At 71.8% G+C, this 229,026-nt stretch carries 217 protein-coding genes, 6 tRNA genes and 5 pseudogenes (2 of these 228 running past the window's edge); 73 read left to right on the plus strand and 155 right to left on the minus strand.

Features of this window, described 5'->3' with window-relative positions; translation table 11 throughout:
* Together nrdR and C1729_RS04840 are read right to left on the minus strand one after the other, a co-directional pair.
* A protein-coding gene (gene nrdR / locus C1729_RS04835) for a transcriptional regulator NrdR (protein ID WP_102508940.1) crosses the window boundary here: on the minus strand, positions 1–235 show its 5' end (the start). 272 nt of this gene lie to the left of the window's left edge; only the first 235 of its 507 coding nucleotides appear in the window; its start codon is at positions 233–235; the stop codon falls past the left edge of the window.
* Between the two features lie 164 nt (positions 236–399).
* Positions 400–768 carry a LysM peptidoglycan-binding domain-containing protein gene (locus C1729_RS04840; protein WP_102508941.1) on the minus strand — a complete coding sequence of 123 codons (369 nt, stop codon included), beginning with the start codon at positions 766–768 and terminating at the stop codon, positions 400–402.
* A gap of 197 nt (positions 769–965) precedes the next feature.
* Here C1729_RS04840 and lexA point away from each other — a divergent pair, with 197 nt between their 5' ends.
* On the plus strand, positions 966–1,700 hold the full coding sequence (gene lexA, locus C1729_RS04845) for a transcriptional repressor LexA (protein ID WP_242493716.1): 735 nt from the start codon (positions 966–968) through the stop codon (positions 1,698–1,700).
* Positions 1,701–1,800: 100 nt separating this feature from the next.
* On the opposite strand, the gene C1729_RS04850 is transcribed toward lexA, so the two are convergent.
* The 3 genes from C1729_RS04850 to hflX are packed head-to-tail and all read right to left on the minus strand — an operon-like array spanning position 1,801 to position 6,435.
* A complete protein-coding gene (locus C1729_RS04850; RefSeq protein WP_102508943.1) occupies positions 1,801–2,790 on the minus strand; it encodes an L-lactate dehydrogenase in 990 nt (329 codons plus the stop codon).
* A 56-nt stretch (positions 2,791–2,846) separates the two neighbouring features.
* On the minus strand, positions 2,847–4,889 hold the full coding sequence (locus tag C1729_RS04855; protein WP_242493717.1) for an ATP-dependent DNA helicase: 2,043 nt from the start codon (positions 4,887–4,889) through the stop codon (positions 2,847–2,849).
* 40 nt (positions 4,890–4,929) lie between these two features.
* Positions 4,930–6,435, minus strand: a complete 1,506-nt coding sequence (hflX, locus tag C1729_RS04860; RefSeq protein ID WP_102508944.1) for a GTPase HflX — start codon at positions 6,433–6,435, stop codon at positions 4,930–4,932.
* A 148-nt stretch (positions 6,436–6,583) separates the two neighbouring features.
* Between hflX and C1729_RS04865 the strand changes: the two genes are divergently transcribed.
* Entirely contained in the window at positions 6,584–7,192 is a 609-nt protein-coding gene (locus tag C1729_RS04865; RefSeq protein ID WP_102508945.1) for a class I SAM-dependent methyltransferase, read from the plus strand.
* Positions 7,193–7,233: 41 nt separating this feature from the next.
* Here C1729_RS04865 and dapF read toward each other — a convergent pair whose 3' ends face one another.
* A complete protein-coding gene (gene dapF, locus C1729_RS04870; RefSeq protein WP_102508946.1) occupies positions 7,234–8,160 on the minus strand; it encodes a diaminopimelate epimerase in 927 nt (308 codons plus the stop codon).
* Positions 8,157–9,122, minus strand: a complete 966-nt coding sequence (gene miaA, locus C1729_RS04875; RefSeq protein ID WP_102508947.1) for a tRNA (adenosine(37)-N6)-dimethylallyltransferase MiaA — start codon at positions 9,120–9,122, stop codon at positions 8,157–8,159. Before miaA ends, dapF begins: the two co-directional genes overlap by 4 nt.
* A 90-nt stretch (positions 9,123–9,212) precedes the next feature.
* Here miaA and C1729_RS04880 point away from each other — a divergent pair, with 90 nt between their 5' ends.
* From C1729_RS04880 to C1729_RS04900, 5 genes are all read left to right on the plus strand, one after another.
* Positions 9,213–9,692 carry a type III secretion system chaperone family protein gene (locus C1729_RS04880; protein ID WP_102508948.1) on the plus strand — a complete coding sequence of 160 codons (480 nt, stop codon included), beginning with the start codon at positions 9,213–9,215 and terminating at the stop codon, positions 9,690–9,692.
* Positions 9,689–11,599, plus strand: a complete 1,911-nt coding sequence (locus C1729_RS04885) for an HSP90 family protein (protein WP_102508949.1) — start codon at positions 9,689–9,691, stop codon at positions 11,597–11,599. The genes C1729_RS04880 and C1729_RS04885 overlap by 4 nt, the downstream gene beginning before the upstream one ends.
* Entirely contained in the window at positions 11,599–13,536 is a 1,938-nt protein-coding gene (locus C1729_RS04890; RefSeq protein WP_102508950.1) for a hypothetical protein, read from the plus strand. Before C1729_RS04885 ends, C1729_RS04890 begins: the two co-directional genes overlap by 1 nt.
* Positions 13,537–13,624: 88 nt before the next feature.
* Positions 13,625–14,194, plus strand: a complete 570-nt coding sequence (locus C1729_RS04895) for a YbjN domain-containing protein (RefSeq protein ID WP_102508951.1) — start codon at positions 13,625–13,627, stop codon at positions 14,192–14,194.
* Positions 14,195–14,202: 8 nt separating this feature from the next.
* Complete coding sequence (locus C1729_RS04900) at positions 14,203–14,694, plus strand: type III secretion system chaperone family protein (protein WP_165375418.1); 492 nt, start codon at positions 14,203–14,205, stop codon at positions 14,692–14,694.
* Positions 14,695–14,784: 90 nt separating this feature from the next.
* Here C1729_RS04900 and miaB read toward each other — a convergent pair whose 3' ends face one another.
* Entirely contained in the window at positions 14,785–16,404 is a 1,620-nt protein-coding gene (miaB, locus tag C1729_RS04905) for a tRNA (N6-isopentenyl adenosine(37)-C2)-methylthiotransferase MiaB (protein ID WP_102508953.1), read from the minus strand.
* A gap of 159 nt (positions 16,405–16,563) precedes the next feature.
* On the opposite strand from miaB, the gene C1729_RS04910 reads away from it, so the two are divergent.
* The 4 genes from C1729_RS04910 to C1729_RS04925 all read left to right on the plus strand — a co-directional run bounded on the left by C1729_RS04910 (position 16,564) and on the right by C1729_RS04925 (position 19,831).
* The gene (locus C1729_RS04910; protein WP_102508954.1) at positions 16,564–17,337 is read left to right on the plus strand and encodes an amino acid ABC transporter ATP-binding protein; all 774 of its coding nucleotides are present in this window, start codon (positions 16,564–16,566) and stop codon (positions 17,335–17,337) included.
* Positions 17,338–17,399: 62 nt separating this feature from the next.
* Complete coding sequence (locus C1729_RS04915; protein WP_102508955.1) at positions 17,400–18,209, plus strand: glutamate ABC transporter substrate-binding protein; 810 nt, start codon at positions 17,400–17,402, stop codon at positions 18,207–18,209.
* Positions 18,210–18,260: 51 nt separating this feature from the next.
* On the plus strand, positions 18,261–18,971 hold the full coding sequence (locus tag C1729_RS04920; protein ID WP_422917639.1) for an amino acid ABC transporter permease: 711 nt from the start codon (positions 18,261–18,263) through the stop codon (positions 18,969–18,971).
* Entirely contained in the window at positions 18,968–19,831 is an 864-nt protein-coding gene (locus C1729_RS04925) for an amino acid ABC transporter permease (protein ID WP_102508956.1), read from the plus strand. The genes C1729_RS04920 and C1729_RS04925 overlap by 4 nt, the downstream gene beginning before the upstream one ends.
* Positions 19,832–20,065: 234 nt before the next feature.
* On the opposite strand, the gene C1729_RS04930 is transcribed toward C1729_RS04925, so the two are convergent.
* The 4 genes from C1729_RS04930 to C1729_RS04945 all read right to left on the minus strand — a co-directional run bounded on the left by C1729_RS04930 (position 20,066) and on the right by C1729_RS04945 (position 24,183).
* The gene (locus C1729_RS04930; RefSeq protein WP_242493718.1) at positions 20,066–21,559 is read right to left on the minus strand and encodes an HD domain-containing protein; all 1,494 of its coding nucleotides are present in this window, start codon (positions 21,557–21,559) and stop codon (positions 20,066–20,068) included.
* Between the two features lie 174 nt (positions 21,560–21,733).
* Positions 21,734–22,627 carry a regulatory protein RecX gene (locus tag C1729_RS04935; RefSeq protein ID WP_102508957.1) on the minus strand — a complete coding sequence of 298 codons (894 nt, stop codon included), beginning with the start codon at positions 22,625–22,627 and terminating at the stop codon, positions 21,734–21,736.
* Positions 22,628–22,638: 11 nt separating this feature from the next.
* Positions 22,639–23,742 carry a recombinase RecA gene (gene recA / locus C1729_RS04940; RefSeq protein WP_102508958.1) on the minus strand — a complete coding sequence of 368 codons (1,104 nt, stop codon included), beginning with the start codon at positions 23,740–23,742 and terminating at the stop codon, positions 22,639–22,641.
* Positions 23,743–23,952: 210 nt separating this feature from the next.
* Positions 23,953–24,183 carry a DUF3046 domain-containing protein gene (locus C1729_RS04945; RefSeq protein WP_102510529.1) on the minus strand — a complete coding sequence of 77 codons (231 nt, stop codon included), beginning with the start codon at positions 24,181–24,183 and terminating at the stop codon, positions 23,953–23,955.
* A gap of 82 nt (positions 24,184–24,265) precedes the next feature.
* Between C1729_RS04945 and C1729_RS04950 the strand changes: the two genes are divergently transcribed.
* Both C1729_RS04950 and C1729_RS04955 read left to right on the plus strand, forming a co-directional pair.
* Positions 24,266–29,140 (plus strand): Lhr family helicase, encoded by a 4,875-nt coding sequence (locus C1729_RS04950; RefSeq protein ID WP_102508959.1) that lies wholly within the window; start codon positions 24,266–24,268, stop codon positions 29,138–29,140.
* A gap of 30 nt (positions 29,141–29,170) precedes the next feature.
* Positions 29,171–29,971, plus strand: coding sequence for a DNA-formamidopyrimidine glycosylase family protein (locus C1729_RS04955; RefSeq protein ID WP_102508960.1), 801 nt, complete (start codon positions 29,171–29,173; stop codon positions 29,969–29,971).
* Here the strand turns inward: C1729_RS04955 and C1729_RS04960 are convergent.
* The 3 genes from C1729_RS04960 to pgsA all read right to left on the minus strand — a co-directional run bounded on the left by C1729_RS04960 (position 29,955) and on the right by pgsA (position 31,550).
* Entirely contained in the window at positions 29,955–30,278 is a 324-nt protein-coding gene (locus C1729_RS04960) for a helix-turn-helix domain-containing protein (protein ID WP_102508961.1), read from the minus strand. The two genes, C1729_RS04955 and C1729_RS04960, sit on opposite strands and share 17 nt — an antisense overlap.
* A 202-nt stretch (positions 30,279–30,480) precedes the next feature.
* Positions 30,481–30,960 (minus strand): CinA family protein, encoded by a 480-nt coding sequence (locus tag C1729_RS04965; RefSeq protein ID WP_102508962.1) that lies wholly within the window; start codon positions 30,958–30,960, stop codon positions 30,481–30,483.
* Positions 30,957–31,550: a CDP-diacylglycerol--glycerol-3-phosphate 3-phosphatidyltransferase gene (gene pgsA / locus C1729_RS04970; RefSeq protein WP_242493719.1), complete on the minus strand. Its 594-nt coding sequence runs from the start codon at positions 31,548–31,550 to the stop codon at positions 30,957–30,959. The genes C1729_RS04965 and pgsA overlap by 4 nt, the downstream gene beginning before the upstream one ends.
* Before the next feature lie 55 nt (positions 31,551–31,605).
* On the opposite strand from pgsA, the gene C1729_RS04975 reads away from it, so the two are divergent.
* Positions 31,606–32,922 (plus strand): CapA family protein, encoded by a 1,317-nt coding sequence (locus C1729_RS04975; protein WP_102508964.1) that lies wholly within the window; start codon positions 31,606–31,608, stop codon positions 32,920–32,922.
* Between the two features lie 12 nt (positions 32,923–32,934).
* Here the strand turns inward: C1729_RS04975 and C1729_RS04980 are convergent, their stop codons facing one another.
* The 3 genes from C1729_RS04980 to dapA form a co-directional block, all read right to left on the minus strand.
* Positions 32,935–35,712: an FtsK/SpoIIIE family DNA translocase gene (locus tag C1729_RS04980; protein ID WP_102508965.1), complete on the minus strand. Its 2,778-nt coding sequence runs from the start codon at positions 35,710–35,712 to the stop codon at positions 32,935–32,937.
* Between the two features lie 123 nt (positions 35,713–35,835).
* A complete protein-coding gene (locus C1729_RS04985; RefSeq protein ID WP_102508966.1) occupies positions 35,836–37,521 on the minus strand; it encodes a ribonuclease J in 1,686 nt (561 codons plus the stop codon).
* A 12-nt stretch (positions 37,522–37,533) separates the two neighbouring features.
* The gene (dapA, locus tag C1729_RS04990; protein WP_102508967.1) at positions 37,534–38,442 is read right to left on the minus strand and encodes a 4-hydroxy-tetrahydrodipicolinate synthase; all 909 of its coding nucleotides are present in this window, start codon (positions 38,440–38,442) and stop codon (positions 37,534–37,536) included.
* A gap of 123 nt (positions 38,443–38,565) precedes the next feature.
* Between dapA and C1729_RS04995 the strand changes: the two genes are divergently transcribed.
* Positions 38,566–39,396 (plus strand): polysaccharide deacetylase family protein, encoded by an 831-nt coding sequence (locus C1729_RS04995; RefSeq protein WP_207204564.1) that lies wholly within the window; start codon positions 38,566–38,568, stop codon positions 39,394–39,396.
* Between the two features lie 51 nt (positions 39,397–39,447).
* On the opposite strand, the gene C1729_RS05000 is transcribed toward C1729_RS04995, so the two are convergent.
* On the minus strand, positions 39,448–39,969 hold the full coding sequence (locus tag C1729_RS05000) for a dihydrofolate reductase (RefSeq protein WP_340637936.1): 522 nt from the start codon (positions 39,967–39,969) through the stop codon (positions 39,448–39,450).
* Entirely contained in the window at positions 39,966–40,772 is an 807-nt protein-coding gene (locus C1729_RS05005) for a thymidylate synthase (protein ID WP_102508968.1), read from the minus strand. Before C1729_RS05005 ends, C1729_RS05000 begins: the two co-directional genes overlap by 4 nt.
* Before the next feature lie 58 nt (positions 40,773–40,830).
* Here C1729_RS05005 and C1729_RS05010 point away from each other — a divergent pair, with 58 nt between their 5' ends.
* The 6 genes from C1729_RS05010 (at position 40,831) to C1729_RS05035 (ending at position 46,114) form a co-directional block, all read left to right on the plus strand.
* Positions 40,831–42,288 (plus strand): NAD-dependent succinate-semialdehyde dehydrogenase, encoded by a 1,458-nt coding sequence (locus tag C1729_RS05010; RefSeq protein WP_102508969.1) that lies wholly within the window; start codon positions 40,831–40,833, stop codon positions 42,286–42,288.
* Between the two features lie 106 nt (positions 42,289–42,394).
* Positions 42,395–43,030, plus strand: coding sequence for a TIGR00645 family protein (locus C1729_RS05015; RefSeq protein ID WP_102508970.1), 636 nt, complete (start codon positions 42,395–42,397; stop codon positions 43,028–43,030).
* Positions 43,031–43,088: 58 nt separating this feature from the next.
* Positions 43,089–43,598 (plus strand): GNAT family N-acetyltransferase, encoded by a 510-nt coding sequence (locus tag C1729_RS05020; protein WP_102508971.1) that lies wholly within the window; start codon positions 43,089–43,091, stop codon positions 43,596–43,598.
* A gap of 63 nt (positions 43,599–43,661) precedes the next feature.
* Complete coding sequence (locus C1729_RS14280; RefSeq protein WP_129590666.1) at positions 43,662–44,648, plus strand: TolB-like translocation protein; 987 nt, start codon at positions 43,662–43,664, stop codon at positions 44,646–44,648.
* Positions 44,649–44,692: 44 nt separating this feature from the next.
* Positions 44,693–45,658: a hypothetical protein gene (locus C1729_RS14285; protein ID WP_129590667.1), complete on the plus strand. Its 966-nt coding sequence runs from the start codon at positions 44,693–44,695 to the stop codon at positions 45,656–45,658.
* A gap of 66 nt (positions 45,659–45,724) precedes the next feature.
* Entirely contained in the window at positions 45,725–46,114 is a 390-nt protein-coding gene (locus tag C1729_RS05035) for a hypothetical protein (RefSeq protein ID WP_102508974.1), read from the plus strand.
* Positions 46,115–46,123: 9 nt separating this feature from the next.
* Here C1729_RS05035 and C1729_RS05040 read toward each other — a convergent pair whose 3' ends face one another.
* Positions 46,124–46,582 carry a hypothetical protein gene (locus C1729_RS05040; protein WP_102508975.1) on the minus strand — a complete coding sequence of 153 codons (459 nt, stop codon included), beginning with the start codon at positions 46,580–46,582 and terminating at the stop codon, positions 46,124–46,126.
* Positions 46,583–46,584: 2 nt separating this feature from the next.
* Positions 46,585–47,352 carry a 4-hydroxy-tetrahydrodipicolinate reductase gene (gene dapB / locus C1729_RS05045; RefSeq protein WP_102508976.1) on the minus strand — a complete coding sequence of 256 codons (768 nt, stop codon included), beginning with the start codon at positions 47,350–47,352 and terminating at the stop codon, positions 46,585–46,587.
* An 83-nt stretch (positions 47,353–47,435) separates the two neighbouring features.
* On the opposite strand from dapB, the gene C1729_RS05050 reads away from it, so the two are divergent.
* The gene (locus C1729_RS05050; RefSeq protein ID WP_102508977.1) at positions 47,436–48,368 is read left to right on the plus strand and encodes a hypothetical protein; all 933 of its coding nucleotides are present in this window, start codon (positions 47,436–47,438) and stop codon (positions 48,366–48,368) included.
* Positions 48,369–48,454: 86 nt separating this feature from the next.
* On the opposite strand, the gene C1729_RS05055 is transcribed toward C1729_RS05050, so the two are convergent.
* From C1729_RS05055 to C1729_RS05105, 10 genes are all read right to left on the minus strand, one after another.
* Positions 48,455–49,783, minus strand: coding sequence for a M16 family metallopeptidase (locus C1729_RS05055; RefSeq protein ID WP_102508978.1), 1,329 nt, complete (start codon positions 49,781–49,783; stop codon positions 48,455–48,457).
* A gap of 1 nt (position 49,784) precedes the next feature.
* Positions 49,785–51,989: a polyribonucleotide nucleotidyltransferase gene (locus tag C1729_RS05060; RefSeq protein ID WP_102508979.1), complete on the minus strand. Its 2,205-nt coding sequence runs from the start codon at positions 51,987–51,989 to the stop codon at positions 49,785–49,787.
* Between the two features lie 207 nt (positions 51,990–52,196).
* Entirely contained in the window at positions 52,197–52,466 is a 270-nt protein-coding gene (gene rpsO / locus C1729_RS05065) for a 30S ribosomal protein S15 (protein ID WP_102508980.1), read from the minus strand.
* 157 nt (positions 52,467–52,623) lie between these two features.
* Positions 52,624–55,335: an N-acetylmuramoyl-L-alanine amidase gene (locus C1729_RS05070; protein WP_165375420.1), complete on the minus strand. Its 2,712-nt coding sequence runs from the start codon at positions 55,333–55,335 to the stop codon at positions 52,624–52,626.
* Between the two features lie 168 nt (positions 55,336–55,503).
* Positions 55,504–57,558: a bifunctional riboflavin kinase/FAD synthetase gene (locus tag C1729_RS15275; protein WP_340637937.1), complete on the minus strand. Its 2,055-nt coding sequence runs from the start codon at positions 57,556–57,558 to the stop codon at positions 55,504–55,506.
* A gap of 140 nt (positions 57,559–57,698) precedes the next feature.
* Positions 57,699–58,148 (minus strand): 30S ribosome-binding factor RbfA, encoded by a 450-nt coding sequence (gene rbfA, locus C1729_RS05085; protein ID WP_102508982.1) that lies wholly within the window; start codon positions 58,146–58,148, stop codon positions 57,699–57,701.
* A 98-nt stretch (positions 58,149–58,246) separates the two neighbouring features.
* Positions 58,247–61,039, minus strand: a complete 2,793-nt coding sequence (infB, locus tag C1729_RS05090) for a translation initiation factor IF-2 (protein ID WP_102508983.1) — start codon at positions 61,037–61,039, stop codon at positions 58,247–58,249.
* A 139-nt stretch (positions 61,040–61,178) separates the two neighbouring features.
* The gene (locus C1729_RS05095; RefSeq protein WP_102508984.1) at positions 61,179–61,478 is read right to left on the minus strand and encodes a YlxR family protein; all 300 of its coding nucleotides are present in this window, start codon (positions 61,476–61,478) and stop codon (positions 61,179–61,181) included.
* A gap of 55 nt (positions 61,479–61,533) precedes the next feature.
* Positions 61,534–62,598 (minus strand): transcription termination factor NusA, encoded by a 1,065-nt coding sequence (nusA, locus tag C1729_RS05100; RefSeq protein ID WP_102508985.1) that lies wholly within the window; start codon positions 62,596–62,598, stop codon positions 61,534–61,536.
* Between the two features lie 3 nt (positions 62,599–62,601).
* Positions 62,602–63,117 (minus strand): ribosome maturation factor RimP, encoded by a 516-nt coding sequence (locus tag C1729_RS05105; protein ID WP_102508986.1) that lies wholly within the window; start codon positions 63,115–63,117, stop codon positions 62,602–62,604.
* Between the two features lie 192 nt (positions 63,118–63,309).
* Here C1729_RS05105 and C1729_RS05110 point away from each other — a divergent pair, with 192 nt between their 5' ends.
* On the plus strand, positions 63,310–64,305 hold the full coding sequence (locus C1729_RS05110) for a DUF4439 domain-containing protein (RefSeq protein WP_102508987.1): 996 nt from the start codon (positions 63,310–63,312) through the stop codon (positions 64,303–64,305).
* 43 nt (positions 64,306–64,348) lie between these two features.
* Here C1729_RS05110 and C1729_RS05115 read toward each other — a convergent pair whose 3' ends face one another.
* Both C1729_RS05115 and C1729_RS05120 read right to left on the minus strand, forming a co-directional pair.
* Entirely contained in the window at positions 64,349–65,008 is a 660-nt protein-coding gene (locus tag C1729_RS05115) for a response regulator (RefSeq protein ID WP_102508988.1), read from the minus strand.
* Entirely contained in the window at positions 65,005–66,243 is a 1,239-nt protein-coding gene (locus C1729_RS05120) for a sensor histidine kinase (RefSeq protein WP_165375421.1), read from the minus strand. The genes C1729_RS05115 and C1729_RS05120 overlap by 4 nt, the downstream gene beginning before the upstream one ends.
* 178 nt (positions 66,244–66,421) lie before the next feature.
* Between C1729_RS05120 and C1729_RS05125 the strand changes: the two genes are divergently transcribed.
* Together C1729_RS05125 and C1729_RS05130 are read left to right on the plus strand one after the other, a co-directional pair.
* Entirely contained in the window at positions 66,422–67,354 is a 933-nt protein-coding gene (locus tag C1729_RS05125; protein WP_102510533.1) for an ABC transporter ATP-binding protein, read from the plus strand.
* Positions 67,351–68,187 (plus strand): ABC transporter permease, encoded by an 837-nt coding sequence (locus C1729_RS05130; protein ID WP_102508990.1) that lies wholly within the window; start codon positions 67,351–67,353, stop codon positions 68,185–68,187. Before C1729_RS05125 ends, C1729_RS05130 begins: the two co-directional genes overlap by 4 nt.
* A gap of 249 nt (positions 68,188–68,436) precedes the next feature.
* Here the strand turns inward: C1729_RS05130 and C1729_RS05135 are convergent, their stop codons facing one another.
* From C1729_RS05135 to rpsB, 12 genes are all read right to left on the minus strand, one after another.
* The gene (locus tag C1729_RS05135; protein WP_102508991.1) at positions 68,437–70,218 is read right to left on the minus strand and encodes a proline--tRNA ligase; all 1,782 of its coding nucleotides are present in this window, start codon (positions 70,216–70,218) and stop codon (positions 68,437–68,439) included.
* A gap of 50 nt (positions 70,219–70,268) precedes the next feature.
* Positions 70,269–71,222 carry a GNAT family N-acetyltransferase gene (locus C1729_RS05140; RefSeq protein WP_102508992.1) on the minus strand — a complete coding sequence of 318 codons (954 nt, stop codon included), beginning with the start codon at positions 71,220–71,222 and terminating at the stop codon, positions 70,269–70,271.
* A gap of 108 nt (positions 71,223–71,330) precedes the next feature.
* Positions 71,331–72,470 (minus strand): flavodoxin-dependent (E)-4-hydroxy-3-methylbut-2-enyl-diphosphate synthase, encoded by a 1,140-nt coding sequence (ispG, locus tag C1729_RS05145; protein WP_192280113.1) that lies wholly within the window; start codon positions 72,468–72,470, stop codon positions 71,331–71,333.
* 128 nt (positions 72,471–72,598) lie between these two features.
* A complete protein-coding gene (locus tag C1729_RS05150) occupies positions 72,599–73,918 on the minus strand; it encodes a M50 family metallopeptidase (RefSeq protein WP_102508994.1) in 1,320 nt (439 codons plus the stop codon).
* A 45-nt stretch (positions 73,919–73,963) separates the two neighbouring features.
* Entirely contained in the window at positions 73,964–75,139 is a 1,176-nt protein-coding gene (dxr, locus tag C1729_RS05155) for a 1-deoxy-D-xylulose-5-phosphate reductoisomerase (protein ID WP_102508995.1), read from the minus strand.
* A complete protein-coding gene (locus tag C1729_RS05160; RefSeq protein ID WP_102508996.1) occupies positions 75,136–75,699 on the minus strand; it encodes a DivIVA domain-containing protein in 564 nt (187 codons plus the stop codon). The genes dxr and C1729_RS05160 overlap by 4 nt, the downstream gene beginning before the upstream one ends.
* Entirely contained in the window at positions 75,696–76,829 is a 1,134-nt protein-coding gene (rlmN, locus tag C1729_RS05165; protein WP_102508997.1) for a dual-specificity RNA methyltransferase RlmN, read from the minus strand. The genes C1729_RS05160 and rlmN overlap by 4 nt, the downstream gene beginning before the upstream one ends.
* Before the next feature lie 25 nt (positions 76,830–76,854).
* Entirely contained in the window at positions 76,855–77,694 is an 840-nt protein-coding gene (locus tag C1729_RS05170) for a phosphatidate cytidylyltransferase (protein WP_102510534.1), read from the minus strand.
* A gap of 8 nt (positions 77,695–77,702) precedes the next feature.
* On the minus strand, positions 77,703–78,260 hold the full coding sequence (gene frr, locus C1729_RS05175) for a ribosome recycling factor (RefSeq protein ID WP_102508998.1): 558 nt from the start codon (positions 78,258–78,260) through the stop codon (positions 77,703–77,705).
* Positions 78,261–78,340: 80 nt separating this feature from the next.
* Complete coding sequence (pyrH, locus tag C1729_RS05180; protein ID WP_102508999.1) at positions 78,341–79,063, minus strand: UMP kinase; 723 nt, start codon at positions 79,061–79,063, stop codon at positions 78,341–78,343.
* Positions 79,064–79,157: 94 nt separating this feature from the next.
* Positions 79,158–80,003 carry a translation elongation factor Ts gene (tsf, locus tag C1729_RS05185; protein ID WP_102509000.1) on the minus strand — a complete coding sequence of 282 codons (846 nt, stop codon included), beginning with the start codon at positions 80,001–80,003 and terminating at the stop codon, positions 79,158–79,160.
* An 86-nt stretch (positions 80,004–80,089) separates the two neighbouring features.
* The gene (rpsB, locus tag C1729_RS05190) at positions 80,090–80,965 is read right to left on the minus strand and encodes a 30S ribosomal protein S2 (RefSeq protein WP_102509001.1); all 876 of its coding nucleotides are present in this window, start codon (positions 80,963–80,965) and stop codon (positions 80,090–80,092) included.
* A 432-nt stretch (positions 80,966–81,397) separates the two neighbouring features.
* Here rpsB and C1729_RS05195 point away from each other — a divergent pair.
* Positions 81,398–81,997, plus strand: a pseudogene (locus tag C1729_RS05195) (peptidoglycan DD-metalloendopeptidase family protein); the annotation flags it as partial.
* Positions 81,998–82,141: 144 nt separating this feature from the next.
* On the opposite strand, the gene C1729_RS05200 reads toward C1729_RS05195, so the two are convergent.
* The 30 genes and pseudogenes from C1729_RS05200 to C1729_RS14905 all read right to left on the minus strand — a co-directional run.
* Positions 82,142–82,993, minus strand: a complete 852-nt coding sequence (locus tag C1729_RS05200; RefSeq protein WP_102509002.1) for a FliA/WhiG family RNA polymerase sigma factor — start codon at positions 82,991–82,993, stop codon at positions 82,142–82,144.
* 17 nt (positions 82,994–83,010) lie between these two features.
* Positions 83,011–83,943, minus strand: a complete 933-nt coding sequence (locus C1729_RS05205; RefSeq protein WP_102509003.1) for a tyrosine recombinase XerC — start codon at positions 83,941–83,943, stop codon at positions 83,011–83,013.
* 257 nt (positions 83,944–84,200) lie between these two features.
* Positions 84,201–85,538, minus strand: a complete 1,338-nt coding sequence (gene dprA / locus C1729_RS05210; RefSeq protein ID WP_242493720.1) for a DNA-processing protein DprA — start codon at positions 85,536–85,538, stop codon at positions 84,201–84,203.
* On the minus strand, positions 85,535–87,070 hold the full coding sequence (locus C1729_RS05215; protein ID WP_102509005.1) for a YifB family Mg chelatase-like AAA ATPase: 1,536 nt from the start codon (positions 87,068–87,070) through the stop codon (positions 85,535–85,537). Before C1729_RS05215 ends, dprA begins: the two co-directional genes overlap by 4 nt.
* Entirely contained in the window at positions 87,070–87,444 is a 375-nt protein-coding gene (locus C1729_RS05220; RefSeq protein WP_102509006.1) for a YraN family protein, read from the minus strand. Before C1729_RS05220 ends, C1729_RS05215 begins: the two co-directional genes overlap by 1 nt.
* A gap of 126 nt (positions 87,445–87,570) precedes the next feature.
* Entirely contained in the window at positions 87,571–87,870 is a 300-nt protein-coding gene (locus C1729_RS05225; RefSeq protein WP_102509007.1) for a DUF2469 domain-containing protein, read from the minus strand.
* 7 nt (positions 87,871–87,877) lie between these two features.
* On the minus strand, positions 87,878–88,612 hold the full coding sequence (locus C1729_RS05230) for a ribonuclease HII (protein ID WP_242493721.1): 735 nt from the start codon (positions 88,610–88,612) through the stop codon (positions 87,878–87,880).
* Positions 88,609–89,382 (minus strand): signal peptidase I, encoded by a 774-nt coding sequence (gene lepB / locus C1729_RS05235; protein WP_242493722.1) that lies wholly within the window; start codon positions 89,380–89,382, stop codon positions 88,609–88,611. Before lepB ends, C1729_RS05230 begins: the two co-directional genes overlap by 4 nt.
* Before the next feature lie 142 nt (positions 89,383–89,524).
* A complete protein-coding gene (gene rplS / locus C1729_RS05240; protein WP_102509008.1) occupies positions 89,525–89,884 on the minus strand; it encodes a 50S ribosomal protein L19 in 360 nt (119 codons plus the stop codon).
* A 205-nt stretch (positions 89,885–90,089) separates the two neighbouring features.
* The gene (gene trmD / locus C1729_RS05245; RefSeq protein ID WP_102509009.1) at positions 90,090–90,869 is read right to left on the minus strand and encodes a tRNA (guanosine(37)-N1)-methyltransferase TrmD; all 780 of its coding nucleotides are present in this window, start codon (positions 90,867–90,869) and stop codon (positions 90,090–90,092) included.
* Between the two features lie 2 nt (positions 90,870–90,871).
* Positions 90,872–91,456, minus strand: a complete 585-nt coding sequence (gene rimM / locus C1729_RS05250) for a ribosome maturation factor RimM (protein WP_102509010.1) — start codon at positions 91,454–91,456, stop codon at positions 90,872–90,874.
* A gap of 87 nt (positions 91,457–91,543) precedes the next feature.
* On the minus strand, positions 91,544–91,780 hold the full coding sequence (locus tag C1729_RS05255) for an RNA-binding protein (protein ID WP_102509011.1): 237 nt from the start codon (positions 91,778–91,780) through the stop codon (positions 91,544–91,546).
* On the minus strand, positions 91,780–92,226 hold the full coding sequence (gene rpsP, locus C1729_RS05260) for a 30S ribosomal protein S16 (RefSeq protein ID WP_102509012.1): 447 nt from the start codon (positions 92,224–92,226) through the stop codon (positions 91,780–91,782). The genes C1729_RS05255 and rpsP overlap by 1 nt, the downstream gene beginning before the upstream one ends.
* Before the next feature lie 366 nt (positions 92,227–92,592).
* Positions 92,593–93,681, minus strand: a complete 1,089-nt coding sequence (locus tag C1729_RS05265; protein ID WP_242493723.1) for an amidohydrolase family protein — start codon at positions 93,679–93,681, stop codon at positions 92,593–92,595.
* A 26-nt stretch (positions 93,682–93,707) separates the two neighbouring features.
* Positions 93,708–95,276: a signal recognition particle protein gene (gene ffh, locus C1729_RS05270; protein ID WP_102509014.1), complete on the minus strand. Its 1,569-nt coding sequence runs from the start codon at positions 95,274–95,276 to the stop codon at positions 93,708–93,710.
* 44 nt (positions 95,277–95,320) lie between these two features.
* Positions 95,321–97,132 carry a [protein-PII] uridylyltransferase family protein gene (locus tag C1729_RS05275; RefSeq protein ID WP_102509015.1) on the minus strand — a complete coding sequence of 604 codons (1,812 nt, stop codon included), beginning with the start codon at positions 97,130–97,132 and terminating at the stop codon, positions 95,321–95,323.
* A 12-nt stretch (positions 97,133–97,144) separates the two neighbouring features.
* Positions 97,145–97,483 carry a P-II family nitrogen regulator gene (locus C1729_RS05280; RefSeq protein ID WP_102509016.1) on the minus strand — a complete coding sequence of 113 codons (339 nt, stop codon included), beginning with the start codon at positions 97,481–97,483 and terminating at the stop codon, positions 97,145–97,147.
* 5 nt (positions 97,484–97,488) lie between these two features.
* Positions 97,489–98,790: an ammonium transporter gene (locus C1729_RS05285; protein WP_102509017.1), complete on the minus strand. Its 1,302-nt coding sequence runs from the start codon at positions 98,788–98,790 to the stop codon at positions 97,489–97,491.
* Positions 98,791–99,036: 246 nt separating this feature from the next.
* Positions 99,037–100,230, minus strand: coding sequence for a signal recognition particle-docking protein FtsY (ftsY, locus tag C1729_RS05290; protein ID WP_102509018.1), 1,194 nt, complete (start codon positions 100,228–100,230; stop codon positions 99,037–99,039).
* A gap of 56 nt (positions 100,231–100,286) precedes the next feature.
* Positions 100,287–100,715, minus strand: coding sequence for a hypothetical protein (locus C1729_RS05295; RefSeq protein ID WP_129590669.1), 429 nt, complete (start codon positions 100,713–100,715; stop codon positions 100,287–100,289).
* Positions 100,716–100,762: 47 nt separating this feature from the next.
* The gene (smc, locus tag C1729_RS05300; protein WP_102509020.1) at positions 100,763–104,335 is read right to left on the minus strand and encodes a chromosome segregation protein SMC; all 3,573 of its coding nucleotides are present in this window, start codon (positions 104,333–104,335) and stop codon (positions 100,763–100,765) included.
* Positions 104,336–104,452: 117 nt separating this feature from the next.
* A complete protein-coding gene (gene ndk, locus C1729_RS05305) occupies positions 104,453–104,878 on the minus strand; it encodes a nucleoside-diphosphate kinase (RefSeq protein ID WP_102509021.1) in 426 nt (141 codons plus the stop codon).
* Between the two features lie 49 nt (positions 104,879–104,927).
* Entirely contained in the window at positions 104,928–105,374 is a 447-nt protein-coding gene (locus C1729_RS05310) for a DUF4233 domain-containing protein (RefSeq protein WP_102509022.1), read from the minus strand.
* A gap of 61 nt (positions 105,375–105,435) precedes the next feature.
* Positions 105,436–106,158, minus strand: a complete 723-nt coding sequence (gene dhaM / locus C1729_RS05315; protein WP_102509023.1) for a dihydroxyacetone kinase phosphoryl donor subunit DhaM — start codon at positions 106,156–106,158, stop codon at positions 105,436–105,438.
* 5 nt (positions 106,159–106,163) lie between these two features.
* Entirely contained in the window at positions 106,164–106,808 is a 645-nt protein-coding gene (gene dhaL / locus C1729_RS05320) for a dihydroxyacetone kinase subunit DhaL (protein WP_242493724.1), read from the minus strand.
* On the minus strand, positions 106,805–107,800 hold the full coding sequence (dhaK, locus tag C1729_RS05325; protein ID WP_102509024.1) for a dihydroxyacetone kinase subunit DhaK: 996 nt from the start codon (positions 107,798–107,800) through the stop codon (positions 106,805–106,807). Before dhaK ends, dhaL begins: the two co-directional genes overlap by 4 nt.
* A gap of 46 nt (positions 107,801–107,846) precedes the next feature.
* Complete coding sequence (locus C1729_RS05330; RefSeq protein ID WP_102509025.1) at positions 107,847–109,220, minus strand: bifunctional folylpolyglutamate synthase/dihydrofolate synthase; 1,374 nt, start codon at positions 109,218–109,220, stop codon at positions 107,847–107,849.
* Positions 109,220–112,492, minus strand: a complete 3,273-nt coding sequence (ileS, locus tag C1729_RS05335; RefSeq protein ID WP_102509026.1) for an isoleucine--tRNA ligase — start codon at positions 112,490–112,492, stop codon at positions 109,220–109,222. The genes C1729_RS05330 and ileS overlap by 1 nt, the downstream gene beginning before the upstream one ends.
* Before the next feature lie 751 nt (positions 112,493–113,243).
* Positions 113,244–113,987, minus strand: a complete 744-nt coding sequence (locus C1729_RS14290) for an SDR family NAD(P)-dependent oxidoreductase (protein WP_242493875.1) — start codon at positions 113,985–113,987, stop codon at positions 113,244–113,246.
* A gap of 453 nt (positions 113,988–114,440) precedes the next feature.
* Positions 114,441–114,755, minus strand: a pseudogene (locus C1729_RS14905) (arsenate-mycothiol transferase ArsC); the annotation flags it as partial.
* Positions 114,756–114,846: 91 nt separating this feature from the next.
* On the opposite strand from C1729_RS14905, the gene C1729_RS05355 reads away from it, so the two are divergent.
* The 5 genes from C1729_RS05355 to C1729_RS05375 all read left to right on the plus strand — a co-directional run bounded on the left by C1729_RS05355 (position 114,847) and on the right by C1729_RS05375 (position 121,355).
* Positions 114,847–117,258 carry an HNH endonuclease gene (locus tag C1729_RS05355; RefSeq protein ID WP_165375423.1) on the plus strand — a complete coding sequence of 804 codons (2,412 nt, stop codon included), beginning with the start codon at positions 114,847–114,849 and terminating at the stop codon, positions 117,256–117,258.
* Between the two features lie 59 nt (positions 117,259–117,317).
* Entirely contained in the window at positions 117,318–118,136 is an 819-nt protein-coding gene (gene proC / locus C1729_RS05360; protein ID WP_102509028.1) for a pyrroline-5-carboxylate reductase, read from the plus strand.
* 215 nt (positions 118,137–118,351) lie between these two features.
* Complete coding sequence (locus tag C1729_RS05365; RefSeq protein WP_242493725.1) at positions 118,352–119,377, plus strand: putative F420-0 ABC transporter substrate-binding protein; 1,026 nt, start codon at positions 118,352–118,354, stop codon at positions 119,375–119,377.
* The gene (locus C1729_RS05370; RefSeq protein WP_102509029.1) at positions 119,374–120,495 is read left to right on the plus strand and encodes a putative F420-0 ABC transporter permease subunit; all 1,122 of its coding nucleotides are present in this window, start codon (positions 119,374–119,376) and stop codon (positions 120,493–120,495) included. The genes C1729_RS05365 and C1729_RS05370 overlap by 4 nt, the downstream gene beginning before the upstream one ends.
* Positions 120,492–121,355: an ABC transporter ATP-binding protein gene (locus C1729_RS05375; protein WP_102509030.1), complete on the plus strand. Its 864-nt coding sequence runs from the start codon at positions 120,492–120,494 to the stop codon at positions 121,353–121,355. Before C1729_RS05370 ends, C1729_RS05375 begins: the two co-directional genes overlap by 4 nt.
* A 5-nt stretch (positions 121,356–121,360) precedes the next feature.
* Here the strand turns inward: C1729_RS05375 and C1729_RS05380 are convergent, their stop codons facing one another.
* The gene (locus C1729_RS05380; protein ID WP_102509031.1) at positions 121,361–122,389 is read right to left on the minus strand and encodes a LacI family DNA-binding transcriptional regulator; all 1,029 of its coding nucleotides are present in this window, start codon (positions 122,387–122,389) and stop codon (positions 121,361–121,363) included.
* Between the two features lie 11 nt (positions 122,390–122,400).
* The gene (locus C1729_RS05385; protein ID WP_129590671.1) at positions 122,401–123,585 is read right to left on the minus strand and encodes a glycoside hydrolase family 53 protein; all 1,185 of its coding nucleotides are present in this window, start codon (positions 123,583–123,585) and stop codon (positions 122,401–122,403) included.
* 794 nt (positions 123,586–124,379) lie between these two features.
* Between C1729_RS05385 and C1729_RS15315 the strand changes: the two are divergent.
* Positions 124,380–124,466, plus strand: a pseudogene (locus C1729_RS15315) (hypothetical protein); the annotation flags it as partial.
* A 681-nt stretch (positions 124,467–125,147) separates the two neighbouring features.
* On the opposite strand, the gene C1729_RS14300 reads toward C1729_RS15315, so the two are convergent.
* The 3 genes from C1729_RS14300 to C1729_RS05400 form a co-directional block, all read right to left on the minus strand.
* Positions 125,148–125,888: an alpha/beta fold hydrolase gene (locus C1729_RS14300; RefSeq protein WP_129590672.1), complete on the minus strand. Its 741-nt coding sequence runs from the start codon at positions 125,886–125,888 to the stop codon at positions 125,148–125,150.
* A gap of 111 nt (positions 125,889–125,999) precedes the next feature.
* Positions 126,000–126,758, minus strand: a complete 759-nt coding sequence (locus C1729_RS05395; protein ID WP_102509034.1) for a coenzyme F420-0:L-glutamate ligase — start codon at positions 126,756–126,758, stop codon at positions 126,000–126,002.
* Complete coding sequence (locus tag C1729_RS05400; protein ID WP_102509035.1) at positions 126,755–127,753, minus strand: TIGR03557 family F420-dependent LLM class oxidoreductase; 999 nt, start codon at positions 127,751–127,753, stop codon at positions 126,755–126,757. The genes C1729_RS05395 and C1729_RS05400 overlap by 4 nt, the downstream gene beginning before the upstream one ends.
* A gap of 81 nt (positions 127,754–127,834) precedes the next feature.
* Here C1729_RS05400 and valS point away from each other — a divergent pair, with 81 nt between their 5' ends.
* The 5 genes from valS (at position 127,835) to C1729_RS05425 (ending at position 135,042) form a co-directional block, all read left to right on the plus strand.
* A complete protein-coding gene (valS, locus tag C1729_RS05405) occupies positions 127,835–130,552 on the plus strand; it encodes a valine--tRNA ligase (RefSeq protein WP_102509036.1) in 2,718 nt (905 codons plus the stop codon).
* A 2-nt stretch (positions 130,553–130,554) separates the two neighbouring features.
* Positions 130,555–132,357, plus strand: a complete 1,803-nt coding sequence (locus C1729_RS05410) for an AMP-dependent synthetase/ligase (protein ID WP_102509037.1) — start codon at positions 130,555–130,557, stop codon at positions 132,355–132,357.
* Between the two features lie 255 nt (positions 132,358–132,612).
* Entirely contained in the window at positions 132,613–133,419 is an 807-nt protein-coding gene (locus tag C1729_RS05415) for a transporter substrate-binding domain-containing protein (RefSeq protein ID WP_102509038.1), read from the plus strand.
* A gap of 7 nt (positions 133,420–133,426) precedes the next feature.
* Positions 133,427–134,266, plus strand: a complete 840-nt coding sequence (locus tag C1729_RS05420) for an amino acid ABC transporter permease (RefSeq protein ID WP_102509039.1) — start codon at positions 133,427–133,429, stop codon at positions 134,264–134,266.
* Positions 134,263–135,042: an amino acid ABC transporter ATP-binding protein gene (locus C1729_RS05425; protein WP_102509040.1), complete on the plus strand. Its 780-nt coding sequence runs from the start codon at positions 134,263–134,265 to the stop codon at positions 135,040–135,042. Before C1729_RS05420 ends, C1729_RS05425 begins: the two co-directional genes overlap by 4 nt.
* Before the next feature lie 42 nt (positions 135,043–135,084).
* On the opposite strand, the gene C1729_RS05430 is transcribed toward C1729_RS05425, so the two are convergent.
* Complete coding sequence (locus tag C1729_RS05430) at positions 135,085–136,275, minus strand: baeRF2 domain-containing protein (protein ID WP_102509041.1); 1,191 nt, start codon at positions 136,273–136,275, stop codon at positions 135,085–135,087.
* Between the two features lie 363 nt (positions 136,276–136,638).
* On the opposite strand from C1729_RS05430, the gene C1729_RS05435 reads away from it, so the two are divergent.
* Positions 136,639–137,721, plus strand: a complete 1,083-nt coding sequence (locus tag C1729_RS05435) for a YeiH family protein (RefSeq protein WP_102509042.1) — start codon at positions 136,639–136,641, stop codon at positions 137,719–137,721.
* A 16-nt stretch (positions 137,722–137,737) separates the two neighbouring features.
* On the opposite strand, the gene C1729_RS05440 is transcribed toward C1729_RS05435, so the two are convergent.
* From C1729_RS05440 to tig, 5 genes are all read right to left on the minus strand, one after another.
* Entirely contained in the window at positions 137,738–138,094 is a 357-nt protein-coding gene (locus tag C1729_RS05440) for a chorismate mutase (protein WP_242493727.1), read from the minus strand.
* Positions 138,094–139,365 carry an ATP-dependent Clp protease ATP-binding subunit ClpX gene (clpX, locus tag C1729_RS05445; protein ID WP_102510541.1) on the minus strand — a complete coding sequence of 424 codons (1,272 nt, stop codon included), beginning with the start codon at positions 139,363–139,365 and terminating at the stop codon, positions 138,094–138,096. The genes C1729_RS05440 and clpX overlap by 1 nt, the downstream gene beginning before the upstream one ends.
* A gap of 102 nt (positions 139,366–139,467) precedes the next feature.
* Complete coding sequence (locus tag C1729_RS05450; protein ID WP_102509043.1) at positions 139,468–140,178, minus strand: ATP-dependent Clp protease proteolytic subunit; 711 nt, start codon at positions 140,176–140,178, stop codon at positions 139,468–139,470.
* A 44-nt stretch (positions 140,179–140,222) separates the two neighbouring features.
* Positions 140,223–140,843 carry an ATP-dependent Clp protease proteolytic subunit gene (locus C1729_RS05455; RefSeq protein WP_102509044.1) on the minus strand — a complete coding sequence of 207 codons (621 nt, stop codon included), beginning with the start codon at positions 140,841–140,843 and terminating at the stop codon, positions 140,223–140,225.
* A 171-nt stretch (positions 140,844–141,014) separates the two neighbouring features.
* Positions 141,015–142,358: a trigger factor gene (tig, locus tag C1729_RS05460; RefSeq protein WP_102509045.1), complete on the minus strand. Its 1,344-nt coding sequence runs from the start codon at positions 142,356–142,358 to the stop codon at positions 141,015–141,017.
* A gap of 251 nt (positions 142,359–142,609) precedes the next feature.
* On the opposite strand from tig, the gene C1729_RS05465 reads away from it, so the two are divergent.
* The 3 genes from C1729_RS05465 (at position 142,610) to C1729_RS05475 (ending at position 145,595) form a co-directional block, all read left to right on the plus strand.
* Positions 142,610–143,488, plus strand: a complete 879-nt coding sequence (locus tag C1729_RS05465; RefSeq protein ID WP_102509046.1) for a Fic family protein — start codon at positions 142,610–142,612, stop codon at positions 143,486–143,488.
* Positions 143,489–143,494: 6 nt separating this feature from the next.
* A complete protein-coding gene (locus C1729_RS15280; RefSeq protein ID WP_129590673.1) occupies positions 143,495–143,989 on the plus strand; it encodes a transposase in 495 nt (164 codons plus the stop codon).
* 376 nt (positions 143,990–144,365) lie between these two features.
* Positions 144,366–145,595: an IS481 family transposase gene (locus tag C1729_RS05475; RefSeq protein WP_102509048.1), complete on the plus strand. Its 1,230-nt coding sequence runs from the start codon at positions 144,366–144,368 to the stop codon at positions 145,593–145,595.
* A 36-nt stretch (positions 145,596–145,631) separates the two neighbouring features.
* Here the strand turns inward: C1729_RS05475 and C1729_RS05480 are convergent.
* A tRNA-Pro gene (locus C1729_RS05480) sits at positions 145,632–145,705 on the minus strand.
* Positions 145,706–145,824: 119 nt separating this feature from the next.
* Here C1729_RS05480 and C1729_RS05485 point away from each other — a divergent pair.
* Positions 145,825–145,898, plus strand: a tRNA-Gly gene (locus C1729_RS05485).
* A gap of 96 nt (positions 145,899–145,994) precedes the next feature.
* Positions 145,995–147,098, plus strand: coding sequence for an NAD(P)-binding domain-containing protein (locus C1729_RS05490; protein ID WP_102509049.1), 1,104 nt, complete (start codon positions 145,995–145,997; stop codon positions 147,096–147,098).
* Between the two features lie 16 nt (positions 147,099–147,114).
* Here C1729_RS05490 and C1729_RS14725 read toward each other — a convergent pair whose 3' ends face one another.
* From C1729_RS14725 to C1729_RS05510, 3 genes are all read right to left on the minus strand, one after another.
* Complete coding sequence (locus C1729_RS14725; RefSeq protein ID WP_207204566.1) at positions 147,115–148,278, minus strand: hypothetical protein; 1,164 nt, start codon at positions 148,276–148,278, stop codon at positions 147,115–147,117.
* 398 nt (positions 148,279–148,676) lie between these two features.
* Positions 148,677–150,572 (minus strand): hypothetical protein, encoded by a 1,896-nt coding sequence (locus C1729_RS05505; protein WP_102509050.1) that lies wholly within the window; start codon positions 150,570–150,572, stop codon positions 148,677–148,679.
* A complete protein-coding gene (locus tag C1729_RS05510) occupies positions 150,569–151,558 on the minus strand; it encodes a hypothetical protein (RefSeq protein ID WP_102509051.1) in 990 nt (329 codons plus the stop codon). Before C1729_RS05510 ends, C1729_RS05505 begins: the two co-directional genes overlap by 4 nt.
* A gap of 534 nt (positions 151,559–152,092) precedes the next feature.
* Between C1729_RS05510 and cysK the strand changes: the two genes are divergently transcribed.
* The 5 genes from cysK to C1729_RS05535 all read left to right on the plus strand — a co-directional run bounded on the left by cysK (position 152,093) and on the right by C1729_RS05535 (position 155,559).
* Positions 152,093–153,028, plus strand: a complete 936-nt coding sequence (cysK, locus tag C1729_RS05515) for a cysteine synthase A (protein ID WP_102509052.1) — start codon at positions 152,093–152,095, stop codon at positions 153,026–153,028.
* A gap of 64 nt (positions 153,029–153,092) precedes the next feature.
* Entirely contained in the window at positions 153,093–153,698 is a 606-nt protein-coding gene (gene epsC / locus C1729_RS05520; protein ID WP_102509053.1) for a serine O-acetyltransferase EpsC, read from the plus strand.
* 59 nt (positions 153,699–153,757) lie between these two features.
* Entirely contained in the window at positions 153,758–153,991 is a 234-nt protein-coding gene (locus tag C1729_RS05525) for a GntR family transcriptional regulator (protein ID WP_242493728.1), read from the plus strand.
* Between the two features lie 129 nt (positions 153,992–154,120).
* Positions 154,121–155,182 carry an LLM class F420-dependent oxidoreductase gene (locus C1729_RS05530; protein ID WP_102509054.1) on the plus strand — a complete coding sequence of 354 codons (1,062 nt, stop codon included), beginning with the start codon at positions 154,121–154,123 and terminating at the stop codon, positions 155,180–155,182.
* Positions 155,183–155,238: 56 nt separating this feature from the next.
* Entirely contained in the window at positions 155,239–155,559 is a 321-nt protein-coding gene (locus C1729_RS05535) for a hypothetical protein (RefSeq protein ID WP_102509055.1), read from the plus strand.
* Positions 155,560–155,929: 370 nt separating this feature from the next.
* On the opposite strand, the gene C1729_RS05540 is transcribed toward C1729_RS05535, so the two are convergent.
* Positions 155,930–156,238 carry an MGMT family protein gene (locus tag C1729_RS05540; RefSeq protein WP_102509056.1) on the minus strand — a complete coding sequence of 103 codons (309 nt, stop codon included), beginning with the start codon at positions 156,236–156,238 and terminating at the stop codon, positions 155,930–155,932.
* A gap of 77 nt (positions 156,239–156,315) precedes the next feature.
* On the opposite strand from C1729_RS05540, the gene C1729_RS05545 reads away from it, so the two are divergent.
* Positions 156,316–157,656, plus strand: a complete 1,341-nt coding sequence (locus tag C1729_RS05545; protein WP_102509057.1) for a GNAT family N-acetyltransferase — start codon at positions 156,316–156,318, stop codon at positions 157,654–157,656.
* Between the two features lie 7 nt (positions 157,657–157,663).
* Here C1729_RS05545 and C1729_RS05550 read toward each other — a convergent pair whose 3' ends face one another.
* Together C1729_RS05550 and C1729_RS05555 are read right to left on the minus strand one after the other, a co-directional pair.
* Positions 157,664–158,716 carry an Fpg/Nei family DNA glycosylase gene (locus C1729_RS05550; RefSeq protein ID WP_102509058.1) on the minus strand — a complete coding sequence of 351 codons (1,053 nt, stop codon included), beginning with the start codon at positions 158,714–158,716 and terminating at the stop codon, positions 157,664–157,666.
* A 17-nt stretch (positions 158,717–158,733) separates the two neighbouring features.
* Entirely contained in the window at positions 158,734–159,183 is a 450-nt protein-coding gene (locus C1729_RS05555) for a ribose-5-phosphate isomerase (RefSeq protein WP_102509059.1), read from the minus strand.
* Positions 159,184–159,347: 164 nt separating this feature from the next.
* Here C1729_RS05555 and C1729_RS05560 point away from each other — a divergent pair, with 164 nt between their 5' ends.
* Both C1729_RS05560 and C1729_RS05565 read left to right on the plus strand, forming a co-directional pair.
* A complete protein-coding gene (locus C1729_RS05560) occupies positions 159,348–160,064 on the plus strand; it encodes a hypothetical protein (RefSeq protein WP_102509060.1) in 717 nt (238 codons plus the stop codon).
* Between the two features lie 41 nt (positions 160,065–160,105).
* Positions 160,106–162,109: a M13 family metallopeptidase gene (locus C1729_RS05565; protein ID WP_102509061.1), complete on the plus strand. Its 2,004-nt coding sequence runs from the start codon at positions 160,106–160,108 to the stop codon at positions 162,107–162,109.
* Between the two features lie 81 nt (positions 162,110–162,190).
* On the opposite strand, the gene C1729_RS05570 is transcribed toward C1729_RS05565, so the two are convergent.
* Positions 162,191–162,793: a hypothetical protein gene (locus C1729_RS05570; RefSeq protein WP_102509062.1), complete on the minus strand. Its 603-nt coding sequence runs from the start codon at positions 162,791–162,793 to the stop codon at positions 162,191–162,193.
* Positions 162,790–163,434, minus strand: coding sequence for a mycothiol-dependent nitroreductase Rv2466c family protein (locus C1729_RS05575; protein WP_102509063.1), 645 nt, complete (start codon positions 163,432–163,434; stop codon positions 162,790–162,792). Before C1729_RS05575 ends, C1729_RS05570 begins: the two co-directional genes overlap by 4 nt.
* Positions 163,435–163,629: 195 nt before the next feature.
* On the opposite strand from C1729_RS05575, the gene pepN reads away from it, so the two are divergent.
* On the plus strand, positions 163,630–166,236 hold the full coding sequence (gene pepN, locus C1729_RS05580; protein WP_102509064.1) for an aminopeptidase N: 2,607 nt from the start codon (positions 163,630–163,632) through the stop codon (positions 166,234–166,236).
* A gap of 317 nt (positions 166,237–166,553) precedes the next feature.
* Positions 166,554–167,153, plus strand: a complete 600-nt coding sequence (locus C1729_RS05585; RefSeq protein ID WP_242493729.1) for an AAA family ATPase — start codon at positions 166,554–166,556, stop codon at positions 167,151–167,153.
* A gap of 543 nt (positions 167,154–167,696) precedes the next feature.
* Here C1729_RS05585 and malQ read toward each other — a convergent pair.
* Positions 167,697–169,823 carry a 4-alpha-glucanotransferase gene (gene malQ / locus C1729_RS05590; protein WP_102509065.1) on the minus strand — a complete coding sequence of 709 codons (2,127 nt, stop codon included), beginning with the start codon at positions 169,821–169,823 and terminating at the stop codon, positions 167,697–167,699.
* Between the two features lie 149 nt (positions 169,824–169,972).
* Between malQ and C1729_RS05595 the strand changes: the two genes are divergently transcribed.
* Positions 169,973–170,947, plus strand: a complete 975-nt coding sequence (locus tag C1729_RS05595; protein ID WP_165375424.1) for a mechanosensitive ion channel family protein — start codon at positions 169,973–169,975, stop codon at positions 170,945–170,947.
* A 69-nt stretch (positions 170,948–171,016) separates the two neighbouring features.
* Here the strand turns inward: C1729_RS05595 and C1729_RS05600 are convergent, their stop codons facing one another.
* A complete protein-coding gene (locus C1729_RS05600) occupies positions 171,017–171,247 on the minus strand; it encodes a PTS sugar transporter subunit IIB (RefSeq protein ID WP_102509067.1) in 231 nt (76 codons plus the stop codon).
* Between the two features lie 164 nt (positions 171,248–171,411).
* On the opposite strand from C1729_RS05600, the gene C1729_RS05605 reads away from it, so the two are divergent.
* Entirely contained in the window at positions 171,412–171,795 is a 384-nt protein-coding gene (locus C1729_RS05605; RefSeq protein ID WP_102509068.1) for a globin, read from the plus strand.
* Between the two features lies 1 nt (position 171,796).
* Positions 171,797–172,660, plus strand: coding sequence for an acyl-CoA thioesterase (locus tag C1729_RS05610; protein WP_102509069.1), 864 nt, complete (start codon positions 171,797–171,799; stop codon positions 172,658–172,660).
* 166 nt (positions 172,661–172,826) lie between these two features.
* Here the strand turns inward: C1729_RS05610 and C1729_RS05615 are convergent, their stop codons facing one another.
* The 8 genes from C1729_RS05615 to C1729_RS05650 form a co-directional block, all read right to left on the minus strand.
* Positions 172,827–173,900, minus strand: a complete 1,074-nt coding sequence (locus tag C1729_RS05615; protein ID WP_102510543.1) for a DUF4031 domain-containing protein — start codon at positions 173,898–173,900, stop codon at positions 172,827–172,829.
* A gap of 5 nt (positions 173,901–173,905) precedes the next feature.
* Positions 173,906–174,376 (minus strand): acyl-CoA thioesterase, encoded by a 471-nt coding sequence (locus tag C1729_RS05620; protein ID WP_207204567.1) that lies wholly within the window; start codon positions 174,374–174,376, stop codon positions 173,906–173,908.
* Between the two features lie 92 nt (positions 174,377–174,468).
* Positions 174,469–176,127, minus strand: coding sequence for a GTPase (locus tag C1729_RS05625; protein WP_102510545.1), 1,659 nt, complete (start codon positions 176,125–176,127; stop codon positions 174,469–174,471).
* Positions 176,124–177,962, minus strand: coding sequence for a P-loop NTPase family protein (locus C1729_RS05630; protein WP_129590674.1), 1,839 nt, complete (start codon positions 177,960–177,962; stop codon positions 176,124–176,126). The genes C1729_RS05625 and C1729_RS05630 overlap by 4 nt, the downstream gene beginning before the upstream one ends.
* A 107-nt stretch (positions 177,963–178,069) precedes the next feature.
* Entirely contained in the window at positions 178,070–179,746 is a 1,677-nt protein-coding gene (gene ettA / locus C1729_RS05635; protein WP_102509070.1) for an energy-dependent translational throttle protein EttA, read from the minus strand.
* A 112-nt stretch (positions 179,747–179,858) separates the two neighbouring features.
* Complete coding sequence (locus C1729_RS05640) at positions 179,859–180,395, minus strand: single-stranded DNA-binding protein (RefSeq protein WP_102509071.1); 537 nt, start codon at positions 180,393–180,395, stop codon at positions 179,859–179,861.
* 136 nt (positions 180,396–180,531) lie between these two features.
* Entirely contained in the window at positions 180,532–182,037 is a 1,506-nt protein-coding gene (locus C1729_RS05645; protein WP_102509072.1) for a GTPase, read from the minus strand.
* A gap of 138 nt (positions 182,038–182,175) precedes the next feature.
* Positions 182,176–183,804 (minus strand): dynamin family protein, encoded by a 1,629-nt coding sequence (locus tag C1729_RS05650; RefSeq protein WP_102509073.1) that lies wholly within the window; start codon positions 183,802–183,804, stop codon positions 182,176–182,178.
* A gap of 206 nt (positions 183,805–184,010) precedes the next feature.
* Between C1729_RS05650 and C1729_RS15320 the strand changes: the two are divergent.
* A pseudogene (locus C1729_RS15320) lies at positions 184,011–184,898 on the plus strand (NADH:flavin oxidoreductase/NADH oxidase); the annotation flags it as partial.
* A 119-nt stretch (positions 184,899–185,017) separates the two neighbouring features.
* Here the strand turns inward: C1729_RS15320 and C1729_RS05660 are convergent.
* Positions 185,018–185,090: transfer RNA gene (locus C1729_RS05660), tRNA-Arg, on the minus strand.
* Positions 185,081–185,839 (minus strand): phosphatase PAP2 family protein, encoded by a 759-nt coding sequence (locus C1729_RS05665; protein ID WP_102509074.1) that lies wholly within the window; start codon positions 185,837–185,839, stop codon positions 185,081–185,083. Before C1729_RS05665 ends, C1729_RS05660 begins: the two co-directional genes overlap by 10 nt.
* Positions 185,840–185,906: 67 nt before the next feature.
* Between C1729_RS05665 and orn the strand changes: the two genes are divergently transcribed.
* The 3 genes from orn to C1729_RS05680 all read left to right on the plus strand — a co-directional run bounded on the left by orn (position 185,907) and on the right by C1729_RS05680 (position 187,915).
* The gene (gene orn, locus C1729_RS05670) at positions 185,907–186,554 is read left to right on the plus strand and encodes an oligoribonuclease (RefSeq protein ID WP_102509075.1); all 648 of its coding nucleotides are present in this window, start codon (positions 185,907–185,909) and stop codon (positions 186,552–186,554) included.
* Between the two features lie 69 nt (positions 186,555–186,623).
* Positions 186,624–186,699: transfer RNA gene (locus tag C1729_RS05675), tRNA-His, on the plus strand.
* A 337-nt stretch (positions 186,700–187,036) separates the two neighbouring features.
* Complete coding sequence (locus C1729_RS05680) at positions 187,037–187,915, plus strand: aminoglycoside 3'-phosphotransferase (RefSeq protein ID WP_102509076.1); 879 nt, start codon at positions 187,037–187,039, stop codon at positions 187,913–187,915.
* Positions 187,916–188,011: 96 nt separating this feature from the next.
* On the opposite strand, the gene C1729_RS05685 is transcribed toward C1729_RS05680, so the two are convergent.
* The 5 genes from C1729_RS05685 to C1729_RS05705 all read right to left on the minus strand — a co-directional run bounded on the left by C1729_RS05685 (position 188,012) and on the right by C1729_RS05705 (position 194,824).
* Entirely contained in the window at positions 188,012–189,313 is a 1,302-nt protein-coding gene (locus C1729_RS05685; RefSeq protein ID WP_102509077.1) for a TrpB-like pyridoxal phosphate-dependent enzyme, read from the minus strand.
* A 680-nt stretch (positions 189,314–189,993) separates the two neighbouring features.
* On the minus strand, positions 189,994–190,905 hold the full coding sequence (locus tag C1729_RS05690) for an ATP-grasp domain-containing protein (RefSeq protein WP_102509078.1): 912 nt from the start codon (positions 190,903–190,905) through the stop codon (positions 189,994–189,996).
* A 35-nt stretch (positions 190,906–190,940) separates the two neighbouring features.
* Positions 190,941–191,795: a tRNA (guanosine(46)-N7)-methyltransferase TrmB gene (gene trmB / locus C1729_RS05695; RefSeq protein ID WP_102509079.1), complete on the minus strand. Its 855-nt coding sequence runs from the start codon at positions 191,793–191,795 to the stop codon at positions 190,941–190,943.
* An 86-nt stretch (positions 191,796–191,881) separates the two neighbouring features.
* Positions 191,882–193,273 (minus strand): Re/Si-specific NAD(P)(+) transhydrogenase subunit beta, encoded by a 1,392-nt coding sequence (gene pntB, locus C1729_RS05700; protein WP_102509080.1) that lies wholly within the window; start codon positions 193,271–193,273, stop codon positions 191,882–191,884.
* A 3-nt stretch (positions 193,274–193,276) separates the two neighbouring features.
* The gene (locus C1729_RS05705; protein ID WP_102510546.1) at positions 193,277–194,824 is read right to left on the minus strand and encodes a Re/Si-specific NAD(P)(+) transhydrogenase subunit alpha; all 1,548 of its coding nucleotides are present in this window, start codon (positions 194,822–194,824) and stop codon (positions 193,277–193,279) included.
* 461 nt (positions 194,825–195,285) lie between these two features.
* Between C1729_RS05705 and C1729_RS05710 the strand changes: the two genes are divergently transcribed.
* On the plus strand, positions 195,286–195,465 hold the full coding sequence (locus C1729_RS05710; protein WP_102509081.1) for a hypothetical protein: 180 nt from the start codon (positions 195,286–195,288) through the stop codon (positions 195,463–195,465).
* The gene (locus C1729_RS05715; RefSeq protein ID WP_207204568.1) at positions 195,462–196,355 is read left to right on the plus strand and encodes a tyrosine-type recombinase/integrase; all 894 of its coding nucleotides are present in this window, start codon (positions 195,462–195,464) and stop codon (positions 196,353–196,355) included. Before C1729_RS05710 ends, C1729_RS05715 begins: the two co-directional genes overlap by 4 nt.
* 16 nt (positions 196,356–196,371) lie before the next feature.
* Here C1729_RS05715 and C1729_RS05720 read toward each other — a convergent pair whose 3' ends face one another.
* The 26 genes from C1729_RS05720 to C1729_RS14545 form a co-directional block, all read right to left on the minus strand.
* Positions 196,372–196,602, minus strand: a complete 231-nt coding sequence (locus tag C1729_RS05720) for a hypothetical protein (RefSeq protein WP_102509082.1) — start codon at positions 196,600–196,602, stop codon at positions 196,372–196,374.
* Entirely contained in the window at positions 196,602–196,799 is a 198-nt protein-coding gene (locus tag C1729_RS05725) for a hypothetical protein (protein ID WP_102509083.1), read from the minus strand. The genes C1729_RS05720 and C1729_RS05725 overlap by 1 nt, the downstream gene beginning before the upstream one ends.
* Positions 196,796–197,425 carry a M23 family metallopeptidase gene (locus C1729_RS05730; RefSeq protein WP_102509084.1) on the minus strand — a complete coding sequence of 210 codons (630 nt, stop codon included), beginning with the start codon at positions 197,423–197,425 and terminating at the stop codon, positions 196,796–196,798. Before C1729_RS05730 ends, C1729_RS05725 begins: the two co-directional genes overlap by 4 nt.
* Position 197,426: 1 nt before the next feature.
* Entirely contained in the window at positions 197,427–197,843 is a 417-nt protein-coding gene (locus tag C1729_RS05735) for a hypothetical protein (RefSeq protein ID WP_102509085.1), read from the minus strand.
* On the minus strand, positions 197,843–199,402 hold the full coding sequence (locus C1729_RS05740; protein ID WP_102509086.1) for a hypothetical protein: 1,560 nt from the start codon (positions 199,400–199,402) through the stop codon (positions 197,843–197,845). The genes C1729_RS05735 and C1729_RS05740 overlap by 1 nt, the downstream gene beginning before the upstream one ends.
* On the minus strand, positions 199,399–202,356 hold the full coding sequence (locus tag C1729_RS05745) for a phage tail protein (protein WP_102509087.1): 2,958 nt from the start codon (positions 202,354–202,356) through the stop codon (positions 199,399–199,401). The genes C1729_RS05740 and C1729_RS05745 overlap by 4 nt, the downstream gene beginning before the upstream one ends.
* Positions 202,357–202,362: 6 nt before the next feature.
* On the minus strand, positions 202,363–202,476 hold the full coding sequence (locus tag C1729_RS14310) for a phage tail assembly chaperone (protein WP_129590675.1): 114 nt from the start codon (positions 202,474–202,476) through the stop codon (positions 202,363–202,365).
* Between the two features lie 14 nt (positions 202,477–202,490).
* Positions 202,491–202,832, minus strand: a complete 342-nt coding sequence (locus tag C1729_RS05750; RefSeq protein ID WP_102509088.1) for a hypothetical protein — start codon at positions 202,830–202,832, stop codon at positions 202,491–202,493.
* An 11-nt stretch (positions 202,833–202,843) separates the two neighbouring features.
* Positions 202,844–203,245: a phage virion morphogenesis protein gene (locus C1729_RS05755; RefSeq protein ID WP_102509089.1), complete on the minus strand. Its 402-nt coding sequence runs from the start codon at positions 203,243–203,245 to the stop codon at positions 202,844–202,846.
* Positions 203,242–203,676, minus strand: coding sequence for a hypothetical protein (locus C1729_RS05760; RefSeq protein ID WP_102509090.1), 435 nt, complete (start codon positions 203,674–203,676; stop codon positions 203,242–203,244). The genes C1729_RS05755 and C1729_RS05760 overlap by 4 nt, the downstream gene beginning before the upstream one ends.
* 10 nt (positions 203,677–203,686) lie before the next feature.
* Positions 203,687–204,052: a hypothetical protein gene (locus C1729_RS05765; protein WP_102509091.1), complete on the minus strand. Its 366-nt coding sequence runs from the start codon at positions 204,050–204,052 to the stop codon at positions 203,687–203,689.
* Positions 204,049–204,360: a hypothetical protein gene (locus C1729_RS05770; protein ID WP_102509092.1), complete on the minus strand. Its 312-nt coding sequence runs from the start codon at positions 204,358–204,360 to the stop codon at positions 204,049–204,051. Before C1729_RS05770 ends, C1729_RS05765 begins: the two co-directional genes overlap by 4 nt.
* A complete protein-coding gene (locus C1729_RS05775) occupies positions 204,357–205,895 on the minus strand; it encodes an HK97 family phage prohead protease (protein WP_102509093.1) in 1,539 nt (512 codons plus the stop codon). The genes C1729_RS05770 and C1729_RS05775 overlap by 4 nt, the downstream gene beginning before the upstream one ends.
* Entirely contained in the window at positions 205,888–207,009 is a 1,122-nt protein-coding gene (locus C1729_RS05780) for a phage portal protein (RefSeq protein WP_102509094.1), read from the minus strand. The genes C1729_RS05775 and C1729_RS05780 overlap by 8 nt, the downstream gene beginning before the upstream one ends.
* Before the next feature lie 30 nt (positions 207,010–207,039).
* Positions 207,040–207,231, minus strand: a complete 192-nt coding sequence (locus C1729_RS05785; RefSeq protein ID WP_102509095.1) for a hypothetical protein — start codon at positions 207,229–207,231, stop codon at positions 207,040–207,042.
* 14 nt (positions 207,232–207,245) lie between these two features.
* The gene (locus tag C1729_RS05790) at positions 207,246–208,679 is read right to left on the minus strand and encodes a hypothetical protein (protein WP_102509096.1); all 1,434 of its coding nucleotides are present in this window, start codon (positions 208,677–208,679) and stop codon (positions 207,246–207,248) included.
* Entirely contained in the window at positions 208,669–208,986 is a 318-nt protein-coding gene (locus C1729_RS05795) for a hypothetical protein (protein WP_102509097.1), read from the minus strand. The genes C1729_RS05790 and C1729_RS05795 overlap by 11 nt, the downstream gene beginning before the upstream one ends.
* A gap of 92 nt (positions 208,987–209,078) precedes the next feature.
* Positions 209,079–209,378, minus strand: a complete 300-nt coding sequence (locus C1729_RS05800) for an HNH endonuclease (RefSeq protein WP_102509098.1) — start codon at positions 209,376–209,378, stop codon at positions 209,079–209,081.
* Positions 209,375–209,623 (minus strand): hypothetical protein, encoded by a 249-nt coding sequence (locus C1729_RS05805; RefSeq protein ID WP_102509099.1) that lies wholly within the window; start codon positions 209,621–209,623, stop codon positions 209,375–209,377. The genes C1729_RS05800 and C1729_RS05805 overlap by 4 nt, the downstream gene beginning before the upstream one ends.
* The gene (locus C1729_RS05810) at positions 209,620–210,213 is read right to left on the minus strand and encodes a hypothetical protein (protein ID WP_129590676.1); all 594 of its coding nucleotides are present in this window, start codon (positions 210,211–210,213) and stop codon (positions 209,620–209,622) included. Before C1729_RS05810 ends, C1729_RS05805 begins: the two co-directional genes overlap by 4 nt.
* A gap of 5 nt (positions 210,214–210,218) precedes the next feature.
* On the minus strand, positions 210,219–210,503 hold the full coding sequence (locus C1729_RS05815) for a hypothetical protein (RefSeq protein ID WP_102509101.1): 285 nt from the start codon (positions 210,501–210,503) through the stop codon (positions 210,219–210,221).
* 74 nt (positions 210,504–210,577) lie between these two features.
* Positions 210,578–210,796, minus strand: coding sequence for a hypothetical protein (locus C1729_RS05820; RefSeq protein ID WP_102509102.1), 219 nt, complete (start codon positions 210,794–210,796; stop codon positions 210,578–210,580).
* A 100-nt stretch (positions 210,797–210,896) separates the two neighbouring features.
* Complete coding sequence (locus C1729_RS05825; protein ID WP_102509103.1) at positions 210,897–211,496, minus strand: hypothetical protein; 600 nt, start codon at positions 211,494–211,496, stop codon at positions 210,897–210,899.
* Positions 211,496–211,672 (minus strand): hypothetical protein, encoded by a 177-nt coding sequence (locus tag C1729_RS14535; protein ID WP_165375425.1) that lies wholly within the window; start codon positions 211,670–211,672, stop codon positions 211,496–211,498. Before C1729_RS14535 ends, C1729_RS05825 begins: the two co-directional genes overlap by 1 nt.
* Entirely contained in the window at positions 211,669–211,818 is a 150-nt protein-coding gene (locus tag C1729_RS14540; protein ID WP_165375426.1) for a hypothetical protein, read from the minus strand. The genes C1729_RS14535 and C1729_RS14540 overlap by 4 nt, the downstream gene beginning before the upstream one ends.
* Positions 211,815–211,955 (minus strand): hypothetical protein, encoded by a 141-nt coding sequence (locus tag C1729_RS14545; RefSeq protein ID WP_165375427.1) that lies wholly within the window; start codon positions 211,953–211,955, stop codon positions 211,815–211,817. The genes C1729_RS14540 and C1729_RS14545 overlap by 4 nt, the downstream gene beginning before the upstream one ends.
* Positions 211,956–212,092: 137 nt before the next feature.
* On the opposite strand from C1729_RS14545, the gene C1729_RS14930 reads away from it, so the two are divergent.
* The gene (locus C1729_RS14930; protein ID WP_242493731.1) at positions 212,093–212,464 is read left to right on the plus strand and encodes a hypothetical protein; all 372 of its coding nucleotides are present in this window, start codon (positions 212,093–212,095) and stop codon (positions 212,462–212,464) included.
* Positions 212,465–212,476: 12 nt separating this feature from the next.
* Here C1729_RS14930 and C1729_RS15325 read toward each other — a convergent pair.
* A pseudogene (locus C1729_RS15325) lies at positions 212,477–212,635 on the minus strand (helix-turn-helix domain-containing protein); the annotation flags it as partial.
* A 130-nt stretch (positions 212,636–212,765) separates the two neighbouring features.
* Here C1729_RS15325 and C1729_RS15330 point away from each other — a divergent pair.
* The gene (locus tag C1729_RS15330; protein ID WP_422917654.1) at positions 212,766–213,023 is read left to right on the plus strand and encodes a helix-turn-helix transcriptional regulator; all 258 of its coding nucleotides are present in this window, start codon (positions 212,766–212,768) and stop codon (positions 213,021–213,023) included.
* Here the strand turns inward: C1729_RS15330 and C1729_RS05840 are convergent.
* The 3 genes from C1729_RS05840 to C1729_RS05850 all read right to left on the minus strand — a co-directional run bounded on the left by C1729_RS05840 (position 212,986) and on the right by C1729_RS05850 (position 214,056).
* Positions 212,986–213,061 (minus strand) — tRNA-Lys (locus tag C1729_RS05840). The two genes, C1729_RS15330 and C1729_RS05840, sit on opposite strands and share 38 nt — an antisense overlap.
* Positions 213,062–213,166: 105 nt before the next feature.
* Positions 213,167–213,490 (minus strand): hypothetical protein, encoded by a 324-nt coding sequence (locus tag C1729_RS05845; RefSeq protein WP_129590677.1) that lies wholly within the window; start codon positions 213,488–213,490, stop codon positions 213,167–213,169.
* Positions 213,491–213,759: 269 nt separating this feature from the next.
* Entirely contained in the window at positions 213,760–214,056 is a 297-nt protein-coding gene (locus tag C1729_RS05850) for a GroES family chaperonin (RefSeq protein WP_102510549.1), read from the minus strand.
* A 123-nt stretch (positions 214,057–214,179) separates the two neighbouring features.
* Here C1729_RS05850 and bcp point away from each other — a divergent pair, with 123 nt between their 5' ends.
* Both bcp and C1729_RS05860 read left to right on the plus strand, forming a co-directional pair.
* A complete protein-coding gene (gene bcp, locus C1729_RS05855; protein ID WP_102509106.1) occupies positions 214,180–214,650 on the plus strand; it encodes a thioredoxin-dependent thiol peroxidase in 471 nt (156 codons plus the stop codon).
* Positions 214,651–214,681: 31 nt separating this feature from the next.
* A tRNA-Leu gene (locus C1729_RS05860) sits at positions 214,682–214,763 on the plus strand.
* A gap of 64 nt (positions 214,764–214,827) precedes the next feature.
* Here C1729_RS05860 and trxA read toward each other — a convergent pair.
* Positions 214,828–215,202: a thioredoxin gene (trxA, locus tag C1729_RS05865; protein ID WP_102509107.1), complete on the minus strand. Its 375-nt coding sequence runs from the start codon at positions 215,200–215,202 to the stop codon at positions 214,828–214,830.
* A 120-nt stretch (positions 215,203–215,322) separates the two neighbouring features.
* Between trxA and C1729_RS05870 the strand changes: the two genes are divergently transcribed.
* On the plus strand, positions 215,323–215,877 hold the full coding sequence (locus tag C1729_RS05870) for an NUDIX hydrolase family protein (protein ID WP_102509108.1): 555 nt from the start codon (positions 215,323–215,325) through the stop codon (positions 215,875–215,877).
* Positions 215,878–215,880: 3 nt separating this feature from the next.
* Here C1729_RS05870 and C1729_RS05875 read toward each other — a convergent pair whose 3' ends face one another.
* Positions 215,881–217,542 carry an ABC-F family ATP-binding cassette domain-containing protein gene (locus C1729_RS05875; protein WP_102509109.1) on the minus strand — a complete coding sequence of 554 codons (1,662 nt, stop codon included), beginning with the start codon at positions 217,540–217,542 and terminating at the stop codon, positions 215,881–215,883.
* Positions 217,543–217,609: 67 nt separating this feature from the next.
* Between C1729_RS05875 and C1729_RS05880 the strand changes: the two genes are divergently transcribed.
* Positions 217,610–218,008 (plus strand): DUF3054 domain-containing protein, encoded by a 399-nt coding sequence (locus C1729_RS05880; protein WP_102509110.1) that lies wholly within the window; start codon positions 217,610–217,612, stop codon positions 218,006–218,008.
* Positions 218,009–218,210: 202 nt separating this feature from the next.
* Here C1729_RS05880 and rdgB read toward each other — a convergent pair whose 3' ends face one another.
* The 8 genes from rdgB to C1729_RS05915 all read right to left on the minus strand — a co-directional run bounded on the left by rdgB (position 218,211) and on the right by C1729_RS05915 (position 224,228).
* The gene (gene rdgB, locus C1729_RS05885; RefSeq protein ID WP_102509111.1) at positions 218,211–218,840 is read right to left on the minus strand and encodes an RdgB/HAM1 family non-canonical purine NTP pyrophosphatase; all 630 of its coding nucleotides are present in this window, start codon (positions 218,838–218,840) and stop codon (positions 218,211–218,213) included.
* 43 nt (positions 218,841–218,883) lie between these two features.
* Positions 218,884–219,681 carry an MBL fold metallo-hydrolase gene (locus tag C1729_RS05890; protein ID WP_102509112.1) on the minus strand — a complete coding sequence of 266 codons (798 nt, stop codon included), beginning with the start codon at positions 219,679–219,681 and terminating at the stop codon, positions 218,884–218,886.
* Positions 219,678–220,517, minus strand: a complete 840-nt coding sequence (gene murI / locus C1729_RS05895) for a glutamate racemase (protein WP_102509113.1) — start codon at positions 220,515–220,517, stop codon at positions 219,678–219,680. Before murI ends, C1729_RS05890 begins: the two co-directional genes overlap by 4 nt.
* A 161-nt stretch (positions 220,518–220,678) precedes the next feature.
* Entirely contained in the window at positions 220,679–220,831 is a 153-nt protein-coding gene (locus C1729_RS14550) for a hypothetical protein (protein ID WP_165375428.1), read from the minus strand.
* 113 nt (positions 220,832–220,944) lie between these two features.
* Positions 220,945–221,637 (minus strand): DUF2017 family protein, encoded by a 693-nt coding sequence (locus C1729_RS05900; protein ID WP_165375429.1) that lies wholly within the window; start codon positions 221,635–221,637, stop codon positions 220,945–220,947.
* Positions 221,634–221,963 (minus strand): ATP-dependent Clp protease adapter ClpS, encoded by a 330-nt coding sequence (clpS, locus tag C1729_RS14935; protein WP_242493732.1) that lies wholly within the window; start codon positions 221,961–221,963, stop codon positions 221,634–221,636. The genes C1729_RS05900 and clpS overlap by 4 nt, the downstream gene beginning before the upstream one ends.
* Before the next feature lie 40 nt (positions 221,964–222,003).
* Entirely contained in the window at positions 222,004–223,758 is a 1,755-nt protein-coding gene (locus C1729_RS05910) for a DEAD/DEAH box helicase (RefSeq protein WP_102510552.1), read from the minus strand.
* 125 nt (positions 223,759–223,883) lie between these two features.
* A complete protein-coding gene (locus C1729_RS05915; protein WP_165375430.1) occupies positions 223,884–224,228 on the minus strand; it encodes a DUF3039 domain-containing protein in 345 nt (114 codons plus the stop codon).
* 75 nt (positions 224,229–224,303) lie between these two features.
* Here C1729_RS05915 and C1729_RS05920 point away from each other — a divergent pair, with 75 nt between their 5' ends.
* Positions 224,304–224,699, plus strand: a complete 396-nt coding sequence (locus C1729_RS05920) for an RNA-binding S4 domain-containing protein (protein WP_102509115.1) — start codon at positions 224,304–224,306, stop codon at positions 224,697–224,699.
* Positions 224,700–225,042: 343 nt separating this feature from the next.
* Here C1729_RS05920 and C1729_RS05925 read toward each other — a convergent pair whose 3' ends face one another.
* The gene (locus C1729_RS05925; protein WP_102509116.1) at positions 225,043–225,687 is read right to left on the minus strand and encodes a CYTH domain-containing protein; all 645 of its coding nucleotides are present in this window, start codon (positions 225,685–225,687) and stop codon (positions 225,043–225,045) included.
* A gap of 180 nt (positions 225,688–225,867) precedes the next feature.
* Complete coding sequence (locus C1729_RS05930; RefSeq protein WP_102509117.1) at positions 225,868–226,374, minus strand: MarR family winged helix-turn-helix transcriptional regulator; 507 nt, start codon at positions 226,372–226,374, stop codon at positions 225,868–225,870.
* A 112-nt stretch (positions 226,375–226,486) separates the two neighbouring features.
* On the opposite strand from C1729_RS05930, the gene C1729_RS05935 reads away from it, so the two are divergent.
* The 4 genes from C1729_RS05935 to C1729_RS05950 form a co-directional block, all read left to right on the plus strand.
* Positions 226,487–227,059 carry an NADPH-dependent F420 reductase gene (locus tag C1729_RS05935; protein ID WP_102509118.1) on the plus strand — a complete coding sequence of 191 codons (573 nt, stop codon included), beginning with the start codon at positions 226,487–226,489 and terminating at the stop codon, positions 227,057–227,059.
* A gap of 206 nt (positions 227,060–227,265) precedes the next feature.
* Complete coding sequence (locus tag C1729_RS05940) at positions 227,266–227,781, plus strand: RNA polymerase sigma factor (protein ID WP_102509119.1); 516 nt, start codon at positions 227,266–227,268, stop codon at positions 227,779–227,781.
* Positions 227,778–228,386 (plus strand): methylated-DNA--[protein]-cysteine S-methyltransferase, encoded by a 609-nt coding sequence (locus C1729_RS05945; RefSeq protein WP_102509120.1) that lies wholly within the window; start codon positions 227,778–227,780, stop codon positions 228,384–228,386. Before C1729_RS05940 ends, C1729_RS05945 begins: the two co-directional genes overlap by 4 nt.
* Positions 228,387–228,430: 44 nt before the next feature.
* Positions 228,431–229,026: the 5' portion of a DNA-3-methyladenine glycosylase I gene (locus C1729_RS05950; RefSeq protein WP_207204649.1), read on the plus strand. 13 nt of this gene lie beyond the right edge of the window; only the first 596 of its 609 coding nucleotides appear in the window; it begins with the start codon at positions 228,431–228,433; its stop codon lies off the right edge, out of view.

Here is a 229,026-nt window from a genome sequence, read left to right on the forward strand (position 1 = left end):
CGTCGCTCACGGGACGCCCCTGGCAGGCCTTACGGACACCCGCGGCGACCTTGTCGCGCGAGAACGGCTCAGTCGCGCCGGACCGCTTGACGACGGTGAGGCTCGACGTCTCGACGGTCGAGAACCGCCGCCCGCACTCGGGGCACTGGCGGCGACGCTTGATCGAGAGACCGTCGTCCGAGGTCCGCGAGTCGACGACTCGGGAGTCCGGGTTCCGGCAGAACGGGCAGTGCATCAGCGTCCTCACGGGATGTCACTTCGGCTGGCACCGCGACCTTAGGCCCACGCCCGGGGCTGTGCAAGGCGGCGCGCCCACGGGCCCACGCCGAGGAACGACCTCGAACCGCAGCGGCAGCGCAGCGGTGCCCGCTGGGGCGAGCCGAGACCGGACGCGGTGCCTCAGCCGACCGCCTGCACGGGGACGACCAGCTGCTGCCCCGCCGCGAGCGTCGGACCGGTGAGCCCGTTGAGATCGGCAATCTCCCGCAGCGCGTCACGGACGTCCGCGCCCGGAGCCGTCACGGAGGACGCGATCGCCCAGAGCGACTCGCCCGCGCCGACGGTCCGCACCGTCACAGCGCGCGCACCTTCGGGGACGTCAGCGGTCGCGCCGTTGGCGAAGAGGAGCGCGACGCCGCCGAGAACCAAGGCGACGAGGACAGCGACGACCATCCGGCCGCGCCGGGTGAGACGCAGCGGCGCGAGCTCAGCACCCGCCGGCGCGACACGGGCCGTGCGGGGCGAGGCTGCCAGGCTCATGGTGCTCATCTCGATGCTCCTTCGTCGGTCGAGCCGATGCTCGAACGCCTGTTCGTCGAACTGCTGTTCTATTTCTAGCAGGGTCGCCACAGGATGTCGAGACACGATCGAACGAATGTTTGAACCCGCCCGCGTCCTCCCCTAGGCTGACGAGGGACAGCCGACCACGAGCCTCCGACATTCGGGGGTCGACGAGGGAGCATCACGTGACGCAGACCACCCCAGGGCCCATCTCGCCCGCCGCCGCGGCGAGCCGCGCTCTCACCGGGCGTCAGCGCGCCGTGCTCGAGTGCATCCGCACGTCCCTGGACGAGCGTGGCTACCCTCCGACCATGCGGGAGATCGGGGCGTCCGTGGGCCTCACAAGCCCGTCGAGCGTCAAGCACCAGCTCGAGGCGCTCGAGCGCAAGGGCTACGTGCGTCGCGACCCGCACCGTCCGCGCGCTCTCGAGATCGTCCAGTCCGACGACGCCCGCGTCGTGGCGACGGCCGTCCCGTCCACGCCTGCGTCCAGCGCCGAGCCCCGCATCGCCCACGACTCCGCCGCCGAGGACGACTCCCGCCCCGCACCGTCGTACGTCCCCCTCGTCGGGCGGATCGCCGCGGGCGGACCGATCCTCGCCGAGCAGGTCGTCGAGGACGTCTTCCCGCTCCCCCGGCAGCTCGTCGGCGACGGCGACCTCTTCATGCTCAAAGTCCAGGGCGACTCAATGGTCGACGCTGCGATCTGCGACGGCGACTGGGTCGTCGTGCGCCGCCAGCCCGTCGCCGAGAACGGCGAGATCGTCGCGGCGATGATCGACGGCGAGGCCACGGTGAAGACGTTCAAGCGCACCTCGGGGCACGTCTGGCTGCTCCCCCAGAACTCCGCGTACGCCCCCATCCCCGGCGACGACGCCCAGATCCTCGGACGCGTCGTCTCCGTGCTCCGTTCGCTCTGACGCCGAACGCGCAACACCTGCCGGACCTTGCATTCGCTGCATCGTGACGACATGACGAAGGCCCCTCCGCGGAGGGGCCTTCGTCATGCTGCGTTCATGCTCAGAAGCCGAACTCCCGGGCGACCGCCCGCAGGTGGTCGGCGGACGCCTTGAGACCGTCGTACTCGGCGTCCGACAGCGGCACCTGAAGTTGCTCGTAGACGCCACGACGCCCGACGATCGACGGGACCGACAGGCACACGTCCGAGATCCCGTAATAGTCCGTCAGGAGGGACGAAACCGGCAGGACCGAGTGCTCATTCGTGAGGATCGCCTCGATGATGCGCGTCCCCGCAAGCCCGACCGCGTAGTTCGTCGCACCCTTGCCCTCGATGATCTTGTACGCCGAGTTGACGACCTCGTCCGCGATGCGGGCCCGGTCCCCGTCATTGAGCGGGCCGTGGTGCTCGGACTGGCGGTTCCATTCGAGGAGCGGCACGCCTCCGATCGTCGCAGAGTCCCACAGCGGGATCTCCGTGTCGCCGTGCTCCCCTGCGATGTAGGCGTGGACGTTGCGGACCGCGACGCCACAGTGCTGAGCGATGAGGAAGCGCAGCCGTGACGTGTCGAGCACGGTGCCGGAGCCGAACATCTGGCTCGGCGGCAGGCCCGAGATCTTCAGCGACGCGTACGTGACGACGTCGACCGGATTCGTCACCATGATGTAGACCGCGTTCGGCGCAGCCGCGACGAGCCCCGGCAGGATCTTCTTCATGAGGTCGATCGTCGCGCCCGCGAGCTCCGTGCGCGTCTGACCCGGCTTCTGCTTAGCGCCCGCAGTGACGACGACGACGTCGGCGTCCGCACACACCGACACGTCGTCCGAGCCGATGACCTGGGCCTCAGGTACGAACTGCACGCCGTGCGAGAGGTCGAGCACCTCGGCCTCGACCTTGGCGGCGTTGATGTCCATGAGCGCGACCGTGCGGGCGGCACCACGCATGAGCGCCGCGTAGGCGAGCGTGGAGCCGACCGCTCCAGCACCGACGACGGCAAGCTTCGTCGTCCGCAGCTTCGTGTGCTCGTCGGGGTGCGGCGTGATGTTCGGCATCGTTCCTCCAGGGTTGAGCGGCCGGCCGCGCGAGCGACCTGCGTGTCCAAGCCAGCCTAGCCATCGGAGCCGTCGGCCGTGAGCCGTCTCAGCGCAGCAAGGACGACCGCGCGATCCGTCGTCGGCCACAGCGGAGGCATCGAGCGCGTGAGGAAACTCCCGTACCGTGCGGTCGCGAGCCGCGAGTCGAGCACCGCGACGACGCCGCGGTCCGTCGACGTCCTCACAAGACGTCCCGCGCCCTGGGCGAGGAGGAGCGCGGCATGCGTCGCCGACACCGACATGAACCCGTTGCCGCCCGCCGCCGCGACCGCCTCCGTGCGCGCCGAGCGCACGGGATCGTCAGGCCGCGGGAAGGGAATGCGATCGATGAGGACGAGGCTGCACGACCGGCCCGGCACGTCGACACCCTGCCAGAGCGAGAGCGTGCCGAAGAGGCACGTCGCCTCGTCCTCGGCGAACTGCCGCACGAGCGTCGGCAGGACGTCGTCGCCTTGGCACAGCACCGGGACGTCGAGCCGCTCCCGCATCGCAGCGGCGACCGTCTCCGCCGCGCGTCGTGACGAGAAGAGACCGAGCGTCCGGCCGCCCGCAGCCTCGACGAGCTCTGCGATCGTGTCGAGCTGCGCCTCCGTCGCGGGCTCGCGCCCTGGCGCGGGCAGGTGACGCGCGATGTAGAGGATGCCCTGCTTCGCGTAGTCGAACGGCGTGCCGACGTCGATGCCGTCCCACGGCGTCGCCGGACCGTCGCCGTCGGGCGTCCCGAGCCCGAGCGAACGCGCGACGTGCTCGAACGAACCACCGAGGCTCAGCGTCGCCGACGTGAACACCCCCGTGCGTTCCGCGAGAAGCGACGTCCGGACGAGCCCCGAGACGCTCATGGGGGCGACGTGCAGGCGCGTCGCACCGCCCGCCTCCCACGAGCCTCGCGAGCACCACAGGACGTCGTGTCCTGACGGGTCCGCCGCCATGCGCTCCGCGGTCTCGAAGAGGATGAGCACCCCCGCCTGCGCAACCTTGAGCGCCCCGTCCGCGTCGGACTTCGGCTCGGGCTTGAGCGCGGTGAGCAGTTCGCGCGCCTCGTCGCGCACCGCGCCGACCGCCGCCTGCACGCCCTCCGGCAGCCCGTGCGGGAAACGTCCCTCGGGGAGGTCCATGAGGAGCGCGCCGAGATCAGCGGCCGCACGGTCGAGCGCGGCCGTCGCGATGCCCTGGCGACGCGCGAGCCGCGCAGCCTGGTCGATTGACATCGTCGAGAGCTCGAGCGTCGCCTGGCTCGTGATGCGGTCCGTGAGCTCGTGCGCCTCGTCGACGACGAGCGCCGAGTGCTCGGGCAGCACGCCCGGCGAGCCCGAGGCCGCGATGCCGAGCATCGCATGGTTGGTGACGACGACGTCGGCCTCGCGTGCGTGCGCGCGCGCCCGCTCCGGGAAGCACTCCTCGACGAGGGGGCAACGGTTGCCGAGACACTCCATCTTCGTCACCGACACCTGCCGCCACGCGCGGGCGCTCACGCCCGGCACGAGGTCGTCACGGTCGCCCGTCGTCGTCTCCTCGGACCACTCGCGCAGCCGGACGATCTCGCGTCCGAGGCGCTTGATCGCGCTCTCGTCGCGCGGGCCGTCGTCGTCGAGCGGGTCGGGTGTCGAGGCGGCGTCAGGCAGGTCGAAGAGCGCTGTCCCCGGCTCCTCCGGGTAGCCGCCCGCGACCTTGTGGAGGCACAGGTAGTTCTGCCAGCCCTTGAGGAGCGCGATCCGTGGCGCGCGCGGCAGATGGTCCGTGAGCGCGTCCGCGACGAGCGGCAGGTCGCGTGTGAGCACCTGCCGCTGGAGCGCGAGCGTCGCGGTCGAGACGACGACCCGCTCGCCGGCCGTCACCGCGTGGTGCACCGCCGGGACGAGGTAGCCGAGGGACTTTCCTGTGCCGGTGCCCGCCTGGACGAGCAGGTGCTCGCCGGTCGCGAGCGACGTCGCGACCCGCTCCGCCATGGTGCGCTGCCCCTCGCGGGGGCTTCCGCCGAGGGCCGCGACCGCAGCCTCGAGAAGCGGTCCGACCTCCCGGGCGACGTCGGTCTCGGGGTCGTCGGGCGTCGGGGTCACCGCGTCATCCTACGCACGACCGCACGGCCGCGGGCTTCCCTCAGGACGGGCTGTGGGCGACCGCAGCGGCCTCGAGCTCTGTCGCGAGCGCTTCTCCTGCACGTCCCCGAAGGCGCGTACCCGTGGGTGTGTGCTCCTCGAGGTCGATCTCGCCCTCGTGGTGCATCCGGTGGACGAGGTCGCCTCGCGTGTACGGCACCGTGAGGTCGATGTCGCGGTCGGGTCGCGGCAGCGCCGCGGCGATGTACGCGAGGAGCTCGGGGATTCCGTGGCCCGTGTGCGCCGAGACGACGAGCGTCCGTCGTTCCCGACCGCGCACCCGTGCGACGACGTCCGGGTTCGCGACGTCGGCCTTGTTGAGGACGATGACCTCGGGCACGTCGAGCGCCCCAGGGATGTCGGCGAGCACCTCACGCACCGCAGCGATCTGGCCCTCGGGATCCGGGTGGGACGCGTCGACGACGTGGAGGAGGAGGTCCGCATCAGCGACCTCCTCGAGCGTCGAGCGGAATGCCTCGACGAGCTGGTGCGGCAGGGACCTCACGAAGCCGACCGTGTCGGCGAGCGTGTAGACGCGGCCGTCGGCCGTCTGCGTGCGCCGCACCGTCGGGTCGAGCGTCGCGAAGAGCGCGTTCTCGACGAGCACGCCTGCGCCCGTGATCGCGTTGAGCAGCGACGACTTGCCGGCGTTCGTGTATCCCGCGATCGCGACCGCAGGGACCTCACCCTTCTTCCGCGAGGCCCGCTTGGCCTCGCGACCCGGGGCCATCGCGGCGATCTCGCGGCGGAGCTTCGCCATGCGGTCGCGGATGCGCCGCCGGTCGAGCTCGATCTTCGTCTCGCCCGGTCCGCGCGAGCCCATGCCTGCGCCCGCGCCGCCAACCTGACCTCCGGCCTGACGAGACATCGACTCGCCCCAGCCGCGCAGGCGTGGCAGGAGGTACTCGAGCTGCGCGAGCTCGACCTGGGCCTTGCCCTCCCGCGACTTCGCGTGCTGCGCGAAGATGTCGAGGATGAGCGCGGTCCGGTCGATGACCTTGACCTTGACGACGTCCTCGAGAGCGCGGCGCTGCGAGGGCGCGAGCTCGCCGTCGATGATGACCGTGTCCGCTCCGACCGCGGCGACGATCTCCGCGAGCTGCGCAGACTTGCCCTTGCCGAGGTACGTCGCCGGGTCAGGCGTCTGACGGCGCTGGAGCAGCCCGTCGAGCACCTCGGAGCCCGCGGTCTCGGCGAGCGCGGCGAGCTCGCGCAGCGAGATCTCCGCGTCGAGCGCCGACCTTCCGTGCCAGAGTCCGACGAGGACGACCTTCTCGAGCCGAAGCTGGCGGTATTCGACCTCGGTAACGTCCTCGAGCTCGGTCGAGAGCCCGACGACGCGGCGCAGCGCGGCGCGCTCGACGAGGTCGAGCTGCTCGCCGTCCGCTGACGTGTGGATCGTGCTGCCCTCGTCGACGGCGGTCCCCGCCCGGGCCAGCACGCGCGCGACGACGTCGTCGGCGATGTCGCGCTCGGTGCGCGAGGGCTCGGGGGTGGGATGCGTCATGGAGGTCCTTCCGTCGGGGCGGTGCACGTCCAGCGTGTCACGCCGACGGGCCCGGGCACCATCGATTTCGCGCGCGGCGTGACCGGACGCACGGACCGCACGCGTGTGCGGCGCCTGCCCGTGTCGTCCGACGCACTAGGCTCGCGGGGTGACCGAGGACCACTACTTCACCGCCTCACCCGCCTCGGCCGACGAGCGCCGTCACGTCACCGTGACGCTCGCGGGCCGCGAGCTCGAGGTCGAGACCGCCGCAGGCGTCTTCTCCCCCGGGCACGTCGACCTCGGCACGCGGGTGCTTCTGCGGACGGTTCCCGAGCCGCCGGCGACGGGCGACCTGCTCGACCTCGGCTGCGGCTGGGGTCCCGTCGCGCTGACGATGGCGCTCGAGGCGCCGGGCACCCGCGTGTGGGCGGTCGACGTCAACGAGCGCGCGCTCGACCTCGTGCGCCGCAATGCGGCCCGGCACGGCCTCACGAACATCGAGGCGGTGCGGCCCGAGGACGTGCCCGCCGACGTACGGTTCGCCGCGCTGTGGTCGAATCCGCCGATCCGCATCGGCAAGGACGCGCTGCACGCCATGCTCCGCACGTGGCTGCCGCGTGTCGCTCCGGGTGCGGAGGCGCTCCTCGTCGTTCAGCGGAACCTCGGTGCGGACTCGCTCGCGGCGTGGATCGACCGTGAGGTCGCGCCGGGCACCGCGAAACTCGCGTCAGCGAAGGGGTTCCGGGTCCTGCGCGTTCCGGGTCCCGCTGCCTGACGCCCGGGCCCGACCTGCCGTCGACCCCTGGGCGCGTCCCGCTACAGACCGCGCAGCAGCGCCGCGACGTCGACCTCGCCGTGCGCCACAAGCTCGGCCGGTCCGGCGAGCTCGACCCGGGCGCCGTCGAGCATTGTCACCGTGACGGTGCCGCCCGGCACGTCGACACGCCACGTGCGCGGGGCACCCGGCCCCGCCCACGTCGCGACCGCGAGCGCGGCCGCGCACGCTCCGGTCCCGCACGAGCGGGTCTCGCCGACACCACGCTCGTTGACGCGCATCCGGACGTGCCCGACGACGCCCGCGGGCGTCGTCTCCTCGCCGAGCGGCACGACGAGCTCGACGTTCGTGCCCTCGAGCGGTGCGGGCGTGACATCGGGCGCTCGCGTGAGGTCGAGCGCGACGAGCTCGTCGAGCGAGGCGAGCGCGACAACCGTGTGCGGGTTGCCGAGGTCGACGCTCAGCGCGGGCCGCTCCCCTGCGAGCCCCGCAACGCTCACGACCGCGTCGTGACCTGCCGTGCGCGCGGCCTCGCCGCCGGGCAGGCGCCACACGCCCATGTCGACCGCATACCCTTCGGGCACGCGGGTGACGTGGCGGACGCCCGCACGCGTGCCGATCGCGAGGCTTGCGCCACCGCCGAGGTCCGCGAGGCCGAGCTGCTCGAGGAAGCGCACGAAGACCCGGACGCCGTTGCCGCACATCTGCGCGACCGAGCCGTCGGCGTTGCGGTAGTCCATGAACCACTCGGCAGCGGGGTCGGCCTCGAGGACCGCGGCGCCCTCGGGGAGGTCGGCCGAGCGCACGACGCGGATGACCCCGTCGCCGCCGATGCCCGCGCGACGGTCCGCGAGCGCTCGGACGAGGCCCGGGTCGAGGTCGAGCACGCCGTCGCGGTCGTCGAGGAGGACGAAGTCGTTCTGCGTGCCGTGACCCTTGGTGACGGCGAGCGTGGCGGGGACGGTCATGAACCCAGGCTACGGCGCGTCGGTTCGCCTGTGGCGGGGACGTCCAGCGTTCCGGCGTCGGCGCGGGCGACGACGTCGAGCGCACGCTCGAGCAGGTCGGGGGCGGTCGCGGGAAGCCACACGGTGCGGGCGTCGCGGCCGAACCATCCCATCTGCTTGCGTGTGAGTCGCCTGGTCGCGGCCGTCGTCGCGTCCCGGGCCTCCGCCGCGGTGAGGCGCCCGGCGAGGTGCTCGAGCGCCTCGGCGTAGCCGACAGCGCGCCGTGCGGTGCGGCCCATGCCCGCGGCGTCGAGCGCGCGCACCTCGTCGAGCAGGCCGCGGTCCCACATGAGGTCGACACGGGCTGCAACGCGGGCGTCGAGCTCGTCGCGCGGGGAGTCGAGGCCGATCTGCACGGCCGGACGCACGTGCTCGGCGACAGGCAGGTGCGAGCTGAAGAGGCCGCCGGTGAGCTCGATGACCTCGAGCGCGCGGACGATGCGCTTGGTGTTGCCCGGGAGGATGCCCGCGGCCGCCACCGGGTCGAGCGCCGTGAGCTCGTCGTGGAGGGGACGCGTGCCCTCGCGCTCGGCCCGCTCCTCGAGGCGGGCGCGCACCGCGGGGTCGGTCGGCGGGAAGTCCATGCGGTCGAGCAGGGCGCGGACGTAGAGCCCCGAGCCGCCGACGACAACGGCGCGTCGGCCGCGCGCGTCGAGCGCCGCGAGGTCCGAGCGCGCCTCGCGCTGGTAGACGGCGACGGACGCGTCTTCGCTCGGATCGAGGACGTCGAGCTGGTGGTGCGGGACGCCGCGGCGTTCCGCGGGCGTGACCTTGGCCGTGCCGACGTCCATGCCGCGGTAGAGCTGGTAGGCGTCGGCGTTGACAATCTCCGCGTCGCCGAGAGCGAGCGCGAGCGCGACCCCGAGGTCGGACTTGCCGGTCGCCGTGGGGCCGACGACGGCGATGACGCGCTGGGTGTTCACGAGCCGGAATGCTATCGCGCCGGTGTCGGAGGCCACCGATAGTGTGGCGACGACGCAGGTGAGACCTGCGCACGACGAGCAAGGGACGACATGGGATTCTTCACCAAGCCGGGCGCTGAGCCTGTCCGGACGAACGCACCGGTGACGCGCGAGCGCATCAAGGAGCTGCTCGAGGCGGCGGAGTGGCGGGTCGGCACGGACGACGACGGCGACGTCTACGGGATCTGGGACAGCCACCTCTTCTACTTCTTCCTCATGGGACAGCAGGACGAGATCCTCCAGATCCGCGGCCGCTACGCGGGCACGGTGCCGCTCTCGGAGCAGACAGCGGTCCTGCCGTTCCTCGACGAGTTCAACCGGGACCGCATCTGGCCGAAGGTCTACTCGCGTCCCGACGACTCCGAGACGGGCATCTACTCGGAGGTCTCGACGGACCTCGAGCACGGGGTCGCGGACGACCAGCTCGACCAGCTCCTCAAGTGCGGGATCTTCACGGGCATCCAGTTCTTCGACCACCTGAGCGAGGCGCACCCCGAGTGGGCGCCGCAGACCGAGGACGCGTCCGCGTGACCTCTGCGGCCCGCGAGGGCTCACCGGACTCGCGGGCCGCGTTCCAGGTCGACCTCCACGGCGTCGTCGACCTGCTCGCCCGTCATCTCTACTCGAGCCCGCGCGTCTACCTGCGCGAGCTCCTCCAGAACGGCGTCGATGCGCTCACGGCGCGCCGCCTGCTGCCGGGGCTGGCGGCCCCGGAGGGTGGCGGCCGGATCCTTCTCACCCCGTGCGCGGACGGTTCGCTCGAGGTCCGTGACGACGGCGTCGGGCTCACGGGCGCGGAGGCGGTCGAGCTCCTCGCGACGATCGGCCGGTCCTCGAAGCGTGACGCCGACCTCGGCGCCGGGCGTGAGGAGTTCCTCGGTCAGTTCGGCATCGGGCTGCTCTCGGCGTTCATGGTCGCGGAGACGATCGAGCTCGTCTCCCGCTCGGCACGCCAGCCCGACGCCGCGCCCGTGCGGTGGCTCGGGCACGCGGACGGCCGCTACGAGCTCGGTGAGATCTCGCCCGACGACCCCGACGTCCCGGCCGGCGGGGGCAGCCTCGTCCGGCTGCACCCTCGACGCGACATGGAGCACTGGCTCGCCGCGGAGACCGTTGTCGCGCTCGCCGAGGACGTCGGCGGTCTGCTGCCCGTTCCCGTGCACGTCGCGACCACTCTCGAGGACGGTTCTCCCGTGCAGCGTCGGGTGAGCGCGACGGCGCTCCCGTGGTCCCCGTCGGCGACCGCGCCGGCGGCGCGCGAGCAGAGTCTCGTCGACTACGCCGAGCGGACCCTCGGCTTCACGCCCCTCGCCCGGATCGATCTCGACCTCCCGCTCGCGGGCCTCACGGGCGTCGCCTATGTGCTGCCCGGGGCGCTCGCCCCGACGAGCACCGCGCACCATCGCGTCTACCTGCGACGCATGCTGCTCTCGTCGTCTGTGCCGGACCTCCTGCCGCCGTGGGCGTTCTTCGTCCGGTGCGTCGTCGACGTCGCCGCGCTGCGTCCGACCGCCTCGCGCGAGGGGCTCTACGACGACGAGGTGCTCGTCGCGACGCGCGACGCGCTCGGCAGGCAGGTCCGCGCGTGGCTGCTCGCGACGCTCGCGGAGCCCTCGCCGCTCGCGACGACGTTCCTGCGCACGCACCACCTCGCGGTGCGTGCGCTCGCACTCCAGGACGACGAGATGCTCGATCTGGCGACGCAAGTGCTGCCGTTCGAGTCAACGCTCGGGCCGACGACGCTCGCGGACGCGGCCGAGCGCCTCGCGGGCGAGCGGCTGCTCTTCACGACGGACCTCGAGGAGTTCCGCCGGCTCGCTCCCGTAGCCTCCGCGCAGGGCCTGCTCCTCGTCAACGGTGGCTACGTCTACGACGACGACCTGCTCACGCGTGTCGCAGCCCGCTTCCCCGCCTGGCGGTTGGCGCGGGTCACGGCGGACGACGTCGCGCACACGCTCGAGGAGGTCGAGCCGCTGCGCGAGCTCGAGGTCACCGAGGCGCTCACCGGCGCGACCGCGGCGCTCGCCTCGGCCGACTGCGAGGTCGTCCTGCGTCGCTTCGAGCCCACGGCGCTGCCCGCGCTGCTGCTGCGCGACGCCGAGGGTGACCATGCCCGCGCGGCCGCGGCGACGGTCGCGGCCGCTGACGACCTCTGGGGCGGGATCGTCGCGGGGCTCACGGCACCGGCGAAGCCGCGGCGCCTCGTCCTCAACGACGACAACACGAGCGTCCGGGCGCTGCTCGCGGGCGCCCCCGGCCCCGTACGCGACGCCGGCGTCCACGCGCTCTACGTCACGAGCCTGCTCGCCTCGGGGCGCCCCCTCCACGACGGGGAGTCGCGTCTGCTCGACGGGGCGCTGCGCACCCTGCTCGACGGCGCGCTCGCGGCGCCGACCACGACCGACCCCGCGGCACCACCATGCGAAGGAGACGCCTGATGACACGATCGCTCGACGAGGCCGTCCACGCTGTGCACGACGTGACCTCGCTCCCGCACGGCTCGTCGCGCACCGCCAGGATCCTCGCGGAGGTCGAGCGGATCGAGGCCGAGGGTCCTGTCGAGGCGCTCGCGTTCGCCTACAACACGCTCGTCGACGCGTACGTGTGGGGCGAGGAGGTCGACAAGGCGTTCGTCCCGTTCACGCGTGCCCTGCGTCTCTACGACGAACGGCCCGACGTGTTCGACGACGCGGACGCCTACTCGCTGTTCTGGTCGTTCAAGTGGATGACGGGGCACCTCGTCGACTTCCCGGGCGTGTCCTCGGCCCAGATCGACGCGACGCTTGCGGACATGGAGCGCCGCTTCGTCATCGCCGGCCACGGGCTCAACGCGGTGCGGCACAGCAACTTCCGCTGGCAGCAGCACTCGAACCCCGACCCAGCTGCCGTCGCCGAGGCCTACGAGGCCTGGGTGGCGACGCCACGCGACGCCTACTCGCAGTGCGAGGCGTGCGAGTCTGGCGACCGTGCGGCCTACCTCGTGGAGGCCGGCCGTGGCGACGAGGCCGTGCGGATCATCGAGTCCGTGCTCCCCGAGGAGCCGTCGTGCGCGACCGAGCCGGCCGACATGCTCGCCTACCTCCAGCTCGCCTACCTCGACCAGGGCGACGCGGAGGGCGTCGCACGGGCCCACTTCCTCGGCCTGGGTCACCTCGAGGGACCCTACGACCTCTGCGGACCCCGCGCACGCTACGCCGAGGTCCTCGGCCGCACGGGCAACACCGAGCGCGCGCTGCGGATGATCGCGCGCGTCACCGACGTCCTCGCGGGGAGCCGTTCGCCCGGCGAACGGCTCATGGTGCTCACGCACGTCGGTATCGGCGCACGTGCTCTCGCGCAGGCCGACCCGTCGACGCCCGTGTCGCTGCCGGGCGTCCCCGCCCGCGACGTCGCGGCGCTCGCCGCGTGGGTCGAGGCGGAGGCCGACGCGGTCGCCGCGGCCTTCGACGCTCGCAACGGCAACGACGTCTGCTCCCGGCGCCTCGCACTCGCCCGCGGCAGGGCCGCGCGGACGCTCGACGTCGACCTTGCGGTGCTGCGCCTCGAGGACCTGGCTGAGGAGCCCGTCGCCGCAGCGCCGGGGACGAGCGACCTTCCGCCCGCGGACACGGTCGACTCGCTCCTCGCGTCGGCGGCCGCGGTCGAGGACTCGGACCCGCGTACGGCCGCCGTCCTCTACCGCACGGCCGCGCGGGCCGCCGAGGACGCTGGTCTCCTGCCCACGGCGGGCTTCGCGCTCGCCGAGGCTGCGCAACTCGCCGCGCTGCTCGACGACCACACGGGAGCCGCGGCCGGGTTCCGGCGCGCCCTCGGGCTCCTGCTTGCCGGCGGCGTCGACGCGCGCGACACCGCCCCTGTCGCGCGTGCCGCGGCGCGCGTGACGACGCTCGACGACGACGTCGTCGCACTCCTCGCGACTTTCGACCGCCTCGTCGATGCGCTCGGCGGCGGCAGCCCGGGCGCCGTGGGCGGTGCAGAGCCAGGGCACGGCACAGCGTTCGCCGCGCGCGTGGCCGCGGCCGACGCCGCCGAGCTCCTCGAGCTGCGCGACTCCCGCGCGCGGCTGCTCGCGACGGCCGGCCGCCTCGTCGACGCGGCTGCCGAGGCGTTCGCGCTCACCGCGCTTCACGGTGCCGCGGGCAACCGGCTCGACGAGGCTCATGCCGCATGGCTCGCAGGACGCTGCCTCGTGGGGACCGGCGACCACGAGGGCGCGCTCGAGCCGCTCGTGCGTGCCGCGACCCTCTTCCGCGCGCAGCGGCAGCGCCAGCTGTCGACGTCCGTGAGCGACGAGGTCCTCGACGTGCTCGGACGGCTCGGGCGCAGCGACGAGGCGTCTCTCGTCCTCGCCGAGATCGCGGGCGAGGGTCGCTGAGCACTCGGTGGTCCGTCACCGTCACGCGGTGAGCGAACCCGGGGCGGACCACCCCGCAGCGGCCGTGCAGACCGACTAACCTGCTGGCATGGCCTTCTGGAGTCGTCGTCCCAAGCACACGCCGGAGCCGCCCGCGTCTCGCCCCCAACCCAGCGTGCCGGTGCCGGTCTCCCCGTTTGACGGCGCCGACCCGTCGCCGACGACGTCGGACCCCGAGCTCTTCCCGACACCGATGACCTCCGAGCGCATCGCGCAGATCCTGCGCGCCGACGGGGCGCACTTCGGTGTCGATGACGACGGCGACTGCATCGGTTTCTGGCAGCTGCGCATGTTCCTCTTCGTCCTCTACGGCGAGACGCCGACGTTCCTGCAGATCCGTGGGACGTGGAGCCGTGAGGCGAGCATCGAGCGGCTCGACGAGATCCTCGACTTCATCAACGACTGGAACACCGAGCGGATCTGGCCCAAGGCGTACGCCCGGGTCCGGGACGACGGTGCGGTGTCGGTGAGCGCCGAGGTCGCGGTCGATCTCGAGAAGGGCGGGAACGACGCCCAGATCCGTCAGGTCATCCGATGCGGGCTCGCGTCGGGCACGTCGTTTTTCGACGCGCTCGACCAGCGTTATCCCGACCCTGTCGCCCAGTCCCCTGCACTGTGAGGTCCTCCGTGCCCGTCCCCACCTCCGGCCCCGTGCCGCTGCCCCTCACGCGTGAGATGGTCCAGGGAGTCCTCGACTCCCACGAGTTCCACTACGTCACGGACGACGACGGTGACTTCGGCGGCAACTGGGGCGACCATCGCGTGTGGTTCATGCTCATGGGCGACAAGGAGGAGATCTTCCAGGTCCGCGGCACCTGGGGCCGATCGGTCGATCCCGTCCACAAGGCGCCGCTCCTGCGCGCGCTCAACGAGTGGAACCGGGAGCGCGTGTTCCCCAAGATGTATGCACGTCTCAACCCGTCGAACGACCTGCTCGACGTCCACGCGGAGTCGTCGACGGACCTCGAGCACGGCGTGACGGCCGAGCAGCTCGACGTCATCCTCATGTCGGGGCTCGAAACCGCGATGATGGCGTTCGACCACCTCGACGCGCAGGCGCCGGCGTTCGGCCTTCCCGAGGTCCCGCCCGAGGGCGGGGACACGCCTGACGCGGGCTGACAGCATGCTGCTCACCTGAGACCGCCCGCCACGGTGATCCGTGGCGGGCGGTCTCGCGCACGGGTTCCGGCCCGGGATTCCTCTGCAGTGTCAGGCGCGGCGAACGGTCGGGAGACCGAGCACGACCGGGATGCCCGCGGCCGGCGCACCACCGTGGGAGTGCTCCTCGCCGCCGAGGCCGAGCCGTGCGCGCTCGCGCGCGGCCCAGGCGTCGCCCGAGCGGGTGCGCCGGACCTCGAAGAGGTCCGTGGCCTCGGTGCGGTCCGCGACGAGGTGGTACGGAGCGGTCCGCGTGATGCGCGTGACGACGAGGTCACCGGGGCGCGGCAGACGCGGGTCGAGGTCGTCGGCGAGGCGCGGGTCGTCGATGCCGTCAGTGACGCGCGGCGCGCCGACGGGCAGCTCGACGTGGACGAGCCGGTTGTCGCGCGCGCGGCCTGTGACCCGGTGCGTCTCGGCATCCTTGCGGCCCGTGCTCTCGGCCACGAGCACCTCGACCTCGCGTCCGAGCTGTGCCGCTGACTGCTCGGCGGAGATGCGGTCCTGGAGCGCGACGAGCCGCTCGAACCGCTCCTGGACGACCTCCTTGGGCAGCTGGTCGGGGAGGTCGGCTGCGGGCGTGCCGGGGCGTGGGGAGTACTGGAACGTGAACGCGTTCGTGAAGCGCGCGGCCTCGACGACGCGGAGGGTCTCGAGGAAGTCCTCCTCGGTCTCACCGGGGAACCCGACGATGATGTCGGTGCTCACAGCGGCGTCGGGCATGCGCTCCCGGACCTTGTCGAGGATGCCGAGGAACTTCTCGGAACGGTAGGAGCGCCGCATGGCGCGCAGCACCCGGTCCGAGCCGGACTGGAGCGGGAAGTGCAGCTGCGGCATGACGTTCGGGGTCTCAGCCATCGCATCGATGACGTCGTCGGTGAACGCCGCGGGGTGCGGGCTCGTGAAACGCACACGTTCGAGGCCCTCGATCTGGCCGCACGCGCGCAGGAGCTTCGCGAAGGCGCCGCGGTCCCCGAACTCGACGCCGTAGGAGTTGACGTTCTGCCCGAGGAGCGTGACCTCGATCGCCCCCTGCGCGACGAGCGCCTCGACCTCGGCGAGGACCTGGCCCGGCCGACGGTCGCGCTCCTTGCCGCGCAGGTGCGGGACGATGCAGAACGTGCACGTGTTGTTGCAGCCGACCGAGATCGACACCCAGCCGGCGTAGACGGACTCACGCCGTGTCGGGAGGGTCGAGGGGAAGACCTGGAGCGACTCGGCGATCTCGACCTCGGCGGCGGCGTTGTGGCGCGAGCGTTCGAGGAGGACGGGCAGGGCGTCGAGGTTGTGCGTGCCGAAGACGACGTCGACCCACGGGGCGCGGTCGACGATGCCTGCGCGGTCCTTCTGCGCGAGGCAGCCGCCGACGGCGATCTGCATGCCGGGCCGTTCGCGCTTGAGCTCGGCGAGCTGGCCGAGGTTGCCGTAGAGCTTGCTCGCGGCGTTCTCGCGCACGGCGCACGTGTTGATGACGACGACGTCCGCACGGCTCGCGGCCTCGTCGGCGGCGGTCGCGCGGACGTAGCCCGCTTCCTCGAGCATGCCGGCCATGTGCTCGGAGTCGTGGACGTTCATCTGGCAGCCGAGCGTGCGCACCGTGTAGGTGCGGGCGGCGGTGGCGTCGGCGGCGGGTGCGGCCGGCGTGGCGTGGGGTGCGGGCGTCGTGGACATCGCCGTCCATCCTAAGCCGCGCGACGGCGGGCCCTTCCGGGCCGCCGCCGCGGCCGCGACGCCCCCCAAGGGTGATCGACGGGGTGACTTTGCCAGGTTGTGACATGTTCGTGACCGTAGGCTGTGGCGCGCATCACAGCAGGTCAGTACGGTCGGTGAATGGACGACGTCACAGGCGGGACCAACGACTCTGGCGGCACACCGCTCGTCGAGCTGGTCGACGTGCAGAAGCACTTCGGCGACCTCCACGTGCTCAAGGACATCAACCTCACGGTCCGCAAGGGCGAGGTCGTCGTCGTCATCGGGCCCTCGGGCTCGGGGAAGTCGACGCTCTGCCGCACGATCAACCGGCTCGAACCCATCGACTCCGGGTCGATCCGTGTCGACGGCGACGAGCTCCCCGAGGAGGGCAAGGCACTCGCCCGTCACCGGGCCGACGTCGGCATGGTCTTCCAGTCCTTCAACCTCTTCGCGCACCGCTCGGTGCTCGACAACGTCACGCTCGGCCCCGTCAAGGCGCGCGGTATCCCCGCCGCCGAGGCGAAGGCCGAGGCCATGACGCTCCTCGAGCGCGTCGGCGTCGCCAACCAGGCCCACAAGCTGCCAGCCGCGCTCTCGGGCGGCCAGCAGCAGCGCGTCGCGATCGCCCGCTCCCTCGCGATGCACCCCAAGGTCATGCTCTTCGACGAGCCGACCTCGGCGCTCGACCCCGAGATGATCAACGAGGTCCTTGACGTCATGATCGACCTCGCCCACGACGGCACGACGATGATCGTCGTCACCCACGAGATGGGCTTCGCACGGAAGGCCGCGGACCGCGTCGTCTTCATGGCGGACGGCCAGATCGTCGAGGAGGCGACGCCCGAGGAGTTCTTCACGGCCCCGCGCTCGGCCCGCGCCAAGGACTTCCTCTCGAAGATCCTCACCCACTGAACCTCCGGCAACGACGGCCCCGCCGTCACCCACCGCAGCACGGTCGACACAAGGAGAAGCACATGCGCACCAAGGTCATCGCCGCACTCGGGTCCGTCGCGCTCGCCAGCGCCCTGCTCACAGGGTGCGGGGGCGACGACAGCGACAAGATCACCATCGGCATCAAGTTCGACCAGCCCGGGCTCGGGCTCAAGTCCGGCGATACATACTCGGGTTTCGACGTCGACGTCGCGCGCTACGTCGCCAAAGAACTCGGCTTCGACGCCGACCAGATCACGTTCAAGGAGTCCCCGTCGCCCCAGCGCGAGAACCTCCTGCAGTCCGGCCAGGTCGACATGATCGTCGCGACGTACTCGATCACGGACGCACGCAAGGAGAAGATCTCGTTCGCGGGCCCGTACTTCGTCGCCGGTCAGGGTCTCCTCGTCCAGGAGGGCAACACCGACATCACCGGGCCCGACACTCTCGACGGCAAGAAGCTCTGCTCCGTCCAGGGGTCGACCCCGGCGCAGCGCATCAAGGACGAGTTCTCGAAGCAGGTCCAGCTCCAGGAGTTCGACACGTACTCCAAGTGCGTCGAGCAGTTGAGCCAGGGCAACGTCGACGCCGTGACGACCGACGACATCATCCTCGCGGGCTTCGCCGCACAGGAGCAGTACAAGGGCAAGCTCAAGACCGTCGGGACGACGTTCTCGCAGGAGAACTACGGCATCGGCCTGCCCAAGGGCTCCGACAGGTGCGGGAAGGTCACCGAGGCGATCACGAAGATGATCTCGTCGGGCGAATGGGCCAAGGCCCTCGAAGCGAACACGGGCGGAAGCTACACGCCGAACGCGGACCTCAACCCGCCAACGCCCGCCGCCTGCTCCTGACCACGTCCCGTCGGCCGCGCTCACCGCGCGGCCGACGGGCCCTCCCGGGAGGTGATCGACCTGTCCCCGCTCTCCGACGCCGTCGGCACGCTGTTCAGCGACTATGACGTGCTCGCGGCCTTTTGGATGACCGTGAAGCTCACGGGGTTCTCCCTCGTCGGCTCGCTCGTCCTCGGCACGCTCCTCGCGGTCATGCGGGTCTCGCCGATCCCCTCGCTGCAGCTCGGCGGGGCGATCTACGTCAACCTCGTGCGGAACACGCCGCTCACGCTCATCATCGTCGGATGCTCGCTCGGGCTCTACACACAGCTGGGCCTCGTCCTCGCGAACCCGAGCTCGGGCACGTTCATCGTCGACCAGAACTTTCGCCTCGCGGTCGTGGGCCTCTCGCTCTACCACGCGGCGTTCGTGTGCGAGGCACTGCGATCCGGTGTCAACACCGTGCCCCTCGGACAGGCGGAGGCCGCCCGGTCGATCGGGCTGACGTTCACGCAGTCGCTCGTGCTCGTCGTCCTGCCCCAGGCGTTCCGCGGCGCGGTCGCACCGCTCGGGAACGTCATCATCGCGCTCACGAAGAACACGACGGTCGCCGCGACGATCGGCGTCGCGGAGGCCTCCTACCTCATGAAGGTGATGATCGAGTTCCGCCCCGACGTCCTCTTCCTCATTTTCGGCGTCTTCGCCCTCGGGTTCGTGTGCCTCGTCCTGCCCGTTGGGATCCTCATGACGGCGCTGTCGCGCAAGCTGGCGGTGGCCCGATGACGGCAGCCTCCCCACTCTTCGACGCGCCGGGACCCCGGACCCGCAGGATCTTTGCCTTCGCGAACGTCGCCGCGGTCCTCGTCCTTGCGGCCGGGCTCGGCTGGGTCGTGTGGATGCTTGCCCGCAACGGCCACCTCTCAGCGGCGAAGTGGACACCGTTCCTCGCAGGATCGACCTGGGTCGACTACCTCCTCCCGGGCCTGCTCGGGACGCTCGGCGCCGCCGCGATCTCTGTCGTGCTCGCAGGCGTGCTCGGCGTCGTCCTCGGCCTCGGCAGGCTCTCGGAGAACCGGTGGATCTCCGGCATCGCGGCGGCGATCGTCGAGTTCTTCCGTGCGGTGCCCGTCCTGCTCATGATGGTCTTCTCGTACTGGCTCCTCGTCAACTACCGACTCGTCCCGTCCAACCAGCTCGCGCTCACAGCCGTCGTCATCTCGCTCACCGTGTACAACGGCTCGGTCGTCGCGGAGCTCGTGCGCTCGGGCATCACGTCACTCCCCCGGGGGCAGCGTGAGGCCGGTCTGTCGATCGGCCTCACGCACGGCCAGACGGTCCGGACGATCCTCCTGCCGCAGGGCGTCGTCGCGATGCTGCCCGCCCTCGTGAGCCAGCTCGTCGTCGTCGTCAAGGACTCTGCGCTCGGCTATCTCATCGGGTACGCCGAGTTACTGCGACAGGCCGAGTACCTGGCGACAAACTTCGCGAACTACATCCCAGCGGTCATCGTCATCGCGGCGGTCTTCATCCTCGTCAACCTCGCTGTGAGCCTCCTGGCGGACCGTCTCGCGCTACGGCTGCGGTCGCGCACCTCAGGAGCGATGACGACGCAGGTCCCGGGGCTCGTCGCAGCCGACGACTGAGTCCGCCGCACGTCATGGGCGCCGCACGTCATGGGCGCCGCACGTCGGGGACCCGCACGTCAGGGGCCCGCATGCCGGTGGCCCGGCGCGTCGGTGGCTCAGCGCGTCGGTGGGCACGGTCCCCGGGGCCTCGGGGGCGACGGTCGTCACTGGTTAGCCATCGGTTGTCGCTGGTCAGCCATCGGTCGTGGGGGGACGTCGTTGGTGGAACGACGGTCGCGCTCGGGGTTGCGGTCAGCCGGCGGTCGCAGTCGCGCGGAGCTCGCGCACGACTGTGACGCGCACCTCGCCGGGCACGGCCTGCGTCTCGGAGATCGCGGACGCGATCTGCGCGGCGAGGCCCTCGAGGTCGTCGTCCCCGACGACCCCGGGCTCGACGACGACGCGCACGTCGTGGCCGGACGAGAGCGCGAGGGCGCGGGCGACCCCGGGGTGCGCTGCGACCGCGCGCTCGAGCGCCTCGAGCCGTTCGACGTGCGAGTCGGCGTCCTCGCGCCGGGCTCCCGGTCGGGATGCGGAGATGGCGTCGGCGATCTGGACGATGACGGCTTCGACGGACTCGGCGGGAACCTCGCCGTGGTGCGCGGCGATCGCGTTGACGATGATCTCGGGCTCGCCGCAACGGGCCGCTAGTTCGGCTCCGGCGCGGGCGTGCGAGCCCCGCTCGCCCGCGGGGACGGCCTTGCCGACGTCGTGGAGGAATGCGGCACGCGCGGCGACCTCGGCGTCCGCGCCAATCTCGCCAGCGATGCTTCGCGCGAGCAGCGCGCACTCGACGAGGTGCTGCTGGACGACCTGTCCGTAGGAGGTGCGCAGACGTAGCCGTCCGACGTGCTCCTCGAGCTCGGGGTGGAGCGGACGGACGCACGCGTCGTCGATCGCATGCCTGGCAGAGTCACGGCTGCGTTCCTCGGCCTCGTCCGTGACGGTCGCGACCACACGCTCCATGCGTTCGAGGTTGATGCGCCCGTCGGCGAGCAGGCGTTCGAGGCTCTGCTGGGCGATCTCGCGCCGTTCGGCGTCGAAGCTGGAGATCTGGACGTGGTCGTCGGAGTCGTCGACGATGAGGTTGACGCCGGTGAGCGCCTCGAACGCCTTGATGTTGCGGCCGTCGCGCCCGATGATCGGCCCCTTGAGCTCGGGCGACGGGAGCGGGACGATCACGACCGAGAGCTGGCTCGACGTCGCGACCGCAAGGCGTTCGACGGCTGTCGTGAGGATCGACCTGGCGCGCGCCTCAGACTCTGCGCGCAAGCGTCGTTCGGTGCGGCGCAGGCGCGCCTCGACGTCGCGCGCGGCTCGCTCAGCGAGGTCATCGGCAAGCCTCGCGCGAGCCTGCTCGACGGTCGTCTCGGCGATCTGGGCGAGCTCTTCGGCGACGCGCGCCTCGTGCTCCGCGGTGCGGGTGCCGAGTGCGGTCTCCTGCGCTGTCAGAGAGGCGGTGCGCGCGTCGAGCGACTCAGCGAGCCTGGTGATCCTCGCGCGATCCTCGGCGAGCTGGACGCGGTCCGCCTCGAGCCGTGCACGCTCGTCGTCGAGACGTGCACTGCGGCGGTCGGCCTCGGCAGCGCGGACATGAAGCTCGTCCTTGAGCGAGGCGACGTCCTCGCGGGCCTGCGCCCGCACCGCAGCGGCCTCGCGTCGGGCCACCAGGACGAGGATGAGCGCGACGAGACATGCGAGCAGGAGCACGAGCACGAGCAGGAGCGCTGGCCAGTCCTCGATCACGTCAGCACCTCCCCTCGGCTGTGGGCGACGGGCGCGGCGCGCCCCTCCTCCACGGTGAACGTAGCGGAACGAGCCATCGTTCCGCCTGCCGTACGTCCCGTGTCGCTCACAGTGCGACGCGGATCACGCACGACGATGACGACCGTGGATGACGACCGTGAGGACGACGAGGCCTCAGTCCTGCGCGTGGTGGACCGTGCTGCGCTCGTCCATCGCACTCTCGAGGCCCGCACGGGCAGCGTCGAGGCACAGCGACGGCGGGTAGCCCTTGCGGCCGAGGAATCCGACGAGCCGACGCAGCGCGACGTCCCGGTCGAGCGACACGAGGCGTCGGGCACGCACGCGTGCGAGGTCGTACGCCGAGCGCCGTTCGTCCTCGTCGTCGACCTGGGCGAGCGCGTCGTGCGCGACGTCGTCCGTGAAGCCCTTGCGGCGCAGTTCCGACGCGATGCGGCGCCGCGCCGCGCCGGTCTCCTGGGACCGGGATCGCACGATCGCCTGCGCGAGCGCGGCATCGTCGACGAGCCCGACCTCCTCGAAGCGGTCGAGCAGACGCTCCGCGACGTCCTCGGGCACGTCCCGCTTCGCCAGTCCGCTCGCGAGCTGCTGCCGCGATCGTGCCGCAGCCGTGAGCGAGCGCAGCAGGTACTCGCGCGCCGCGTCTTCGATCTCGAGGACCGTCGCAGGACGCCGCGGGCCGCCTCGCTCAGATCCGGCGTCGCGACGGCCAGCAGGGCCGTCCGTGCCATCCGTCCCCTGCTCGTCAGCGGCGTCATGCTCGTCGTGCGGGGCGCGCCCCCCAGCACCTTCGTGGTCAGCTGGTGCGCCGGTCCCGCCATGCCGCCGTCCGGCGCCCCGCCGCTTCGTCCTGCCCTCAGGTGCCCGACGAGAGTCGTCGTCAGGGGTCGGGCGCAGCCCGTCCTCCCGGTCGCGCGACGGGGCCGACCCACCCGGCGGCACCGCGGCGATCGCTGCCCTCAGAGCATCGATCGTCGCGGCGTCCGCCCGGCGGGTCGGTGCGGCGGCTCGGGAATCGTGAGCCTGTCCGTCGACGGGTGCGTGCTGCATGGTGCTGCGGCTCAGAAGTCGACCTTCGCGGCCTTGGCGCGGCTCTTCTTCGGAGCGGCCTCGACAGCGGGGGTGGCAGCCTCCGTGCCCGCGGTCGCCTCGGCGGGAGCTTCGGACGGCGCACCGATGCCGAGCTTCTCCTTGATCCGGCGCTCGATCTCGGCGGCAAGCTCGGGGTTGTCCCGCAGGAAGCCGCGCGAGTTCTCCTTGCCCTGGCCGAGCTGGTCGCCCTCGTACGTGTACCACGAGCCGGACTTGCGGACGATGCCGTGCTCGACGCCAAGGTCGATGAGGCTGCCCTCACGCGAGATGCCGACGCCGTAGAGGATGTCGAACTCCGCCTGCTTGAAGGGCGGGGCCATCTTGTTCTTGACGATCTTCACGCGGGTGCGGTTGCCGACCGCGTCGGTGCCCTCCTTGAGGGTCTCGATGCGGCGGATGTCCATCCGGACCGACGCGTAGAACTTCAGCGCCTTTCCGCCCGTCGTCGTCTCCGGCGAGCCGAAGAACACGCCGATCTTCTCGCGGAGCTGGTTGATGAAGATCGCGGTCGTGCCGGTCGAGGACAGTGCACCCGTGAGCTTGCGGAGCGCCTGCGACATGAGCCGGGCCTGAAGGCCCACGTGGCTGTCACCCATCTCGCCCTCGATCTCGGCCTTGGGTACGAGAGCGGCGACCGAGTCGACGACGATGATGTCGATCGCGCCCGAGCGGACGAGCATGTCCATGATCTCGAGGGCCTGCTCACCGGTGTCCGGCTGCGAGACGAGCAGCGCGTCGGTGTCGACGCCGAGCTTCTTCGCGTACTCGGGGTCGAGGGCGTGCTCGGCGTCGATGAACGCGGCGATGCCGCCCTGCCGCTGCGCGTTGGCGACCGCGTGGAGCGCGACGGTCGTCTTACCGCTCGACTCCGGACCGTAGATCTCGACGATGCGCCCCCGGGGCAGGCCTCCGATGCCGAGCGCGACGTCGAGCGCGATCGAGCCCGTCGGGACGACCTCGACCGCGGGGCGGTCATCGTCGCCGAGGCGCATGATCGAGCCCTTGCCGAACTGGCGGTCGATCTGGCTGAGCGCTGCCTCGAGCGCCTTCTCGCGGTCCGCGGATGCTGCCATGGGTTCACCTCTGTCGTTCGGGGCGGCACGTGCCGCCGGAGAAGCTCTGCGATCTTGATGGGCCCGACACTAGGACGAGCCACGGACATTCACGCGTGATCGCTGCGAGGACGTGGACCGCCCGGCCGCCGTCGACCGTTGTGGACAACCCTACCGAACACCTGTTCGACCGTCGAGCCGGCAGGGCCAGCGTGTCGCGGACCTGCGGGATCAGCGCGGCGGAGCCTGCCGGTGAGGATCGCTCCCCCAGCGCTCGGCGTCCGGCACCTGCATCGCGTCGCACAACGCGTGCCACACCGCACGCGGCTCGACGCCCTCCTCGATCGCGCGGGCAGCCGTCCGCCCGCCGAGCTGCTCGAGCACCTGGTCGCCCACGATCGACCGGCCGTACGCGCGACCGAAGACGTCATCGACCAGATCCCAGAACTCGCGATACCTCACCGACACAGGGTGCCACGCCCGCACGGGCGCTCCCGCGCACGTCCCACGCGCAGTGTCGGTGGCCCGCGCCACAATAGGAGACGTGACACCCACGCGACCGTCCGCCGAGCCCCTCGCGGGGTTCACCGCGCCCACACGCTCCTGGTTCACGGGTGCGTTCGCGGGGCCGACACGCGTCCAGACCGAGGCATGGGCCGCGATCAGCGGCGGCTCGCACGCGCTCGTGATCGCACCTACAGGCTCGGGCAAGACGCTCGCAGCGTTCCTCTGGGCGATCGACCGCCTCCTTGCCCGGGACACCGCCGCCGACGGCCCACGCACCGACCGCATCCTCTACGTCTCGCCGCTCAAGGCGCTCGCCGCGGACGTCGAGCGCAACCTTGCGAGCCCGCTCACGGGCATCAGGCATGCGGCGGCCGCAGCGTCGCTCGTCCTGCCCCGGGTGACCGTCGGCACGCGGACGGGCGACACGCCCCCGGCGGAGCGACGTCGCCTCGCGGTGCACCCGCCGGACATCCTCATCACGACGCCCGAGTCGCTCTTCCTCATGCTCACCTCCGCGGCACGTGAGGGCCTGCGCGAGATCGGCACCGTCATCGTCGACGAGATCCACGCGGTCGCCGGCACGAAGCGGGGCGCGCACCTCGCCCTCTCGCTCGAACGGCTCGACCTCCTGCTCGACACCCCCGCGCAGCGCATCGGGCTCTCGGCGACGGCCCGCCCCACGGACGCGGTCGCGGAGCTGCTCGCGGGACACCGCACCGCCGCCGACGGCGGCAGGCCCGTCGTCGTCGTCGAACCTCCCGCGCGGCGCCAGGTCGACCTCGACGTCGTCGTCCCGGTCGAGGACCTCACCGACATTGCGGCGACACCGCTGCCGGGGACGAGCCCGTCCGACGACGGCCCGGACCTCACGGGACCCGCAGCCGGGCCCCTCGCGCGTGCATCGGTCTGGCCGCACGTCGAGGAACGCATCGTCGACCTCGCGACGACCAGCCGCTCGACAATCGTCTTCGCGAGCTCGCGCCGCAGCGCCGAGCGACTCACGTCGCGACTCAACGAGATCTGGGCCCGCCGCCAAGGCCTCGACGTGCCCGACCCGGGGGCGTCGCAGCCGGCTGCGGTCCCCGGGCAGGCCGGGACGTCCGCAGGGGCCGACGCAGTCTTCGCGCGCGCCCACCACGGTTCGATGTCCCGAGCCGAACGCTCGTACACGGAGGGCGAGCTCAAGGCAGGTCGGCTGCCCGTCGTCGTCGCGACGAGCTCGCTCGAGCTCGGCATCGACATGGGCTCCGTCGACCTCGTCGTCCTCGTCGGGTCACCGCCGTCCGTCGCGTCGGGACTGCAGCGCGTCGGGCGTGCGGGGCACGCCGTCGGCGTGCCGAGCCACGGCGTGCTCGTCCCGACGCACACGGGCGACCTCGTGCCCGCGACCGTGACCGCTGCACGGATGCGCACGGGTGAGCTCGAGCCGCTGCGGCTCGTCCGCAACCCGCTCGACGTCCTCGCGCAGCAGGTCGTCGCGATGGTCGCGACCGAGGACTGGCCGGTCGACGAGCTCGAGGCGACGGTGCGGCGTGCCGCGCCGTTCGCGCAGCTGCCCCGCTCGGCGCTGCGCGGCGTCCTCGACATGCTCACGGGCCGCTACCCGTCGGAGGCGTTCGGGGAGCTCCGCGCGCGGCTCACGTGGGACCGCGGCCGGGACGTGCTGCAGGCACGTCCCGGCGCGCAGCGGCTCGCCGTGACGAGCGGCGGCACGATCCCGGACCGCGGGCTCTTCGGAGTCTTCCTCGCGGCCTCGTCACCCGGAGGGCCCGACGATGTCCGTGCCGACACCGCGCCGCGAGCGCGCGGCGGGAAGCGTGTCGGCGAGCTCGACGAGGAGATGGTCTACGAGTCACGCGTCGGGGACACGATCACGCTCGGCTCGACGACGTGGCGCATCGACGAGATCACGCCCGACCGCGTCCTCGTGACGCCCGCCCCGGGGCTGCCCGGCCGCATGCCGTTCTGGAAGGGCGACTCGCCGGCACGGCCTGTCGAGCTCGGACGCGCCATCGGCGCGTGGACGCGCGAGACGGTCGGCCGCGTCCTCCCGGCGAGCGCCGCCAGGACCGAGGCGGCCCTCGCGCACCTCGCCGCGGAGGGGCTCGACCCGTGGGCGGCGGGCAACGTCGTCGCCCACCTCCGCGAGCAGCACGCGGCGACAGGGGTCGTTCCGGACGACCGGACGATCGTCGTCGAGCGGTTCCGGGACGAGATCGGCGACTGGCGCGTCGTGGTCCACAGCCCGTTCGGGTCGCGGGTCCACGCACCGTGGGCTCTCCTGCTCGGGGCGCGCCTGCGCGAGCGCTACGGCGTCGACGTCGCGGCCATGCACGCGGACGACGGCATCGTGCTGCGGCTGCCCGACATCGGCCTCGACGGCGTCGGCGCCGACGGCACGTGGACCGGGTTCCTGCCCGACGGAGCCGCGCCCGAGGTCGCCGACGAGCTCTTCACCGACCCTGCCGAGGTCACCGGGCAGGTGCGAGACGCGCTCGCCGGGTCGGCCCACTTCGCTGCGCGCTTCCGCGAGGCTGCGGCGCGCGCCCTCCTGCTCCCCCGGCGCTCCCCGGACCGGCGCCAGCCCCTGTGGCAGCAGCGGCAGCGTTCGGCCCAGCTGCTCGAGGTCGCCGCGGGTTTCCCCGAGTTCCCGATCGTCCACGAGGCAGCGCGCGAGTGCCTCCAGGACGACTTCGACGTCGCGGCGCTCACCTCGCTCATGGCCGACGTCGCCGCAGGTCGGGTCGACGTCGTCCACGTCGACACGACGCAGCCCTCGCCGTTCGCCCGGTCGCTGCTCCTCGGCTACACGGCGCAGAACCTCTACGGTGCGGACGCCCCGCTCGCCGAGCAGCGCGCCGCGACGCTCGCGCTCGACCCGACACTCCTCGACGAGCTTCTCGGCAGCTCGTCGGGCGCCCAGCTCGCCGACCTCCTCGACCCGACGGCCGTCGAGCAGGTCGCGGCCGAGCTCGACGGTCTCACCCCGGACCGCAGGGCGCGCAGCCACGACGGACTGCTCGACCTGCTCCGGCGGCGCGGACCGTCGTCGTTCGACGAGCTCGCCGCACGCGCAGAAGACGGCGCGGACGTCTCCGGTTGGCTCGCTCGGCTCGAGGCCTCCCGCCAGGTCGTCGCCGTGCGTCTGCCGGGCCTGAGGTCCGAGTCCTCTGCCGAAGCGACCGAGCGGTGGCTCGCCCTCGACGACGCCTCCCGGGTGCGGGACGCGCTCGGCGCCGCGCTCCCCGTCGGGCTTCCCGACGTTCTCCTCGCTCCTGTCGACGATCCGCTCGGCGACCTCGTGCGACGGCACGCGCGCACGCACGTGCCGTTCCCGGCCGACGACGTGGCCCTGCGGTTCGGACTGCCGACAGCCGTCGTCCGTGAGGTCCTCGACCGGCTCGTCGCGGCGGGCGAGCTCGTGCGCGGACGCATGCTCCCCGCCGTGCTCGGTGGTGCGGGGGACGAGTATGCGGACCGCGACGTCGTGCGTCGTCTGCGCCGACGTTCGCTCGCGCTGCTGCGTGCCGAGGTCGAACCTGCGCCGCCGGCGGCTCTCGGTCTCTTCCTTCCCAGGTGGCAGCGTGTCGGCGAGCTGCGCGGCCGTGCCGGCTTGCTGCGCGCGATCGAGCAGCTCGCCGGGGTGCCCGTCCCGGCATCGGATCTCGAGTCGCGGATCTTGCCGAGCCGCGTCGTCGATTACTCCCCCGCGCTCCTCGACGCGCTCACGACGAGCGGCGAGGTGCTGTGGGCCGGGCACGGCTCGCTCGCAGCACCGGGCAGGGGCTCCGGGGACGGCACCGTGAGCCTTCATCTCGCCGGGACCGCGCCGCTCACGCTTCCCGAGCCGTCGGACGCAGCGGGAGGGCCGGCTGCGCTCCCGTACGTCCTCGCCGCGCTCGAGGGTTCCGGCGCACACTTCGTCGACCGCGTCGTCGAGCGCGCCCGCGCGGCCGCCGAGGCCGCGGACGACGTCACGGCGCTCGGCGACGACCCCGCCGAGATCGTGCGGGAGTCACTGTGGCACCTCGTGTGGGCCGGCCGCGCGACGAACGACTCCTTCGGCCCGCTGCGCGCGCTCCTCGGGCCCTCACCCCGCGCGCCGCGCCCTCAGGCCCGTCCCGTCCACCGTCCTCGCGGACGTTTCGGTCTTGCGGCGCTCGTGCGGACCACCGCGCCCGAGGCTCTTCACGGCGGTGGCAGGTGGTCTCTGCTGCCGGGGACGGAGCCCGACCCGACCGTGCGCGCGCACGCGCTCGCGATGGTGCTCCTCGACCGGCACGGGATCGTCACGCGCGCCGTCGCCCCCGCCGAGCAGGTCGTCGGCCGCTACCCCGACGTCTACAAGGTGCTCACCGCGCTCGAGGCCGCGGGTCACGTCCGTCGGGGGTACTTCGTCGAGCATCTTGGTGGTTCGCAGTTCGCCGTACCTGGTGCGGTCGACGTGCTGCGGGACGACGCGCGTGCGGTCGAGCGGAACCTGCAGCCCGCTGCGCCGCAGGTCGCCGCGGCCGGCCGTCGCGCCGAGGACGGGCTCGTCCTCGCGGCCTGCGACCCGGCGAACCCGTACGGCGCCGCCCTCGCGTGGCCTGCGGGCGTCGCCGAGGTGCGGCACCGGCCCGGGCGCAAGGCGGGTTCCGTCGTCGTCCTCGTCGACGGGTATCTCGTCCTCTACGTCGAACGGGGCGGCCGCACGCTCCTGTCGTTCACCGAGGATCCGGGGCTGCTCGCTCGCGGGGCGCATGCGCTCGCGGATGCCGCCGCGGCGGGGGCGCTCGGCAGGTCGACGGTGCGGCACGTCGACGGCACCGAGGTGTTCGGGCTCGACGGGCCGGTCGTCGAGGCGCTCACCGCGGCAGGTTTCGCGCTGACTCCGCGCGGGCTGCGCGTGAGGCCCGGGGCTAGGTCGTGACCGCCGCGCGCCGCTGGGGAGGAACGTGCGATGCCCGAGGGTGACGCCCTGCGGCTCACGGCCGCCCGCCTCGACGCCGCGCTGCGAGGTGCGGCCCTCGTACGGACCGAGCTCCGGTGGGGTGGGCTCGGCGACGTCGACCTCACCGGTCGGGAGGTCGCGGAGGTCGTTGCGTACGGCAAGAACCTCCTCGTGAGGACGACGGACGGCTGGACGGTCCACTCGCACCTGCGGATGGAGGGCCGCTGGTACGTCGCCCGCACCGGCTCGCCCGAGGCCGAGGGCCGCGCACCCCACGTGAGGGCCGTGCTCGCATCGGCGCGGTGGACGGCGCTCGGCGAGAACCTCGGCATGCTCAACGTCGTCCGATCGCGTGACGCGCGTCGCTTGCTCGGGCACCTCGGTCCTGACGTCCTTGCAGACGACCTCGACGTCCGCGCGGCAGCTCTGCGGCTGCGGGACGCGGGAGACGGGCCGGGAGTGAGCGTCGCCGAGGCCCTCCTCGACCAGCGGCGGGTCGCGGGGATCGGCACCATCTACGCCGCGGAGTCGCTCTTCGCGCGGCGCACGGACCCGTGGCGGACGGTCGGCACGCTCGACGCCCACGAGCTCGCGGCGCTCCTCCTCACGGCGCGTCGCGACATGACGGTCGCCGTCGTGCACGGTCTCGAGGCGCGTGAATCACGGGTGCACGGACGCCTCGGGCGGCCGTGCGTGCGCTGCCGCACCGCAATCGCGGTGCGGCAGGCCCGCAGGCCGCCCGAGGAACGTCCGATCTTCTTCTGCCCACGGTGCCAGACACCGCAGCCAGGTGTCAGCCGATCGGTGTGAGCTCGCGCCGTGCCGGAACCCGGACGACGGCGCTCGCGAAGTCGTCCGGGACCGTGTCCGGGACGAACAGACCTTCGGCGACCGCAACCCGGTCGCTCACCTCACGGAGCACGGTCGACAGCGGGACGTCGAGCGCCTCGCAGATCGACCCGAGCAGCTCCGAGGAGGCTTCCTTCTGACCACGCTCGACCTCGCTGAGGTAGCCGAGCGACACACGTGCTGCGGACGACACCTCGCGCAGGGTCCGGCCCTGCCGCTGGCGCGCGTCACGCAGGACATCACCGATCTCTCGTCGCAGGACGATCATCTGGCGCCCCCTCTCCGTCGTTCCACTCCGCTGCGTCACGGTCTGGTGAGGATACAACGAGCCACGGACAGGCTCGCGCCGTCGGGCGGTCCCGCGTGCTGCGCGAGACGTTCCTCCCGTGGCCGACGGTCCCGGACGTGTCGATGTCTCCATGCCTTGTCCAACTGTTCCGGGGCCTCAGGTGTTCCCGGTCGGCGTTGACTCACCCGGTGACGATCTCGTGAAGGAGCTCGAGTGCCGCGAGCGCGGCACGCTCACGGATCTCCGCGCGGTCTCCGGGGAGGTCGAGCCGACGCTTCCGGACGACGCCGTCGACGCACGCCGCGACGTGCACGCGGCCCGCAGGGACCCCGTCCTGGGGGCCGGGTCCTGCGACTCCGGTCGTCGCGATGCCGCAGCGAGCCCCGAGGAGCCGGGCCGCGCCGAGCGCCATCTGCCCGGCGACGTCGGCGTCGACGGGTCCTCGCTCGGCGAGCAGCGCCGCATCGACCCCGAGCACCGTCGACTTGACGTCCGTCGCGTACGCGACGACGGCGCCGAGCACGACGTCCGAGGCGCCGGGCGGGCCGACGAGCGCGCTGCTCAGCATCCCGCCCGTGAGCGACTCGGCGACGGCGACCGTGAGCCCCCGTTCGCGTGTCACGGCGAGCAGCCCGTCGGCGGCGGCAGCGAGCATCGTCATGCGTGGCCCTCGCGCACGACGGGGTTGCGCAGGGTCCGGACGACGTAGTCGAGGCCCGTGACGAGCGTGACGACGACCGCGAGCCCCATGACGGCGTAGCCGGCGGTGTGGACGAGCTCGGGTAGGACGCCGCGCGGCAGGAGGAGTATCGAGAGCGCGACCGACTGGAGGACGGTCTTGAGCTTGCCGCCGCGCGACGCAGCGAGAACGAAGCGATCCATGACGAGCAGCCGCATGGCGGTGATCCCGAGCTCCCGCACGAGGATGACGATCGTCACCCACCACCACAGCTCACCGAGGAGCGAGAGGCCGACGAGCGCAGTGCCGATGAGGGCCTTGTCGGCGATCGGGTCGAGGAGCTTGCCGAGGTCGGTGACGAGGCCCCTGCTCCGGGCGAGATGCCCGTCGACCTTGTCGGTCGCGGCCGCGACGACGAAGAGGACCGTCGCGACCCAGCGCCAGGGAGCTGTGTCGCCGCCGTCGACGAGCAGGGCCCAGGCGACGAACGGAACCATGAGGATGCGGGCCGCCGTCACCGCGTTCGCGATGTTCCACTGCGTCCGCCACATGCTCCCGGAGTTCTGCGTCATCCTCACAGAATAGGCGCTGGCACCCAGCATGACGGGCGGTAGTCTCCCCTGTGTGATGCGCCATGCCCAGAACGGTTCTGCTCATGCGGCAGGCCCCCGACGCTGGGCAGTGGTCGCGGCGTCGGTCGCGGTCGTCGTCGCCACCGGGACGGCCGCGGCGGTCGTCGTCCCGGACCTCCTCGGCGGGCGCCCGGAGGGCCCGTCGTCCGTTCCGACTGCCCCTGTCGCGTCGACGGTACCTCAGCCCACGACCCCGCCTGCCGAGCCCACACCGACGCCGACGCCGACGCCCGACGTCGATCTCACGATCCTCGCGGCGGGTGACGTCCTGCCGCACACGCCCGTGATGCGATCGGCCCGTACGGGCGACGGCTACGACTTCCGACCCCTGCTCGCCGGGCTCGACAGCTGGGTGCAGGGCGCAGACCTCGCCCTGTGCCACATGGAGGTCCCGGTCGCGCCGGAGGGTCGTCCGGTGTCGGGCTACCCCATGTTCGGCACGACGCCCGCGCTCGTCCGTGACCTCGCGGCGCAGGGGTGGGACGGATGCTCGACCGCGTCGAACCACTCGGTCGACAAGGGATTCGCCGGGCTCGCGCGCACGCTCGACGTCTTCGACGCCGAGGGTCTCGGCCACGTGGGCACCGCGCGTTCCGCGGAGGAGTCGTCGCAGGCGCAGCGTTACACGCTCGAGTCGCAGGGACGCACGACGGTCGTCGCGCACCTCTCAGGCACGTACGGCACGAACGGCATGCCGGTCGACGCCGACAAGCCGTGGTCGGTGACGATGCTCGACGCGGACGCGATGATCGCGGCGGCGAAGGCTGAGCGCGAGCGCGGCGCCGACGTCGTCCTCGTGTCGATGCATGCGGGGAACGAGTACGTCACCGCGCCCAACGACGAGCAGCGGGCGTTCGCCGCGGCGCTCGCGCGCTCGGGCGAGGTCGATCTGCTCATCGGTCATCACGCGCACGTCCCGCAGCCGTTCGAACGTCTCGACGGCGGTCCCGGCGACTCCGGGATGTGGGTCGGTTACGGCCTCGGCAACATGATCTCGAACCAGGACTCGGACTGCTGCATCGCCGAGACGTCGAACGGGCTGCTCATGCTCGCGAACGTCCGCCATGCGGCGGACGGCCCGGCCCGCGTCACGGGTGTCGAGTGGGTCGGCATCACGGTCGACCGCCTCGACGGTCACCGGCTTCACGCGTTCGCGGATCTCGACGGCTCGAAGGTCGGAAGGCTCTCCGCCGGTGCGCTCACGGCGCGTGAGAAGCACGTGCGCGACGCCGTCGACGGGTCGGCGCCTGAGCGGCGCGAGCCGACGGCGTCGACCGCGACGGTGACGGTCGAGGAACGCTCCGAGCGGTGATCCTGGTGCCGTTCAGCGGCCGGTGAGCGACCAGGCGTCCTCGGACCCGTCCTCGTCGTCCCCGTCGCCGTAGTCGTGCGCGACGGGCGGCAGTCCGGAGCCGACGCCGTCGGCGTACCTGTCGTCGGGAGCATCCTGGTCGAACGCGGGCTCCGAGGTCGAGGGCGCGTCCTCGCCACGGAGCATCGCGAGCGCCGCAGGCAGCCCCTCGGGCTGCACGAGGACGTCGCGCGCCTTGGACCCCTCGGACGGGCCGACGATCTCGCGCGACTCGAGCAGGTCCATGAGTCGGCCAGCCTTGGCGAACCCGACGCGGAGCTTGCGCTGGAGCATCGAGGTCGAGCCGAACTGTGACGTGATGACGAGCTCGGCGGCCTGGAGCAGGACGTCGAGGTCGTCACCGATGTCGTCGTCGATCTGCTTCTTCGCGGCCGTCACCGTGACGTCCTCGCGGTAGACGGGCTTGAGCTGCTCCTTGACGTGCGCGACGACCGCCGCGATCTCCTTCTCCTCGACCCAGGCGCCCTGGACGCGGGCCGGCTTGGCCTCGCCCATGGGCATGAAGAGGGCGTCACCCTGGCCGATGAGCTTCTCGGCGCCCGGCTGGTCGAGGACGACGCGCGAGTCGGTGAGCGAGCTCGTCGCGAACGCGAGGCGCGAGGGGACGTTGGCCTTGATGAGGCCCGTGACGACGTCGACGGACGGGCGCTGCGTCGCGAGCACGAGGTGGATGCCGGCCGCGCGGGCGAGCTGCGTGATGCGCTGGATCGACGCCTCGACGTCGCGCGGGGCGACCATCATGAGGTCCGCGAGCTCGTCGACGACGACGAGGAGGTACGGGTACGGGGCGATCTTGCGCTCGGATCCGGGCAGAGGCTGGACCTTGCCCGCACGGACCGCCGCGTTGAAGTCGTCGATGTGCTTGTAGCCGAACATCGCGAGATCGTCGTACCGCGCGTCCATCTCCCGCACGACCCACTCGAGGGCTTCGGCAGCCTTCTTGGGGCTCGTGATGATGGGCGTGATGAGGTGCGGGATGCCCTCGTAGATCGTCAGCTCGACGCGCTTGGGGTCGACGAGCACCATGCGCACCTGGTCGGGGGTCGCGCGCATGAGCAGCGACACGATCATCGAGTTGACGAAGCTCGACTTACCCGCGCCCGTCGCGCCGGCGACGAGGATGTGCGGCATCTTCGCAAGGTTCGCGACGACGTACCCGCCCTCGACGTCCTTGCCGATGCCGATGATCATGGGGTGCTCGCTGCGACGCGCGACCGACGAGCGCAGGACGTCGCCGAGGACGACGGTCTCGCGGTCGGCGTTGGGGATCTCGATGCCGATCGCGGACTTGCCGGGGATCGGCGAGAGGATGCGGACGTCGGCGCTCGCGACGGCGTACGCGATGTTCTTCGAGAGGTTGGTGATCTTCTCGACCTTCGTGCCGAGGCCGAGCTCGACCTCGTAGCGCGTCACGGTCGGGCCGCGCGAGAAGCCGGTGACCTTCGCGTCAATGCCGAACTGCTCGAAGACGTTCGAGAGCGACTCGACGACGCGGTCGTTCGCGGCGGACCGCACCTTGTGCGGCGGGCCGGTGAGGAGCGTCTCCTCGCTGGGAAGGACGTAGACGATGTCGCCGCCGAGCATGGGCTGCTCGCCGTGCGGGACGGCGGTCGTCGGGGGCGCGGCGGGCTCGGGAGCAGGTTCGGCGGCGGGCACCGTCGCCGGGACGGTCGGCGCGGTGGCCGCTGTCGGAGCGGTCGCGGCCGGTACGTCGTCGGCCGCGTCGTGCCCGAGCAGCGCGGTCACGTCGGTCGACCCCGGCTCGACCTCGCGCATTGCGGCGGAGTCGAACGGACGGACGCCGTCGCCGCCCTCCGCGAGCGTGGTCGTCGGCGTCGCGTCGGCGTCGTCGTCCCTGCGGCGGCCGAAGCGCCTGCGACGAGGCGCAGCCTCGATCGGATCGGTGCCGTCGTGACGCGAGACGCCCTCGGCGAGCTCGAGCGGGCCCGCGTCGTCGGTCTCCTCGTCCGTGGCCGGAGCGTGCCCGACGAGCTGCCGCAAGCGCGGGACGATCTGGTTGATGGGCGTCGCGGTGAGGACGAGGACCCCGAAGAACGCGAGGAGCACGAGCACCGGCACCGCGATCCACGCGCTGAAGGCAGCGACGAGCGAGTTGCCTGCCGCGTAGCCGAGGATGCCCCCAGCCTCCTGGAGCCCGTCCCAGCCGTCCGTCGGTGAGGGACGCCCCGACGAGATCGCGACGACCCCGCACACGGCGACGAGGATCGCGGTGATGCCGATGCCCTTGCGGCTCGTCTCCGCGCTCTCCTGCGGTGCACGCATGAACCGCACCGCGAGCCAGCCGAGGAGGACGGGAAGCGCGACGCCGACGACGCCGAGGAGCCCGGCGACCCCGAGGTGCACCCACTCCATGACGAAGCCCTCGAGCCCGAACCACTCGCGGCCCGCGACGACGATGGTGAGGGCGAGCAGGAGCAGCGCGACGCCGTCCCGGCGGTGCGCCGGGTCGAGGTCACGCGCTCCGCGCCCGACGCTGCGGAAGCCGCCGCCGACGAGGTGCGCGGTGCCCATCCAGGCGCCCTTCGCCATGCGCAGCGGGAGCGCGGGCTGCGTCGGTTCGGGCTGCGGCGCGCGCCGACCCGACGTCGAGCCCTTGGACGACGAGCTGCCCGAACGTGCCCCGCCCGAGCCGCGCGACGACGCACCGGCGCTGCGCGCCGTCGTCGTGCCGCGCTTCGCGGAAGGTGCTGAGGAGCCACGTGTCGCCATGGTTCCGAACCTACCAACGACCGCCGACACACCATGGCAGCGGCGCGGCACGAGAACGTCACACGGTCCGACGACGACACCCCGGGACCCTCAGGGTCCCGGGGTGTCAGAGCGATGCCGAGGTCAGGCCTCGACGACGACCGGCACGATCATCGGACGACGACGCAGGCGGTTCGAGACGAACCGGCCGACGACGCGCCGCATGACCTGCTGCAGCTGGTGCGTGTCGACGTTGCCGCCTGCCGCCGCTTCCTCGAGGGAGTCCGAGAGCTGCGGGAGGATCCCGTCGAACACGGCTTCGTCCTCGGCGAATCCGCGCGCGTGGATCTCGGGTCCCGCGACGATCTTCCCGGTCGAGGAGTCGATGACCGCGAAGATCGAGATGAAGCCCTCCTCGCCAAGGATCCGACGGTCCTTGAGCTCGGCGTCCGTGAGCTCGCCGACGCTCGAGCCGTCGACGTACACGTAGCCGCACGGGACGGCACCGACGATCGACGCCTTGCCGTCGACGAGGTCGATGACAAAACCGTCCTCCGCGAGGACGACGCGCTCGGGCGGAACACCCGTGCGGACCGCGAGCGCGCCGTTCGCGACGAGGTGACGCACCTCGCCGTGGATCGGCATGACGTTGCGCGGGCGCAGGATGTTGTAGCAGTAGATGAGCTCGCCCGCGCTCGCGTGGCCCGAGACGTGCACCTTGGCGTTGCCCGAGTGGACGACGCGCGCGCCGAGACGGGTGAGCCCGTTAATGACGCGGAACACCGACGACTCGTTGCCCGGGATGAGCGACGACGCGAGGATCACCGTGTCGCCCGGGCCGACCGACACCTTGTGGTCGCGGTTGGCGATGCGGCTGAGCGCGGCCATCGGCTCGCCCTGCGAGCCCGTGCACATGAGGACGACCCGGTCGTCCGGGAGCGTGTCGATCTTCTTGAGATCGACGAGCAGCCCGTCGGGCACGTGGAGGTAGCCGAGCTCGGACGCGATCCCCATGTTGCGGACCATGGAGCGACCGACGAACGCCACCTTGCGTCCGTGCGAGTGCGCCGCGTTGAGGACCTGCTGGACGCGGTGGACGTGCGACGCGAACGAGGCGACGACGATCCGGCCGTCGCACTGGTCGAAGACGCCCTCGAGGACCGGACCGATCTCCTGCTCGCCCGTGACGAACCCGGGGACCTCGGCGTTCGTCGAGTCGACCATGAAGAGGTCGACGCCCTTTTCGCCGAGGCGGGCGAACGCGCGCAGGTCGGTGATGCGGCCGTCGAGCGGCAGCTGGTCCATCTTGAAGTCGCCCGTGTTGAGCACGGTGCCGGCGGGGGTCGTCACGGCGACGGCGAGCGCGTCAGGGATCGAGTGGTTGACTGCGATGAACTCGCACTCGAACGCACCGAAGGACTCCGTCCGTCCCTCCTTGACCGCGAAGGTCACGGGCGTGATGCGGTGCTCCTTGAGCTTTGCCTCGATGAACGCGAGCGTGAGCTGCGACCCGACGACGGGGATGTCACGGCGCATGCGCAGGAGGTACGGCACGCCACCGATGTGGTCCTCGTGCCCGTGCGTGAGGATGATCGCCTCGATGTCGTCGAGGCGATCGGCGATGTACTCGAAGTCGGGGAGGATGAGGTCGACGCCCGGCTGGTGATCCTCAGGGAAGAGGACGCCGCAGTCGATGACGAGGAGCCTGCCGTCGAACTCGAGGACGGACATGTTGCGTCCGACCTCGCCGAGCCCGCCGAGCGGGACGACCCGCAACCCGCCTGCGGGGAGCGGCGGCGGCGCGGGAAGCTCGGGGTGGGCGTTGCTCATGTGGGGTGCCTTTCAGTGGGACGGATCGAGCAGTCCCGCGGCCACGAGGTGGGCGCGGACGACGGCGACCTCGTCGTCGGTGGCTGCCACCTGGGGCAGCCGGAGGGTCCGGGTGGGCACGAGGCCCAGGAGCTCGCACGCGGCCTTCGCCATGACGGCCTGGAAGCCCGCGCCGTTGACGGCGTCGATGGCCTCCGTGATCGTCGAGAAGACCGACCAGGCGCGCGCGTGGTCGCCCTCGTCGAACGCACGTGTGATCTCGGCGAGCTGGTCGCCGACGACGTGGCCGACGACGGAGACGATGCCGCTCGCGCCGTATGCGAGGTAGGCGGGGTAGAGGGCGTCGTCACCGCAGTACCAGGCGAGGCCGGTCGACGCGATGAGCTTCGAGGCCCCGTAGATGTCGCCTGTCGCGTCCTTCATGGCGACGACGTTGTCGTGCTCGGCGAGGCGCGCGATCGTCGCGGGCGCGAAGCGGACACCCGTGCGCCCGGGGACGTCGTAGAGCATGACCGGGACGTCCGTGGCCTCGGCGACCGCGAGCGTGTGACGGTAGACGCCCTCCTGCGAGGGACGCGAGTAGTACGGGGAGACGACGAGGAGGCCGTGCGCGCCGGCCTCGGCGGACTGCTCGGCCATGCGGACGGCGTGCGCCGTGTCGTTCGAGCTCGCGCCCGCGACGATCCGCGCACGGTCCCCGACCGCCTCGACGACGGCTGCGACGAGCTCGGCCTTCTCGGGGGCGTGGGTCGTGGGCGACTCGCCGGTCGTGCCGTTGACGACGAGCCCGTCGTGCCCGTGGTCGACGAGGTGCTTCGCGAGCGCGGCCCCCGCCTCGACGTCGACGGCGCCGTCCGGCGTCATCGGGGTGACCATCGCGGTGAGCACTGCGCCGAACGGGCGCGCGGGGGTCTGCGTCATGGAGGCCAACCTATCGCGAGACGACACCATGGCGCGTGCGGGGCACGCCCTGCGGACGCACGTCACGTGCCACGTGCCAGACGTCCTGGCAGGGTCGGTGCCCGGCCCACTAGCATCCGACACATGGGGCAGGGGAACGACACGGTCGACGACGCCGACGAGGTCACGACCGGAGGTACGGCGCCGGGGCGCCGCGCGATTCTGCGCGGCATGGCGACCATCGCGGCGGTGGGTGCGCTCGGTGCCGTCGGTGGTTCCGTCGCACAAACCGCGCGGAGCGACCGTCGTCCACCCACATACCGCGTCTCGCCGCGACCCGAGACACGCACGACCGCCTGTGCGTCCCGTGTCGTGTGGCGCGCGGGGTGCGCCGAACCGCTCGTCGCGCTCACCTTCGACGACGGTCCCGACCCTCGCTGGACGCCGCTCGTCCTCGAGATCCTCGCCCGGCACGACGCCCGAGCGACGTTCTTCCAGCACGGCTCAGCCGCACGCGAGCATCCGGGAGTCGCCCGCGCGGTCGTCGAGGGCGGTCACGAGATCGGATCGCACGGCTGGGACCACACGGACCTCACACGCTACGAGGCGGCCGAATGTCTCGACCACCTCACCCGCACGCACGAAGCGCTCGTCGACGTCACCGGCACAACCCCGCGCTGGCTGCGCCCGCCTTACGGACGCATGGATGCACCCGTGCTCTACGCGGCAGCCGAGCTCGACTACGACGTCGCCCTGTGGTCGCACCACCTGCCGACTGACGGCGCTGAGGCCAAGGTCGACCGGGATCTCGCGACAGCGAGCCCCGGCATGGTCATCCTTTGCCACGACGGACGTGGCACTCCGGCCGAGTCGCTCTACGCCGCGGTCGAGCGGCTCGTGCGCTCGCTCACGGAGCGCGGCATGCGCTTCGTGACGATGAGCGAGATCGTCGACGCGGTGCCCGCGCACCGCTGATCCGCCGAGCCGCGCTCCGTCCGAACCACGCTGTGCGCGTACGGCCCCGGCTCAGCCGCCGGTGCGCTCGTAACGCTCGACCGCATAGCGCATGCCGTTCGCGGCAGTCGTCCAGCCCGCGCCGGGCTCGCGCGCGACGAGCGTCCAATCGTCCCCGATCTCGGGCGCATGGACGTCGACGTCGTAGTTACCGTCGATCTTCGTGACGACGAGCTCGTCGGCATCGTCGACGGCCTGCGCGTACACCTGACCGCCGCCGATGATCCACGCGCGCTCCCCCGCGACGCGGGCGAGCGCGTCCGCGAGCGAGCGCACCGTCTCGGCTCCCGGAGCCTCGTACGAGGCGTCGCGCGTGAGGACGATGTTACGGCGGCCCGGCAGCGGTCGGACACGATCGGGAAGCGACTCCCACTGCTTGCGCCCCATGACGACCGCGTGCCCGCGCGTCTGCTCGCGGAAGAACGCGAGATCCTCCGGGAGGTGCCACGGCAGAGTCCCGCCCATGCCGATGCCGCCGCTCGAGTCCTGTGCCCAGATCATGCCGAGCCACGTGCCCGGCGCGCGCTCGCTCACACCGCCACCTGCGCCGCGATCGCCGGGTGGTGCTCGTATCCCTCGACGACGACGTCGTCGAAGGTGTAGTCGAGGATCGACGCAGCCTTGCGCAGCGCGAGCGTCGGGAACGGGAACGGCTCACGGCTCAGCTGCTCGCGCACCTGCGCGTGGTGGTTGTCGTAGACGTGGACGTCGCCGCCCGTCCACACGAAGTCCCCGACCTCATAGCCCGCCTGCTGCGCGACCATGTGCGTGAGCAACGCGTACGACGCGATGTTGAAGGGCACGCCGAGGAACATGTCTGCCGAACGCTGGTAGAGCTGGCACGACAGCCGGCCGTCCGCGACGTAGAACTGGAAGAACGCGTGGCACGGCGCGAGCGCCATCTTGTCGAGCTCGGCGACGTTCCACGCCGAGACGATGTGCCGGCGCGAGTCGGGGTTCGCACGCAGGTCCTCGACGACCTTCGTGATCTGGTCGACGTGCCCGCCGTCGGGCGTCGGCCACGAACGCCACTGGACGCCGTAGACCGGGCCGAGCTCACCGTCGGCGTCCGCCCACTCGTTCCAGATGCGGATGCCGTGCTCCTGGAGCCAGCGGACGTTCGAGTCCCCCCGGAGAAACCACAGGAGTTCGCCGACGACCGACCGCACGTGGACGCGCTTCGTCGTGACGAGCGGGAAACCCTGCGCGAGGTCCCAGCGCAGCTGTCGGCCGAAGACCGAGCGCGTGCCGGTGCCCGTCCGGTCCGCCTTGGGGGTGCCGTGCTCGAGAACGTCGCGCAGAAGATCCTCGTACTGCGTGTCGGGGCGCCGCGTCATGGCCGGAAGCCTACGGGATGGCCCTGCCGAGACGCCGGAGGCGGCGCATGATGGACTCATGGCTCCGACGACGACGCTCCCCCACGACCTCCCCACCGGTTCGCTCGTCGGCGGCGAGTGGCAGGCTGCCCCGAGCACGTTCGAGGTGCACGACCCCGCGACCGGCGACGTCCTCGCCGAGGTCGCCGACGCGGACGGCGCGGGGGCGCCCGCGGCGCTCGACGCCGCGGCCGACGCCGCCCCGGCGTGGCGGGCCGCCTCGCCGCGTGCCCGCGCCGACGTCCTGGCCGACGTCCACCGCACGCTGCTCGCGCGCGGCGAGGAGATCGCCGCTCTCATCACGGCCGAGGGCGGCAAGCCGCTCGCGGAGTCGCGTGCCGAGCTCACGTACGGCGCCGACTACGTCCGCTGGTACGCCGAGCAGGCGGTGCGCACGGGCGGCCTTGCGCGCACCGCCCCCGCGGGCGGCGTTCGGCAGATCGTCTCGCGCCGCCCCGTCGGCCCCTCGCTCCTCGTCACGCCGTGGAACTTCCCGCTCGCGATGGCGACGCGCAAGATCGCGCCCGCGCTCGCCGCGGGCTGCACCGTTGTCGTCAAACCCGCGCGCCTCACGCCGCTCACGACGATGCTCGTCGCCGAGATCGTCCGCACGACGCTCGCGACGCACGACCTACCGACGGGCGTGCTCAACGTCGTCACGGGCACGAGCGCGAGCCGTCTCACCGAGCCGCTGCTCGCCGACCGCCGCCTGCGCAAGCTGTCGTTCACGGGCTCGACCGACGTCGGCCGCACGCTGCTGGCGGGCGCCGCCCAAGGCATCCTGCGCACGTCGATGGAGCTCGGCGGCAACGCCCCGTTCCTCGTGTGCGACGACGCGGACCTCGATCTCGCCGTGACGAGCCTCCTCCAGGCGAAGATGCGCAACTCCGGGCAGACGTGCGTCGCCGCGAACCGCATCTACGCGCAGGCTGGCATCGCCGACGAGCTCACGGCCCGGCTCACCGAGGCGTTCGCGCGGTTGCGCGTCGGCCCCGGGGCGCGCGACGGCGTCGAGGTGGGCCCGCTCATCGAAGCACCCGCGGTCGACCGCATGGACGAGACCGTCGCGGGCGCGCTCGCCGACGGTGCCCGCGTGACGACCGGTGGGGATGCCCCGCGCGGCCCCGGCCACTTCTTCGCACCGACAGTACTCGCAGACGTCCCCTCCGACAGCGTCGTGCTCCGCGAGGAGATCTTCGGTCCCGTCGCGCCCGTCACCCGCTTTGGCACCCTCGACGAAGGCATCGCGCTCGCGAACGACACCGACGCGGGCCTCGTCGCGTACGCGCACACCCGCGACGTCAGCACCGCGATGCGCCTCGCCGACGAGCTCGAGGCCGGGATGATCGGTCTCAACCGGGGCATGGTCTCCGACGCGAGCGCGCCCTTCGGCGGCGTGAAGATGTCCGGCCTCGGCCGCGAGGGCGGCGAGGCGGGGCTCGAGGAGTACCTCGAGACGGTGTACGTCGCGCTCTGACCGCGATCCGGGACTCACCGGTGTCCGTATCGTGCACTGGGTCCAGGCCCGTTCGGACGCCGCCTCTAGTCTGGGCGCTCCACGTCCTGACGACCGGAAGGCCGCCATGAGCGAGCTCAGCACCCCCACGCCCGACCCGACCCTCGCCGGCCCGCGCTACAGCTCGTCGCTCGGCGCGATGATCTTCGCCTCCCGCTGGCTGCAGGCCCCGCTCTACCTCGGCCTCATCGTCGCGCAGGTCGTCTACGTGTGGCAGTTCCTCAAGGAGCTCTGGCACCTGCTCGTCGGCGGGTTCACCGGTGTCCACACGACCGAGGACCCCGTCACCCACGCGGTCGTCGAGCACACGTTCGGCGCCGAGGAGATCATGCTCGCGGTGCTCGGCCTCGTCGACGTCGTCATGATCTCCAACCTCCTCATCATGGTGATCGTCGGCGGCTACGAGACGTTCGTGTCCCGCATGCGCCTCGACGGGCACCCCGACCAGCCCGAGTGGCTCAGCCACGTCAACGCGAACGTCCTCAAGACCAAGCTCGCGATGTCGATCATCGGCATCTCGTCGGTCCACCTGCTGCGGACGTTCATCGAGTCGAGCTCGGGCCGCATCACGGGCGAGATCATGCTCTGGCAGACGGTCATCCACCTCGCGTTCGTCGTCTCCGCGCTCGCCCTCGCGTGGATCGACCGGATGTCGCTCACGGCGCACCAGCGCGCCGCCAACGCGGCGGCCGCCGTCCACTGACGCCACGCGCGGCGCACGAGTGTCCGCGGGACGTCCGCAGGCGGGAGAGACTGGACCCATGAGCCTGTTCTCCCCGACCGCGGACGTCTCCGTCCGCCCGGCCGTGCCGGGCGACGAGGTCGCCATGGCCGACCTCCAGATCGCCGCGTGGCGAGCGACGCACGCCGACGCCCTCGGCGCCGACGTCCTCGACCGCCTCGACCCCGACGGCTTCCGGACCCAGTGGGCGACCGCCGTCGGCACGCCGCCCGGGCCGGGCTTCGCGGTGCTCGTCGCGTGCGCCGGCCCACGCGTCGTCGGCTACGTCGCGCTCTCCCCCGGCGCGATCGCCGGCCTCGAGGTCGCACCCGACGAACGTCGCAAGGGCCACGGCTCACGTCTGATGTCCGCGGCCGTCGACCGGCTGCGCCAGGACGGTGCCGAGGAGGTCTCGGCGTGGGTCCTCGCGGGCGACGAGGGGCGCGAGCACTTCCTCTCAGGCGCTGGCATGGCGGCCGACGGGCGCCGTCGCACGCTCGACCTCGGCGGCCGAGAGGTCGTCGAATGTCGGTGGAGCGCAACGCTCTGAGCGGTCCGGTTCTCCCCGTTCGAGCGTTTGCGCCACGCTGCGGGCACCGATAGTTTTCACACCGTGACGGACATCCCGGAATACCGCTTTGTCGACGCCGAGCTCGAGCCCGGGCTCGAACGCACCACCTTCCTCGCGTGGGACGGCTCAACTCATATCCCACATGCCGCAGATCCGCGAACTTACGAGCTCCGTCGACTGCCCGGGCTCGAAGGGACCGCCGAACGATTCTACGCGTGGCTCAGCGCCGACGGAACAAGCGTCATCTCATCGCATCATCGCTGGCTCGAGCCCGGCATCGTCGACCATCGCATACTGCAAACACTCCTGCCGACGCTCCTGCGCTCGCCGATCGCCCAAACAACAAGCGGGCGACTCGACCACTTCCGACAGTCGTTCGACATCAAGGTCGATGTTATTCTTGCCGCCCAGTCAAGGGCAGCGACCAGCAGCAGTCCGAGCGGATCGAACGCGCCGGCCTGGTCCCAATCCACCACGCTGAGTCTCAGCGAGTCCGGCGGCGAGCTCACCCCGGCACTGGAAATCCCTGGGCATCAAATCCGGCTGAGCGATGAAGCGATGACGGCCGCACAGCTTTCACCCGACAGTTCGCGGATCGCGTTCTCTGTGAATCCGCAACCAGTCGAACCAGGCATGAACTCCGCCACAACGGCCGTCGTCGATTCCGGGACGGGGGAGGCAGTCGCAGAACTCGGGGTGTATGGACTCCATGGAACACAATCATGGAGTCCAGACGGTCGACGACTCCTGGTGCGCAACGCCACGACCCTGGCAATACTCGATGTCGACTCAGGTATTTTGACGTCCCCGCCGGGGCTACCTCGCGAGATCCATCTCCAGCCCAAGAAGCGCGTGCACCGAGTCCAGGGCTGGTACGACGACAATCACGTTGTCTCCGTCTTCCAGGAAGGGCCGATCAACTCGATGTTCGCGGTCAACATCTATGACGGAGCGACGACTCCGCTCTGCACCGTGAAAAAGCAGGGCCTCACTCTGTTCCACATAGCGGCGAACCTGACATTGATCTAGCAATCGCCCTCGTCTGCGATTAACACAGCAAAGAAGCCCGGACCATGCGCCAGTTCATTCGAGCCTTCGTCGCCATCACACTGTTCGCCAGCACAATTACAATGGCTCCCAGCCAAGCGTCAGCACACACGCCGCAGGTCACATATCCGGCGTCGAGCGAATCCATCGGCGTTGAGTGCGACCCGCTGTTCGTGACGAACATAGCTCGTGGCCGATATTGTGTGAATGGTCGACTGGTCCGCACCAACGGCCGAATCGCGGAACCATGCTTCGTTGCCGCGAGCTCCGCAGTCGTAGCCCGCGGCGAGTGTTCAGACACTGAAGTTCGCCAAGCCGAGCGGATTGCCCAGGTTCGCCTCATCCACCATCTCGAAAGAGCACTTGGTGCAGGTGCGGTCTACCGGGAGACTCGGATTCGACGAACCGGCCCGAATCTCTTTTCAGATACAGGACGCACCGATGTGGTCACGCACGAACAGAGCGTTGCCGATCCCGCAAATGCGCCCGTCGACATCTACGAGCTCAAGCTCGTCAACAACGGCACCACCGCCAAGGCCGCCGCTCAGCTTGACAACTACGTCAACGGCCGCGTCACCCCCTACGGAACCTCCACCGGCGCCTACTCCCTGCGGATCTTCACCCCACCCCCCGCACAGGCCTTCACCCTCACCGACATCGGCCACGAAGCCACCGTCGGCACCCGCGTCGCCACGAACTCCCCCGCCGCCGGCGCCAGACACCTCGAAACACACCTGTCCAAGGACACCTACACCTTCACCCCCACCCGCACCGCCGAAGTCCTCCTGGACACCACCGGCCACTCCGCACTCCAGTGGCAGCTCTTCGACCACGACGACAACCCACTGACCGACCTAGCCCCCTTCACCAAGGGCAACACCTTCAACGTCGAAGCAGACACCACCTACCGCATCGACATCACCTTCGACCCCGCAAAGACACATCTCACCTCAGCCAGCTACGCCTTCACCCTGCGCGAGCAGCCCGACTGAGGGCCGTGACGTCATTCGCGCAGACACGTCCGTCCACCTTCTCCTCACCTCAGAAATGGAGCACCTATGAGCGTCGCCCTTCTCGGTAGTGGCCACGTCAACCTCATAGCTTCAGCACTCATCCACCTCGCGGGGTTCCCTGCCGATGCGGGCCCCGAGCTCTCGCGGGTCCTTCTCACGGAGAACACCGACGCCTATCTGCGCCGCTACTTCGACGGCCCCGCGGTGCTCGAGGACCCGAGCGACTACGACGACGAGGACCTCGAGGAGATCGAGGAGATCCGTGACATACTGCGCGACCACCACTTCGTTGCGGTGCCCGCTGCCGAACTCAAGCCCGAGGCCATCGACGACGCCGTCGGCATGTGGCGCTACCAGGTGAGCAGCCAGGACGGCCACGAGAACCTGGCCGGCTGGAAGCTCTGCGACCAGCTCGAGGCCACGCTGGCAAAGTAGCGCGGCCGCTCAGCCCTGCGCGCGGTCGTGGAGGTGTGCGGCGCGCCGCAGCGTCGCCCGCGCTCTCCTGCGGTCCCCTGCGGCGTCGTAGGCGAACGCGAGGTGGTACCAGACGCGCCAGTCGTCGGGAGCGGCCGCGGCCTGGGCCTGCGCCACCGCGAACGCCTCGTCGGCCGCGGCGCGGTCGATGCGGCCGCCGGGCGAGCGCGGCAGGTCGTCGACCGGCAGCTCGTCCGCGGCCGCGAGCTCGTCGGCCATGCGCTGCACGTGCGCGGCGAGCGACCACTCACGCCAGATCGTCCAGATGACCAGCAGCGGGATCGCGAGCACGCCGACGCCGAGCGCGATGCCGATCGGCTCGCCCGTGCGCAGCAGCGTGACGCCGCGCCCCGCGATCGCCCACGCGTAGATCCCGAGCAGCGCCGTCACCGCGAGGGCGGGCACGAGCCCGCGACGTACCTTGCCCACGGTCAGGAGAGGTCGAGGACGTTCTCGAGGCCGACCGTGAGGCCCGGCCGCGAGCCGATCTCGCGGACGCCCAGGAGCACGCCCGGCATGAACGAGACGCGGTCGAACGAGTCCTGGCGGATCGTCAGCTGCTCGCCGACGTTGCCGAGGAGGATCTCCTCGTGCGCGACGAGGCCGCGCAGGCGCACCGCGTGCACGCGGACGCCGTCGATGTCCATGCCGCGCGCCTCCCAGCCGTCCTCGGTCGCGTCAGGGCTCGGCTCGACGCCCGCCTCTGCGCGAGCGGCGGCGATCGCGTGCGCCGTGTGGCGCGCGGTGCCGCTCGGGGCGTCGACCTTGTCGGGGTGGTGGAGCTCGACGACCTCGACCGACTCGAAGTAGCGCGCGGCCTTCGCGGCGAACGCCATCGCGAGGACCGCCGACAGGCCGAAGTTCGGGGCGATGAGCACGCCCACGTCCGTGCCCTCCGCCGCCTTGCGCGCGAGGTGCTCCGTCACGCGCCCGCGGGACGCGTCGTCCCAGCCGGTCGTGCCGACGACGACGTGGACGCCCGCGTCGATCGCGGCGTGCACGTTGGCCTCCGTCACCGAGGGGATCGTGAAGTCGACCGCGACGTCCGCGCCGCTCGCAGCGAGACCGGCTGCGATGTCGTCGCCCGCGTCGAGCCGCGCGACGAGCTCGAGGTCAGGAGCCGCCTCGACGGCCGCGCAGACGTTGGTCCCCATGCGTCCCGCGGCGCCGAGCACCGCGACCTTGATCGTAGAAGTCACGGGACCACCCTATGCGTGTGCGCTGCGTGCGCGCGCACCGTCCCACGGCTCAAGGCGGGCGTCACGGGTGCCGACACACGTGCATGGGCAACAACGACCTCACGCATGAACTGCGCAGGCCGCGTATCTCCCCCTCGACGATCATCATCGTCGGAACCCTCGCAGTCGTCGCGGTTCCTCTTCTCGAGGGCATGGCCGACCTGGGCTTCGCGAGCCTCGGGCGGGGCCCCCTCACTCTCATCGTGGCACTCACCGCCGCTGTCCTCGCACGCACGCTGCGCGGCACGTCCCGGACGCTCGCACTCTGCGCGCTCGTCGCGGCCATCGTCGCAGCGACCCTACCGCCGGCGATCATGCTGCACATCTCCGTCCGCGACACCTACGCGGAGATCGGCGAGGCCGTGCCCGACTTCATGATCGCAAGCATCATCGGCGGCTACGCCGTCGCGGTCCTCGCACCCGCCACGGTGATCGCCGCCGCGGGAGCAGCAGCACGTGCATCCGTCGCGGGTCCGGCGCCCCGGACATCCACAGCGACCCGCGCCGTCTGGCTGACGATCGTCGTCGTCGCCGTCGGGACGCTCGCCCTGCGCCTCACCGTCGTCCTCCTGCCCGACGGCGAGGCAGTGCTCCGGACGACGCTCGAGGACCTTCATCTCTCCTCGCTCGGCGAGCAGCCGTGGCTTCTCGCGCTCGTCGTGATCGGCGTCGTCAGCACCGCCGCCCGCCACGGCCTCCACCTCGGGTGGTCCGTCACGCTGCTCGCCACGACGGCATTCCACGTCGCGTCCCCGACACGGTGGTGGGGCGGGCTCGGGGACCTGTTCGCCACGCCGCTCGACCTCCTCGGGTTCGTCGCCAACGGCCTCCTCGGGCTCGCCGGCCACGGCCCGGCCCTCGAGTGGGACCCGAGCGCGATCCTCGCCGCCCTCCTCGTCGTCGCCGCCGGCGCGGCGATGATCGTCGCCGCACGCCTCGACCGAGCATCCGCACCTCTCGCCGTCACCACAGCCTGAACACAGCGGAACGCAGAGAACAGGGGCGGTGGCTGCCCGTGGGCTGCCGCGCCCCGGTTCCTCGGAACCTCGGCGGGTCGTGCCGGTCAGCCGCCGAAGGGGCCGACGCGGACCGTCGTGCGCGGACGCGACGCGAGGTCCTGAGCGAGCGCCTGGACGTCCGCGAGCGTCACAGCCTCAACCCGCTCGAGCGCCTCGTCGACCGAGAGCAGCTCGCCGTACGTGAGCTCGGACTTGCCGAGCCGCGTCATGCGCGAACCCGAGTCCTCGAGGCCGAGGACGAGCCCGCCGCGGAGCTGGCCCTGCGAGCGGCGCAGCTCGACCTCAGTGATGCCGCCGTCGGCCAGTTTCTCGAGCTCCGCGACGAGCAGCTCCGTCACCTCGTCGACGCGCGACGGCGCACAGCCCGCGTAGAGACCGAACACGCCCGCGCCGGCATACCCGGACGCGAAGGAGTACGTCGAGTACGCCAGACCGCGCTTCTCACGGATCTCCTGGAACAGGCGTGACGACATGCCGCCGCCGAGCGTCGCGTTGAGCACCGTCATGACGTACCGGCGCTCGTCAGACGCCCGGAGGCCCACGGTGCCGAGCACGACGTTCGCCTGCTCGACGGGCCGCGAGATCTCGACGTGCGCGGGCTCCGCCGGGAGCACGACGTCCTCGAGGTCATCGCTACGTCGGGGACGGGGCGCAGCACCAGTCTCGAGGGTCCAGCCCCCGGCGACGGCTGCCTCCGAGACCTGACGGCACAGCTCGTCGTGGTCGACGTTGCCCGCGGCCGTGACGACGAGCGTCTCCGGCCGGTAGTGCCAGCGATAGTGCTCCCACACGGCGTCCCGGGGGACGTCGCGGATCGCCTGCGGCGTCCCGCCGATCGGGCGGCCGAGCGGCGTGTCGCCGAGGACCGCCTTCGAGAACTCCTCGTGGACGACGTCCGTCGGGTCGTCGTCGTTCATGGCGAGCTCTTCGAGGATGACGCCGCGCTCGGTTTCGAGTTCGTCGGCGTCGAGCCGCGCCGACGTCATCATGTCCATGATGACGTCGACCGCCATGGGCAGGTCCTGGTCGAGCACGCGCGCGTAGTAGCACGTGCTCTCCTTGGCGGTCGCCGCGTTGGCCTCGCCACCGACCTCGTCGAAGGCCTCCGCGATCGACATGGCGTCGCGCCGCTCCGTGCCCTTGAAGAGCAGGTGCTCGAGGAAGTGCGTCGAGCCGAAATGGCCCGACGTCTCGTCACGGGAGCCGACGCCGACCCACATGCCGATGCTCGCCGAGCGCTGGCCCGGCGTGGACTCGGTGAGGACGCGAAGACCGCCGGGCAAGACGGACCGTCGGATGACGGTGCCGTCCTGCCCGGCGGTCAGCTCGCTCCCCGGCTCACCCGCGCGGGTGAGAGGAAGGTTCCAGCTCACGTCAGGCGTCGTCCTCGGCGGACTCGTCCTCGACGACAGCGTGGAGCGACAGCTTGCCGCGCGGGTCGATCTCGCCGATCTCGACCTGGACCTTCTGGCCGATCGAGAGGACGTCCTCAACGTTCTCGACACGCTTGCCGCCGACGAGGCGACGGATCTGGCTGATGTGCAGCAGACCGTCCTTGCCGGGCGACAGCGAGACGAACGCGCCGAACGTCGTCGTCTTGACGACGGTGCCGACGAAGCGCTCGCCGATCTCGGGAACGTGCGGGTTGGCGATCGCGTTGATCGCCGCGCGGGCGGCCTCGGCAGACGGGCCGTCCGTGGCACCGATGTACACGGTGCCGTCGTCCTCGATCGAGATGTCCGCGCCCGTCTCGTCCTGGATCTGGTTGATCATCTTGCCCTTCGGGCCGATGACCTCGCCGATCTTGTCGACGGGAACCTTCACCGTGATGACGCGCGGGGCGAACGGCGACATCTCGTCCGGCACGTCGATGGCCTCGTCGATGACGTCGAGGATCGCGAGGCGAGCCTCCTTCGCCTGGGCGAGGGCACCGATGAGCACGTCGGCGGGGATGCCGTCGAGCTTCGTGTCGAGCTGGATGGCCGTGACGAACTTCCGCGTGCCCGCGACCTTGAAGTCCATGTCGCCGAACGCGTCCTCGGCACCGAGGATGTCGGTGAGTGCCGCGTAGCGGGTCTCACCGTCGACCGTGTCGGAGACGAGGCCCATGGCGATGCCCGCGACGGGCGCGCGCAGCGGCACACCGGCGTTGAGCAGCGAGAGGGTCGCGGCGCACACGGAGCCCATCGACGTCGAGCCGTTGGAGCCGAGAGCCTCGGACACCTGACGGATCGCGTAGGGGAACTCCTCGCGGCTCGGGAGCACCGGCACGATCGCGCGCTCGGCGAGCGCGCCGTGGCCGATCTCGCGGCGCTTGGGCGAGCCCACGCGGCCGGTCTCGCCGGTCGAGTAGGGCGGGAAGTTGTAGTGGTGCATGTAGCGCTTGCGCGTCTCGGGGGCGAGCGAGTCGAGCTGCTGCTCCATGCGGAGCATGTTGAGCGTCGTCACACCGAGGATCTGCGTCTCGCCACGCTCGAAGAGCGCCGAGCCGTGAACGCGCGGGAGGACCTCGACCTCGGCCGAGAGCGTGCGAATGTCCCGCAGGCCACGACCGTCGATGCGGAAGCCATCCGTGAGGATGCGCTGACGGATAAGCTGCTTCTGCACGGAGCGGAACGCCGCGGAGAGCTCCTTCTCACGGCCCTCGAAGTCGCCCGAGAGCTGCGCGACGATCTCCGCCTTGATCTCGTCGAGGCGGTTCTCGCGGTCCTGCTTGTCCGCGATCGAGAGCGCGTCGCCGAGGGCTGCGGTCGCCGCGGCCTCGACGGCCGCGTAGGTGTCAGCCTGGTAGTCCGGGAACGTCGGGAAGACCTGGGTCTCCTTGGCCGCGGCCTGCGCGAGCGCGACCTGGGCTTCGACGAGCGCCTTGATGAACGGCTTCGAGGCCTCAAGGCCCTGGGCCACGACGTCCTCGGTCGGGGCGACGGCACCCTCGTCGTGGATGAGGTTCCACGACGCCTCGGGGGCCTCGGCCTCGATCATCGCGATCGCGACGTCGTCGCCGACGACGCGGCCCGCGACGACCATGTCGAACGTCGCGCGCTCACGCTCGGAGTAGCGCGGGAACGCGACCCACTGGCCGTCGACGAGCGCGATACGCACACCGGCGACGGGGCCCGAGAACGGCAGGCCAGAGAGCTGCGTCGACGCCGAGGCGGCGTTGATCGCAAGCGTGTCGTAGGAGTCGTCCGGGTGGATCGCCATGACGGTGAGGACGACCTGGACCTCGTTGCGCAGGCCCTTGACGAACAGGGGGCGCAGCGGGCGGTCGACGAGGCGGCACGCGAGGATGGCCTCGGTCGAGGGGCGGCCCTCGCGACGGAAGAACGAGCCGGGGATCTTGCCCGCGGCGTACTGGCGCTCCTCGACGTCGATCGTCAGGGGGAAGAAGTCGAAGTGGTCCTTCGGGTGCTTGCCGGCCGTCGTGGCCGACAGGAGCATGGTGTCGCCGTCAAGGTAGGCGACGACGGCGCCGGCGGCCTGCTTGGCCAGGCGGCCCGTCTCGAAACGGACGGTGCGGGTGCCGAAGCGACCGTTGTCGATCACGGCCTCGGCGAACTGGATCTCGGGACCCTCCATGGGGTGCCCTCCTCTCGTTCGGCCCCGGACCCCACGGTCTTCGATCGAGGCCCACGCAACGCTGCTGCGGTGACGGGGGCCACTACCGAGGACCGGACGAGGTTGCCGGGGCGGGGTGGTGCTGGTGGGTGCGGCGGCCGGGCGGCCGGCGCGGGTGGTGACACCGAGCCAGCCCGGACCCAAGGGGTCCGGGCTGGCTCGGAAGTGTCAGCGGCGCAGGCCGAGGCGCTCGATGAGGCTGCGGTAGCGCGCGATGTCGACCTTCTGGAGGTAGCCGAGGAGGCGACGACGCTGGCCGACGAGGAGGAGCAGGCCACGACGGCTGTGGTGGTCGTGCTTGTGCTCCTTGAGGTGCTCCGTGAGGTCCTTGATGCGCTGCGTGAGCATCGCGATCTGGACCTCGGGGGAACCGGTGTCGCCCTCGTGGGTCGCGTACTCGGACATGATGGACTGCTTGGTGGCCTTGTCGAGGGGCACGATTCTCCTAGTTTTATGCTCGTTGCGCGGCGCGCCGGGGCTGATCCTCCGGGCACTCTCTGTCCGCGGCCGTTCGAACGGCGAGGTCAAGCCTACCAGCACGGGTGGCCCGGACCGTGGTGACGCACCACACCCGCGGACGCAGTTCGCCGCACGCTCAACGTGCGGTCGTCACCGCGCTCACCCGCACCGGACGACGGTCGAGGGTCTTGACCGTCACCGTCCCCGAGAAGGGCTTCGAGAGCTTCACCGTGTACCGGACGAGATGCTTCGTCCGGCTCGACGCGGTCGAGAACGTCGCGACGCGCTTCGAGCCCGCGTAGACGGCGAACCGGCCCTGGCCACGCCCACTCGCCGCCGTGACCTGGATCGTGCGGACGTCCTTGGACTTCTTCACGCGCAGCCGCGCGTTCTTCGCCGAGGTCGTCCACGCGACGCCGCGCAGGTACCGCGCGTCACGGACAGTCTTCCAGCGTGCCGCGCCCGTCGACCGCTGCACCGTGCCCGGGGAGACGTGCCGCGTGATCTTCGGGAAGACCGCACGTGCCGAGCGGCCCCCGTCGCCGACCGCGACGATCCCGACCTCGGCGGTGCGTCCGTAACCGAGCTTGAGCGTGTACGTACGCGACGTCGTCCGCTTCACGACGCGCCAGGCACCGAGCTTCCCGCCGTGCGACGCGGCGCGGACGTGCACCTCATAGCTCGTCGCACGCGGCGCTGCGTTCCAGCGGAGCGTCGCCGTCGATGAGAGTCGCACCGGGGCGACCGTCGCGCCCGGGGCACGGAGTTTGGGGGTCGCTGGCGCTACCGGTGCGGGCGGAGGCGTCGGGGTCGGCGCGGGACCCGTAGTGCCGCCGGGTCCGCCGTCACCCGGCGCCGTGCCCGTCGAGTCCCAGCGTGGGAACGCGAGCGACGTCAGCGCGACGCGCGTGCCGCTGTCGAGCGTCCGCGCCGTCACCGTCCCCGAGACCGCCGCGGGCAGGTCGACGACCCGCACAGCGGCCGACGCAAGAGCGTCCGCCGCCCAGCTCACCTCGCCGACGACGGTCGAGCCGACAGAGACGCTCACCCTCCCGTTGCCCGGGCCTTCCTCACCGACGAGCACGATCCGGCGCGCATCCCTGACGGACGACACCTTGAGCGTCGCCCCCTTGCCGGTCGTCGCCCGCAGCGCACCGTCGACCGCGCCGTCGGACGGCTGCTTCTTCCAGCTTGCTGAGAACGTCAGCGCAGACTGCGAGACGGGTCGCGTCGCCCTCACGAGGTCGGTCATCGCGCCTCGCTCCCCCGTGGCGGACACTGCGCGCACGACGACGAGCCGGTTAACGCCGGGGCTCACGGTGAGCGTCGCCCGCGGGGTCTTCACCGTCGCGACCGTGCGCCAGCCGCGCGCGTCAGCGAACGCGTTGCCGTGCGACGCGGGACGCTCGAGCAGCTCGTAGCCGGCTGCGCCCGCGACCGGCTGCCACGTGTAGACCTGCTGCGTCGTCAGCTGTGCGGGGCTCTGCTGGGCGGTGTGCGCGTCGGGCACCGGCGCAGGCAGGACGGGCTGCGCCGCGCCGTGCGCGGCGACGGCTGCGTCGACGAGCGCAGCGACGCGTGTCCGGATCGATCCGAGCTTCGCGTAGAGCGTCGTGCCGGGGCACGCCGTGATGTTCGTGTCGCGATGGCCCTGGATGACGTTGACCGTGATCGTCTCCCCCGGCTTCGCGTGCACCCCGCTCTTCGTGCTCGTGCCCGTGTAGAGCTTGGTCTTCCCGCGCGGGTCAAGCCCGTGCTCGTAGGCCTTCCACGCGAGGAGTTGCGCGATCGACTCGAGCATCGCCTCCGAGGGTCCGTCGACCTTGCCGTTCTTGTTGTCGTCACGGTTCTCGAAGTTACCGATCGCAGAGATTCCGATCGTCGTCGTGTTGTAGCCGCCCGCCTGGGCGCCGATCGGCAGCGTGTCGATCGCGCCGTAGCGTCCCTCGTAGAGCGTGCCGAAGCGGTCCACGAGGAACTGGTAGCCGATGTCCGGCCACTTCATCGACTGCGTGTGGTACGCGTACACGCTGCGGACGAGCTTGGCGGCGTCCTTCTGCGCGTAGTCGTTGCGGTTGACGGTGTGGTGGACGTACATCGCGGCCAGCCGCGACGACTGGTCCTGCGGCGTCCATGCGCGGCGCAGCTTCTCGTCGGCGCCCCATTCCGCGCGGGTGACGACCCGTGGCCGCAGGACGGAAGCGGTCGCCGCCGATGCCGTCGCGAGCGCCCCGGTCGCGCCGATCGCCGCATCAGCGGGCGAGCTGCCCGCGTCGACGAGGTCAAGGCGCACCCCCGCAGGCTCGTTCCCCGACGCGGTCCGGACGCGCGCCTGGACACCGTCGGCACCGGCGGAGACGAGCGGCTCCGTCCCCGCGCGGTCCGACGTCGCGACCGCTTCGCTCTCCGGCAGGGCGACCCACTCGCTCCACGCGCCGCCCTCACGGATGCGTACCGTGACCTCGAGGACCTCCTCGGCCGAGGCCGCGTCCCATGTGACGCCGACGGCGGTGAACCGCTCGGTCCGGGTGAGCGGGGTGAGCGCAGCAAGGTCGGGATCCGTCGCCGAGGCGAGCGGCTCGAGCTCGGGGACGGCCTCGACGGGTGTCGGTGCGAGCGCGTCCTCAAGAGCGACCGCCCGTTCCGTCGCGGCGTCCGTCCGCACCTCGGGTGGCGCGTCGAGCGCTCCCGGCTGTGCCGCGGCGCGCGCGTCGACACCGTCGATCGTCATGTTGACGACTTCGGGCGTCACCGGTGTCGCCGCCGCGACGGGCATCGAGACGACGGGCAGGGCGAGACCTGCGACCGTGAGTGCGGCGACCGTCGCGGCCGAGACGAGCCTGCGCATGAGCATCCCCTGATCTGCTGTCGGACGGTCGCGTCGACGACCCGCGACGTACGATAACAAGTCGGCGCGCATTCTCACAGGCCCCACGCACAACACGTCTGGCTGGGCGGCAGGTCGCGCCGGCCCCGTCGCGGTCGCCAGGCTGGCACGGCGCAGCGTCGCCGCTGGTCAGGCCCGAGAGCCAGGAACAGCATCCGCTGCGAGCACGTCGCGCACCCGCAGGACATCCGCGTCCATCTGCGCGACAAGATCCTCGACGGACGTGAAACGCAGCGTCGGCCGCAGGTGCTCGACCAGATCGAGCTCGACGACCTCGCCGTAGAGATCGAGGTCCGTGCGGTCGAGCACGTACGCCTCGACGCGCCGCTGGGTGCCGTCGAACGTCGGGTTGGTGCCGATCGACACCGCCGCCGGCAGAACAGCGTCCGCCCCCCCGCCCCGTCGCAGCATCCAGCCCGCGTAGACGCCGTCCGCGGGCACGAGACCCTCGACCTCCTGGGAGAGGTTCGCGGTCGGAAAACCGATCGTCCGACCCCGCGCGTCACCATGGACGACCTCGGCACGGAGCCTATGGTGACGTCCGAGGATCCGAGCGGCACGCCTCACGTCCCCGTCGTCGAGAAGCCGGCGCGCCGCCGTCGACGACCAGCGTCCGCCCGCAACGCCGAGGTCCTCGACCGTGACGACCTCGAAGCCGTGCTCCGCACCGAGCCCGACGAGCGTCGCGAGATTCCCGGAGTTGCCGGCACCGAGCTGCACGTCCCGCCCGACGACGACCGCCGTCGCGCCGAGCCCCCGGACGAAGCACGACTCGACGAACTCCCGCGGGGACTGCGCCGCGAACGCGAGCGTGTAGTCGAGCTCGAGCACCCCGTCGAGTCCCGTCGCGGCGAGCAGCTCGCGCCGCTGCGCAGGGCTCGTCACGAGCCGCAGAGGCTCCTCGGGCACATGGACCGCACGCGGGTGCGGCGTGAACGTCACCGCGACCGCGGCTGCGCCGCGCTCCCTCGCCTGCGCGACGACGACACCGAGCACCTCCTGGTGACCGAGGTGCACCCCGTCGAAGTTACCGATCGTCACGACCGTCGGGCCGAGGTCCGTGGGGAGCTCGTCGAGCGAGCGCCACACCTGCGTCTGCCTCCCGTCGACCACCACCGCGTCCTGAGGAGCACCGTCCGGCACGAGGTCGTCGGGCGTCATGAACACCGTCACAGGTTTGAGCCACGCACCGGACCGCGTGAGCACGGCGACGAGCCGCCCCGCGCCGTCGACGCCCGCGACGGTCGCCTCGGTCGTCCCGCCACGGGTGACCCGTCGCCCGTGCACGGCCGCCAGCGCCTCCTCGTGCGCGAGGACGTGCCACGGCATCGTCCCGCGCAGCGCGTCCGCAGCCCCGACGACGGGGACCGGCAGCGCGTCGACCTCGGCACGCGACACGAGGACGTCGAGCCGGTGCGCGTCCTCGACCCGGATCCCACCGACACGCGTGCGACGCAGCGCCGTGAGGTGACCGCCGACGCCGAGCGCAGCACCCAGGTCGCGCGCCAGCGCCCGCACGTACGTGCCCGACGAGCACTCGACCGTCGCGTCGACGTCGACGAACGTCACGCCGTCGACCTCGACCGTGCGCGGCTCACTGAGCTCGAACCGGGCCACCGTCACGGGCCGTGCCTCGAGCTCGACGTCCTCGCCCGCGCGCGCGAGGTCGTAGGCCCTCCGACCGTCGACCTTGATCGCGGAGACCGTGCTCGGCACCTGGAGGATCTCGCCCGTGAGACCCTCGGCTGCCGCACGCAACGACTCCGCGGTGACGTGCCGGGCGTCCGTCGTCGCGACCGTCTCACCCTGAGCGTCGTCAGTCGACGTCGCCGCTCCGAGCCGGATCGTCGTCACGTACTCCTTGTCGGCGCCGACGAGGTACGTGAGCGCACGCGTCGCGCGCCCCACCCCGAGAACGAGCACGCCAGTCGCCATGGGGTCGAGAGTCCCGGCATGACCGACCTTGCGCGTCCGCGCGAGCCAGCGGACCTTCGCGACGACGTCGTGGCTCGTCATGCCTGCAGGCTTGTCGACCACGACGACGCCGTCCGGCGCGGGGGGCCAGGCACGGGTGTCAGGACGACGAGGAGCACGGGGGGTCACGTCGGCCAACGGTACCAGCGCGGGCCCGCCGCCCCCGCCCCGCGGCCGGGCGCCCCACGTGACGGACCGCACGCCACCCACGCCCCCGCCCCACAGCTGAAGAATCTGCGCGAATGGCTGCTGCCAGCGACCATCTGCGCGGATTCCTGGGTGGGGGCGGTACGACGCAGGGCCCGGAGCGTGTCCTCCGGGCCCTGCGGGTCGTGCTCGTCGTGCGGCGCTCAGGCCTCGTCGTCCTCGTCGTCCTCGGCGTCCTCCGGACGGCGGTACGGGTCGGCGTCGCCCGCGAAGGCGGCACCGCGACGGGACTGCTCGAGCTCGGCGTCACGACGCCGAGCCTCGTCGAGCGCGGCCTCGAGGTGCGCCGCGGTCTCGGGCACCGCATCGAGGTGGAACTCGATCGTCGGCGTGAGCCGCGTCCCGAGCTGCTTGCCGACCTCCGAGCGGATGATGCCGGTCGCGCTCCGCAGGGCGGCGGCCGAGCTCGTCCGCGCGTCCTCGTCGCCGAGGACCGTGTAGAAGATCGAGGCGGACTGCAGGTCGCCCGTGACCCGCACGTCGGTGATCGTCACGAAGCCGAGACGCGGATCCTTGATCCGCGTGTCGAGCATGCGCGCGACGACCTCCTTGATGCGGTCGGCAACCTTGCGTGCGCGGGGGCTGTCAGACATGTGCGTCTCCCTTCACGACCGTCGTCTCCGACGGCCGAGGTCTAGGAACCCGGGACGCGGGAGCACCAGTGCCGAGGCACCGGCGCTCCCGCCCGGACTCACGCGCGAGGCTTCTCGCGCATCTCCCACGTCTCGATGATGTCCTCGGCCTGGAGGTCGTTGAACGACCCGAGACCGATTCCGCACTCGTAACCCTCGCGGACCTCGGTCGCGTCGTCCTTGAAACGCTTGAGCGACTCGATCGTGAGGTTGTCCCCCACGACGACGCCGCCGCGCAGGACGCGGGCCTTGGTGTTGCGACGGATGATGCCCGACCGGACGAGCGAACCGGCGATGTTGCCGAACTTCGAGGAGCGGAAGACCTCGCGGATCTCCGCGGTGCCGAGCTGCACCTCCTCGTACTCCGGCTTGAGGAGGCCCTTCATGGCCGCCTCGACGTCGTCGATCGCCTGGTAGATCACCGAGTAGAACTTGATGTCGACACCCTCGCGGTCCGCCATCTCGGCGACCCGCTCCGCGGTGCGGACGTTGAAGCCGATGATGACGGCGTTGTCGACCGTCGCGAGGTTGACGTCGTTCTGCGTGATAGCACCGACACCGCGGTGGATGACACGCAGCTGGACCTCGGCGCCGACGTCGATCTTGAGCAGCGAGTCCTCGAGGGCCTCGACCGCACCGGAGACGTCACCCTTAATGACGAGGTTGAGCGTCTCGACCTTGCCGAGCTCGAGAGCCTTCGTGAAGTCCTCGAGGCTGATGCGCTTGCGACGCTTCGCGAGCGTCGCCGCACGCTCGGCCGCCGAACGCTTCTCAGCGATCTGACGGGCCGTACGGTCGTCGGACGCCACGAGGAAGTTGTCACCGGCGCGAGGCACGGACGTGAGACCGAGCACCTGGACGGGACGCGACGGGGTCGCCTCCTCGACCGTGTTGCCGTGCTCGTCGAACATCGCACGCACGCGGCCGTGGGCCGTGCCCGCGACGATCGCGTCACCGACGCGGAGCGTGCCCTGCTGGACGAGGACGGTCGCGACCGCACCGCGGCCCTTGTCGAGGTTCGCCTCGATCGCGACACCGCGCGCGTCCTTGTTCGGGTTCGCTCGCATGTCGAGCGCCGCGTCTGCCGTGAGGAGGACCGCCTCGATGAGCTCGTCGATGTGCAGACCCTGGCGGGCCGAGACGTCGACGAACATCGTGTCGCCGCCGTACTCCTCTGCCACGAGGTTGTACTCGGTGAGCTGCTGGCGGATCTTCGCGGGGTTCGCGGTCTCCTTGTCGATCTTGTTGACCGCGACGACGATCGGCACGCCTGCGGCCTGGGCGTGGTTGAGCGCCTCGACCGTCTGCGGCATGACGCCGTCGTCCGCCGCGACCACGAGGATCGCGATGTCCGTGACGTCGGCACCACGTGCACGCATGGCCGTGAAGGCCTCGTGACCCGGGGTGTCGATGAAGGTCAGCGCACGGTCGACGCCCTCGTGCTCACGGTGCACCTGGTAGGCACCGATGTGCTGCGTGATGCCACCGGCCTCACCCGAGACGACGTCAGTGCGGCGGATCGCGTCGAGAAGACGCGTCTTACCGTGGTCGACGTGACCCATGACGGTGACGACGGGGGGACGCGGGAGAAGGTCCTCGTCGGACTCCCCCTCGAGCTCTGCGTCGAGGTCGATGTCGAAGGCCTCGAGCAGCTCGCGGTCCTCCTCCTCGGCCGAGACCATCTCGATGACGTAGCCGAGCTCCTGGCCGAGCGAGCCGAACGTGTCCTCGTCGAGCGACTGCGTCGCGGTCGCCATCTCACCGAGGTGGAAGAGCACCGTGACGAGCGATGCGGGGTTCGCATCGATCTTGTCGGCGAAGTCGTTGAGCGACGAGCCGTGACGCAGGCGGACGACCGTCGAGCCGTCCCCACGGGGGACCTGCACGCCGCCGAGCGACGGCGCCTGCATCTGCTCAAACTCCTGCCGCTTCGCGCGCTTCGACTTCCGTCCACGCACAGGGCGGCCACCGGCGCGCCCGAAGGCGCCCTGCGTGCTGCCACGACCGGCACCACCGGGACGACCGCCGCCGCCGGGACGGCCGGCGAAACCGCCGCCGCCACCACCGGGAGCGCCGCCCGGGCCACCAGGACGGCCACCGCCGCCGTAGCCGCCACGGCCGCCGCCACCGGGACGACCAGCGCCGGCGCCCGCAGCCTGACCGGGACGGCCGAGCTGGGTCTTGCCCGGCATCATGCCCGGGTTCGGACGGGGACCGCCCGGACGCGGGGCGCCAGGACGGGGCGCGCCGGGACGCGGGGCCCCCGGACGGGGACCGCCGGGACGCTCACCGGTCGCAGCAGCATCGGCTGCAGGAGCAGGACGTGCGCCCGGGCGGGGCATGCCCTGGCTCGAGGCGAACGGGTTGTTGCCCGGACGCGGACCGCCGCCACGCTCGCCACGGGGCATGCCCTGGCTCGGGGCGAACGGGTTGTTGCCCGGACGCGGACCGCGCGCAGGGCGCTCGGCCGCGGGTCGCTCGGCCGCCGGGCTGGGACGCGGCGCGGCGGGGCGCGGAGCGGCCGGAGCCGGGGTCGGTGCCGCAGGTGCGGCCGGAGCCGGTGCGGCAGGCGCCGCGGGAGCGGCGGGTGCGGGGGCCTCAGCGACGGGCGCCGGAGCCGCGGGCGCGGCCTTCGCGGGCGCCTTGGGCGCCGCGGGGCGCTTTGCGGGTGCCTCGGCTGCGGCCGCGGGGGCCTTCGCCGGCATCGCGTCGCGCAGGCGACGCACGACCGGCGCCTCGATCGTCGACGAAGCTGATCTGACGAACTCACCCATCTCGTTGAGCTTCGTCATCAGCTCCTTGCTCTCCACACCGAGCTCCTTGGCGAGCTCGTATACGCGGATCTTTGCCACTTCTCTCCTGTCTGGGTCCCGCCCCGGACAGGGAGGGACCTACTTAGTGCTGGGGGCTCATCGCTGAGTACTCATCGGGTGCCCATCGGCCTCTGACCCGCTTTCCTTGGTGAAGTCCTGACCGTGCGCGACCGGGTGGTCACGCGCGTCCAGCGTTGTCCTGCCATACGTGCTCAACCGCGGTGGTGATCCGCAGCGCACGCCCTACGGCCCGCCGCTTGTCAGCGAGCTCGTAGCAGCGCGGGTCCGGGTGGACCCACGCACCCCGCCCCGGGAGGGACCGACGCTCGTCGACGACGACCCTCAGGGTCCCGTCGAGCGGAGCGCGGTCCACGACGAGGCGGACGAGCGCCTCACGCGTGTCCTTCCGTCGGCACCCCACGCAGGTCCTGACCGGGCCGTCCGTCGGTGCCTCACAGGCGCGCGGGGACGGGGTCATGGGGTCTGTCGGGTGGGGCGCGTCAGGCACGGCGCGTGATCGCACGTCGTCCAGTCTAGCGCTCCTCGCCGTCGGCGTCCGCAGGCTCGCCCCCGACGGCCCCGTCGGAGCGGATATCGATGCGCCATCCTGTGAGCTTCGCGGCGAGACGGGCGTTCTGCCCCTCCTTGCCGATCGCGAGCGAGAGCTGGTAGTCGGGGACGACGACTCGGGCGGCCCGTGCCGCAAGATCGACGACCTCGACCGACGAGACCTTCGAGGGCGACAGCGCGTTCGCGACGAACCGCGCGGGGTCCTCGGCCCAGTCGACGATGTCGATCTTCTCACCGTGGAGCTCGGCCATCACGGCACGCACCCGCTGGCCCATGGGGCCGATGCACGCGCCCTTTGCGTTGACGCCCTGAACCGTCGAGCGCACCGCGATCTTCGAACGGTGCCCGGCCTCGCGCGCGATCGCCACGATCTCGACCGTGCCGTCGGCGACTTCGGGCACCTCCATCTCGAAGAGGCGACGCACGAGCCCTGGGTGCGTCCGCGACAGGACGATCTGCGCGCCCTTGAGCCCGCGGGACACCTCGACGACGAACGAACGCAGCCGCTCGCCGTGGACGTAGCGCTCCGTCGGCACCTGCTCGTGCTGCGGGAGCACGGCCTCCGTGCCACCCACGTCGACGAGCACGACCCGCGGGTCCCGGCCCTGCTGGATGACACCGCCGAGGAGCTCGCCCTCCTTGTCACGGAACTGGCCGAGCACCTGGTCGTCCTCCGCGTCGCGCAGACGCTGGACGATGACCTGACGCGCGGTTGCGGTCGCGACCCGCCCGAAGCCTGAGGGCGTGTGGTCGAACTCGGGGCCCAGCTCGCGCAGCGTACGCGTCGTCGGCTCGGCGTCAGGGTCCTCAGGGTCCGGGTCGACCGGGACCTGCGTGACGATCTCCTCGCGTGCGAGGACGGTGACGCGCCCCGAACGGCGGTCGACCTCGACGCGCGCGTGCGCGTAGGCGTCGGGCGTGCGCAGGTAGGCGGAGCGCAACGCCTCCTCGATCGCGGAGACGAGCACGTCGAGCGGAATCTCCCGCTCGCTCTCGAGCAGCCGCAGCGCGGTCATGTCGATGTCCATCGATCAGTCCTCCACGTCGTCATCGCCCAGGTCGACCTCGTCGATGCGACGCATCTCGAGCTCGACTCGGCCGCGACGCACGTCGGCGAGCGGCAGGCGAGTGCTGGTGCCGGCCTCGTCGTCGAGGACGAGCACGTCGTCCTCGACCTCGACGAGACGGCCGGTGACCTCGGCCCCGTCGCGCGTCTCGACGCGGACGAGCCGGGTGCGGGCGCGGCGGAAGTGCCGCGCCTCGGTGAGCGTGCGCGTCGCACCGGGCGACGACACCTCGAGCTGGTAGGCGTGCGGCAGGACGTCCGACGCGTCGAGCGCGTCCGAGACGACGCGCGAGACCTCGGCCACGCGCTCGAGGGGCAGCGACCCGACCTCGTCCTCGGGCAGGTCGACGGTGACGCGGACGACGCTGCGCGTCGCGGGCCCCACGATCGTCACGTCCTCGAGAAAGAGCCCGGACGCCGCGACGGCGTCGGTGATCGCCGCGGCCACGGCCGCTGCGAGGTCCCCGTGTTGAGGTGCCATGAGAGTCTCCTGTCGATCCAGGCGCACCCGCACCTGACGAAGACCGGTGTGATGTTGTGCGCGCAGCCCACAGCCTATCGGGTGACGCGAGCAAGGTCGCTGCCACGACGGGTGCCCACCGTGCGACGTGCCTCACGCCGCACGGCGCGCGCGTCCGGAGACGGGCTGCTCCGCGTGGCATGATCGGCTCCGATGGACACGTCTCACCGCCCCGCTCCCGTGCGCCGCAACGCCCGCGTCACGGCCGCCCTCGTGCTCACCCTGGCGCTCACGGGCTGCGGTGTCCGCCTCGAGACCCCGCCGCCCAGCGAGCCGTCGCTCACCGCGGTCGAGGCCGCGCGTCGTGCGGCCGTCACCGACGTGCTCGACGTCCGGGCGACGGTGCTCGCCGCCCAGGACGGCGCCGAGGGCCGCCCAGCGGACATCCTCGAGGCCGTCCTCGCGGCCACGGACGTCCACGAGGCCCAGCTCGGTGGCGTCTACGACTCGGGGCTCGTCGGGGTCGACGGTTCCCCCGCCCCGCTGCCGACCGGCACCGCGTCCGGCACGGACGCCGCAGCGGCCGTCGAGATCCTCGCGCAGGCCGCGTCGCGCGCGCGCTCAGGTCTCGAGACCGTGGAGGACCCCGGCTTCGCGCGCCTCACGGGATCGATCGCCGTCGCGAACCTCGTGGCTGCGCGGACCCTCGCCGCCTCGGCCGACGTCGAGGCGCCCGCGACCGAGTTCCCCGCCGTCGCCACCGTGCCCACGGCGCTCGAGGACGTGCCGGTGACCGACCTCGTCGCGCTCGTCCTCGCCGAGGACTCGACCGGCTACATGCTCGAGGTGCTCGCGTCGCGCCTCTCGGGGCCGCAACGCTCCGCCGCCCTCGCTCGTGCCACGACCCACCGCACGCGCGCGGACGCGTGGGCGCACGCCGCGGGCCTCGCAGGCACGACTGACGACCCGCGCCGGGTCGCGTACTCGCTGCCCGCAGGCATCACTGCAGACACCCCGGACACCGCACTCATCGGTGCAGCGGAAGTCGCGCTCACGACGGATCTCGTCACGCTCCTCGCCGTCGTCCCGGCCGCCTCACGCGCCGCGACGCTCGACCTCGCGGCCGACTCCTGGGCGGCCGCCCTCACGTGGGGCGCCCAGCAGGTCCCGCTGCCGGGCATGCCCGAGCACGCTCCGGCTCAGGGCTGACCGCACGGCAGGCACACGCCGCTCGGGCGACCGTCCTCGTCGTTCAGCGGCCGACGAGCCCAAGGTCCAGCGCCCGCACGACCGCGCGCGTCCGGTCACGCACACCGAGCTTGAGCATGATCGCCGAGACGTGGTTCTTCACCGTGCCCTCCGCGAGGTGCAGGCCGCGCCCGATCTCCCGGTTCGACCATCCCGCGGCGAGGAGCCGCAGAACCTCCGTCTCGCGGGGCGTCATCGACACCGCGGGCCCCGCCGGGACGCGCTCGGCGAGCGGTGCCGCCGCGAGCCGGTCGAGCACGCGCGCCGTCACCGCGGGCTGCACGAGCCTGTCGCCGCGCGCGAGCGTGAGAACTCCCTCGACGACCTCGTCGAGGGTGACGTCCTTGAGCAGGTAGCCGCGCGCACCCGCGCGCAGCGCCGCGACGACGAGGTCGTCGTCGTCGAACGTCGTGAGGACGAGGACGGCGGGCCGGTGCTCGGCCCCCGCGAGCGCCTCGAGCGTCCCGAGACCGTCAAGCACCGGCATGCGCAGGTCGAGCAGGAGGACGTCGGGGCGCGTCGCCGCGACGACGTCGAGCGCCTCTCGACCGTCGGAAGCCTCGCCGACGACCTCGATGCCAGCGGCGAGCCCGAGAAGCGCCGCGAGCCCCGCACGGACGAGCGTCTGGTCGTCCACGAGGACGACCCTCACGGGCGCGTTCACACCCGCACCTCCCCCACGACGGGTACGTCCTCGGTGACGCTGCACGTCGTGCGCGGGAGCCGCACGCGCAACGTGAGCCCTGTCCCGGCCGCGCCCGGCATGACGTCGACGCTGCCATCGAGCGCGTCGACCCGCTCCCGCATTCCTCGCAGCCCCGTGCCCTCGACGAGCCCGACGGCACCACGGCCGTCGTCCCGCACGACGACGAGCACCTCCTCGGCCGAGGTCCGCACCTCGACGTCGACGCGTTCCGCACCCGCGTGCCTCACGGCATTCGTCACGCCCTCCTGGACGCAGCGCAGGACGACGTGCGCGCAGCCCGGCGCGAGGTCCTCGACACCCTCAGCGGTGAGGACGACGCGCGGGTGCGGGACCGCGTCGGCGACCGCGGCGAGCGCCGCGGCAAGGTCGGTCGGCGCATCGTCGCGCAGCCGCGCGACGACGGTCCGCACGTCGGAGAGTAGGGACTTCGCCGCGCCGCGCGCCGCCGCGACGTGAACCGCCGCCTGCCCGTCGGTGAGGTGGGAGGCGACCTCGAGGTGCACCGCGAGCCCCGCGAGCTGGTGGCCGACGAGGTCGTGCAGCTCTCGCGAGATCCGCAGCCGCTCGGCCGCACGCGACGCCTCCGCGAGGTCGTCTCGCGCCGACCGCAGCTCCTCGTGCGCGGCCGTAAGATCCGCGAGCGCCTCGGTGTTCTGCTCCCGCAGGCGCTTCTCCGATGCCGAGGAGTATCCCGTCACCGCCGCGAAGACGACGAGGCCTGCGTACATCGTCGTGAGGATGAACGCGAAGGACGTCGAGTCCTCGGACCGCAGCGCGACCACCGCGATGAGCGCGACGTACCCGACGCACACACAGACGACCCAGCGCCGCGACATCGAGAGCCCCACCGTCGCCGCCGCGACCGAGAGCGGCACCCCCGAGACCCCGTCACGTGGGTCGAGGAGGAACGCGGTGGCCGCGGCGACGACGAAGCCGCCGACGAGCCACACCGCAGGGACGGGCAGCGCCCCCTCTGCGAAGGCCAGGACGCCGAAGAGCACGAGGCCCCCGACGTAGGCGACCCACCACGCGCCCGAGATCCCGGGAGACCCCGGCGTGAGCACGTACATGGCCGGCATGAGATAGACCGCGGTGCCCGCGACGGCGAGCAGCAGCTCGCGAGTGTTCCTGCCGTCGGTCCGGCACCGCTCGGGTGCGGGCGCGTCGTCGCGCGTGCGTGTCCGTCCTGTCACGTCACCACCCTACGGAGCAGTGTTCGTCCCTGACCCGTGCCAGGAGTCATGGGTCACGACCCGGACGGTCGTGACCGACGGCACTGTGGCGACCCGGGGCGGTCTCCGTAGCGTCGGTGACGGTGGGAACGACCCCGCCACGGACGCCGGCCCCGCCCGGTCTGACCCAGGAGGCACCATGCACGCGATCGAGGCACGCGGCCTACGACGCACGTTCGGCGACGTCGTCGCGGTCGACGGGATCGACCTCGTCGTCGAGCCGGGCGAAGTCGTCGCCGTGCTCGGACCCAACGGTGCCGGCAAGACGACGACGATCGAGATGCTGCTCGGCATGCGCACACCGACGGCCGGGACCGTCACCGTCCTCGGTGGGGCCCCGACCGACCGTGCCGTACGCGCACGCGTCGGCGCGATGCTCCAGGACACCGACGCCCCCGGCTCCCTCACGGCCGCCGAGGTCGTCGACCTCGTCGGCTCCTACCACCCGGTCCGGATCCCGACCGCGCTCGCGCTCGAGCGCGCCGACCTCACCGAGCATGCGCACAAACGGGTCTCCCAGCTCTCCGGCGGACAGCGCCAGCGCCTCTCGTTTGCGATCGCCATGGTCGGCGACCCCGACGTTCTCTACCTCGACGAGCCGACTGCTGCGCTCGACGTCGCCGCGCGCGTCGAGTTGTGGGAGCACGTCCGGGCGTTCGCGGCGCTCGGCCGGACCGTCGTCTACTCGACGCACAACCTCGCTGAGGTCAAGGGAACCGCGAGCCGCGTCGTCGTCATCGACCGCGGCCGGATCCTCGCCGACGGCGCGCCCGACGACGTCCGGCGGCTCGTCGAGGGCGCGACGATCACCCTGACCACCGATGCCTCCGCCACCGCGCTCGGGGCGCTGCCGGGCCTGCGCAGCGTCGAGGACCCGGGCGGCGTCGTCCGCGCCGTCGTCCTTCATGTCGCCGACCCCGTCGCCGCGCTGCGCACACTGCTCACCTCGGACGCGCACGTGAGCGCGCTCGAGGTCACCGAGGCGAGCCTCGAGGACGCGTTCTTCGCCCTCACCGGGTCCGCGCACGCTGACGCTCGCACCCCCCAGACGGCCGAGGAGGCCCTGCGATGACCACGCTCGATCACGTCCGCTCCCCCGAGGCCTACGCGGGCCCCGGCCCCTTCGGCGTCCTCGCCGCCCAAGTGCGCGCCGAGGTGCTCCGCTACCGGCGTCTGCCCGAGTACGTCGTCGGGGTCGTGGTCCTGCCCGTCATCCTCTTCGCGATGTTCGGCCTGCCCAACGCAGAGCGGACGCTCCCGGGCGGCACGAGCGTCGTCGCCCTGCTATTCGTGTCCTTCGCGTGCTACGGCATCGTCTCGCAGGCGCTCTTCACGTTCGGCGCCGACCTCGCCGAGGAACGCCAGCAGGGCTGGCTGCGTCGCCTGCGCGCGACGCCCATGCCGATGAGCGTGTACTTCGGCGGCAAACTCGCACTGTCGCTCGTCTGGTCGCTCGTGACGATCACCGGTATCGCGCTCCTCGCGCAGCTCGCGGGGAACGCCGGGTTCTCGCCCGCACGGCTCGCGACGACCGTCGGCGTCCTCCTGCTGGGCACGGTGTGCTTCTCTCCCATGGGGTCCGCAATCGCCTACTGGGCGCGGCCACGGGCGGCGACGACGATCGTCAACCTCGTCTTCCTGCCGCTGTCGTTCCTCTCGGGCTTCTTCTTCCCGCTCTCGCAGCTTCCCGACGTCCTCCAGGGCATCGCGCCGTGGCTGCCGACGTACCACTTCGGTCAGCTCGCCTGGGGTGCCATGGCTCCGGCCGACGACATCTCGCTGTTCGGCGCGACGACCGGCGGATCGACGTGGCTCCACGTGGTCGTCGTCGTCGGCTGGGGCGTCGCGTGCACGGTGCTCACGGCGCTCGGCTACCGCCGCGACCTCGACCGCGAACGCTCCTGACGCCCTCGCTGCTCGTCGCGGTGCGGCACCTTCCCGCATGTGCTGCACGTCGACGGGCCGCCCTCTTTCGGCTCGTAGGTCTGGAGCACCGTTCGATGGTGCTCCAGACCTACGAGTCGCGACGGTTCTGCGACTCGGAGCGCGGCTGCACTCCCGCACCGTCCACAGGCGCGGCGGGTTGCCGAGCGGGACGACGACGGCTCTGCGCACCGTGGGCGCAGAGCCGTCGTCGTGAGAACCTGCCCAGCGTCAGTCGGCCAGCAGTCCGGCGACTCGCTCCGCGACCGTCTCGACGGCCGAGCCGACCGCGAGCTGCTGGGCCTCGCCCGCGCGCGGGCGAACCTCGACGACGCCGTCGGCGAGCCCACGGCCCACGACGACGAGCAGCGGCACGCCGAGCAACTCCGCATCGGCGAACTTCACGCCCGGGGACACCTTCGGACGGTCGTCGTAGAGCACCTCGACGCCGCGGGCCGAGAGCTCCGTCGCGATGCGCTCGGCCTCCGCGAACACCGCGGCGTCCTTGCCCGTCGCGACGACGTGAACGTGCGCGGGCGCGACGTGCGCGGGCCACGCGAGGCCCTTGTCGTCGTGGTTCGCCTCGGCGAGCGCCGCAAGCACGCGCGTCACACCGATGCCGTACGAGCCCATCGTCACGGTCACCTGCTTACCGTTGACGTCGAGCACCTTGAGACCGAGCGACTCCGAGTACTTCCGCCCCAGCTGGAAGATGTGGCCGATCTCGATGCCGCGCGCGAACTCAAGCTCGCCCGAACCGTCGGGCGCGACGTCGCCCGGGCGGACCTCTGCCGCCTCAACCGTGCCGTCACCGACGAAGTCGCGGCCCGCGACGAGGTCGACGACGTGCGCGTCGACCGCGTTCGCGCCCGTAACCCAGCGAGTGCCGGTGACGACGCGCGGGTCGAGGAGGTAGCGGATCGCGTCCTCGTCGCCCGTGTGGGCACGACCGAGGACCTGCGGACCGATGAAGCCCTTGACGAGCGTCGGGTTCTTCGCGAAGTCGGCGTCCGTCGCAGGCTCAACCTCGGCCGGCGCGAACGACGCCTCGGCACGCTTGAGGTCGATCTCACGGTCGCCGGGAACACCGACGACGACGATCTCCCTCTCGCCACCCGGGTGCGTGAGGGCGAGGACGACGTTCTTGAGCGTGTCCGCGGCCGACCACGCGCGACCGTCCGTCCGCGGGTGCGACGCGTCGAGGAGCGCGACGAGGGACTCGATCGTCGCAGCGCCCGGCGTCGGCACGACCGACGCGGCCGGGACGTCGGCGAAGTCAAGAGCGTCGGGCACCGGCGTGACGACGGCCTCGACGTTCGCCGCATACCCGCCGGCCGTCCGCACAAACGTGTCCTCACCGATGGGGCTCGGCGAGAGGAACTCCTCCGAGCGGGAGCCGCCCATCGCGCCCGCCGTCGCGGCGACGATGACGTAGTCGAGACCGAGGCGCGTGAAGATCCGCTCGTACGCGTCACGCTGCGCCTGGTAGGACACGTCGAGGCCCGCGTCGTCGACGTCGAACGAGTACGCGTCCTTCATGATGAACTCGCGGCCGCGGATGAGGCCCGCGCGCGGGCGCGCCTCGTCGCGGTACTTCGTCTGCACCTGGAAGAGCGTGAGCGGCAGGTCCTTGTACGACGAGTACAGGTCCTTGACGAGGAGCGTGAACATTTCCTCGTGCGTCGGCGCGAGCAGGTAGTCGGCCTCCTTGCGGTCCTGGAGGCGGAAGAGGTTGGGACCGTACTCGGTCCAGCGGCCCGTCGCCTCGTACGGCTCGCGCGGCAGGAGCGCAGGGAAGTGCACCTCCTGCGCACCGGACGCGACCATCTCCTCGCGCACCACGGCCTCGACCTTCGCGAGGACGCGCAGGCCGAGCGGGAGCCACGAGTAGATGCCGGGCGCCGCCCGACGGATGTAGCCCGCACGGACGAGGAGCCTGTGGCTCGCCACCTCCGCGTCGGCAGGGTCTTCGCGCAGCGTGCGCAGGAACAGCGTGGACATCCGCAGGAGCATGGGGTCGATCCTACCGCCGCACGACGTCCCCCCGGCGCGGCCGACCCCGCTCAGAAGAGGACGGTCGCGAACGTCCCGACCTGCTCGAAACCGACCCGACGGTACGTCGCGAGCGCACGCTCGTTGTAGGAGTTCACGTAGAGCGAGACGACACCGAACCGCTCGAGCGTCGCGGTGACGACCGCAGCCATCGCCGGCGCCGCGATCCCCTCGCCGCGCCGCGCCGGGGTCACCCACACGCCCTGGACCTGGGCGACCGGCCCGGCAAGTGCGCCGAGCTCGGCCTTGAAAACGACGTGCTCACGCACCGGAAGCCCCTGCGGCAGGACCCGGCCGAGGACCTCGGCAGCGTCGACCTCCGCACGGGCACCCGCTGCGGTCCGGACGAACGTCCGGCCTTGCGCCGCGAGCGACCGCACTCGTTCGACGTACGCACCCGGCGCCGCCCCGAGGGGCGAGTAGCCGACCTCCTCGAGGAACATCGCGACGCTGGCCGGCAGGAGCGCCGGCAGCTCGTCGGGCACCGCGAGCCGCCCCTCGCCGTCGGGTGCGACGTCCGGCGCCCGGTCAAGCACGAGCGACGGCTGCTCCGGACGCACGTCCCTCACGGGACCCCACGAGGCTCCGAGCCGGTCCCACAGACCCAGCACGTGCTCAGCAGGCCCGACGATCGAGGACGCCTTCCGACCTCCGCGACGCAGCTCAGCACCGAACGCGTCGAGCGCCGCCTCGGCGTCCGGCCCCGTGAGGTCACCGAGCACAGGCACGACGTTCGCCCCCACCCAGCACAGCGCGCGCGGCTCCCCCACCCCAGGGAACAACCACCCGTGCGCTCCGACGGCGGCGAGCCCCGTCTGGAGCGCAGGTCGCAGCCGTGACGCGGCGAGCACCGACGCGACGGGATCGACCGCGCAGAGCGCGAGCGCGACCGGAACGTCGTCGTCCGTGAGCGCACGGACCGACGTGCTGCGCGCGACGCCCTGGCCGCGCAACCACCGTCCCATGAGCCGATTGTGCCGCACGCGCCCTCCCGGTTCGACGTGACGTTCGCCTGAGGACGTGTGAGCCCCGGCGGGAGGACCCGCCGGGGCTCACACGTGGGGCCTCGGGCGTCAGCGGCCGACGTTCACCGACGGCGCCGTGCCCTCGACGGGCTCCATCGTCGCTGCGATGCGCATGGCCTCCTCGATGAGGGTCTCGACGATCGCGTGCTCGGGAACGGTCTTGATGACCTCGCCCTTCACGAAGATCTGCCCCTTGCCGTTGCCGGACGCGACACCGAGGTCGGCCTCGCGGGCCTCGCCCGGACCGTTGACGACACAGCCCATGACGGCGACGCGCAGCGGCACCTCGAGCCCCTCGAGGCCCGCGGTCACCTGCTCGGCAAGCGTGTAGACGTCAACCTGCGCGCGCCCGCACGACGGGCACGAGACGATCTCGAGCTTGCGCTCCTTGAGGTTGAGCGACTGGAGGATCTGGATGCCGACCTTGACCTCCTCGACGGGAGGTGCCGAAAGCGAGACACGGATCGTGTCGCCGATCCCCTGGCTGAGCAGCGCGCCGAACGCCGTAGCGGACTTGATCGTGCCCTGGAAGGCCGGCCCGGCCTCGGTGACCCCGAGGTGCAGCGGCCAGTCGCCCCGCTCCGCGAGGAGCTCGTAGGCGCGCACCATGACGACGGGGTCGTTGTGCTTGACGGAGATCTTGAAGTCGTGGAAGTCGTGCTCCTCGAAGAGCGACGCCTCCCACACCGCCGACTCGACGAGCGCCTCAGCCGTCGCCTTGCCGTACTTCTGCAGCAGGCGCGGGTCGAGGGATCCCGCGTTGACTCCGATGCGGATCGACGTGCCGGCGTCCTTCGCCGCCTGCGCGATCTGCTTGACCTGGTCGTCGAACTTGCGGATGTTGCCCGGGTTGACACGGACTGCCGCGCAGCCCGCGTCGATCGCCGCGAAGACATACTTGGGCTGGAAGTGGATGTCGGCGATGACGGGGATCTGCGACTTCTTCGCAATGATCGGCAGCGCCTCGGCGTCGTCTTGCGACGGGCACGCGACGCGCACGATGTCACAGCCCGCGGCCGTGAGCTCGGCGATCTGCTGCAGGGTCGCATTGATGTCGGTCGTCGGGGTCGTCGTCATCGACTGCACCGAGATCGGTGCACCTCCGCCGACGGGGACAGAACCCACGTTGATACGACGGGTGGGTCGACGGGGAGCCAGGACGGGAGGTGCTTCCTTCACCGCCGGCATGCCAAGACTGATCGGTACGCTCACCCCGCCAGTATCCCCCGTCGCGCCACCAGCTCGCGCATGACACCGCTCACGTGCACGAATCCCACCCAGCAGCAGTGGTCCGCGTCACCTCCGGCGCGCCGGCGTCAGCCGAGCGTCACCGGACGCACGATGTCCGCGACGACGAGAAGGACACTCATCCCGACGAGCAGTACGAACACGCCGTATGCGACCGGCATCATGCGCGCCGTGTCCGCGGGTCCCGGGTCGGGGCGTCCGCGCCGACGCGCGATCTGCCGCTTCGCGCCCTCGTAGAGGGCACCCGCGACGTGCCCGCCGTCGAGCGGCAGGAGCGGGATGAGGTTGAAGACGAAGAGCGCGACGTTGAGGTTCGCCAGGAGCGAGAGCCACACCGCGACGCGGTCGCCGACGGAGACCTCGTCGCCGCCGATTGTGCCGACCTCACCTGCGACGCGGCCGACGCCGACGATGCTCATGACGGACGACGCCGAACGGTCCTCGCCGGTGACGAGCGTGCGGGCCACGTTCCACACCTGCCCGGGCAGGGTGACGACGACCCTGGCGGTGCCCGAGACCTGTGCCCACAGCTGCTGCGGCACGGCCGCGAGCGACCTGTCGGCCTCGACCGTCGGCTGCACACCGACGTACGTCGACGTCACGGTGCGTGGCGTGCCGTCCTCCGCGAGGACGGGCTGGCCCTCAGCGTCGACGACGGTGCGTGTGAGCTCAGCGGGCACGAGCTCGAGCGTGAGGCGCTCGCCAGCCCGCTCGACGACGACCGACGTCAGGTGCGGGCCGACGGCAGCGATCCGTTCGGTGAGCTCGGCCCAGCCGTCGACCCGCTCCCCGCCGTACTCGACGACACGGTCGCCTGGGACGAGGCCCGCGGCGGCCGCGGGCGAGACAGGCGCACCGCTCGCGCACGTGTCCGACACGGCCGTCGTCGTCGGCGCGCACGGCACGACGGCTGCGAGCGTCGACGTCGCCGTAGCGACGCCCCAGCCGAGCGTCACGATACCGAGGAGGACGGCAGCGATGACGAGGTTCATGAAGGGCCCGCCGAGCATGACGACGAGTTTCTTCGGCGCGGAGAGGTTGTAGAACGCCCGTGGCTCCTCGCCCGGACGGATCTCCTCGGCCGACACCGCGCGCGCGTCCTCGGCCATCTCCTCGAAGCGACCGCTCCGCGGTTCCGCACCCACCGGCACAGGTCGTGCCGGGGCATACATGCCAACGAGCCGCACGAAACCGCCGAGCGGGATCCACTTGAAGCCGTACTCCGTCTCGCCGCGCGTCCACGAGCGGATCGTCGGGCCGAAACCCACCATGAACTGGCTCACGCGCACGCCGAACTTCTTGGCGGGCACCATGTGGCCGACCTCGTGGAGCGCGATCGACGCGAGCATGCCGACGACGAAGACGACGACGCCGATGACGTAGCCCATCCGGGTCACTTCCTTCCGAGGGCCTCGCGGCCGTGTGCGAACGTGTCAGGCGCGGGCGAGAAGCTCGTGGGCGCGGGCGCGGGCCCACACCTCAGTGTCGAGCACGAGGCTGGGAACGAGATGGGAGGTTCCGGGACCGTCGTGCTCGCCGAGGACCTGCTCAACGGTCGTGACGATGTCGAGGAAGCCGATACGGCCGGCGAGGAACGCGTCGACGCACTCCTCGTTGACCGCGTTGAGCACCGCGGGGTGGGTCGCCGATGCCGCGACGGCCTCGCGTGCGAGACGGACCGCCCGGAACGTCGACTCGTCGAGTGGCTCGAAGGTCCACTCCTGCGCCTGCGTCCAGTCGCACGCCGGGGCGACGTCCGCGACCCGCTCGGGCCACGAGAGGCCGAGCGCGATCGGCAGGCGCATGTCCGGGGGTGACGCCTGCGCGATCGTCGAGCCGTCGTGGAACTCGACCATCGAGTGGACGACCGACTGCGGGTGCACGACGACCGTGATGTCGTCGACCGGCACGTCGAAAAGCAGGTGCGCCTCGATGAGCTCGAGGCCCTTGTTCATCATCGACGCCGAGTTCACGGTGACGACCGGGCCCATCGACCACGTCGGGTGGTTGAGCGCCTGCTCGGCCGTGACCGAGCTCATCTGCGCGCGCGTCCAGCCACGGAACGGGCCGCCCGAGGCAGTGAGGACGAGCCTGCGCACCTCGTCGCGGCGTCCGCCGCGCAACGACTGGGCGATCGCCGAGTGCTCCGAGTCCACCGGCACGAGCTGGTCCGGACGCGTCACAGCGTCCTTGACGAGCGAGCCACCCACGACGAGCGACTCCTTGTTCGCGAGCGCGAGCGTCGAGCCCGCGTGGAGCGCCGCAAGCGTCGGGGCGAGCCCGACAGACCCGGTGATCCCGTTGAGGACGACGTCGACGCCAAGACCCGCGACCTGCGCGGCCGCCCCCGGCCCACCCAGCACCTCGACGCGACGGGCGTCGGCGCCGAGCTCAGCGACGAGCGCGTCACGCCGTGACGCGTCGGCGACCGCGACGACCTCGGCGCCCGTCGCCCGAACCTGCTGCGCGAGCGCGACGACGTCACCGCCCCCGGCCGCGAGCCCACGGACCCGGAAGAGCTCAGGGTTGCGCGCGACGACGTCGAGCGCCTGCGTGCCGATCGAGCCCGTCGACCCGAGCAGCGCGAGCGACCGCGGCGCCGCCGTCACTCGACCCCCAGGAGCACCTCGACGGCACGCGTGAGGAACGCGTCGACGGGTCCGACCGCATACCCGTCGCGGCCCCGACGAGTCCGGAAGCGGGCCTCGCGCACCTCGGTGCTCGTGAGCGGCTCGCCCCGGTCGAAGTAGCCGACGAGTCGCGCGCACAGCGCGTCAACGTCGTCCGCGTCGTACGACGCCTCGCCACGCGCGCCGGGCGCGAAACGCTCGCCGTCCGGGCGACCGAGACGGCCGTAGAGGGTGCGGGCCTTCTCAGCGAGCTGCGCCATCCACGCCTGCTGACCGTGCGCCGCGACGAACTCGGCGCGCTCGCGAGCGACGAACGCCGCCTCGAGCCGGTCGAGCGCAGCGTCGACCGCGCCCGTCTCGTAAGCGTTACGACGGACGACGGGGAACGCGACCCGATGGATCGCCGCGGCGTCGAGCGTCGCCGCACCCGGGGCTCCCGAGCCCTCGTACTCGGCTCGGGCGCACGCGAACAACGCGTCGACCTCATCGGCGGCATACCCCCGCCGCAGACCCGTCGTCGTGGGGAAGGTGCCGGTCATGAGGCCTCCTCGGCTGCGAGCTGGCCGCACGCCCCGTCGATGTCCGAGCCGCGGGTGTCCCGGATCGTCGTGGGGATGCCGTGCCCGCGCAGTCGCGCCACGAACTCCTCCTCGACGGCTGGGTCGCTCGCGGTCCACTTCGAGCCGGGCGTGGGGTTGAGCGGGATCGGGTTGGCGTGCACCCAGCCGTGGCCCCGCGCGTTGAGCTTCTTGCCGAGCAGATCGGCCCGCCACGCATGGTCGTTGATGTCACGGATGAGTGCGTACTCGATGCTCACACGTCGGCCCGTCACCTCGTAGTAGGCGCGCGCCGCGTCGAGCGTCTCGTCGACGGACCAGCGCGTGTTGATGGGCACGAGCTCCGAGCGCAGCTCGTCGTCGGGCGCGTGGAGCGACAGGGCGAGCGTGAGCGGCAGCCCCTCCTGGGAGAGTCGCTTGATCGCCGGCACGAGACCGACGGTCGACACCGTGATGTTGCGCGCCGACATGCCCAGGCCGTCCGGGACGGGCGCGACGAGCTGCCGGATCGTGCCCATGACGGCCTTGTAGTTGGCGAGCGGCTCCCCCATGCCCATGAAGACGAGGTTCGTGAGGCGGCCGGGGCCGCCGGGGATCTCGCCGCGGTCGAGCGCGCGCGCGGCGTCTCGCACCTGCTCGACGATCTCTGCGGTCGAGAGGTTGCGGGTGAGGCCGAGTTGGCCGGTCGCGCAGAACGGGCACGCCATGCCGCAGCCGGCCTGGCTCGAGACGCACAGCGTCGACCGATGCGGGTAGCGCATGAGCACCGACTCGACACGCGCCTGGTCGAACATGCGCCACAGCGTCTTGACGGTCGTGCCGCCGTCCGCCGTCATGACACGCGTGCTGCGCAGCAGCGGCGGGAAGAACGCCTCGACGAGCCGGTCACGCGTCGCCGCGGGAAGATCCGTCATCTCAGCGGGGTCCGCCGTGAGGTGGCCGTAGTAGTGCTGACTGATCTGCTTGGCCCGGAACGGCTTCTCCCCCAGGCCCGTGACGACCTCGACCCGCTCGGCGGGAGTGAGGTCGGCGAAGTGGCGCGGCGGCTTGCCGCGCCGTCCAGCGGCGGGAGTCGAGAGGTCGAGCGTCACGGGGACGCGGCGGTCGGTCATGAGGATCAGCTTCCGGTGGGACGGTTCAGCCGCCGAGGGCGGCCGACAGCATGAGGTAGGCGAAGGGCGCGGTGAGCAGGAGCGAGTCCAGGCGGTCGAGGACACCGCCGTGACCGGGCAGGAGCGTGCCCATGTCCTTGAGCCCGAGGTCCCGCTTGAGGAGCGACTCCGCGAGGTCGCCGAACGTCCCCGTCACGGGCGTCGCGAGTCCGAGGGCGACGCCCCACCACCACGGGCCGTCGAGCAGGACCATGCCGACGACACCGACGAGCGACGCGAGCAGGAACGATCCGGCGAGGCCCTCCCAGCTCTTCTTCGGGGAGATCGACGGCGCGAGCGGGTGCTTGCCGAAACGCACCCCCGCGAAGAACCCGCCTGTGTCGCTCGCGACGGGCAGGAGGATGAAGAGCAGGACGCGCCACGTGCCGTCGGGGTGCGCGAGCATGAGCATCGCGAACCCCGCCATGAGCGGCAGGTATGCGACGGCAAACGTCGAGGCAGCAGTGTCACGGAGCCCACTAGGGCCGTAACCGTCGAGGGCCCGCCACACGAGGGCACCGAGGACCGTGAGCGTGAACGCGACGAACATCGCCTCCGGCCCGGCGAGGTACGCGGAGACGAGGATCCCAGCGGCCCCGACCCACAGCGGTGCGAGAGGCAGGTGGACGTCGCGGCGCGCGAACGCCTGCGACAGCTCCCACAGCGCCGCAGCCACGGCGATGACGGCGAGCCCGACGAAGGCGGGCTGCCACACGAAGAGGGCGAGACCGACGACGACGAGCAGGCCTGCGCCGACCGCGACCGCCATGGGCAGGTCGCGGCCGGAGCGGCCGGTCGTCGTCGCGGGCGCTGCGCCCTCAGGCATCTCGGGCATCAGACCTCGAGAAGCTCCGTCTCCTTGGCCGCGAGGATCGCGTCGACCTCGTCGGTATGGCGCTTCGTGAGGGCGTCGAGCTCCTTCTCAGCCCGCGTCACCTCGTCCTCGCCCGCGTCGCCGTCCTTGACGAGACGGTCGAGGACGTCCTTGGCCTTGCGTCGCACCGCGCGAATCGAGACGCGAGCGTCCTCGGCCTTCGTCTTGGCGAGCTTGACGTAGTCGCGGCGGCGCTCCTCCGTGAGGGAGGGCAGGATGACACGGACGACGTTGCCGTCGTTCGACGGGTTGACGCCGAGGTCCGAGTCGCGCAGTGCCTTCTCGATCGCGGACATCGCAGTCTTGTCGAACGGTGAGATGAGCACCGTGCGCGCCTCCGTGACGTTGAACGACGCGAGCTGCTGCAGGGGCGTGGGCGTCCCGTAGTACTCGACGAAGATCTTCGCGAACATCGCGGCGTTCGCGCGGCCCGTGCGGATCGCGCCGAAGTCCTCCTTGGCGACCTCGATCGCCTTGTCCATCTTCTCCTCGGCTTCGAGAAGGGTCTCGTCGATCACCGGTGCTCCTTGTCTGAGCCGCCCGGGGGCGGCACGTACGGGTTCGTCGTGCTGAGGTCTTGTGAGGGTCGCGCAGACGGTCAGCCCGCGGTCACCACGGTCCCGATGTTCTCACCCACGAGGGCGCGGGTCACGTTCCCAGGCTCTCCCATGCCGAACACGCGCATCTTCACGCCGTTGTCCATGCACAGGCTGAACGCGGTCGAGTCAACGACCTTGAGGCCGCGCTGGAGCGCGTCCGAGTACGTGAGGGTGTCGAGGCGCTTCGCGGTCGGGTCGGTGTTCGGGTCCGCGGTGTAGACACCGTCGACCCCGTTCTTCCCCATGAGCACCTCGTCGCACCGGGTCTCGAGGGCGCGCTGGACGGCGACGGTGTCGGTCGAGAAGTACGGCATGCCGGCCCCGGCGCCGAAGATGACGACGCGGCCCTTCTCCATGTGCCGGATCGCGCGCAGCGGGATGTAGTTCTCGGCGACCTGGCCCATGGCGATCGCCGTCTGGACGCGGGTCGACTGGCCGGCCTGCTCGAGGAAGTCTTGGAGAGCGAGGCAGTTCATCACGGTGCCGAGCATCCCCATGTAGTCGGCGCGGGCGCGGTCGATGCCGCGCTGGGAGAGCTCGGCGCCGCGGAAGAAGTTACCTCCGCCGACGACGATCGCGATCTGCACGCCGCGGGCCGCGGCCGCGGCGATCTCGGCGGCGATCCGCTGGACGACGTCGGGTGCGAGCCCGATCTGGCCACCTCCGAACATCTCGCCCGAGAGCTTGAGCAGGACTCGGCGGGGTGCGGCGGACTCGGTCATCGGGACTCCTCGGTGCGACGTGGGGGACGGTGGGCGGGTGCGCCGTCGGCCCGGCCCCGGAGACGGGGCCGGGCCGACGGTGAGGACGACCGGGTCAGTTGCCGACGCGGAAGCGGACGAACGACACGATCGTGCCGCCGGCTTCCTTCGCGGCCTGACCGACCTTCTTCGAGGGGTCCTTCGCGAGCGGCTGCTCGAGGAGGACGACGTCCTCGAAGAACTTGCCGAGACGGTTCTCGGCGATCTTCGCGATGATGTGGTCAGGCTTCTTGCCACCCTCGTTACGGGCGGTCTCCTCGGCGATGCGACGCTCGTTGTCGACCTTCTCCGCCGGGACGTCCTCGCGGGAGAGGAAGTCGGGCGCGAGGGCGGCGACGTGCTGCGCGACGTCCTTGCCGACCGCGGCACCGGCCTCGTCGGTGACGACAAGGACACCGATCGTCGGCGGGAGGTCCTTGGCCGTGCGGTGCACGTAGCTCGTGACCTTGGGGCCCGAGGCGGCCGCGACGCGACGCAGGACGACCTTCTCGCCGATGCCGGCGGCCAGCGTCGTGATCGTGTCGGCGACGGTGCCCTCGGCGGTCGGCGCCGCGAGGGCGCTCTCGACGTCGGTCGCACCCGCGGCGACGACGGCCGCGAGGACCGTGTCGGCGAGGTCGATGAACTTCTCGTTCTTCGCGACGAAGTCGGTCTCGCAGTTGAGCTCGATGATCGTGCCGGTCTCGCCGGCGTCGGACGGGCGGATGTCGACGGCCACGAGGCCCTCGGTGGTCTCGCGGTCCTCACGCTTCGAGACGCCCTTGAGGCCCTTGATGCGGAGGAGCTCGAGCGCCTTCTCCGAGTTGCCGTCAGCCTCGTCAAGAGCCTTCTTGACGTCGAGCATGCCGGCGCCCGTGCGCTCGCGCAGAGCCTTGATGTCAGCGGCGGTGTAGTTCGCCATGGGTGGTCACCCTTTGCGTTCGGTCTGGACGGTGGTCGGTGGTGGACCGGTGCGGCCGGGCGGTGTCCCGCCCGGCCGCACGTCGGTCACTCGGCCGCGGGGGCCTCGGCGGCGGGCGCCTCAGCGACAGCAGCCTTGGCGGCCGGCGTCTCGGCAGCGGGAGCCTCGGCTGCGGCCTCGGTGGCCGGCGCGGCCGCCGCGTCGCCCGCGAGGAGCTCCTGCTCCCACTCGGCGAGCGGCTCGGCCGGCGCCTCGGCGCCGGAACGGCCCTGCGAGCGCGAGACGAGACCGTCGGCGACGGCGTCCGCGATCACGCGGGTGAGGAGACCGACGGCGCGGATCGCGTCGTCGTTGCCCGGGATCTTGTAGTCGACGACGTCAGGGTCGCAGTTGGTGTCGAGGATCGCGACGACCGGGATGTTGAGCTTGCGCGCCTCGTCGACGGCGAGGTGCTCCTTGTTCGTGTCGACGATCCACACGGCCGAGGGAACCTTGGCCATGTCACGGATGCCGCCGAGCGTCTTCGTGAGCTTGTCCTTCTCACGACGGAGCACGAGGAGCTCCTTCTTCGTGAGGTTCGAGCCAGCGACGTCGTCGAAGTCGATCTGCTCGAGCTCCTTCATGCGCTGGAGGCGCTTGTGAACCGTGCCGAAGTTCGTGAGCATGCCACCGAGCCAGCGGTGGTTGACGTAGGGCATGCCCACGCGGGTCGCCTGCTCGGCGACGGCCTCCTGGGCCTGCTTCTTCGTGCCGACGAAGAGGATGGAGCCGCCGTGCGCGACGGTCTGCTTGACGAACTCGTAGGCCGTGTCGATGTACGACAGCGACTGCTGGAGGTCGACGATGTAGATGCCGTTGCGCTCCGTGAAGATGAATCGCTTCATCTTCGGGTTCCAGCGGCGGGTCTGGTGCCCGAAGTGGACACCGCTCTCGAGGAGCTGGCGCATGGTCACGACTGCCATGGCACTTCCTTCCGACACGGCGGCGGATCCTCCGCCCGTCCGTGCACGTCCGGCGGCCCCTGCGGGGCCGCGTGGTGGTTGTCGACCCTGCGCCGGGAGGCGAGGGTCCCTGGCACCCCGTCCCGCGAGCACCGGCCGGAGCCGGACCACGTCGCGTGACCCTGGACGACCCGGCGCGAGGCGCGACGGGGTAATGGCCAGGAGGGAGGTGCGCGATGTCCCTGGGGGCGACGTGCAGGCACGGCACACCCAGAGCAGATCCATCGTACCCGACGACTCCCCTGGTCCCGGACTCCGGACGGTGTGACGAAGCCACCACCGCGCGCCGCACCCCCGGGTCCGTGCCTGACCACAGACCAGCTGTCGCGCCCCCTCTCCACCGATGGCCGGGCGCGGAATGCGCACCGCACGAACGCGGTGTGAAGTGGCTGCATGACGACCCCCACGAGCCCGGGGGCTGCCGCCCCGCGCGGCGCGATCCCGCCGCGCCACCGGCGGGCGCGGCCCGCAGCGCACCGCGCGCGCGACAACGCTCACCGCGTCGTCGCCGCGCTGGCCCTGCTCGTCGCCACGACGCCCCCGGCCGCGGCCGACCCTGGCGTTGCGACGTCCGACCCGACCGTCGGCACGACCCGCACAACCGTCGGCGCAGCCGCCGCTCCTCGCGGCGCGCCCCCTCCTGGAGGCACCGGATGGCGCCCGCCCATCGCAGGCAGGGTCGTCAGACCCGCCGACATCCCCCGCAGCCCATGGGCCGCAGGTCACCGCGGCCTCGACCTCGCCGCGCGTCCGGGCGGCGCCGTCGCGGCCCCGGCAGCCGGCACCGTCCAGTTCGCAGGACAGGTCGCCGGACGCGGCGTCGTCGTCGTCGAGCACGAGGGCGGACTCCGGTCCACCCTCGAACCCGTCACGGCGAGCGCCGCCGTCGGCACCCCCGTCGCCGCCGGCGACATCATCGCCACGCTCAGCACCGAGCCCGGACACTGCACGCCGCAGGCGTGCCTGCACTGGGGCGTGCGCCTCGACTCCACCTACATCGATCCCGCGTCGCTCCTGGCGCGACCACGGATCGTGCTCCTCCCGGGGCGGGCAAAAGCACGCCGCGGGCTCCGTCCCCCGGACGGCGCCCGCGGCGCACGACGCGCCGGGCTTCCCTGGGCCCGGCCCGGAACTCCGTCAGCCGCGCTCGGCCTCGTCGAGGAGCTGACGGAGACGGACGACTGCGGCGGAGTGCACCTGCGAGATCCGCGACTCGGTGACACCGAGGATCGCGCCGATCTCGGCGAGCGTCCGGTTCTGGAAGTAGTAAAGCGTGAGGACGAGCTTCTCCCGGTCCGTCAGCTGGCAGATGGCCCGCCCGAGGAGGTACTTCGACTCCTTCGCCTCGAAGCTGCGCGCCGGGTCGTCGCCGTGCCCCTGGACGACCGTGTCGAGCATCGACATGGGCTCGGCCCGCTCGGCACCGACCGCGAGCAGCTCGTCGAGCGCGACGACGTTCGCGCGCGACACCTGCGCGTGCACCGCCCGGACGTCGACGACGGGCACCCCGAGGTGCTGCGCGACTTCGTCGTCCGACGGCCGACGGTGCCACTGCGCCTCGAGCTCGGCGTGAGCCCGGTCGATCGCACGGGCCTTCGACCGCACCGAGCGCGGCACCCAGTCGATCTGGCGCAGCTCGTCGATGACGGCGCCGCGGATCCGCGCCGACGCATACGTCTCGAACTTGATCTCACGATCGATCTCGAACTTCTCGATCGCGTCGATGAGACCGAACATGCCGTAGGAGACGAGGTCCGCGTGCTCGACCGAGCTCGGAAGACGCATCGCGATGCGGGAAGCCACCATCGAGACGAGCGGCGCGTAGTGGATGATGAGCTCCTCGCGCCGCTGCGCGGAACCCGTCTGCTTGTACTCGACCCAGATCTCGGCGACCGCGTCGTGCGGCGCGAGGTCGGCCTCGAGGTCAGCGAGGACGTCCGCGGCAGAGTCCTGCTCGGCCGCGGGGTGCGGAAGACCTGTGATCGGCATGGTGTCTCCGGCTGTTCTCACGCGCGGGGGTGCGCGAGCTCGTAGGACGAGCGAAGCCGCTCGGCGCTGACGTGGGTGTACTTCTGCGTGGTGGCGAGGGTCGCGTGACCCAGCACCTCCTGCACCCCGCGGAGGTCGGAGCCTCCCGCGAGGAGGTGTGTGGCGGCCGAGTGCCGCAGCCCGTGGGGCGCGATGTCGTCGACACCGGCAAGCTCCGCGAGATCGTGGACGACCTGTCGGATCTGCCGCTGGCCCCACCGCTGACCACGGGTGCCGAGCAGGAGCGCAGGCTCCGCCGGGTCGGAGACGAGGACAGGGCGCCCGCTCTCGAGCCAAGCGTGGACGGCGCGGCCAGCAGGCAGACCGAACGGGACGACACGTTCGCGGGAGCCCTTGCCGAGGACGCGGACGGTGCGCTCGGCGAGCTGGACGTCCGAGACGTCGACCCCGACAAGCTCACCGACCCGGATGCCGGTCGCGTAGAGGAGCTCGACGGCGGCCCAGTCGCGCAGGTGCGCGGGGTCACCGCTCTCGGCGCGGTCGCGTGCCGTCTCCATGAGCTCACGGGCGGCGTCGACGTCGAGGACGGTCGGGAGCACGCGGTCGCTGCGCGGGCTCGCGAGGCGCGCAGCGGGGTCGCTCTCGACGCGACCGGTGCGGCACGCCCACTCGAAGAAGGAGCGGACGGACGCGCCGCGGCGGGCGAGCGTCGCGCGGGAGAGATCGCGCTCGCTCATCTCGGCGAGCCACGAGCGCAGGACAGAGAGGTCGACGTCCGCAGGTCCCTCGAGGCCGAGACCCGCCGCATACGCCGCCAGCTGCTCGACGTCGCTGCGGTAGGCCCGCACGGTGTGGGCGGCGAGCCCCCGCTGGACCCCGAGGTCGGCGCAGAAACGGGCGAGCGGTTCGTCCCACCCGCCCGCAGCCTGGGTCCTCGAGGTCGCGTGCACGAGACGAGAGTGTCCCGGCCTGCGGCATTGTTCAAGTACCGGTTTCTGGGAAGCGCGCCACCGGCGTCCGTTTCATGTAGACATGAGATGACCTTCCCGGCCGCGTCACAAAAAACGCACGAGTCTCGGCGCGATCAATTGCGGCGCATGACGACCCGATCGCGCCAGAACTTGTTCAGATCTGCGCCGCAGATCAGCCCCGACGACACGATCCGGCCAGCACCGGCCGCTCCGACGATCCGCGCAGGCCACGACGGTCATCGCGCCGTAGGTCGGCGCGCTGCCACGGTGAGCTCCCACCCCCCGGCGGCCCGCGCGACAAGCCCGGCAAGCTCGAGCTCGCCGAGCGCCGCAAGCACGTCGGACGCGGCGATGCCGACCGCCGGCACGAGCTCATCGAGCGTCGTCGGTCGGCGAGCGTCGAAGCCGTCGAGCACCTCGCGCGCCACGTCGCGCAGTGCGTCCCGGGGATCATGATGCGTCTCCCCGGCGCCCTCGGACGGCGCACCGCCCGGAAGGAGCTCGAGCACGTCAGCAACCGATGTCACGCAGACCGCGTCATGCTCACGGAGCAGTCGGTGGCACCCCGTCGAGGCCATCGACGTCACGGGACCTGGCACAGCACCGACCGGCCGGAGAAGCCCTGCCGCATGCGTCGCGGTCGAGAGCGACCCCGATCGCCACGCGGCCTCGACGACGACGGTTGCCGCCGAGAGCGCCGCGATGAGGCGGTTGCGTCGCAGGAAGCGCGAGCGTGTCGGTGTCGCCCCCACCGGGACCTCCGCGACGACGGCCCCGCCCCGCGCCAGCACCCGCTCGAGCAGGTCCGTGTTCCCCGCCGGGTAGAGCCGGTCCGCTCCTCCCGCCATGACCGCGACCGTCGGTCCGTCACCGGCAAGCGCTCCCCGGTGCGCGGCCGCGTCGATCCCGTACGCACCTCCCGAGACGACCGCATGACCGCGGTCGGCCAGGCCGCACGCGAGGTCGGCCGCGACAGCGGTGCCATAACCCGTCGCGGCACGGGCACCGACGAGCGCGACGGCGGGCGGGCCCAGGAGCGCGCGCGGGTCGCCGCGCACCCACAGGCATGCGGGTGCCGCGGGCCCGAGGTCGTCGAGCCCGTGCGGCCAGCCCTCGTCCCCGCGTACGAGAACCCGCCCCCCGAGCTCCCGCAGCGCACGGGCGTCCCGGTCCGGGTCGACGCGTCCCAGCCGAGGCCCCCACCGGTCGAGCGCGGCGAGCAGCCGCCGCGGCGTGAGCTCCTCGACCGGGTCGTCGATGCGCTCGCGCAGCCGCGCGACCGCACGTGACCGGTCGCCGTGGTCGTGCGCAGCGCGCAACCACGCGAGCGCGGCCACCGGGCCGACCGCGAGGAGAAGCGACCCCGCCGTCCTGTCACCAGGCTCAGCGAGACCGCTCCACGCGGCCGCCGCACGCCGGACGTCGGCACGACTCGCGCCCGTCCCGTCCGACCCCTCCGACCCCGAAGACGGGTCCGACGGGGCCATGGCGGTCCGCGCAGGCACGGCCCTCACCGGCGGCTCGCCGCCAGGCCGCGCAGGCGTCGCGCCACGTCCCGGCACGGCGGCGGTCACGCGACCGCTCCACGCGTGCGCAGCGCGAGCGCGCGTCCGACGTCCTCGCGTCCGGGCCGGTCTCGGCCGGCGAGGTCGGCGATCGTCCACGCGATCCGCAGCACCCGGTCCGCTCCGCGCAGCGAGATCATGCCGCGGTCGAGCGCCCGGTCGACGTCGGCGAGCACCCCACCGCCGCGGCCGAGCATCCCGCGGAGGACGCGTCCAGGCACCTCCCCGTTGAGGCGCCACGGCGTGCCGGCGAGCCGCGCTGCGGCCGCGAGGCGCGCCTGCGCGACGCGTCCGGCGACCGTCGCCGTCGACTCCCCCGGCTCCGCCTGGTCGAGGTCGACACGGCTCACGCCTGCGACCTCGACCTGAAGGTCGACTCGGTCGAGCAGCGGTCCCTGGACCCGCGAGAAGTACCGTCGCCTCTGCATGGGCGTGCACGTGCACTGCAGGCCCTGGCCGACCGCGAGCCCGCACGGGCAGGGGTTCGCCGCGAGGACGAGCTGGAAGCGCGCGGGGAACCGCGCCGACCCACCGGCCCGATGGATGACGAGCTCGCCATCCTCGAGCGGCTGCCGCAGCGTCTGCAGGACCCGCGCCCCGAACTCCGGGCACTCGTCGAGGAAGAGCACACCCCGGTGGGCACGCGACGCCGCACCCGGCCTCGGCACGCCACTGCCCCCGCCGACGAGCGCCGCAGCGGTCGCGGTGTGGTGCGGGTCCTCGTAGGGCGGGCGGCGCACGAGCCCGTCGCCCGCGTCGAACGTCCCGGCGACCGAGTGGACGGCCGTGACCTCGACCGCCTCGGACTCCGTGAGGTCAGGCAGAAGTCCCGGCAGCCGTGACGCGAGCATGGTCTTCCCCGCGCCCGGCGGCCCGACCATGAGCAGGTGGTGCCCGCCCGCCGCGGCGATCTCAAGAGCGGCCCTCGCCTCGTGCTGGCCGAGCACGTCCTCGAGGTCGCCCACGGGCTCGCGCGGGGCACGCGCGGGCCGCGCGGTCGGGATCCTCACCGGTGCAGGCTCGGAGATGTCGGCGCCGTACGCATACGCGAGCTCGGCGAGGCACGAAACGCCCCGGACCTCGACGTCGGGGACGAGCCGGGCCTCGTCGACGTCGGCGGCCGCGACAACGACCCGCCGCACGCCAGCCGCAGCCGCCGCGGCGACGGCCGGCAGCACTCCCCGGACAGGGTGGACGCGGCCGTCGAGGCCGAGCTCTCCGAGGTGCACGACGCCCCGCGGCGCAGTCGCGTCAACGAGACGCGCGCCGGCAAGGACGGCAACCGCGATCGCGAGGTCGAAGCCTGCGCCGTGCTTGGGCAGCGACGCGGGCGAGAGGTTGACGGTGACGCGCTGCTGCGGCCACGCCAGTCCGCTCGACGCCACGGCGGCCCGCACCCGGTCGCGCGACTCGCTCAGCGACGTATCGGGCAGCCCGATGAGCGTGAAGCCCGGCACGGTGGCGGCAAGGTGCGCCTCGACGCCGACGACGTGCCCGGTCATGCCGACGAGCGCGACACCGCGCGAGGTCCCGAGCCCCATCAGAGGATCCCGCGCAGGTGCTCAACGCGCGGCGGTTCGCCCGGGCACAGCCAGACCGCGACGACGTCGATTCGCACGTGGACGACGCGCTGGGAGTGCTCGGCGAGCCACTGTCCTGTGAGCCGTCGAAGCCGCGCGGCCTTCGCCGGGGTCACGGCCTCGGCGGGGTGGCCGAAGCCTGTTCCGGTGCGGGTCTTCACCTCGACGACGACGAGGTCGTCGCCCTCGAGCGCGACGATGTCGAGCTCGCCGCCGTGCCCGCGCCAGTTGCGCTCGAGCACGCACCATCCGTCGTCCTCGAGGCGTCGTGCGACGAGGTCCTCCCCCGCGCGGCCCACCGCCTGCCTGTCCGTCGTCCGTCCGTGCGCCACCATGGCCACCACCTCCGGGACAGAGGGTGCTGCCGTGGTGGGGTGCTGCGCATCCGCGTCACGCAGTTCTGTGGACGGCCCGTGCGCCGCGCCGGGCTGTGGTCAGCCGAGCACGCGGCTCAGCGTGCCTCAGATCGAGAGCTCGGGCCTCGCGAGCTCCTCGACGTTAACGTCCTTGAACGTCACGACACGCACCGACTTCACGAAGCGGGCCGTCCGGTAGACGTCCCACACCCACGCGTCGGCGAGCGTCAGCTCGAAGTACACCTCGCCCGCCGCCGACCGCACCTGGAGGTCCACCTGGTTGGCAAGGTAGAACCTGCGCTCGGTCTCGACGACGTAGGAGAACAGGCTGACGACGTCCCGGTACTCCCGGTAGAGCGCCAGCTCCATGTCGGTCTCGTAGTTCTCGAGGTCTTCAGCACTCACCGGACCATCATCCCTCATCTGCGACTGGACCCGGCACCGCACCCGAGCCGATCGGTGCCGCGTCACGCGCCGGGAGGCGCCACGACCGCCGATGCTCGTCGCACGGGCCGACGCGCCGCAGCTCGGCGAGATGGTCCGCAGATCCGTACCCCTTGTTCGACGCCCACCCATAGCCCGGGTGACGTGCGTCGGCCTCACCCATGAGGCGGTCGCGCGCCTGCTTCGCGAGCACGCTCGCAGCCGCCACCGACGCGCAGCGCAGATCGCCCTTGACGAGCGTCCGCACCTCGCGCGCGACTCCGTCGTCCTCGGGGTCGTCGACCGCGAAGAGATCGTCCTGCGCTGGCGGCGTCAGCCAGTCGTGCGACCCGTCGAGCAGGACCGCACGTACCGTCGCGCCGGCGGCCTCGGCAGCGCGCAGCGCTCGCCTCCCCGCGGTGCGCAACGCCCCGACGATGCCGAGCGCGTCGATCTCCGCGGGCGAGGCATGGCCGACGCCCCACGCGAGCACCCAGCCGGCGACCGCCGGCTCGATCCTCTCGCGCGCTACGGCGCTCAGCAGCTTGGAGTCGGTGAGGCCCGCGGGGACCGGCACCGCGAGCGACGACGCCGAGACGAGTGCGCACCCGACCGTCACAGGTCCGGCGAGCGCGCCGCGCCCGACCTCGTCCATGCCCGCGACGACCTCGACCCCCTCAGCGAGCCATGCCGCCTCGACGAGCGTATCCGGCGGCTGCCTCACGGGGTCGGCGCGGGCACGTCGGCAAAGACGTCACCCGGGTTGCGCATCAGCGCGACGCGGTCGAGCGGCCACACCTTCGCGAACGCGACGCCGACGACGTTGTCGAGCGGGACGAACCCGCCACCGGGCTTGCCACCGTTGTACCGGGAGTCCCCCGAGTGCTGACGGTTGTCGCCGAGCACCCACAGCGACCCCTCGGGCACCGTGACGTCGAACTCGGTCTGGCTCGGCAGGGCCCCCGACGCAAGGTACTGCGTCTCGTCGATCTCGACGCCGTTGACGGTGAGGAGCCCCGCGTCGGTGCAGCACGTCACCCTGTCGCCCGGAAGCCCGACGACCCGCTTGATGAGGTGCTCCCCCGCGTCCTGGGGACGCAGGCCCACGACGGTGAGCGGCGTGCTCAGCCACGTCGGCATATTGTCGGCGCGGCTCGCCGGGACACCGTCAAGCCACCCGCCCGGATCCTTGAACACGACGACGTCGCCGCGCGAGAGGTCGAACGGACCTGGTGTGAGCTTGGAGACGAGCACACGATCGCCTGCGACGAGCGTGTCCTCCATCGACTCGGACGGGATCATGAACGGCTGCACGAGGAACGTCTTGACGACGAACGACAGCACGAGGGCGGAGACGAGGATGATGACCGTCTCCTTGACCATCGCGGAGAAGCGCGACCGTCGGTGGATCGTGCCGCGCGGGCGCATCTGACTCTCGGGCCCGGAACCGTCGTCGCTCCCGGCCGTCACGTGCTCGTCGTTCTCATGGATCACGGGGTCCACTGTCCCACCCCTCGCTGTCCGGGGCACACCCGGCCCACCGAGCGGGCGCGCCCAGCGCCCGGACTGGCGTCCGAGAACGCCCGAGGGCGGGCGACCTGTCGGTCGCCCGCCCTCGGAACGGTGTGCGTGAGGCTCAGGCCTTGGGGCCGAAGTCGCGCTTCTCCTTGATGCGCGCGGCCTTGCCGCGGAGCTTGCGGAGGTAGTAGAGCTTGGCGCGGCGCACGTCACCGCGCGAGACGACCTCGATCGAGTCGATGACGGGCGAGTTCACGGGGAACGTACGCTCGACGCCCACGCCGAAGGAGATCTTGCGGATCGTGAACGTCTCGCGGACGCCACCGTTGCGGCGCGCGATGACGATGCCCTGGAACGCCTGGACGCGCGAGCGGTTGCCCTCGATGACCTTGACGTTGACCTTGAGGGTGTCACCGGCGCGGAACTCGGGGATGTCGGTGCGCAGCTGGGCTGCGTCGACGGAGTCAAGAATGTGCATGTCTGCTCCTCGTCCTGCCACAGGTCAGGGACGTGATCGTGGGCCTGCTGGGGCCCGTCGGTCATGGGGTGGTGCGTGACGGGCGGACCCGTCGTGGCGTGAGGCGCTCCCCTGTGGCAGAGGCCGGCGCGCACCAACGTCCTATCCTGCCACATCCGGGCCGCACGACGGTAACGACCGCCGCCCCTGGTTCGCGTGCGCCGCGTCACTCCCCCGCGGGACGCACACCGTCGGGACGCACCCACCAGCCGAGGTCGCCGAGCGTCGCCCGGTCCCGCTTGTCGAGGCGCGTCGGGTCGAGCGCCGCGATCATGTCGGGCCGGCGCTCCGCGGTACGCGCGAGCGCCTGGTCGCGTCGCCACCGAGCGACCTTGCCGTGGTGCCCGCTCATGAGGACGTCGGGGATCGCGAGCCCCTCCCACTCGACCGGTCGCGTGTAGACGGGGTACTCGAGGAGGCCCTCGGCGGAGTGCGACTCCTCGACGACCGACTCGGCGTTGCCGAGAACGCCCGGCACGAGCCGCGCGACGGCCTCGACCATGACGAGCGTCGCGACCTCGCCCCCGTTGAGGACGTAGTCCCCGATCGATGCCTCCTCGACGCGCACGCCCCGCGTGCGGTGGTGCTCGGCGACGCGCGCGTCGATCCCCTCGTAGCGGCCGCACGCAAAGACGAGGTGCTCACGCGTCGCCCAGTCCTCGGCGGTGCGCTGCGTGAACGTCGGCCCGGACGGCGTCGGGACGACGAGCGTCGCGCCCTCCGTGAGGACGTCGGACAGCGCCGCGCCCCACACGTCGGGGCGCATGACCATGCCGGCACCGCCGCCCGCGGGAGTGTCGTCGACCGTGCGGTGCCGGTCGTGCGCCCAGTCCCTCAGGTCGTGGACGCGCACGTCGAGCAGGCCGGCGGCGCGAGCCTTGCCGACGAGCGAGAGCTCGAGCGCGTCGAGGTACGCGGGGAAGATTGTGAGGACGTCGACGCGCACGCTCAGCGCTCCTCGTCGTCCGTGACGCCGCCCTCGGCCGAGCCCGGCGTCGGCGGGACGACCTCGAGGTTCGCGGCGTCCGACGCGAGGAGGCCGCCGGGGGGCGTGAGGACGACCCGGCCGCCCGCGACGTCGACAGTCGGGACGATCGCCCGCACGAACGGCACGAGCGTGCGCTCGCCGCCCGTCTCGAGGACGACGAGCATGTCGTGCGCGGGGAGGTGCTCGAGCCCCTTGACCGTGCCGACGACCGTGCCGTCGGTGAGTTCGGCGCGCAGCCCGACGAGTTCGTGCGGGTACCACGCGTCTTCCTCGTCGGAGTCCTCGGCGTCGACGACGAGCTCGACGCCGCGAGCGTCCTCCGCGGCAGAGCGGTCGGGGATCTCGACGAACGCCGCGTACCAGCGGTCACCGGCCGTGCGCGTGTACTCGACCGTGAGCGGGCCCGCCGACGCGGGGGCGGTCTCGAGGACGGCGCCGTCCGCGAGGCGCTCGTCGGGGATGTCGGTGCGGAGCTCGAGCGCGATCTCGCCCCGCAGCCCGTGGGGCTTGCCGAGACGGGCGACGGTGAGGCGCTGGCTAGTCATGGAGGGCTCCGGTCGTCTGGTGGTGGGACGCGTCAGGCCCAGCCCTTGCGGGCCGGGCCTGACGTGGTGATGCGGGTGTCGCGCGTGTCAGCGGCGGTCGACGTCGACGACGTCGACGCGGACCGGCTCGTCGGCAAGAGCGCCGACGACGGTGCGCAGGGCACGTGCGGTGCGCCCGGAGCGTCCGATGACGCGACCGAGGTCGTCGGGGTGCACGCGCACCTCGAGCAGGTCGCCGCGGCGCGTGGCCTTGGCCTTGACCTGGACGTCGTCGGGGTTGTCCACGATGCCGCGGACGAGGTGCTCCAGGGCGTCGGCGAGCATCAGGCCTGCTCCTCCGAGGACTCCTCCGCGGGAGCCTCGTCAGCGGGGGCCTCGGCCGGGGCGGCGGCCGCAGCCTTGGCCTCGGCGGCCTTCGCCTTGACCTTCTCGGCCTGCTCGGCGGCGGCGGCGATCGCGGCGGCGGGGTCGACCTTGTCGCCCTTGACGCGCAGCGTGCCCTCGGCGCCCGGGAGGCCCTTGAACTTCTGCCAGTCACCCGTGATCTTGAGGAGCGCGGCGACCTGCTCGGTCGGCTGCGCGCCGACGCCGAGCCAGTACTGCGCACGCTCGGAGTCGATCTCGATGAGCGAGGGCTCCTCGGTCGGGTGGTACTTGCCGATCTCCTCGATGACGCGACCGTCACGCTTGGTGCGCGAGTCGGCGACGACGACACGGTAGAACGGGGCGCGCATCTTGCCGAAGCGCTTGAGGCGGATCTTGGTGGCCACTGTGTGGTCTCTCCTGGTTCGTGTGTGGGCGGACCCTCGCGCACGCCGGTGGGGCCGGAGGTCGTGAGCGTCCAGGACGCGGCGTTGCACGGAGAGAGGGGCCGGGCACGCCGAGTACAGCGCACCATTCTGCCAGACGTCCGGCACTGGTCCAACCGTGCGACGCGCCACACCTCCAGGACGACTCCCCGGCCGGACCTCGACGCGCGCCGACGTCCCCGCCGCACCGCGAGCTCTCGACGGATTGACGGATTCCGCCCGTCGAACGGGCGGAATCCGTCAATCAGTCAGGATGGGTGGCTGCGGAACGTGCGGGGAACGACCGGAGTGCGGGGACGAGAGACGCAGCGCGCCCGGAGCGAAGGGTCAGCGGACCCGGCGGCCGCGGAGGACGACCGCGCTCGGCGCCGCGAGCACGGCGACGTCCGCCGCGGGGTCGGCCGGGTAGACGACGACGTCGGCCTCGACGCCCTCGTCGAGCAGCGGGGCACCGAGGTAGTCACGCGTCCGCCAGCTTGCGGCCGCGAGGACCTCGAGCGGGGGGACGCCGGCAGCGACGAGCTCGGCGCACTCGGCGGCGATCTGCCCGTGACCGATCGTCCCACCGGCGTCCGTGCCGACGAGCAGCCGCACACCTGCCTCGAAGAGGTCGCGCACGTGCGCGTGACGTCGCGCGTGCATGCGCCGCATGTGCGCCGCGTACACCGGGTAGCGGCCGTCGGCCTGCTGCGCGATCGCCTCGAAGCGCTCGACCTGCAGCAGGGTCGGTGTCACGGCGATCCCGCGCGCCGCAACCTCGTCGATCATCGACGGGGTGAGGCCCGTGCCGTGCTCAAGGCAGTCGACGTCCGCGGCGAGCAGACCCGGGAGTGCCTCCTCGGAGAACGTGTGCGCCGTGACGCGCGCACCCGCGTCGTGCGCCCGCGCGACCGCGGTCGCGAGCACGTCGCCCGGCCACAGCGGCCGCAGGTCGGCCGACGCTCCCTCGGAGCGTTCGATCCAGTCGGCGACGATCTTCACCCAGCCGTCGCCGCGCGCCGCCTCCTGCGCGACGGCGTCGGGCAGCTCCGCGACCTCGGCGAGCTCGCGGCCGTAGTCGCGCAGGTAGCGCTTCGGCAGCGCGAGGTGCGACCCGCAGCGCACGAGGCGCGGCAGGTCGGGCTCGTCGTGCACCCACGTCGTGTCGAGCGGCGAGCCCGCGTCCCGCACAAGGAGCACGCCCGCGTCGCGGTCGGCGAGTGCCTGGGCTCGAGCGACCTCGCGGCTCGTCGCCCCGGCGGAGTCGAGACCCACGTGGCAGTGGACGTCGACGAGCCCGGGCACAGCCCAGCCCTCGACGCGCGTCACGTCGCCCGACGGCTGCTCGAAGGTGAGACGGCCGTCGACGACCCAGGCCTCGGCCCGCACGTCGTCGTCGCCGAGCCGCACCGGCCCCGCGAGGTGGAGCGTCTCCACGCGACTCGCCTCCCCGCTGCCGAGCGTCAGCCGCCGAGCAGCTTGCGCAGCTCGTCCATGTCCGGGGTCGCGCCCGGCGCGGCGCCGCCGCCGAGGCCGAACGCGGAGCCCGCAGGAGCTTGCGAGGCCTCGACGATGCCGGCCTCCTGCTGGGCCCGCTTCGCGGGGTTGCCCGAGCGCGCCTTCTTGCGCGCGGGCGCCTGCGACCGGCCCTTCGACTTCTTGCCGCCCATGCCCGGCAGCGCACCCATGCCCGGCATGCCCATGCCCCCGCCGCGCGCCATCTGCTTCATCATCTTCTGCGCGCCCTCGAACCGCTCGAGGAGCTGGTTGACGGCCGAGGCCGTCGTGCCCGCACCCTTGGCGATGCGTGCGCGACGCGATCCGTTGATGATCTTGTGGTTGCGGCGTTCGGCCGGGGTCATGGAGCGGACGATCGCCTCGACGCGGTCGACCTCACGCTCGTCGAAGTTGTCGAGCGCCTCACGCATCTGCCCCATGCCCGGCAGCATGCCGAGCATCTTCTTCATCGAGCCCATGTTGCGCATGGCCTGCATCTGCGAGAGGAAGTCCTCGAGCGTGAAGTCGTCGCCCTGCGCGAGCTTCGACGCCATCTTCTCGGCCTGCTCGGCGTCGAACGCCTTCTCAGCCTGCTCGATGAGCGTGAGGACGTCACCCATGTCGAGGATGCGCGACGCCATGCGGTCAGGGTGAAACGCCTCGAAGTCGGTGAGCTTCTCGCCCGTCGACGCGAAGAGGATCGGACGACCCGTCACGCGCGCGACGGAGAGCGCCGCACCACCGCGCGCGTCGCCGTCGAGCTTCGAGAGGACGACGCCCGTGAAGTCGACACCCTCGGCGAACGCGTTCGCGGTCGCGACCGCGTCCTGACCGATCATCGCGTCGATGACGAAGAGGACCTCGTCGGGCTGCGTCGCGTCACGGATGTCCCGCGCCTGCGCCATGAGCTCGGCGTCGACACCCAGCCGGCCGGCGGTGTCGATGATGACGACGTCGTGCTCGCGCGAGCGCGCGGTCTCGACGCCAGCGCGTGCGACCGCGACCGGGTCACCCGTCGGGACCTCGTCCTCGCCCGCAACACCCGGGTGCGGCGCGTACACGGGCGCGCCCGCCCGCTCACCGACGACCTTGAGCTGCGTGACGGCGTTGGGACGCTGAAGATCCGCCGCGACGAGGAGCGGCGTGTGGCCCTTCTCCTTGAGGTGGAGGGCCAACTTGCCCGCGAGCGTCGTCTTGCCCGCGCCCTGGAGGCCCGCGAGCATAATGACCGTCGGCGGGTTCTTCGCGAGCGCGAGACCGCGCTGGCCCTCGCCGCCGAGGATCGCGACGAGCTCCTCGTTGACGATCTTCACAACCTGCTGCGCCGGGTTGAGCGCACCCGAGACCTCGACGGACAGGGCGCGCTCGCGCACCGCGGCGGCGAACTCCCGCACGACGGGCACCGCGACGTCCGCGTCGAGGAGCGCACGACGGATCTCGCGCACCGTCGCGTCGATGTCCGCCTCGGAGAGGCGTCCGCGCGAGCGGAGATTCTTGAACGTCGATGTCAGGCGGTCGGACAGGGTGGCGAACACCGGGGCATCCCTCACGATCACGGGGCTGTAGGTCAGGCGCCAGCCTACCCGCCCAACGCCGCGATCCCCCGCGCAGCAAGATCGTCGACGAGACGCGCGCGCCACGCGGTCCAGCCGTGCGGCCCGAGCGACGACGAGTCCGCCTCGGTGAGCGCCCGCAGGACCCGCAGCAGGTCGGCGCGCCCGTCGACCGCGTCGCACAGCTCCGTGAGCGTCGTCGGGTCGTCCGGGTCCGCCGTCGTCGCGAGGCGCGCGAGCGTGAGGTGGTGGCGGACGAGCAGCGTGACATCACCCACGACGCCGTCCTCGACGCCGCACCGACGAAGGATCTGTGGCACGAGCGCCGCGCCGGCAACCGCGTGGTCGTCGGCGCCCGCGCGCTTGCCGATGTCATGGAGGACCGCGGAGAGCAGGAGCGTGCGACGCTCGTCCGACGTGAGGCCGTCGGCGCGTCCCGCCCGTGCGGCGACCTCGACGAGGTGACGGTCGACCGTGTGCCGGTGCGCGGGCGAGCGCTGCGGCCGGTTGCGGACGCCCGCCCACTCGGGGAACCACGTCGTCACGACGCCCGCGAGGTCAAGGGCCTCCCACACGGGCACCTGCGCCTCGCGGCCGCCGAGCAGCGCGAGCAGGTGCTGGCGCGCCGCCGCAGGCCAGGGTTCGGGCAACGGTGGGCACTCGCTGAGGTTGCGTGCGGTCACGGGTGAGACGGGCAGCCCGGTCCGCACCGACGTCGCCGCGGCCCGCAGCGGCAGGAGCGGGTCACGCTCGGGGGCTGCGTCGACCGCGAGCACGAGCTCGCCGTCGAACTCGACGAGCCCGTCGGCGACGGCCCGCAGCCGGGGCGGCATGCGCCGCCCTCGGACGACGCGCGGGCCGAGCACGACGGTCCTCGTCAGCGCTTGGCGTGCACGCCGCGCCGTCGTCTCAAGCGCCGCGGTCACCGTGCGACCAGCCTCGGCGAGACCCGCGAGGAGGTTGTCGGTCGCGTCGAGCGCCGCCTCGCCGTCGGCGCCGTCCCCGAGAAGCCCGAGACGCTTCGCGACCTCGGTCTGGTCCGCCTTGAGCAACAGGTTCGTCGGCCGGCCCGTGACAGTGCCGAGCGCGTCCCGCACCGTGAGCAGGTGCCCGACGGCCGCGTCGACGTCGCCGTGCGGGCGGTCCGTGAGCCACGAGGCGGCGAGCGCCGCGAGCACGGTCGCGTCCCGCAGGCCGCCGCGGGTCTCCTTGAGGTCGGGCTCGACGAGGTACGCGAGCTCCCCTGCCCGCTCGGCGCGCTCGCGCGTTGAGGCGAGCAGCTCCGGCAGGCGCCGCCGTGCGGCGCCGCGCCAGTCCGCGAGGACCGCGGACGTCGCGCGCGTCGTGAGGGCCGGGTCGCCGGCGACGTGGCGCGTGTCGAGGAGCCCGACGACCGCCGGCACGTCACGCGTCGCGACCTGGCGGCACTGCGCGAGCGACCGGACCGCGTGGTCGATTTCGAGCCCCGCGTCCCACAGCGGGTACCAGAGCTGCTCCGCGAGACGCCGGACACGCTCGGCGTCCCGAGCGCGTCCTTCGTGGAGGAGGACGAGGTCGAGGTCCGAGCACGGCCCCGCGTGACCGCGGGCGAGCGACCCGACGACGGCGAGCGCCACCCCGTCGTCGCCGCCGTCGAGCGCCTCGGCCCAGAGCCCGGCGAGGACCTCGAGCGTCGCGTCGGTCGCCCGCGTGCGGAGGGCGGCCGACGCGGCATCCGTGAGCGGGCCGGGTCGTGAGCGCCACAGGTCGAGCCGGAAGGACCGCAGGTCCCGCACCCCCCCGGGGTGCGGGACCTGCGTCCCCTGACCGACCTCACACCCCGTGAGGTCGTCATGCACGTCGCGCTCCGCTCAGAGCGCGTCCGTGCCGGACTCGCCGGTCCGGACGCGGACGACGTCCTCGACCGGCACGACCCACACCTTGCCGTCGCCGATGCGGCCGGTCTGGGCCGCCCCGACGATCGCCTCGACGACGGCCGCAGCCACAGCGTCGTCGACGACGAGCTCGACACGAATCTTCGGCACAAGGTCGACCGTGTACTCGGCTCCGCGGTAGACCTCGGTGTGGCCCTTCTGGCGGCCGTAGCCGCTCGCCTCGCTCACGGTCATGCCGCGCACCCCTGCGGCCTCGATCGCCTTCTTCACCTCGTCGAGGCGGTGGGGCTGGATGACTCCGGTGATGAGCTTCATGTTTCTCACGCCTCTCGGATGACTCGGCCGGAGCCGATGGTCTCGTACGCCTGCTCGCCGTGCTCGGCGAGGTCGATGCCGCCGACCTCGGCCTCCTCGGAGACCCTCCAGCCGATCGTCTTCTTGATGCCGAACCCGATGACCCCGGTGACGATGCCCGAGACGAGGATGGCGACGAGCGCGATGACAACCTGGATGACGAGGAGCTTGACGCCGTCACCGAAGAGCAGACCGCCCTCGGAGGCGAGGAATCCGATGCCGACCGTGCCGACGAGGCCGCCGACGAGGTGGACGCCGACGACGTCGAGCGAGTCGTCGTAGCCGAAGCGGTACTTGAGCCCGACCGCCATGGCGCAGCACGCACCGGCGATCGCACCGAGGACGAGCGACGTCACGGGGTTGAGCACGCCCGCAGCGGGCGTGATCGCCACGAGGCCGGCGACGATGCCCGACGCGGCGCCGAGCGACGTTGCGTGCCCGTCACGGATCTTCTCGACGAGGAGCCAGCCGAGGATCGCGGCGGCCGTGGCCGACGTCGTGTTGACCCACGCGAGGCCCGCGGCGCCGTCGGCGGCGAACGCCGAGCCTGCGTTGAAGCCGAACCAGCCGAACCACAGCAGCGCGGCGCCGAGCATGACGAACGGCAGGTTGTGCGGGCGCATCGGCTCGGTGCCGAAGCCCTTGCGCTTGCCGATGAGGAGCGCGAGCACGAGACCCGCGATGCCGGCGTTGATGTGGACGACCGTGCCGCCCGCGAAGTCGACCGGGGCGACCGCGGCCGCACCGTCCACGACGCCGAAGATCTTCGCGGCGATGCCGTCCTTCGAGCCGGAGAGCAGGCCTCCGCCCCACACCATGTGGGCCATGGGGAAGTAGGCGAGCGTCACCCACAGCGGCACGAAGACCATCCACGAGCCGAACTTCACGCGGTCGGCGATCGCACCCGAGATGAGCGCGGTCGTGATGATCGCGAAGGTCACCTGGAACGCGACGTCGATGATCTGTGGGTAGTTGCCGACCCCGGGGAGCCATGCCCCGGTGTCGTCCTGGATCGTGCCGACGAGGCCGAACTGGTCGAACGGGTTCCCGAAGAGCCCGAGGACCGTCGACCCGTAGGACATCGACCAGCCCCACAGGACGTAGATGACGCCGATGACGGCCATCGCCCCGAAGGACATCATCATCATGTTGAGCACGGACCTGCTCCGGACCATGCCTCCGTAGAAGAAGGCGAGACCGGGCGTCATGAGCAGCACGAGGGATGCTGACATCAGCATCCAGGCGGCCGCTCCGGTGTCGAATTCCATGGCGTTCTCCCATCGCCAGCCCCTCGGCCGGCCCGGGGACAACATTCGTCCTCGGACGTTTCCGCGACGGGCGAGCGGTGTTCCAGGCGTGTGACACTCCGCGTCCTCACGTGAACATCATGTTTCGCAGGCGTCCGGAAGGTCCGTTTCTGCGGCTTTCACTTGGGTGCGCTGCCGCGCCGTGGCCCTGACGCGCGGAGGACCACGACCTCGCAGGTCGCGGCCCTCCGCCGGTTGCGGATGCGGTCAGTCGCCGAGCAGCCCGTCGACGAACGCCTCCGGCTCGAACGGCGCGAGATCGTCCGGTCCCTCCCCCAGCCCCACGAGCTTGACGGGCACACCGAGCTCACGCTGGACCGCGACGACGATGCCGCCCTTCGCGGTGCCGTCGAGCTTCGTGAGGACGATGCCCGTGACTCCCGCGACCTCACCGAAGACGCGCGCCTGCATGAGCCCGTTCTGACCCGTCGTCGCGTCGAGGACGAGAAGGACCTCGCGCAGCGGGGCCTCCTTCTCGATGACACGGCGGATCTTGCCGAGCTCGTCCATGAGCCCCGACTTGTTCTGCAGGCGGCCCGCGGTGTCGACGAGGACGACGTCGACGTCCTCGGTCCGCCCGTGGCGCACAGCGTCGAACGCGACGGCCGCCGGGTCCGCCCCGTCCTTGTGCGAGCGCACGACGGGCACGCCGACGCGCGAGCCCCACGTCTCGAGCTGATCGGCAGCCGCCGCACGGAACGTGTCCGCAGCGCCGAGGACGACGTTGGAACCTTCCGCGACGAGGACGCGCGCGAGCTTGCCGACCGTCGTCGTCTTGCCCGTCCCGTTGACGCCGACGACGAGAACGACCGACGGCACACGCGCCCCGTCCTCACCGAGCGTCGGGTCCGTCGCGAGCGAACGGTCGAGGCTCGGGTCCACGAGGTCGAGCAGCGCGGAGCGGAGCATGGCACGCACCTGTACCGGGTCGGACACACCGTGGACACGCACCTGCGTGCGCAGCGCGTCGATGAGCTCGGCCGAGGGCCCCGCGCCGACGTCGGCGAGCAGGAGCGTCTCCTCGAGCTCGTCCCAGTCGTCCTCCGAGAGGTGGTCGCGCGAGAGGACCGCGAGCAGACGCGCACCGAGCGGCGATCCTGACCGCGCGAGGCGCGCGCGCAGTCGTGCGAGCCGGCCCGTGACCGGCTCGGGGACGTCGAGGACGGGAACCTCGACGTCGACCGAGGCTTCAGGGAGCGTCGGGGTGCTCGTACCGTCGACGACCTCGTCGTCGGCCGTCGTCGCGTCGTCGGACGTGCCAGGCGCCTGCGGCGCAGGTCGCTCGGCTGTGCTCGGCTCGTGCGGGCGCCGTGTGAGGCGCGGGGCGAGCAGCGCGGCGCCGACGGCAAAGCCGAGGAGCACGACGCCGAGGACGATCCAGATCCAGAGATTCTCGGGCATGGGCACAGTCTCTCAGGTCGGGGCAGGTGGCCGCGCGGCGCGCCGCGCGGCGGAGGTCACTCGTGCGAGGGCGTCGTCCGCGTCGCCGCAGCCTTCGCGGCGCTCGCCGCACGGCCCACCCGGTCGACGAGGACCTCGGCGTCGAGGTACCCCGTGCCGGGCGTGACGTTCGCCGCGAAGAAGTCGTCCATCGTTGTCTCGACGGGCTCGGCCGTCACGACGCGCTCGAGCTCGTCGCTCACGGCCGGCGTCGTCGTCGGGCGCCGGCGACGCACGACGTCCCACGTCCGGCGCGCGTCCTGGCGCAGGCCGCGCGCCCCGCGCCCCGTCCCGAAACGCTCGGTCGTCACGAAGGCGGCAGCCGCGATGACGACCCCGGCAGCGACGAGGGCGACGACAAAGATGGAGAGGTACTCAAGCACCTCCCCATTGTGGGACGACTTCGCGCCGTCCAGCCCCGCCCCCGCGACGTTGCTCGCGTTCACCACAGGATCTCCACGGCCGTACGACGGCGCGCGCGCACGTCACCGTGTCACGCGACGTCCTCCCGCAGCCGCTGGCTCACGACCGTCGTGACGCCGTCACGCATCGTCACGCCGTAGAGCGCGTCCGCGATCTCCATCGTGCGCTTCTGGTGCGTGACGACGATGAGCTGGGAGTCCTCCTGCAGCTCGCGGAAGACCTCGAGCAGCCGCCCGAGGTTGGTGTCGTCAAGCGCAGCCTCGACCTCGTCCATGACGTAGAACGGGCTCGGCCGCGCCTTGAAGATCGCGACGAGCAGCGCAACCGCCGTGAGCGAGCGTTCGCCGCCCGAGAGCAGCGAGAGCCGCTTGACCTTCTTGCCGGCCGGTCGCGCCTCGACCTCGAGGCCCGTCGTCAGCATGTTCTCCGGGTCCGTGAGGACGAGTCGCCCCTCGCCGCCCGGGAACATCCGCGCGAAGACCCGCTCGAACTGCACTGCCGTGTCACGGAACGCGTCGGCGAAGACACGTTCGACGCGATCGTCGATCTCCTTGACGATCTCCAGCAGGTCCGCTCGCGACCGTTTGAGGTCGTCGAGCTGCTCGACGAGGAACCGGTGCCGTTCCTCGAGCGCCGCGTACTCCTCGAGCGCGAGAGGGTTGACACGTCCGAGGCGCGCGAGGTCACGCTCGGCCCGCGCGAGCCGCTTCTCCTGCTCGGTTCGCACGTACGGACGCGTCACGGGCACGTCGTCGTCGTCGACCTCCGGCGTCCCGTCCTCGGCGAGCACGGGCACCGGGCGATCGGGGCCATGCTCGTCGACGAGGGTCGCGGGGTCGAGGCCGAGCTCGGCGATCGCCCGCTCGTGGAGCTGCTCGATGCGCAGGACCTGCTGCGCACGCGCGAGCTCGTCACGGTGCGCGACGTCCGTGAGCTCCCGCAGCCGGCCCGCATGCTGCTCGACGCGCGCACGGACCTCGGCGAGCCGGGCGTCGCGCGCCGTGCGCTCGGCCTCGGCCTGCTCTCGCGCGACGGTCGCGGCCGCGAGCGACTCCTCGGCCGCGCGGACCGCAAGGGCCGCACCGGTCGCGACGGCCTGCGCGCGCGAGGCCTGCGCGGCCCGCCGCGCTGCCCGACGCTGTGCCTTCTCCGCGGCCTGCCGCTCGGCCGCGGCCGCGCGGTCGAGGGACGCCGCACGGCCTGCGAGAGCCCGCGCGCGCTCCTCGCTCGTGCGCAGCGCGAGCCGCGCCTCGGTCTCGGCGGCACGCGCCTCGGTCGCCCTCTGCTGGGCACTATCGCGCGCCGCTGTCGCCTCGGCGACAGCGTCCTCCGAGTCGACGGGTTCAGCCTCGGCCACCTCGAGCCTCGCGGCGAGCTCGGCGTGCTCGGCCTGCTCCGCGGCGAGCGCGGTGCGTGCCTGCTCGAGCGCGGCCGTCGCGCGGTCGGCCTCGGCCTGCGCGGCCCTCACCCCCGCGCCGAGGTGCCCGAGCTGTTCGGAGATCGCGGCGATCGACGCGTCGGACTCGTGCAGCCGGTCGAGCGCCGTGTCATGGGCGTCGGCCGCCTCCGCCTCGCGCGCCGCTGCGACCTCGATGCGCGCCACGAGGTCCGTCTCGCGGCTCTCCGCGTCCGCGAGCGCTGAGCGGGCAGCGTCGAGTGCGGCCTGGAGGTGGAGGACCGACGGCGCGGCGGCCGAGCCGCCATGCGCGCGCAGGGCGCCGAGGACGTCGCCTGCGCGGGTGACGGCCGTGAGCGTCGGCTCCGCGGTGACGAGAGCACGGGCGGCAGCAAGGTCGTCGACGACGACGTGCCGCGCGAGCAACGCACGGACGGTGCCCGAGAGGGCGGCGGTCGTCGTGACGACGTCGGGCAGGTGGACGGCGCCGTCGGGCACCGGCACCCCGGGGACGTCGTCCGGAGCTGTGGCGCCCGCGACGACGACGCTCGCCCGACCGGCGTCGTCGGTGCGCAACCAGCGCACGACGTCGACCGCTCCCCCGACGGACGCGACCGCGAGCGCGTCAGCCGCAGGACCGAGCGCGGCCGCGACCGCCTCCTCGAAGCCGGGCTCGACCGTGAGGAGCGCCGCGAGCGTCCCGAGGACCTCGGTGAGCGCCGCGTCGTCGGCGGCGAGCACGGCGCCGACCGCGTCCTTGCGGTCGAGACTCAGCTCGAGCGTCTCGGTGCGGGCGCGTGCCGTCACGGCGTCCTGGCGCGCGGCCGCGAGCTGCTCGCGCAGCTCCGTGAGCACGGCCCGGGCCGCCTCGAGGGCCTCGAGCGCCGCCTCGTGCGCCGCGTCGAGCCCCTCCTCGCCCTCCTCGACACCCGCGACCTCGGACTCGAGGACGCCCAGCTCGCGCGCCGCAACCTCACCACGTGCGCGCGCAGCCTCGGCCGCCGACTCGAGGCGCTCGATCTCGGCCGCACGGGCCTCGGCCCGCGACCGCTTCGCCGCGACCTGACCGGCAAGACGCGCCAGTCCCTCACGGCGGTCGGCCGCACCCCGCAGGAGCGTCGCGACGGCGCGTTCGGCCTCCTTCGCGGCCGCCTCGGCGGCGGTACGGGCCTCGAGCGCCGCGTCGAGCGTCGCGCGCGCAGCCTCGACCTCGGCCTGGAGCTCGACCTCCGACGCGCGCACGCGCTCGGCCTTCTCCTCGAGCGCGCGCGGGTCCGAGCGCTGCTCGGTCGGCTCGGGCGCGCCGAGGAGACGCACCCGCTCCGTCGCGAGCTGCTGCGTGCCCCGCAGTCGCTCACGCAACGCCGAGAGCCGGTACCAGGTCTCGGAGATCTCCGTGAGCCGCGGCGCCGCCTCCGCGGCAGCAGCCTCGAGCGCCGCTAACTCGGCCCGGCGCTCGGAGAGCTCCCGCTCGACCCGCTGCGTCTCCTCGCGCAGCGCCGTCTCGTCGGCCTTCTCCTGCTCGAGCGTCGACGTGAGCTGCACGAGTTCGTCCGCGAGCAGCCGCGCCCGTGCGTCACGCGCGTCCGCCTGCACGGCCTGCGCCCGGCGTGCGACCTCGGCCTGCTTGCCGAGCGGCCCGAGCTGTCGGCGGATCTCGCTCGTGAGGTCCCCGAGACGCACGAGGTTGCCCTGCATCGAGTCGAGCTTGCGGAGTGCCTTCTCCTTGCGCTTGCGGTGCTTGAGGACGCCTGCGGCTTCCTCGATGAAGCCGCGCCGCTCCTCGGGCGTCGCGCGGAGCACCGTGTCGAGGCGCCCCTGCCCGACGATGACGTGCATCTCGCGGCCGAGCCCCGAGTCGGAGAGCAACTCCTGGATATCGAGCAGACGGCACTGCGCGCCGTTGATCTGGTACTCCGAGCCACCGGTGCGGAAGAGGGTCCGGGTGATCGTCACTTCGGAGTACTCGATCGGCAGCGCACCGTCGGCGTTGTCGATCGTCAACGACACCTCGGCACGTCCGAGCGGGGGCCGCCCCGACGTGCCGGCGAAGATGACGTCCTCCATCTTGCCGCCGCGCAACGTCTTGGCGCCCTGCTCCCCCATGACCCACGCGAGGGCGTCGACGACGTTCGACTTGCCCGAGCCGTTGGGCCCGACGACGCACGTAATGCCGGGCTCGAGGCTCAGCGTCGTCGCCGACGCGAAGCTCTTGAACCCGCGCAGGGTGAGCGTCTTGAGGTGCACGGGGTCGAGCCTAGCGGCGGACGTGCCGCGAACGGCTCAACCTCGGACCTCGAGAACCGGGGAACGCGGCGGCCCTCACCGACCGTGGTCGGTGAGGGCCGCGTCGACCGTCCTGGGTCAGACGCCGGGGAACCACAGCCCGATCTCGCGCGCGGCGGACTCGGGCGAGTCGGAGCCGTGGACGATGTTCTGGGCGACGGGCAGGCCCCAGTCGCGGCCGAGGTCGCCACGGATCGTGCCGGGCGCGGCCGTCGTCGGGTCGGTCGTGCCCGCGAGCGAGCGGAAGCCCTCGATGACGCGGTCGCCCTCGACGACGGCGGCGACGAGCGGGCCCGAGCCCATGAACTCGACGAGCGGGGCGTAGAACGGCTTGCCCGCGTGCTCCGCGTAGTGCTCCTCAAGAAGAGCGGCCGGGGCGGTGCGCAGCTCGAGCGCGACGAGACGGTAGCCCTTCGCCTCGATGCGGCGCAGGACCTCTCCGGTGAGGCCGCGGGCGACGCCGTCGGGCTTGACGAGGACAAGGGTGCGCTGAACAGAGCTCATGGCAGAACTCTACCGACCTGCTCCGACGATCCCGCGAGGCAGCGCGGGGTCACAGGTTGGGGGCCGTGTCCGGGTGGGCTGCGTCGAACGCCGCGCGCTCGCGGTCAATGCGTCCGCCGAGCCGAAGGGACACGACCCAGAGGACGACGAAGACCGCGCCGACGACGAACATCATCGGCACGACGAGCCCCGTCGCCAGGACCACGCCCTGCGCGACCGACCCCGCGACGATCCCCTCAGGACGACCCACCGTCCGGGAGAGGACGACGAGCACGGCCATCAGGACGCCGCCCGACGTCCAGATTGTCGCGTCCGGCATCACGGGAACCGCGTCGGCACCCGCGCCTTCGACGCCCTGGAGACCCATCGCGACGAAGCACGCGAACAGCACGACGAACGCCTCGAGCACGAGGATCGTCGACGTGAACTGCGTGCGGGCGGACGGCTTGGCCTCGATGGGCTGGCCGGGGACAGGAAGACCGGAGGACGCGTGCACGCCCCGAGGATACCCGCGCCCGCTGGGCGCGATCCCGTCTGCGTCGTCCCCGGCCTGTGGCTCAGATCTCCCCGAAGCCCGACGCGACAAGCCTGACGACCGCCTCGACAGACTCGGCCGCGCCCGGGCCACGTGCCACGACCTCGAGCTCGGTGCCCGCGGTCGAGCCGAGCGTCATGAGGGCGAGCACGCTCGTCGCGTCGACACCTGCGATCGTCACGGCCGCGGGCAGGCCCGACGCCAGCTGCGCGACCTCCGCCGCGGGTCGTGCGTGGAGGCCTTGCGGGTTGACGACGACGACGGTCCGCGCGACGACGTCGCCCGGCGCGGCGCCGACCATCGCCGCACCGTCCGGCGCGGCGGCTGCCAGGGACGCCTCCACGGCCGCGGCGCCCGCAGCCGTCGCGACAGCAGCGGCCGCCTCCCGCACGACGCCGACGAGCGCCTCTGCTCCCGCCCCGCCCTGCGCCGCGACCGCGGCAGCGACCGCACCCTCGACGAACGGCCCCGGTGCGAGGTGCGTCCGGGCGGCGACGTCGTCGTCGACCATCTCGAGGACCGCCTGCGTCGTGAGCACCGCAGAGCCGAGGTCGGCGAGCACGCAGACTTCCCCCGGTGCCCCGACGACCGCCGCCTCGATGCGCTCGAAGTCCGTGCCGAGCGCACCGTCGGTCAGCCCGCCGACCGGGACGATGTCGACGTCGGGCGCCATCTGCCCCGCAAGGTCGGCGACGCCTCGCGCGAGCGCGTCCGAGTGCGAGACGAGAACGATCCGGGCCCGCACGCCCCTCACCCCCGCGCGGCCGCGAGCGCGGCCCCGAGGAGGACGACCGTCGAGCGCGCGCCCGGGTCGAGGTGACCCTGGCTGCGTTCGCCGAGATAACTCGCGCGGCCCTTCGTCGCGAGGAGCGGGACGGTCGACGCCGCTCCCTCCTCGGCCGCCCGGAGGGCCGCCTCGAGCACGCCGACCGCGTCGGCCCCCGCGTCGCGCGCCGACGCCGCGGCGGCAGCAGCGGGCGTCCACGCGTCGACCATCGTCTTCTCGCCGACGGCAGCCTTGCCGCGCGCGACGACACCCTCGAGCGCGGCCTCGAGCAGCGCGACGACGTCGTCCGGGCCAAGCTCCGGTGCGGCCGTCACCTTCGCGGCCCGGAGGAACGCCGTGCCGTAGAGCGGCCCCGCCGCCCCACCGACCGTCGACATGAGCGTCATGGCGACAAGCTTGAGGACGTCGCCCACCGTCTCCGCCGGCGCATCCACGACCTTCGCGGCCGCCGCCTGGAACCCGCGATCCATATTGAAGCCGTGGTCGGCGTCACCGATCTGCCGGTCGAGCTCCGTGAGCTCGTCCTTCGCGTCGGCGACCGCCACGGCCGCGGCCTTCACCCATGCGCGCGCCCACGCGACGTCGAGCACCCCCGTCACGGCGCTCACCAGCGCAGCGCCGGCGTGTGCACGGGCGCGTCCCAGAGTCCCGTGAGCTCGTCGTCGAGCCGCATGGCGGTGACCGAGCAGCCCTGCATCTCGAGGGACGTCACGTACGAGCCGACGAGGGACCGCTCGACGGTGACGCCCCGCTCCTCGAGCAGACGCCGCGCAGCGCGGTACACGACGTAGAGCTCCGACGGAGGTGTGCCGCCCATGCCGTTGACGAACAGGAGGACCTTCTCCCCGTTCGCGAGCCCGAGGTCGTCGGCGACCGGGTCGACGAGCATCTTCGTGATCTCGTCCGCGGACGCCATGGGGATCCGGTGACGCCCCGGCTCGCCGTGGATGCCGATGCCGATCTCGATCTCGTCGTCGGCGAGGTCGAAGCTTGGCCGGCCCACGTGCGGGACCGTCGGAGCGTGGAGCGCGACGCCCATCGACCGCACCGCGGCCGACGCCCGCTCGGCGAGCGCCGCGACCGCGTCGAGGTCGTCCCCGCGCGCGGCGGCCGCGCCCGCGATCTTCTCGACCATGACCGTGCCGCCCACCCCGCGCCGCCCGGCCGTGTAGAGCGAGTCCTCGACCGCGACGTCGTCGTGGACGAGGACCGTGCGCACCGTGACGCCCTCGGCGTCCGCCAGCTCCGCGGCCGTCTCGAAGTTCAGCACGTCACCCGTGTAGTTCTTGACAATCGCGAGCACCCCGCCACCCGCGTCGGCCGCGACGAAGGCCGCCTCCACCTGGTCGGGCGTCGGCGACGTGAAGACCGCTCCCGGCACGGCGGCGTCGAGCATGCCCTCGCCGACGAAGCCCGCGTGGAGCGGCTCGTGGCCCGCACCGCCACCCGAGACGACCGCGACCGTCCCGTGCGGCGGCCGCTGCCGCCGCACGACGAACAGCGGGTCGGTCCGCACCTCGACGAACTCGGCGTGCGCGAGGCCGAACCCCTCGACGGACTCGTCGACAGCCTGGGCCGGATCGTTGAGCAGCTTCTTCATGGCACACCCTCCGTGTGAGGTGCACGGGTGTGCCGGGCACCGTCGCCTACGGGCGCCCGAGCAGGATGCGCGCCTCCGCCGCGAGGATCACCGAACCCGCGACGACGACGGCGGCTCCTGCGCCGACACCCACCGTGTCCTCACTCTCCGCCAAGGTCGCAGCCGTGTCGAGGGCTGAGGCGAGGTCTGGGAGGACGTGCACGCGATCCTCGCCGAAGATGTCCTCGGCGAGCTCGCCGAGTTCCTCGGCGGGCGTCGCGCGCACAGAGTGCACCTCCGTGACGACGAGCTCGTCGACGTGCGGCTCGAGAACCGAGAGGAAACCCTCGGCATCCTTGTCCGCGAGGATCGCGACGACCGCGACGACCCGCGTGAGGCCGAACGTCTCGTCGAGCGTCCCGACGAGCGCCTCCGCTCCCGCAGGGTTGTGCGCGGCGTCGACGATGATCGTCGGGCTCGACCGCAGTACCTCGAGCCGACCCGGCGACGTCGCGCCCGCGAAGCCGGCCTCGACGATGTCTGCGGGCAGTGCGGCGCCTCCCGTGACGAGCGCCTCGACCGCGGCGAGGGCGAGCAGCGCGTTGTGCGCCTGGTGCTCGCCGTGCAGCGGCAGGAAGATCTCCGTGTAGAGACCGCCCGGCGTGCGTAGGTCGAGCAGCTGGCCACCGACGGCGACGAGCCGCTGGACGACTTCGAGCTCGAGGCCCTCGCGCACGAGACGCGCCCCGCGTGCGGCCGCCGCGTCGACGATCTCGCGCTCGGCGTCCTCGGGCTGCTGCGCGACGACGGCGGTCGCTCCGTCCTTGATGATCCCGGCCTTCGTCCGCGCGATCTCGGCGACCGAATGCCCGAGCCACCGCTCGTGGTCGATCGCGATCGGCGTGACGACCGCAACGTCACCGTCGACGACGTTCGTCGAGTCCCAGCTGCCGCCCAGACCGACCTCGATGATCGCGACGTCGACCGGGGCGTCTGCGAACGCCGCGAACGCCATGACGGTGAGCACCTCGAAGAAGCTCAGACGCGGGCCGCCGGCGGCGACCGACTCGTCGTCGACCATCCGCACGTACGGTTCGACGTCCCGGAAGATCTCAACGAACCGCTGCTCCGTCACGGGCTCGCCGTCGATCGCGATGCGCTCGGTGATGCTCGTGAGGTGCGGGCTCGTGAAACGGCCCGTACGCAGGCCCTGCTCACGGACGAGCGACTCGATCATGCGTGCGGTCGACGTCTTGCCGTTCGTGCCCGTGAGGTGGATCGTGCGGAACGCTCGCTGCGGGTCGCCCAGCAGCTCGCACACCCGCTCGACCCTCCCGAGCGTCGGCTCGAAGTCGTGCTCGGGGTTCCGGCCGATGATCTCCGCGTAGACGGCCGCGAGCTCGGGGCTGCGACCGTCGTCGACCTGCGTGTCCTTGGCCATCACGCGTCCCTCTTCTCGACGTGCACGGACGGCTCGCCCGCGACGACGGTGAGCTCGACCGCGAGCGTCTCCGACGCGACGAGTTCGCGGTTCGCCTCGAGCGCCTCGACCTTGTCGGCGGCGACCGTGAGGGTGAGCGCGATGCGGTCGCCGACGTCGAGGCCGGCCGCCTTGCGTGCGTCCTGGACCTCACGGACGACGTCCCGCGCGAAGCCCTCGGCACGCAGCGCGTCGTCGAGCGCGAGGTCGAGGACGACGAAGCCGCCGCCCGCGAGCACGGCCGCGCCGACCTCGGCCTCCGCGCCACCGTCGCCGACGACCGTCGCCAGCTCGTACTCGGCCGGCTCGAGCGCCACGTCGCCGTCGGGCGTGACGACGACGACCGTACCGTCGGCCTCCTCGCGCCAGTCGCCCGCCTTCGCAGCCTTGATCGCAGCCTGCACGCCGCGGCCCAGGCGCGGGCCTGCGGCCCGCGCGTTGACCGCAAGACGCTGGACAACGCCGTACCGCTCCCCCGCCTCCGCGTCGAGCTGCACGAGCTCGACCGCCTTGACGTTGAGCTCGGAGGCGATGACGTCCGCGTACGGCGCGAGCGCCGCCGGATCCTCGACGACGACCGTGAGGCGCGCGAGCGGCTGGCGCACACGCTGCTTGTGCGCCTTGCGGACCGCGGGGCTCGACGACACGACCGCACGCACGCGGTCGACCGCCGCCACGAGCGCGTCGTCCGCCGCGAGCACCGTGCCCACCGCCGTCGGGGCACCGTCCTCGCCCGTGAGTACGGGCCAGTCGACGAGGTGCACGGAACGGCCACCCGTGAGCCCGCGCCACACCTCCTCCGACAGCAGCGGCGCGAGCGGCGCCATGACACGCATGAGCGACTCGAGAGCCGTCCACAGCGTGTCGAACGCATCGTCGTCCTCCGCCCAGAAGCGGTCCCGCTGCGTCCGCACGTACCAGTTCGTCAGCGCGTCGAGGTAGTCGCGCACCGACTCCGTCGCACCCGCGATGTCGTAGACGTCGAGCTGGGCGGTGACCGCCCGCACGAGGTCACCCGTCCGGGCGAGCAGGTAGCGGTCCATGTCGCCGAGCATCGCGGCGCGCTCGGGCGTCACGGCCGTGGCCTCGTAGCCTGCGCCGCCGCGGGCCGCGCCCGCGTAGAGCGTGAAGAAGTAGTACGTGCTCCATACCGGCAGCAGCACCTGGCGCACCGAGTCGCGGATGCCCTCCTCCGTGACGATGAGGTTGCCGCCCCGCAGGATGGGGCTCGACATGAGGAACCAGCGCATCGCGTCCGAGCCGTCGCGGTCGAGCACCTCCGAGACGTCCGGGTAGTTGCGCAGCGACTTGCTCATCTTGCGACCGTCGGAGCCCAGCACGATGCCGTGCGAGACTGCAGTGCGGAACGCCGGACGGTCGAAGAGAGCCGTTGACAGCACGTGGAGCAGGTAGAACCACCCACGCGTCTGACCGATGTACTCGACGATGAAGTCGCCCGGGAAGTGGTGCTCGAACCAGTCCGTGTTCTCGAACGGGTAGTGCACCTGCGCGAACGGCATCGAGCCCGAGTCGAACCACACGTCGAGCACGTCAGGGATGCGACGCATCATCGCGTTGCCCGACGGGTCGTCAGGGTTGGGGCGCACGAGGTCGTCGATGTACGGACGGTGGAGGTCCGGCTCACCCTGCTCGTTGAGCGGCAGGCGGCCGAAGTCGGCCTCGATCTCGGCGAGCGAGCCGTACACGTCCGTCCGCGGGAACGCGGGGTCGTCCGACACCCACACGGGGATCGGCGTGCCAAAGTATCGGTTGCGCGAGATCGACCAGTCCCGGGCGCCCGCGAGCCACTTGCCGAATTGCCCGTGCTTGATGTGCTCGGGCGTCCACGTGATCTGCTCGTTGAGCTCGACCATGCGGTCACGGAACTCCGTGACGCGCACGAACCAGCTCTTGACGGCCTTATAGATGAGAGGGTTCCGGCAGCGCCAGCAGTGCGGGTACGAGTGCTGGTACGTCTCGTGACGCAGCACGACGGCCCGGCGCTCGGCCGGGATCGCCGCGAGCGGACCCGAGCCGTCCTTGAGGTCGCGGATGATCTGCGGGTTCGCGTCGAAGACCTGCTCGCCCGCGTAGTCGGGCACCTGCGTCGTGAAGCAGCCCTTGGAGTCGATCGGCACGACGGGAACGATGCCCGCGACGTCACACGCCTCCTTGTCGTCCTCACCGAACGCGGGGGCAAGGTGGACGAGACCCGTGCCGTCCTCGGTCGACACCCAGTCGGCCGCGAGCACCTGGTGCGCGGCCGGGTTGGCGGCGTCGTCCGCGAAGTACGGGAACGGCGGCGTGTAGCGGCGACCGGCAAGCTCGGAACCGGTGAGCGTCCGCAGGACGGCTGCCTGCGGGTCGTCACCTAGGTCGAGTTCCGCCGCGTACGCGCCGAGGCGCGCAGCGCCGAGCAGCACCTCCTGGCCTGCGACGACGGAACCCTCGCCCGCACGCACGACGACGTAGTCGACGTCGGGGCCCACGGCGAGCGCAAGGTTCGACGGCAGGGTCCACGGCGTCGTCGTCCAGATGAGCGCGAGCTCACCCGACTCGAGGCGCACGCCAACGGTGAGAGCGGGGTCCTGACGCGACTGGTAGACGTCGTCGTCCATGCGCAGCTCGTGGTTCGACAGCGGCGTCTCGTCACGCCAGCAGTACGGCAGCACACGGTAGCCCTCGTACGCGAGGCCCTTCGTGTGGAGCTCCTTGAACGCCCACAGCACCGACTCCATGTACGTGACGTCGAGCGTCTTGTAGTCGTTGTCGAAGTCAACCCAGCGCGCTTGGCGCGTCACATACTCCTGCCACTCCTTCGTGTACCGGAGCACGGACGTGCGGCACGCCTCGTTGAACGCGGCGATGCCCATCTCCTCGATCTGGGACTTGTCCGTGATCCCGAGGACACGCTCGGCCTCGAGCTCGGCCGGCAGACCGTGCGTGTCCCAACCGAAACGACGCTCGACACGGCGACCGCGCATCGTCATGTAACGCGGCACGACGTCCTTCGCGTACCCCGTGAGGAGGTGACCGTAGTGCGGCAGACCGTTCGCGAAGGGCGGGCCGTCGTAGAAGACGAACTCGTTGTCGCCGTCCGTGCCCGCAGGACGCTGGTCGATCGACGCCTGGAAGGTGCCGTCGGCGTCCCAGTACGCCAGGACGTCGCGCTCGAGCGCGGGAAGGTCCGGGCTCGCCGGGACGGCGGAGTCGCGGTGGAGGGGGTAGGCCATGACGAGCTCTCCTGCGGGTGGTCGCGTACTGCTGCAAGTGCTGCAGGGACGACGTCACCGCCGCGGTACCACCCCGCTTGACCGCGCCGCGCCCCTGAGGGTGCGACGAGGTCCGCTCGACCGGCTGTGACGGGCCGCTCCCGTCCGGTTCTACTGAGACCCCTCACGGGGCCCGTTCTTCCGGAGGCTCACCGGTGATGGCCGGGTCGACGCCTGTGCACGCCATCGTACCCTCCCCCGGCACCCACGGCCCCGCAGGTCCCGTGAAGGTCAGGCGCGCGCGAGCCTGCGCACGGTGAACGCCTCGATGTCGCGCGCGCCCGACCTTCACGGGACCTGCGGGGCCGTGGGTGCCGGGGGAGGGTACGATGGCGTGCACAGGCGTCGACCCGGCCATCACNAGGCGCCGGGTCGCGCGGGCGAGGCGGGCGCGGGGGCGCGGCGCGGGCCGGGTGCGGGGATGGTACGTGCGCCGACGGCGGCCGACGGGCGTGCTGTGTCGGAGTGCAGGGGCAGGAAGGTCGTGAGCATGGCGGGTCCTCGGAGCGTGCGGGTGCGGTGTGCTGGGGTCGTGTCGTCAGCGACAGCGACAGCACGCACCGGCGAGGAGCGCCGGAGCCGCCGCGGGCGCGACGACGCAGCGCATTCGCTGCGACGTCGTGCGGCTCTGGCTCATGCGTCGAGGATGCCTGAGCGCTCCGGCCCGGCGAAGCCCTCCGCGACCGGTCTCACATGATGAGAACCAGCGGTGTCAGGCCTCGCGGCGCGCGACGAGCGTGTTCGACGCCTGGGCGCGCGGTCGGATGATCATCGAGTCGATGTTGACGTGGTGAGGACGCGTGAGCGTCCACACGATCGCATCGGCGACGTCCTCCGCGACGAGCGGCGACTCGACGCCCGCATAGACGGCGGCCGCCTTCTCGGCGTCGCCGTCGTACCGCACAAGCGAGAACTCCTCGGTTGCGACCATGCCGGGCGCAATCTCCATGACGCGCACCGGCTCCCCCACGAGCTCGAGCCGCAGCGTGCTCGCGATGACGCGCTCGGCGTGCTTCGCCGCGACGTAGCCGGCACCGCCCGGGTACGTGTCGTGCGCAGCCGTCGAGGTGAGAACGACGACGTCACCCCGACCCGACTCGCGCAGCGACGGAAGCAGGGCCCGCGTGAGACGCAGGGTGCCGAGGACGTTCGTCTCGTACATGCGACGCCACCGGTCGAGGTCGGCATCCGCGACGGAGTCCGTGCCGAGGGCCCCACCGGCGACGTTGACGACCGCGTTGAGCGGACCGTCGTCCGTCACGCGCGCGACGGCCGCAGCGACCGACGCGTCGTCGGTGACGTCGCACACGACCGCGGTCGCACCCGTGCGCACCGCCAGCTCACTGAGCCTGTCGGCACGGCGGGCCAAGGCGAAGACCTCCCAGCCCGCGGCACGCAGCAACTCGACCGTCGCGCGCCCGATGCCCGAGGACGCTCCCGTGACGACCGCACGCAGCGACGGCGGGGCCTGGCGGGACGCGCGCCGCCGGCCGGCGCGCGTCGGGAGCCGCTCGATCGTGTCGTCGAGGTGCTCGTCGTGGAGATCCTCAGCGGCCTCGTCCGCGGTCGCAGCAGGTAGGGGTGCCGCCGGGGCGTCGGCGGCGGCGGTGGCGTCGGCGGCGGGCGCGACGTCGCCGGCTGCGTCGGCAGGGGTGGCTGCGTCGTCGATACCGGGGTCCGCGCTGGTGAGGTCGGCGCTGGTGTCGGGGTCGAGGTAGACGTCGTAGGGGTTGGCGGCGCGCACGGGCGCCTCGCCGGCGTGGTCGCTGAGCAGGTCACGGACGCGTCCGGCGATCTCGTCACGCACGAGGCGCATCCGCTCCATGCCGACGACCCCGCGCTCGGAGGGCTCGTCGAGCACCCACCGCACGACGGGCGTGCCGTCGTGCGTCACGACGTCGGCCTGCTCTCCGAGGACGACGACGACGTCCGCCGCCGCGATCATCTCGTCAGTGATCTGCTGCGGCGCGTGCTCGGACATGTCGACTCCGACCTCGGCGAGCGCCGCGACGGACTCAGCGTTGAGCGAGTCCCCGGGCTGCGTCCCCGCCGAGACGAAGGTCGCCCCGGGCGCGAAGGCGCGAGCAAGCCCCTCGGCCATCGGTGACTTGCCACCGTTGCGGCTGCAGACGAACAGGACTGACCCAGGAACCTCGCTCATGACATCCATGGTCGCACCGCCGACGGACATCGCGCGCCGCGCGACTGCGCCCACGGCACGCATCCACCTGACGGCGATCCTGTGGAAAACGCACCTCTCCACAGATCTCGCCCTCACCTCGCGCGCCGAACACACGTTCGATAGCGTCAACCACGTGACCAGCAACGAGAGCGACGAGATGCGCGAGGCGACCCCGGACGGGGCGCTCTTCGCGCATGCTTCCGTCGCGTTCGACGCCTCGTCGCAGGAGAAGGACGACCGTCCGGGCAGCCAGTCCGGCAGCGGTGCCCGTGGCCGCCCGAGGACCTCATCAGATCTGCCGGACTTCACGTCCCACGCAGAGTTCCTCGACTGGCACCGTCGGGTGTCCGCCGCTCACGGATCGGCGCTCCGGGTGATCGAGGCGATCGAGGCCGAGCAACGCGCGATCGCAGCGCTGCGGCTCGAGACGCTCGCGGTGCTCGCCGAGCTGAGCGACGCGGCCGCACAGGTGGTGTGGGACCCAGCGTCCGGCAGGTCACGAGTCGTCTCGCGCGCAAGCGATCTCCAGGCCGCGCGTCGGTCGACCGTCGCCGAGGTCGCGACACGGACGTGCGCGACCGAGGGGCAGGTCGGTGCCGAGTGGGACCTCGCCCGGCAGGTGGTGGTCGACCACCCCGACGCCGTGCAGGACCTCGCCGGGGGCCGACTGTCGGCCCAGCATCTCCGCGTCGTCGCTGACGAGTCCGTTGCGGTGCCGGCCGAGCACCGCGCGGAGTTCGGGCGCTTGCTGGCCGCCCAGGCCCAGCGACTCACGCCTGGACAGCTGCGGGCGTGGGCCCGGAGGCACCGCGAGATCGCCTACCCCGGGTCGATGGCCGTTCGGCACAGGGCGGCGCGCGCAGGGCGGTACGTCAGCCTCGAGCCGGGCAGGGACGGCATGGCGTGGCTGAGCGCACACCTCACCACCGTTGCAGCCGCTGCGGTCTTCGACCGGATCACCGCTGCGGCCATCGCGTGCCAGGGCCCGGACGAGCCCAGGACGCTCGCACAGCTCCGTGCCGACGCGCTCGTCGACTACGTGCTGGCCGACGAGCCTCTGCCCGGGCCGGTCGGATGCGTCACCGTCGCCGAACCCGCCGGTGGGCCCGCAACCTTTGACGTCGACGTTCCGGCGCCCTCCCGTCGCAGTGTCCAGGGGGCAGTGGGGCCCGTTCGGGGACCCGTCGCGCCACCGTCCAGCGGTACCGCGGAGGGGTGCGGGGATGCTGCCACGATGACGACGCCCGGTGCCGTCGAGGAGGCCGTCATGGTCGTGCCGTTCGGCGAGTCCGCACGCGCCGCCCTGGCACGCACTCCTCGGGAGCGTCAGACCGCGGTTGCCACGCATCTCGCCGACGCTGACGACGTCCGCAACGTCATGTCGTCGGCGTGCGACACCGACATCTACGGCGTGCGCCCGACGGTCGCTGTCACGGTCCCGCACACGCTGCTGCTCGCTGCCGCATCCGGGAGCGATCTCGGTGCACCCTCCAGGGGTGATCGCAGCGCACCTACCAGGGGCGACCGCGGCGCACCCACCAGTGGAGGGACCGGCGCACCCAACCGCGTCGGGAGCGGCGCACCCGCCAGCGGCGACAGCGGCGCACCCACCAGTGACGGGACCGGCACACCCGCCAGCGGCGGGAGCGCGGCAACGCCTGCGTGCGAGACGACCGCCACCAACGCCCATTCGATGAGCACTTCCTCCGCTCGCGACGCTGCAGCACCGCTCGCGCACGAGCGCGGAGCCCCGGTGCCGGAGCTCGTCGGCCACGGACCGATCGACGACGAGACGGCACTCGCACTGCTGGCGGCGGCACCGTCGCTCCGGCGGATCCTCACCGATCCGCACACGGGGATCGCTCTCGACATGTCACGGACCACGTACGTCACCCCAGCGCCGCTGCGGGCCTTCCTCGCTCTGCGCGACGTGACGTGCCGTTTCACCGGGTGTCGCCGCCCCGCGGTGCGATGCGACGTCGACCACGTCATCGCCTGGGCAGAGGGCGGCACGACGAGCGTCGACAACCTCGCCCACCTGTGCCGGACCCATCATCGGCTCAAGCACACGTCGGCGTGGACGAGCCAGGTCCTCGGCCAGGACGAGCTCGCGGCCTTCACACCCGCCGACGTCGCTGGGCACCCTGAACTCGCTGCGCTCGCCGCCGCGGCGCGGGATCTCCCGTCGCGCAACTGGTCCGACGCACCGTCCGACGACCGCCTGCCATCGTCGGTGCTGCGATGGACCGACCCCCACGGTCACGTCACCTACACGATCGGTGACCTCCGTCCGGCCCACCCCACCGGCACTGCGTCACGCGGCGAAGCCATACCCCACGGCCCGGGCGAGACCACGGGCAGAACGGCCGAGTCGGCCAGAAGCAGCGACGAGATCACGAGCCGCAGAACAGAACTCGCGAGCCGCACGGCCGAGGAGACGGGAAGCAGCGCCACGGTCGACCGCGCCACCGCCGAGGCGACGAACCGCGGCACGGGTCAGGCTCGCGGTGCGGACACCGCCATGCCAGGGGCCCCACCCTTCTGACGTGCACCTAGGCTGGGTCCCGCGGCACCCGCCGCACGACATCTCGGAGGGGCGACAACATGACCATCGGTTTCATCGGTGCAGGCACCATGGCGTCCGCGATCGTCGCGGGCATCATCGAGCGCGGCGTCGTCGCCCCGGACCACGTCGTCGTGCACGACCCGCACGGTGGGGCCTCGGCCGCGCTCGCGGCCTCGCTTGGCGTGCGCGTCGCAGACTCGAACGAGGCGCTCGTCGACGCCGTCGACACAGTTGTCCTCGCGATCAAGCCGCAGGTCTTCAGCGAGGTCCTGCCGCCGCTCGCGTCGGCGCTCGCCGAGAACGGGACGCTCGTCGTCTCGATCGCCGCAGGCACCTCGCTCGCACGCATCGCGTCACTCCTCGGCGAGCACGGCGCCGCGCAGCCCGTCGTCCGCGTCATGCCGAACGTCAACGCGCAGATCGGCGCAGGCATGGCCGCCGTCGCGGGCAACTCCGTCGCGTCCGAGGCGCAGGTCGCGGAGGTCATCGACCTGTTCCGCGCGGTCGGCGACGCGATCGAGCTGCCAGAGTCGTCCTTCTCGACGTTCACCGCGATCGCCGGCTCGGCCCCCGCGTACGCCTTCCTCTTCATCGACGCTCTCGCACGCGGCGCGCTCAAGGCAGGCATGCCGAAGGCTCTTGCGACCCGTATCGCCGCTCAGACCGTGCTCGGATCAGCCCAGATGATCCTCGAGTCGGGCGAGCACCCGTGGACGCTCGTCGACAAGGTCTGCTCCCCCGGCGGCACGACGATCGCGGGACTTATGGCGCTCGAGGACGGCGGCTTCGTCTCGACCGTCGTCGACTCCGTGAGCGCAACGATCGAACGCGACCTCGAGCTCGGCGCCGGGAGCTGATCCGCACCGCGCGCGCAACGGTATCCTGGGGGCCGACCCGCCCGGCTCCGAGTCACCGGGCGGCGCGGTCCCGCTCTGGGCCGTCGGTCGTGGGCGCCCCTCGCGCGCCCGTCCCACCGCCATGCGCCACCACCGCGGCGCTCGCACGGTCACGTGCGGCGTCCCCGCGCGTCCACACGGGTGTGCGCCCACGTGCCGTCCCCCTCGGAGATCCTGTGACCCGCTCGACGTCCGTCCTTGCCGCCACCCTCGCGACGGCCGCGCTCATGCTCGCGGCGTGCAGCCAGTCGGACGCCCAGGTCCCCGCACCCGGCCCGACGACGGCCATCACCTCGTCCGCAGCCCCCGGCGCGACGACGTACCCGCTGACGATCGACAACTGCGGGACCGAGGTGACGTTCGCTCGACGGCCCGAGAGGATCCTCACGATCAAGTCGGCGACGACCGAGATGCTCCTGGCACTCGGCGCCGGCGGGGCGATCATCGGCACCGCCTACCCTGACGGTCCGGCACCCGAGCCCTGGACCGCACAAGCCGCTGCGATCCCGGTGCTCGCCGAGAAGGTTCCGAGCCACGAGGTCGTCCTCGAGGCGGAGCCCGACCTCGTGTACGCCGGCTGGGAGTCGAACTTCTCCGCCGAGGGAGCGGGCGATCGCGCCGACCTCGAGAAACTCGGCGTCCGCACCCTCGTCGCGCCGTCGGCCTGCAAGGCAGCCCCCTACGCACCGAAGCCGCTGACGTTCGAGGCGGTGTTTGACGAGATCACGCTCGTCGGGTCCGTCGTCGATCGCGTGCCGGAAGCTGCGGCACTCGTCGCCGAGCAGCGCAGCGCCCTCGACTCGATCGAGCCCGACGACCGCGACCTCAGCGCACTGTGGTTCTCGTCGGGGTCCGACACCCCGTACGTCGGCGGCGGCACCGGCGCGCCCCAGCTCGTCATGACGACCGCAGGGCTCACGAACATCGGCTCGGCCATCGACGACGCCTGGGGCCCGATGTCCTGGGAGGCCGTCGCCGAGGCCGACCCGGACGTCATCGTCCTCGTCGACTCCCCGTGGAACAGCGCCGAGAAGAAGAAGGCGCTGCTCGCCTCGGGCGCCGTGACGCGAGAGCTGCGGGCCGTGCAGAACGCCTCGTACGTCGTCGTCCCGTTCCCCGCGACAGAGGCCGGGGTCCGCACCGTGGCCGCGGCCGCTCAGCTCGCGGCAGACGTCGGGAACCTCGAGATCGACCCCCGATGACGAGCGCTCGTCCAGCCCTAGCCTCCGGAACGCCGACTCGGGTCGACCCTGCCCCGAGTGCGGAGGTTCCCACGCACGGAGGGCACCCCGCGACGCACAGAGATCGAGTCGCCACGCACGGCTGGCTCCTTGTCGTCGTCGGGCTCGCTGTGCTGGTGCTCGCGCTGCTCGTCGCGGTGCTCGTGGGTCCGGCCGCACTCACCCCGGCCGACGTGTGGTCGTCGGTGCGCCATCACATGCTCGGCGGAGAGGCGACGCTCTCGACGCTGCGTGACGCGATCGTCTGGGAGGGCCGCCTCCCGCGGGCTCTCACCGCGGCGGCCGTCGGGGCCGGGCTCGCCGTGTGCGGCGTCGTCATGCAGGCCCTCACGCGCAACCCGCTCGCCGACCCGTACCTGCTCGGCCTGTCGTCGGGGGCGAGCCTCGGCGCGGTGAGCGTCCTCCTGCTCGGCCTCACTGTCCTGCTGCCCGTCGCAGCCTTCGCGGGCGCCGGCCTGGCGCTCATCGCGTCGCTCGCTCTCGCGGGGACGCTCGGCGCCCTCACCCCGACGAGGACGGTCCTCGCGGGGCTCGCCGTGAGCCAGCTCGCCGCCGCCGCGACGAGCCTCGTGATCTTCTGGTCCGCCGAGGGCGACTCCTACCGCGAGGTCCTCACCTGGCTCATGGGCTCCGTCGCAGGTGCCGGGTGGAGCTCGGTCGCGATCGCCGGCGTCGCCCTGCTCGTCCTCGGCGTGCCGCTCGCTGCCGCAGGCAACCTCCTCGACGCGATGACCTTCGGCGACCACGCGGCCTCGGCGCTCGGCGTGCCCGTCGAGCGCGTCCGGTGGGGCCTGCTCGCGGCGGTCGCCCTCCTCACAGGCGCGCTCGTGTCCGTCTCCGGGTCGATCGGCTTCGTCGGACTCGTCCTGCCCCACGCCGTGCGCGCCATCGTCGGGTCACGTCACCGGGCAGTCCTGCCCGTCTCGGCCGTCGCCGGCGCGATCGTCCTCGTCCTCGCCGACACGCTCGCCCGCACCGCGTTCGAGCCACGCGAGCTACCCGTCGGCGTCGTCACCGCCGCCCTCGGCGCGCCCGCGTTCGCGTGGCTGCTCCACCGCACGCGGAAGTCGCTCACATGAGGCGCAGATCCGCGCCGGAGCGCGCAAGGACGGCGACACCCCGAGCAACAACGTCCACCGCCACGCGCCGCCCCACAGAGCAGAGCGCCTCCACGTACGGCCTCGTCGCTCGCAACCTCGCATGGTCGGTCGCGGGCCGACGTGTCGTCGACGGCGTCTCGTTCCGTGCGCCGTCGGGTGCCGTCACGGGTCTTCTCGGACCCAACGGTTCAGGCAAGTCCTCGCTCCTGAGGCTCGTCGCGGGGGCGACACGCGCCGAGGCTGGGTCCGCGTCGTTCGACGGGGCAGACCTCACGAAGCTCACTCGTCGCGAGCGGGCTCGCATCACGGCGTTCGTCGAGCAGGACGCGAGCGCCGACCGGAGCCTCACCGTGGCGGACGCGGCCGAGCTCGGCCGCCTCCCCCACCGTGGATGGTTCGCCCCACCGAGCGCGTCTGATCGCGCCGCGGTGAGCACGGCGCTCGCCCGAGCGGGCGCGTCCGAACTCGCCGACCGGGACCTCGCGACGCTCTCCGGCGGCGAGCGCCAGCGCGCCCACGTCGCCCGCGCGCTCGCGCAGGAACCCCGCCTCCTCCTGCTCGACGAGCCGACGAACCACCTCGACGTCGCGGCGCAGCGCGAGCTCCTCACGCTCCTCGCCGGGCTCGCGGCCGACGGCACGACGGTCCTCACGGCTCTCCACGACCTCACGCTCGCGGCAGCGTGGTGCGACCACGTCGTCGTGCTCGACCATGGTCGTGTCCTTGCCGAGGGCCCGGTCGAGGACGTCCTCGTGCCCGACGTCGTCGAGGCGGTCTGGGGCGTGCGCCCCGACATCCCCACGCATCCCCGGACGGGGCGGCCCCTCCTCGTGCTCTGAGCGACTCAGGTCGACGCGCGGCGGACGAGCGTCGTCTGCAGGGTCACTGCCGCAGGATCTGCCCCTTCGACGGTCTCGAGCAGGAGCCGCACCATCTCGGCGCTGATCCGCTCGAAGGGTTGGCGCATCGTCGTGAGCGCCGGGTGGAGCGCCGCCGCGACGCCCGAGTCGTCGAAGCCCCCGACCGCGACGTCGTCGGGCACGGACCTGCCTGCGGCCTGGAGCGCGACGAGCGCGCCGGCCGCCATGAGGTCGTTGGCGACGAAGACGGCGTCGAGGTCAGGGCGTCGTTCGACGAGCTCCGCCATGGCGAGCCGGCCCGACTCACGCGAGTAGTCGCCGTGGGCGACGAGCGTCTCGTCGAACGCTTCGCCGACGGCGTCGCGGTAGCCCTCGAGGCGGAGCGTTCCGCCCGGCGTGTCGAGCGGGCCGGTGATCATTGCGACCCTCGTGCGGCCCGTGTCGAGGAGGTGACGCGTCATCGTGCGTGCGCCCGCGCGGTCGTCGGCTGCGACGTAGCCGACCGAGCCCTCGAAGCCGAGAGGCACACCGCACGCGACGACCGGCACCTGGTGCTTGAGAAGCTCGGCAACCATGGGGTTGTCGCGGTGCGAGGAGATGAGGAGGACGCCGTCGACGTGCCCGGCCGCGACGTACGCGGAGATCCGTTTCCGCTCGGCGGGCGTCGAGGCAAGCATGAGGAGCAGCGGGATCTCGCGACCTGCGAGGGCTTCGGCAGCGCCGCGCAGCAGGACAGAGAAGTTGGGGTCCTCGAAGAGCAGGTGCTGGGGTTCCGTGAGGAGGAACGCGACCGAGTTGGCGCGACCCGTGACGAGCGAGCGGGCATGCTGGTTGGCCTGGTAGCCGGTCGTGCGGATCGCCTCTTGGACGGCCGCGAGCGCGTCGGGCGACACCCAGTGGCCGCCGTTGAGCACGCGTGAGACCGTTCCGCGAGACACTCCGGCGGCGGCGGCGACGTCGCGGATCGTCGGCCGGCGACGGGAGGTGTGGCTGGGTCGGGCCTGGTCGCTCATGGACGCCGAGCCTAGTTCGTCACGGTCGCTGCGCGAAGCGCCGCGCCTCGCGCCGGGTCGGGGACGTGGGACGTCCAGGTGCGCCAGGCGCTCTCCTCGTGACCGCTCTCGTCGACGAGCGCGAGGTTGGACCACTGGACGCCCGCATGGTCGGCGTCACCCTCCTCGGCGTACGCCATGCCTGCGGGCGACGCCCAGGAGGAGCCGTCGACGGGCAGCCAGGCGGGCTCCCAGTAGATGACGCCACGTCCGTGGTCGCCCGGGGTGGCGGCGACGACGTCGTCGAGGTCCGTGAGGAACGCGGCCTGGGAATCCGGTCCGGGTTCGCGCCCGGTCCGGGCGATCTCGGCGTCCCGGACCATCGAGCCGTGCCCGGCAGGGGTGGTCGAGGAACGGGCGAACGCGGTCTCGGCAACGAGGAGGTCGAGCCCGTAGGTCGTGGCAAGGTGGTCGAGGTTCGCTCCGAGGTCCGCGAGGGACCCATGCCAGAACGGGTAGTAGGACAGTCCGAGGATGTCGAGCTCGACGCCCCGCGGGAGCATGCGGTCGAGCCACTGGCGGGCGACGACGTCGGAGCCGCCCTGGTCGAGGTGGAGGACGACCTCGGCGTCGGAGTGCTCGCGGACCGCCGCGGTCCCGGCGCGCAGGAGTCCGGCGAGAGCGTCGTCGGCGGCGGGGTCGGCGGGTGCGTAGCGGAGCGTCTGGTCGTCGTAGCGGGCCGTCGCGGCGACGGGCCAGCACGTGCCGTTCGTGATCTCGTTGCCCACCTGGACGCTCGCGAGCGGGAGTCCTGACGCAGCGAACGCGTCGAGCGTCGTGCGCGTGTACTCCCCCACGCGGGCGGCGAGGGCGGTGGCTCCGAGCCCTGCCCACGCCTTGGGGGTGCGCTGCTTGGCGGGGTCCGCCCAGAAGTCCGAGTAGTGGAGGTCGAGCTGGACGGCCATGCCCGCCTCGTGGGCGCGCCTCGCGAGTCGGAGCGTGCGCGCAAGGTCGTTGGTGCCGCCGAGGTAGGGCGCGCCGTCCGCGTCGTAGGGGTCGACCCAGAGGCGGAGGCGGACGAGGTTGCTTCCGGCGCGCGCCGCGAGCGTGACGAGGTCGCACGGGGCGCCGTCGCGGTCGCGGTAGGTGACGCCGAGCTGTTCCATCTCCTCGGTAATGGAGATGTCGACGCCGTGCGTCCATGCGGGTGAGGTCACGTCGATCCTTCCGTCGCTCCGTCGCGGCACGAGGTTGTCCTGCCGGGAGGCACGGGGCGGGACCTCGGGGGAAGACACCACCCGTGCACGGTCCCAGTCTGACACAGACTCGTTCTACGTACGTGGAAAGCGCAACCCCGACCAGGGCAGACGTTCCAGGAGTAGGGATCGACCGCATCACACGACGTGTTCCGCGTCACGACGGTCGGAGCCATCACGGAGCCGTGGTGCCGGACGCACGTCACTGACCTGACTCCCCCGCCGCGTGCGCCACTCCCTGGAACGGCGCCACGACGTCCACGGGCGGCCAGACCGCCTCGCACGCCGGCACCAACGACCGCGCCACGTGGTGGACCCTCGACGAGACCCCCCGGCGCAAGCCAGTGGGGCGCCTGAGAGTCGACCGGCACCTGCGGCACCGAGCCGACGGACCTGCCCACGACGGCAGAGCCGACCGACCCGTCGGTGCCCGTCATCGACGGTGAGGTCCCTGCGCCTCGGCCCGCCGAGCCCCGGTACGGGAAGTTCGACCTCGCGTCGGCACGGACCGCACCTGTGCTCGAGCTCCAGTCGATGACGTCCGAACTCGAGGGTGCCGTCGTCACCGAGTCGTCCACCGAGAAGCTCGTCATGAGCCTCGGCTCGGACGTCCTGTTCGCCTTCAACGAGGCGAAGCTCACGGGGGCAGCCCGGACGACGATCGAGCGTGCCGCTGCGACGATCCGTTCCGCGAGCCCGGAACGGTCACGATCGTCGGGCACACCGACGATCAAGGGTCGACCGCGGCCAACCAGATGCTGTCCGAGCGCCGTGCCGCTGCGGTCGCGAAGGCCCTCGGTGCCGCTCTCGCGAGCGACGACTACCGCGTCGAGGCCTCGGGCCGCGGCGAGTCCGAGCCTCGGTTCCCCAACGACAGCGCGGCGAACCGCACGAAGAACCGCCGAGTGATGCTGACGCTCGAGTCGACCGTGACGACCGAGCGCGAGATCGCGACAGGTGAGCTGCCGCCGCTCGAGGACGGACAGACGGCGACCGGGGCCGACGGCGTGACGTTCGACACCTCGCGGCAGTTCCGACTGCGCGCTCCGCGTGCGCGCCTCGTCGACGGCAACATCGTCGTCGACCTCGAGCTCACGGCCACCGACGACGAGGTGGACTCGTCGTTCATGTTCGGCGGTATCGGTCCGAGTCTCAACCCGCGCGGGGGCGACTCGACCCTCGCGCACAGGACGGCCGGGGCCGTGCACCTCCTCGTCGGGACGGAGCGGGTGCATCCGACGGACTATCGCGTCGACGACGGCGCGGCGCGTCCCGAGGTGTGGCTCCCGCTCGCCGAGCTCTCGATCCAGAACCGGCTCGATGGTGGCCAGTCACGCACGGTCTCCGTCGTCTACCCCGACCTTGGCGAGGGTCTTCACCTCACCGAGGTGACGGTGCAGGCCGATGCGCTGGGCCTCGAGGCCTTCCGGCTCACGCACATCCCGGTCGCGAGGGGCTCACGGAGGGTCTTCGCGCGCAGCTCCCGACGCCCGTCAGCGCGCCCGCGCGCGGGCGGTGCCGCGTCAGTGCGTCGTGAGGAAGTCCTCGACGGCCGCGAAGAACGCCTCGGGGCGGTCCCGGCGCACACAGTGTCCCGCCCCGTCGACGACGACGCGTCTCACGTGCGGGTTGCCGTGGTCGGTCGGCGCCATGGTCGGCCCCGGGGGGACCAGCAGGAGCGTCGGCACCTCGACGGTGCGCCACAGCGCCGGCCAGTCCCCTCCGGCACCGATGCCCGGTCCGACGGCTGCTCTGTCGACGCGTCGTTTCGAGTCGGCCCACGCGTCGATCTCCGCGTCGCTCCACGTCGTCTCCCGCCGCATGCGGGCGACCTCCCCGTCACGGTCCGCGAGCGAGTCAAGGAATGCGAGCGTCCCGGTGACGAACGCGTCGACGTCGTCGTCGGGCCCGAACGGGGATGCCGGGTCCTCGAGCACGAGGGCACGAACCCGCTCCGGCATCGCGCAGGCGGCCTGCAGCGCGAGGTTGCCACCGAGCGAGTGGCCGAGCAGCACGAGCGGCTCGTCCTGCTCCGCGAGGAGCTCGAGGACGTCGTCGAGCATGACGTCCGACGCGCACGGGACGTCCTCGGGCGCGAATCGCGGTGACACGCCGTGCCCGCGGAGGTCGACCGCGAGGAGGTCCCACGTTCCGCCCCAGCGCGCGACGAGGTCCGGCCACGTCGTGCCGTCCTCGGTGAAGCCGTGGAGCAGCAGCATGCGTGGCCCCGCAGGGCTGCCCGAGCGATGCGTGACGAGGTTCATGGGACAACACTAGCGACGCTGGGGACACACCCCGTGGGACTCGCGGCCTCCCACCGGGCTCCCGGCGACGGCGGTCGCGTCCGGCTCGGAGTTCTGCGTCCGGCTCGGAGATCAGCGCCCGGCTCGCCCGTCGGCGAGCCCGCGCGCGTAGGCCTCGGCGGTGCCCTCGCTGAAGAGGTCGGCCTCGCCGAGCCGAGGCAGGATCTTCGCGCCGGGTCCGTCGTCGTCGGTCGTGAGGTGTCTGAGCCCGCGGACGACGGCGACGGGCCGGCCCGTCACCTTGCCCTTGACGAGGTCGGCGGCCGCCGCGATCTCGTCGGCGACGGCGCGCACCGTCATGCCGAGCTCGCGGCCGGCCGAGTCGCGCCGACCGCGCTCGTCGGCGACGACGCGGAGTCCGGCCGCGCCGATCGCGAGGTCGACGAGCCCGTCGCGCCACACGCGTCCGGCGGTGTCCGTGACGACGACGCCGACGCGCACGCCGAACGCGTCCCGCAGGCCTGCGCGCAGACGGCGGGCGGACGCGTCGGGGTCGACGGGCAGGAGGAGGACGGTGCCCTCGGGCGTGTTCGACGCGTCGACGCCCGCGGCCGCCATGACGAGCCCGAGCCGATTCTCGACGATCCGCAGCGGCGGCCCGCCCGGCCGTTCACGTGTCGCGACGACGCGCACCGTCTCCGCGGTGACCGCGGCCTCGCGGTCGTCAGCCGCGACGACGCGTCCCTCGGACTTCGACACGATCTTGCTCGCGACGACGACGACGTCGCCGTCGGTGAGGTCCGGGCACACACGGGCGACGAGCGCCGCGAGGTCGTCGCCCGGGCGGACCTCCCCGATCCCGTCGGGCGCGGTGACGGAGAACCCGGTCACCGGGAGAGCTTGGGCAGGACGTCGCGCGCGAAGACGTCGATCCACTCGCGCTGGTTGCGCCCGACGTTGTGGAGGTAGATGCGGTCGAAGCCGAGGTCGACGTACTTCTGGATGTTGGCGCGGTGGACGTCGGGGTCCGCGGAGATGACCATGCGTCCCTCGAAGTCCTCGGGGCGGACGAGCTTGGCGATCTGCTCGAACTCGAACGGCGAGCGGATGTCGGCCTTGGGGAACTTCATGCCGCCGTTGGGCCACTCGGTGAGGGCGTTCGCCATGGCTTCCTCGTCCGTGGGTGCCCATGAGAGGTGGATCTGAAGGACCTTGGGCAGCGACTCGGGGTCGCGACCGGACTCGCGGACGCCATCGTCGAACTTGCCGAAGAGCATCGAGATCTTCTCGAGGGGCGCGCCCACGGTGATGAGGCCGTCGGCGTGGCGGCCGGCGCGCTTCGCGGTGACGGGGCCGGCCGTGGCGACGAGGATCTCGGGGGCGACCTCGGGCATCGTCCACAAGCGCGTCGACTCGAGCTTGTAGAACTGCCCCGAGTGCTTGGTGTCCTTGCCGGCGAGCGAGGAGCCGAAGAGCTTCTTGATGATCTCGATGGCTTCGAAGAGACGGTTGATGCGCTCGGGGGCCTCGGGCCAGTACTGCCCGACGATGTGCTCGTTGAGGGCCTCACCCGAGCCGAGCCCGAGCCAGTGCCGGCCCGGGTACATCGCGGCGAGCGTCGCGCTCGCCTGGGCAACCATCGCGGGGTGCCAGCGGAAGGTCGGCGCCGTGACGCCGGGGCCGATGTCGCCCTTCGTCCGCTCGCCGAGCGCCGCAAGGACGTTCCACACGAACGCGCTCTGCCCCTGCTGGGGCACCCACGGCTGGAAGTGGTCGGCCGCCATGACGCCCGAGAATCCGTGCTCCTCGGCGTAGGCCGACAGGGCCACGACCTCGGTCGGGTGGAACTGCTCGAGCATCGCGGCGTAGCCGATCGTGAGGTCCATGCGCCCAGCCTAGGACGGGTCCGGCCGTCCGTGCCGGACGTGTGTGCGCGGCACCTCGGAGATCTGGGAGAATCGGTGACCATGAGTGCACTCTCACCTCTTGAGCCGACCCCCTCCGCCACGACCGCGAACGCCGACGGCGTCATCTCCGCCGTCGTGCGCGAGGTACCGGACAAGGTGAGCCTCGACGGTCTCGAGGACCGCTTCGACGCCCGCTGGACGGCCGAGGGGACGTACGCGTTCGACCGCACGGCCGAGCGCGCCGACGTCTACTCGATCGACACGCCCCCGCCGACGGTCTCGGGCTCGCTCCACGTCGGGCACGTCTTCTCGTACACGCACACCGATGTCGTCGCGCGGTTCCAGCGGATGCGCGGCAAGCGCGTCTTCTACCCGATGGGCTGGGACGACAACGGTCTGCCGACCGAGCGTCGCGTGCAGAACTACTACGGCGTGCGCTGCGACCCGTCGCTGCCGTACGTCGAGGGCTACGAGCCGCCGCTGCAGGGCGCCGAGGGCAAGAGCGTCAAGGCTGCCGACCAGCAGCCGATCAGCCGCAAGAACTTCGTCGAGCTGTGCGAGCGGCTCACGGCTGAGGACGAGAAGCAGTTCGAGGCGCTGTGGCGCCACCTCGGGCTCTCCGTCGACTGGACGCGCACGTACCAGACGATCGGCCAGGACGCGCAGGCCGTCGCCCAGACAGCTTTCCTCCGCAACCTCGCCCGCGGCGAGGCGTACACGGCCGAGGCCCCGGGCCTGTGGGACGTGACGTTCCAGACGGCGGTCGCGCAGGCTGAACTCGAGGCTCGCGACTATCCGGGCCACTTCCACAAGGTGAACTTCCACGCGCCCGACGGCACCCCGGTGCAGATCGAGACGACGCGGCCCGAGCTCCTCCCCGCGTGCGTCGCGCTCATCGCGCACCCGGACGACGAGCGCTACCAGCACCTCTTCGGCACGACGGTGACGTCCCCGCTCTTCGGCGTCGAGGTGCCGGTCCTCGCACACCCGGCCGCCGAGCCCGACAAGGGCGCGGGCATCGCGATGTGCTGCACCTTCGGCGACCTCACGGACGTCCAGTGGTGGCGCGAGCTCCAGCTGCCGACACGCTCGGTCCTCAACCGGGACGGCCGCCTCACGCGCGAGACCCCGGAGTGGATCACGTCGGAGGCCGGCGTCGCGATGTTCGCGGAGATGGCGGGCAAGACGACGTTCTCGGCACGTACGGCCGTCGTCGACGCCCTGCGGGCGTCGGGCGACCTCGACGGCGAGCCCGTCCCGACGCAGCGCAAGACGAACTTCTTCGAGAAGGGCGACAAGCCCCTCGAGATCGTCACGAGCCGCCAGTGGTACATCCGCAACGGCGGCCGCGACGCCGAGCTCAACGCACAGCTCCTCGCGCGCGGCTCCGAGCTCAGCTTCCACCCCGACTTCATGCGCGTGCGCTACGAGAACTGGGTCGGCGGCCTCAACGGCGACTGGCTCATCTCGCGCCAGCGTTTCTTCGGTGTGCCGATCCCGGTGTGGTACCCGGTCGACGCCGAGGGGCAGCCCGTGTGGGACTCCCCGATCGTCCCCGACGAGGCGTCGCTGCCGATCGACCCGTCCTCCGACGTCCCGGCCGGCTACACGGCCGAGCAGCGCGGGCAGGCCGGTGGGTTCGTCGGCGACCCCGACATCATGGACACGTGGGCGACGAGCTCCCTCACCCCGCAGATCGCGGGCGGCTGGCTCTCCGACCCCGACCTCTTCGCGCGGGTCTTCCCGATGAACCTTCGCCCGCAGGGCCAGGACATCATCCGCACGTGGCTTTTCTCGACGGTCGTGCGCTCGCACCTCGAGCACGGCTCGCTGCCGTGGTCGGATGCCGCGATCTCGGGCTGGATCCTCGACCCGGACCGCAAGAAGATGTCGAAGTCGAAGGGCAACGTCGTCACGCCGATGGGCCTGCTCGAGGAGCACGGCTCGGACGCGGTGCGCTACTGGGCGGCCTCGGCGCGCCTCGGCACGGACGCGGCCTTCGAGGTCGGTCAGATGAAGATCGGCCGTCGCCTCGCGATCAAGATCCTCAACGCGTCGAAGTTCGCGCTGTCGTTCGCGGGCGAGGGCGAGATCCGTCTCGACCCGGCGGCCGTCACGGTGCCCCTCGACCGCGCGATGCTCGCGGGTCTCGCGGACGTCGTCGACGCGGCAACGGAGGCTCTCGCTGCGTACGACCACACGCGAGCCCTCGAGCTCTCCGAGACGTTCTTCTGGACGTTCTGCGACGACTACCTCGAGCTCGTCAAGGACCGCGCGTACGGCGGTGGCGAGGCCGAGGTCTCCGCGGAGACCCTCTCGTCGCGCACGGCTCTCGCGCTCGCGCTCGACACGATGCTCCGCCTCTTCGCGCCGGTCCTGCCGTTCGCGACGGAGGAGGTGTGGTCGTGGTGGCGTGACGGCTCGGTCCACACGGCACCGTGGCCCGTCGCTGCGCCGCTGCGCGCGGCCGCAGGCGGCGAGGCGCGTCTCGACGAGCTCACGGCTGCGGGCAACGCGCTCGCGGCGCTCCGCAAGATCAAGTCGGAGGCCAAGGTCTCGATGCGCACGCCGATCCTCCTCGCGGAGGTCGCCGTGCCAGCAGCGTCGCTCGCTGCGGTCGAGCAGGCCGTCGGTGACATCCGCGGCGCGGGTCGTGTCACGGGTGAGCTCACGCTCCGTGAGGCGTCCGAGGGCGAGGGGTCGGTCGACGTCCAGGGCGGCATCGTCGTCGTGCGCTCCGAGCTCGGCGAGCCCGAGGCGCGGAAGCCGAAGGCCTGACGATGACTCTCGCCGAGTCGGTCTCCCCCGACCTCAACGACGTCCCGCGCGACGCCTCGATCGCCGACCTGCTCGCGAAGCGTGTCGCGGAGGCCGGTGACGGCACGCTCATCGAGGTGAAGTCGCACGTCGCCGGCACGTGGCGTCCGGTGACGGCCCGTGCGTTCAGCGACGAGGTCATGGCGGTCGCCAAGGGATTCCTCGCGCTCGGCCTCGCCCAGGGTGAACGCGTCGCGATCATGTCGCGCACCCGCTACGAGTGGACGCTGCTCGACTTCGCCGCTTGGCAGGCCGGGCTCGTCCCGGTGCCCGTCTATGAGACGAGCTCGGTCGAGCAGGTCCGGTGGATCCTCGCGAACGCGGGCGTCCGCGCCGTCGTCGTCGAGACGGCCGCGCACGCGGCCCTCGTCGAGGAGGCGCGCTCGGAGGCTCCGTCGGTCGAACACGTCCTCGTGCTCGACGACGACGCGGTCAACACTCTCACCACCGGCGGCGTCGCCATCACCGACGGTGAACTCGCGGCGCGCACCGAGGCCCTCGACGGCGACGCGGTCGCGACGATCATCTTCACCTCGGGCACGACCGGCCGCCCCAAGGGCGTCGAGCTCACGCACCGCAACTTCGTCCACCTCGCGCGCAACGGCGTGCGGTCGCTCGGCGAGATCTGCGCGGTTCCGGGTGCGCGGACGCTGCTCTTCCTGCCGCTCGCGCACGTCTTCGCGCGGTACATCCAGGTGATGGCCGTGACGTCGGGCTCGGTGCTCGGCCACGCGCCGGACATCAAGAACCTCCTGCCGGACCTCAGCTCGTTCCGCCCGACGTACCTCCTCGCGGTGCCCCGCGTTTTCGAGAAGGTCTACAACTCGGCCGAGCAGAAGGCCGGCGCCGGCACGAAGCTCAAGATCTTCCGCTGGGCCGCCAAGGTCGCGATCAAGACGTCGCGCGCCTGGGACACCCCGCGCGGACCCTCCCCCGCCCTCAAGGCACAGCACGCCCTCGCGGGCCGTCTCGTCTACTCGAACCTCCGCACGGCGCTCGGCGGTCGGTGCACGTTCGCGATCTCGGGCGGGGCTCCGCTCGGCGAGCGGCTTACCCACTTCTACCGTGGCATCGGCCTGACGATCCTCGAGGGCTACGGGCTCACCGAGACGACGGCGCCGAGCGCGGTCAACCGTCCCGGCTCGGTCGCGCCGGGCACGGTGGGCCTGCCGTTCGCGGGGACGAGCGTGCGCATCGCCGCCGACGGCGAGGTCCTCGTCCAGGGCGACCACGTCTTCCGCGGGTACCACGACAACCCGGAGGCGACCGCCGAGGCGTTCGTCGACGGCTGGTTCCGCACGGGCGACCTCGGGTCGCTCGACGACGCGGGCCGCCTGCGCATCACGGGCCGCAAGAAGGAGATCATCGTCACCGCGGGCGGCAAGAACGTCGCCCCGGCCGTCCTCGAGGACCGCTTCCGTGGGCACCCGCTCGTCAGCCAGTGCGTCGTCGTCGGTGACCAGCGACCCTTCATCGCGGCGCTCGTCACCCTCGACCCGGAGATGCTGCCCGGCTGGCTCTCCGCACGAGGGCTGCCCGCGATGTCCGTCGCGGAGGCCGCCGTGCACCCCGAGGTGCTCGCGGCGCTCCACCGCGCGGCCGAGCGTGCCAACGAGGCTGTTTCGCGCGCCGAGTCGATCCGGAAGATCCGCGTGCTCACGACGGACTTCACCGAGAGCAACGGCTACCTCACGCCGTCCCTCAAGGTGAAGCGCGCGCTCGTCCTCACGGACTTCGCGGGCGAGGTCGACGCGATCTACTCCTGAGCCGTACGCCCCACGGCCGGTTCTCGCGCGCGAGGACCGGCCGTCGACGTCCCGTGGGGCCAGACACGACGCGCACGGGCGATGCAGGATGCGATGCCGACGTCGCCACTGTTCGCATGAAGCTCGCCGTGAAGCGCACACTGGTCCCATACCACGTGTGCGACGCCTCACACAGGGACACCCGGGTTGTCTCGATCCACGGGCGAATATGTATGATCGCTTCAGAATAATCATTCGCTACGGATGGACGGTCCCATGAACTCCTCCCTCACGCGCCTCGTGCCGCTCCTCGCGGCCGGGGCCCTCGTCCTCGCCGGCTGCTCGTCCGACACGGACACCCCGGCGGCCGACACCCAGACCACCCCGGGCGGCACGAGCGTCGCACTCGTCAAGGACGGCGTCCTCACCGTGTGCACCAACCCTCCGTTCGCACCCTTCGAGTACATCGAGGGAACCGAGACCGTCGGCCTCGACATGGACATCACGGCAGAGATCGCCAAGGACCTCGGCGTGCCGCAGAAGGTCATCACGGTCGGCTTCGACGCCATGGAGTCCGGCGCTGCCCTCAACACCGGACAGTGCGACGTCGTCGCGACGGGACTGTCGATCACCGACGCGCGCAAGCAGAACGTCGACTTCTCCGAGCCCTACTTCAACGCCGATCTCGGCCTGCTCGTCAAGGCAGGCTCGGGCATCGCGTCGGTCGACGACCTCGGGGGCAAGAAGATCTCGGTCCAGAAGGCCACGGTCGGTGACGACTGGGTCGAGGCCGAGGGGCTCACGGGCGTCCAGTTCGACGACCTCGGCCTCCAGGTCCAGGCGCTCAACACCGGCCAGGTCGAGGCCGCCATCAACGACTTCGCGGTGCTCGGCACGTACGTCGGCGACGGTCTCGAGCTCGTCGCGACGATCCCGACCGACGACACCTACGGCCTCGCCGTGAAGAAGGGCAACACCGCACTCCTCGAGAAGGTCAACGCGACACTCGCGCGCATCAAGGGCGACGGCACGTGGACGAGGATCCACACCGACCGCATCGGCGTGGCCCCTGCCGAGGACTGATCCAACGATGTCCACGCAGACTCCGGCCGCGTCCGGGAACGTTCGTGCCCGGACGCGGCCGAGTCCGCGCAGGCGACGCCTGTACGCCTCGATCGTCCAGTACGCCGTCCTCGTCGCCGTCCTCGTTGCGCTCGCCCTCGCCCTCGACTGGGAGAGCCTCGGAGAGAACGTCTTCAACGTCGAGGCGGCCAAGCTGCTCCTACCGAGCCTTCCGCGCGCATTCGCGAACACGTTGATCTACACGGTCGCGGCGTTCGCGGTCGGCCTCGTGCTCGGCACGACGCTCGCCCTCATGCGCCTGTCGTCGGTCACCCTCTATCGCGGCATCGCCACCGTGTACGTCGAGTTCTTCCGCGGGATCCCTGCGCTGCTCTTCGTCCTCACGGTGGCGTACGCGCTGCCGTTCGCGCTCGGGTTCTCGATCGGCTCGACGACCCTCAAGGTCGCGATCGCGCTCGGCATGGTCTCGGCCGCCTACATCGCCGAGACGCTGCGCGCAGGCCTCCAGGCCGTGCCGAAGGGGCAGGTCGAGGCCGCGCGCTCGCTCGGCATGAGCCACACCCGCACCATGGTGACGGTCGTCGTCCCGCAGGCGTTCCGCATCGTCCTGCCGCCCATGACGAACGAGGTCATCCTTCTCACGAAGGACACGTCGCTCGTCTACGCGATGGGGCTCATGGTCGAGGAGTACGAGCTCACGAAGATCGGCCAGAACATGCTGTCGAACCCCGCGGGCGGCGGCCTCACGGCGCTCTTCGTCGTCGGTGCGTGCTACCTCGTCATCACGATCCCGCTCGGCATCTTCGCGCGAAGGCTCGAGGCCAAGGGTGCAAGGAGCCGCTCATGACCGCCCAGGCGACAGCCCCCGTCGTCGACATCCGGGGCCTCCACAAGTCCTTCGGGGAGCGCAAGGTGCTCAAGGGCGTCGACCTCACGATCGCCCCGGGCGAGGTCGTGTGCGTCATCGGCCCGTCGGGCTCGGGCAAGTCGACGCTGCTGCGCTGCGTCAACCAGCTCGAGACCGCGACCGCCGGCAGCGTCGAGGTGCTCGGGACCGAGATCACGGACCCGGACGTCGACATTGACGCGGTGCGTTCCCAGGTTGGCATGGTCTTCCAGGGTTTCAACCTCTTCGCGCACCTCACGGTGCTCGAGAACTGCACGGTCGCGCAGCGCAAGGTCCTGCGCCGTTCGAAGGAGGAGGCCAAGCGGATCGCGCTCGGGAACCTCGAGCGGGTCGGGCTCGGTGACCGCGGCGACGCCCACCCGCACCAGCTCTCGGGCGGCCAGCAGCAGCGCGTCGCGATCGCACGGGCCCTCGCGATGGACCCGCAGCTCATGCTCTTCGACGAGCCGACCTCGGCGCTCGACCCCGAGCTCGTCGGCGACGTCCTCGCCGTCATGCGCGCGCTCGCCGAGGGTGGCATGACGATGATGGTCGTCACGCACGAGATGGCGTTCGCGCGGGACGTCGCCGATCGCGTTGTCTTCATCGACGGTGGCGTCATCGTCGAGGAAGGTGCTCCGGCCGACGTCATCGGCAACCCGCAGCACCCGCGCACGCAACTGTTCCTGCAGCGCGTGCTCGACCCGACGCACGCGCACGGGACGACCACCGACTGACGACGTCGAGCTTCACGTGAGGAGGGCCGGCCCTTCTCACGTTCAGACGTACGCGGTCGCCCACGGACGCCCGCGGCCGCGGCCGGTCGACGCACGAGGCTGCGGCTCGGCCACGTCCCAGCGGAGGATCGCACCGATCCCGTCGACGAGCGGCGCCGTGCCGGGCTCGACGAAGGACACGCCTGCGTCCTGGCCGATCGCGGCGCGGAGCACGGCGATGACCGCGTCCATCTCCCGCAGGTGCGGCTCGCCCTGCGCAACGAGGACGTCGGGCGTGAGTGAGAGCGCCGCCCAGTCGTCACCCGCCCAGACGAGCGGTCCCTCGCCCACGGTGCGCTGCACGGTCGTCTCGAGAACGAGCTCCGCGACGCGCCCTTCCCTCGACGCCCTGACGACGGCGTCGAGCCCCGTGAGGGCGCCGCGTCCCAGCGCCAGGCCCTCGGTGAGGCGCGCGACCACGGCAGCGCGCCGTCGCACGCGATGCGACTCGAGGGAGCCACGGAGCCGTGCCTCGAAGATGTCCTGCGCTCCGGTCGCTCCCCGTGACCCTCCTGGGATCTCGACGACGAGTGCCCGGGCACGGGAACCGAGAGCACGCCCGACGAGCCCGACGGCACGCGTGTCGCCGGTGAGGACGATGATCTCGGGGCCGTCTGTGGCGACGAGCCGGTCGACGACCGAGGCCACCGAGTGTGCGTTGCGGGACCACGCGTCCTGGGTCCTCCGGACGGCCCGGCTCTCGGAGATGCCACCGTGGCCGGGTTGGGTGATGTCGGCGCGCTCGCCGTCGATGCACGCCTGCCACGCGACGTCGCTGCTCCCCCAACCGCGCCGGACGAGGTCGGCCCCGGCGCGGTCGACCGTGACGACGACGTGGTCGACGGCTTCGTCGGAGTAGACGGCCGCGGGAAGGAGATCGGGCGTCGCGCCACGTGCGACACGTGAGGACGGCGGGGAGGTGACGAGCGGGCGGTCGACGAGGATCCCGTCGACGTCCGTCGCGACGAGCAGGCGCCCGCCGATGCTGTCGTCGCGGATCGGGATGGCCACAGCGTCGTCGAGCATGCCGAGGAGCTCGGCCGGTGTGTCGGAGAGCTCGAGAATGCGGCGGAGCGGTCGCCAGCGTTCGGCGATCTCACGTTCGTGGCGACCACCGGCGCGACTCACGTCGAGGTGGACGCTCGTGAAGGGGCCGGGACGGCCGAGGAGGGGACGGATCCAGTCGACGAGCATCGTGGCCTCGTTTCCCGAGTGGACCCGCCTGATCGACCGGTCCCGTACGTTCAAGGGTGCGCCATCCGGAGCAGCCGCGCCAGCCCCGCGGTGATCCATGTCACACACCGTCGCGCCCTCGAGTCCGTCTCACGAACCGGGACTACCCATCCCAACCGGCGGTCCTGCGCGTCGACGAGACCCTCCGCCCGACGGGGCAGTGCCCCGCCTCACCCGCACGTTCCTGCGCCCCGCGCGCACCGACAGGACTAGCAGCACCGCGGCACAACCCCGTCACGACGCGCTCACTGTCACAACGACACTTTGTGAGACCCGAACCAGGGCGGCGTTCTGTCGGGCCCGCGCGGCACGGAGGATGGAGCCATGTCCGGCACACCCACCGCGCTTTCCGACCGCCCGCGCACGAGGCATCTCGACCGGAGGCTCGCACCGCCGCAGAAGCCCCGCAAGCTCGTCGCAGGGGTCGCGCTCAGCATCGTGGCCGCTCTCGTCACGGTCGGCGTCAGCCGGTTCCTGCCTGGGGTGAGCCCGGTCATCATCGCGATCGTCCTCGGGGTCCTCTCGGCGAACATTGTGACTCTTCCCGCCGCCCTCACCCCCGGTCTCAGCCTCTCGTCGAGGAAGCTGCTAAGGGCCGGCATCGTGCTCCTCGGCCTCCAGGTCTCGCTCGCCGACATCCGCAGCCTCGGCGCCCCGCTCCTCCTCGTCGTCGTCGCCGTCGTCGCCGGAGGCCTGCTCGGCACGGTCGCACTCGGTCGGCTCCTGCGCGTCCGGTCCCACCTCACGCTGCTCGTCGCGTGCGGCTTCTCGATCTGCGGCGCCGCCGCGGTCGCGGGAGCGGCCGGAGTCACCGACCCCGACGACGAGGCCGAGGAGGACACGATCACGGCTGTCGCCCTCGTCGTGATCTTTGGGACCCTCATGATCCCGCTCGTCCCCGCGCTCGCTCACCTGCTCGCGCTCGACACCGTGACAGCGGGCATGTGGGCGGGCGGCTCGATCCACGAGATCGCCCAGGTCGTCGCGGTCGGCGGGGTCCTCGGCGGCGCCGGCCTCACGACCGCCGTGCTCGTCAAGCTCACCCGCGTCCTCACGCTCGCGCCCGTCATGGCAGCGCTGAGCCTGCGTGAACGGCGCCGGGAACGGACCGGCGGCGCGACGGACCGGGTGGGCGGGAACCGTCGTCGGCCGCCGATCGTGCCCCTGTTCGTCGTCGGATTCCTCGGCATGGTGCTCGTGCGGTCCTTCGTCGCCGTGCCCGCCGGCCTCCTCGCCGCGGGCCAGGGCCTCCAGACGCTGCTCCTCGCCGCTGCGATGTTCGGCCTCGGCAGCGGCGTGCAGCTCAGGAGCCTCGTGCGGGTCGGGTTCCGGCCGTTCGCACTCGCAGGGCTCTCGACGGTTCTCGTCGCGGTTCTCGCGCTCGCCGGGGTGCTGCTCGTCGCGTGACCGATGTGCCTGCGTCTCAGGAGTAGATGTCGAGAGGCGGGACGTCACCGTCGCCGCGCGCCGCGATGAGCGCGTGGTGGTGCTTGACCTGCGTGACGATGAAGCTGCGGAAGTCCTCGGCGAGAGCCGGGTCGAGGCCTGCGTCGGCGGCGATCTGACCGAGCCGCGCGATCTGCTCGCGCTCCCGCGTGAGGTCCTCGGGCGGCAGCCCTCCCACGGCTTTGAGCTCGCCGACGCGTCGCGTGCACTTGAAGCGCTCCGCGAGGAGGTACATGAGGGCGCCGTCGATGTTGTCGATCGAGTGGCGCAGTCGCAGGATCTCGGCGGGCATGGCGGTCTCGGAGCCGGGGGTGCCCTCGGTGGTGCCGGGCATCACGCGGTCTTCTCGCGGCGTCCCCGCGCGCCGTCGAGCACGTAGACGGGCTCGCCCGTCCCCATGACGGCGGGGGTGTCGATGACGACACGCTCGACGTCCTCGCGGCTCGGGATCTCGAACATCACGGGTTGCAGGACTTCTTCGAGGATCGCGCGGAGGCCGCGTGCGCCGGTCTTGCGCTCGAGGGCCTTCTCGGCGATCGCGTGGAGGGCGTCGTCGGTGAACTCGAGTTCGACGCCGTCGAGCTCGAACATCTTCTGGTACTGCTTGACGAGCGCGTTGCGGGGCTCGGTGAGGATCGAGACGAGCGCCTCGGCGTCGAGCCGGTTGGCCGCGGTGACGACGGGCAGGCGGCCGATGAACTCGGGGATGAGGCCGAACTTCACGAGGTCCTCGGGACGCACCTCGGTGAAGAGGTCACCCGGGTCGCCCGACTCCATGGGGGCACCGAAGCCGACGCCACGCTTGCGCGTGCGGTCCGCGATGATCTCCTCGAGGCCCGCGAACGCGCCGGCGACGATGAAGAGGACGTTCGCGGTGTCGATCTGGATGAACTCCTGATGCGGGTGCTTGCGGCCGCCCTGCGGCGGGACGGACGCGACCGTACCCTCGATGATCTTCAGCAGCGCCTGCTGGACGCCCTCGCCCGAGACGTCGCGCGTGATCGACGCGTTCTCGCCCTTGCGGGCGATCTTGTCGACCTCGTCGATGTAGATGATGCCCGTCTCGGCCTTCTTGACGTCGAAGTCGGCGGCCTGGATGAGCTTGAGGAGGATGTTCTCGACGTCCTCGCCGACGTAGCCGGCCTCGGTGAGCGCGGTCGCGTCGGCGATCGCGAACGGGACGTTGAGGAGCTTGGCGAGCGTCTGCGCGAGGTACGTCTTGCCCGTGCCCGTGGGGCCGATGAGCAGGATGTTCGACTTGGCGATCTCGACCTGGTCGGAGTCGTCCGACGTCGGCTTGCCGGTCGCGCCCGCCTGGATGCGCTTGTAGTGGTTGTACACCGCGACGGCGAGGGACCGCTTGGCGTGGTCCTGCCCGACGACGTACTGGCCGAGGAAGTCGAAGATCGCGGCGGGCTTCGGCAGCTCGACGAGCCCGAGCTCGGCGGCCTCGCCGAGCTCCTCCTCGATGATCTCGTTGCAGAGCTCGATGCACTCGTCGCAGATGTAGACGCTGGGTCCTGCGATGAGCTTCTTGACCTGCTTCTGCGTCTTCCCGCAGAAGGAACACTTGAGCAGGTCGGCACCGTCTCCGATCCGAGCCACGGCCACTCCCTCTCTTCCGCCCGTCCCTGACGACGGACCACCTCTCCATGGAACACCACCGGAGCGTCGAAGTCGCGCCCGACGCTCCGGTGGGGCCCTGAGTCACTGTGCGGGCAGCACCGGCGTCTTGCGGGACTCCATGACCTGGTCGACAATCCCGTACTCGACGGCCTGGGCGGCCGAGAGGATCTTGTCGCGCTCGATGTCCTTGCGGACCTGGTCGAGCGGCGTGCCCGTGTGCTTGGCGAGCGTCTCCTCGAGCCACTCGCGCATGCGGATGAGCTCGTTCGCGTGGATCTCGATGTCCGACGCCTGGGCGTAGCCGCCGCCCTCCATCGCGGGCTGGTGGATGAGGACGCGCGCGTTCGGCAGCGCGAGGCGCTTGCCGGGCTGACCGGCGGCGAGCAGCACGGCGGCGGCCGAGGCTGCCTGGCCGAGGCACACGGTCTGCACCTGCGACTTGATGTACTGCATCGTGTCGTAGATCGCCGTCATCGCGGTGAACGAGCCGCCGGGCGAGTTGATGTAGACCGAGATGTCGCGGTCTGGGTCCTGGCTCTCGAGGACGAGGAGCTGGGCCATGACGTCGTCGGCTGAGGCGTCGTCGACCTGCACGCCGAGGAAGATGATGCGGTCCTCGAACAGCTTGGTGTACGGGTCCTGGCGCTTGAAGCCGTACGGCGTGCGCTCCTCGAAGTTCGGCAGGATGTACCGGCTCTGCGGCCCCTGGGGGGCGCTGCCGCCGAAGATCGCGCCGGCGTACGGGCCGGCGAGGCGCTGCGCGGTCGAGATGTACTGGGACTCGATGCTCATCGAGCTCTCCTTCAGGTCTGGTGTCCGGTCGGGGCGGGAGGCGCTCAGGCGCCCGTGCCGCCGCCGCCCGGGACGGAGCCGGCGTGGGTGACGACGTGGTCGATGAAGCCGTACTCGAGGGCCTCGGTCGCGGTGAACCAGCGGTCGCGGTCGGCGTCCGAGCTGATCTGCTCGACGCTCTTGCCGGTCTGCTGCGCCGTGAGGTCCGCGAGGACGCGCTTCATGTGGAGGATGAGCTCGGCGTTGATGCGGACGTCGGTCGCGGTGCCGCCGATGCCGCCCGAGGGCTGGTGCATCATGACGCGTGCGTGCGGCGTCGCGAAGCGCTTGCCCGGGGCGCCTGACGAGAGCAGGAACTGCCCCATCGAGGCGGCGAGCCCCATGGCGACGGTGGCGACGTCAGGCTGGATGTACTGCATGGTGTCGTAGATCGCCATGCCGGCCGTGATCGAGCCGCCCGGGGAGTTGATGTAGAGGTAGATGTCCTTCTCGGGGTCCTCGGCTGCGAGGAGCATGAGCTGGGCACAGATCGCGTTCGCGTTCTCGTCGCGCACCTCGGATCCGAGCCAGATGATCCGCTCCTTGAGGAGGCGGTTGTAGATGCTGTCGTTGAGGCCGAGTCCGGCTCCCTCACCGCGTGCTGCCACGGGCGTCTGCTCGATCACGTGGGTCTCCCTCAATGGTCCCGTTGGTGTATCCGTTGTCGACCCTAACGCCCGGGGTCCCCGGTTCCTGCCCGTCGGGGCCTCTGTTTCGCTGACGGCGCACGGGTCGGACGACGAAGGCCGTGCCCCCGCGTCGCGGGGGCACGGCCTTCGTGACGTGCGGGGTGAGGCTCAGTCCTCGTCGCTGTCCGCGGCGGCCGCGGCTGCGTCCTCGAGGACCTCGGTCGCGGCGTCCTCCTCGTCCGAGCCGATGAACTCGGAGAGGTCGACGACGTTGCCGGACGCGTCCTTGACCTCGACGGCGCGCAGCGCGACCGCGAGGGACTTGGAGCGCGCGACCTCAGCGACGACTGAGGGGATCTGGCCGCCCTTGTCGATCTGCTGGATGAACTCGTTGGGGTCCATGCCGTACTGGCGCGCCGACTGCAGGAGGAACTCGAGGAGCTCGCCCTGGCCGACCTTGATCTCGAGCTTCTCGGCGAGGGTGTCGAGGAGGATCTGGTTGCGCAGGGCGACCGTGGCCTCCTCGCGGACCTCCTCGCGGTGCTCGTCGTCCTCGAGACGGCCCTCGGACTCGAGGTGACGGTGGATCTCCGCCTCGACGACGCCCGCGGGCACGGGGATCTCGACGGCGCCGAGGAGCGCCTCGAGGAGGTTGTCGCGCGCCTGGACGGCCTGCTGGGAGACCTTGGACTTCCCGACCTGCTCACGGAGGTCCTCGGTGAGCTCGGCAATCGTGTCGAACTCGGAGGCCATCTGCGCGAAGTCGTCGTCGGCGTCGGGGAGCTCGCGCTCCTTGACCGAGGTGACCTTCACCGTGATGGTTGCGTCCTTGCCAGCGTGCTCGCCGCCCGCGAGGGGCGACGTGAAGATCGCGTCCTCACCTGCGGAGAGGCCGATGAGCGCCTCGTCGAGGCCCTCGAGCATCGTGCCCGAGCCGATCTGGTAGGACGTGCCGGAGACGGTGTCGATCTCCTCGTCCTCGATCTTCGCGGACATGTCGATGACAACGTAGTCCTTGTCCTGCGCGGGACGGTCGACGCCGACGAGGGAGCCGAAGCGCTCGCGCAGCGCGTCGAGGCGCGCCGCGACGTCCTCGTCGGTCACGGCGACGTCGTCGACCGTGATCTCGAGCGAGGAGACCTCGGGGATCTCGATCTCGGGACGCACCTCGACCTCGGCGGTGAAGTGGAGCTCACCCTCGGTCTCGGACGGGTCCGGAACCTTGGTGACCTCGACGGACGGCTGGGCGAGCGGGCGGAGCTTCTGCTCGCGCACGGCCTCGCCGTAGAAGCCGGGCAGGCCGTCGTTGATCGCGTGCTCGAGGACGACGCCGCGGCCGACACGCTGGTCGATGATGCGCGGCGGAACCTTGCCCTTGCGGAAGCCCGGGATCGAGACCTCCTTGGCGATGTGCTCGTACGCGTGGTCGATGCTCGGCTTGAGCTCGTCGTACGTCACCTCCACCGTGAGCTTGACCTTCGTGGGCTCGAGGGTTTCGACGGCGCTCTTCACTTCGATGAACTCCAGCAAGTCGGGGGGCGACCCGGGGTGACCGTGATCGACCAGGTGGTGCCGGCTCAGCCGGCACGGCTGACGGGCGGCCACGCGCCGAGGCGCGCGGGTAACCCTGGAATCCTACTCCACGTGGGCTCTTGGGGCCCGCGCCGTGGACGTGACGTGCGTCCGGGCGGTCCCGGCCCGGGATACCGTCGAGCCTGGCGGCGACGAAGAGGCTGCTCGACGCGACGGCGCGCCAGCTCGCGATGGCGCAGATCGAGGAGTCGACCTCGGACAACGCCCGCGTGGTCGCGGCGAACGTCTCTGCGATGGAGGCCGCGCTGCGGCTGGCTGACCACCTGGACGCTTCGGCGATCCTTGAGATGCACCGCGTGCTGCTCATCGCTCAGCGCGACGCCGAGCAGCACGCAGGACGTTTCCGCGATCAGCTGGTGTGGGTCGGCACGAGCGCGGTGTCACCGCGGGGAGCCGCGCACGTCGCGCCGCACCACGAGCGCGCCCCCGGTGCGATCGAGGACCTGGTGGCGTTCATGGCGCGCGACGACCTGCCGGTCCTGGTCCAGGCAGCGATCGCCCACGCACAGTTCGAGACGATCCACCCCTTCGTCGACGGCAACGGCCGCACGGCGCGCGCAATCGTCCACGCCCTGCTGCGATCCAAGGGCTTGGTCGTCAGCACGACTGCGCCCGTCTCTGCTGGCCTGCTGACGGACACCCGCGCGTACACGGACGCGCTCCAGGCGTACCGGCGCGGTGACGCGGCCCCGATCGTCGAGCAGTTCACGCGAGCGTCCCTCTTCGCCACAAGCTCAGGAACGCGGCTCGTCGACGAACTGACCGCCCAGCTCGATGACGCGCGCACGGCGCTGAAGGAGATGCGACTGCGCAGCGACGCCGGCGCCTGGAAGGTCTTGCCGACGCTCGTCGCGCAGCCCGTCCTCAACGTCCGCTTCCTGCAGGCTCACCTCGGCATGAACCAGGTTGGCGCACACCGTGCGCTCGACCAGCTCGTGGCAGCGGGCGTTCTGGCCGAGCGCACAGGTCGGCGCCGCAACCGGGTATGGCAGCACGCCGGCATCGTCGCTGTGCTCGACGCCTACGCGGAGGACCTGCGGCGCGAGTAACCGCGACTGACCTGCGACGAAGCAAGAGAAGAGACCCGCCGTCGCCACGCCAAGGGCCACCAGCGGTTCTTCACCCGCACCCACGGCCGCGAGAACGCCACGGCTGCCCAGCGTCGGACCAAGGCCTTCACCCAGGAGACCGTCTCCGTCTCCAGCGCCGTCCTCGCCAAGCACCACCAGCCCCACCGCTGGGGCACCCCCGAATGGATCGCCGCCTACTCGCGACGCACGGCCGTCGAAGGAGCCTTCGGCGTCCTCAAGGCCCGCACCGGATACGCCATGACCCGCGGCTGGACCCGCGCCATCGGCATCACCGCCAACGCGCTCATGGTCACCGCAGCCATCGTCCAGTACAACATCCAGGTCATCCGCCGCTGGGCGGCAAAGAACGCCCTCAACGACGCCGAGCTCTACGACACCCCGGCCGACGTGGATGACGCGCCGAGCGGCCCGCGCGTTGCCGCCAACCCGCAGCGACCCGGCGCACCGCCCGCCGCCTGACCCCGCACGGCACGCCGCGCACCGAACTCCACAGCCACACCCACGCAGCCCGCAGGCCCCAGAGCCTGACGGGCTACCAGTGATTCTCCGCACGCCCTCGAACTACCCCGAGCGAGCGTCACTGCGCGCCGCCGGCGTCCCGCGCACAGCACTGCACCCATCGACAGCTGTCCGAAACGGACAGAACCCCTCACCCAGAGCCCCGCAGGGCTCTCGACGAGAGGTTCTGTCACTACGACCGGTGAAGATATGTCACCAGTCCATCGTCGGGGTGACAGTGTGATGGCTCAGCACATCCGCGACAGGTGTCTCAAGACATCCGCGACACCATGTCTCACGACATCGACGACACCGCCCGTGCGGCGGATGCTCAGCCATGTCCAAAGCCAAGATCGTCCTCACCGCGCTTCTCACCGAACGACTCACCGTCGCCGAGATCGCCGCGCGCTACGGCGTGCACCGCTCCTGGGTCTACCGGCTCAAGGCCCGCTACGAGGCCGAAGGTGACGCCGCACTCGAACCTCGTTCCCGGCGGCCCCACCACGTCCCCAGCACCACGCCGACAGCCACCATCGACCTCATCCTCGCCCTGCGAGCAGACCTCACCGGACGCGGCCTGGACGCCGGCGCCGACACCATCGGCTGGCACCTCGCGCATCACCACGCCACGGCCGTCTCCCGAGCCACCATCAACCGCGTCCTCGCCCGCCACGATGCCCGCACGCCCGACCCGTCCAAGCGCCCCCGATCCTCCTGGGTCCGCTTTGCAGCCGACCTGCCCAACGAGACCTGGCAGTCCGACTTCACCCACTACCGGCTCACCAGCCCCGCAGGCACTCCCGGAGCCGACGTCGAGATCATCACCTGGCTCGACGACCACTCCCGCATGGCCCTGCACATCTCCGCCCACCGACGCATCACGGCCGCGATCGTGCACTCCACGTTCACCAAAGCCGCAGGCCAGTACGGCTTCCCGGCCTCCACCCTCACCGACAACGGCATGGTCTACACCGTCCGTCTCGCCTCCAGGCCCGGAGGCCGCACCCGGCTCGAGACCGAGCTACGCGCCCGCGGCATCAAGCAGAAGAACTCCCGACCCAACCACCCCACCACCTGCGGCAAGGTCGAACGCTTCCAGCAGACGATGAAGAAGTGGCTCCGCGCCCAGGACCCACAACCGGCCTCCATCGCCGAGCTGCAACAGCTCATAGATCGCTTCGCCCAGGAATACAACGAGAACAGGCCGCACCGCTCCCTCGAGCATCGCGCCACACCTGCCGCGGCCTACAGCGCCCGCCCCAAAGCACGCCCCTCACGCGACCGATCCCGCGACACCCACGACAGGGTCCGCACCGATCGGATCGACAAATCAGGGGTCGTGACACTGCGCCACAACAACAAGCTCCACCACATCGGCATCGGCCGAACCCACGCCGGAACCTACGTCCGCATGCTCGTCCAGGACCTCGACATCATCGTCATCGACGCCACCACCGGCGAGATCCTGCGCGAGCTCGTCCTCGATCCGACCAAGAACTACCAGCCCACCGGACGGCCACGAGGACCAGCCCCCGGACATGACAACGGCGGACCTACAATTTCGTAGGTCCGCCGTCGCGGATGTCCTGAGACATCACAATCGTCGGGGTGACAGGATTTGAACCTGCGACCTTCCGGTCCCAAACCGGACGCGCTACCAACCTGCGCCACACCCCGCGGCCACGCACAGCGTGGTCCGTCGAGAAGCATAGAGGGTCCGGCGACCTCTGGGCGGCTGTGTCTCGTCCCCGGAGGTCCTGCTAAGGTATCCGTCGGTCCTGTTCCCACGGGACCATGCGGATGTAGCTCAATGGTAGAGCCTCAGTCTTCCAAACTGATTACGCGGGTTCGATTCCCGTCATCCGCTCCAGAGCTCGTCGCGACGCGGACAGTTCCGTGCGATGCATGTCACGACCTGTCCCACCTGCGCACGGAACAGTGGTCGCGCGCTCGGCGTTGACCGGGCATGACGACGATCGACGAGCGCCCCGCCCCGGCCACGACGGATCACGGCCTGCTCGACGTCGTCGTCGTCGGAGCCGGCCAGGCGGGACTCTCGGCGTCCTACCACCTCCGTCGGCTCGGCACGGAACACGTCGTGCTCGACGCGAACCCCGGCCCGGGTGGTGCGTGGCGCCACCGCTGGCCGTCGCTGACGTTCGGCGGCGCGCACGGCATCGCCGACTTGCCAGGCCTCCCCCTCGGCACACCGGACCCGACCGAGCCCGCGAGCGCCGTCGTCGAGCGCTACTACGGCACGTACGAGGAACGGTTCGGCCTGCCCGTCGTGCGGCCCGTCCGCGTCACCGCGGTGACGTCCGACGACAGCCCGGAGGGCCCGCTCACGGTGACGACCGACGCCGGCACGTGGCACGCCCGCACACTCATCAACGCCACCGGCACGTGGGACCGGCCGCACTGGCCGTACGTCCCCGGCCGTGAGACGTTCCGGGGCCGCCAGATGCACACGCGCGACTTCTGGACGGTCGAGGACATGCGCGGCCAGGACGTCATCGTCGTGGGCGGTGGCACGTCGGCCGTGCAGCTGCTGCTCGCGCTCGAGGGCGTCGCCCGTACGACGACGTGGGCGACCCGCCGCGAACCAGCGTGGACGCCCACACCGTTCGACACCGCATGGGGTCTCGACGTCGAGAATCGCGTCCGTGAGCGCACGCTCGCGGGACTCCCGACGCTCTCCGTCGTCGCTGCGACCGGCCTGCCCCTCACGCCGGAGTACCGCCGGGGCATCGAGCGCGGAACGCTCGTCTCCCGGGGCATGTTCACGCGTATGGTGCCGGACGGCGTCGTGTTCACGAACGCTGACGGCACCGAGCGCACGGTCCGCGCGGACACTGTCGTGTGGGCGACGGGCTTCCGACCCTCCCTCGACCACCTCGCACCGCTGAGGCTACGCGAGCACGGTGGCGGCATCCGCACCGACGGCACGGTCGTCGACCGTGACCCGCGCGTCCTGCTCGTCGGCTACGGCGCGTCCGCGTCGACGCTCGGCGCGACGCGTGCCGGCAGGCGTGCGGCGCTCGCCGCGCACGAACGCGCGGCGAGCGCCTGAGAGTGCCGGCGAAGCGTCAGCTGAAGAGCAGCGAGAGGACGATGAGCCCGAGCCCAGCGAGCACCGAGAATGCGACGAGGCAGGCAGCGTGCGGCACGAGCAGACTCTTGCTCGCCCCCGGTGCGAGCTGCACGAGGCCGGTGTAGAGCATGATCTCGGTGATGACCACGTACATGATCATCATCGGTGTCCCGACGATCGTGAGCAGGCCGCCCCAGGCGAGCGAGGGGATGAGATTGAGGAGCGCGTAGCCGAGGAAGATGATGACGAACGGCGCGTACGCCGTCGCAGCAAGGTTCGCGGTCGTCCAGAACGGGACCGCCACCTGGCGGGTCCGCAGCGCCCACCCGAGGGTCGCAGCACGCAGCGCGCCCATCGCGACCGCGAGGACGAGACCGGCGAGCAGCATGCCGAAGACCATTCCCGCCGGAATGCTCACATCAGGCGAGTAGCTGCTGTACCCGCCCGTGATCCCGTTCATGAACGAGCCGAACAAGTTTGTCGTCGCACGAAGCGTGCGATTGACGAATCCGATCGCCAGCAGGCTCCCGACGAGCCCCCACCCCAGGAAGACGACGAGCGGCCAGAGCCACGGCTTGCCCGTGAGCCCGGCGAACGAGCGACCGTGCGCGAGGGCGCCGTCCGTGTCGCCCTGCCACACGAGGCGCGGGATGTCGAGGAAGCCCTTCATCGTCACGGCCATGCCCGTCGGGGCCATCGGGGGAAGCGTGCCGGCCGCGGGGACCTGCCCGTAGCCAGGCTGCCCGTAGCCAGGCTGCCCGTAGCCAGGCTGCCCGTAGCCAGGCTGCTGGGCGTACGGCGCGTGCGCCTGCGCCGGGTCTGGCTGGGGATAGCCGGCGTGAGGCTGCGCATACGCCTGCTGCGGGTAGCCGGGCTGCGCGTACTGCGCCTGCGCGGGACCCGGCTGCGCGTAGCCGGGCTGCGCGTACTGCGCCTGCGCGGGACCCGGCTGCGCGTAGCCAGGCTGCGCGTACTGCGCCTGCGCGGGACCCGGCTGCGCGTAGCCAGGCTGCGCGTACTGCCCCGCCTGCGGCTGCGCCTGGGCCTGGGCCTGGGGGTAGACCTGGGCGGGGTCGACGGGCCCAGGAGTGGGACCCGGCGCGGGGTAGCCTCCCTGCGCGTGCGGGTCAGGAGCTCCGGTCGGGTACTCGGATGACATGGTGGCCTCCCTGAAGGCGCGCTGGCGGGATCGCGCTCAGCTGTGAGCGTCGGGGACCCGGGGCTCCGGGATCGGGCGCCATCCTAACGCGAGCTGGTCGAAGAGCACCGAACGGGCTGCCGGTCGACCGGAGCTGGGGGCTTGACCCCTGATCGTTGACGCGTTCGATCCGCCGTCAGGCGCAGGGAGCGAGCGCGGTGGCGGCATCCGCGCCGACGGCACGGTCGTCGACCGTGACCCGCGCGTCCTGCTCGTCGGCTACGGCGCGTCCGCGTCGACGCTCGGCGCGACGCGTGCCGGCAGGCGCGCGGCGTTCGCCGCACGTCGCCGCACCGCCTGAGTGCAGACGGCGGGCCCGGGTCCACCTTCTCGACCCGGGCCCGCCGCTCAGCCAGCGCTCAGCGCAGTTGCGCCTCCGTGAAGACGTCGGGCGCCTGTGGCACGTCCGGTGCGCCCGGCACGGCGCCGCCGCCGTGGACCGCAGTGTCGACCGACGCGACCCCGGCACCACCTGCGCTCGCAGAAGCGACCCCGGCACCGCCCGCGCCCGCCGACGCGGCGGCGAGCGCCGCCGTCCGCTCCCGGCTCGCAGCCTGCGTGGCTCGCCACCACTGGGCGATCGCGCGGCGCTTCCACACCGCGACGCCCACGAGCGCGAGCGCGATGAGCCCACCGACGATGTTCCGCACGAGGCCCGCGACGGTCGTTCCCGTGACGTCCACGGACGTCGAGTTCGCGTAGCCGTCCGCGTCGACCCACGTGACCGTTCGGCCGTCGGCCTTCGCGGTCGTCGTCCCGAAGAAACCGCTGCTCACGGCAGCCTTCGCGCCGAAGGGCAGGTTGACGGCGACATGCGTTCCCTCGACCGGCGCTGAGGTGAGCCGCTCGCTGAGGTCCATGCTCACGCGGAGGTCGAGGTCGATCGAGAAGAACGACCCCTCGTCCCGCGCCGAGTACGAGATGCCCGCGTAGCTGTCGAGCCGGTCCTCGAGCTCGTCCGCGGTCGCACCGACGATCGTCACGGTGACGCGCGTCGTCGTGCCGTCGTCGGTCCGCCCCAGCGTCCCGACGCCGTCGGCGGGCCGGAGCACCGACTCGATCGCGGCACCGTCACCGGCGGCAGCCGTCGGCAGCGAGAAGACGAGGCTCGCCTCGCCGGCGCCCGTCCGGTCGAGGTCGAGCGTGGCGTCGACGCGCGTGACGACGAGCGGGATCTCGTAGACGGAGGGCGTCCCCTCGGGGTCGCTCCTCACGTACGCCTGACCGTCGACGACGTCCTCGGCGAAGACGTCGCCCGACACCCACGCCTCGGGCACGACGTGGAGGACCTCCGGTCGGTAGAGGTCCGGCGAGCACGTCGTCCCGCACACGAGCTTGTCGACGATCTCGACCTGCTGCCCGGTCGCGCGCTGGCTCTCCGTCCACGACCACACGGTCCCGGAGGTGCCGAGCAGCGTGTCAGTGCCCGCGGCGATCGCCGCGGCGTCGCCCGAGAACGTCACCGTCCACACGTGGGAGCCGTCCGCGTCGGACGGCACGACGGTCGCGCCCGCGGGCAGGAGCTCCGTCATGGCAGCGTCGAGACCCGCGGCATCCTCCTGGTAGACCTCGGTGGGAAGGCCGAGGACGACGACCCGCGTGAACCCCGCGTCGCTGCGCGACGTCGTGACGCTGAGGTCACGGATGCCACGGTCCGCGACGTCGTTGACCCGGACGTACGAGGAGGAGGAATCGTAGTCCTTGTCGCCGACCTTCGCTGCCGTCGCGCCGTTCTCGACCGCGGCGTCCGCCGCGTCCTGATCGACGAGCTTGTCCTCGAGGAGTCCCGCGCCCACCCAGCCGAGAAGATCGGCCGACGTGAAGTTCTCCTCGAGCTCCACACCGCGCAGGAACGCGGTGTCGGCGACCGAGTGCGTGATCTCCGGCGTGATGTCCTTCCCCGAGGCCTCGAGGAGAGCCGTGACCTTCGCTGTGTAGTCCGCGAGGTCCGTGAACGCGAGGGTCATCGTCGTGACGAAGCCGTCGTCGGTCTCAGCAACCTTCGACATCGTCAACTGCTCGGGCAGGTGAGCCCTCACGGACTTCTCGATGGCCTTGGCGCCGCCCTCGACGCCCTCGGCGTCCGACGACGACAGGGTGACGCGCATGACTCGCTCGCCCGAGCCGTCGCCCTTGAGCTTGAGCGTCGTGTCAATACGACCACCGCACGCGGATAGCACGAGCAGCGCCACGACCGCGGCGAACGCCGCGAGCGCCCGACGCCCCCGCGCGGGGGCCTGCAGCGGAGTGGTCACGCGATCGACCCCACGACCACGACGTTGATGAGGAACACCGCGAGGAGCATGAGTGCGACCGCGGCGAGCGTGAGCATCGCGTGCGGCACGAGCAGGCTCTTGCTCGCGTGCGGCGCGAGCCGGTTGAGCCCGATGTAGAGGAGCCCCTCGCTCACGATCGTGAACGGCACGTAGAACAGCATGGCGACGAACGTGAGGACCACAGCAAGTCCCGCGCCCGGCAGGAAGTTGAGGACCGTGAAGATCGCGACGGGCAGCAGCCCGACGCCCCAACCGGTGGCGGCAAGGTCCGCAGTCGTCGAGAACGGCACGACGACGCCGCGCATGCGCAGCGTCCAGCCGAGCGCCAGCGCGCGGATGACGCCGACGACGAACACGGCGACCGTCACCGAGAGGACCATCCCGAGCAGTGTCCCAAACGGCACCGATGCCGACGCGGAGATGTAGCCGCTCGAGAGACCCCCCGTGAGGCCGCCGAACGCATCGTCGAAGATCCCGGCCGTCGTCTTCACGGCCTTGGCGAGCGAGGTTGCCGCGATGATGCCGAGCAGGAGCCCGGTGCCGGCGAACACCGTCACCCACCACATCCAGCCGTTGCCCGTGCGCGTGCGGATCGTTCCCGGAAGCGCGAGAGCGCCGACGGAGTCGCCGCGCCACACCGTGAGCGGCAGGTCCCGCAGCGTCAGCAGGGTCTCGCGGAACGCTGACGGGCCGGCGGGCGGCAGGGACGCGCCAGGGACGTATCCCTCCGTCGCCGGCGGCTGCTGGTCGCCGGCGTAGCCGGTCGCGGGCACCGCGGCGACGGGCGGGACGGCAGCTGGCTGCTCGTGAGCAGCGACGGGCGCGTCCTGAGGCGTGGTGGGGACGGGCGCAGCAGGCGACCCGGAAACGGCCGCAGAGACGTCCGCCGGGGCGACCCCGTCGGGCGGACCGGGCACGCCGGGCGTCGGTGGGACGGGCGGGACGGACGGGTTCTCGGACGACATGGCGTAGGCCTCCCTGTAGCAGCGGCAGGGTGCATCCGGCGCCCCCTGCGCGTGTGCACGCACCGGAGACAGAGCCGGTTGCGCACCCACACCCTACAGACCGCACCTTCCGGCCGCAGGCCGGAGCGGCCTGCGGCCCACCGGTCGGGGCGCGTTCGCACGACGCCGGGGCGTGAGACACGTTGCCGCACGTCGTACGCCAGGGCTAACATCGACCTCGGCGCGCCGGACGGCCGCCACCGCTGCGTGACCTCGGGTCGCGCCCATGCCGGGAGGTCGACGTGCTGCACAGCGCCAACTTCTCCCGTGCCTGCCGCGCCGTCGCGGCCGACGCCTGCGTGCGTCCCTGCTGTCCCTGTCTGTAGAGCGCTGGCTTGCGCCGTCATGCACCGACGGCCAGCCCCCGGGCATCGACGCACCACCTCGATGAGCCAGCGCTCGCCCCGCACCCGGTCGCGTATCCACGCCGCCGAGCATCACTCCCAGGACCAGGCTCTCGCGCGGCCTTCCCGCGCACGACACGAAGAGGAACCCATGGCTCGCATCTACGACGACGTCACCGCTCTCGTCGGCAACACCCCGCTCGTCAAGCTCAACCGACTCGCCGAGGGCGTCGGCGCGACCGTCGTCGCCAAGCTCGAGTTCTACAACCCCGCCAACTCCGTCAAGGACCGCATCGGTGTCGCGATCATCGACGCCGCTGAGGCGTCGGGCGACCTCGCACCGGGCGGCACGATCGTCGAGGCGACGTCGGGCAACACCGGCATCGCGCTCGCGATGGTCGGCGCGGCCCGCGGCTACGACGTCGTCCTCACGATGCCCGAGACGATGTCGAAGGAGCGCCGCGCGCTCCTGCGTGCGTTCGGCGCCGAGCTCATCCTCACCCCCGGCTCCGAGGGCATGCGCGGCGCGGTGGACAAGGCCAACGAGATCGCGGCATCCCGCCCGGGCGCCGTCCTCGCCCGCCAGTTCGCAAACGCCGCGAACCCCGAGGTCCACCGCCGCACGACGGCCGAGGAGATCTGGGCCGACACCGACGGCCAGGTCGACATCGTCGTCGCGGGCATCGGTACGGGCGGCACCATCACGGGCGTCGGCCAGGTCCTCAAGGAGCGCAAGCCCGAGGTCCAGATCGTCGCCGTCGAGCCCGCCGAGTCCCCCATCCTTAACGGCGGTCAGCCCGGCCCGCACAAGATCCAGGGCCTCGGCGCAAACTTCGTCCCCGAGATCCTCGACACCGAGATCTACGACGAGGTGTTCGACGTCAACGCCGACCAGGCGATCGCGACCGCACGTCGCGCCGCGACGGACGACGGCCTGCTCGTCGGCATCTCCTCGGGCGCCGCGATCCACGCCGCGCTCGAGATCGGCAAGCGTCCGGAGAACGCGGGCAAGCTCATCGTCGTCGTCGTGCCGTCCTTCGGCGAGCGCTCCCTCTCCACAGTGCTCTACGCCGACCTCGTCGACTGACCCCCGCCCCGGCGGCGCGCGCACGCGCGCCGCCGGGCACCCCTCTCCCTCCGGAAGGAGAACCGTGGCCCTGCCACGCCGCGCCTGGTCCATCCTCCGGGAGGACCTCCAGGCCGCACGCGACCGCGACCCCGCCGCCCGTACTCGGCTCGAGGTCGCGCTCGCGTACCCGGGCCTGCACGCGCTCTGGGTGCACCGCGTCACGCACCGCATGTGGCGCAATCCGCTGCTCCGGCTCCCGGCCCGCATCATCTCGCAGATGTCACGATCAATCACGGGCGTCGAGATCCACCCGGGCGCACAGCTCGGGCGGCGGCTCTTCATCGACCACGGCATGGGCATCGTTATCGGGCAGACGGCCGTCATCGGTGACGACGTGCTGCTCTTCCACAACGTCACGCTCGGCGGGCGCACCATGACGCACGGCAAGCGTCACCCGACGGTCGGCAACCGCGTCGTCGTCGGGGCGGGCGCAAAGATCCTGGGCCCAGTATGGATCGGGGACGACGCGCAGATCGGCGCGAACGCCGTCGTCGTCAAGGACGTGCCCGCGGGCGCCGTCGCGGTCGGGGTGCCCGCGAAGATCCGGCTCGCGTCGCCTGCGGAGGTTGCCGAGCGTCAGCGGCGCGCGGTCGAGGACCCGTCGATGCTCATCGAGTACATCATCTGAGACGCGTCCTACAACAACCCCGCTTGTTCTCGTCACCTGAGAGTAAGCGGGGTTGTTGCATGATCTCTCGGATCGACCCGAGCGCCCCCGAGCCGCTCTTCGCCCAGGTCGCGACCCAGGTGCGCCTAGCGGTCGCAGCAGGCGAGCTCGCGCCCGGCGCGCGGCTCCCCGCCGCACGCACCCTCGCCGAGTCGCTCGCCCTCAACGTCCACACCGTCCTGCGCGCCGACCAAGAGCTGCGCGACAACGGGGGCGGGCGACCTGCTCCGCGGCCGCGGAGCGATCATCGCTGACAGCCCCGCACCCGATCTGACCGCACTGCGTCAGGCGATCGCCGTCTGGCGCACAGGGCAGGTATCTGAGACTCTGAGTATCGCTCAGCGCCGGACGACGACGACCGGCCGCAACCACGAGGAGCCCGCATGCGCTTCGGACTGCACACCGGCTACTGGTCCGCCGGCCCCCCGCCCGGCATCGCCGAGGCCGTCCGAATGGCCGACACGCTCGGCCTCGACTCCGTGTGGACGGCCGAGGCGTACGGCTCCGACGCCTTCACCCCGCTCGCCTGGTGGGGCGCAGCGACGTCCCGCGTCCGGCTCGGCACCGCCGTCGCGCAGATGTACGCCCGCACCCCCACCGCGACCGCGATGGCTGCGCTCACGCTCGACCACCTCTCGGGCGGGCGAGCCATCCTCGGGCTCGGAGCGTCCGGACCGCAGGTCGTCGAGGGCTGGTACGGCCAACCATTCCGCCGCCCGCTCGCACGCACGCGCGAGTTCGTCGACATCGTGCGGCAGGTGATCGCACGCGAACGTGTCCAGTACGACGGCCAGTTCTTCCAGCTCCCCCTCCCTGCGCCCGGTCCCGACTCGGGACCTGACGCGCCGACCGGTCTCGGTCGCCCCCTGCGCTCGACCGTCCACCCGCTGCGACCAGAGATCCCGATCCACCTTGCCGCTGAAGGGCCCAAGAACGTCGCCCTCGCGGGCGAGATCGCCGACGGCTGGCTCCCCCTCTTCTACGCGCCCCGGCTCGACGCCGAGCTCCGCGGCCCGCTCGAGGAAGGCCTCGACCGGCGATCCGAGGCGCGTTCACCGCGCGAGACCTTCGAGGTGTGCGCGACCGTCCCGATCGTCGTCCGTGACGACGTCGAGGAAGCCGCCGACCAGGTCCGGCCGTTCCTCGCGCTGTATATCGGCGGGATGGGCGCCAAGGGCGCCAACTTCCACCTCGAAGCCGTCGCACGCCTCGGCTACCGCGAGGTGTGCGACGACGTCCAGCGGCTCTACCTCGATGGACGCCGAGCCGAGGCCGCTGCCGCGATACCCCTCGAGCTGGTGCGTGACGTCGCGCTCGTCGGCACGCTCCTGCAGGTCGCGGCGGGCATGACCGCCTGGGAGTCGACGGCAGTCACCACGATGCTGTTCCAGGCGGACGAGCAGACCCTGCGCGCCCTCGCATCGGCGCCGGGCCTGCTCGGCTGAGCACAGCCTCGCCCGACGCCACCCTGGACCCCAGCCATGGCGGATACGCTCGGTGCATGACCGATCAGGCGTGTTCCGTCCCGTCGTCCGTCCTCACCGCCGCCGGCCTCGTCGGCGGATACGCCGTCGCCCGGGCGACCGGAGTCCGCGCCCTCGGGGGCGTCGCCCTTGCCGCGGCGGGCGTCGCCGCGGGCCGCACGTGGGCACGCGCTGGCGTCCCCGAGACCGCGGTCCTCAGCGTCACATACATCGCAGCATTCGGGCTCTCGCACCCGCTCGCGAAGAAGATCGGCGCGTGGCCGTCGGTCCTCACCGTCGCTGCTGTCGCAGGAGCTGCGTCGCACATCCTCGCAGACCGCGCCATGCCTCGGACCTGAGCACACCGTCGGCCGCCCTGGTCGTGACCAGGGCGGCCGACTCGTGAAGGTGCCGCGCCACGGTGCCCGGACCGGCGGTTGTCATCGTCCCGGTCGTTGAACCGCCCCGAGCTGTTCGGGGCCGTCACCGTGGTGCCCTCGGTCGCGGGCTGTTCCGGGCCAACGGACCCGGGCAACCTCACGCCGATGCGTCGTCGTCCCCCGTGCGACACGGGCGAGAGACCGACGCGAGCGGGCTGTCGAGGCGCCGGGATGATCCCGACCCTCAGTCGAGCGGTGCGCTGCATCGCTGCGCGCTCCTGCTTCCTGCCCTGCTGACTCCCACAACAGCGAGCGTCCCGGAAATGTTCCCGTGCCGGCCGGCCGGGCGTCACGTCATTTTCTGCAGGCGGGCTGCCGAGAGCCGGACGCGCCCGTCGTCGACCATCGGACAAGCTTCTGCGCGGAGCACGTCGAGCGCCTCGAGACGCTTGTGCACGGGCGGGCGACCGGCCGCGTTCACGACTCGCCACCACGGCACCGCAGCCCCGGCGACACGCAGCGCCGCACCGACCTGACGTGGGCCGCCGCGCTCGAGCCGCGCACCCACCACCTCAGCGATGTCTCCGTACGTCATCACCCGTCCCGGCGGGATCTGGTCGACAACGTCCAGCACCGCCTCCACGTACTCGTCGTCCACCCGCGCCACGGTAGCGCGCTCCGCCGACACGTGAAATGCCCTGGTCGCGGCGCGCCGTCCGCTGCGAGAGTGGAGGCATGACGTTCCCCACCGGCTACCGCACGCGTCCGTTGCGCCCCGAGGACGAGCGCGAGGTCCTCGCGCTCGACTCGTGGGGCTTCCCGACCGGGACCGACCTCGACACGCTCGTCGAGATCGGCCTCACCCTGCACTGGGACCGCTACCTCGGCGTCGTGACCGACGCCGAGGACCACGACGCCGTGCCAATCGACGGTGCGCGCCCCGTCCGGTCGGAGCTCGTCGCGATGCACGGCTCACGCCCGTTTTCGCAGTTCCCCGTGCCGGGTGCGGAGATCCCGGTCGGCGGCCTCACGTGGGTGGTCGTCCATCCGCAACACCGCCGCCGCGGCATCCTGCGCACCATGATCAACCATCACTTCGCGGCGTGCCGCGAGCGTGGCGAGGCCGTGTCCGCGCTGTTCGCGGCCGAGGCGACGATCTACGGCCGCTTCGGCTACGGCCTCGCGGCGAACGACCTGCGGGTGACCGTGCCGCGCGGCGCGGCCCTGCGCCCTGCGCTCACGGCCGACGACGCGGCGTCGGGCAGCGTCCGGATCGAGGAGCTGTCGGTCGATCGTCACGGCGCGCTGATCGACACAATCGCGACCGAGGCGAGCCGCCGCCCGCTCGGGACCGACGCACCGCACGACGCGCTGCTCAACCGCCCGGGCTCGGTCCGGTACGACGAGATGACCGCGCGTCGTCGGCTCGCCGACCCGCCGGCGTTCCGCGAGGGCAAGGAGTCGCGGCGGATCGTCATCGTCGAGCGCGACAGCGAGCCGCGCGCCTACGCCATCCTGCGCCGCGAGTCGCGCTGGGAGGTCCCGGGCCCGCGTGGCGTCGTCCACGTCTCCGAGGCCGTCGTGACGGACACCGCCGCGGCGCGCACGTTGTGGACGACGCTCCTCGACCTCGACCTCATGGCGGAGACCCAGGCGTCGATGCTCCCCGAGGACGACGTGCTGCTCGAGCTGCTCGCCGACCCTCGGTCGGCGCAGACTCGACGCGCGGACAACCTGTGGGTGCGCGTCGTCGACCCCGCCGCAGCCCTCGCGCAGCGGCGCTACGCCGCGGCGATCGACGTCGTCCTGCACGTGCACGACTCGGTGCTGCCCGAGAACACAGGGGCGTACCGCGTCACTGCGCAGCCGTTCGAACCCGCCACCGTGGTGCGCACGGACGCGTCGCCGGACCTGACGCTCGACGTGCGCGCCCTCGGCTCTGCGTACCTCGGCGGGGTGACGCTCGCGCAGCTCGCGCTCGGCGGTCACGTCGTCGAGCACACCACGGGCACGCTCGCGACGGCGTCGGCGGCGTTCGCGTGGCCCGTCGCACCGGTCTGCTCCTGGGTCTTCTAGTCCCGGCTCACGACTGACAGGTCGGGCACCAGAAGAGGTTGCGGCCCGCGGCGTCGCGCACCTGGACGGGGTTGCCGCACACGCGGCACGCGAGCCCGTCGCGGTGGTAGACGTAGAACGACTCGTCGCGGCTGACGACGGCCGGGTCGCCGTCCGTGTTCTGGCGGACGCGCCGCGGGTCCATGTGGCCGAGCTCGTGGCCGCGGCCCCGGTGCTCGGGGCGCGTCGTGACGATGCGGCCCGTCGCGACGCCGTCGCGCATGAGAACGACGAGGTCGTCCCAGATCTCCCGCAACGTCTCGGCCGGCACCGCATTGCCCGGCGTCGACGGGTCGAGGCCCGCGCGGAAGAGCACCTCGGCGCGGTAGATGTTGCCGACGCCCGCGACCTTGTCCTGCGCCATGAGCTGGAGGCCGACGGCCGTGCGCGAGCGTCGGACCCGTGCGACGAACCGCTCCGGGTCGGCGTCGTCCCGGATGGGGTCCGGGCCGAGCCGCGCGAGCACCGCGTGCCGCTCGGCGTCGGTGATGACCTCGCACGCGGTCGGCCCTGTGAGATCGGCGACGGCGTGCTCCCCGAGGATCCGCACCCGCACCTGCCCGCGGGGCTCGGGCACATCCCACGCACTCTCGTCACTCCGCGAGATAGCGCTGCCCTGTCGAGATAGCGCGCCTCGCGCGCTATCTCGACCTTGAGGCGCTATCTCGCGATCAGGGAGCGTGTACTCCTGCTCGCCGATGCGGCGGCGCGGGGCACCGATCGCGTGCGCGACGGTCGTCGACGAGTCCCCCGCGAACGTCCACGAGCCGTACAGGCCCAGGTGGACACGCAGCCAGGCGAGATCGGCGTCGGGCGTCACTGCGCCAGACATCGCCGCGCAGGGACCGAAGCCCAGGAACATGTGCTTGCCCCACGCCTCCGCACGCACGAGAGTGCCGCCGTCGAGCAGCGCCGCGCCCGCCTCGAAGCGGCCCTGCGGACTGCTGAGCCGCAGCCGCTCACCGCGGAAGAGCGCGTCGAAGGTCCGCGCGAGGCGGTGGACGGTGTGGCCCTCGGGCACGGCTCAGGCGGCGTGCGTCAGCGCGCGGACTCGTACGCCGCGAGCTGGTCGATGCGACGCTGGTGACGCTCCGCACCCGAGAAGGGCTCCGCGAGGAAGGCCTCGACGAACGTCGTCGCCTCCTCGATCGAGTGCTGGCGCTCGCCGATCGCGATGACGTTCGCGTCGTTGTGCTGCCGTCCGAGCTTCGCGGTCTCGACGCTCCACGCGAGCGCGGCGCGCACACCGTCGACCTTGTTCGCGGCGATCTGCTCGCCGTTGCCCGAGCCGCCGATGACGACGCCGAGCGAGCCCGGCTCCGCGACGACGGCCTCGCCCGCAGCGATGCAGAAGGCGGGGTAGTCGTCCTCGGCGTCGTACTCGAACGCACCGTGGTCGACGACATCGTGACCCTGGGCGGCGAGGTGCGTGAGGAGGTGGGACTTCAGGGCGAAGCCCGCGTGGTCAGAAGCAAGGTGGACGCGCATGGGTCCATCCTGCCGCATCCCGCAACGTCTCGGGGTTCCCGTCGACGCTCATCGATGAGCGCCCACCGGACAAAGTTGCCCGATTGTGACACCGCGCGCGTAGCGCGCCACCTGGAACTGCTGCTTGGCTGGTCACCGCCTCGTCCGACGTTGAAGGAGTCACCATGGATCCCTCCCGCCCGCAGCTCGTCGTCGTGCTGGCGGTGCTCGCCCTCGTCACGGAGGCCGTCCTCCTCGTCGTCGCTCTCGTCGCCCGCCAGCTCCCGCGCCGGACCCGGAGCGTCATCGGCGGGTCCTCCGCCGTCCTCACCCTCGCCCTCCTCGGCACGGGCTGGTACGCGTGGTCGACGAGCTCGCACCACGACACGATCGACATCAATGCGCTCACCACCGCGTCCGGCGCAGGTCTCACCCTCGATCTCAAGCACGAGCGCCTCAGCAAGAGCGGCGACGAGTACGACTTCGCGCTGCTGCGCGGCTCCGACGCGAGCGACGTTCACGACGCGCTCGTCGCGACCGGCACACCCGTCGAGCCCGTCGCCGGCGGGTGGACGCTCGTCAAGGACGGCCTGCGCTACACGGTCGTCGAACGCGGCGACGGCACGTGGCACGCCGAGAACAAGAAGCTCACCGTCGCCCACGGGAACGACCTCACGTCCATCGCCTTCCCGACGACGCCCGAGCTCCACCGCGCCGACGCCGGGACGCCCGTCACGCTGCCCGCGCCGGCCGCCGACGTCCGCGCCGAGCTCACGCTGCTCGGCGCCGTCGTGGACGGCACCGACACGCTCGTCGTCCCGACCGACGACGGCCGCACCGCACGGCTGACCTTCGACGGCGACCGCATGACGGTCGAGGTCGTCGGGGACGCACCGGCCTGAGCCGACGCAACGATGTCGGTGGCCCGGCATAGGGTGGGCGCATGACGACCGACAACACCGCAGCGCTGCGCTCCGGGATCGACGCGTCGACGTTCGACGCCGACGTCCGACCGCAGGACGACCTCTTCCGCCACGTCAACGGCCGCTGGCTCGCGACGTACGAGATCCCCGCCGACCGCGCCCGTGACGGCGCGTTCCGCGAGCTCCACGACCGCGCGGAGGAGCAGGTCCGCGACATCATCCTCGAGGCCGGAGAGCAGGCCGGCGCCGCAGGCGTCGACGCGACGACCGCGAAGATCGGCGCGCTCTACGCGTCGTTCATGGACACCGAGCGCATCGCGGCGCTCGGCACCGCGCCCCTCGCCGCCGACCTCGCACTCCTCAACGACGCCGCGGACAAGTCCGCGCTCGCCCGCGCCCTCGGCGAGCTCCAGCGCACCGGTGCCGCCGGCGCGCTCGGCCTCTACGTCGACAACGACGCGCTCGACCCCGAGAAGTACGTCGTCTACCTCCTCCAGGCCGGGCTCGGCCTGCCCGACGAGGCCTACTACCGCGAGGAGCAGCACGCCGAGGCCCTCGCCGCCTACACGCCGCACGTCGCACGCATGCTCACGCTCGGCGACATCGTCCCTGCCGCCGACGCCGACGCGGCCGCCGCGCGCGTCGTGGCACTCGAGACCGCCCTCGCCGGCCACCACTGGGACGTCGTCCGCGATCGCGACGCCGAACTCACCTACAACCCCATGACGTTCGCCGAGCTCGCCGCATCCGCACCCGGTCTCGACTGGAACGCCTGGGCCGAGGGGCTCGGCGCACCCGCTGGCGCCCTCGACGACGTCGTCATGCGCGAACCCTCGTTCGCGACCGGCCTCGCCGCACTCTGGGAGCAGACCGACATCGCCGACCTGCGCCTGTGGCTCGCCGCCCAGGTCGTCTCGTCGCGTGCCACCTACCTCACCGACGAGCTCGTCGAGGCGAACTTCGACTTCTACGGCCGCACCCTCACCGGCGCCGAGAAGATCCGCGAACGTTGGAAGCGCGGCGTCTCCCTCGTCGAGGGCGCGCTCGGCGAGGCCGTCGGCCAGGTGTACGTCGAACGTCACTTCCCGGCCGCCCACAAGGAGCACATGGACCGCCTCGTCGGCCATCTCGTCGAGGCGTACCGCGAGTCCATCACCGGCCTCGACTGGATGGGCGAGGAGACGAAGGTCAAGGCGCTCGCCAAGCTCGACGCCTTCACCCCGAAGATCGGCTACCCCACGCGGTGGCGCGACTACTCCGCGCTCGAGATCGACGCCGCCGACCTCCTCGGCAACGTCCGTCGCGCGAACGCGTTCGAGACCGACCGCGAGCTCGGCAAGATCGGCAAGCCGATCGACCGCGACGAGTGGTTCATGACGCCGCAGACGGTCAACGCCTACTACAACCCCGGCATGAACGAGATCGTCTTCCCCGCCGCGATCCTCCAGCCCCCGTTCTTCGACCCCGAGGCCGAGGACGCCGTGAACTTCGGCGGCATCGGCGGCGTCATCGGTCACGAAATCGGCCACGGCTTCGACGACCAGGGCTCCAAGTACGACGGTTCAGGACGCCTCGAGGACTGGTGGACCGAAGAGGACCGCCGCAAGTTCGAGGAGCGCACCAAGGCGCTCATCGCCCAGTACGACGCGTTCTCGCCCGCACAGCTCAGCGACGAGCACACCGTCAACGGCGCCCTCACCATCGGTGAGAACATCGGCGACCTCGGTGGACTGTCGATCGCGCTCAAGGCCTACCGCATCGCGCTCGGCGGCGACCTCGCTCCGGCACCCGTCATCGACGGGTTCACCGGCCTCCAGCGCGTCTTCCTCGGCTGGGGCCAGGTGTGGCGCACCAAGGCCCGCGACGCCGAGGCGATCCGCCTCCTCGCGATCGACCCGCACTCGCCCGCCGAGTTCCGGTGCAACGGCATCGTCAGCAACGTCGACGAGTTCTACGAGGCGTTCGACGTCACCGAGGGCGACGCCCTCTACCTCGCGCCCGAGGACCGCGTCCGCATCTGGTGACCCCGACCGGCGCCACCGCGCCAAACGACGTCGGGCCCCGCACCTCACGAGGTGCGGGGCCCGACGCATGTCCTCACGTCGTCAGAGGACGCGGCCACCCGCGCGTGCGAGCGAGAATCCCGTACCCGTTGCGTCGTCGACGCACGCCATGCCCGACTCGTCCGACGTGCACGTGAACCCGTAGGCGGCCGACTTCTGCCCGTACCCGAGGACGTTGACGTCCTTGCCCGCCTTCTTCGGCAGCTCCTTCTTCGGCACGCACGGCACATCGACCTTGCCAGAGGCGTCGACCACGTACACGAAGCCGACCGAACCGTCGCAACCGTCGACAGGTGCGGGCTTCTGCGCGAGCGACGCGATGCCGCACCGTGCACCGTTCGCAGTGATGTCGCAGACGATGTTGCCCGACGGGGTCGCGAACCGCTGGTCCGTGCCTCCCGGCCGGTCCGCAGACGTCACCGGAGCCGAGGGCGAGACGCTCGTCGTCGCACCGGCGACGGGCGTCGTCGCCCCGGCGACGGGAGTCGTCGGCGACGCCCCCGGCGCGCCAGAACCCCCACCGAGGAGGACGACCGCAGCGATCACGACCCCGACGACGAGGATGACGTCGATGACGATGAACGCGATGAGCCCCGGCCCCAGCGGCTTCCTCGCCGGAGGGCCCGTAGGGATCGGGATCGTCATGCGCCCACTTCCTCGTCGGCGCCCGGCCGCAGCACCGGTCCTGACGTGCGCGTGCGCTTGAGCTCGTAGAAACCCGGCACCTGCGTCATGAGGACGAGCCCGTCCCACAGCCGCACCGCGTCCTCGCCCCGCGGCGCCGGCGTGACGACGGGACCGAAGTAGCCGACGCCGCCGATCGCCACGACGGGCGTCCCGACCTCGTCGCCCACGAGGTCCATCGCACCCTGGTGCGAGGCTCGCAGCGCGTCGTCGACGTCGGTCGAATCCCACACGTCGAGGAGGTCCGCGCCAAGCCCCGCGTCGGCGAGCGCCTTCGCGACGACCGCGCGCCGGTCCTTGTTGCCCTCGACGTGATACTCCGTGCCGATCGCCGTGTAGAGCGGCCCGAGGACGTCGTCACCGTGCCGCTGGGCGGCCGCGACAAGCACCCGCACCGGACCCCACGAGGCGTCGAGCATCTCGCGGTAGTCGGCGGGCAGGTCGCGCCCCTCGTTGAGCACCGACAGGCTCATGACGTGCCAGCGGATCTCGATGCCGCGGAGCTCCTGGACCTCGGTGAGCCAGCGTGAGGTCATCCAGGCCCACGGGCAGGCAGGGTCGAACCACATGTCGGCGACGGTCGTCGCAGTCTCGTCTCGCATGCTCCCAGCCTAGTTGCGTCGCCGCCCGCGGTCCCGGGAAGTGCGCCCTGCGCGGACACGTCGTCCGACGTCAGCGACTACGCCCGTATTGCACTGCGCGGGTGTCGGTGCTGCGTGAAAGTATCGATGGCGGGCGTCGAGCGCGCCCGGCATCGACGCCCCGACCGGGCGCCACCGCACAACCGAGGAGCACAAGTGCCCGGAGAGAACCTCACCCGCGCCGAGGCGATCGAGCGCGCGAACGTCGTGCAGACGCAGTCGTACGCCATCACCCTCGACCTCACGACGGGACCGACGACGTTCGCGTCGACGTCGACCGTCCGCTTCACCGCGACGCCCGGCGCGTCGACCTTCATCGACCTCGTCGCCCCGAGCGTGCGTTCCGTGACGCTCAACGGCCGCGAGCTCGACCCCGCCGTCGTCTTCGCCGACTCCCGCATCGCCCTCGACGGGCTCGAGGCGGAGAACGAGCTCACGGTCGTCGCCGACTGCGCGTACACGAACACGGGCGAGGGCCTCCACCGATTCGTCGACCCGGTCGACGGCGAGGTCTACCTCTACACGCAGTTCGAGGTCCCGGACTCCCGCCGCGTCTTCGCGGTGTTCGAGCAGCCCGACCTCAAGGCGACGTTCGCGTTCACCGTCACTGCCCCCGAGGCATGGCAGGTCGTCTCCAACGAGCCGACGCCCGAGCCGACGCGCGCCGGCGGCAACGCCACCTACGCGTTCGAGCCGACGCCCCGCATCTCCTCATACATCACCGCGCTCGTCGCCGGCCCCTACGCCGTCATGCGCTCCGAGCTCACGAGCTCCGACGGCCGCACGATCCCCCTCGGCGTCTTCTGCCGTGCGTCGCTCGCCGAGCACATGGACGCCGACTACGTTTTCGACACGACCCGCGCCGGCTTCGAGTTCTTCGAGAAGGCCTTCGAGCAGCCCTACCCCTTCACAAAGTACGACCAGCTCTTCGTGCCCGAGTACAACATGGGCGCCATGGAGAACGCGGGCTGCGTGACGTTCACCGAGTCCTACGTCTTCCGCTCCAAGGTCACCGACGCCATCAAGGAGCGTCGCGTCGTCACGATCCTCCACGAGCTCGCGCACATGTGGTTCGGCGACCTCGTCACGATGCGCTGGTGGAACGACCTGTGGCTCAACGAGTCCTTCGCGGAGTGGGCGTCGACGCTCGCGACCGCCGAGGCCACCGAGTGGAAGGGCGCCTGGACGACGTTCGCCGCGATGGAGAAGTCCTGGGCGTACCGCCAGGACCAGCTGCCCTCGACCCACCCGATCGTCGCGGAGATCCGCGACCTCGAGGACGTCCAGGTGAACTTCGACGGCATCACGTACGCCAAGGGCGGCTCGGTGCTCAAGCAGCTCGCCGCGTGGGTCGGCCTCGAGGCGTTCCTCAAGGGTGTCGCCGCGTACTTCCGCAAGCACGCGTGGGGCAACACCGAGCTCACCGACCTGCTCGTCGAACTCGAGTCCGCCTCGGGCCGCGACCTCTCCACGTGGTCGAAGCTGTGGCTCGAGACCGCGGGCGTCAACACGCTCCGCCCCGAGATCACGGTCGACGACGCCGGCACCGTCACGGGCTTCGCGATCCTCCAGACGGCCCCCGCCGACTACCCGACGATCCGCCCGCACCGCCTCGCCGTCGGCTACTACACGCTCACAGCCGACGGTCTCATCCGCACGCACCGCGTCGAACTCGACGTCGACGGAGAGCGCACCGAGGTGCCCGAGCTCGTCGGCACGACCCGTCCCGACCTCGTGCTCCTCAACGACGACGACCTCGCGTACGCGAAGATCCGGCTCGACGACGCCTCGCGAGCCGTCGCGATCGAGAACCTCGCGCTGATCTCCGACCCGCTCGCGCGCTCGCTCGTGTGGGGGTCCATCTGGGACGCGACGCGCGACGGTGAGGTGCCCGCGAGCGACTTCGTGCGGCTCGTCCTCAACAACATCGCCGCCGAGACCGAGTCGACGACGATCCGCACGACGCTCAACCAGCTCGTGCTCGCCGCGTCGTCGTATGTCGCGCCGGAGCGCAGCGAGGCGACACTCGTCGCCGTCGGCGACGGCCTGCTCGCCATGGCGCGCACGGCCGAGGCGGGCTCGGACGCGCAGTTCCAGTTCGTGAAGTTCCTCGCGCAGGTCGCCCGCACGGACGCCCAGCTCGACGCGATCGCCGCGCTCCGCGACGGATCCGAGACGCTCGAGGGCCTGACGATCGACACGGATCTGCGCTGGGAGCTGCTCATCGCGCTCGTCGCCGGTGGTCGTGCGACGGCCGCGCAGATCGACCTCGCGCTCGCCGACGACGACACGGCCTCGGGCCGCCAGCAGGCGGCCCACGCACGGGCCGCGATCCCCACCGTCGAGGCCAAGGCTGCGGCCTGGGCATCGATCGTCGACGAGGCCGACAAGCCCAACGCGATCATCCGCGCGACGGCCCTCGGCTTCAACCACGTCCTCGACGCCTCGCTGCTCGAGTCGTTCGTCGCGACGTACCACGACGCGCTCTTCCCGATCTGGGAGTCGCGGACGTACCACATGAGCGAGGAGCTCATCGAGGGCCTTTACCCGGCTCCGCTCGCCAACGAGGCGCTGCGCGCCGCGACGCAGGCGTGGCTCGACGCGCACGCGGAGGGTTCGGCGAAGGTCGCGCCGCCTGCGCTCCGCCGCTTCGTCGTCGAGGGTCTTGCGGGCATCGAGCGCGCCCTCGCGGCTCAGGCGGTCGACGCCCAGGCTGTCGAGGCACAGGCGGTCGACGCCCAGGCTGTCGAGGCACAGGCCTGACGGTCCCTGTCGCAGGGAGCGGCCCCGCACCCCACCGGGTGCGGGGCCGCTTGCGTCCTCCCCCACTCGATAGCCGATTCGTTCACCTCGGATGTCTGGATCCGCTATCGAGGGCCGCGCCCCCGCGCTCGATAGCCGATTCGTTCACCTCACATGGTCCGATCGGCTATCGAGCCATACACCGGCGCACTGAGGTGACGACGGATTGATGCGTTCTGGCCATTGAATGATCGGAACGCATCAATCCGTCGAGATCGTGCACGTCGGGCGTCGGACGTCGGGCGTCGGGTGCGGAGAGGCGTGGGAGGATTCTGCGCGTGGACGACGACGCTGGCGTGACGCGCAACGAACCCCGCTCGCCGACGCCACGGCGCATCCGCATCCACGGAACGTCCGGCTCAGGCAAGACGACGCTCGCCCGGCAGGTCGCCGCCCGCACCGGGCTCGTCCGCATCGAGCTCGACGAGGTCTTCTGGGGCGCCGGCTGGCAGCAGAAGCACCCCGACGTCGGACGCGCGATCCTGCGCGCACGCCTCGCCGCAGCAGAGGACGGACCCGGGTGGGTCGTCGACGGCAACTGGCGGTCGAAGGTCCTCGATCTGCTCGACGATGCCGCCACGATCGTGTGCCTCGACCTGCCGCGACGCACCGTCATGCGCCGGATCGTCACGCGCACGGTCGCGCGCGGGATCACGCGTCGTCCCCTGTGGCACGGCAACCGCGAGAGCCTCACGAGTCTGGTGCGGCGTAAGCCTGAGGACAACATCGTCCTGTTGTCGTGGCGGACGTGGTCCGGCAAGCGCGCTCGCTGGGACGCTCTCGAGGCGTCGGGGGCCCCCGTCGTCCGGCTCCGTACGCCACGCGAGGTCCGCGCGTGGCTCGCGTCGCTCCCGACGCGCCACACCCCCACGGATTGACGGCGTGGCCCCATCCAATCGGCGGAACCCGTCAATCCGTCAGGTGGGGAGCGCCGCGCAACCCGTCAGGCGGGGAGCGCTGCGCAACCCGTCAGGTGGGAGCTCTGCGACATTCGTCAGGTGGAAAGCACCGCGCATGTGGGTCCGATAGCCGATCGGACCCCTTCACCGGGTCGGGTACGGGACGACGACCGCGCCACGGAGCACGCTTCCGCTCTCGATAGCCGATCCGTTCACTACACCTGTCTGAATCGGCTATCGAGGGGCACGCCCCTGCCCTCGATAGTCGATCGGTGCGCCTCACGTGGCTCGATCGGCTATCGGGCCAGTGGGGCGGGGGCAGGGGGCTAGGTGCATGGTGCTAGGGGCCAGGGGCCACAGGCCACAGGCCACAGGCCACAGGCCACAGGCCACAGGCCACAGGCCACAGGCCACAGGCCAGGGTGGCAGACGGTCTGGGGGCGGGGACCACAGGGGTGGGAATACACCGCGGCCCGCCTCCCCGGACGGGGAGACGGGCCGCAGGACAGCGCCGCGATGGGGTCAGCGCTGGTTCATCGCCGCTGCAAGCGACCGCAGGCGGGGGTTGGTCACAAGGTCGTCGAGCAGAACCGTCACGCCGTTGGGGTCACCCAGCGGGATCTTCCAGTTGGGGTACTCCTGGTCCGTGCCCGGCTGGTTCTGCGCCCGACGCTCCCCCACCGCGTCCGCGAGCGAGACCCCGAGGATCTTCGACGGCGTGAGGCGGATGAACCGGTGCAGCGCCTCGACGAGCTCCCGCTCCGACGGGTCGTCACCGAGCAGGCCACGCGCGGCCAGCAGCCGCACCATGTCCTCACGCTCGGCCCGCGCCTCGTTCCGTACCTCCTGGACCGGCGCCTGGAGCAGCCCGAGGCTCTCGCGCAGCTCGACGTGCTCGCCCGCGAGGTAGCCCGCGGTCGGCGGAAGGTCGTGCGTCGTCACCGACGTGAGGCTCATCGCCCGGTAGTGCTCGGGCGCGAGCGGACGCCCCTCATGGTCCTTCTCGAACCAGAGGATCGACGTGCCGAGGATGCCGCGGTCCGTGAGGTAGTCACGCACCCAGCCCTCGAACGTCCCGAGGTCCTCGCCGATGACGACGGCCCCCGCACGCTGCGCCTCGAGGCAGAGGATGCCGATGATCGCGTCGTGGTCGTAGCGGACGTACGCGCCCTCCTGGGCGCCCGAGCCTGCCGGGATCCACCAGAGTCGGAAGAGGCCGATGACGTGGTCGATGCGGATCGCGCCCGCGTGCCGCAGGACGGTCCGGAGCATCTCGCGGTACGGCTGGTAGCCGGCACGCGCGAGGCCCTTGGGGTGCCACGGGGGCTGCGACCAGTCCTGTCCCTGCTGGTTGTACATGTCGGGCGGAGCGCCGACTGACGCACCCGTCGCGAGCGCGTGACGCAGCGACCACGCGTCCGAGCCCTCGGGGTGCACGCCGACAGCGAGGTCGTGCATGATGCCGAGCGACATGCCGCCGGCCTTCGCCGCCGCCTGCGCGGCCGCGAGCTGCTCGTCGGCGACCCACTGGAGCCACACGAAGAAGTCGACGCGGTCCGCGAGCTCGACGCGCAGCTCGGCGACCTCGGGGCTCGTGGGGTCCCAGAGCTCGTCGGGCCACTCGCCCGTCGGGCGCGTCTCCTTGATCGCGCACCACAGCGCGAAGTCCTCGAGCCCCTTGCCCTCGCGGTCGCGGAAGTCCGCGAGCTGTGCCTCACGGATCGCGGAGCGCGGTGCCGCAAAGATCACCTCGAGCGCGGAACGCTTGTGCGTCCACGCGGCGTCGCGGTCGATCGGGCCCGACGACGCGTTGAGCGTCTGCGCTTCCTCGGCGGCCCACTCGACGAGCGAGCGGTCGGCGGCCGAGAGGTAGGCGGCCTCCTCGACGGCCTCGGGACGCACGTAGATGGGGTTGACGAAGCGACGCGTCACCGGCAGGTACGGCGACGGGGTCATGGGCGCGGCCGGCTCCCCCGCGTGGACGGGGTTGATGAGCATGAAGTCCGCACCGAGGTCGCGGCCCGCGAACCACGACGTCTCCGCAAGGTCCGCGAAGTCGCCAATGCCCCACGAGCGCGAGGAGCGCACCGAGTACATCTGCGACATGAGTCCCCACACGCGCCCGTGCTCGAGGCTCTCGGGGAGGTGGAGCCGCTGCGGGGTGACGATGAGGGTCGCGACGTGCTCGCCGTCGTCGGCGCGCGAACGCAGCGTGTGCCAGCCGAGCGGGAGGTCCCCGGGGATCTCGAAGGACGCGCGGCCGACCATCCGGCCGTCGACGCGGCGCGGGGCGTCCCAGTTGTCGACCTGGCGGGTCTCGCGGCGTCCGCCGCCGGCCTCGGGGTCGAGGTCGATCCACACGCTCACGGGCGTGCCGTCGGGCACGTGGACGGGGATCGTCACGGCCTGGCCCTCGCGGGCGACGACCGTCGGCGGAAGCGGCTCGCGCCACGCGTCGTCCTCGACGTGGAGGAGCGCGAGCTCGACACGCGTCGGCGTCGACGCGTCGATGCCGAGCGCGCCGAGCACCTTGACAAGGGTCGCGGCGGAAACGTGCCGCTCGGTGCCGTCGAAGGCCCAGTACTCAGTCCCGACGCCGCACGCACGCGCGAGGCGGAGAAGGGACTCTGATCGTTCAGCGTTGTCCACGGGTCAATCCTTGCAGAAGTCTGGGCGCTCGAGGCGGCCGGACGGCCCATTCCGTCCGAAACTTTTCTGCAATGTTACTTCGCCGCGTACATCCGTGCGACCACCTGCGCACGAACACGCCGACGATCACCCCCAACTACGCTGGGAGCATGCTCGAGCACCTCCTGCGCACCACCACCCCGTCACCGTCACCGTCGAGCACCTCCGTGGGCGACGAGATCGGCGACGCGCTCACCAAGGCCCCCGAGCAGCGCTCCGGCTGGGTCGACTGGCTCGTCGGCGCCCCGCTGCGGATCCTCGTCATCCTCGCCGTCGGCATCGTCCTGCTCGTCGTCCTGCGTCGCCTCATCGCCTCGTTCACCGAGCGCATCGCCCGCGAGCCCCGCACCGACATCGGCGGCGCGCTCCTGCACGTCACCAACGCCTTCGAGGCCGAACGACGCACCGGCCGCGCACGCACCCTCGGCTCCGTGCTCCGCTCGACCCTCTCGATCGTCGTCGGCTCGATCGTCGTCATGATGATCCTCAACGAGCTCGGCGTGAACCTCGCGCCGCTCCTCGCGTCCGCCGGCGTCGCCGGCGTCGCCCTCGGCTTCGGCGCCCAGAGCCTCGTCAAGGACTTCCTCTCCGGCATCTTCATGCTCGCCGAGGACCAGTACGGCGTCGGCGACACCGTGAACTTCGGCGACGTCACCGGAACCGTCGAGGAGGTCGCGCTGCGCGTCACCAAGGTCCGCGACTTCGACGGCACGCTCTGGTATCTGCGCAACGGCGAGATCCTCCGCACCGGCAACCTCTCCCAGGGCTGGGTGCGCGCCATGGCCGACTTCCGCGTCCCCTACGACGTCGACACCGACCTCGTCCGCTCCCTGCTCACGCAGGCCGCCGAGGAGACGTCCGCCGACGCCGACATCAACCCGCTCCTCCTCGCCCCACCCGAGGTGTTCGTCGTCGAGCTCACCGACGACCACCTCCTCTACCGCATCCAGGCCCGCACGAACCTGGCCGACCGTCCCGCCGTCGTCCGCGCCCTGCGCACCCGTGGGCTCAAGGCCCTCACGAACGGCGGCATCCGACTCGTCACCGCCAACCGACTCGTCGTCCAGCCGCCGCCCGCACCCTGACGGCCGCACGACGACGCCCACGGACCCTGCAGGTCCGTGGGCGTCGTCCGTCGTACAGGTTGCGCTGGTTCAGCGCAGCGTCTCGAGCTCGTCCGCGAGGTCGTCGGCCTCCGGCCCGACGATCACCTGGATGATGCGACCCGACCGGACGACGCCGAACGCGCCCGTCTCCTTCAGCTTCGTCTCGTCGACGAGCGCAGGGTCCGTCACCTCGACGCGCAGACGCGTAATGCACGGCTCGAGGTCGACGACGTTCGACCCGCCGCCGAGCGCGCTGAGGATCTTCTCCGCCTTGCTCATGGTGATGTGCTCCTGATCGCTGGGTGGGGCACGGACGCCCTCGTCCGGTCCTCCTAGCCTAGCGCGCGTACCCCCGTCCGGACCGCCTGCCCACAGCCCGGACGTGCGCCGTGCCACGTGACACCCACCGCAGGCCCCTCGCTCCTCCGTGGGAGGATCGGACGGTGACCGAGCAGACCTTCTTCGACGCCGTCGGCGGCCACGAGACCTTCCAGGGGATCGTCGACCGCTTCTACGCGGGCGTTATCGCCGACGACGTCCTCGCCCCCATGTACCCGCCCGAGGACCTCCCCGGCGCCAACCGTCGCATGGTGATGTTCCTCGAGCAGTACTGGGGCGGCCCGACCACCTACTCCGAGGAGCGCGGCCACCCGCGCCTGCGCATGCGCCACCAGCCGTTCAAGGTCAACCCCCTCGCGCGCGACCGCTGGATCCAGCACATGACCGCCGCCGTCAAGGGCGCGCGGCTGGCCCCTATGCACGAGTCCCAGCTGCTCGACTACCTCGAGCGCGCCGCCCACTCCATGCTCAACACCTTCGAGGACTGACATGACCGACGCCGCACCCTTCGCTGCACTGCGCGACGTCCTCGCGCTCGAGCAGGTCGACGACAACACGTTCGTCGGGCAGAACCTGCCCCAGCTCAACGGCCGCGTCTACGGCGGTCAGGTCCTCGCGCAGGCGATCCTCGCCGCCGGCGCAACCAACCCCGCCGGACGCCTCCCGCACTCGCTCCACGGCTACTTCCTGCGACCCGGGGCGCTCGACATCCCCATCCGCCTCGAGGTCGAACGGCTCCGCGACGGCCGCTCCTTCTCCGCCCGGCGCGTCCACGCGTTCCAGGGCGACAAGGCGATCCTCTCGATGATCACGTCCGCGCAGGAGGACCAGCCAGGCATCGACCAGCAGCAACGCATGCCCCCCGCACCCGACCCGGAGACCCTCGACTCGGCGGTCGCGAAGCTCTCGACGATCGACCATCCCGTCGCGAAGTTCTGGACGAGCACCGCCGCGTTCGACGTCCGCCACGTCGGCTCGTCCCTCTACCTCGGGCCAGACCGCAACGGCGACGACCGCCAGATGGTGTGGCTGCGCGCCCGCGGCACTCTCGGCGACGACCAGCTCATGCACCGCGCCATGATGATCTACGCGTGCGACCAGCTCATGCTCGAGCCCGTCATGCGGCGCGCCGACCTCGACTGGGGCACGCGTGGCCTCTCGATCGCGAGCCTCGACCACGCGATGTGGTGGCACCGCGACGCGCGCGCCGACGAGTGGCTTCTCTACGTGCAGTCGTCGCCGTCCGCGCAGGGCGGCCGCGGGCTCGGTTCGGCGCGCGTCTTCGCGCAGGACGGCACGCTCGTCGCGTCGATCGCCCAGGAGGGCATGATCCGCGTGCCCGACGAGGCCTGACCGGCCCGGAGCCGCCGGTCCCGGCTCGCCCGCGACCGAGGAGTCCGAGCAGATGGTTGCTCCCAGCAGCCATCTGCGCGGATTCCTCGGTTGGTGGGGTGCGCTACCGGGCCGGACGGAACGTGTGGGCGTCGGCGTTCCCAGGGCTCGCGGATGTAGCCGGCGCTCACGGTGTCGTGAGCGCCTCAATCTCTCCCGCGACGTTCGCGCGGGCGCGCGACTCCCAGCGGTCGCGGCCGACCGGCGTCGCGAAGAGGTGCTCGGTGGCCAGCAGGCTTCGCAGCACCTCGGCACGTCCCACGCGCCACGCGCCGTCGTCGACGTGCGCGTACTCCGCCCGCACCCGACGGACGTAGCGCCGGTACGTCGTCGGTGATCCGGCGAGGACCGCAAGGTCCGCGTCGCTCACGAGTGCACCCGCGACGTCGCCCGGCGCAGGGTCGTGATGCGTCGTGAGGAGGACGAGTCGCGCGACCTCGTCGACGTCGGCCGGCGTGAGCGGAGCCGTGTGCGCGTCGGACGTCGGGCGCGGGCCCGACACTCCCTCGTCCGGCACTCCCGGGCCCGACGCTCCCGCGTCCGGCACCCCCGGGCCCGACGCTCCTTCGTCCAGAGCCCCCCGGCCCGGCACTCCCGGGCCCAACGATCCCGGACCCGACGCGCCCCCGGACCGTGACGGCGCACCGACGAGCGGTGCGAGCAGGTCGCGCGCCAGCTGCGCGGAACGCTCCTCGTCGCGCACCGCCTCACCTTCGTGCACCGCGTCGTGGAACCACAGCGCGAGCAGGACCGTCCGCGGCACCGTGCCGAGGCCCTCCGCCGCGACCTGGACCGAGCGTAGGCAGTCCGCGAGGTGCGCCGTGCCGTGGTACGTGCGATGCGGCTCGGACCAGCGCCGCAGCAGCTCCTCGCCGACCGCGTCCGCGCCCGGCACGAGCGCAGCCCAGCGCGCAGCGAGGTCCGCACGACGCGCACGCTCGCGGTCTCGGCCCGAGACGCGCAGGCCCGACGCCGCGAGCCGGACGACCATCTCGCGCGCGGACACCGGCTCGGCGCCGAGCGCAACAAGCTCCGAGTGACGTTCCGCGGGGACGTCGTAGTGGTCGAGGTCGAACGCCCGCCGCGGCACGCCCGCACGTTCCGCGAACGCGTGCAGCTCGTCGAGCGAGGTGTCCGAGACGAGGTGCGCCCACGTCGTGCCGTGCGCGGCCCAGCGGGGCGCGTCGACGAGGACGGCCACGGTCGTCAGCGTGCCCGACGACGCATCGCGACCGGCGCGTCGAGGAACGGCTCCCATGCGGCGCGCTCGTCGGCGTCGATGCGACGGGGCTTGCCGGAGGCGGAGTCGACAAGCACCATCGTCGTGATCGCACGCGCGTAGACCGTGCCGCTCGCGTCCGTCACCTCGTAGTGGATCTCGAGGCTCGCACCGCCGAGCCGCCCGAGCCACAGCCGCACCGTCACCGGCTGCCGCTGGTACGTGAGTGGCGCAAGGTACTCGATCTCCTGGTGCGCGACGAGCGTCGCGGTGCGCGCGCCCGGGCTCGCGTCGAGGATCGCGGTCGGCCGGCTCGCCACGCCGTCGGCCTCGGGATGGCGCCAGAAGGCCTCGATGCGCGCCTCCTCGAGGAGCCGGAGCATCTCGACGTTGTTGACGTGGCCGTAAGCATCCATGTCGGACCAGCGCAGCTGGACGGGAATCTCGATCGTCGTCACAGGGCCGAGGTTACGCGCTCCCCTCCCGACGGATTGACTCCTTCCCCCGTCGAACGGGCGGAAACCGTCAATCCGTCGGTGGGGTGGGGCGCTCAGGGGGTTGCGGCTCGACGCGCGAGCTCGCGCGTCCGGGCGAGCGCGTCAAGCCGCGCCCGGACCGGCGCGAGCACCGCCGTCTGCGCGACCCCCGCCACCGCGTCCGCGAGCCTGCGACGCGCGCGGCGCGCACGCCGCACCGCCGTCACGCGGCCGCACACGCTCGCGACGAGCGCGAGCAGCAGCCCCAGCACGACGCCGACGACGACGAGCAGCGCGGGCCACGCGACCCGCACCTGCCCCGCCGACCAGTCGAGCACGAGCTCCGGCAGCGGGAGCGTCACCCCGAGGTACGCAAGACCACGTACCCCGAGCACCCACACGAGCCCCACGACGCCGACCCCGAGGAGCATTGCCTGGACGACGCCGAGCGCCCGCGCCCACCGCGGTGCCCGTTCTGCGCCGAGCCGCGTGCCCGCGACCGCCGTGTCGAGCGCGCCCGCGAGCCCCTCACCGTCGACCCGGCCGGCCGCCGCAGGCCGCCACGCATCGGGCAGTGCGTCGAGCGCACCCGCGACGTGCTCCCGCACCGCGAGCGCCGCGCGCGCACGCACCGCGTCGCTCGCGCCGGGCAGAGACGTGCGCACGAGATCGGGCCGTTCCGTCCGACGACGTTCGGGGCCACCGAGTCCAAGCCGCCCCAGCGGGTCCGCGCGGAACCCCGCGAGCCACCGCGTCACGGGCCAGCCCGCCACGAGATGCACCTGGCGGCGCGTCGAGGCCGCGACGGCGTCGACGACCGTGCTGGCACCGGCTGCCTCGGCGAGAGCGTCTGCGAGTTCGTCGGCCGACGCCCCGGCGTCCGCCGCGCGCCCGTCCCCGCCCGACGCCTCGAGCAGCAGCGCCGCCGCACCCCGCACGTCGACGACGAGGCGTGCCGCCTCCTGCGCGCGCCGCCGCGCAGCGTCCGCGAGCACGTCACGGAGCTCGCGCACGCCGTCGCCCGTCGTCGCCGACGTCGCGACGACGTGCGCGCCCACGAGACCGTCGGCGGCGACGCGCCGACGCAGGTCGGCAAGCACCCGTGCGACGTCCTCGGCGCCGAGCCGGTCGGCATGGTTGAGGACGACGACCGCGACCCCGCCGTACGACGCGAACGGCCGCAGGTAGTCGTCGTGCAGCGCGGCGTCCGCGTACTTCTGCGGGTCCGTCACCCACACCATGACGTCCGCGCGCTCAAGCAGCCGGTCCGCCCGCGCCCGGTGCATCACCTCGACCGAGTCGTGGTCCGGCAGATCGAGCAGCACGATCCCGTCCGGGAGCGGCGAGCCCGCCGGCAGGTGCGTGCGCTCGCGCACATCGAGCCAGTCGAGCAGCGACGTCGGGTCGGAGCCGTCCGCGCACGCCGCGACGGGCTGCGACGTCGTCGGGCGCAGCAGGCCGGGCCGTGCGACCTCCAAGCCCGCGAGCGCGTTGAGAAGGCTCGACTTGCCCGAGCCCGTCGACCCGGCGAGCGCGACGACCGTCCGGTCCGCGCCGAGGCCCAGGCGCTCGCGCACGCGTGCGGCGACGGCAGGGATCTCGGCAAGGTCCGGGAGGTGGGCAACCGGGACGCCAGCGTCCCCGCCGTGCCCGCCGAGCCACGGCGAGGCCGTCGTCCACGCCGCCTCGAGCGCGTCGAGCCGCGCAGCGAGGGTCACGCCGCGGGCCCTCATGCGCGCCTCCCGCGCCACCACGCGCGCTTGCGCGCCTCCGCGACGGGCTGCGTCTCGGATGCTGCGGCGGGCGGCTCAGGAACAGGGGGCAGCGGGCGCGTGCGGCGCTCGGCCGCGGCAGCGTCACGCACACGGTGAGCAGCCGCGTCGAGCCGCTCCGCGCCGTCGGGCGTCGAGGCGACGTCCCGCAGGCGGTCGCGGAACCGTGCGGCGTCCGCGTCCGCGACGTCGGTGACGCGCGCGACGAGACGCTCGCGCGCCGTCACCGCGAGCCGACGCACAGCGTCGTCGCCGAACACGGCCTCGAGAAGACTCTGCGCGACGAGCGCCGTGCCGCCCGCGATGCCGACCTCCGCACCCGTGAGCCCGCCGGTCGACGCGAAGACGACGATCATGAGCGCAAGCCCCAGCCCGTTGACGCCGAACGACAGCGCCCGCGCGGTGCCCCGCTTCGACGAACCCGTCGTGCGGACGAGCTCGAGCACGTCGCCCTGCCAGCCGCGGACCGCCGCGGCCGCGTCCTCGCGCAGCGCGGGTCCGCCGCGCACGAGACCGTCCGTGAGGGCGCGGCCCGCCGGGTCGGCCCGCCACGCGTCCGAGGCACGCTCAGCCGCCGCGTGCACGGCGTCGACGACGACCGCCTCGAGATCGTGACCGACGGCCCGCACCGCCGCCGGTGCGTCGGCCCGGCGACCGCGGACGAACGCACCGAGGCGGTCCCGCACGCGCCCGACGCCCTTCTCGAGACGCCGGACGAAGTCACCCGTGCCGACGAGGTCCTGCCAGCGGGCAAGCACCTCGCCGCGCAGCATCGTGCCGTCCGCCGTCGCCGCCGACACATCGTCGACCGCCCTCCCGTACGCGTGCGCGACAGCCTCCTTGAGCCGCGCGGACGCCTCCGCCTGCTCCGCCGCGGCAGCGCCGAGCTCGCCGAGCACGACGACGACGTCGTCGACCGCCCCGTCGAAGGTCTCGCGCACGACCCGCTCGCGCGCCGCCGGCGACGCAACGTCCGCGAGCCACGACCGCAGCCCGACGAGCGCATCCTCCCCGAGCAGGCCGCCCGTGAGCGGCGACTCGGGCACCTCGACGACCGGGGTCCCGGCGAGGCCGTGCTCCGCGAGCATCGACCGCAGATGCTCGGCGACTGCTCCTGCACCAGCGCCCTCGACCCGGTCGAGGACGAGCGCAAGACGCGTACGCCGGCGTGCCGCCGCATCGAGCAGCGCCCACGGCACCGCGTCCGCGTACCGCGCTGCGGTCGTCACGAAGAGCCAGAGGTCCGCCGCACCGAGCAGCTGCGCAGCGAGGTCCCGGTTCGCGGCGACAACCGAGTCGACATCCGGCGCGTCGAGGAGGGCGAGCCCCGGTCCGACCGCCTCCGTCGCGACGAGCCGCAACGTCCGGTGCACCGCGTCCGCCGGGACGGGCTCGTCGGCGCCGGCACGCACGAGGTGCGGCAGCACACGGTCCGCCCCGAACCATGCCGCGTCGTCGGGATGGTGGACGAGCACGGGAGCGAGCGTCGTCGGCCGCAGCACCCCAGCCGCGCTCACCGGCGCGCCGACGAGCGAGCTCACGAGCGTCGACTTGCCCGCGCCCGTCGACCCGCCGACGACGACGAGCACGGGTGCACCCTCGGCGCGCGAACGTGGCAACAGGTGGTCGTCGAGGCGTGAGAGCGTCGCGCGACGCGTCGCCTCCGAGGCGTCACGCCCGGGCGTCGCGAGCGGCAACGCCAGGGCGTCGACCGCGTCGCGCGCGGCCTCGAGCGCGACCGTGAGCGCGACCCGCTCGGGCCGCGGGCCTGCGGGCTCACGCACGTCGTCGTCCATCCCCCCATCATGACGGACGGCCCCGCGCGACGTCGGCGGCGCGACCGACGGATCGACGGAGGCCCGCCTGCGCACAGGGTGCGCGGGCGGGCCTCCGGGACGCGAGATCAGTCGCGCGTGAGCTTGCGGTACGTCACGCGGTGCGGACGCGCCGCGTCAGCGCCGAGACGCTCGACCTTGTTCTTCTCGTAGGACTCGAAGTTGCCCTCGAACCAGTACCAGTTCGCGGGGTTCTCCTCCGTGCCCTCGTACGCGAGGATGTGCGTCGCGACCCGGTCGAGGAACCACCGGTCGTGCGAGACGACGACGGCGCAGCCCGGGAACTCAAGCAGAGCGTTCTCGAGCGAGCCGAGGGTCTCGACGTCGAGGTCGTTCGTGGGCTCGTCGAGCAGGAGGAGGTTGCCACCCTGCTTGAGCGTGAGCGCCAGGTTGAGACGGTTGCGCTCACCGCCCGAGAGGACGCCCGCAGGCTTCTGCTGGTCGGGCCCCTTGAAACCGAACGACGCGACGTACGCGCGGGACGGGATCTCGACGTTGCCGACCTTGATGAAGTCGAGCCCGTCGGAGACGACCTCGAAGAGCGTCTTCTTGGGGTCGATGCCGCCGCGCGACTGGTCGACGTACGACACCGAGACGGTCTCGCCGATCTTCAGCTCGCCGCCGTCGAGCGGCTCGAGGCCGACGATCGTCTTGAAGAGCGTCGTCTTGCCGACGCCGTTCGGGCCGATGACGCCGACGATGCCGTTGCGCGGCAGCGTGAACGACAGGCCGTCGATGAGCGTGCGACCGTCGAAGCCCTTGTTGAGGTCCTTCGCCTCGAGGACGATCGAGCCGAGACGGGGGCCCGGCGGGATCTGGATCTCCTCGAAGTCGAGCTTGCGGGTGCGGTCAGCCTCGGCAGCCATCTCCTCGTAGCGGTCGAGACGCGCCTTCGACTTGGCCTGACGTCCCTTGGCGTTGGAGCGGACCCACTCGAGCTCCTCCTTGAGGCGCTTGGCGACCTTCGCATCCTTCTTGCCCTGGATCGCGAGGCGCTCCTGCTTCTTCTCGAGGTACGTCGAGTAGTTGCCCTCGTACGGGTAGAGGCGGCCGCGGTCGACCTCGCAGATCCACTCCGCGACGTGGTCGAGGAAGTAGCGGTCGTGCGTCACCGCGAGGACGGCGCCCGGATAGGATGCGAGGTGCTGCTCGAGCCACAGCACGGACTCGGCGTCGAGGTGGTTGGTGGGCTCATCGAGGAGCAGGAGGTCAGGCTTCTCGAGGAGGAGCTTGCACAGCGCAACGCGACGACGCTCACCACCGGAGAGGACGGTGACATCGGCGTCCGGCGGCGGGCAGCGCAGGGCGTCCATCGCCTGCTCGAGCTGGGAGTCGAGGTCCCACGCGTCGGCGGCGTCGATGGCCTCCTGGAGCTTGCCCATCTCCTCCATGAGCTCGTCGGAGTAGTCGGTCGCCATGAGCTCGGCGATCTCGTTGAAGCGGTCGATCTTGCCCTTGATCTCGCCGACGGCTTCCTCGACGTTGCCGAGGACCGTCTTCGACTCGTTGAGCGGCGGCTCCTGGAGGAGGATGCCGACCGTGTAGCCGGGCGAGAGACGCGCCTCACCGTTCGACGGCTGGTCGAGACCCGCCATGATCTTGAGGATCGTCGACTTTCCGGCGCCGTTGGGGCCGACGACGCCGATCTTCGCCCCGGGGAGGAAGTTCAGCGAGACGTCGTCGAGGATCACCTTGTCGCCGTGCGCCTTGCGCGCCTTATACATGGAGTAGATGAACTCAGCCACGGGTTCTAGGACCGCCTTGGGGTAGTGGGCCGGACGAGCGGCGCCGCGTCGGCGCGCGGGCGGCCGACGGCCGCCGTCGCACGCCGACGGGCGACGCACAGACCCTCCAAGACTACGCGGTCAGGAGCGCTGCGGGGTCATCGACGTCCTCAGCAGCATCGGAGCGGCCGGCGGGTGCCGCGTCGGTGCTGTGCGTGAACGGGTCCGGCGCGTCGGGGTCGGCCGGGGCGAAGCCCTCCCCCTCCGCCACCGTCTCGGCGGCGCTCGGCGCGGACGCCGACGACCTGGCCTCACGCAGCACCCGCATGAAGCTCGCGGTGCCACGCGTAAGGTCGTGGCCGATCGTCGCGCCGCGCAGGCCGAGCTCGGCGCGGGGGCTGCCGTCGGGCGCGTCCCAGCGGTCGAGGACGAGCCGTCCCGTCACGACGACGGGCTCGCCGCTGTGGAGGGACTTCGCAACGGACTCCGCCGCGTCGTCCCAGAACGTCACCGAGTACCAGGTGGTCTCGCCGTCCGTCCACGCGCCCTTCTCGTCGCGGTAGCGGTGGGTCGTCGCGACCCGCACGGTCGTGCGGCGACGGTCGTTCGTCGTGAGGGTGAGAGCAGGGTTATTGCCGACCCAGCCCGTGATGGTGACCGGTGCGCTCATGGCGTCCTCCCGGGGAACAGGGGCGGTCGGATGCCGCCCGGGAGTCACACCGTGCCGGTGGCCGCGAGCGCCCGCACCCCTCAGCGCCGGATCGGTGGACGAGGTCGCGCAAGCACGCGCCTGTGGTCAAGTGCTGTCAGTCGCCGGAACGCGCGTGCCGTGCCGCCTCGCGCGACAGCGCAGCGAGCGCGAGCGTCCGCGCCTCGGCGTGCGCCCCGAGCACCGCGTCCGCCGGCGTCTCGAGCAGGTCGTGGACGACCCGCGCAAGCCCCTCCCGCACCTCCCCGGAGAACGCCTCAGCACGCGCCCGGGACTGGGCACGCCGCGCCCCCCGCCACGCGAGGACGCCGACGAGCCCGAGCACGACGCCGACAACCCCGAGACCGAGGAGCAGCAGCTGCACGTCGTCGGCCGCCGTATCCGTAAGCACGAGCACGAGCCACGCAACGAGCGCGACGACCCCGAGAACCGCGCCGACGGCCGTCGCCGCACGCCAGCCGCGCACACCTCGCGACGGACCGGCGGGAAGCCGCACCGCGCGCACCGCTTCCGTCGCCCGGCGCGCGATCTCCTCGTCCTCGGGCGTGCCCTCGACGAGCGAGTCGCGCCACGCAGGTCCGAGGTACGCCCCGGCGCGCTCAAGCCACGCCTCGCGCAGCTGCGTCACCGACGCCGCCGTGAGCGCGCCGTCAGCCCCGGCACGCGTGCCGTCGTCGAGCGTGTGCGCGGCCGTCGTCGTACGCTCGGGCAGCCCGACGAGGTCCGCGAGCGCGTCGACCGTGCCCGGGACGCCCGACGCCGAGCGGCGCGCGACCTCCGCGGGCAGCACGTCCGCCAGCTGCTCCGCGGCGCGCGAGAGCTCGGTCGCAACACGCAGCGCGGCACGCGAGCGCTGCCCGACGATCGTCGCGAGCCGCGCCCGGATCTCTGCGATGCCGTCACCCGTCACCGCGGACGCCCCGAGGACCTCGACCTCGCCGAGGCCGTCGACCGTGAGGAGGTTCTGGACGTCCGCGAGGATCTCCGCGCGCTGGCCCTCGGGGACGGTGTCGAGCTGGTTGAGGACGACGAGCATCGACCCCTCGACGCCCGCCATGCCCTGGAGGTACCCCGCGTGAAGCGCGTGGTCGGCGTACTTCTGCGGGTCGACGACCCACACGATGAGGTCTGCCATCGGGACGACCCTGTCGACGGTCTCGCGGTGGACCGTCGCGACCGAGTCGTGGTCGGGAAGGTCGAGCAGCACGAGGCCGGACAGCTGGGTCTCCTGGTCGCCGTCGAGCGACGAGAAGCGGTTGATGCGGCGCTCCCGGTCGACGCCGACCCAGTCGAGCAGCGCGTCGGCGCGCTCCGACCACGCGCACGCGGTCATGAGGGACGTCGTCGGGCGGCGCACGCCGACGTCCGCGAACGTCATGCGGGAGATCGCATTGAAGAGCGACGACTTGCCCGAGCCCGTCCCGCCGACGAGCGCGACGACCGTGTGCTCGACGCCGAGGTCGAGGCGGCCGTCGGCCGTCGTGAGGGCGTCGTCGACCGCCGTCCGGACCGCGGCCGGGATCCTCTCCCCCGCGACGCTCAGAGCCGACCGCAGGTCGGCGACACGTCCACGCAGCTCGGTCTCGTCCGCTCTAGCTCCCATGCGTCCTCCCTCGTCAGCGCTAGTCCCATCCTGCCTCACGCGTGCGCGCACGGCCGCGCGACGGGCGGCGCGGCACCCCGCGGGTCACCCCGACGGGCCGACGGGCCGGCAGCGGTCGACGAGGGGGGCCTGCCGCGGTCAGCGCGAACGAACCTGCCGGCGCAGCTCGGCGAGCCGCAGCCGCAGGCCCGTGACGGCCTCCGGGGCGAGCGCCGCGACGTCGAGCCGCTCCGTGTACGGACCGGCCTCACCCTCGACGACGTGCCGTCCCAGCGCGACGAGGTCGGCACGCGCAGCATCGACGAGCTCACCGGCCGCAGCGCCGGCCACACCCGCGAGGACGCGCTCGGCGCCCGCGACGCCGACGGCTGCGGCCGTCGCGACCGCGACGAGCCCCTCACGCGTGAGGCCCCGGTCCGCCGCCTGCAGCACGCCAGGAGCGAGGTCGCCGACGGCGTCGGCCACGCCGCGCAACCAGGCGCTCACCTCCGAGCGCACCGTCGTGTCGCGCCACGCGGCGAGCGCCCCATCTGCCTGGACGGCCGCGTGGAGCGCGGCGCCTCCCGGTAGCCGGTCGTCCTGCTCGCCGAGCTGCGAGCCGATCGTCTCCGAGCTCGTCCGTGCGGCGGCGAGCACCTGCGTGACGAGCGTCTCGCGGACACGCGTCGTCACCGCCCCGAGCAGCTCGGCGCGGCGCGCGAGCGCCGCCCTGCGCGGACGACGGAACCGACCCGCGACGGGACGCAGGATGCCGGGCTCCGCGTCGACGGCCGCAAGCCACGCGGCCTCGACAGCGCCCGTCGACAGGGTGCCGTCGACTGTCGCGTCCGCAAGGTCCCCGAGGCCCGACGGCACCGCGTCGGCGACGGCCGCACGCAGCGCGGCGGCGTCGTCGGCCTGGGCCTCAACCTCCGCGACGAGCGCGGCCGTCTGCTCGACGAGCGTGTCGAGCGCACCGCGCAACGTCCGCAGGATGACGGTCTGCGCCTGGTCTGCGCCCGCGACGCGTCGCAGCCAGCGCGCGATCGGCTCGACCGACGCGGCCGGGAGCAGCCCTTCGTGCGCGCCCACGTCCGGCACGACGAACAGCGCCGACGACGCGAGGCCGTGCTCACGCAGCCGCGCGACAAGATCCGTGCGCACCTCAGCGAGCTTCTCGTCGGAGACACGGTTGAGGACCATCGCGCCCGACCCGCCCCGTTCCTTCGCGTCCGCGAGGACCCGCCACGGCAGCGCGTCACCGTAGCGCGCAGCCGTCGTCACGAAGAGCCCGAGGTCCGCAGCCGCCAAGAGCCGCACCGCGGTCTCACGGTTCGACGACATGAGCGAGTCGAGGTCCGGGGCGTCGAGCAGCGCGATGCCACGGGGCACACCGTCGTGCTCGACGCGCAGCGCCTCGCCGACGTCGAGAACCGCCGCGAGCTCGGCGTCCTCCGGGTGCGTGACGAGCACGGGCTCGCGCGTCGTCGGACGCAGCACCGACGCCTTCGACACCTCGTCACCGAGGAGGGAGTTGACGATCGTCGACTTGCCCGCGCCCGTCGAGCCCGCGACGACGACGATCGCGGGGCGCGAGAGCTCGCGCAGACGCGGCAGCAGGTGGTCCTCGAGCCGCTCGAGGAGGGTGCGTCGCAGCGGCTTCGCCGCGCGCGTCCCCGGGGTGTCGAGCGCGAACGCGACGGCCTGCACCTCACGGTGGAGGCCCTCGACGACGTCGAGCAGCGTCGCGTCGGGCGCGTGCTCGGGCATCGTCTCGTCACGTGTCACGCAATGATTATCCCGTGCCCGGCGAAGAGCGGCCAAACGCGCGCGCCGTGCAGAACCTGCGTGTTCGCCCTCCGTGAGACCGCTTGAGCCCGGAACATCATCGGAGAAGAGTGGGGTTCCCGCTGACGAGGAGACCCATGAGCCTGCTGCTGAGCCCGCTGACGCTACGCTCGACGACGTTCCGCAACCGCCTGTGGCTCTCGCCCATGTGCCAGTACTCGGCGACGGACGGCGTGCCCGACGACTGGCACCTCGTGCACCTCGCGCAGTTCGCGTCGGGCGGCGCCGGGCTCGTCCTCGCCGAGTCGACCGCCGTCTCGCCCGAGGGCCGCATCACCCCGCGCGACACCGGGCTCTGGAACGACGCGCAGCAGGTCGCGTGGGCGCGGATCGTCGCGGCCGTCCACGCCCGCGGCGCACACGTCGGCGTCCAGCTCGGGCACGCAGGTCGCAAGGCGTCGACGTGGTGGCCGCGGGCGCCAGCGTCAGGCTCGGTGCCGGCCGCCGACGGCGGTTGGCCGACCGTCGCGCCGTCGGCCCTCGCGTTTGACGGGTACGCGGCACCCGCCGCGCTCGCCGCCGAAGGCATCGGCCGCGTCGTCGACGACTTCGCCGCCGCCGCGCGACGGGCCGTCGACGCAGGATTCGACACGGTCGAGATCCACGGCGCGCACGGCTACCTCCTCCACCAGTTCCTCTCCCCGCTGTCGAACGCGCGCACCGACGCGTGGGGCGGGGACCTCGCCGGCCGGGCGCGGCTCCTGCTCGACGTCGTGCGCGCCGTGCGCGCGACCGTCGGCCCCGACATGCCGCTTCTGCTGCGCGTCTCCGCGACGGACTGGGCGCCCGGCGGCCTCGACGTCGACGATGTCGCAACCGTCGCCCGGTGGGCGCGCGAGGCCGGAGTCGACCTCGTCGACGTGTCGTCGGGCGGGCTCGTCGCGCACCAGCAGATCACCGTCGGCCCCGGTTACCAGGTGCCGTTCGCCGCGCGCGTCCGCGAGGACGCCGACGTGCCGACCGGCGCCGTCGGGCTCATCACGACGCCCACGCAGGCCGAGGAGATCCTCACCGCGGGCGCCGCCGACGTCGTACTCGTCGGCCGCGAGCACCTCCGCGACCCGCACCTCGGGCTGCGCGCCGAGCGCGACCTCGGCAGCGAGCAGCCCGAGCTGTGGCCCGTGCAGTACGCGCGGGCACGGCGGTGGGAGAGCGCCCCCGGCCGGACTCGAACCGGCAACCGGCGGATTAGAAGGCCGATGCTCTATCCATTGAGCTACGGAGGCCCCACGATCCTACCGGGATCGTGCCGCCCCGCTGAGCGTCGCGCACGCAACGCGGGCAACCCGACGTCGGCCAGCACGACGACCCCGAGCACGGCCAGGGCGAGCGACGCGCCCGCGAGGACGTCCGTCGTGAAGTGGTACCCGAGGTAGAGCCGCGAGCCGCCGACGAGCGCGACGAGCAGCACCGAGCCGACGACCCAGCCGACCAGCGCGCGCACGCCCCCGCGCCGCGACCACACGAGGTAGCCGAGGACGAGCACGAGCGTCGCCGCGCCGATCGTGTGGCCCGAAGGGAATGAGAACGTCGACTCGACGCCCGGGACCGTCATCGACGTCTCGTCGGGCCGCGGACGCGCGACGAGCGCCTTGACGAGGCTCGACACCCCGACCGCGAGGAGCATCGCCCCGACGAGGAGCGCGGGCTCGCGCCAGCGTCGCGTGCGCCACCACCACAGGCCGCAACCCACGGCCACGAGGATCGGCAGGAGCGTCGGACCGAAGACGTTCGTCACGCCCGTGAGCGCGGCCGTCACCCAGGCGGTGCGGTGCGCGACCATCCAGTCGAGCACCGGGTGGTCGACCGTCGCGAGGTCGTCGTTCTCGAGCACGCCGTCGAGCAACCCGCCGAACGCGAGCGAACCCAGGACGAGGAGGACGAGCCCGACGACGACCCCGACCGTCGTCGGGACGCCGGTGGACGCGGGCCCGCGCGGAGGGGCCGGCTCGGCCGGAAGTGACGCGTTCGACATGGTCTGACGGTAGCGCCGGGACCCGCGTCACACACGACGAGGCGCAGCCCGACGTACCCTGGACGACGTGTCACGCGCCCTCAACAACGACCGCATCGTCTGGATCGACTGCGAGATGACCGGCCTCGACCTGGGCGCCGATGCGCTCGTCGAGGTCGCCGCCGTCGTCACCGACTCCGAGCTCAACGCCCTCGGCGACGGCGTCGACGTCGTCATCCGACCCGTGCCCGCAGCGCTCGCGCAGATGAACGACTTTGTCCGCTCGATGCACACGACGTCGGGGCTGCTCGACGAGCTCGACGCCGGGACGACCATGGCCGCGGCCGAGGAGACCGTCCTCGCGTACATCCGCGAGCACGCCCCCGAGGCCGGCCGCGTGCCGCTCGCCGGCAACTCCGTCTCGACCGACCGCGCGTTCCTCGAGCGCGACATGCCCGCCCTCGCGGCGCACCTCCACTACCGGACGATCGACGTCTCCTCGATCAAGGAGCTCGCGCGCCGCTGGTACCCGCGCGTGTACTTCCGCTCCCCCGAGAAGAACGGCGGGCACCGCGCGCTCGCCGACATCCTCGAGTCGATCGACGAGCTCCGCTACTACCGCGAGGCCCTCTTCGTGCCGCAGCCCGGTCCAGACTCCGACACCGCGAAGGCCATCGCGGCGCGCATCATCGAGACGTCCGTCACGCGGCGCCCCGACGTGGTCACCGAGGGCTGAGAAAGACTGTATGCTTCTTGTCGGCCCGATGAGCCCCGGCTCGTCGGACCTGCTGCATGTGCAGCGATGGTGGGTATAGCTCAGCTGGTAGAGCACCTGGTTGTGGTCCAGGGGGTCGCGGGTTCAAGTCCCGTTACTCACCCCATGAAACGAAGGCCGTGACCTGCGGAGACGCGGGGTCACGGCCTTCGTCGTGTCCCCGCGTACTACGGCTGGTCCTCGAGGCGGGTGCCCACCTGGCCCGGCGAGACGGCCCTGGTCCCTGCGTCGCCGCCCAGGACGGCTTCGCTCGGCTCCACCTCGACGCCCCGCCCCAACCGGGGCTGCTGGACGCGAGGCGGTTCGGCTACCCGCAAGTTTGTGCCCTACCCGCGAGTCTGAACTCGCGGGTAGGGCAGAAACTCTCGGGTAGGCGTGCGGCAGACGCGGCGGGTGGGACGCGTCCGCGTCCGTGCTGCACGCAGCCGTGGCAGGATCACGGCATGTCCTGGCCCCTCGACACCCCGGTCCCGACGGACCCCGTACCCGTCCCGCCGCAGGTCGCACGGCTCGCACGTGGCGCCCAGGCCGACGACGTCCTCGGGGTGTGGATCAACGGCGTCGGCGGGACGACCTTCCGTCTCGCGGGCTCGTCGGGCGTGCGCTTCGTCAAGTGGCAGCCGGGCCCTCCCCCGGCGCCCGCCGCGCCGCAGCCCGGCGGGCTCATCGGACCGCCCGGGGACGGGTCGCTCGCCGAGGAGGCACGCCGGCTCGCGTGGGCGCGTGAGCACGGCGCCCGGGTCCCTGAGGTCCTCGACGTCGGGGCGGACGACGACGGGGCGTGGCTCGTCACGTCGGGGCTCCCGGGACGCTCGGCCGTCGTCGAGCCGTGGCTCTCGCAGCCTGTCGTCGCGGCGCGCGCGCTCGGCGCGGGCCTGCGGGCGTTGCACGACGCGCTGCCGGTCGCAGACTGCCCATGGACGTGGGGCGCGGACGTGCGCCTCGCGCGGGCGCGCGCCCGCGCGTCGTCGTCGGGCGTCGACGCCTGGTCGTCGGACACGCTCCACCCCGACCACCACGGGGTCGCGCGGGACGAGCTGCTCGCCCGGCTCGAGGACGTGCCGCCCGTCGACCGTCTCGTCGTCGCGCACGGTGACGCGTGCGCACCCAACACGCTGCTCGCCGACGACGGCTCCTACCTCGCGACGATCGACCTCGACTCCCTCGGGGTCGCGGACCGCTGGGCGGATCTCGCGGTGGCGGGCTGGAGCACGTCGTGGAACTACGGCCGCGACCTCACGGCCGAGGTCTGCGCCGCCTACGGCGTCACACCCGACGAGGAGCGCCTGGCGTACTACCGCCTCCTGTGGAACCTAGCCTGACCCCGTGCGATCCGCGAGATAGCGCTCCTGCGACGAGATAGCGCGTCACGCACGCTATCTCGTCCGGGGAGCGCTATCTCGCGGGACTGGGCGGGCTCAGACGTAGCTCGCGTACGCCGGCAGGTCGAGGACGCCGTTGCCCGAGAGGCCGATGACGATGACCTCGTCCATCGTCGCCGCGCGCGCGTGCGCGATCGCCCCGGCGACGCCGTGCGTCGACTCGGGCGCCGGGATGATGCCCTCCGTGCGCGCGAAGAGCAGACCCGCCGCGAACGCGTCGTCCTGCTCGATCGCGATCGCATCCATGAGACCGAGGTTGACGGCGTGCGAGACCATCGGCGCCATACCGTGGTAGCGCAGACCACCCGCGTGGATTGACGGCGGGACGAAGTCCTTGCCGAGCGTGTGCATCTTCAGCAGCGGCGTGAGACCGGCGACGTCCCCGAAGTCGTAGCGGTACTCGCCCTGCGTGAGCGACGGGCAGGCCGCCGGCTCGCACGCGACAAGACGCGTCGTCGTGCCCTCGCGCAGGTTCTTGCCGAGGAACGGGAACGTGAGGCCCGCGAGGTTCGAGCCGCCGCCAGCGCAGCCGAAGACGACGTCGACACGGTCCTCGACCTCGGCGATCTGCTCGAGCGCCTCCTGACCGATGACCGACTGGTGGAGCATGACGTGGTTGAGGACCGAGCCGAGAGCGTAGTGCGCCCCAGGGTCCTTGACCGCGGCCTCGACAGCCTCCGAGATCGCCATGCCGAGCGAGCCCGTCGTGTCCGGCATCTCCGCGAGGATCGCGCGGCCCGCCTCGGTGAGCTCGGACGGCGACGAGTGGCAAACGGACCCGTAGACCTCCATCTGCGCGCGACGGTACGGCTTGGAGTCGTACGACGCCCGCACCTGCCACACCTCGCACGTGAGGCCCAGCAGCGACGCCGCGAACGACAGCGATGCGCCCCACTGGCCCGCGCCCGTCTCCGTCGTGAGGCGCGTGATGCCCTCGAGCGCGTTGTAGTACGCCTGCGGCACCGCGGTGTTCGGCTTGTGCGAGCCGACCGGCGAGACGCCCTCGTACTTGTAGTAGATCCGCGCGGGCGTGCCAAGCTCCTTCTCGAGCGCACGCGCCCGGATGAGCGGCGACGGACGCCACAGCGCGTAGATCTCACGGACCTTCTGCGGGATCTCGACGTAGCGCTCGGTGCTCACCTCCTGCTCGATGAGAGCCATGGGGAACAGGGGCTCGAGGTCCGGCGGGGTGAGCGGCTCGCGCGTGCCCGGGTGCAGGTGCGGCGGCACCGGCTCGGGCAGGTCTGCCGCGAGGTTGTACCAGTGCGTCGGGACGCTCGACGGGACGACGGTGCCGAGCGGCTCGAGCCGTGAGCTGGTGGCGGGCTGCGTGGTCATGGTTCTCCTTCGACGTCGACCTTGCACGCAGGGTAGCCCGCGCGTGACCCGCGTCACGCCGAAAGCAACCGAAACCGCAACCTGTCTCACCAGCAAAGACGCGCCGTCGCGCGAGCCGCAGCCGACCGAGCCCGCCGTACCCACATGGTGGATGGTCAGCACGTCTCCCCACACGCCATCTCACCGGCCCGGGCCGGGGCCGCACCACACCGCCCTGGTGGTCCGATAGCCGATCCGACCACTCCCCGGGTCCGGATCGGCTATCGAGTCGCCGCGGCGGGCGGTTGGCGGCTGCTCAGCGCCGCTGCACGACGAAACACGCCCGCCGATAGCGGATCGATACATGTCAAGTGCACGGAACGGCTACCGAGCGTCGAGGACGCACCGAGGCAGTCCACGCGATAGCAGATCGGTACACGTCATACGTACCGATCGGCTATCGAGTCGCCGCGGCGGGCGGTTGGCGGCTGCTCAGCGCCGCTGCACGACGAGGCACGCTCGCCGATAGCGGATCGGCTCACGTCGAGTGCACGGATCGGCTATCGGACCACTGCGGGCGGTGGGAGTGGCAGGCCGGTGCGTGGCCGGCTGACCGTGCCAGTCTGGCAGGCGGGGTGCCTGGCCGGCTGACGGTGCCTGTCTGGCAGGCGGGTGCCTGACCGGCAGGGTGGGGGCGTCGCTCAGGCGAGACGCGCGAGGATCGCCTGCGCGAGTTCCTCGGCCGCCCCCTCGCGGAACGCGAGGAACAGCGTCGGCTCGACGACCTCGAGCTCGAGCACGAGCGGCGAGCCGTCGTCACCGTCGACGAGATCAACACGCGCATACAGCAGGTCCTCGCCCGGGTGGTCGGCCTGCAGACGCTCGCGCGCGAACGCGACCGCGCGGTCCGCGAGCTCGCGCTCGGCGTCGGAGACCTCACGCAGCGACATCGACTCCTGCTTGTAGAGGCCCGCTGCGCCACGGAACTGCCCCTGGAGCATCGCGCCCTTGCGCACCGCGTGCGAGAACTCTCCGCCGATGTAGACGAGCGCTGCCTCACCCACCGTGTCGACGCTCGTGAGGTACCGCTGGATCATCACCTCACGACCGTCGGCGAGCAGCTGCACCGCCCGCTGGATCGCGGTGCCACGGCTCGTCGCCTCACCCGCCTGATAGCGACCCGTGTCTCGCGCGCCGCGCGAGATCGTCGGCTTGATGACGAAGTCGCCGTGTGCGGGCATGCGCGTGTGGACGGCCCGGGACGAGAGCTTCTGCTCGGGCGTCAACCAGATCGTCGGGATCGTCGGCATGCCCGCCGCGTCGAGCTCTCGCAGGTACGCCTTGTCCGTGTTCCACGCGAGGATCTCCGCACGGTTGAGGAGGTTCGGCACGCCCTGCGCCCACGTGACGAACTCGTCGCGCCGCTGCGACCAGTCCCACACGGAACGCACGACGACGAGATCGAACGCGGACCAGTCGACCTCCGGGTCGTCCCACACCGCCGCGACCGCCTCGACACCGAGCTTCGTGAGAGCCCGCTGGAGGTGCTGGTCGTCGTCGGCCAGATCAGGGTGGAAGTTGCAGGTTGCCAGAGCGATGCGCGTCGTCGTCACGCCCCCGAGTTTACCGGCCACGCGGACCGCGACGTTCAGACCCGGACGTACGCGAGGTCCGTGACCGTCCGGCCCGCCCGCAGCCCCTTCGCCTCGAACGTCGTGAGGACACGTCCATCGAAGCGCTCGACGACGCCGTCCGACCCCGCGACGAGCGGCACGAGATCCGTCCGCCCACGCAGCACCTCACGCACGTGGTCGGCGTACGGCTCCCAGTCGGTCGCGAGCCGCCATACCCCGCCCGGACGCAGCACGCGCGCGATCTCGTCGCAGAACGACGGCTGCACGAGCCGACGCTTGTGGTGACGCGTCTTGTGCCACGGGTCCGGGAAGAACACCCACACCTCGTCGACGGACGAGGGCGCGAGCGCCGTCGCAAAGAGCTCGGGCGCGTTGACCTGCGCGAGCCGCAGGTTCGTCAGCCCCTCCCGCTCCGCACCGAGAACGGCCTGCGCGAGCCCCGGCAGGTAAACCTCGAGCGCGAGGACGTCCCGCTCCGGGTCGGCCGCCGCAGCCGCGACCGCGTTCTCACCCATGCCCGAACCAACCTCGACGACGAGCGGCGCGCTGCGGCCGAAGACCTCGGCGACGTCGAGACGCCACGCCGGGTCGACCGACGTGCGGGCGACGTCCCGCGGGACGTCGAGCAGCACGCGGGCGCCCGAGCGTTCGAGCGCCTTCGCCTGCCCATCGGTGAGACGGCCCGAGCGCCGCACGAACGACACCGGGTGGGCGCGGAACGTCCCGTGCTGGGTGACGACCCGCTCGACCTCGCGGGCGGCGCGCGTCGTCGCGTCGGGTCCAGGCCCGTCGGGTCCAGGCCCGTCGGGCAAGAGGGCGTCGGGAACGTCGGGCAGGAGGGCGTCGGGAACGTCGGGCGTCGTGCTCATGATGACCTCAGCCTAGGCGAGCCCGGACGCGCGGAGCGCGCCGCCCCGGGAGGGGCGACGCGCTCGTTCGCGACGGTGAGCGGCGCTCAGAGCGCCTTGACGATGTCCTCGACGCGCTCCTTGGCGTCACCGAAGAGCATCTGCGTGTTGTCCTTGAAGAACAGCGGGTTCTGGACGCCCGCGTAGCCGACGGCCATCGACCGCTTGAAGACGACGACCTTCTCCGCGTTCCACACCTGGAGGACCGGCATGCCCGCGATGGGCGAGCCCGGGTCGTCCTCCGCAGCCGGGTTGACGGTGTCGTTCGCACCGATGACGAGGACGACGTCCGTGCGCGGGAGCTTCTCGTTGACCTCCTCGAGCTCCTCGACGATGTCGTACGGCACCTTGGCCTCGGCGAGCAGGACGTTCATGTGGCCCGGCAGGCGCCCCGCGACGGGGTGCACGCCGAAGCGCACGTCGACGCCCTGCGCCCGCAGCCGCGAGGTGAGCTCCGCGACCGGATACTGCGCCTTTGCGACGGCCATGCCGTAGCCCGGCGTGATGAGGACGCTCTTCGCGCCCTTGAGCAGCGCTGCGACGTCGTCCGCGCTCGTCTCGTGGTGCTCGCCCTCGACGACGGCACCCTGCGGGGACGCGCCCTCGGTCGCGCCGAAGCCGCCGAGGATCACCGAGATGAACGAGCGGTTCATCGCCTTGCACATGATGTACGAGAGGATCGCACCCGACGAGCCGACGAGCGCGCCCGTGATGATGAGCAGGTCGTTGCCGAGCATGAAGCCCGCGGCAGCCGCGGCCCAGCCGGAGTACGAGTTGAGCATCGAGACGACGACGGGCATGTCGCCGCCGCCGATCGCGACGACGAGGTGCCAGCCCACCGCGAGCGCGATGACCGTCATGATCGCGAGCGGCCAGATCGACGGCGCCGCGATGAACCAGCCCATGAGGCCGAGCGACACGAGGATCGCCCCGAGGTTGAGAAGGTTGCGGCCCGGGAGCGTGAGCGGCGAGGACTTCATGCGCGCCGAGAGCTTGCCGAACGCGACGAGCGAGCCCGTGAGCGTGATCGCGCCGATGAACACGCCGAGGAACACCTCGACGAGGTGCACGGCGCCACCCTGGGAGTCCGTGAGGAACGAGTTGAAGCCGACGAGCACGGCCGCGAGGCCGACGAACGAGTGCAGCAGCGCGATCATCTCAGGCATCTGCGTCATCTCGACCTTGCGTGCCTGCCACGTGCCGACGAGCGCGCCGACGCCGAGCGCGAGCGCGATGAGCGCAGCCGTGACGGCCGCGTTCCGCTCCGACTCGATGAGCGCGAGCGTCACGGTCGCGACGAGCGCGAGCGCCATGCCGACCTTGCCCGCGAGGTTGCCGCCGCGCGCCGTCTCCTGCTTGGAGAGGCCCGCGAGCGAGAGGACGAAGAGGATACCGGCGACGAGGTAGACGCCGTAGACGAGCTGGGTGAGTGTCTCCACGGCTCAGGCCTCCTTCTGGAACATGGCGAGCATGCGGCTCGCGACCGAGAACCCGCCGAAGATGTTGATCGACGCGAACGTCGCGGCGACGACCGCGAGGATCGTCACGACGAGGTTGTCCGAGCCGATCTGCAGCAGCGAGCCGACGAGGATGATGCCGCTGATCGCGTTGGTCTGCGCCATGAGCGGGGTGTGCAGCGAGTGCGTGACACCCGTGACGACGTAGAAGCCGACGACGACGGCGAGCGCGAACACCGTGAGGTGCGACGCGAACGTCGCCGTCGAGAACGCGACGGCCGCGACGACGAGCGCCGCGGTGATCGCGCCACCGATGAGCGTTCCCGTGGCCTTCTTCTTCGCAGGCTTCGCCGGGGCCTGCGCGATCGGCGCGGCCTCGGCAGGCGCCGCAGGTGCCGGAGCCGGCGCCGCGGACACCTGGACGGGCGGCGGGGGCCAGAGGATCTCCCCCGCCCGCGTCACCGTGATGCCTCGCTGCACGACGTCCTCGAGGTCGAGGACGAGCTCGCCATCCTTCGCGGGCGTGAGCAGCTTCATGAGGTTGACGATGTTCGTGCCGTAGAGCTGCGACGTGTGCTTGGGCATGCGGCCCGGCAGGTCCGTGTACCCGATGATCGTCACACCGTTGTCGGTGACGATCTTCTCCCCCGGCATCGTGAGCTCGCAGTTGCCGCCGCCCGACGCTGCGAGGTCGACGACGACCGAGCCCGGCTTCATCGCCGCGACCATCTCGGCCGTGATGGTGATGGGTGCCTTGCCGCGGATGAGCGCGGTCGTCACGACGACGTCGGCCGCCGCGGACTCCGCCGCGTACACGGCCGCGGTCGCGGCCTCCTGGTCCGCCGTGAGCTCCTTCGCGTAGCCGTCGGCGCTCTCCTGCGCGTCGGCCTCGACGCGCACGAACGTCGCGCCCATCGACTCGATCTGCTCGGCGACGTCCGCACGGACGTCGTACGCCCGCACCTCCGCGCCGAGCGAACCCGCCGCACCGAGCGCCGCAAGCCCCGCCACACCCGCGCCGATGACGAAGACGCGCGCCGGCGGCGTCGAGCCGGCAGCCGTCACCTGACCGCCGAACATCCCCGCGTACGACTCCGCGGCCTCGATGATCCCGCGGTAGCCCGAGACGTTCGACATCGTCGAGAGGACGTCGAGCGCTTGCGCACGCGAGATGCGCGGCACCGACATGAGGTTGAGGGCCGTGACGCCGCGCTCGCGCAACGCCTCGACAAGCTCCGGCGTGTCATCCGGCGCGAGGCGCGCGACGAGCGTCGCACCCTCCGCGAGCCGCTCGACATCACCGGCTCCCGGGCCGTCGACCGTGATGACGACATCGGCGCTCCAGGCGCCCGCCGCGTCGACGACGGTCGCGCCCGCGGCCGTGTAGAGAGCGTCGGGGATGCTCGCGCCGGACCCGGCGCCCTCCTCGACGACGACCTCGTAACCCAGGTCGACGAGCTTGCCGACGGTCTGCGGCGTGGCCGCGACCAGTCGTTGGTCGGGTGCGGACTCCTTGGGGACTCCGATACGCACGTGGTACTCCGCTCGGTGGGTCCGCGCCCGACGCGGCCCACGGGCCGGTGCCGGACCGCGGACGGTGGCGACGATCTGGACCACCCCGTCCGCGCCGGTCGGCCGCACGGGAAGGACCCTGGGCGCAGCGCCCGGTCAGAGCGTTGCGACACCCCATGGATATCAGCGGATCGGCCGTGCTTATCGGGACCTCGGACCCGTCCCCGCAGGATTCCGCGGCTGCGCGTCCGCACCCGGGACAGCCCCGTCCCAAGGGGTGGACGACGGCGGCGCAGGACGGGCCTCCCGCGTGCCACGTTCACCCCTGCGGGAACGACAAAGGCCCGGAACTGACGTTCCGGGCCTTCCGTGGTGCGCCATCAGGGACTCGAACCCCGAACCCGCTGGTTTGGTGGAAGCGCAGGCCAGGGAGCCACGGTCACCGTCCTGACGGCCGTTCTCGACGACGAGGACGTGGCGGCATGAGGGGGCACAAGGTCGTCACGATGGAGCGCGGCACGACCGATGAGGGCCGGCAGGGGTACGCGGCGCGATGCGAGACCTGCGGCACGCTGACGTTCGGCGGGGCCGAGTCGAGGACGGCGGCTCGTCGAGCGCTCGACGGCACGCACGAAGACGTCGTCGTCGAGCTAGAGGCGTGAGCCTGGACACCTCGCGTCGGGCTCGAGGCCTGCGCAAGGTCGAGGGTCCCAGCGCCGAGGGCGCGGTCGTCCGCACGCTCACTGGCATGGACTGGACGACCCACCTCGGCGCGTGGACCGCGGCGATGCGCGCGGCTGACCTGCGTGAGCAGACGATCGAGCTGCGGCTCTACCAGATACGTCGAGCGGCGCGCGAGGTGCGCGTGCCGCTCGAGCGCGTGACGACCGAACACCTCGAGGCGTGGCTCGCGGCGCACGCCTGGTCGCGCGCGTCTCGCAGGTCGTACCGGGCCGCGCTGCGCGCGTGGTTCGCCTGGACGACGAGGACCGGGCGCACCACGAGCGACCCCGCACGCGACCTGCCCTCACCCGGCCTCGAGGCACCTGCGCCGCGCCCGACGCCTGAGGCGGCCTACCGGCGCGCGATCATGACGGCCGACGAGCGCACGCGGCTCATGGTGCGCCTCGCGGCGGACCTCGGGCTGCGTCGGGGCGAGGTCGCCGCGGTCCACGCGCACGACGTCGTCGAGGACCTCATGGGCTACTCGCTCGTCGTGCACGGCAAGGGCGGGCGACGGCGCGTCGTGCCGCTGCCCGACGACCTCGCGCGCCAGGTGCTCGCGCGCGCCCGCGGCGGCTTCGCGTTCCCTGGCGCCGTCGACGGGCACCTCTCGGCACGATGGGTCGGGCGGCTCGTCGGCGACCTCCTGCCGGAGGGCGTGACGATGCACTCGCTGCGGCATCGGTTCGCGACGCGCGTCTACGCGGTCGACCAGGACCTGCTCTCGACGCAGCAGCTTCTCGGGCACGCGAGCCCGGTGACGACGCAGGCCTACGTCCAGGTGCCCGACGAGGCGCGACGTCGGCTCGTCCTCGCGATCGCGTCGTGAGGACGAGCCGACTGGCCTAGAGGACGCCGAGCGATCCCAGGGTGGCGAGCGCCGAGACTACGAGCGCCGTGACGGCCGTCCACGGCACGCGCCGAGCGGTGACTTCCTCCTTGAACGCCTCGAACTCGCGGCGGGTGACGACGCCAGTGTCGAGCTTCTCGAGGATCGACTTCTGAGAGTCCTCGAGTCGGGCCATGCCGCGCGCGAGCTCGCCGAGCGTGATCGTCATCGTCGTCTCAGGGGCCATCAGCCGACGTCCTCACCCTCGGGTGCGGGCGTGACGTTGCCGGCGGCCAGGCCGAGACCGAGCATGCCGCCGATCTTGATGATGGTCTCGACGGTGAAGCCACCCTCCATGACCGTCGCGACGGCGAGCGCCGCGATGAGACCGAGGTAGACCCACTTGCGGGCCGGGGCTGGGAGAGCGTCTCGGATACTGTTCACTTCTTGCGTCCCTTCTTGAGGTGGTCGGTGTGGTACCAGGTGCCGTAGCGGGTGCGGATCCACGGTCCCTGGCGGCGCGTGGCGTAGATCTCGAAGCCACGGGCACGGCGGTGGACGATCTTGGAGCTCGTCGAGGGGCCGGCACGGCCGAGGAGGTTGACACCTCGCGGGGTGTCGACGGTGTACCAGCCGGGATCCTTGTAGGGGCCGACGCCGAGGTCGACGCCGGCTGCCTCGAGCAGCGGCACCGGGTCCACGGCGACGCCGTTGCGGCGCACCTCGAGGTGCAGGTGCGGGCCGGTGACGAACCCGCTAGCGCCCATGAGGCCGATACGCTGCCCGCGCTTGACCCGCTGCCCAACCTTGACGTCGCGACGGGACAGGTGCAGGTAGCGGGTCTCGAGCGAGCCGGACGTGACGAAGATGCGCTGGAGCCTCCCGTAGGTCGCGCTCAGGGTCTCCGAGCGCGTCACGGTGCCGGCGTGCACGGCGACGACGGGCGTGCCGGTGGCGTTGGCGACGTCGGCGCCCTCGTGCGGCTGGACCTTGCCCGTGACGGGGTGCTTGCGGCGGGGGTTGAAGGCCGAGGAGATGCGACCCTTGGCGGGGTTGGTGTAGGTGGTCATGTCAGGACCCGACCACGTAGGTGACCGACGCGGCCCACTGGGATGCCGTCACGGAGGTGGGATTCCAGACGGTGACCGACCCGAAGCGGTCTACCGCCATTGAGCCCACGCCGTTGGTGAGCCACCGAAGTTCGGCCAAGCCGAAGGTGTCTTCCGCAGGGCGAAGCCACCCAGGAATGACGTTGCTCGGTCCGACGATGGGGCGGCCTGCTGGGGGGATCGCAATGGTCCCCGTCGCCCACACGGTGACGACCATGCCAGCGCGACGAATCCTGATTCTCACGTCGGCGGCATTCACGAGGTCCACAGGGCCGTCGATGAACGGGTCTCCCGAGGACGGGACGTGGTTGACGAGGTTGCTGTTGACGTCGGCCGCGCTCAATGGCGCGCCGGCGGCGAAGGTCTTGGACAAGGTCATCAGTGATACTCCTCCAGTGGAATCAGGTCGAGGGTGACCATGTGACGTGACGCCGTGATCTCGTGCGTGATCGCGGCCAGGGTGTGTGTCGTCGTGGTGCCCAGACGGCGGACGGCGACCTTGTCGGCCACCTCCAGGCCGGACAGGCGAGAGAGGTCCTCGGCGGCGTTCCAGCGGACGGACGTCGGGGAGAGCGTGGGGCGACCCGTCAGGACGCGGCGCGCCAGGTCGCGAGCGTCGAGATCCGATGCCGTGAAGGTCTCGCGGGTCGTGGACGAACCTCCCCACGTCGACGCTGCGTCGGGGTCGCTGTAGCCGTAGCTGCGGTCGGCGGCCGCGGGGACACCGGCGTCGTCGAAGCCTCGCTGGGCCGAGTCGATACGCACGTCGACGATCGTGTCGGCCGTGCTATAGCCACGTTCGATGTCGACGTAGTGCAGCTCGCCACTGAGTGAGGTCGAGGCCTCGTCGGTGAAGATGTGCCGGGTGGGCCACGACTCGTTGAAGCTGAGCCACCACACGGTGCCGGCAGCGTTGACGAGCCAGCGCAGGCCCGGCGCTGTCGCGCAGGTGCGGTGCAAGTGATTCGTCAGGGACGACTCATAGACCGTTGAGGTGCAGGCGTAGGTTGGGCCGTCCCACTCGTCGAGGTACAGAGCGAGAAGGTGGACTGCGGCGGCCGGACCGCGCAGGGTGAGGACCGCCGTCGTCGCCTGGGCGATGAACGTCAGAGACTCCGGGGAAGAGGTCGGCTGGGGGTTGTCGACGCCGTACCTGAGCTGGGTCCCGATCGTCTGGACGGTGATGACGTACATGCGGCCGGGCACAAGGCCTGTCAGGGTGCGCGAGGCCGTGCCGTCCTGGTCGAGCGTGAAGCGCGGACGTCCCTCGGGGGATGTGTCGACCGTGCCGTTCGTTGCCGTCCATCGGGCGGTCTCGTCGGAGGCTGCTCCATCCCAGTGGAGCGCCCGATGGACCTGTGGTGCGGGAAGGTCGAGGTACCAGAGGTCGTAGGACGGGTCCTCGATGACCAGCCACGGCGGCGCAGAGGCGATGAGCCGCTTGAGGCGGTCGGGGATGGACTCGACGGCCTGGCCGTCGTCGACGATCGCGCCGTAGCGTGTCACGGCCGCCAGGTCGGCGACGGCGTCGGCGGCGGAGAAGTTCGTCTGCGTGTGCCAGGTGCCGGCGTCGTCACGGAACTCGGAAACCCTCAGCGCGGTGACGCGACCGGTGAAGAGCGGCGCGTCATAGCCGCCGAGCTTGAGGGCCAGGCGCACGCGCTGGCCGGGGCGGACGGTGTCGGGTGCGACGTCGAGGAGAGTTGCGTTCAGGGTGCCGACCTCGATGCGCAGGGCGCCTCCCTCGCCCTGGCCGCCGCGACGGCACGAGATGGTGCCCGTGACGTCGCACAGGGCGTCGACGTCGACGTACCCGGAGCCGGCCGCGAGGACGTCGGGACCGTCGAGCGTCGACGATCCCAGGATGATCGCGCCGGGTGCGGGCTGCTCGAGCAGGAGGGCCAGGTGCTCGGCGGTGGGCCGCTCAGTGATGGTCATCGGATTCCGTTCATGCGGTAGAAGGAGCGCAGAGCGCCGTCGACCTGGCGGCCGATCTCGACGGGGTCGCCCACGCCGGCGTTGACGTTGATCGTGACGTTGGCGACGTCATTGCGGGCGAGGGTGCCGGGGCCGTTGAGATTGAGGCTCTTCGGCGTCGAGACCGTCGGGTCGACGTCGAAAGACGCCTCGCGGGAGACGTCGGCGGCGAGCCTGCGCATGGCTGTGGTCGCGACGGCTTCCTTGGCCTTGATGCCCTTGGCGAGGCCTGCGGGGATCCACGCGGCGAGGGACGCCATGACGCGCGAGGGGCTCTTGATGCCGAGCTCCTTGCGGATCCAGGTGGCCAGGTTGCGTGCGAGCTTGCGTGCGGCGGCTTCGGTCTTCTTGGCGTTCTTCTCCAGGCCCTTGACGAGGCCCTCCTGGGCCTGGATGCCGACGTCGAACATCGACGACGCGACCTGGTTGCCCGCGGACTTCGACCACGCCTCCAGGCCCGCCCAGTCGTTCGAGAGTGCCTTGATCTCGGTCTTGGATCCCTTGAGGATCGCGTCGGCGACCTCGACGCCGTCCTCGGGGCCGAGTCCGGCGATGTGCTCGACGAGGCTGGCGGGCAGGCCGGCGTTGCGCAGCTTGCCGAGTCGCTCGGCGAGGGCCTTGAACTTGCTCACGAGGCCCTGGACGTAGCCTCGGACGTTCTTGATGGTCGTCTTGCCCTTGAGGGTGTTGCCCTCGTCGTCGCGCGCGATGACGTCGGAGAGGTTGACCTGGCCCATGAGCGAGGATGCGACCTGGTCGCGCATGGCGCGCTTGTCGGCCTTCATCGTCGCGAGCTTCTCTTGGGCGCTCTTGAGCTTCGAGGCGGCCTTCTCGGCGTTCTTCCAGGCTGTGTCGAGGGCCTTGCCCTGCGCCTTGACGTAGGTGACGAGGGAGGACTTCTTGGCGTCCGAGAGACCCTTGGTGTCGCGGATCTTGGCGACGATCTTCTCGATGGACGACTTGACCTTGTCGCGGTTGTCGTCGAGGCCGTTGACGAGGCCCTGGATGATGTTGACGCCGTAGCCGTGGAAGACCTTCGACGGGCTGTGGATGCCGAGAGCCTTCTTGACGGCCGACTTCATGGGGCCAGGGACCTTGTCGACGATCCACGAGCCGATGTTGCCTGCGACGGAGAGAACGCCATTCTTCAGGCCGTTGATGACGTTCTTGCCGGCGTCGAGGAGCCAGGTGCCTGCATTGGAGAAGGTGTCCTTGATCGCGCCGGGGCGTTCCTTCAGCCACGACGTGACCTTCGTCCAGGCGTCGGTGAAGCCGGACTTGAGGCCGTTGAAGGTGTTCTTGCCGGCGGTCTTCAGCCACTCGCCGGCGTTGGAGAAGGTGTCCTTGATCTTGCCGGGTCGTTCCTTGATCCACGTCCAGACCGTCGACCACGTCTCGGTCGCGCCGTTCTTGAGGCCGGTGAAGATGTTCTTGCCGGCGGTCTTCAGCCACGAGATCGCGTTGTCGAAGTAGCCCTTGATCTTGCCGGGGATGCCGGAGAAGAAGCCGGTGATCTTTCCCCAGTTGGTGGTGATGAGTCCGATGGGTGTGTAGGACCAGACCTTCTTGACGAAGTCCCACGTCTTCTGGAGCGCGGACTTCACAGCCTCCCAGCCCTTGGAGAACGCGGACTTGATCGTCTCCCACCCCTTGGAGAGAGCTGCGGTGAACCCGGCCCAGACCTTCTTGCCGGTCTCGGTCTTGGTGAAGAAGAAGACCAGGCCCGCCACGAGACCCGCAATGGCCAGGACGATGATGCCGATGGGGTTGGCGGCGAGAACGGCGTTGAAGGCGGTCTGGACGGCTGTGCCGACCAGGACGGCGGCCTTCCAGACCGCGAGAGCAGTCGTCCAGGCATTCCACGCCAGCACCATCGTGCCGACGGCGACGCCGAGCGCCAGGAGCCAGTCCTTGTTGTCCTTGGCCCAGGTGCCGAGGTTCTTCAGCACCTCGACGACCTTCTGGATGAGGTCCCACGCGCCCTGGAGGGCGGTGGACAGACCCGAGGAGATCTTCTCGGCGAGGGCCTTGATCTTGTCTTCGTTGTCCTTGAACCATCCGGCGAGGCTCTTGATCGCCGGGGTGACCTTCTCGTCGACGAACCGCTGGAGTCCCTCCATGGCGGGGTCGAGGCGGTCGGAGACCCAGGTGGTGACCTTGGTCATGACGGGCAGGAGCTTCGTGCCGAGCGTGGCCTTGACGTTCTCGAACTTGGCCTTGAGCCGCTCCTGCTGGCCTGCGAGGGTGTTGGCCTCGCGGGCGAACGCGCCTTGGGCGTCGGCGGACTGCTCGAGGATGAGGGCCTGCGTGGCGACGGCCTTCTCCTGCTTCGTGAGCTCCTTGACGCTCTTCTTGCCGGAGTCGGCCAGAGCGCGCGCCTGAATGTCAGCCTGGGACAGGGAGACGCCGTAGCGGCGCAGCGGCTCGAACTCGCCGCGCAGCGCGCTCGCCATGGCGTTGGCCGAGTCGGTGACGGTGCCGCCGAACGTCGCGGCGAGGTCGGCGCTGGTCTTGATGAGGCCGTTGGTCTTGCCTGCGAGTTCGTCCATCGGCGTGCCGCTGTTCTTCAGCGTCGTGCCGATGATCGCGGCGAGCTCGTTGTAGGCGTTCTTGGACAGGCCGACGTCGCCGGCTGCCTTCGTCGCCCAGGTGTGGATCTTGCCGGACTGGTCCTTGAAGATCGCGTCGACACCGCCGATGGACTGCTCGAGCGACGACGCGGCGTCGACGGAGACCTTCGCCAGGCCGCCGAGCGCGGCGCCGCCTGCGAGCGTGACGACGCCGAGCGCCTTGGCGGTCTTCTTCGCCATGCCGCCGAGCTTGTTGAGGCCGGTGGCGTCGCCGAAGTTGCGCATGGCCGAGGAGAACTTCTTGGTGTCCGCCAGGACGGAGATGGTGATGGTCTGCCCGGCCATGCGTGCCTACTTTCGCTTCTGGGAGCGGTTGAACTCGTCGATCAGCGCGTCGCGCTCGTGCGGCGTGAGTGCCCAGTAGTCGTCGGGTCTCAGGTGGAGGTGGACGACGAACTGGGCCATCTCGCGGGTGCGCTTCAGGCGGAGGTCGTGCGCGTCTTGCGGGGTGCGCGAGCGGGGACGGGCTCCTCGACGGGAGCCGACGTAGGGCCCTCGGCCTCCTCGGCGGGTGCGTCGTCGAGGCCGACGAGCGTGTTGGCCTCCTCGAACGTGAGGTCGAGGCACTCGTTCCACATGGCGGCGTGAACGGGCGGCAGGCCGTTGGCGATGTTCTCGCGGCGCTTGGCGGTGTAGGCGAGCGCGGCCAGGAGCAGGCCCTTGGGTGCGCCGTCCTCGCCGAGGGACGTGAACGACTGACCCGAGAGGTCTTCGATCTTGGCGATCTCGCCGAGCGTGAGCTTGTCGATGTCGAGTGCCACGGAGGGCTCCTTCAGGTGAGGTCCTGCTCGCGCAGGAGGTCGGCCAGGCCCTCGTCGAGTGCCCGGAGGATTGCGGGGCGCGTCCGCTGGAGCGCCTCGGTGAGGAACGGGTTGGCGGGGATGTTGCGGGCGGGCCAGCCGTAGTGGATGACGCCTGCGTAGGGCGCCCTTGCGCCGCCCGCCCGCACGACGGCCTTCGTCTTGCCGCGCCCTGCTCGGAGCGTGGTCGAGAGTCGGCCGGTGAGGACGGGCGGCGTTGCCGCCTGGACGACGAGCGTGCCGATCGAGTGCATGAGCTCTTTCATGTCCTCGGTGGCAGCGCCGGCCTTCTGCATCGCGCGGAGCGTGGTGCGCAGGCCCTCGACGCGGACGCGGGTCCCGTCGGTGGCGACGTCCAGGTCGGCGCGGCTCACGGGGTGGTGCCGTCCTCCATGACGGGCGTGCCGACGCACTTCCACTGCGTCTCGAACGTGTACTCGTTGTCGACGCCGGCCTCACCACCGACCTCGGGCTTGGGGCCGACCTTGACGGTGCCGATGAAGTGCGGCTGGTCGGCGGTCGGCACCTCGTTGCCGTGCGGCGCGTAGGTGAAGCCGACCTCCTCGCCACTGTGCTCCCAGACGTAGCGCCAGAAGGAGTCGGCCGCGGTCGACTGAATGCCGGCGATGTTGAGGAAGAAGTCGCGACCGCCGCCGGCAGCTGCGTCGCAGAAGGTCACGACGCCGGCGTCGGCGTCCTCGTTGGTGAGGGTGCACGAGGTGACGTCGCACCAGTAGTCCTTGGCGGGCGAGCCGAACTTCAGACTGAGCGCGGTGCCCTTGATGCGGGTGGACGAAGCGGCCACGGGGGTCTCCTTAGAGGGTGATGGTGCGGTGGACGAAGACGTCGGCGGCGAGGAACGAGGTGCCGCCGAGGTCGAGGCCGTAGAACGTCGAGACGGAGTCGACGAGGTACTTGGCGTTGATGAGCTCGACGAGCACGTCCTCGAGCAGGTCGTCGATCGTGCGCGTGACGACGTCACTCGCACCGGCCGGCACGAGGACTGTGACGGTGTGGTGCGCGAGGAACGACGCTGCGCGGTCGCTCGGCTCGAGGTAGGGGCTGCCGGGCAGGATGACGACGGCGGGCGGCGAGAGTCGTGCGGGCAGGTGGTCGTACACCTGCGCGTCGAGCGACCGGAGCGTCGTGACGAGCTCGACGCGCGCCTGGTGGATGCTCATGCGAATCCCCCGCCGACGTAGGGGCGCAGAAGCGGGTACGCGCCGACCATCGGGTCGCGGGCGACGCGGATGGGTGCGACGTCGAGGCCCGCGCCCGCCGCGATGCCGTTGGGGGCCTGCCGGCGGTGGTAGAGCTCGCTGCCGACCTCCAGGACTGCGCGGTCGAGGACTGCCTCGGGCACGGCGGCGGCGCCGACGAACGTCTTGACGAGCTCGGCAGCCTCGATGACGACCTTCGTGGTGTAGGCGACGTCGGCAGGGCTCGAGGCGTTGACGTAGGCCTGGAGGTCGGCAGCGGTGGTGGTCACGGCGTGTCGACGACCTTGACCAGGCCCTCGGGCTTCTGGAGGACGGCCGCGAGGTAGCCGTAGATCGAGAAGTCCTTGGTGAGGTTGACGATGTTCTCGTCCTGGAGCCGGACGGGCGCGCCGGGCGACTCGAGCGTCTTGATCGCGGTGCGGTCGTAGGCGACGACCGTGCCCGCGTCCGCGCCGGGCAGGAGCCGGAACGTCAGGCCGGCGACGTCGCCGGCACCGGTGTTGACGGTGATCGTGCCGACCTTGTCGGCGGGCGCGCCGGTGACCTGGAGGACGCGGTCGGTCGCGGGCACGGCGTACAGGGCGAGGAACGTGGCCTTGTCGACGAACACGCCGTCGAGCGCGCGGCCGGCGTCGTCGAAGTGCTCGACGAGGTCGAGGACCGCGGTGACGATGCCGTCCTGCGTCGTGAGGTCGGCAGTGACCTCGTCGAGCGCGTCCGAGCCGGTGACGGCGAGCGCGTCGGTGAGGACCTTGCGAACGTAGACCTCGCTCGCGCGGGCGTAGCGCTCGACCATCGCCTCGAACGTCGTGTCGAGGATGCCGACCGTCGAGCGCTCGATCGTCTGGCGGGAGAGCGAGCTCCAGCCGCCGAGCGTGACGATGGGCGCGGTCTTGGTCGTGATCGAGACCTTGCCGAAGAGCAGGTCGTCGCCCTCGTCGGCCTGGACGCCGACCTGCGTGGAGTCGGACTCGAGCACGGCATACTCGACGCCCATGCCGGTCGCCGGCAGCGCGCCGGTGGCGAACGTCGACATGACGGGGCGGCGCTTCTTGATGATCTCGACGAGGTCGCCGATCCAGGCGTCCTTGAGGACGGCGTCGCCGGAGACGGCACCGGTGTAGGCGCGAACCGCGGCCTCGTCGCCGGCGGCGACTCGCTTGACCATGTCGCCGATCGAGCGGAACGTCGGCGTGGCCTCGGCGGCGGGGCGCAGGCCCTCGGAGCGGATGAGCTCGACCTGGCGGGCGAGGTCCTCGACGGACTCGCGCAGGGCCACGTCGGGCGTGGGGGTGGACTCGGGCATGGGGGTGTTCTCCTTGCTGGTGGCGGAGCGGACGGACGAGACCTTGGCGGTGTCGTAGGCGGGGAACGGGACGACGGAGACCTCGCGGACGCGGATCTTCGTGCGGGTGATGGTGAGGACGTCGTCGGCGTCGCGCGACTCGACGTGCTCGAGCGGCTGGAAGCCGATGGAGAAGCGGTCCAGAGCGCCGTCGCGCAGGAGCGTGTAGACGTCGTTGCCGCGCGAGGTCTCAGAGATCTTCGCGGTGATCTCCCAGCCCTCGTCGGTGTCACGGTGAGACACGACGCGACCGATAATCGCGGCGTGGTCGGCGAAGAGCTTGGCGTCGTCGGACTCGACGACGGCGCCTCGTGCGACCTGCTCGAGGTAGGTCCCATCGGTCCACCAGTCGCGGATCTTGACGGGCGTGTCCCACGGCACGGCGATGCCGGTGACGGTGCGCTCGTCGAGGTCGGCCGACCGGACCTCGAACGCGCGGGTGAGAAGCTGCTCAGGCAACGGGGGCCTCCTGGGTGGCGGGCTGGTGGTCGACGACCGGGAGGCCCTCGATCTGCTGTGCGTAGGCGAGCGAGTACAGGCCCATCGAGATCGCGAGCTGGTGGGCCTCGTAGCGGGTCTTGGTGTCGGTGCGCAGGAGCGCGTCCACGTTGAAGCGAGCCTCCTGGCCACGCGGGAGGACGGCGCTCATGGCCATCTCGATCTCGCGCATGTACGCCATGAGCGTGTAGCGGACGAACGCGATGTCTTCCTGCTCCTGGTTGCTGTACGTCGTGCTCGTGCCCTCGATCGCGGCGAGCATGTACTTCGCGGGGATCCCGAAGAGGCGGGCGACCTCGGTGATCGTCCAGGTGCGGGACTCGAGGAACTGCGCGTCGCGCGGGGCCAGGAGCAGGTGGTCGTACTTGAGGCCGGCGCCGAGCACGGCGGGCTCGGTTGGCTTCCAGGACGCGGCGAGCTGCTTCTTCCACTCGGCGGCCTGCGCCGGGGTGAGCTGCTGCTCGGTGGAGAGGATGCCGGACGGGATCGTCGAGTCGTTGAAGAAGTTCGCGGCGTAGTCGCGCAGGTCGAGCCCGCCGCGCAGGTCGGCAGCGGCGGCCTGGACCGGGCCGAGGCCGACGAGGCGGCCGGGGACGCGCATGAGCTGGAGGTGCTGGACGTCGGAGGTCGTGTAGTCGACTCCGTCGCGTCCGTAGACGATCTGCCCGGTGCGCGGGTCGCGGCTGACGGAGACTTCGTAGGTCGGCCAGACCTCGAGCGCGATGACGTAGCCGTCTGCGCCGCGGTGCTTGCGCCAGAAGGCGTTGCCCGTCATGGCGAGCGACGTCGTCGTCGCTTCGAGGAACGCGGCGCGCGGCGCGCCGAGGACGTCCGGGTTGCGCACGAGCGCCGGGGTCTCGATCTGCGTGCCGCCGCGCTCGACGTCGAGGGAGAGCTGTGAGACGGCCGTCGCGATGATCTGGACCGCGCGGTAGACGGCGGGCAGGGTGAGGGCCTCGTCGGTCGTCACGAGCCTCGCGGTCGCCGAGCGCGCGGGCGGGGTGACGCCTGCGGGCATCGACTCGGCGCGCTCGTGGAGGGCGCCGGCGGTGCGGAAGCGGTCGAAGAACCTCATGCGCTGATCTGACCGCGACCTATCCACGTTTCAGGAATGCCCGGCGCGCCGTCGATGTTCGGCGAGGGCCTTGGCGGCCTGGAGGTCGCCGGGGTGCGCGCGGCGCTCGTGGTGGCGGGCGTCGGAGAGTGCGCCGCCGCGGCTCGTCGAGGGCAGGCCTCGCCAGCCGCAGTCGCACAGTGGCAGGTACGTCATGCCGCCGGCGTCGATCTTGACTCGCATGTGGTGGCTCGCTCTCAGTAGATCGGGATGCTCGTCGGGATCCGGGTGGCGTGCCACGCGGCGACCATCGCGGCGATGACGGCGTCGACCGGGCGCGCGGAGTGATGCCGTGAGGGGCCAAGCTGCTCGCCGACGCGACGCTCGACGGTCGCGACCAGGCCGTCGCGCAGCGCGGGCGTGCCGTCGTGGACGAGGTCCGGCACGGCGGTCTTGAACTCGGTCCAGGCGGTGCCGTAGTCGCGGCCGGCCAGGGTCTCGATGCGGTGCCCGGCGCGGCGCAGCTGGTCGGTGACCATGCGGGCGGGACCGCCGTCGTCGGCGGCGACGACCGCGGGGCGGTGCTTGCTGATGAACGCGGCGAGGTAGGGCGCGAGCCAACCGACGTCGGGGGCGGTGCGCACGACGTGGAGGTGGAGCGTGCCGGCGTCGTCGAGCCATGCCGACCAGACCGAGGCGCTCGAGCGGTCGAGCGCGACGTCGTAAGCGACGGCGAGGCGCGACGGGTCGGGCTGCTCGAGCTCGGCGCGCGCCCGCGTGTCCCACTCGGCGACGTCGACGACGGCGCCGGCGCTCGTCGTCGTCGTCGGGACGTTCATGAACCCGCGCAGGAAGTCGGCCGGCGCGTTGGCGCGGTGCTCGGCGGCCAGGTCCTCGATCGTGATGAGGCCGTCGAGGCCGGGGTGGAACTCCCACGATGCGGGGTCGTCGGGGTCGAGGGTCGGGTCCATCGACCAGTCGAAGAACGCGATGGGCGACGTCGGGTCGTCGAGGGACTCGCGTCCGATGCGCATGAGCTCGGTCCACCACTCACTCGTCGCGTCGCCGGCTGCCGAGGCGATGTAGAGCTGCCGGTCGCGCTTGGTGATCTGCGCGGGTCGGATCGCCTTCATGAGGTCGGCGCCCTGGACGCCGTCGAAGGCCCAGCCCTCGTCGACGAACGCGAGCTCGGGTGAGTACCCGTGGAGCGACTCCTTGTCCGGGGTGAACGGTGCGATGAACGAGCCGTTGGGCATGGTCGCGCGCTGGTCGCCCTTGCCGCGCTTGATCGAGAGCATCGAGCGGAACACGGCCGAGGTCGAGAGGTCCGCGACGAGGTCTTCCCAGCGCGCCGAGGCGTCCTTGCCGGACTGCGCGGTCGTGAACACCTGGACGCCGGGCCGGCTGAGGGTCCGCTCGAGGCAGATGGGTCGCATGAGCGTCGTCTTGCCGGTCTGCCGGGGCAGGGACACGATGACGAGCTGGTAGCGGAACCGGAGCCGGGAGCCGGGCGGGTTGAGCTCGGTCGCGACGTCGGCGATGTACTGCTGGTGAGGCTTGAGCGGACGTCCGAGCGCGGCGGCGAGCACGCCGATCTTGCCGCCGCGCGTGCGCAGCTCGGGGTTGCGCGCCGTCGCGGCGGTCGGGGGCCGGCGCAGGTCCTCCAGGCGCAGGAGACGACTACTCGGCATCGGCCAGGGCCTCGGTGATCCGCTCGAACTCGCGGGACACGGCCTCGGCGATGGTGGGCAGGCCGTCTGCGGTGTCCAGGACGCGAGCGTAGAGCTGCATTCCGGCGACGGTGACCTTGCCGAACCTGAACTCGGAGTCGAGGGCGCGTGCGCCCTGGAGGATGAGCTCGACCTTGAGGGTGTGGGTGGCGTCGAGGGCGCCGTGCTCGCGCAGCGCGGCGATGGTCACGCAGGCAGCGCGCTCGATCGCGCCACCCCCAGCGTGTTCGATCTCGGGCAGGTCGAGAGTGCCTTGCTCCAGGTCCATGGTGGCCTCGTTTCCGTTGCAATCTCGCCGTTCTCGGCGTTTTTTTGGAGGGTTGGGGAGGGATCGAAGGTGGGGGCGGGTCTTCCAGGGCCTCAGCCGAAGAAAGCGGATCCGTCGACGACCGGCCGGGGCGGCGTCGGCGGGCGGGCGGTGCTCGTCGGCCTGGCGCCTCGCGAGAGGTTGCAGCGGCGGTGGGCCGGGCGCAGGTTGTCGATCGCGTCGGTGCCGCCGCGCGAGCGGGGCACGAGGTGGTCGAGCGAGAGGGCGAGCGGGTGCAGGTGTCCGACCTCGGCGGGGTCGGCTGTCTCGGTGCCGCAGAGGTGGCAGGCCGTGCCGTAGACCTCGACGACGCGGCGGCGCAGCGACGCGATGCGTCGTCCTCCCCAGCTCATCGCGCACCTCGGAGCGGCACGACGTTGGTCGGGGTCTCGGGCTCGTCGTGAAGCGTGCGTGCCCAAGCAGCGGCACGCTCGGCACGACGGCGCTCGTCCTCGGCTGCTTGTGCGGCGAGCCACGCGGCACGCGACTCGGCAGCGCGGCACATCGGGCAGCGCGACTGCCCCTCGGCTCGACCCTTGGTGATGCGTCGGGCGTCTCCCCCGTGCTCGCACGTGGGCACCTCATAGGTGTACCTCATCGTCTGCTCCTGCCTGCTCGGAGTGCTGCTCGGGCCAAAGCCGCGCCTCGCGCGGCGACCTCGGGGTCTGGTGTGTCATCTGTTGGTGGAGGAGCGGAGCGACCGGAGGGCTCCTCCCCCGTGAGGGGGCGAGGGCTTGCATCCAGTTCCGCATGGGCTGACCTGCGACGACGCCTGCCCGGCATGACGTAGGCCAGGCCCTCGACGCGCGCTCGGGTGCGGCGGGCGCGCTCGGCGCGGATCGCGTCGAGGATCGGGCGTGCGCCGCCGATCATCGCGACGACGAGCGTCTTGACGATGCGGACGTGCGAGGGCGCGGGCGCGCCTGCGATGACTCCCCCGCGGGTCCAGACGATGAGGCCGGCGTCCTCGAGCACGCGCATGCAGCGGCGTGTCCAGCGCTCGGAGAGTCCTGCGACGTCGGCGACCTGCGCGGCGGTGACGAGGCCCTGCGCGCTGCGGTGCGGCAGGAGGTCGACGAGGGCGCGCAGCGTCGAGCGCAGGCCCTGGTGCTCGCGTCCGGTGAGGTCGCCCCAGCCTGCGCGGGCGAGCGACCCGACGAGGGAGTCGACCGGGCGGCCGGCCGTCACGGCGCTCACTCGACCCACCCAGCGCGACGAGCGACGTCGAGCGGCGTCGGCGCGTGTGCGGGCGCGGGTGCTGGGAGCAGGACGCGTGCGAGCTGACGCAGGAGCGAGCGCGAGCGGTTCGCGTAGAGCCACGCCTGCGAGAGGTCGTCGGCCGCGTCGACGAGGTCCTCGCGGAGAGCCTCGTCGTCGGTCTCGTGGCGGGCACGGTGGATGCGCTCGGTCGCGTCGTCGCACAACGCCACGGCGAGGTCGGCGACGGCGAGCGCGTCGAGGATCGCGGGGCGGCTCACAGGTCATCCCCCGGCCAGTAGTCGTCGAGGCGGGCACGCTCGAACGCCTCGAACGTCATGCGCGGATACTCGCGTCAGTGCTCGCGCAGCTCGTCGGACGCCCAGCGGAACGCGCGTGCTTCGGGACCGATGAACAGCGACCATGCGCTGATGCCTTCGCGCTGCGCGGCGGAGTTGAGAAGGACTCCTGCGCAGGCGTCCTCGGCGCGCGCGTAGGCGTGCTCGCGGTAGAGCTCGAACTCAGCGCGCAGCTGACGCCAGTGCGCGATCGCCTGCGTGAACACGGCGCTCATCGCTTGCTCGGGCCGACGTAGTACGGCGTCTCGGTCGGCTCGACGCCGAACCGCTCGCGGTAGGCGGCGCGGTAGCGGGCGTAGCGCTCTCGGTCGGGTCTCATGCCATGGCCTTCGTCCGGGACCAGCCAGCGGGGCGCGCTGAGGGGTCGTCGATGGTGTCGTCGTCCCATGCGAGGGGCGGGACGTGACGGAACTTGCGTGCGCGGGCTCGGTTCGTCTCGGACGGGCCGGGCGTCATCGAGAGCTCGTTGTAGACCCGCTTGATGCGCTCGTGGTTCTCGAGCGAACACAGGTGGCCTGCTTGCGAGAGCAGCGTGACCGTACGGCGCTCGGGCAGGCCGGCAGCGGCGGCGATGAGGTCGTGGGTCCATCCGATAGCGAGCAGCGCGCGGATGCGTCGCCGGGTGCCGATGATGGGCACGAACCCTGCGGGGTTGCTGCGCTCGAACATGGCGTCGGGGTGTACCGCGAGGATCGCGCGAGCGCGGGCGCGGTTGATGCGGGTGGTCTCGCCCTTGTGGATGCTGTGAAGGGCGCTGGCGGTTACACCAGAGACCTCGGCGATCGCGCGCCAGGTCATGCGAGCGGCGCGCAGGCGCGCGAGGTGCTCGCGCACCGGGGCGACGTCCATGGTGCGCTCGATGCCCTGCTCGCGCTCGTACCGCCAGCGCTTGAGGTAGGTGTAGTGCGCGGGCATCAGCAGGTCACCTCGAGCGTGCGCGGCATGATGCGGCGGGCGACGTCCATGGCCTCGTGCCAGGACGTGAAGCGGCCCACGATGCGGCTGCCCTCGGTGACGAACCAGGGTCGGGCGTCGGTGTGGACGATCACGCCTGCGGGGGCGCGCCAGACGGCAATGCGCGGGCCGGTCATGCGGCACCTCCGATCGTCGAGGTGAAGCACGGGGTCCCGAGGCTCGTGACGGCCCATAGGTAGGCGACGGTCGCGAGCGCGACGACGGCGACGAGCGCCAGGCCGACGAGCACGCGGCGGACGAGGTAGACGCGACGAGGGATCATGCGAAGGCCACCGTCCCGTCCGTGTTGACGAGGAACTTGAGGCGCATGGACTCGTAGACGTCGAGCACCTCGAGCTCGAAGCGGTGGCGGTCGCCGTCGACGATCCGCTCGATGAACCAGTCGTCGACGTCGCTCATCGGGTCACCTCGTCAGTGGTGCTGGCGGGCGCAGGCTCAGGGATGCCAGCGCGCCCGCCAGCGGGTGCACCGGCGCGGGCCAGGGATCCCGCGTCGGTGGTCTGGACGTCGCGGCGGGCGCCCGCGACGATGTCCGCATGGGTCTCTTCTCGCGTTCCCCCAAGTCCGACGAAGCCACTGCGCCGTTCCTCGACGCCTCGAGCGACGAGAGCGTCGTCATTCCGGCCGCTCAGACCGCCTGGGCTTATAAGAAGGTCTCCAAGGCCGTCGGCGTCGCACTGCCGAGCGCCGGCGGCAGCACGACGAGCCTCGAGGTCGTCCTCCGGGTCAAGGCCGGCGTCGTGTGGGCCAGCCACGGCGGCTACCCGCTCGGGTCGAGCGACGACCGCGAGCTGCGCGGCATCGTCGAGCGCGCCGGTGGTCTCGTCCGCGTCCGCGGCTACATCTGGCGTTCCGCTCGCGACCACGGGCTCGGTCTGCGCGTCTTCGTGCCCGGCCTCGACGACTGACGCCGCGAGGGCGTCGACGTCGGCCGGGTCGAAGAGCATGTCGCCCCGGTAGCCGGGGAACCGATGCGCAACGCGGAGCGCACCGGCCGCGACGCGACGCTGAACCGTCCGCGGCGAGACCCCGAGACGGTGCGCGACGTCCTTCGTCGTCATGAGATCGGAAATCGTCATGTGACGAAGATACGGCGAATGACAGCCGTGTCAAGGATCGAATCTTGCCCTCTTGAACGACAGGGGTGCGATGTCGTATCTTCGTCACATGACGATTGACGCCGCGCACGGGACGATCCCGCAGTTCACGATGGGCGACAGGCTCCGCAAGGCACGCGAGCTGACGGACCTCGACCGCGAGCAGTTCGCTGCCGAACTCGGCGTGTCGCGCCAGACGGTCGGCAACGCAGAGCTCGACCGGGTGAAGCCGCGAAAGATCATGCTTCGCGCATGGGCACTACGAACGGGCGTTCCGCTCGTGTGGCTGGAGACGGGTGAGGCCCCCCGTCCGTCGGACGAGGGGCCTCGCGTGGTGCGCCATCAGGGACTCGAACCCCGAACCCGCTGATTAAGAGTCAGCTGCTCTGCCAATTGAGCTAATGGCGCATGTTCCTGCGGTTTCTCGCGGCAACGAGATGAAACACTAGCACCCGATCCGCCCGTGGGCGAAATCGAGAAGGACCTGCGGGGACGTGACGCCGGACACGCTTCTCAGCGGCCCTGCTCCTCGCGAGCGATGCGCTCGCTGTCGGGCCCGAAAGGGCTGAGGAGGTCGGCGATGAGCGCGACGGGGACGCGCTCCGCGAGGAGGTCCTCGAGCCGCGGCAGTCCCTCGAGGACCACGCGTGCGCGTGCGTCGAGCTCATCGTCGGTCGGCTCGCCTCCCGCGTCGTACGACGGTCCCGGCGGAGGCTCGGCGCCAGGCGCGTCGTCGTCTCGGGGCACGTCGTCCCTGGGGCCGTCGTCTCCGGGCACGTCGTCGACGACGGGGACGTCGACGAGGAACGACGCACGGCTCGGCGTCTCCGTCGTCACCGGCCGACTGTGGAGCATGCGCACGCGTGGCGTTCGCCGTCCCTGTGCGGATGCTCGTCCGGTCGCCATCGTCGCCTCCTCCGGCTCGTCGTCGGGCCGTTCTCACACATGCCCTCCGACAGTCGAACATCGTCCGACGAACCTCACAACAGGAGGCGAGGTGAGGTTGCGGGTGAGTGACGTGCACGCCCCGAGGTAGCCACAGGTGGGAATCGCAAAGCCCGCAGGTCAGTGCGTCGGGACGTGCGCCCCGACGAGGACGAGGCCCGTCAGAGGTACATGCCCGTCGGCCCCGAGTCCTCCGCGGACTGGGACACCGCGTGGACGTCACGCTCCCGCAGGAGCACGAAGAACTCCCCACCGAGCTCGACCTCAGGCTTGTCCTCAGGGTCGTAGAGCACACGGTCGTCGACCGAAACCTGACGCACGTGCTCGCCCGCCGCGACGACCGTGCCCCACGACAGCCGCTTTGGACCGACCGCCGTCACGGGGATGACGAGCCCGGCAGCAGTACGTGACTCGGCACCGTCCTTCTCGGGACGCACGAGGACCCGGTCGTGCAGCATGCGGATGGGCAGGGGCGCGGACGTGGTGGTGCTCACGCCCACACGGTACCCGTCATCACTGCCCCCACGGCACGTGCCGACTAGGCTCACGGGGACGCCCCGACCACCTCACCTGGGAGAACCGTGCCCGTCCTCACCCCCGGCCAGACCGCACCCGACTTCACGCTGCCCGCAGCCGACGGCACGACCGTCACGCTCTCGGACCTACGCGGGCACAAGGTCATCGTCTACTTCTACGCGGAGGCCGGGACCCTCGGCTGCACGCGCCAGGCCTGCGACTTCCGTGACTCCATGGCGTCGTTCGAGGCGGCCGGCTACCGCGTGCTCGGCATCTCCCCGGACAGCGTCGAGAAGCTTGCGCGGTTCACCGAGAAGGAACAGCTCGGATTCACGCTCCTCGCCGACCCCGAGCACACCGTCATGGAGCCGTGGGGCGCCTGGGGCCTCAAGAAGCTCTACGGCCGCGAGGTCACCGGCACGATCCGCGGCACGGTGGTGCTCGACGAGACGGGCGTCGTCACCCACGCACTCACGAACATCAAGGCGACCGGGCACGTCGGCCGCCTCCGCAAGACCCTCGGGCTCGACGCCTGAGCCTGGTGCGCCCGTAAGATGGGCGCGCCACGCGCGAGTGGCGGAACTGGCAGACGCGCAGGATTTAGGTTCCTGTGCCCTCGGGCGTGCGGGTTCGACCCCCGTCTCGCGCACGGACAACGAGAGCCCCGGACCTCACGGTCCGGGGCTCTCGTGCTGCGTCGTGGGGCGAGGGGCTCAGGCCTCCTTCGCGCCGTCCTGCTCGGCGATCTGCTTGCGCACGTCGTCCATGTCGAGCGCCTTGACGGCGTCGACGACCTGCTGGAGCTGGCTGCCCTGGAGCGCGCCGGGCTGGTTGAAGACGAGGACTCCCTCGCGGAACGCCATGAGCGTCGGGATCGACGTGATGCCCGCGGCCGCGGCGAGGCCCTGCTCGGCCTCCGTGTCGATCTTCGCGTGGACGATGTCCGGGTTCGCGTCCGAGGACTTCTCGAACGTCGGGCCGAACATGCGGCACGGTCCGCACCACTCGGCCCAGAAGTCGAGCAGCACGATGTCGTTGCTCTTGATGGTCTCCTCGAAGGTGGCCTCGGTCAGTGCCACGGTCGCCATGGTGTTCCTCTCGTCAGGGTGCGGGTTCTCAGTCGTTCTGTAGGCATCCAACGGAGAGCGGTCGTCCCGTATTCCCGGCGTGTCTCGCACGGGTCGCGTCAAGCAGGGTAGAACAGGACGGTGACCGAGACCTTCGAGTTCCCGCCCGACGACCCTCGACCTTCCGGATGGCTCGACGCCGACGCGATCGCGCGCGTCCGCGCGGCCGTGCCCGTCCTTTACGTCGACGCCGTGCCCGTGCGGGTCGACGACTCCGGCGACGTCGTCGCCGTCGGGCTGCTGCTGCGCGTGACGCCGGAGGGCGTCATGACGCGCGCGCTCGTCTCGGGACGTGTCATGTACCACGAGCGGGTGCGGGACGCGCTCGTCCGGCACATCGAGAAGGACCTCGGTCCGGTCGCACTGCCGATTATCCCGGCCGCACCGCAGCCGTTCACGGTCGCGGAGTACTTCCCGACGCCGGGCGTCACGCCGTACTACGACGCGCGTCAGCACGCGGTGTCGCTCGCGTACGTCGTGCCGGTGACGGGCGACTGCTCGCCCCAGCACGACGCGATCGACCTCGCGTGGATCACGCCCGAGGAGGCCGTGAGCGAGGCGGTGCAGGTCGAGATGCACGGTGGCTCGGGCTTCCTCCTGCGTCAGGCCATGGCGCACGTGGGCCGCGCCGTCTGACCGCTACAGCGCGAGCGTCGGCCAGTCCGCGAGGTCCTCGCGCATCCGGCGGTCGTGCGTCGCGACGACGACGGCCGCTGGCGTCGTCCGTAGCGCCTGCGTGAGCTCGTCGACGAGATCGATCGAGAGATGGTTCGTCGGCTCGTCGAGGAGAAGCACGTGCGGCGCTGCGACGAGCGCGCACGCCAGGTCGAAGCGCCGCCGCTGACCGAGCGAGAGCTCGCGCAGCGGCCGGTCGAGGTCCGCTTCGCTCAGCAGGCCGAGGAACGCGACGGGCACGACGAGCTCAGGGTCGAGCGCGCCCGCCGCCAGCAGCCGCAGCGCGACACGTCCGGCGACGTCGAAACCCGTCGCGCCGTGCGCGGCGTCGTCAAGGATGTCGTCGAGATCGACGCCCGTCTGCACGCCGAGACCTTCCTGCCCGACGACGCCGATGCGGACGCCCTCGTGGACGTCCCGCGCCCCGCGGTCGAGCGGCAGCGTCCCCGCGAGCGCGCGCAGAAGCGTCGACTTGCCCGTGCCGTTCGCACCCGTGACGAGGAGCCTGCCCGACGCGGGCAGGGCGACCCGCGTGCCGGGGAGGTCGAGCCGCCCCGCGACGCGCGGCGATCGCAGCGACACGAGCTCGGCGCCCGCGGCCGCGTGCCACGTCGGGTCGAGCGCAGGAAGCGCTGGGAAGGCCAGCTCGACGGGCGGGACCGGCACCTCGACCGCCTCGGCCTCGAGCTTCTCCACGAGCCTGTCGGCCGCCTTGACGTGGATCCGGGCGCGCGTCCCCCGGCGGTGCTTCTGCGAACCCTTGGGAGGCCGCCACTCGTCCGAAAGGCCCTCGTACGACCTGTCGAGACGGTGGAGCAGCTCGAGCCGCTTCTTCTGCTCGACCCGGTGCCGCTGCCGCCAGCGGTGCAGCGCCTGGTTCTTCGCGAAGCGGAACGACAGGTACCCGGGCTGGCCGTAGAACACGGGCCGCCCCTCCATCGACGGGTCGAGGTCAAGGATCCCGGTCGCGACGTCGTCGAGCAGACGGCGGTCGTGCGTGACGAGGACGACGACGCCCTGCCACGCGAGCACCTCGCGCGTGAGGTGCTCGAGCGCTGCGTCGTCGAGGTGGTTCGTCGGCTCGTCGAGCAGGAGGACGTCCGCGCGGGAGGCGAGGCGGCAGCCGAGCCGTACCCGGTGCCGCTCCCCCACCGACATGTGCGCCAGCTCGCGCCCGAGGTCGGTGCACGCTCCGAGCCTGTCGAGCTGCTCGAGGACGCGGCGCTCGGCGTCCCACGCGGCGAGCCGCTCGGAACGCTCGAGCAGCGCCGCGAGCTCGGCGAGCGAACCCGACGCGTGGTCGAAGGACTCGGTCGCGGCCGCGATCTCGGCGGCGAGCGCCGTGACCTCGGCGAGAGCGTCGGCAACCTCGTCGCCGACCGTGCGTCCCGGGACGACGGGCATGTCCTGCCCGACGAGGTCGACGACCCCGTGGCGTCGCACCTGCCCGGCCGACGGCACCAGTTCGCCGGCGAGCAGGCGGAGCAGCGTCGACTTGCCCGAGCCGTTCTCCCCGACGATCGCAACCCGCGACCCCGCCGCGGCGCGCAGCGTCACGCGGTCGAGCACGGGGCGGCCGGGGTAACCGAACGCGACCGCCTCGGCGACGACGTGGACCGTGGGCATGCCTCGCGTGCTCCTTCGATGCCGGTAGGGGGCGGGTCCCCAGCCTACGTGCCGCTCCCGTGGAACCATGACCGAGCCCGCTGCTGCCCCTCGCCCGTCGTCCGCCGTGACGGCGCTCGTCGCGTTCGACGTCGACCTCCTCGCGGTGCTCGTCTTCGCGCTCGTCGGGCGCCGCACGCACGAGCACGGGCTCGACGTCGCCGGGGTCCTCGGCACCGCGTGGCCCTTCGCCGTGGGGCTCCTCGCCGGGTGGCTCGTCGCGCGCGCCTGGCGGCGCCCGCTCGCGCCCTGGTCGACCGGGCTTGTCGTCTGGGCGTTCGCGTGGGGTCTCGGCATGGCGCTGCGCGCCGGCACGGGCGGCGGGACGGCTCCCGCGTTCGTGCTCGTCGCGCTCGGGTTCCTCGGCCTCACCCTCGTCGGCTGGCGCGCCGCCGCGACGCTCGTCGGTCGCCGCCGCGCCGCCTGACGGGACCCGCCGCGGCGCGGCCCACCCGGCTGAAGAATCCGCGCGCATGGCTGCTCGGAGCAACCAATCGCGCGGAATTTCGCGCCGGAGGGGCGGCTGGGGCTGGGGACCGGAGGGGTGGGGCCNCCCGACGGGCCGTGCGCGCGTGAGGTGGTCGGCAGCGTCAGATGTGTATAGGAGACGGGTGGGGGCCCGGGGCCGGTCAGTCTGCGAGGGCCGCCGCGACGTGCGGGACGAGGGCCCGGAACGCCTCGCCCCGGTGCGAGATCGCGTTCTTCTCCGCGGGGGTGAGCTCCGCTGTCGAGCGGTCCGAGCCTGTCGGCAGGAGAATCGGGTCGTACCCGAAGCCGCCCGTGCCCCGACGCACCGTGAGGAGCGTGCCCCGCAGGTAGCCGTGCTCGACGTGCTCACGGCCGTCCGGGGTGACGATCGCCGCCGCGCACACGAACTGCGCGCCGCGATGCTCGGGCGCGATGTCGCTCAGCTGCGCGAGGAGCAGGTCGAGGTTCGCCGCGTCGTCACCGTGCCGGCCGGCCCAGCGTGCCGAGAAGATGCCCGGCGCCCCGCCGAGCACGTCGACCGCGAGACCGGAGTCGTCCGCGACCGCGACGAGCCCCGTCGCACGCGCGAGCGCACGCGCCTTGAGCAGCGCGTTCGCCGCGAACGTCAGGCCGTCCTCGACCGGCTCGGGCGCGCCGAGGCCCGCAGCCGAGACGACGTCGTCAGCGCTCAGCCCGGGCACGCCAGAACCGTCCGCCGGGACGAGGATCGCGCGCAGCTCACCGAGCTTATGCGCGTTGTGGGTCGCGAGGACGAGGCGGGCCGAGGTCATACGGTCTCCCAGTGAGGGTCGGGGCAGGGCTGGCGTCGTCCGGTCAGACGACGTGCACCGCGCGCGGACGCGCGAGGTCGATCGGGCCCGCGTACGTCGTTGTCGCCTCCGCGACCGCGCGCACCGGATCCGTCCACGGCTGCAGGTGCGTGAGCACGACGCGCCGCGCGCCCGCGCGCGTCGCCACCCGTCCCGCACGCACACCCGTGAGATGGATGCCGCGAGGCTCGTCACGCCCCTCGAGGAACGCCGCCTCGACGAGCAGCAGGTCTGCGTCCCGCGCCGCCTCGACGATGCCGTCGCACTCGTCGGTGTCGCCCGAGTACACGACCGACACCTCCCGCGACGGGTCCTCGTCCGACGGGCCTGTGACGCGCAGCGCGTACGCCTCGACCGGGTGCTCGACGCGGAACGCCTCGACGCGCATCGGACCGACCTGCCACGGGTCGCCGTCCCAGCCGGAGAACGACATGCAGTCGAAGTCCTCCTCGGGTGCCATGCCGAACGTCGCCGCGACCTTCGCGCCCGCGCCCTCCGGCCCGCGCACCTCGAGCGGACGTTCGCACTGCCGTGCTGTCGTGCCGTCCGTCGGGTGGTAACGCAGGTACACGTACAGCCCGCAGAGGTCCGCGAAGTGATCGGGGTGCATGTGCGTGACCCCGACCGCGTCGATCGTCGTCGGGTCGACGAGCGCCTGCAGCGGGCCGAACGCGCCCGAGCCGCAGTCGAGCAGGACGCGCCACGTGCGGCCGTCCGCGTCGTCGGCCTCGAGAAGATAGCTCGACGCCGCCGCCTCAGGGCCCGCCATCGAGCCCGTGCAGCCCACGATCGTCAGTCTCATCCCGCGACCTCCGCGGGCTCGGACCCCACGGCCGTCACCTCGTCGACGTGCCCGACCTCGGGGCCGAGGAAGCGCCGTGCGAGACGGTGAAAGACCTCCGGGTCACCCGTCGTCCGGAACCTGTGCGTGGGGTCGTCCGCGTCCGCGGAGCGCTCGAGCCCGTGCGCGACGAGCGTCCGGTAGACGTCCTTCGCCGTCTCCTCCGCGCTCGAGACGAGCGTGACGCCCTCCCCCATGACGTAGCTGATCGCGCCCGTGAGCAGCGGGTAGTGCGTGCAGCCCAGCACGAGCGTGTCGACCCCGGCGGCCTTGAGCGGCTCGAGGTAGCCGCGCGCGACCTCGATGACCTCGGGGCCCGAGGTGCGGCCGTCCTCGACGAGCGAGACGAAGTCGGGGCACGCGCGCGACGTCACCTCGACGCCCTCCGCCACGCCCAGCGCGTCGTCGTACGCGCGCGAGTCGACCGTCGCGCGCGTCCCGATGACGCCGATGCGACCCGACCGGGTCGCAGCGAGCGCCCGACGCGCCGCCGGGTAGATGACCTCGACGACCGGCAGGCCGAGCCGCACCGTATACCGCTCGCGCGCGTCACGCAGGACGGCGGCCGACGCGCTGTTGCACGCGATGACGAGCATCTTCACGCCGTCGTCGACGAGCCTGTCCATGACGTCGAGCGCGAGCGCACGGACCTGGGCGATCGGCCGCGGCCCGTACGGGCTGTGCGCGGTGTCGCCGATGTAGCTCAGCGACTCGTTCGGCAGCTGGTCGATGATCGACCGGGCGACCGTGAGGCCGCCGACTCCCGAGTCGAAGATCCCGATGGGCGCGTCATTCACGCGACCCAGGCTAGCCGGGGTCACCGACAGCGGCCGCAGGGCACGTCACGGTGAGCGCAATGTCACATGCGTCCGACCCCGGACGCTCGAAGAGCGCGGCACCCGACGGGTGCCGCGCTCTTCGAGACGATGCACGGTCTCACGACGGTGCATCACACCGTCTAGACCCTCTTACCTCGGCCCACCAGGCTGAGGACGAGGCTGACGATGAGGACGACGACGCCGATCCAGATGAGGAACTGTCCGATCTCTGTCGCGACACCCAGGATGACGAGCACAACACCGACGAGCAGGATGATGAGCCAGCTAGGCATGGAACTCTCCTCTCAGTTGGGCCCCCATGTGTGGGGCCGTCCTGAGAACCAGCGTGCACGATGATCGCGTGGCTCGCACGCCGAGGAGCAGCCGAAACACCCAGCCATGCGCGTCAGGCCCCGGGCGCGCCGCCCCGCAGACGGGCAAGCATGAGGTCGAGGAGAGACTCCTGGAGGTACCCCGCGAGCAGGAAGACGGAGCCCAGCAGCTCGATGCGCGGATCAAGGTCTGCACGTCCCTGCCACGCCTGCTCGATCGCCGATGAGAGGCGGTCGGAGTCGTCGTCCGTGACGATGCCGAGCCGCTCCGCGAGGACGAGCCGGACGTCCGTGAGCGCACCCGCGAACGACTGGGCGTCCGCCGGCTCAAGAGCGACGTCACGTGAGCCGAGCTCGTCGTCGACGTCCACGCCGTCGGTCGCGCCGTCGTCCTCGAGGTCGAGGAGCGGCTCGTCGTCGCCCACGAGCGCCGCGCACAGCGCAGTGAGCCGGCTGACCTTCGACAGCGCGAGATCCGTCTGCGTGAGCCGACGGAACTCCTCGCCGACGCCCTGGTCGGTCGGTGCAGCGTTGGGCAGGAGCCTGCGCACCGCTGGGTCCGTCGGAGCTTCGACGACGGTGTCGTCGAGGCCGAGAAGAGCCGACGGCAGCCCGTCGTCGGCCCCCGCGGCCGCGATCTCCTCGAGCCCGTCCACCTCCTGCTCGAGCAGCTCGACGACCTGCTCCGCGACCTGCGCGATCGCGAAGCGCTCGTCACGCGTGAGCCGCGCGACGAACCGCCCGTCGACTTCCTCGAAGGGCCTCACGCGTCCCCTGCCTTCTGCATCGTGGCCCAGAGCCCGAACTCGTGCATCGCCTGCACGTCACGTTCCATGTGCTCCCGGCCTCCGGTCGAGACGACCGTGCGCCCCTCGTGGTGGACGCGCAGCATGAGCTGCTCCGCCTTGTGGCGCGGATAGCCGAAGTACGACTCGAAGACGTACGCGACGTACGTCATGAGGTTGACCGGGTCGTTCCACACGATCGTCACCCAGACGTCGTCCGGACGCGCGAGTAGGTCCGTCGCGCCGGCCCCCTCGGCCTCGGCCCCGGGGTCCGTCGAGACGTGCACGGGAGGCAGGTCGAGGATCACGGCTCCAGCCTACGTCGGGGCACCGACATCAGGGCTGCTCCTACGTGCGGCCGACGAACCAGCCTCGCACCATCGCGACACGCTTCTCGAGCTGCTCGACCGTCGCCTGCGGCACGTCGGGCCCGCCGCATCGCCGTCGCAGCTCCGTGTGGATCGTGCCGTGCGGCTTCCCCGAGCGGCGCGCCCAGCCCGCGACGAGCTGGCTCAGCTCCTTACGCAGTTCCGCGGCGCGCCGGTGGTCGAACTCCTCCGTGTCGATCTCCTGGCGTCCACGCGCCACCTGGCCCGCCTGTCGCTGCCGCAGGAGCGTCGTCACCTGCTCGGCGTCGAGCAGGCCCGGCAGGCCGAGGAAGTCGAGCTCCTCGTCCGAGCCGACGTCCGCACCGAGACCGAACTCGCCACCGTCAAAGAGCACCTTGTCGAACGACGCCTGCGCCTCGAGCGCCTCGAACGACCCGAAGAGGTCGTCGGACGCCTTCTCCTCGCGGTTCGCCTCCGCGAGCAGGTCGGCCTCCGGGTCGTGCCCCTCAGCCTCGTTGCGCGGCCGGTCGAGCGCGTGGTCGCGCTCCGTCTCCATCGCGTGCGCGAGCTCGAGCAGCTGCGGCACGGACGGCAGGAACACCGACGCGGTCTCACCGCGGCGCCGTGCGCGCACGAAGCGACCGATCGCCTGCGCGAAGAACAGCGGGGTCGACGCGCTCGTCGCGTAGACGCCCACGGCGAGGCGCGGGACGTCGACGCCCTCGGAGACCATGCGAACGGCGACGAGCCACCGTGAGTCGCTCGTCGCGAACTCCTCGATGCGCTTGCCCGCGCCGTCGTCGTCGGACAGAACCACCGTCGGTGAGTGCCCCGTGATCCGGGCGATGTGACCGGCGTACGCACGCGCGTCCGTCTGGTCGGTCGCGATGACCATCGCGCCCGCGTCGGGAACCGAGCGACGCACCTCCGTGAGTCGCGTGTCCGCGGCCGCGATGACCGACTGGATCCACTCGCCGTTCGGGTCGAGGGCCGTCCGCCACGCCTGGGAGACCATGTCCTTCGTCATGGACTCACCGAGGCGCGCCGCAACCTCGTCGCCCGCCTTCGTGCGCCAGCGCACCTGGCCCGAGTACGACATGAAGATCACGGGCCGCACGACGTGGTCGCGCAGCGCCTCGCCGTAGCCGTACGTGTAGTCCGCCGACGAGCGTCGGATGCCGTCGCGGTCCCGCTCGTAGCGCACGAACGGGATCGGGGACGTGTCCGAGCGGAAGGGCGTGCCCGTGAGCAGCAGCCGACGCGTCGCGTCCTCGAACGACTCCCGCAGCGCGTCGCCCCAGCTGAGCGCGTCACCGCCGTGGTGGACCTCGTCGAGGATGACGAGCGTGCGCGTCGACTCGGTCCGCGCCCGGTGGAGCGCCGGGTTCGCGGCGACCTGCGCGTACGTGAGCGCGACACCGTCGTACTGGGAGCCCGCACGGCCCTGGGCGTTGCGGAAGTTCGGGTCGATCTTCACGCCGACGCGCGCGGCCGCGTCCGCCCACTGGTGCTTGAGGTGCTCGGTCGGCGCGACGATCGTGAGGCGTCGCACCGTCCCGGCCTCGAGGAGCTCGGTCGCGAGCCGCAGCGCGAACGTCGTCTTGCCGGCACCCGGCGTCGCGACCGCGAGGAAGTCGCGCGGCTGCGTCGCCCGGTACCTCTCGAGGGCCTCCGCCTGCCACGCACGGAGCTTCGTCGCCGTGCCCCACGGGGCACGCTGTGGGAACGCCGGAGCGAGCTGCTCCGCCGCGACCGTGGACACGCTCGCCGGCATGGACTGCACAGCCTGACGAGGTGCGGCGCCACCCACCTGCGTGCGGGCACGAGCCCGCGCCGCGGCGCGCTCGACACGTTCGGTGAGCGCGGAGGAGAAGGAGTCAGGCTGCTCTGCGGCCGGCGTCACCGGCCGCCGTCGCCCTGGCCGCCACTGCCCTGGCCGCCGGAGTCGCCGTCCTGCGGGGCGCGCAGGCCGTCGTAGATCTCCTTGCACACGGGGCAGACGGGGAACTTCTGCGGGTCCCGTCCCGGGACCCAGACCTTGCCGCACAGCGCGATGACGGGACGACCCGTCATGGCCGACTGCATGATCTTCTCCTTACGCACGTAGTGCGCGAAGCGCTCGTGGTCGCCGGGCTCGGCCTCCTGGGCCTGCTCCGTGCGCTCGAGGACGCTCGTCGCGGAGCCGCCGGGTCCACGGGGATCCGTGGGATCGTCCGGGTGGGTCGGGAACATCGGCTCGCTCATGAGCCCGAGTCTACGACGCCCCACCGACACTCTCGGGCCCCGGTCCGCGACACACGGGTCGGTAGGGTGGGGCGCGTGAACGACGGGGCGAAGGTGCGGGTCGACGTGTGGACATGGTCCGCACGCCTCTACAAGACGAGGTCCGCCGCCGCCTCCGCCTGCCGCGCCGGGCACGTCCGCGTCGCCGGAGAACGCGCCAAGCCCTCGACACCCGTCCGCGTCGGCGACGAGATCAGGGCCCGCACCGACGCCGGCGAACGCATCGTCGTCGTCCGCGCGCTCCTCCTCAAGCGCGTCGGCGCACCCCTCGCCGCCGAGGCCTACGAGGACCGCACCCCACCCCCGCCTCCGCGGCTCGCCGCCGCGGCACCCGTCGCGCTCCGCGAGCGCGGCCCGGGCCGCCCGACGAAGCGCGAGCGACGCGCGCTCGACGCGCTGCGAGGGCGGGACCTGGCGCAGAACGACGACTAGCGTCCCCCTCCGCCGCAGTTCGACGCTTTCCTTCGCCCGGCGGTCGGCACCAGTCGACTCGTCGACGTCTGTGGTGACCGTTCACCGGAGCCCACCGCTGTCCTCGTTCCGATAGCCGATGCGTGCACGTGAGATGCACCTCTCGACTGTTCACGATCGCGCACCTCACACACGGGACGCTCGATAGCCGACTCGTACTCGTGAGGCGTAGGGATCCGCTATCGACGGCCTAGCGCGGCGCGGGCTCCCCCGGCGGTCGCGGTGGCGGTCTTCTCGCGCCGGGCGACGGCGTCGTCGAGCCGGGCGAGGACGTCCCGTAGGGGCGGCGTCGGGGTGCCTGCGTTCACGCGAGCGGGCTCGCGAGCGTGTTCGTGCCGAAGCCGGACGCGAATCGCGGGCCCTGCTCGGCGAGCTCGGCGGCGAAGACGTGCTGCCATGTGGGGAACGGTGCGTGAGCGAGCGTCTCGTTGGCGAAGCGGCGGTCGCCGGTCACCTCGGTGACGCAGAACGCGGGGATGGTGAGGTCGGTGACGGGGGCGCCGCGCTCGCACTCGGCGATGACGAGGCCGCGGTTGCGGCCTGCGAAGACGTCGACGACCCAGCCGTCGGTGCCGAGCCAGGCGGAGTAGCGGTTCTTGACGATGCGCGCGCCGCCGCGGCGCATCATCTCGACGCCGACGTGGACGTCGATCTCGCGTTCGGCCTCGTAGCGGGTGCCGCCAGCCTCGGGGCCCTTGACGGTGAGGGCGCAGAAGTCGAAGCGGTCGGCGTAGGTGTCGAGGACTCGGGCGGCGTCGAGGTCGGCGTTCGGGTCGAGGACGATGCCGTCGGCCTGGACGCGCAGCCGCATCGCGTAGCCGTCGACCGCGAGGAAGTAGGACTGGACGATGAGCGTCGGTGTGGGGTCGCCGCGGAGGTCGTCGGGGAGGCCGCGCACGTAGAAGCGTCGTTCGAACTCGAAGTCGCCGTATCCGGTCTCGCTCGTCATCGCTGGTCCTGGGGTCGGGGCCGGGGTGCGACGGCGTGGTGCCGTCGGCCCGAACCTAGCACCGGCACGCGTGGATCGGCGGGATCTGGCCCCGGCGACCTGACGGTGTGCCACGGACCCACCGCTCGACGGTGGGTCTCCGTCGATCCGTCGCTGCCGCGAAGGGTCTCGGAACGGGGGTCAACCCTCGTACGGGAGGGAGCGGCGGCCCTCGGGGTCGATGCGTTCAAGGATCGCGTCGGAGATGCGGTGGAGGTGCGCGACGTCGTCGGCGTCGAGTCCCGCGAAGACGGAGTCGCGCACCTGGGCGGCATGGCCGGGGGCTGCGGCGACGACCGTCTGCCAGCCGTCGTCGGTGAGCGTCGCGTTCATGGCGCGGCGGTCCTCGGGGCACTCGGTGCGCGCGACGAGGCCGCGCTTCTCGAGGCGGGTGACGACGTGCGAGAGGCGCGGCAGGGTCGAGTTCGTGCGGGCCGCGAGGCCGGTCATGCGGAGGGTGCGGCCGGGGGCCTCGGAGAGGATCGCGAGCGTGTAGTACTCGAAGTGGCTGAGCTGGGAGTCGCGCTGAAGCTGGGTGTCGAGGACGCCGGGGAGGAGCTGGACGACGCCGATGAAGCGCACCCAGGCGCGCAGCTCGTCGTCGGTGAGCCACACGGGCTGGTCGGAGGCGGGATCGACGGTCGTCATGGGGACCATCGTAGCGCATAGGTTGACGCTTCAACCTTTGCGGCGTAGGTTTTTAGTTGTTACTTCAACCAATCTCCGACGGGCCTCCCGCCGGACGACCCAGGAGGACCCCATGACCAGCTTCAGCATCATCGGCACCGGCAACATGGCGCAGGCGATCGGAGGTGTCCTCGCCCAGGGCGGCGCGTCCGTCCAGACCGTCGCGCACGCTGAGACCCCTATGCTCACGGGCGACGTCGTCGTTCTCGCCGTCCCCTACCCCGCGCTCACCGACATCGTCGCCCGCTTCGGCGCGCAGCTGAGCGACAAGGTCGTCGTCGACCTCACCAATCCCCTCGACTTCGCGACGTTCGACTCGCTCGTCGTGCCCGTGGGTTCGTCGGCCGCGGCCGAGCTCGCCGCACAGCTCCCGGGCACGCGGGTCCTCAAAGCGTTCAACACGAACTTCGCCGCGACCCTCGCCTCCGGCACGACCGGCGGAGCGACGACGACCGTGCTCGTCGCGGGCGACGACGCGGAGGCCAAGGCGACGCTCGTCGCAGCGGTCGAGGCCGGCGGCCTCGCCGCGATCGACGCCGGCGCGCTCTCGCGGGCCCACGAACTCGAGGCCCTCGGATTCCTCCAGCTCACCCTCGCCGCCTCCGAGAAGATCTCCTGGACCGCCGGCTTCAACCTCAGCCGCTGATCCAGGCCGCTGAGGCGCAGGCCCCCCCCCGCCTGCCCACAGCCGGACGGCCCCCCCTCGTCGTCCACAGAAGGGCCCCGCCACGCTCCGCGGCGGGGCCCTTCTGGCGTAGCGTCGGCGACGACCAGCCCCGCACGAGGAGGACACGTGAGCCCCACCCGACGGCGACACCTCACGTTCCGCCCTGCCCGCGCGACTACCCGGTGATGAGCACCACCGACGCGGCGCTGCCGCCCTTCACCGAGATCGTCGAGCGCCACGGCGCGACCGTCTGGCGCGTGTGCCGCGCCGTCGTCGGCGCGGACGCCGCGGACGACGCCTGGTCCGAGACGTTTCTCGCCGCGCTGCGGGCCTACCCGGACCTGCCGCCGACGACGAACCTCGAGGCCTGGCTCGTCACCGCCGCCCACCGCCGCGCGGTCGACGTCGTCCGCCGCGAGCGCCGCACCGTGCCCGCCGGCACCGACCCGAGCGACCTCGCGACGCCCGCCCGCCGCGACGCACCGGACCCAGCTGCCCGCGCGGCCGACACCGAGGTGTGGACGCGCGTCGCCGCGCTCCCCAAGCGCCAACGGCTTGCCCTCGCCTACCACCACCTCGGCGGTCTCACGTACGTCGAGGTCGCCACGATCGTCGGCGGCACGCCCGACGCGGTCCGCCGCGCCGCCGCCGACGGCCTCGCCACGCTCCGCCGCACCTATGGCTCCGAGGAGATCGCATGACCACGACCGACGTTCCCCGCGCCCTCGCCGAGGGCCCCTCACCTGCACGCCTCGGCGCGCTCACGGACGCGCTCGCCGCACGAGCCGAGGCCGACGACCTGCTCGACGTCGCCGTGCGCACGCATCCGAGCCCCATCGGTGAGCTCCTGCTCGCCGCGACGCCCCTCGGCCTCGTCCGCGTCGCGTTCGCGGCCGAGGGCCACGACGCGGTGCTCGACGACCTCGCCCGCCGCGTATCCCCGCGCGTTCTGCGCGCACCGGCCCGACTCGACACGGTCGCACGCGAGCTCGACGAGTACTTTGACGGCCACCGCACGCACTTCGACGTCGCTCTCGACCGCCGGCTGTCCTCCGGCTTCCGGCTCGCGGTCCTCACGCACCTCTCAGGCGTCCCCTACGGCCGCACCGAGTCGTACGCCGAGGTCGCCGCGGCGCTCGACAACCCCAAAGCCGTCCGCGCGGTCGGCTCCGCGTGCGCGTCGAACCCGATACCCGTCGTCGTCCCGTGCCACCGCGTGCTGCGCTCGAACGGCTCGCTCGGCGGCTACCTCGGCGGGCTCGAGGCGAAGACGACGCTCCTGCGTCTCGAGGCGGCGGCCGCGTGACGGCGCCGCAGGAGGCTGCGACCCCGCTCGAGGCACCGAACGAGGTGACGGTTGACCCCGAGCGCCCCGACCTCGTCGTCGGCGACGACGGCCTCGCACGCCCGCGCTGGGCCGCGTCCGACACGCTGCTGCGCGAGTACTACGACACCGAGTGGGGCATGCCCGTCCGTGACGAGCACGGCCTCTTCGAGCGGCTGAGTCTCGAGGCCTTCCAGTCGGGCCTCTCGTGGGCGACCGTCCTGCGCAAGCGCCCCGCGTTCCGTGAGGTGTTCGCGGGCTTCGACCCCGAGGCCGTCGCACGCTTCGACGACACCGACGTCGCGCGGCTCCTCGCGGACGCGCGCATCATCCGCAACCGCGCCAAGGTGCTCGCGACCGTGCAGAACGCAGGCGCGACGCTGCGGCTCCGCGAGGACGGCGGGCTCGCCGAGCTCGTGTGGTCCTTCCAGCCCGACGCGACCCCCGAGCCGCGCACGTTCGCCGACGTCCCCTCGTCGTCGGCCGAGTCTCGGGCACTCGCGAAGGAGCTCAAGCGGCGCGGGTTCACCTTCGTCGGCCCGACGACGGTGTTCGCGCTCATGGAGGCCGTCGGCATCGTCGACACGCACCTGCTCGGCTCGCACCGGCGCGGGACGTCGGG

The organism is Sanguibacter massiliensis, assembly GCF_900240335.1.
GTDB lineage: Bacteria > Actinomycetota > Actinomycetes > Actinomycetales > Cellulomonadaceae > Flavimobilis > Flavimobilis massiliensis.

Excerpts from the sequence above, each read along its gene's own strand:
- C1729_RS04840 (WP_102508941.1), bottom strand. The coding sequence starts at position 768 with ATGAGCACCATGAGCCTGGCAGCCTCGCCCCGCACGGCCCGTGTCGCG.
- C1729_RS04850 (WP_102508943.1), bottom strand. The coding sequence starts at position 2,790 with ATGCCGAACATCACGCCGCACCCCGACGAGCACACGAAGCTGCGGACG.
- hflX (WP_102508944.1), bottom strand. The coding sequence starts at position 6,435 with ATGACGCATCCCACCCCCGAGCCCTCGCGCACCGAGCGCGACATCGCC.
- dapF (WP_102508946.1), bottom strand. The coding sequence starts at position 8,160 with ATGACCGTCCCCGCCACGCTCGCCGTCACCAAGGGTCACGGCACGCAG.
- C1729_RS04880 (WP_102508948.1), top strand. The coding sequence starts at position 9,213 with ATGGGATTCTTCACCAAGCCGGGCGCTGAGCCTGTCCGGACGAACGCA.
- C1729_RS04890 (WP_102508950.1), top strand. The coding sequence starts at position 11,599 with ATGACACGATCGCTCGACGAGGCCGTCCACGCTGTGCACGACGTGACC.
- C1729_RS04895 (WP_102508951.1), top strand. The coding sequence starts at position 13,625 with ATGGCCTTCTGGAGTCGTCGTCCCAAGCACACGCCGGAGCCGCCCGCG.
- miaB (WP_102508953.1), bottom strand. The coding sequence starts at position 16,404 with ATGTCCACGACGCCCGCACCCCACGCCACGCCGGCCGCACCCGCCGCC.
- C1729_RS04910 (WP_102508954.1), top strand. The coding sequence starts at position 16,564 with ATGGACGACGTCACAGGCGGGACCAACGACTCTGGCGGCACACCGCTC.
- C1729_RS04915 (WP_102508955.1), top strand. The coding sequence starts at position 17,400 with ATGCGCACCAAGGTCATCGCCGCACTCGGGTCCGTCGCGCTCGCCAGC.
- C1729_RS04925 (WP_102508956.1), top strand. The coding sequence starts at position 18,968 with ATGACGGCAGCCTCCCCACTCTTCGACGCGCCGGGACCCCGGACCCGC.
- C1729_RS04935 (WP_102508957.1), bottom strand. The coding sequence starts at position 22,627 with ATGCAGCACGCACCCGTCGACGGACAGGCTCACGATTCCCGAGCCGCC.
- recA (WP_102508958.1), bottom strand. The coding sequence starts at position 23,742 with ATGGCAGCATCCGCGGACCGCGAGAAGGCGCTCGAGGCAGCGCTCAGC.
- C1729_RS04955 (WP_102508960.1), top strand. The coding sequence starts at position 29,171 with ATGCCCGAGGGTGACGCCCTGCGGCTCACGGCCGCCCGCCTCGACGCC.
- C1729_RS04960 (WP_102508961.1), bottom strand. The coding sequence starts at position 30,278 with ATGATCGTCCTGCGACGAGAGATCGGTGATGTCCTGCGTGACGCGCGC.
- C1729_RS04965 (WP_102508962.1), bottom strand. The coding sequence starts at position 30,960 with ATGACGATGCTCGCTGCCGCCGCCGACGGGCTGCTCGCCGTGACACGC.
- pgsA (WP_242493719.1), bottom strand. The coding sequence starts at position 31,550 with ATGACGCAGAACTCCGGGAGCATGTGGCGGACGCAGTGGAACATCGCG.
- C1729_RS04975 (WP_102508964.1), top strand. The coding sequence starts at position 31,606 with ATGCGCCATGCCCAGAACGGTTCTGCTCATGCGGCAGGCCCCCGACGC.
- C1729_RS04980 (WP_102508965.1), bottom strand. The coding sequence starts at position 35,712 with ATGGCGACACGTGGCTCCTCAGCACCTTCCGCGAAGCGCGGCACGACG.
- C1729_RS04985 (WP_102508966.1), bottom strand. The coding sequence starts at position 37,521 with ATGAGCAACGCCCACCCCGAGCTTCCCGCGCCGCCGCCGCTCCCCGCA.
- dapA (WP_102508967.1), bottom strand. The coding sequence starts at position 38,442 with ATGACGCAGACCCCCGCGCGCCCGTTCGGCGCAGTGCTCACCGCGATG.
- C1729_RS04995 (WP_207204564.1), top strand. The coding sequence starts at position 38,566 with ATGGGGCAGGGGAACGACACGGTCGACGACGCCGACGAGGTCACGACC.
- C1729_RS05005 (WP_102508968.1), bottom strand. The coding sequence starts at position 40,772 with ATGACGCGGCGCCCCGACACGCAGTACGAGGATCTTCTGCGCGACGTT.
- C1729_RS05010 (WP_102508969.1), top strand. The coding sequence starts at position 40,831 with ATGGCTCCGACGACGACGCTCCCCCACGACCTCCCCACCGGTTCGCTC.
- C1729_RS05015 (WP_102508970.1), top strand. The coding sequence starts at position 42,395 with ATGAGCGAGCTCAGCACCCCCACGCCCGACCCGACCCTCGCCGGCCCG.
- C1729_RS05020 (WP_102508971.1), top strand. The coding sequence starts at position 43,089 with ATGAGCCTGTTCTCCCCGACCGCGGACGTCTCCGTCCGCCCGGCCGTG.
- C1729_RS14285 (WP_129590667.1), top strand. The coding sequence starts at position 44,693 with ATGCGCCAGTTCATTCGAGCCTTCGTCGCCATCACACTGTTCGCCAGC.
- C1729_RS05035 (WP_102508974.1), top strand. The coding sequence starts at position 45,725 with ATGAGCGTCGCCCTTCTCGGTAGTGGCCACGTCAACCTCATAGCTTCA.
- C1729_RS05050 (WP_102508977.1), top strand. The coding sequence starts at position 47,436 with ATGGGCAACAACGACCTCACGCATGAACTGCGCAGGCCGCGTATCTCC.
- C1729_RS05060 (WP_102508979.1), bottom strand. The coding sequence starts at position 51,989 with ATGGAGGGTCCCGAGATCCAGTTCGCCGAGGCCGTGATCGACAACGGT.
- C1729_RS05070 (WP_165375420.1), bottom strand. The coding sequence starts at position 55,335 with ATGCGCAGGCTCGTCTCGGCCGCGACGGTCGCCGCACTCACGGTCGCA.
- rbfA (WP_102508982.1), bottom strand. The coding sequence starts at position 58,148 with ATGTCTGACAGCCCCCGCGCACGCAAGGTTGCCGACCGCATCAAGGAG.
- C1729_RS05095 (WP_102508984.1), bottom strand. The coding sequence starts at position 61,478 with ATGACCCCGTCCCCGCGCGCCTGTGAGGCACCGACGGACGGCCCGGTC.
- nusA (WP_102508985.1), bottom strand. The coding sequence starts at position 62,598 with ATGGACATCGACATGACCGCGCTGCGGCTGCTCGAGAGCGAGCGGGAG.
- C1729_RS05105 (WP_102508986.1), bottom strand. The coding sequence starts at position 63,117 with ATGGCACCTCAACACGGGGACCTCGCAGCGGCCGTGGCCGCGGCGATC.
- C1729_RS05110 (WP_102508987.1), top strand. The coding sequence starts at position 63,310 with ATGGACACGTCTCACCGCCCCGCTCCCGTGCGCCGCAACGCCCGCGTC.
- C1729_RS05125 (WP_102510533.1), top strand. The coding sequence starts at position 66,422 with ATGCACGCGATCGAGGCACGCGGCCTACGACGCACGTTCGGCGACGTC.
- C1729_RS05130 (WP_102508990.1), top strand. The coding sequence starts at position 67,351 with ATGACCACGCTCGATCACGTCCGCTCCCCCGAGGCCTACGCGGGCCCC.
- C1729_RS05135 (WP_102508991.1), bottom strand. The coding sequence starts at position 70,218 with ATGCTCCTGCGGATGTCCACGCTGTTCCTGCGCACGCTGCGCGAAGAC.
- C1729_RS05140 (WP_102508992.1), bottom strand. The coding sequence starts at position 71,222 with ATGGGACGGTGGTTGCGCGGCCAGGGCGTCGCGCGCAGCACGTCGGTC.
- ispG (WP_192280113.1), bottom strand. The coding sequence starts at position 72,470 with ATGCCGGCGGTGAAGGAAGCACCTCCCGTCCTGGCTCCCCGTCGACCC.
- C1729_RS05150 (WP_102508994.1), bottom strand. The coding sequence starts at position 73,918 with ATGGGCTACGTCATCGGCGTCGTCGTCTTCGTCGTCGGCATGCTCGCG.
- C1729_RS05160 (WP_102508996.1), bottom strand. The coding sequence starts at position 75,699 with ATGACCGGCACCTTCCCCACGACGACGGGTCTGCGGCGGGGGTATGCC.
- rlmN (WP_102508997.1), bottom strand. The coding sequence starts at position 76,829 with ATGACCGACCGCCGCGTCCCCGTGACGCTCGACCTCTCGACTCCCGCC.
- C1729_RS05170 (WP_102510534.1), bottom strand. The coding sequence starts at position 77,694 with ATGCCTGAGGGCGCAGCGCCCGCGACGACGACCGGCCGCTCCGGCCGC.
- pyrH (WP_102508999.1), bottom strand. The coding sequence starts at position 79,063 with ATGACCGAGTCCGCCGCACCCCGCCGAGTCCTGCTCAAGCTCTCGGGC.
- tsf (WP_102509000.1), bottom strand. The coding sequence starts at position 80,003 with ATGGCGAACTACACCGCCGCTGACATCAAGGCTCTGCGCGAGCGCACG.
- rpsB (WP_102509001.1), bottom strand. The coding sequence starts at position 80,965 with ATGGCAGTCGTGACCATGCGCCAGCTCCTCGAGAGCGGTGTCCACTTC.
- C1729_RS05200 (WP_102509002.1), bottom strand. The coding sequence starts at position 82,993 with ATGCCGATCACAGGTCTTCCGCACCCCGCGGCCGAGCAGGACTCTGCC.
- C1729_RS05215 (WP_102509005.1), bottom strand. The coding sequence starts at position 87,070 with ATGGGGCTCGGGACCTCGCGCGGTGTCGCGCTCGTCGGCATGACCGGG.
- C1729_RS05220 (WP_102509006.1), bottom strand. The coding sequence starts at position 87,444 with ATGGTGGCGCACGGACGGACGACGGACAGGCAGGCGGTGGGCCGCGCG.
- rplS (WP_102509008.1), bottom strand. The coding sequence starts at position 89,884 with ATGCACATTCTTGACTCCGTCGACGCAGCCCAGCTGCGCACCGACATC.
- rimM (WP_102509010.1), bottom strand. The coding sequence starts at position 91,456 with ATGACTAGCCAGCGCCTCACCGTCGCCCGTCTCGGCAAGCCCCACGGG.
- C1729_RS05255 (WP_102509011.1), bottom strand. The coding sequence starts at position 91,780 with ATGCTCGCCGACGCCCTGGAGCACCTCGTCCGCGGCATCGTGGACAAC.
- C1729_RS05280 (WP_102509016.1), bottom strand. The coding sequence starts at position 97,483 with ATGAAGCTCATCACCGGAGTCATCCAGCCCCACCGCCTCGACGAGGTG.
- C1729_RS05285 (WP_102509017.1), bottom strand. The coding sequence starts at position 98,790 with ATGGAATTCGACACCGGAGCGGCCGCCTGGATGCTGATGTCAGCATCC.
- ftsY (WP_102509018.1), bottom strand. The coding sequence starts at position 100,230 with ATGCCCGAGAATCTCTGGATCTGGATCGTCCTCGGCGTCGTGCTCCTC.
- ndk (WP_102509021.1), bottom strand. The coding sequence starts at position 104,878 with ATGAGCTCTGTTCAGCGCACCCTTGTCCTCGTCAAGCCCGACGGCGTC.
- dhaK (WP_102509024.1), bottom strand. The coding sequence starts at position 107,800 with ATGAAGAAGCTGCTCAACGATCCGGCCCAGGCTGTCGACGAGTCCGTC.
- C1729_RS05330 (WP_102509025.1), bottom strand. The coding sequence starts at position 109,220 with ATGGCCAAGGACACGCAGGTCGACGACGGTCGCAGCCCCGAGCTCGCG.
- ileS (WP_102509026.1), bottom strand. The coding sequence starts at position 112,492 with ATGGCCTACCCCCTCCACCGCGACTCCGCCGTCCCGGCGAGCCCGGAC.
- proC (WP_102509028.1), top strand. The coding sequence starts at position 117,318 with ATGACCATCGGTTTCATCGGTGCAGGCACCATGGCGTCCGCGATCGTC.
- C1729_RS05370 (WP_102509029.1), top strand. The coding sequence starts at position 119,374 with ATGACGAGCGCTCGTCCAGCCCTAGCCTCCGGAACGCCGACTCGGGTC.
- C1729_RS05375 (WP_102509030.1), top strand. The coding sequence starts at position 120,492 with ATGAGGCGCAGATCCGCGCCGGAGCGCGCAAGGACGGCGACACCCCGA.
- C1729_RS05380 (WP_102509031.1), bottom strand. The coding sequence starts at position 122,389 with ATGAGCGACCAGGCCCGACCCAGCCACACCTCCCGTCGCCGGCCGACG.
- C1729_RS14300 (WP_129590672.1), bottom strand. The coding sequence starts at position 125,888 with ATGAACCTCGTCACGCATCGCTCGGGCAGCCCTGCGGGGCCACGCATG.
- C1729_RS05400 (WP_102509035.1), bottom strand. The coding sequence starts at position 127,753 with ATGGACCTCACGATCGGCTACGCCGCGATGCTCGAGCAGTTCCACCCG.
- valS (WP_102509036.1), top strand. The coding sequence starts at position 127,835 with ATGAGTGCACTCTCACCTCTTGAGCCGACCCCCTCCGCCACGACCGCG.
- C1729_RS05410 (WP_102509037.1), top strand. The coding sequence starts at position 130,555 with ATGACTCTCGCCGAGTCGGTCTCCCCCGACCTCAACGACGTCCCGCGC.
- C1729_RS05415 (WP_102509038.1), top strand. The coding sequence starts at position 132,613 with ATGAACTCCTCCCTCACGCGCCTCGTGCCGCTCCTCGCGGCCGGGGCC.
- C1729_RS05420 (WP_102509039.1), top strand. The coding sequence starts at position 133,427 with ATGTCCACGCAGACTCCGGCCGCGTCCGGGAACGTTCGTGCCCGGACG.
- C1729_RS05425 (WP_102509040.1), top strand. The coding sequence starts at position 134,263 with ATGACCGCCCAGGCGACAGCCCCCGTCGTCGACATCCGGGGCCTCCAC.
- C1729_RS05430 (WP_102509041.1), bottom strand. The coding sequence starts at position 136,275 with ATGCTCGTCGACTGGATCCGTCCCCTCCTCGGCCGTCCCGGCCCCTTC.
- C1729_RS05435 (WP_102509042.1), top strand. The coding sequence starts at position 136,639 with ATGTCCGGCACACCCACCGCGCTTTCCGACCGCCCGCGCACGAGGCAT.
- C1729_RS05440 (WP_242493727.1), bottom strand. The coding sequence starts at position 138,094 with ATGCCCGGCACCACCGAGGGCACCCCCGGCTCCGAGACCGCCATGCCC.
- C1729_RS05450 (WP_102509043.1), bottom strand. The coding sequence starts at position 140,178 with ATGAGCATCGAGTCCCAGTACATCTCGACCGCGCAGCGCCTCGCCGGC.
- C1729_RS05465 (WP_102509046.1), top strand. The coding sequence starts at position 142,610 with ATGGCGCAGATCGAGGAGTCGACCTCGGACAACGCCCGCGTGGTCGCG.
- C1729_RS05475 (WP_102509048.1), top strand. The coding sequence starts at position 144,366 with ATGTCCAAAGCCAAGATCGTCCTCACCGCGCTTCTCACCGAACGACTC.
- C1729_RS05490 (WP_102509049.1), top strand. The coding sequence starts at position 145,995 with ATGACGACGATCGACGAGCGCCCCGCCCCGGCCACGACGGATCACGGC.
- C1729_RS14725 (WP_207204566.1), bottom strand. The coding sequence starts at position 148,278 with ATGTCATCCGAGTACCCGACCGGAGCTCCTGACCCGCACGCGCAGGGA.
- C1729_RS05510 (WP_102509051.1), bottom strand. The coding sequence starts at position 151,558 with ATGTCGTCCGAGAACCCGTCCGTCCCGCCCGTCCCACCGACGCCCGGC.
- cysK (WP_102509052.1), top strand. The coding sequence starts at position 152,093 with ATGGCTCGCATCTACGACGACGTCACCGCTCTCGTCGGCAACACCCCG.
- C1729_RS05525 (WP_242493728.1), top strand. The coding sequence starts at position 153,758 with ATGATCTCTCGGATCGACCCGAGCGCCCCCGAGCCGCTCTTCGCCCAG.
- C1729_RS05530 (WP_102509054.1), top strand. The coding sequence starts at position 154,121 with ATGCGCTTCGGACTGCACACCGGCTACTGGTCCGCCGGCCCCCCGCCC.
- C1729_RS05535 (WP_102509055.1), top strand. The coding sequence starts at position 155,239 with ATGACCGATCAGGCGTGTTCCGTCCCGTCGTCCGTCCTCACCGCCGCC.
- C1729_RS05545 (WP_102509057.1), top strand. The coding sequence starts at position 156,316 with ATGACGTTCCCCACCGGCTACCGCACGCGTCCGTTGCGCCCCGAGGAC.
- C1729_RS05555 (WP_102509059.1), bottom strand. The coding sequence starts at position 159,183 with ATGCGCGTCCACCTTGCTTCTGACCACGCGGGCTTCGCCCTGAAGTCC.
- C1729_RS05560 (WP_102509060.1), top strand. The coding sequence starts at position 159,348 with ATGGATCCCTCCCGCCCGCAGCTCGTCGTCGTGCTGGCGGTGCTCGCC.
- C1729_RS05565 (WP_102509061.1), top strand. The coding sequence starts at position 160,106 with ATGACGACCGACAACACCGCAGCGCTGCGCTCCGGGATCGACGCGTCG.
- C1729_RS05570 (WP_102509062.1), bottom strand. The coding sequence starts at position 162,793 with ATGACGATCCCGATCCCTACGGGCCCTCCGGCGAGGAAGCCGCTGGGG.
- C1729_RS05575 (WP_102509063.1), bottom strand. The coding sequence starts at position 163,434 with ATGCGAGACGAGACTGCGACGACCGTCGCCGACATGTGGTTCGACCCT.
- C1729_RS05595 (WP_165375424.1), top strand. The coding sequence starts at position 169,973 with ATGCTCGAGCACCTCCTGCGCACCACCACCCCGTCACCGTCACCGTCG.
- C1729_RS05600 (WP_102509067.1), bottom strand. The coding sequence starts at position 171,247 with ATGAGCAAGGCGGAGAAGATCCTCAGCGCGCTCGGCGGCGGGTCGAAC.
- C1729_RS05610 (WP_102509069.1), top strand. The coding sequence starts at position 171,797 with ATGACCGACGCCGCACCCTTCGCTGCACTGCGCGACGTCCTCGCGCTC.
- C1729_RS05625 (WP_102510545.1), bottom strand. The coding sequence starts at position 176,127 with ATGAGGGCCCGCGGCGTGACCCTCGCTGCGCGGCTCGACGCGCTCGAG.
- C1729_RS05630 (WP_129590674.1), bottom strand. The coding sequence starts at position 177,962 with ATGGACGACGACGTGCGTGAGCCCGCAGGCCCGCGGCCCGAGCGGGTC.
- C1729_RS05640 (WP_102509071.1), bottom strand. The coding sequence starts at position 180,395 with ATGAGCGCACCGGTCACCATCACGGGCTGGGTCGGCAATAACCCTGCT.
- C1729_RS05645 (WP_102509072.1), bottom strand. The coding sequence starts at position 182,037 with ATGGGAGCTAGAGCGGACGAGACCGAGCTGCGTGGACGTGTCGCCGAC.
- C1729_RS05665 (WP_102509074.1), bottom strand. The coding sequence starts at position 185,839 with ATGTCGAACGCGTCACTTCCGGCCGAGCCGGCCCCTCCGCGCGGGCCC.
- C1729_RS05680 (WP_102509076.1), top strand. The coding sequence starts at position 187,037 with ATGTCCTGGCCCCTCGACACCCCGGTCCCGACGGACCCCGTACCCGTC.
- C1729_RS05685 (WP_102509077.1), bottom strand. The coding sequence starts at position 189,313 with ATGACCACGCAGCCCGCCACCAGCTCACGGCTCGAGCCGCTCGGCACC.
- trmB (WP_102509079.1), bottom strand. The coding sequence starts at position 191,795 with ATGAGCACGACGCCCGACGTTCCCGACGCCCTCCTGCCCGACGTTCCC.
- C1729_RS05710 (WP_102509081.1), top strand. The coding sequence starts at position 195,286 with ATGAGGGGGCACAAGGTCGTCACGATGGAGCGCGGCACGACCGATGAG.
- C1729_RS05720 (WP_102509082.1), bottom strand. The coding sequence starts at position 196,602 with ATGGCCCCTGAGACGACGATGACGATCACGCTCGGCGAGCTCGCGCGC.
- C1729_RS05730 (WP_102509084.1), bottom strand. The coding sequence starts at position 197,425 with ATGACCACCTACACCAACCCCGCCAAGGGTCGCATCTCCTCGGCCTTC.
- C1729_RS05735 (WP_102509085.1), bottom strand. The coding sequence starts at position 197,843 with ATGACCTTGTCCAAGACCTTCGCCGCCGGCGCGCCATTGAGCGCGGCC.
- C1729_RS05740 (WP_102509086.1), bottom strand. The coding sequence starts at position 199,402 with ATGACCATCACTGAGCGGCCCACCGCCGAGCACCTGGCCCTCCTGCTC.
- C1729_RS05745 (WP_102509087.1), bottom strand. The coding sequence starts at position 202,356 with ATGGCCGGGCAGACCATCACCATCTCCGTCCTGGCGGACACCAAGAAG.
- C1729_RS14310 (WP_129590675.1), bottom strand. The coding sequence starts at position 202,476 with ATGGCCCAGTTCGTCGTCCACCTCCACCTGAGACCCGACGACTACTGG.
- C1729_RS05765 (WP_102509091.1), bottom strand. The coding sequence starts at position 204,052 with ATGAGCATCCACCAGGCGCGCGTCGAGCTCGTCACGACGCTCCGGTCG.
- C1729_RS05780 (WP_102509094.1), bottom strand. The coding sequence starts at position 207,009 with ATGAGGTTCTTCGACCGCTTCCGCACCGCCGGCGCCCTCCACGAGCGC.
- C1729_RS05785 (WP_102509095.1), bottom strand. The coding sequence starts at position 207,231 with ATGCGAGTCAAGATCGACGCCGGCGGCATGACGTACCTGCCACTGTGC.
- C1729_RS05790 (WP_102509096.1), bottom strand. The coding sequence starts at position 208,679 with ATGCCGAGTAGTCGTCTCCTGCGCCTGGAGGACCTGCGCCGGCCCCCG.
- C1729_RS05795 (WP_102509097.1), bottom strand. The coding sequence starts at position 208,986 with ATGGACCTGGAGCAAGGCACTCTCGACCTGCCCGAGATCGAACACGCT.
- C1729_RS05800 (WP_102509098.1), bottom strand. The coding sequence starts at position 209,378 with ATGAGCTGGGGAGGACGACGCATCGCGTCGCTGCGCCGCCGCGTCGTC.
- C1729_RS05805 (WP_102509099.1), bottom strand. The coding sequence starts at position 209,623 with ATGAGGTACACCTATGAGGTGCCCACGTGCGAGCACGGGGGAGACGCC.
- C1729_RS05820 (WP_102509102.1), bottom strand. The coding sequence starts at position 210,796 with ATGAGCGCCGTGTTCACGCAGGCGATCGCGCACTGGCGTCAGCTGCGC.
- C1729_RS05825 (WP_102509103.1), bottom strand. The coding sequence starts at position 211,496 with ATGCCCGCGCACTACACCTACCTCAAGCGCTGGCGGTACGAGCGCGAG.
- C1729_RS14535 (WP_165375425.1), bottom strand. The coding sequence starts at position 211,672 with ATGACCGGCCCGCGCATTGCCGTCTGGCGCGCCCCCGCAGGCGTGATC.
- C1729_RS14540 (WP_165375426.1), bottom strand. The coding sequence starts at position 211,818 with ATGATCCCTCGTCGCGTCTACCTCGTCCGCCGCGTGCTCGTCGGCCTG.
- C1729_RS14545 (WP_165375427.1), bottom strand. The coding sequence starts at position 211,955 with ATGAGCGACGTCGACGACTGGTTCATCGAGCGGATCGTCGACGGCGAC.
- C1729_RS14930 (WP_242493731.1), top strand. The coding sequence starts at position 212,093 with ATGGGTCTCTTCTCGCGTTCCCCCAAGTCCGACGAAGCCACTGCGCCG.
- C1729_RS15330 (WP_422917654.1), top strand. The coding sequence starts at position 212,766 with ATGGGCGACAGGCTCCGCAAGGCACGCGAGCTGACGGACCTCGACCGC.
- C1729_RS05850 (WP_102510549.1), bottom strand. The coding sequence starts at position 214,056 with ATGCTGCACGACCGGGTCCTCGTGCGTCCCGAGAAGGACGGTGCCGAG.
- trxA (WP_102509107.1), bottom strand. The coding sequence starts at position 215,202 with ATGGCGACCGTGGCACTGACCGAGGCCACCTTCGAGGAGACCATCAAG.
- C1729_RS05875 (WP_102509109.1), bottom strand. The coding sequence starts at position 217,542 with ATGCCCACGGTCCACGTCGTCGCCGAGGCGGTCGCGTTCGGTTACCCC.
- C1729_RS05880 (WP_102509110.1), top strand. The coding sequence starts at position 217,610 with ATGACCGAGCCCGCTGCTGCCCCTCGCCCGTCGTCCGCCGTGACGGCG.
- rdgB (WP_102509111.1), bottom strand. The coding sequence starts at position 218,840 with ATGACCTCGGCCCGCCTCGTCCTCGCGACCCACAACGCGCATAAGCTC.
- C1729_RS05890 (WP_102509112.1), bottom strand. The coding sequence starts at position 219,681 with ATGAGACTGACGATCGTGGGCTGCACGGGCTCGATGGCGGGCCCTGAG.
- C1729_RS14550 (WP_165375428.1), bottom strand. The coding sequence starts at position 220,831 with ATGCCTAGCTGGCTCATCATCCTGCTCGTCGGTGTTGTGCTCGTCATC.
- C1729_RS05910 (WP_102510552.1), bottom strand. The coding sequence starts at position 223,758 with ATGCCGGCGAGCGTGTCCACGGTCGCGGCGGAGCAGCTCGCTCCGGCG.
- C1729_RS05915 (WP_165375430.1), bottom strand. The coding sequence starts at position 224,228 with ATGAGCGAGCCGATGTTCCCGACCCACCCGGACGATCCCACGGATCCC.
- C1729_RS05925 (WP_102509116.1), bottom strand. The coding sequence starts at position 225,687 with ATGACGAGCGAGACCGGATACGGCGACTTCGAGTTCGAACGACGCTTC.
- C1729_RS05930 (WP_102509117.1), bottom strand. The coding sequence starts at position 226,374 with ATGACGACCGTCGATCCCGCCTCCGACCAGCCCGTGTGGCTCACCGAC.
- C1729_RS05935 (WP_102509118.1), top strand. The coding sequence starts at position 226,487 with ATGACCAGCTTCAGCATCATCGGCACCGGCAACATGGCGCAGGCGATC.
- C1729_RS05940 (WP_102509119.1), top strand. The coding sequence starts at position 227,266 with ATGAGCACCACCGACGCGGCGCTGCCGCCCTTCACCGAGATCGTCGAG.
- C1729_RS05945 (WP_102509120.1), top strand. The coding sequence starts at position 227,778 with ATGACCACGACCGACGTTCCCCGCGCCCTCGCCGAGGGCCCCTCACCT.